The sequence below is a fragment of the Gardnerella sp. c12Ub_1 genome, from assembly GCF_055804375.1.
On sequence record NZ_JANUZC010000001.1, the window covers coordinates 288,357 to 519,042 of the forward strand.

The window sequence follows — 230,686 nt, forward strand, 5'->3', positions numbered from 1 at the left end:
CAAAATTAGGAATTGAGTTATATAAAGAACTAATATCAGATGAGGAAGAATGGAAATTATTTAGAGAACTCAGTTTGCTAAATGTAGATGAGAACCTTGTTTACAGAGAGTTTGAAACGCTTTCTAAAGGAGAACAAACAAAAATCCTTTTAGCTATTTTGTTTACAAGAGGAGATGGCTTTTTACTTATTGATGAACCAACAAACCATTTAGATATGAACGGAAGAAAAATTGTAAGTGAATATCTGAAAAGTAAAAAAGGATTTTTGCTCATTTCTCATGATAGAGATTTTTTAGATGGTTGTATCAATCATGTTATTTCTATTAACAGGAATTCTATTGATGTCCAATCGGGAAATTTTACATCATGGTATGAAAACAAAGTGATGAAAGACCAATTTGAAATTAGTCAAAATGAGAGATTAAGAAAAGATATTAAACGATTAAAAGAGGCTGCAAGACAAAGTCAAATTTGGTCTGATAAAATTGAAAATACTAAAAATGGTGTGAAAGTATCAGGTGTAAAACCAGACAAAGGACATATAGGTCATCAATCAGCCAAGATGATGAAAAAATCTAAGAATTTGGAGAATAGACAAAACAAGGCAATAGAAGAAAAACAGAGTTTACTAAAAGATATCGAAATAAAGGAAAGCCTATTACTGCATCCGCTACATCATCACAAAAATCCCCTAATATCGGTTAGCAATTTATCAGCATACTATGGAGAAAGACAGATCCTAAGTAATGTAAGTTTTGAGATAAAGCAAGGCGACATAGTGGCTATATATGGGGGTAATGGTAGCGGAAAATCAACCTTGATTAAAATTTTATTAGGTATAAATCACGAGTATACAGGTGAGATAAAATTAGCAGGTAATTTAAAAATCTCGTATATTCCTCAAGACACATCTAATTTAACAGGTAGCCTAAATGAATATATTCACAAGCAAGATGTTGATGAAACATTGTGTAAAACAATTCTAAGAAAATTAGATTTTTCAAGAGAATTATTTGAAATGGATATGAAGAATTATAGTGATGGACAAAAAAAGAAAGTTTTAATTGCTGTAAGTTTCTCAAAGCCAGCTCATATATTTGTTTGGGACGAACCACTGAATTATATAGATGTAATATCAAGAATACAGATTGAGGAAATTATAAAAGAAGCAAAGCCTACACTCATATTTGTGGAACACGATAAGCGATTTGTAGAAGATATAGCTAATAAAATCATACAATTTTAATTAAAATCCAAATCCCAGTTTGTAGTGCCTTAGACTTTTATCATCATACGACATTCCCCTTGTCAGCTTCTTTCCTGCAACGAACGTTAAGGATCTTTTCTTGATGCATGGTTATCATCAGGGTAGTTTTGATACGTTGAGAGTGTCGTATTGATGTCTAGGGCTGATTAGGTGGGTGCATTTTTGCCCTTGTGTAGCAGGGCTTAGCGAGGGCTATCGTTAAAAGTTTAGTATACGATGGCTGTAAGCTGGCTTTGCGAGATTTTTGAGTGCGATTTTTCTGTATGAGGGAACATGTCTACGCTCTAGGGTTGAGTGCACAGGATGTTAACGTACTTCGCTTGCGTTGAAAGCACACTGTGCTTTCAACTTTGAGCAAGCTCAGCGAATCGAAGTGCATTCGCGAATTATGTTATTCCTCGCGGCTATTAGCAGCCGCTCGGCTGATTTGGCATGTAAAGTCCACTGGACTTTACATTTGAGCCAAATCACGCTTTGAAGGAGCTTGAAATGCGTTATGCAATTTCAAGCTCTGTCAAAGCGCCCATGCAAGTCGATTCGCCACTTTGCGCCCACCCTGTGAAGTGGGAAAATAAGTTTTAGGCTAATTATCATGGAGAAGAAATCTAAGTTTCGTTAGTCTAATAATAAGGAGAGATGGCTATGGATAATATGAATGAATTGAATAAAGATGTGATAGTCATCCATCCTCAGCGTGTAATTAAGGATTATGCGGTTGGGGTTTATGCTCGTGTGAGCACAAATCGTAAAAAACAGCTGGATAGCCTTGCTGTTCAGGTGTCTGGTCTTACTCGTCTTGCTGCTTCTCACATGACTTGGTTTGTTGCAGATATTTTTCTTGATGTTGCTTCAGCTAAGGTTGGTTCATCAAGATCTGAATTTAACCGAATGATTGATGAGTGTGAGAAAGGCAGCTGAAATAAAGCTTTACAAAGCAAATTGGCACATTTGGTTTATTAATCATCTATCCCAGTCACATATAAAAGTAACTCTCATTTAAATCTCATCATATTTCTTTTTTAATTTATCCATATTATCAAGGTCAATCCACTCCTCGCTAAAACCACAGGCAGTGCAAATATACCTATCAACAGGTACTGCCGACATAATTGTATGGCCAGTCATAACATTATTTCCAGTCCCATAAGCCCCAGCAGATCCAGGCACAAATATAATTTCACTTCCCCCACACTTTGGGCATTTTTTCGTATTTTTCATAGATCCTCCTTATTAATCTAATAATGTTCTTTTTATTGTTTTGAAAAATTGCATAAAAATAGGCAGGAACACATACCTATCCATCATATATATTTCTGCCGATTAAAAAATTCTACGTGAAAAGAGACAGCACTACACTGTCTGTCTTTCTCAATTACTTAGCTTAGAAAATAACACTGGGTAGCTTTTTTATTGCGATTGATAAAAACGCAAAACAAAACCGCACATGCAAGTGGATTAGTTCACACATGTGCGGTTTATGTTTAGCTATTACTGATTAATCAAATCAGGCGTTTACGCGATCGATGCCAGACTGTACGTCAGCAATCACGGAATCCCAAGACTTGATGAAGGCGGCAACACCGTCGGCCTCAAGCTTGTCGGTAACATCCTTGATGTTGATGCCAAGTTCAGCAAGCTTGTTCATAACAGCGTGGCTCTCTTCGTAAGTGCCCTTAATGGAAGCAGCACCGTTGCCGTGATCAGCAAGAGCGTTCAAAGTCTTCTCTGGCATGGTGTTAACAACATGCTCAGCAACCAACTCATCAACGTACTTGCAATCGGAGTAAGCCGCGTTCTTGGTACCGGTAGAAGCCCAAAGTGGACGCTGCTTCTTTGCACCCTTGGCCTCAAGTTCAGCCCAACGTGGGTCGGCAGCGAACTTCTTCTCGAAGAGTTCGTAAGCCAAGCGAGCGTTAGCAACAGCAGCCTTGCCTTCAAGAGCCTTAGCTTCTTCGGAGCCGTTAGCTTCGAGGAGCTTATCAACAGCGGTATCAACGCGGGAAACGAAGAAGGAAGCTACGGAACCAATGTGCTTCAAGTCGTGGCCGTTAGCAGCTGCCTGAGCGATACCTTCGATGAAGGCGTCGATAACCTGCTCGTAACGCTCGAGGGAGAAGATCAAGGTCACGTTCACGGAGATACCCTTAGCAAGGGTAGCGGTGATAGCTGGAAGACCTTCCAAAGTTGCAGGAATCTTGATCATAACGTTTGGACGATCAACCTTTGCCCAAAGCTCTTCAGCCTGCTTTTCAGTGTTGGCAGTATCGTGAGCCAAACGTGGGTCAACTTCGATGGAGACGCGGCCGTCAACGAAGTCGGTCTTTTCAGCGATCTCGCGGAAGATATCAGTTGCGTTACGAACATCGGTGGTGGTCAACTCACGGATAGCGGTTTCAACGTCAACCTTGCCGAGTTCCTTAAGCTGTGCGTCGTATGGACCAACCTGGCTCAAAGCCTTCTGGAAGATAGATGGGTTGGTAGTAACACCAACAACATTCTTGTTAGCGATCAAATCCTGCAAAGAACCAGACTCAATGCGGGTACGGGACAAATCGTCCAACCAAATAGAAACGCCGGAATCGCTAGTGCGCTGCGTTGCTTCAGTCATGTTATCTCCTTAACACTGTGTTCCACCAGTTGGAACACGTTGGTAGTGTTGGCGTTTTACAGGAAACAGCGGTTGATGCTAAACCAACTGTAGCTTAACATCAACACGCCTTTGCTGTTTCCAGTGAAGTTGCTAAATTAGCACTTCGAGTTTTGTGATGAATCAATTTTATTTTGACACATCAAGTTTTTTATTTTGCTTAATTTCTATCTTAAGCGCGTGCTTCTTCGATAGAAGCCTTAGCAGCCTCTACTACGTGCTCAGCAGTAATGCCCAAGTCGATCATGTTCTGACCGCCGTCACCCTGCAAGCCGTACTGTTCGATAGAAACAGCCTTGCCGCAATCGCCAAGATACTTGTACCAAGGCAATGCCAAACCAGCTTCGATGGAAACGCGAGCCTTGACGGACTTTGGAAGGATTGCTTCCTTGTACTCTTCGTCTTGCTCTTCGAACCACTCGAGAGATGGCATAGAAAGAACGCGAGCCTTAATGCCTTCTGCTGCCAAAGTCTTGGCGCCAGCAACAGCCCACTGAACTTCAGAACCAGTAGCCATGATGATTACGTCTGGAGTGCCTTCGCAGTCAACCAACACATAACCGCCGTGCTTTACGCCTTCGCGAGCCTTCTCAGCAGTTTCTGCGAGGGTTGGTACGCCTTGACGTGTCAAAATCATAGCGGTTGGGTAGTTGTTCTTCTTCTCGAAGAAGTAGCGGTAAGCTTCAGCAGTCTCGTACTCATCTGCAGGGCGTACAACCTCAAGCTGAGGAATAGCGCGGAAAGCAGCCAAGTGTTCGATTGGCTGGTGAGTTGGACCATCTTCGCCCAAAGCTACGGAATCGTGAGTCCAAACGTAGAGGTTTGGAATCTCCATCAAAGCAGCCAAGCGAACTGCTGGGCGCTCGTAGTCAGAGAACTGGAAGAATGTGCCGTTGAATGGTCGAGTGTTAGAACCAAGCAAAATACCGTTGGTAATAGCACCCATTGCAAACTCACGCACACCAAAGTGAAGCTGACGGCCGTACTCGGAAACGTTTGGCCAAGTGCGAGTTGCATCCTCGGATGGGCCGAAGGAGTCAGCACCCTTAATGTTGGTGTTGTTGGAGCCGCCCAAATCAGCGGAACCGCCCCAAAGTTCTGGCATAACAGCAGCAATTGCGTTAAGAACTGCGCCAGAAGCTTTACGGGTAGCAACCTTGGAACCGACTTCGAAGCCAGCAACCAAGTCGTCAATAGCCTTGTCGAAGCCTTCTGGAAGCTTGCCGGCCTTAAGACGATCGTAAAGAGCAGCCTTATCTGGGTTGGCAGAAGCCCACTTTGCAAGAGCTTCATCCCAAGCCTTGTGAGCAGCCAAACCGCGCTCGGCAACCTTGCGAGCATGAGCCAAAGCTTCTTCGTCGATTGGGAACGAAACTTCTGGATCGAAACCGCAAAGTTCCTTCAAGCCCTTAACGGCTTCTTCACCAAGCTTAGAGCCGTGAGAAGCTTCGTTGTTGGTCTTGCCTGGGGTTGGCCAAGCAATCAAAGTATTAACCTTAATGAAGTGAGGCTTATCGGTAACTTCCTGAGCCTTTTCGATAGCTGCAGCCAAAGCCTGAACGTCTTCCTTGTAGGAACCGTCTGGCTGAATGAAGCTAACTTCGTCGGTGTACCAACCGTATGCACGGTAACGAGCAAGAATATCTTCAGAGAAGGTGAGCTTAGTATCGCCTTCAATCTGAATGTGGTTTGCATCGAAGATTACAGTCAAATTGCCAAGCTTTTGGTTTCCAGCCAAGGAAGCAGCTTCAGAAGAAACGCCTTCCTCAACGTCGCCTTCACCGCAAATAACCCACACTTTGTGATCGAATGGTGAAGTTCCAGCTGGAGCTTCTGGGTCAAGAAGACCGCGCTCAAAGCGCTGGCCATAAGCGAAACCAACAGCAGAAGCAAGACCCTGACCGAGTGGGCCAGTAGTCATTTCGATGCCTGGAGTTAAGCCATATTCTGGATGACCAGGAGTACGCGTGTCTGCACCGCCACGGAAATACTTAAGATCGTCAAGAGTTAAGCCGTAACCAGAGAAGAACAATTGCACGTATTGCGTAAGCGAAGCGTGACCGCCAGAAAGAATAAAACGATCGCGGCCAGCCCACTTTGGGTCAGCAGGATCGTGCTTAATGAAGTGCTGGTACAAGGTGTACGCAATTGGTGCCAATGAAACAGGGGAGCCAGGATGTCCGTGTCCTGCTCGCTCAACAGCATCAGCCGAGAGAACCTTCGCCATCTTTACGGCGCGCTCGTCTAATGCAGACCAGTTGAAATCGGTCATGTGATCTACTTTCCTTCCAATAATTCGGGTTTTTGCGCACAGCTTACGCTGGCCATTACCCTCACATTGCCCTTTAATCCTATCTTTTATATCAGACGAATTTTTAACAAAGTGTGTCAAAAGTTAACAAAAGTTTATATTTATAGTTAGTTGTTATTCTGTAAAAGTGATTTACTAAAAAATACTTAATAATACTTAATCACATATTGTTATCACATATTATTTTGGCATATATAATAGTTAGCAGTGAATTAATAAACGATTAGTGCTATTTATAAAAATTATTAGCGCTATTTAACAGAGTTTGATGTTTTAATAAAGGAGAATCAATGCAATCACGACGCATGATGATATTGCGTGCGGTTGTTGAAGATTATATTCGTTCGCATGAGCCTGTTGGGTCTGCATCTTTAGCTAAAAATCACAAATTAGGCGTTAGTTCTGCAACGATTCGCAACGATATGTCTCTTCTAGAAGAAGAAGGCTACTTGATTCAGCCACATACTTCTGCTGGAAGAATTCCTACAGAAAAAGGATACAGATATTTCGTTGACGGAATGGCGGCGCTAATCCCGCTTTCTAATGCGCAAAGACGAGGGATTCGCACGTTTTTAAGTGGATCTGTTAGTTTACAAGACACTCTACAACGCTCAGCGCGACTTCTTGCAAGCATAACTGGTCAAGTCGCACTCGTTGCGTCTCCTGCATTGTCGAAGTCAAAAGTAAAAAGAATTGAGATTGTTCAAGTATCGTCTTCAACTCTTCTAGTTGTTGTTATTACAGACGCTGGAGGAGTTGCGCAACACATTATTCAAGCCTCTAACATAAATCCAGACGACTTATTGCATTTAGTTAATATGGTTAATGAGAGCTGCGTTGGAGCCTCTCTTTTAGATGCTTCAAAACGTGTTTATTTGCTTGCAAATCGTAAGGATTTAGCGTCTGCTTTGCAAGTTATTAGTCAACTTGCTAACGCATTAGAAGATATGCATAATGGCGAGCATTCTCACGATTTGTATATGGCTGGAGCTTCTCAACTTGCGCATAGACAAAATATTGGCGATTTTGCGTCTCTTTTTGACGCTTTAGAAGAGCAAGCTGTTATTATGCGTTTAATGACTTCGCTAAGTGAGGAGGCAAATGATTGCGCAAGTGGCGTTAGCGTTGCAATAGGCTCGGAAACTCACACGCCTGGTCTTTTAAATGCTTCTGTTGTAACAAGCGCTTACGGATACAATTCAGATTCCGATTCGGCGTTTATTGGCTCAATCGGACCTACGCACATGGATTATGCTGCAACAATGACGGCTGTTAAAGCTGTAGCAAAATATCTTAATACGTTTATATCTGAAAATTCATAAATATTAGCTGGCTGTGCCTTATGCAAAAATAATTTTAGAACATAAAAGGGGAGTTAAGTGACTGACTATTACAAGATTTTAGGTGTTGATTCTAACGCTAGCGACGATGAGATTCGCAAAGCTTATAGAAAGTTAAGTCGTAAGTATCATCCAGATATTGCAGGACCTGAGTTTGAAGACAAGTTCAAGGAAGTTAACGCTGCATACGACGTTTTGTCTAATCCAGAAAAACGCAAAATGGTAGATATGGGCGTAGATCCAAATAATCTATCGGCATCAGGAGCTGGTGCTGGCGCTGGCGCGTACGCAAATATGAATATGGATATGGGAGATATTCTAAACCAGTTCTTCTCTGGGTCTTTTGGTGCTAATGCTGGATCTCCTATTCCGCGCGTTAATCGTGGTGAAGATTCATTAACGGAAGTTAAGGTTGATCTTAAAACTGTTGTTTTTGGTGGAAACGCTAAGGTTCATGTTTCAACTTTCGGTCTTTGCCAAGATTGTGCTGGAAAGGGCTCTGCAGATAAATCAGACCCTATAACTTGCCCAGATTGTAAGGGTGCTGGTTTTGTGCAGCGAGTTACTCGTACAATGTTTGGTCAAATGATGTCTTCGGAACCTTGCCGCGCTTGCGAAGGTCACGGAACGATTATTAAAAATGTTTGCCCAAATTGCCACGGTCATGGTCGCGTTCGCACTTCTAGAGAAGTTGGAATCACGATTCCTGCTGGAATTAAAGACAATTCTCGCTTGCGACTTGCGTCTCAAGGAGCAATAGGCGAATGTGGCGGTCCTGCTGGCGATTTGTATGTTGACGTTCGCATTCGTAAAGACGAGCAATTTACTAGAGACTTAAACGATTTACATTGCTGGATTGACGTTCCAATGAGCTGGGCTGTGCTTGGTCACAAAGTAGATATTGATACTTTTGATGGCAAAAAGAGTGTTGAAATTCCTGCTGGAACGCAAAACGAAGACACGATTCCTCTTTACGATTTGGGTGTTACTGCTTTTGGAAGCAAAGATAGAGGAAATCTTATTGTTCACGTTCTTGTTAATATTCCAACAAAGCTTAGCGAAGAAGAGCGTAGTTTGATTGAAAAGTTTGCAAACTTGCACGATGAAAAAGTTAGCGAAGTAAAGCAACATGCTATTGCAGAGCCAGTGGGCAATAAAAAGGGATTCTTTAGCAAGCTAAAAGATGCATTTTGCTAGGATTTAGGATTTTAAGGATTCTTAGTATTTTAAGGAGTTGACTTATGGTATTGCCTATTTTATTTGCTGGAACTCCAGATGTTGCTGTTGCTCCTTTGCGCGCGCTAGCTGAAGATAAAGAACATTTTGATGTGCGAGCTGTTCTTACTCGTCCAGATGCTCCGACTGGCAGAGGTAGAAAGCTTGTTCCTAGTGCTGTTAAAAAAGCTGCGATTGAGCTTGGAATTCCTGTTTTAGAGGTTAATCCTAGCAATGAGCAAGAGTGTGTGAGTGCTCTAAAAGCTACTGGCGCAAGGCTTGCGGCCGTTGTTGCGTACGGAAAGATTCTTAAGCAATCTGTTTTGGATGCTCTTCCTCTAGGATGGTATAACTTGCATTTTTCGCTTCTTCCGCAATGGCGAGGTGCTGCTCCTGTTCAGCGCGCAATATGGGCTGGAGATGATATTACAGGTGCAACAGTTTTTAAGATTACGCGCGGAATGGATGAAGGTCCGATTCTTGCACAAATGACTACCGAGATTGGAGCTCATGAAACAGCTGGTGATTTGCTCACTCGATTAAGCAATGATGGTGCAAATCTTCTTTGCTCTGCTCTTGTTGGTATGGAATCTGGTCAAATTATTCCTGTTGAGCAAGACTCTACGCCTTGCCAAATCGCTCAAAAAATCACTGTTGAAGATGCTCATATTCGTTTTGATATTCCAGCGTTTGCAATCGATAGGCAGATTCGTGCTTGCACGCCAAATCCTGGAGCTTGGTGCAATCTTCATGTTGATTCTAGTGATTTGCAAACAATTACTTTGCACGTTCTTTCTTGCGCATTAGCAAAAGATGAAGATATTGCATTGCATAATCTAAACGAGCTTAAACCTGGGCAGATTCTTGCAAAAAAGCACAATGTTTGGGTTGGATGTGCAAGTGGAGCTATTGAGCTTTTAGAAGTTAAAGCGCAAGGTAAAAAAGCTATGAATGCTGCAGATTGGGCAAGAGGAGCGCACTTAAGTAGTGAATCTTACTTGAGCTAATACTACTTGGATTAATCTTACTTGGGCTAATCTTACTTGGGCTAATCTTACTTGGGCTAATCTTACTTGGGCTAATCTTACTTGGATTAATTCTATTTGGATTAAATGTTAGCTTAGTAAATCTAAAACTAGGCTTAGGTCTCGCGTATCTATGCTTGCTTTAGCTTGACTTTTTAATAACTGTTTTGCGCAAAATGCTACGCCTAATCCTGCTGTTTTAATCATGTCTATATCGTTAGCGCCGTCTCCAATAGCAACGCTTTGAGCAATATCAATATTGTTCTTGCTCGCCCAATTAGTCAATGCTTTTGCTTTATATTGACGATTTACTATTGGATCAATAACCTTTCCACTTAGTTTAGAATCTACGACTTCTAGATTGTTTGCAACCCAAAAGTCTATGTTTAGTTTTGGTAAAAAATCGTCTAAAACTTGCTTGAATCCGCCACTAACAGCTCCAACTTTCCATCCAAAAGAGTGCAATGTGCTAATTAGCTTTTTAGCTCCATTTGTTACATGAATATTTTGCGCAACTTGTTTAACGCAAGAATAGTCAAGTCCTTTAAGCATAGAAACTCTTAGTTTTAGCGACGTATTAAAGTCCATTTTTCCTTGCATTGCTCTAGACGTTATGTATGCCAAATCGCAGCCAACTCCAGCAATGTCTCCTAATAAATCTATAACTTCTTCTTCAATAAGAGTGGCGTCTACATCTAAAACAAGAAGTCCTGGTTTTTTTAGTGAAGGATTATTTGAAGGATTATTTGAATGAATATTAATTAAGTTCTGTGTTTTTAAGTCTGATACTTTAGTCATGTTATAAGTCATGTTATAATCTTCTAAGAGAGATGTTAGGTTTATTAATTAATTCTAAGGCTGGTTTAAGAAATTTAAGAATTTGTTTTATTATGCGTTTTGCATTGTAAGACTTTTTATAGAACTTGTATTAAATGTGAAAGTTTATTGATTTTATTGGAATTTTGCGTGTGGAAGTTTGGTTTAATTTGATTAGTTGAGTAAAATAGTTGCAGATTTTATGGATAGTTGCAAGATTTTTGAAATAGATAAAAACGTAATAAGATGTGGGGAAATTAAAGAGGTGAGTAAAGTATGGCAAGTATGAATTTACGCGATGTTGCTCTTGAAGTCGCTAGAATTTTGGAAGATGTTGGTAAGCATGCGTATCAAGACCAATTAAATCCTAGAGATATGGCAAGCATGATGGTTTTGGGGGATCCGAATCAAGCAGATTCTGGTTTTGGAGATAAGCTCGTACGATTTATTGAAAATCGTCTTACGTACATAAATACTTTCCAGGGATTTTGGCGTAATCGTCCAGAAAATTGCAATATTGGTGATCGTTTTTGGTGCGTTGGAAATATTGACGGTGCTATTAACTTTAATCGAGATATGGCAGAGTGGACTTTAACTGTTTCGCTTTTTGAGTTTAATGATCAAGGCTCCGCAAGGCCTGTTCTTGGAGTTGTTCATGCTCCAGCTTTAGGGCTTACCTATCTAGCAGCTAAAGGTCAGGGTGCTATTCGTATTCGCAAAACTCCTAATGGAGAAAAGCGAGAGAAAATCACGCCTTCTACTACATCAACATTGCACGGTTCTGTTGTTTGCTACGGAATGTCTTATATTCCAGGCGAATCTAAAAGAGCATTGGATGTTGTTTCTTCGCTTGAGGAAGAATGTCCAGCAGATATTAAGCGCATTGGCCCTGCTTCTCTCGATTTATGCAAGGTTGCTGATGGCACTTACGACGCTTATTTTGAGCCGCATCTTCACGAGTGGGATATTCCAGGCGTTTCCGCTGGTGCTGTTGTTGTTAAAGAAGCTCAAGGTCATGTTCGACAATGGAATGGTGACTCAATCCACTGGAGACGCGAAAACGACGTTATTGCTTCAAATGGTTTAATAAACAAAGAGCTTCAAAACTACTTAAAGTAGTATTGCTTAATTACCTAAAGTAGTATTGCTTAAAGTAGTATTTTACTTGTGTTTATAAAAGCCATTATGTAGTTGATAAATGCTTTGATAAATGCTGCTATATAAGCGTGTCGCTTTAACAATATTGTAGAATAAACGTGATATCCCGTTGTCCACATTCAGAGGGGAGTGTTAGCGATGATTGACACTGCACAAGCGTTTGGCGTAGATATTGGTGGTTCTGGCATTAAAGCTGCACCAGTAAATTTGGAAAAAGGTGAGTTTGCGGAACCTCGTTATAAGATTCTAACTCCAGCGGTTTCCACACCTCAAGCTGTTGCAGATATTGTTCGTCAGCAGCTCGAGCATTTTGATGTGCCTGAAGATGTTCCTGTTGGTATTGCTTTCCCAGCGCCTATTAAGCCAGGCAAGAAGCTTGAGTTTATGGCAAATCTTGATCAATCTTGGATTGGTGTGGATGTTACAGAAGTGTTTAGCGAAGCTTGCGGTCGTCCTGTTACAGTTGTTAACGATGCCGACGCTGCGGGTCTTGCAGAACAGCATTTTGGTGCTGCAAAAGATAAAGATGGCTTAGTTATTGCAACAACATTAGGCACTGGAATTGGAACTGCTTTGATTTACAATGGCGTTCTTATTCCAAACACAGAGCTTGGTCATATTCAGCTAGAAAAAGGAAAGGGAGATGCAGAAAAGTATGCTGCTTCTTCTGTTCGCGAAAAGTTGGATATGGGCTATAAAAAGTGGGCTAAGCGCTTAACTAAGTATTACGGATTAATGGAAAAGTACTTTAATCCAGACTTGTTTGTTGTTGGCGGTGGCGTTAGCCGTGTGAGCGAGAAGTTCTTGCCGCATATCGATATTAAGACTCCTATTGTTGTTGCATCTTTGCATAACGAAGCTGGTATTATTGGCGCAGCTTACTATGCAATGCAACAAAGAAACAAGTAAGTTTTTTAATATTTTATTTGTTTTATTTACTTTATTTGCGCTGGATGCTTATGCGTTCGGCGCATTTTTTATATTTGGTTATGCAATGCGCTAGTGTAGTCGAGTGCGATTTTCTTCTAGAGTTGATGTAAGCGAGCCAAATCCAATTATTCTGGCTCAACGCGTTGCTATGTCTAAAGGTATTAAACTCACAAAACTTAACGATTCAAACCCAACAGTGCATGGTCTTGCTCCAAAATGTTTAAGCGCAAAATATACAGCAGATCCTAGAGGGCCAATCGAAGTTAGACGCATTCTTGCTGACTTTATAAATGCTAGAGATAATCGCGCAGATCAAGATGTTACAAGTCAAAATACCGTAGATCAAAAAAGTAATTCGTTAAAAGCTCTTAATCCAAATAATCTATACGTATTATCGTCTACTTCTCAAGCATACGCATGGCTTATGATGCTAATGTGCGATTGCGGTGACTCAGTTTTAGCTCCAACTCCTGGGTATCCTCTTATTGAATCTATTGCAAGACTGCAAGGCGTAAAATCTATACCATATCCGCTTGTTTACGATGGTTCTTGGACTATTGATGTTCCAAGAGTTAAAGAACTTTTGCAAAACGCAAATAATCGTATTCGTGCTCTTGTTTTAATAAACCCAAATAATCCAACAGGCTCTTATGTTAAGCCAGAAGAAAGAGCGCAATTGTTGAGTTTGTGCAATAAAAATAATGTTGCGATTATTGCAGATGAAGTTTTCTACGATTACTCTTTAGAACCATTTGCCAAAAATTCAAGACTTGCAGGAGAACAATCAACACTTGTTTTTGCTTTAGATGGATTTTCAAAAATGCTTGCAGCTCCGCACGCAAAAGTTGGGTGGATTGAGGTTTCGGGACCAAGTCAAGATGTGCAAGAAGCAATGAAACGACTTGACGTTATTGCGGATGATTTTCTTCCAATTGGCGCAACTGTATCAGAAAGAATTCCAGAATTATTGCAATGCGCTAAAGAGCAAACTGCGATTGTTCAAAGTCGAGTACGCTCTAATCTTAAAACGCTTAGAAAAATGCTTGCAAACTACCCAAATTGTTGCGTTAGTGCATTGCGCGCAGAAGGCGGATGGAATATTTTGTTGCGCGTTCCTTCTTGTATAGATGATGATTTATTAGCTTTGCGCTTGATTAAAGACTACAAGCTGGTTTCTCAACCTGGATATTATTTTGACATGCCAACTAATGGATACTTAGCATTGTCTTTACTTCCTAAAGAAGATCAATTTGAAAATGGCGTTACTTTATTGCTGAATACTGTTCACAAAATGTTAGAAGAGATGTAAAAATCTAGTAAGAACTTTAAGAAGTAATCTAGAAAGAAATCTAAAAGACTCGTGTTCTTAAGCTTTAGACTAGATTAGCGTAAACCAACATCTAACGTAGTGCCAAAGCCCTGGATTGAATCGCAAAACTGAATCTTCTCTTCCTGGAACAAACCAACCTAAGAAAGCGATTGCAATAGAGAAAAATAGCATTGCTAAAACTACAATTCGTATTGTGTAACACATAACTTTCGAGCGCAAAGTTGTGCAATCTTCTACGTTTGCGTATTTTTCTAGAAAAACAGTAATTCCGATTATTGCGCTTAGTGAGAACACCCATCCAAAGTCAGCAATATAACGCCATCCAATTCCTGCTTTTAAGCTGTTGAAAACAACAACAATCATTGCAAGAATCAAAGCACATATAGTAAGTCTTGACGCAAATTTGCTCATTTTTTTAGTCATTAACAAAGAACAAATAACGCCAATAAATGCCAATGGAGCAAGGGTAAACATTCCGCCAATCATTGGCTCTGCGTATTGCCATCTATTGAAAGCAATAGGATTAATCGAAATCCAAGGGAAAGCTGGTGTAAAGCGTAATGGCAAAGCTAAATAACTTAAAATTGAAGGAATAATGTTTTGCACAGGAAGACGCATTGTAGTCATGTCTGTAATAGTAATTTGATATTCGTTACCAAAGTTAAATGGCGACCCAAATCTTAAAGCGTTATACAATCCTATTGGTATTGCAACTATTACAAACGGCACAATCACGCTTAAAACTAGCTTTATTATTTGCTTTAAGTCTTCTTTTATAATTTTCTTGCTAGAAATTAAATGCTTAAAATAGAAGTAAATATTGTTGTAAAAAAGCGGTATTGCAAACAAAAATGCGATTATAAATGTTGGTCTGCACCCTAGATTTAGAGATATAAACAAAGAACCTAAAGCAATGTGCTTAGCGGATATTTGGTGAATAGAATTGCAAGATTCGTTGGATTCTTGTGCTTGATTTTCATCTTTTGCAATGCCATTTTTAGAAGCGCCAAGATAAAACCATAATCCTAAAGATGTAAAGAATAGCGAAGCTGCCATCGGAACACTATAGAATGATGTTCTAAACCACAAGTAAACAGTGTTAGATGTAATAAAGAACAATGCTAAGCAAATAGACACGCAAGCAAGAGACGCTCGTTTGTTTATTCGCTCAATAAGTCTAATCACTAGAAGAGAGCCCGAAATTAAGAATCCCACTAGGCATATAAGAGTTGCGATTGCTGTTGGAAGCATACTTCCGCCATTAATCCACAAACTCGATATAAGTCTATAAGGCATAAAGAATAAAACAGCTGGAATTACGCCAAAATACGAGTACCAATGGCCGTTGTAATATGCGTGATCCCAATAAATATTGTGCACTAAATTAGAAAGAAGCTTGTTTCTTGCAATTGGATCGTACGGATTAGTAAGATTTTGCATTTGCTTAGGAACAGGCAAATCAAGATAAGTTTTTCCTTTAATAAGAGCGTCTGCTGTGTGCGCGTATTGATCAAAATCGTACGTGTAGTTTCCAGCAACGTCAAAATGCATTGGAATAGCGTTAAAAACATTCCAAACAATTGCAACAACAGCTATAGCAATAAATGGAGTCCAAGATAAAACTAGTAAAAGTCTTTGATTAAAACTTTTTGTATTAAGTTTTATTTTCCACAATTTAGACCAAGGATTCCACAATGCAATCAAAATTGAAACGACTATAAGAAAAAGAACGCGACCCCAATTCCAACTAAAAGGTGCTCTAACATTTGCTTTTGCGTCCTCAACGTCTACAACGTCTCCTTTAGGGTGCTGTATCCATAATCGAAGCGTGCTTTTAACTCCAACGGCTTGATCTGGAACAGGAAGCATAGCAAAACTAATAGCTCTAGGGTTTGTGCTTAAAGACTTTCCAGCGATTTTATTAACATCAATGCGTACATGCACGTCTGTTTTAATGGGACTTTTGCCAATTTTTTTAGGCGTAATTAGTGAAGGCTTAAGCTGAATGTACGGCGAAGATCCGTCGGAATTAACTTCTAAATAAGATTCCGAAGGGTCTGTAATTAAAAGTCCTCCAGAAGAAAGTCTTTTAATTCCAGGGCCAGTAATATTGTGAGCAAACATGCTATCCGTGCTGCCAGTAACACTATTCCAAAATGGAATATTCCCAACAGTGCATTCAAACAATGCTATTAACAGCAAGATTGCTAAAGGCGCGCGAAGAACGCGAAAAATGTTGTGTAGCGCGCAATTTGCAAAATTAGCTGTTTTTTTCATAGAAATCTAAAATCCTATTCTTCTGCTACCAAATCAAGATAGTCGTCGCTCCACAAGTCTTCGTCACCGTCTGGCATAAGAAGAACTCTTTCTGGGTTTAGCGCAAGAACCGCTCCTTCGTCGTGAGTAACCAACACAATTGCGCCTTCGTATTTAGAAATTGCTTTAAGAATTTCTTCGCGAGAAGCTGGGTCTAAGTTATTAGTAGGCTCATCAAGCAAAAGAACGTTTGCTTTAGAAGTTACAAGAGTTGCCAATGCTAGGCGAGTTTTTTCTCCGCCAGAAAGCACTTTAGCAGGTTTCATTGCGTCATCTCCCGAAAACAGGAAGCTTCCAAGCATTGATCTTGCTTGAGTGTCGTTTAATTCTGGCGCAACGTGTTGAAGATTTTCTAAAACAGTTGCATCTAAGTCTAAAGTATCGTGCTCTTGCGCAAAATAGCCTATTTTGCATCCGTGTCCATATTCAACAACGCCAGTGTCTGCGCTTTCTTCGCCAGCAAGAATGCGCAAAGTGGTAGTTTTTCCAGCGCCATTGTATCCCAAAATAACAACTCTCGAGCCTTTATCTATAGCCAAATTTATGCCAGCAAATACAATGTTCGATCCGTAAGCTTTTGAAATATCTTTAGCCATAATAGGAGTTCTGCCGCAAGGAGCAGGCTCTGGGAATCGAATGTCTGCTACTTTTTCTTGTTTTTGAGCTTCGCTTGTTTCACTCAATAAGCGTTCAGCTCTACGCATCATGTTTTGAGCTGCTACCGCTTTAGTTGCTTTTGCGTGAAGTCGGATTCCTTGCTTCATAAGTCGCTCCGCCTTCTTTTCTGCAACTTCGCGCTCTCTTCGTCTTCTCTCTTCGTCTACAACGCGTTGATGCAAGTATGCTTTCCAGCCCATTGAATACATGTCTATTTGCGCAAGTTGTGCATCTAAATGCCAAACTTTATTAACAACTTCGTCTAGTAACTCTGTTGAGTGTGATATAACAAGGAATCCACCTTCAAAACGTTTTAAGTAATTGCGCAACCATACTATGGAATCTGCGTCTAAGTGGTTTGTAGGTTCGTCTAAAATCAGCGTATCGGCATTGGAGAAAAGTATTCGCGCGAGTTCGATTCGTCTGCGTTGGCCGCCAGAAAGTGTTCCAAGAGCTTGTTTCATAACTTCTTGGGGGAGTCCAAGGCTGTTTGCCATTGATATTGCTTCCGATTGAACAGCGTACCCACCAGCTTTTTCAAAATCATTAATCGCTTTATCGTAGCGATTCATTGCTTTTGTCATAATATCTGGATCTGGATTCGTCATGTCTTTTTCTGCTTTTCGTATACGAGATACGATTGACGAAATATCGCGAGCGCTCATAATCCTATCTAGCGCGCTTTGCTCTGGATCTGCTGCATGTGTGTCTTGTGGAAGGTACCCTAAAGAGCCGCTTACTTTTACGCTTCCGCCAGCTGGAAGTGTTTCTGCAGTAATTACGCGCGTAAGTGTTGTTTTTCCAGCGCCATTCCTTCCGACTAAGCCTATTTTGTCGCCTTTTGTAACATGAAAATCTGTTGGGTTTAATAGCGTGCGCGCACCAATTTGTATAGTAAGTCCTTGTGCGTCAATGGCCATTTTTTACCCACCCCTTAAGTTTTATTCTTGTAAAATCGTAATTAAAATATTAATTGAAATATGTTAACCAAACTCCCGATTATACCGTTAGGCTTGCATAGGATTAGCAACACGCAGTAAGCAACATATTTCGAACATGTGTTCTATAATGAATGATATTACAAAACAGGTACGTAATCAAGATTTAGTTTTGCAATTTTGATTCATATACGCTAAAGCATCTTAAGGAGGTAGAATGCAAAAACACTTGGATTCTTTACAAAGTAAGCAGTCACTTTCAATAAAAGATGCAAATATGAATGCTACAAACATGAATGCTAAATATGGAAATAGTCGTCAAAAAAACAATGTACTTCAATCGTTTATTGATTCTGCGCCAATTATAAAAAATAATGGTAATTTAGTATACGACTTAAGTGATGTTCCTTCCGACTTAAAAATAACTGTTCAAGGTGCAAGAGAGCATAATCTAAAGAACGTTAATTTACAATTGCCTAGAAATAGGATGATTGTTTTTACTGGACTATCTGGTTCTGGTAAATCTTCTCTTGCTTTTGACACTCTTTTTGCAGAAGGTCAAAGGCGTTATGTGGAATCCTTAAGCGCGTATGCAAGGCAATTCCTTGGAAGAATGGATAAGCCAGACGTAGATTTTATTGAAGGCTTAAGCCCAGCAGTGTCTATTGACCAAAAAACTACTAATCGCAATCCTCGTTCTACTGTTGGCACAATTACGGAGATTTATGACTATTTAAGGCTTCTTTTTGCTCGCGTAGGTGTTCCACATTGCCCTAAATGTGGCGAAATCGTTAGTGCGCAAACCCCTCAACAAATAGCTAACGCATTGCTTTCTTTGCCGCAAAAAACAAGGTTGCAATTACTGGCTCCTATTGTTAACGGCAGAAAAGGTGAGTTTAAAGATACTATTACTCTTCTTAGGTCAGACGGCTATTCTAGAGCGCTTGTAGATGGGCAAATGCGAGAGCTTTCCGAAGATATTGTTTTAGAAAAGCAAAAGAAACACACAATCGAAGTTATTGTAGATAGATTAGTTATAAAAGATGGTATACGTACACGTCTTACAGATTCTATAGAAACAGCATTAAAGCTTTCTAAAGGTATTGTTGTTGCGGATTTTGTAGACGAAGATGCTTCTTCTAAAAACAGGCGTCAAAGTTTTTCCGAAAATATGGCGTGCCCTAATAGTCATCAATTTAATCTATTAGAGATAGAGCCAAGAACGTTCTCATTCAACGCTCCGTATGGAGCATGCCATGATTGCTCTGGAATAGGTTACAATCTAGAGATTGACCCTGCTCTTGTTGTTCCAAATACAGAAAAATCACTTAACGAAGGTGCTATAGAACCTTGGGCATTGAATAAAGCAGCTGGAGAATACTACAAGCACGTGTTAAAAGGCTTAAGCATAGAGCTTGGCTTTAGTATGGATACGCCGTGGGAAAATCTTCCAAAAGATGTGCAAGATTCAATACTCTATGGCCATGATTTTGAAGTAAAAGTATCGTATAAAAATCGATGGGGTAGGCAGAGAGAGTATTCAACAGGATTTGAGGGCGTAGTGCGTACTCTTATGCGTAAGCATGACGAAACAGACTCAGATCAAATGCGTCAATACTACGAGTCATACATGCGAGAAGTGCCATGCTTAACATGCAAAGGAAAAAGACTCAATCCAGAAGTCTTGTCTATTAAAGTTGGCTCGTGCTCAATCGCAGACGTATGCGATATGCCTATTGAAAAAAGTCTTGAATGGATTAATTCGTTAAATCTAGAAGGCTCAAAAAAGATAATTGCTAAAGAGATTGTAAAAGAAATCAAAGCAAGACTAGGATTCTTAAATGACGTTGGCTTAAACTACTTAACTCTTTCTAGAGCAGCAAAAACTCTTTCTGGCGGAGAAGCGCAAAGAATAAGACTTGCAACGCAAATAGGGTCTGGACTAGTTGGAGTTATGTACGTTCTTGACGAACCGTCTATTGGTCTTCATCAAAGAGATAACGAAAAGCTTATATCAACGTTGCATAATCTTAGAGATCTTGGAAATACGCTTATAGTTGTAGAACACGACGAAGATACAATACGAAAGTCAGACTGGCTTGTAGACATTGGTCCAGAAGCTGGAGAAAACGGTGGAGAAGTTGTATATTGCGGCCCTGCAAGACACATAACAGAGGCAAAGCGATCAATTACAGGAGACTATATTGCAAAAAGACGAACAATAGATGTTCCTAAAAAGCGTCGCAAAATCAACAAAAGTCGTATGTTAACTATTGTTGGTGCAAAAGAACACAATCTTAAAAACATAGATGTAGAAATACCTTTAGGCGTATTTACTTGCATAACAGGAGTTTCTGGATCTGGAAAGTCAAGCTTAATAAACTCAATACTTTACCCAGTTTTAGCAGATAAGCTAAACGGCGCTCGCATTGTTCCAGGATTGCATAAGCGCGTTGATGGAGTAGACAATTGCGATAAGGTTGTTCACGTAGATCAAAATCCTATTGGTAGAACACCAAGATCAAATCCTGCTACATATACTGGAGTTTGGGATAAGATCCGTTCGCTTTTTGCTCAAACTCCAGAAGCAAAAGTTAGAGGGTACGGCCCTGGAAGATTCTCGTTTAACGTAAAAGGCGGAAGATGCGAGGCTTGTAGCGGAGACGGAACGCTTAAAATCGAGATGAATTTTTTGCCAGACGTATACGTGCAATGCGAAGAATGCCACGGAAAAAGATATAATCGAGACACTCTAGAAGTAAAGTACAATGGTAAAACTATTTCAGACGTGCTAGATATGCCAATATCGCAAGCTGCTGTGTTCTTTAAAGCATATCCGTCTATTTCTAGATATTTAGACACATTGGTTAAAGTTGGATTAGGCTATATTCGGCTTGGTCAAAGCGCGCCAACACTTTCTGGCGGAGAGTCGCAAAGAGTAAAGCTTGCTACAGAACTACAAAAGCGTTCTACTGGAAAAACCGTTTATATTTTAGATGAACCTACTACGGGCTTGCATTTTGAAGATGTTCGTAAGCTTTTAAGTGTTCTTCAATCTTTAGTAGATAAAGGCAATAGTGTAATAGTTATTGAGCACAATCTTGATGTTGTAAAATGCGCAGATTGGATTATAGATTTAGGCCCAGAAGGAGGAGATAAAGGCGGCGAAATCGTAGCAACTGGCACTCCAGAAGATGTTGCAAAAGTGCAATATAGCTGGACGGGTAAATTCTTAAAGTCAATGCTCAAAGAGTAACAAAATCAGAAGTTATAAGTAAAAATTTATGAATAATTTTATGAATAATTTTATGAAAGGAGGTGAGATAATGAATATTCTAAATTCTAAAGAATCAAATATTAGAGAAGATAGAGAAACTAGAGAAAATATAGAAACTAGTAGGGGAGAGTGGAAGAAAACTCACCAATCTAAATATGATGAAAGTAATGCTAACTACTTTGAAAATTCATCTAAAAATGACTTTGGTGCTCCTCTTTTAGGAGATAGTCGTGATTTATTTAGGCCAAAAACTTCCGATATTCCAAATCAGCCTGGAGTATACAAGTGGAGAGATGAGCGTGGAAAAGTAATATACGTTGGAAAAGCAAAAAGTTTAAGAAACAGGCTATCGAATTATTTTCAGCCATTAAATCAGCTTCATCCTAGAACGCAATCAATGGTATTAACAGCTAGAAGCTTAGAATGGACTGTTGTAAACACAGAGCTTGAGGCTTTAACTCTTGAATATACTTGGATTAAAGAGTTTAATCCAAAATTCAACATTGTTTTTAAAGATGATAAAACATACCCATATATTGCTGTATCGGTAAACGATGATTTTCCAAGAGTTTGGATTACTAGAAATCGAAACTCAAAGTCAACGCAATATTTTGGACCGTATGCAAAAGTTTGGCAATTAAAACACAGTTTGGATTCTTTGCTAAAAACTTTTCCAGTTAGAACATGCAGACAGTCTGTTTTTAATAAAGCACAAAAAACAGGAAGACCTTGTCTTCTTGCGTCTATTGGAAAATGCTCCGCACCTTGCGTTCAAAAAGTAGACAAAAAAACGCATAGAAACAATGTTGAACAATTAGTTGGCATTTTAACTGGCGCTATTGGAGATTCCTACATTAACGATTTAACTAGAAAAATGAAGGAGTTAAGCGATAATTTAGATTTTGAAAATGCTGCAAAAATAAGAGACAAAATCAACATTTTTAGAACTGTTATTCAACAAAATTCTGTTGTTTTTAACGATCAAGTAGAAGCTGATGTTTTTGGATTTAGTGCAGATTCGATTGATGCATGCGTTCACGCGTTTTTTGTTAGAGAAGGACTGATTCGCGGAGAAAAAAATTGGCAAGTCGAAAGAAGCGAAGACATTAGTGATGCAGATATAATCGCAAATTTGCTTATACGAGTTTATTCTGAATATGAATCAAATAATGATTTGCAATATGAAAACTCTTTAAAAATAGAGCAATCCAGGAATGCGTTACAAATCGACTATTCTAGTGGCCAAAATATAAATTCGTCGTATAGAGCTAAAGAAACAAAAGAACGCAAAAAGCGCCAAGAAACAACTGGAAGAGGGGATTTGCTTGACCCTATTTGCCCGATTCCTAGGGAGATTATTGTTCCTATTGAATTAGATAACTCTCAAAAAGAAAATCTTGAAAGCTGGCTTAGTGGTTTAAGAGGTTCAAAAGTAACTATTAAAGTTGCAGAACGTGGAGATAAGCGCTCGCTTATGGATCAAGCAAACTTGAACGCTGAGCAGTCTCTAAAACAGATGAAAACAAGTAGGATTTCTACTTTAGAATCTAGAACTAATGCTATGAATCAAGTTGCTGCAGCTCTTTCAATGAGTGAAGCTCCATTGCGAATTGAATGCTATGATATTTCAAACTCGGCTGATGGAAGATATCAAGTTGCATCAATGGTTGTTTTTGAAGATGGAATTGCTAAACCTAGTGAATATAGAAGATTTTCTATAAAAGGACCTAATGGCATTGGCCAACTAGACGATTTAAGCGCATTATATGAAACTATTTCTAGACGTTTTAAGCATAAAGATGAAAGTAATAGCGATGTGGATGATGATAGCGTAGAAAATCCTCCACAATCGTACTCTAAAAAATTTGCGTACAAGCCTAATCTTGTAATTGTTGATGGTGGTATTGAGCAAGCAAAAGCAGCTCAAAAAGCAATGATTGATTGCAATGTTAAAGACATAACAGTATGTGGATTGTCTAAAAAATTAGAAGAAGTTTGGTTACCTAATAGTCAATACCCAATTATTCTAAAAAGAAGCTCCGAAGGATTGTATTTGCTTCAAAGAGCTAGAGATGAATCTCATCGCTTTGCGATTGCTTATCATAGGAAAAAACGTGCAAAGGCAATGTTGTATTCATCTATTGACTCAATTCCTGGAATTGGCGAATCTTATAAAAAACGTTTGCTTTGCGCATTTGGTAGTGTTAAAAATCTAAAAGAAGCAAGCATAGAAGAGTTGCAAAAAGTTCCTGGAATAGGTTTGTTAAAAGCTAAAACTATTTATGAGTTTTTGCACTCTCAATAAATCTAAACAATTCTATGGCATGTTGATTAGTCATGATAAGCAACTAGCCTTATAAGTATGTCTCAAGAAATCGAAATAGGTTTGGGCAAAAAAGCCCGAGTTGCTTACTCACTAGACGATATTGCTATACTTCCTTCTCGTCGTTCTCGCGACCCAAAGGCTGTATCTACATCATGGCAAGTCGACGCTTATAGTTTTGACGTACCAGTGATTGCTGCGCCAATGGATTCTGTTACAAGCCCAGATACGGCTATTGCAATGGGCCAAATGGGAGCGTTGGGCGTGCTAGATTTGGAAGGATTGTGGACTCGTTACGAGAATCCAGAACCACTTCTTAAAGAAATCTCAGAGCTTAAAGACGAAGTTGCAACTAAGCGCATACAGGAGATTTATTCGGAGCCAATCAAGCCAGAACTTATTGTTAAGCGCTTGCACACAATTCGCGATGCAGGTGTTACGGTTGCAGGTGCTCTTTCTCCGCAACGCACTCAAGAATTTTATTCTACTGTTCTAGAAGCAGGCGTTGATTTATTTGTTATTCGCGGAACTGCTGTTAGTGCAGAACACGTTTCTAAAGACCATGAGCCTCTTGACTTAAAGAAGTTTATTTACGATTTAGACGTTCCAGTTATTGTTGGAGGTTGTGCAGACTACACTTCCGCATTGCATCTTATGCGAACTGGTGCTGCTGGAATCCTTGTTGGTTTTGGCGGTGGAGCAGTTTCTGCAACAATGAATACGCTCGGAGTTCAAGCGCCTATGGCAACTGCTATTGCAGACGTTGCAGAAGCTCGCAGAGATTATATGGACGAGTCTGGCGGACGATACGTTCAAATTATTGCAGATGGCGGAATGGGGACGTCTGGAAACTTTATTAAGGCGCTTGCTATGGGAGCAGATGCAGTAATGCTTGGAACTCCTTTAGCGCGTGCAACTGAGGCTCCAGGACGCGGAATGCATTGGGGAGCAGAAGCTCGTCATCCTTCTTTGCCGCGCGGTATGCGCACGAATGTTGGAACTGTTGCTCCTCTTGAGAATATCTTGTTTGGACCAAGTCATATGGCAGATGGAAAGACTAACCTTATTGGTGCTTTAAGACGCACTATGGCATCTACTGGATATGTTGATGTTAAGAGTTTCCAGCGTTGTAGTGTTGTTTTTAACCCATTCCATCAAGATATAAGGTAAATCATTAAAATCCTATTATTATCTTATTAATGATTAATAGAATTGCGCGCTTGATTCAATTTTGAGTGCGCAATTCTTGTTTATAGGCTAAAAGTGCGTAAAGCTAAGATGATGAACGTTCTTAAAATAGAATTAGTAAGTTAGCTTTTGGCTCATAATCCCATTTTTGATAGTTTTGTTTTGTTTTTGCTAACAAACTTAATATTCCAGAATTTTGTAAAGTCAAGTTAGTTTTCAACGCCATTATTGATATAACATGTGTAAGTCTATAGAGATTATCTATATATATAGGATTATTAATATAAATAATCTATTATAAAAATACGGTTAAATCTAGATTCCTAAGCAAACTATTTAACACGTTTAACTAAAAATATTGCAAAAGCAATAAAAGATTTTAGCAAACAAGTAAAGATTGGAGTTATTATGAGCCTTATTGGTACGCATATTCTTCCATTTAAGGTAAATGGATACAAGAATGGCAATTTTGTAGAAGTAAGCGACAATGACGTTCTTGGAAAATGGGCTATTTTCTTCTTCTATCCAGCAGACTTTTCATTCGTGTGCCCAACAGAGCTTGAAGATCTTGCAAACCACTATGAAGAGCTTCAAAAGTTAGGTGTAGAAGTTTATTCTGTTTCAACAGACACACACTTTGTTCACAAAGCTTGGCACGATGATTCTAAAGCTATTGCAAAAGTTCAATACACAATGCTTGGAGACCCAAATGGCGCGCTTTCTAGAAACTTTAATGCGCTAAATGAGGAATCTGGTTTAGCTCATCGCGCAACTTTTTTGGTGGATCCTCAAGGCAATATTCAATTCTATGAGATGACAGCAGATGGAATCGGCAGAAACGCCGACGAGATGCTTCGCAAAGTTAAAGCTGCTCAATTTATTGCAGCCCATCCAGGAGAAGTATGCCCAGCAAAGTGGGAGCAGGGAGAAGAAACACTTGCTCCATCTATTGACTTAGTTGGGAAAATCTGATTTTAACAGTTGATTTTATTTCTTATTTTAACTGCTGATTTTATCGACTGATTTTAACACAATTTACACGTTGCTTTGATTGCTACAGAAAGTGAAAATAATGACTTTATTAGATTCAAATTTAACTACTCAACTTGCTGGATTGTTAGAAAAAATGGTTAATCCGATTAATCTTGTTGCGTACGTTGATAGCAGTGAAAATTCTCAAAAAGTTATTGAGCTTTTGCAAGAAGTAGCAAATCAAAGCAACAAAATCACTGTTATAAAAGATGATAAAAGTAGCACGAAGCGAATCCCAAGTTTTTCAATTACTAATCCGCAAAATAACGTTTCTGTAAGTTTTGCAGGTTTGCCACTTGGTCACGAGTTTAGCTCTTTAGTTTTGGCTATTTTACAAGTAAGTGGTTATGCTCCCAAAATAAGCGAAGACCAGCGCAAAGCAATTTTGCAACTTGGAAGTCATGATATTACTACATACATGTCTGTTACTTGCATTAATTGCCCAGAGGTTGTTCAGTCACTTAATACAATTTCGATTATCAATCCAAAAGTAAAGCATATTGCTGTAGAAGGAAGCGCTTTCAAAGACGAGGTAGATGCTCTTGGCGTAATGAGTGTTCCTGCTGTTTTTGAAAACAGAAAGATGATTTCTTCTGGAAGGTCATCTATAGACGAATTAGTTGCGATGCTTTTAAGACAAGAAGAAAATGGGGATTCTAGCGATTCGAGCGATTCTAGCGATTCTACGGAGGCTAGCGATTCTACGGAGGCTAGCGATTCTTCACTAGCGCAAAAAATGAACGCTAAAAACCCATACGACGTTCTTATTGTAGGCGGAGGTCCTGCTGCGAGCGCTGCTGCGATTTACACAGCTAGAAAAGGTCTTAAAACAGCAATGATTATGGACCACAGAGGCGGTCAGGTTGTTGAAACAGAAAGCATTGAAAACCACATTTCTCAAACGCACACAACAGGCGCAAAACTTGCTAACGATTTAACAAACCACATTGCTCAATACAATATTGACGTATTTACTCCCGATTGGGCTACGTCTTTAGACGTTGCAGAAGAACCTTACGGATTACACACGATTAACACTAAATCTGGCGGAAGTCTAAAAGCTAAAGCGGTGATTATTGCAACAGGCGCTACGTGGAGAACACTTGGCGTTCCTGGAGAAGATGAATACAGAAACAGGGGAGTGTCGTTCTGCCCGCATTGCGATGGCCCTTTGTTTAAGAACAAGAATGTTGTAGTTGTTGGTGGAGGAAATTCTGGAGTCGAAGCTGCAATAGACTTAGCAGGAATTGCAAATCACGTTACTGTTATAGAGTTTATGGATTCTCTTAAAGCGGATCAAATATTGCTAAACACTTTGCATTCTCTTTCTAATACGAATGTAATAACAAGTGCATCTCTTAGCAAAATAGAAGGAGATAACAAAAAAGTTAGCGCAGTGCATTATATGGATCGCAATGAGAATAATGCGGAAAATCGTGAGAAAATTTTGCACACAGACGGAGTGTTTGTTCAAATTGGTTTAATGCCAAATACAAAGTGGGTGGCAAATAAACTAAGCTTAAACAATCGGGCAGAAATAGTAACAGATAGAAAAGGATGCACGAGTATTCCTGGCATTTTTGCTGCTGGCGATTGCTCGGATGAGCCTTATAAGCAGATTGTTACAGCATACGGGTCTGGCGCAAATGCAGCTCTTAGCGCTTTCGACTATTTAATTAGAGACCCACATAATTAAAATCATGCCTGGAACATTCATAGAACGCGCGTAGAATACGCATATAGCACGCCTATAAACGCATAGAAAGATAAATACTTGAACATTAAATCGCTTGAATACTTAATTGCTTTTGCAAAAGAAGAAAGCTTTACAAAAGCTGCCGAGCGCATGCACGTTTCTCAGCCAACTTTATCTACGCAGATTAAAAAGCTAGAAGACACGCTTGGAGTTTGTCTTATTGAGCGAACTCCTGGAAAGCAGATTCTAACTCCTGCAGGAAGAGAAGTAGTGTATTATGCAAAGCGTATTCATTCGGATGTTTCTAACATTTATCAAGCAGCAAGGCGCCTAGAAGATCCTTGGTCTTCTACAATAGTTTTGGGCATTTTCCCAACATTATGCCCATATCTTTTGCCTAGAATAATACCTGTTTTGCGTAAGATTAAGCCGAATTTTACTATTCGTTTTGTTGAAGAAAAGTCTGCAACTTTAATCGAATTGCTAAATAATGGTCAAATCGATGCAGCAATATTGAGCGAAAAGTTAGACGAATCGTCAATAAAGGTTAATCACATTTTTGATGAAGATTTTGTTTTAGCAGCGTCAACAAATTCGCAATTGGGAAACCAAAAATCTCCAATCGACTTGTCTCAATTATCTAGTCAAAAAATACTTCTTTTGGAAGATGGACATTGTATGAGACGAAGTATGATTGATGTTTGTCAAAAGGTTGGAGCAAAACAGTCCGAATTTTGTGCAACATCTTTGGAAACCTTACGATACATGGTTGTTGGAAGCAAAGATGTAACATTGCTGCCACGTCTTGCAACTCTCCCTCCTATTGTTCAGCCAGCTGGTTTAACAATTCGCGAGTTTAATAGTCCAAAGCCCTACCGCTCACTGTACTTAAATTGGCGAGCTGCTTCTCCAGTAGACAAGATTATGGAAGGATTATGCACGATTATTTATGGAACTTGCGCGAATTTGCATAAAAAATAGTTGCGATTATATTATTTGCATATTTAACATGATTTAGCAGAATCTTAGTAAGATTTTCGATAAAATTTGATTGCATGCTTGCGATTCAACAATCATTTATATTTAGAATGTTCGCTATACTTAGAATGTTCAGTAAGAATCAATAAGATGCGTATAAATCAATTGTGTAGAATTTTATTGTCTTACGTTAAAGTTGTGCAATAAGAAAGAATGGGGATTATGCAAAACCAAGTGCAATCTAGCAATAACGCTGATTCAATCTGCCATGATGCAAAAAATTGCAATTATGACGCAGATAGAAGCATGCAGATTGCGCTACGTACAATCGATACGCTTTGGGAAAGCAAAAACTCAATTCCTGTTAAGCTATTTTCAAAAAAACATATTTTTAACGATTTTCCTTTTATGCCTAGCTCAACAAAACTGGGCTGGATTAAGATTTATGGCAAAAAACAAGGTATTTCAATTGGATTGTTTAGCAAAGATTGCAAACGTTTTTACCAAGTTGCTGTTGCTGATTTAGAAGGCAGAGTTTACGAAGGGCACACTGTAACAATTGAAGATACAACGGAAAATATACCCGAATTGTCTTTTGTTGAGCAAAACTCTATGACTCTTTCTAACTCACATAGATTCTACGGTTGCATTGATAAAAAAACTACTCGAGAAAGCCATAAAGCGAGCCATAGCGCAAGCCATATCAAAAAAAGTTGTTTTAAGAATAAGTCAAATAATGATTTAGTTGTTATTAAGGGAGATGTTGTTGTTCAGACTTCTAAAGATGACGGAATTCAATGGGTGTCGTCTTGGATTCGCAAAGCAAATACTAAAAAAGAAACTTATACGCTAGAAGAAACGCGTGTAGATTTGCCTAATAATTTGCGTTGCAATCTTAGTTATTTTGACGCAATCGCTATATCCTATTTTGCATCATTCTTTGTGCCAGATATGTTGTTAGCTTTTAGTGGATTTGGGTCTGGAAACATATTTAGGCATCTTACAAAAGAAGCACCTTTGAGCGCTATTAGGAGAAGCGTTTGCGATGCAAACACAGCAGAAAGAGCTGGTTTACGCGTTTCTGCAATGGAGAAATATTTTACGTACTTAATGGCAGACGCTGGAGCATTAGAGGATGCTGGGGCATTAGAGGCTGAACACGCCGCTGAAAGATTGCACTTGCAAAAATCTAAATGTTCAGACGCAAACTTTTTAGTTTGGGATGATTCTTTGGAAGCAAAATCCGCGTTAAAAGCTTTGCGTATAGAAGGAGCAATAAATAGATTCCAGTCTATTAGCAATTGCTTAGAAGAAAACTGCTCTAATGGCGGTGATTTAACAGAAAATAACGCAACTTATAATCAAGTTTGCGCAATGGATATGGCTTTTATAAACGATCCAGCTTTTTGCGCAAGTGGCGAAATTGACATGAATTCTTTTGGCAATCCGTTGCAAGACAACAATATTAGGCCATTATTGCATTTGCTTAATCGTGCAAGAAAATCTAATGATTTGTATATTTATAAAGCTAACGGATCTTCTAATTGTGAATGGTCGTACAGGCAAAGACTTTCTGAACTAATCAGAAGTCTTTATTTGCCTTTTAGGTTCGATGCTGATTTTAGATCTAATTTAGATAGTGGAAATGTTGCATTAGCATTTATGGCAACAGGCAATTCAATGATGCCTGCTTTAACATACGATTCTGCTAAAAAAGATTTTGTTCCAATAAGCGAACAAAATAGATCCAAAATGACAACTAACTACAATCTTCGTATTGGATTAATATTGGCTACTATTGCTTTTGGAGCTAGCGAAGAAGTGCAAAACGTTTCAATACGATTGGATTCAATCGGCTTAGAGGAAATGGTTGCAGCACAAGACGTTGCAATGAATAAAATTTTAAGCCAAACGATTAATGCGATTAATCACATGAATAAAAATGCTTCAAGAGCAAAAGGCGATCCAAAAGATGGAGATATTCATGGAGACGTTAGCAATGGATTTGCTAATTTAGGATCGAACGCAGATAGTAGCTCGGATAGTGCTTCAGATAATTTTGTTGAAAGCGTTGTAGAAAACCTTGAAGATGCAAGCGCAAACAACAGTGATAACAGTAGTAACACTAATCGTAGTGATAATAGCGATAGCAATAATAGCGCAAAAAACGAAGACCCAATAGCAGCTTTTAGCAAATCGCCTTCGATTATACCTTTGCTAACTGTTACTTTTACTAGAAAGTCGTTCTTAAAACACATACGCGCATACGGATTAAATAATCCTCTTGAAACCTATAAAAAGTTTAATGCAACTTTGCAAGTCGACGAAAACGGCGCATTAAGCCAAATTGAGCCAACGTTTGACTTAAGAGACAGCTGCTTTGCGCCGCATGGTGCTCAAGAAGAACCAGAGTTTTCCGACATAATTTTTGACGCAAAGTCGCAAGAATTGTTAGCGACTCAAGATGCAAAAGGCCTTTCAATCCAGCGCGAAGACGTTTTACAACAAGCGGTTGCTGATTTTAATCACATAGCGTCTAAAGCAATTATGACGAATGCAGAAAAAGCTCGTATGGCAATGGGTATTGTTGAAAGCATTAACGATCCAGAGCTAAATAATCAAGCAAACCATGTAATAAGCGCGTTAATAGACGAAAAAGAAATACCAGAAATATCGTTTAGCGCTTCAAAAGATATTTACAATATGCGAGTGCGTGCTCACGAACAATTTATGAGTGGAGACTTAGACAGTGCAATCGAAGAGTATGAAAACAATATAAAGCATTTTGACGATATGTTTGCTTCTGGAGACGTTGTTCCAAGATACTTTAACTCGTATGCTGAGCGCGTTGTTTATAATCGCATGTTTGCAACGCAAAACGAGCAAATGAGGCTTATACCAGACGGACTTTTCTACGCGCATATGGAGATTGCGGATTTACTCGGCCAGCTTGGAAGAAGTAAAGAGGCGCTAAAACATCTAAATACAATGGTTTCTTACGCTCCAACATATGTTATATCTCACTTAAAGCTAGCTTCGCAATTATCTCGTCAAGAAGATTGGCCTTCTGTAGAAGCAGTATGCTTAAACGCTTTACAAGTCTGTTTTGATAGAGAAGACGCTGCGTTTATTTACTACAGGCTAGCATATGCAGAGTGGATGCAAGATAACTTCCCTCTAGCTGTTGCTGCATATATGGTTGCAGATGACTTGTTTAGCGAAAAAAATGAATCTCTAGAAGTAGAGCTTGCAGAACTCTTAAGTAGAGTTGAATCTCAATGCATTTCTGTTCCTAAAAGCTTGCATCAAGCAAAAGAAATGCTAGAAATAAATAATGTTGTGAATTGGCCAGATGTTAATGCGTATGAGATTATTGACGAAGCTGCAAAAGTCACTGTTAATGAGGGTATGTTTGTTATTGCGCGAACTCTTTCTGTTGCTAGATCTAGAATGCTTTTTAGAAACGATTCTTCTGAAAGTATTGTTCAAATGCAATTTTTGCGATCTCTTAACGCTTAATAAATTCTTGTTAAATAAGCTATAAAATAGAATAAACGCTTTGAAGGGAAGACTCATGGCTGCATCTAATGGTGATTCAATGCAACATTCAATCGGTGCTCAATTGTCACTTTTTGATGATCTAGATAGTGTTAATAATGCTGAAAATATGCAAAATAATAATGAGCCAAGCGTTAATGGCAAATTTGCATCAACGATTCAAAGCGCAAAGCAATCACATGATGTAACAAGTGATTTAAGTGAGTCTAACACTTTTAGTTCAATCGCAGATTTTGACAATTGGATTGCTAAGCTAGAGCCATCAGATTCGGGCGCAATGCAATTAGCTAAGCTTGATCCTTCGCTTTTAACAACAGAACAAGGCGCAAGATTATGGGCAAAATTGGCTGCATGGGCGCAAGCAGATCAAATCGCATACTATGTTGACGATTCTCCAACAAGCTCCGACGCAGCTTACGATGCAAGAATGCGATTTTTAAGCGCGCTTGAGTCTACTTTTCCGATTCTAGACACGCCTCAATCGCCAACGCATAGAGTTGGCGGAACTTTTTCTAACGATTTTGCGCCAGTTCGTCATCCTTCAAGAATGATGAGCTTGGATGATGTTTTTTCGATTGATGAATTAAAATCCTGGTATAACAGCATTATTCGAGACTTGCAATGGCCCGAAAATAAGCCGCTGCCAATGACATGCGAAGTAAAAATCGATGGACTTGCGCTAAATCTTATTTATCGAAATGGAACTTTGGAACAAGGGCTAACCCGAGGAGACGGTGTTACTGGAGAAGACATATCGCTAAACGTAAGAACAATCGAAGAAATTCCTACGCAATTGCATGGTGAAAATCCAGACGATATTCCAGAATTTGTGGAAATCCGCGGCGAAGTATTTATGAAGTGGGCGGATTTTAGAAAGCTAAACATTGAGCAAGAAGATTTAGGAAAGCCTGCTTTTGCAAATCCAAGAAATGCGGCTGCAGGATCTTTAAGACAAAAGGATCCTAGAATTACATCTACAAGACGCTTGAGTTTTATAGCACACGGATTAGGAAATCTAAAGTGGAAGGACTTAGCGCAAAGCGGTGGTGAATCTAATGCTCATGCTCAAACATCCTTCAACCAATCGGACGCTTACGAATTGTACAAAAAATGGGGTATTCCTGTTTCTCCATATACGCGCAAGGTTACGTCTTTTGAACAAATAGAAGACATGATTGACTACTATGGCGAGCATAGAAACACTATTATTCATGCTCTAGATGGAATTGTAGTAAAAGTAGACGATCGCGCATTGCAAAAAAAGCTTGGTGCAACTTCTAGAGCGCCGCGTTGGGCAATTGCGTACAAGTATCCGCCAGAAGAAGTTAATACGCGCTTAAAAGATATTGTTGTTCAAGTTGGAAGAACAGGAAGAGTAACTCCAGTAGCTGTTTTAGAGCCAGTAACTGTTGCAGGCTCCACTATATCTCGTACGACTTTGCACAATCCATACGAAGTTGAACATAAAGGTGTACTTATTGGAGATACTGTTGTTGTGCGTAAAGCTGGAGATGTTATTCCAGAATTAGTTGGACCTGTGCTCAAATATAGAAATGGCAGAGAAAATGAATTGAAAAAATTCGTTATGCCAGAGTATTGTCCATCTTGCGGAACAAAACTTGCTCCTACAAAAGAAGGCGACAAAGATATTCGCTGCCCTAATGTAGAAAATTGCCCAGCTCAGCTTACTGAGCGCATAATCAACTTGGCTTCAAGACAAGCTTTTGATATTGAAAATCTTGGCGAAGCATCCGCTCTTGCTCTAACTAACCCAGAAGATTCTAGGCCAATAACGTCAAAAGTTTATATTGAAGATAAAAGCATAAGCAAAATAGTTGTTGAGCGTGGATCTTCTAATCCGCCGATTCTACCAGAGTCGAATTGCGATCTTCCTGCTCCTCAAGCTCCTGTTCTTACTAGCGAAGCCGATATTTTTAACCTTAGTGCTAACGATTTAAGAAATGTTAAAGTTTGGAAGGAAATTCCGCTTGTTGAAGAATGGGAAGAAGTAGGAAAAGACGGAAAACTCAAAAAACGATCTAAAAAGATTGGCGGAAGTGGATTATGGAGGCAAGTCTCAGCTTTTTGGACTAGGCCTCTAGAAGCTACTAGAAGAAAGTCGAATGATGATTCTAAAGATTCTAACGACTCTAGTAATTCTAACGACTTTAGTAGTGATGAGTCTAACGAATCTTTTAACCCAAACTACCCAATGTTTGAAGTTCCTGTAGATGCTTACGTAACAAAGCTAGTTGAAAAGAAAATTCGCGTAAATAATGTTCTTAAAACAGTTGAAGCGCCAGAATATACTCGTCCTAGCGAAACAACAAGAGCAATGCTAGAAGAAATAGCTCAAAAAGGTAAGTCTGCGCCTCTTTGGCGTGTGCTAGTGGCACTTTCTATTCGCAGGCTTGGTCCGCCAACAGCTCGCCTTATAGCTGCAAGATTTGGCTCAATCGAGAATATTGCAAATGCGACTATTGAGGATTTAACTCAAATTGATGGCGTTGGCCCAGAAATTGCTCTAGCTGTTTACGATTGGTTTGAAAAATCAAAAGATTCTAACGATTGGCGGAGCGAAGTTTTAAGAAAATGGAAAGAAGCTGGAGTTGTTGGAAACGATTCTGCACAATCCAATAATCTTGAGCAAACGCTTAGTGGCAAAACTGTTGTTGTTACAGGGTCTTTAGAAGATTTCACACGAGATTCTGCTAAAGAAGCTATTGTATCTAGAGGCGGAAAAGCTGCATCTTCTGTTAGTAAAAAAACGTATTGTGTGATTGTTGGAGCAAATGCTGGATCTAAAGAAGCTAAAGCAGAAGAACTTGGCATACCAATGTTGAACGAGAATCAATTTAAGATTTTACTTAAAACAGGTAGTGTTGAATCTGCACTAAAAAGCGATATTACACTTTATTCGCAAAGTGAATTGTAAAAACATGAGTGATAATCTTGTTGAATTAGAAACGCGTATTTACGACTTATTAGGTAGTGTGATTGATCCAGAATTAGGGCGTTCTGTTACCGAATTAAACATGGTTACGGGCGTTCGCGTAAGCGAAAAATCATGCGAAAAATCATGCGAATCAAATAATCATAATCCAACTTATAGCGTTTCTATAGATATTGAGCTTACTGTTCCAGACTGCCCATTAGCTCAAGTTATTACGCAAAGAGTTCAATCAGTTGTAGCAAAGTACCCAAATGCAACGCTTATTCCAACAGTAAACGTAAGCGCTATGAGCAAAGATAAGCTTGCAAAGCTTGTTTCGGATTTAAAAGAGGAGCGTAAAGAAAATCCCTTCAATAAAAATGGCGTTAGAACAAGGATTTTTGCTATTGCATCTGGAAAAGGCGGAGTTGGAAAGTCTTCTATAACGGCTAATTTGGCTGCCACTTTTGCATCTCTTGGCTACAAAACAGCAGCAATAGATGCAGATGTTTATGGTTTTTCATTGCCACGCATGTTTGGAGTTACAACTCAACCGACTAATCTGAACGGCATGCTTATGCCAGTTGAAGCTTGGGGAGTTAAGCTGATTTCTATTGGAATGTTTGCTGGAACAGATCGCGCGATTTTGTGGCGAGGACCTCGTTTGCAACGTTCTCTTGAGCAATTTCTATGCGATGTTTGGTGGGCAGATCCAGACGTGCTTCTTTTAGATTTGGCTCCTGGAACAGGAGATATGGCTTTAGCTGTTGCACAATCATTGCCGAATGTGGAGCTTGTTGTTGTTACAACACCTCAACCTAGCGCTTCGGATGTTGCTGTTAGAGCGGGGCTTATGGCTTTGCAAATTCCAGTTAATGTGCGCGGTGTTGTAGAAAATATGAGTTGGTTCGATAATAATGGAGCACGCTTAGAAATCTTTGGTTCGGGAGGCGGAAAGCGCGTGAGCGATCAGCTTTGCAAAGCTCTTGGTAAGAGTGTTCCTCTTCTTGCTCAAATTCCGTTAGACACAAGTATTAGAGAAATTGGAGAATCGGGCAGACCTGCTGTTCTTACAAAAGATGGCAAACTAGCAAACACTCAATTAGCGAATACATTTGTTAGTCTTGCAAAATCATTAATCGATTAATCGATAAAAAATGAGGCCACTTGACTTTTCGTCAAGCAGCCTTATTTTTGCAATATGCTTTGATTAATGCTTTGCTTTATAAGCCAAACTACTTAATAGCGTTAAGCCACTGTTCTTTAGTTGCTTTTTCTGCTTGTAGCTTAGCTTTACGCTTTGCATCTTTTTCGCTTGCAATCTTAGACTCAAGCTCTTCGAGTTGAGCCTTTAATTGAGCAGCAAAACTAGATTTGCGAGCATCTGCTTCTGGGTCTGCATCCTTCCAAGCAGCGTCTTCAACAGCCTTAATCTTCTTGTCTACATCGTTCAAGCGAGATTCAATTCTGCGCATATCTTCGCGTGGAACAAAGCCAATCTTGTCCCATTCTTCTTGAATCTCAGACAATGCTTTGCGAGCATCTTTAGCGGCTTCTTCGTCTTTAACAGGAACAAGAGCTTCTGCTTTAACTAGTAATGCTTCCTTCTTGCTAAGATTTTCTTTTTCGCCAGCACTCATCTTTTCTCTATCTTCTTGACGAGCATGGTAGAAAGCATCTGCAGCTTCGCGGAACTTAGTCCACAATTCGTCGTCGTGTTGACGACCAGCATTTCCAGCCTTCTTCCAGCGATCCATCAAAGCATTAAACTTCATTGAAGTTTCACGCCATTGAGTAGAATCCTTTAGGCTTTCTGCTTCTTTTATGATTGCTTCTTTAATCTCTTTAGCACTATTGCGCTCATTGTCTCGCTCTTTAACCCAAGCAGAGCGAGCTTGAGAGAACGCAGAGCGAGCCTTGGAAAAACGCTGCCAAAGAGCATCCGCATCCGCCTTGTTTAAGTGAATCGTAGTGCGCTGATGCTGCTGCCACTTATCGAACAGCGAACGAAGCTTATCGGAAAGCGAGCGCCAATTTGTAGACTCGCCCATTTGTGCAATAAGCGCTTCTGCCTGTTCAACAATGGCTGTGCGATCTTTAAGAGCCTTCTCTAGCTCCTCTTTGCGAGCTTTAGCGAGTTCATCTTTTTTAGATGCAGCTTTAGTTTTTAGCTCGGCGTGTCGCGCGCTTAAAGCGGCAAGATCTCCAACAACAGATGGCTCCTTAAGCTCCGCATCTAAAGTAGCTAAGGTCTCGTCAATTTCCTTTGGCCTTACGTTAGAAGATTCAAGTCTTTTTTCAAAAAGATTAAGCTTGATTTTTAAGTCAAGATAACGGTGTACGTAGAAAGTCAAAGCGTCTTCTGGAGTGCCAGTAGAGTATTGCCCTACTTCGCGTTCTCCACCAGCTTCTCGAACATACACATTTCCATTTTCATCAACGCGCCCAAAGGTTTTTGCGGTTTTAACGTCTTCTTCGCTATAAGAAATAGCAGGAACGGCAGCAACAACGCGAGCTTTATTTGCTAAGCTTGCAGGCGAAGGAGCATGCGGCTTTGGGGTAGCTTGTTTAGTAGTTTCTATAGGTTTAGTCTGTTCGGTCACGGGACGACTCCTTAGAGCATATGCACGGTAATAGTGTTACGAATAAGTATGACGGTAAGCCATGATTTTTCCGTAACATAACCTATTATAGTGGACATGGTACAAGGCTCATCAATATCTGGTTTTCCCGAGTGGCTTCCAAGTGAGCGCGCTGTTGAGCAGCGTGTTATGGACACATTGCGGGAAGTCTTTGAATTAAATGGTTTTATAGGCATTGAAACTCGTGCTGTTGAGCAGGGTTCAAGCTTGTTGAAAAAAGGCGAAACTAGTAAAGAAATATATCTTTTATCTAGATTGCAAGAAGTGGGGCACGAAAGCGACACACCAGTTGAAAATCGCATTGGATTGCACTTTGATTTAACAGTTCCTCTTAGTAGGTATGTTGTTGAACACACTGGCGATTTAGCATTCCCATTTAAGCGTTGGCAAATGCAAAAAGTTTGGCGTGGAGAGCGTCCACAAGAAGGACGTTTCCGCGAGTTTGTTCAAGCAGATATTGACGTTGTAGGGAATGGCGACTTGCCATCTCACTACGAAGTGGAGCTTCCGCTTGTTATGGTCGAAGCTTTGGAGCGTTTGCGCAAGTTTGGATTGCCAAAAGCCACTGTTCACGCGAATAATCGCAAGCTTTCCGAAGGTTTTTATAGAGGAATTGGCTTAAGCGATATTGAAGGTGTTCTTCGAGAAATCGATAAGCTAGATAAGATTGGCGCAAAAGAAGTTGCAAATCTTCTTGTAAAAGAATGCGCAGCTACGGATTCTCAAGCTGCAGCATGCTTAGAGCTGGCAGAGCTTAGCGCAAATAGTGGCGAAGAGTTAAAGACTAAATTCAACGATTTATGCGATAAACACAATATTTCTAGGGATTCTAGCAATGAATCTTACGCTTTAGCGATTGAAGGCGTAGAAACGCTTGCGATGATTGTAGACGATGCATCAAAAATTCGTCCAGGATCTGTTGTTGCAGATTTGAAGATTGCACGCGGCTTGGATTATTACACTGGCTCAGTTTACGAGACGTTCCTAGAAGGCGCTGAATCCCTAGGGTCAATCTGCTCTGGCGGAAGATACGACAATCTTGTTTCTCAAGGAAACAAAAAGTATCCAGGCGTAGGTCTTTCTATAGGACTTTCGCGCTTGCTTTCTTACATGCTTCACACAGCTGGAGCTACAGTTTCACGCGTTTCTCCTGCTGCAGTAATGGTTGCAGTTTGGAATGAGGAAGATAGGCCAGCTTGTAATCAGATTGCTCAAAAGCTTCGCTCTAGAGGAATTGCAACAGACGTATCTCCAAGTGCTGCAAAGCTTGGTAAACAAATCAAGTATGCAGATAAGTTGGGTATTCCATACGTTTGGTTCCCAGCAGATAGCACAGATTCTGAATCTAGTCATGATGAAGTAAAAAACATTATTACAGGAGAGCAAGTTTGCGCAGACGTTACGTCTTGGCAGCCAGATGATGCATATGCACATCAAACTGTTTCTTGCGCTCAATAATTGCGATTTGCTTTTTAAGATTTGCGATTTGCGATTTGCTTTTTAAGATTTTAATATTTGAAAGCGCGATTCATGCGGTAAACTATTAAAGTCAAAACAAAAATTAACAAAATTATTAAAACAAGGAAGTGGACTTATGAGCCAGACGGCGTATCGCACACACCATGCCGTTGAAGTGACTGAGACATTAGTTGGACAAAACGTAACCATTGCTGGTTGGGTTGATCGCCGCCGCGACCACGGTGGCGTTGCCTTTGTAGACGTTCGAGACAACACTGGCTTAGTACAAGTTGTTATTTACGATGAAGAAACTGCGCGACCATTGCGAAGCGAGTTTGTTGTGCAAGTTACTGGCGAAGTTCGCTTGCGTCCAGATGGCAATGAAAATGACCATTTAGCAACAGGAAAAATCGAAATCGTTGCAAATAAAGTAACGATTCTCGCTAAGTCCGATGCGTTACCATTCCAAGTTTCTACCGCTTTGGAAAACGAGTCCGAAAACAAGCTTCCTAGCGAAGACGTACGTTTGAAGTACCGCTATCTTGATTTGCGCCGCCCATCAATGCAACGCAATTTGAAGCTTCGCTCTAATATGGCTAAAGCTGCTCGCCACGCTTTGGAAGATATGGACTTTACAGAGGTAGAAACACCAACGTTTATTAAGTCCACCCCAGAAGGCGCTCGCGACTTTGTTGTTCCAGCGCGCTTGGTTCCAGGCTCTTGGTACGCTCTTCCACAGTCTCCTCAGCTCTTAAAGCAGTTGCTTATGGTTTCTGGTGTTGAACGCTACTATCAGCTTGCTCGCTGCTACCGCGATGAAGACTTCCGCGCAGATCGTCAGCCTGAGTTCACTCAGCTCGATATGGAAATGAGCTTTGCAAGCCAAGAAGATGTTATGGCTATGGCAGAGCGCGTTATCGCTGCTATTTGGAAGGAAGCAGGCCACGAAATCACTCTTCCTTTGCCTCGAATTACTTGGCAAGAAGCAATGGATAAGTACGGTTCCGATAAGCCAGATTTGCGTTTTGGAAACCCACTTATTGAGTTGACTGACTTCTTTAAGAACACTCCATTCCGTGTGTTCCAAGCTCCTTATGTTGGCGCTGTGCTCTTTAAGGGCGGTGCAGATACACCTCGTCGTCAGTTTGACGCATGGCAGGATTGGGCTAAGCAGCGCGGAGCTAAGGGCTTGGCTTATGTAGTCTTTGGTGAAGATGGCGAGCTTAAAGGTCCTGTTGCTAAGAATCTTAGCGAAGAAGAGCGTGCAGGACTTAAGGAAGCTGTTGGTGCGCAAGATGGCGATGCTGTGTTCTTTGCAGCAGGCAGCCGCGAATCTTCTCAGCTTTTGCTCGGTGCTGTCCGCGTAGAGCTTGCTAGCCGCGCAGGATTACTTCACCCAGACGAGTTTGCTTTTACTTGGGTTGTTGACTTCCCACTGTTTAAGCGCACGGATGATCCAGACGATGACGATGTTGCAGTCGGCCACTCCAAGTGGACTTCTATGCATCATCCATTTACAATGCCATCTGCTGATTGGATTGACAAGTTCGATAAAGACCCAGAGCATGCAATGAGCGATTCTTACGACATTGTTTGCAACGGTAACGAGATGGGCGGCGGTTCCGTTCGTATTCACCGCGACGATATTCAAGATCGCGTTCTTAACGTTCTTGGAATCGATAAAGCGGAAGCAGACGAAAAGTTTGGCTTCTTGCTTGAAGCGTTTAAGTATGGTGCTCCACCTCACGCTGGTATTGCTTTGGGCTGGGATCGTACTGCTGCAATTCTTGCAGGAGCAAGTTCGATTCGCGACGTAATCGCATTCCCTAAGGCTGGCGGCGGCCGTGATCCTCTAACTGGTGCTCCTGCTCCAATCTCTGCCGAACAGCGTGCAGAAACTGGCGTTGACTACGATCCAGAAGAAGACGAATAGTCGCAAGCGTTAAACAAGAATTAATATTCGCATATGCCGTTAAGTCGTTTGGTTAACTAAACCAAAAATCAAGGCTTAACGGCATTTTTTTAAGTAAAATTAACATTTTTGTATCATTTTTAATGTTTTTCGTAACTTTATAGGTGGTTAAAAGTAACTATTACGATAAACGCATGTAACACAAGAACATTAGAATCCTTTTTATGGATACTAAATTAAACAACACAAAAAAAGTAGCACAGCCATTGGTGGAACTTAGCCATGTTGAAAAACATTATGGCAAGCTTCACGTTTTGAAAGATATTAACTTAACGGTTAATAAAGGCGAAGTGCTTGTTATTATTGGACCTTCTGGTTCTGGCAAGTCAACAATGTGCAGGACGATTAATCGTCTTGAAACAATCGACTCTGGAGATATTCGCATTGATGGTAAGCCTCTTCCTCAAGAAGGAAAAGAACTTGCCGCATTGCGTGCAGAAGTAGGAATGGTGTTCCAGTCCTTTAATCTTTTTGCAAACAAGACGATTCTAGAAAACGTTACGCTTGCTCCTATTAAGGTTCGCCATATGGAACAGCAAGAAGCAGAAAGTTTAGCAATGGATCTTCTTGCTAGAGTTGGCGTAGATAATCAAGCAAACAAGATGCCTTCTCAGCTTTCTGGCGGTCAGCAGCAGCGAGTGGCAATTGCTCGCGCGCTTGCAATGCACCCAAAGGTTATGCTTTTTGATGAGCCTACATCTGCACTTGATCCAGAAATGGTTAACGAAGTTCTTGATGTTATGGTTGAGCTTGCAAAAGAAGGAATGACCATGATTTGCGTTACTCACGAGATGGGCTTTGCGCGTAAAGCCGCAGACAAAATCGTGTTTATGGCAGATGGCAGAATTCTTGAGCAAAATACGCCAGAAGAGTTCTTTGAGAATCCAAAGACAGACAGAGCAAAAGACTTCCTTTCAAAGATTTTGACTCATTAATTTGATTCTTAATTGAAATCATTAATATCGATTTTTAAGTCTTTAAGAGGTAGTTATGAAATATTTACACAATATTGCTCTTAAGTGTAAGCGCTGCAAACTGGGATTAAGGCATACATATCGCGCAATTTTATCTATGATTTGCGTATTGTGCTGCGTTTTCCCGCTTAGCGCTTGCAGTAGCGATAATCGCAGTAACGTAATACGCATTGGTATTAAGTTTGATCAGCCTGGTCTTGGTTTCAAAAAGTCTGGAACCTACGTTGGCTTTGATGTAGACGTTGCAAAGTATGTTGCCAAAAAGTTGGGTTACTCCGAAGATAGGATTGTTTGGAAGGAATCGCCTTCAAAACAGCGCGAAGCAATGCTTCAAAATGGTGATGTGGATATGATTGTTGCAACATATTCCATAACAGATGCCAGAAAAAACACTGTTTCTTTTGCAGGACCATATTTTATTGCTGGTCAAGATTTATTGGTTCGCAAAGACGAGCATAAAGTAAGTGGCCCAGACGATTTAGATGGAAAGCGTTTATGCTCGGTAACTGGTTCTACGTCTGCAATAGTTATTAAAGAGAAGTACTCTTCAAAAGTTCAACTTATGCAACAGCCTGGTTATGCGGAGTGTGCAACAGCATTATTCTCTGGAATCGTAGACGCTGTTACAACAGACGATATTATTCTTGCTGGCCTTGCTACAGCATCGCGCGGCAGACTAAAGCTTGTTAGTAAGCCATTTACTGAAGAACACTACGGAATTGGCATTAAAAAAGGAAACACTAAGCTAGCTAAGCGCATTAATGCTGCTCTTAAAGACATGATTAAAAATGGTTCATGGAAAAGAGCTTTAGACGATAACATGCGCGGAACTGGTTTTAAGCCAAACGCAAAGTATAATCCGCCAGTACCAAATGAGGGGGAGGAGTAAAATGCAAGACTTTGTGCAATTATTTACCTCGTACAATATTCCAGGAGCATTCTTGGTAAATATTGAAATCACATTATGGAGCGTGCTTTTTTCCACGATTCTTGGTGTGATTTTAGTTATGATGAGGATTTGTCCAATTCATTCGCTTCGCATTATTGCAAGCGCATATGTTGAGTTCTTTAAGAATATGCCTCTAACTATAATCATGGTTTTTATGGTTCTTGGCGTGTACGCACAGCTAAAGCTCGGTTTTTCCACTGTTTTTAGCGTAAACTTCTTCTGGCTTGCAATTGCTGGCTTGAGTTTCTACACTGCAGCATTTGTTTGCGAATCTTTAAGATCTGGCTTAAATACAGTACCTTTGGGTCAGGCAGAAGCATGTAGAGCGCTTGGGCTTAACTTCTTCCAATCGGCTTTTAATGTGATTTTGCCTCAAACATTTTGCGGATCTGTAGCACCTCTTGGAAACACTTTTATTGCGTTGCTTAAAAATTCCACTGTTGCTGCTGCTGCATCTGTTGCAACTGAAACATCTACTCTTATGAGCGAGATGATTGAGAGGCATGCAGATTTGATTGTTCCAATCTTTTTGATTTTTGCGTGCGGATACATTGTGTTGATTATTCCAATTGGTATTCTTACAACTTATTTGTCTAATAAGCTTGCGGTTAGAAGGTGATAAAAATGGCAAAAGAACAAGAAAAATCTCTGTTATTTGATGCGCCTGGGCCTAAGGCTCTAAAGAAGATTCGCATTGCAAATATTGTTGCGTGCGTTGTGTTTGCGCTTATTGTTATTGCTTTGCTTTTAAGACTTAGCAATCCTCCAGAAGGCGAAAATCAGCTTTCGTGGGCATTGTGGAATCCAGCTGTAGAATCGGAAGCTTGGAGCGATTTTTATCTTCCAGGATTGTGGATGACTCTTAAAGCTTCGCTTCTTGCTGTTGCAGGATCAATAGTTTTTGGACTCTTGTTTGGTCTTTTAAGACTATTGCCTAGCTTGATTCTTCGTAGCATTTCTGCAGTTGTTGTTGAGTTTTGCCGAGCAGTACCAGTTCTTTTGCTTATGATCTTCCTTTGGCGAGGATTTGCATTTGCTGGAATAAGTGGAGCGTCTTATTGGGCTGTTGTTTTGTCTTTGATTTTGTACAACGGTTCTGTTGTTGCAGAGTTAGTTCGATCTGGCGTTGGAAATCTTCCTAACGGTCAGCGCGAAGCATCTTTAGCTCTTGGACTTTCGCAATATCAATCTTTAACACAAATCGAAATGCCGCAAGCAATAATCGCAATGCTTCCTGCAGCTGTAACTCAGCTTGTTGTTGTGTTAAAAGATACTGCATTGGGTTCCATAATTATGTACACTGATTTGCTCCAAGAATCTAGACGACTTGGATCAATGTACTTTAACATTTTGCAAACTTTGACTGTTGCTGCAGTTGTATACTTCTTGATTTGCTGGGCGCTTTCTTGGTTTGCTGAATGGCTTCCAGCAAAGCTTAGTAGCAGAACTGCAGCTCCAACAGAGCCAGAACCTGTTGCACCAATCGCAATTATGGATCCTTCTAACGTGAATCAGATTGCTGTTGCTAAGGAAGTTAAAGAGCTGCCACATGGTGGAACTCCTAGAAAGTACCACGTGCATCACCGCGGTACAAACGCTTCTATTCACCATTGGCGTCGTACTCGTTACTTGCAAGGCTACGATGAGCATCATCTAGAAACAGGTGACGAGAATCTAGATGATAGTCAAAATACTAACCAAGATAAAAATAATAAAAAGCATGATTAATCTTAATTTTTAGATTAATTCATGTATTGATAGCGCAATGGGTTTGATTCCGCCTGTTGCGCTATTTTTATTCGTTTGTTTTATTCGTTTGAACAAAACTCTATTTAGTATTTACTAAAACACGACTAAAACATGCTTAAAACGTTACAAAACATGCTTAAAATAAAAATCGATAAAAATCGACACAATCATGTTAAAAATCGTGTTGTGATGTGTCGTCATTGAAAGATATCATAGCAAAGATATGCTTGCGTTCGCCGTTATGACTGGAGGAAAGTTTTATGACTATCGCACAAGCGGGGGAAAGCAAGTCTCGTAGAGTTTTGTTAAAGCTCTCGGGAGAAGCATTTGGCGGTGGCGCCGTTGGTATAGATACTCATGTTATTCGTAGAATTGCTGGCGAGATTGTAAAAGCAGTGCATGAAGGCGTGCAAGTTGCAATCGTTGTTGGCGGCGGAAACTTCTTCCGCGGTGCAGAGCTTCAACAAGCTGGCATCGATCGTAGTCGTGGCGATTATATGGGTATGCTTGGAACTGTTATGAATTGCTTGGCTTTGCAAGATTTTCTTGAGCAAGCAGGTCAGGCGACTCGCGTTCAAACTGCTATAACAATGGGTCAAGTTGCTGAGCCTTATATTCCACTTAAAGCGATTCGACACTTAGAAAAAGGCCGAGTTGTAATTTTTGGGGCAGGCGCTGGAATGCCTTATTTTTCAACCGATACCGTTTCTATTCAGCGTTCTTTAGAGATTCATTGCGATGAAGTTTTAATGGGCAAGAATGGCGTTGACGGAGTTTATAGTGCAGATCCCCGCAAAGATCCTAATGCTAAGAAATTCCTCACTCTTAATTACCATCGCGCGCTTGTTGATGGTCTTGCAGTTATGGACGCTTCTGCGCTTTCTATGGCTAGAGACAACAGCCAAAAGATTCGCGTATTTGGTCTAGAAGGAGAAGGAAACGTTACTCGCGCATTAGTCGGAGATCAAATCGGAACTTTGGTTTCTAACGATGAGCCTACATTTGCTTAATAGATGAAATATTAGTGAATAATCATCAATAAATAATCATCAATAAATAGAACATGCAAATTAGGCAATAACTTAATAACCTAAAATTTAACAAACCTAAAATTTATAAATAAAATTTTAATTGGCACAACTAATACCAATAAAGGAGAACACATGCCAGCTATTGTTGATCAGGCTCTTGAACAAATGAACAAGTCCGTTGAAGCTACAAAAGAAAACTTTATGGGCATTAGGACTGGTCGAGCTAATCCTGCTCTTCTTAATGGAATTATGGTTGACTATTATGGCGCGCCAACTCCTATTAAGGCTGTAGCTTCTATTGGCGTTCCAGAGCCAAGAACTCTTTCTGTTACTCCTTTTGATGCATCGCAAGCAAATGCTGTTGAAAAAGCTATTCGCGATTCAGATTTGGGTGTTAGCCCTAACAGAGATGGCAATGTTATTCGCGTTACAATGCCAGAGCTTACTGAAGATAGACGTAAGGAATACGTAAAGCTTGCTAAGACCAAGGCAGAAGAAGGCAAGGTTGCTGTTAGAAATATTCGTCGCAAGACTAAAGAAAGCATTGATAAGTCTGTTAAAGATGGCGAAATTGGCGAAGATGAAGGCGATCGTTTGCAAAAAGAACTAGATAAAGTAACTAAGCAAGTTACTGATTCCTTAGACGCTTTGCTAGAAGGCAAGCAGAAGGAAATCATGGAGGTTTGATTCTTTGGATTCAAATGCTACGAACGATGCTTATGAAGCTTTAACAGATATAAACAAGCGAACTGGCAGGAACATGCCACAAGCTATTGCAACTGCAGTGCTGCTGATTGCTGTAATTGTGGCATGTCTTCTTGTAAGCATAGATGCTTTTGTTGTTCTTCTAACTGTTTTTATGCTTCTTGCATTGTGGGAATTGCACGTTGACTTTGCTACAGCAGGATTTAGGATTCCTTTTGCAATTCTGTCTATTTGCTCGGTTATTACGATTTTTTCAACCTTCTACGCAAAGTGGCATGCAGTTGCAATGGCAAGTGGAATAACAGCCTCGCTTATTTTAACTGTTATTTTTGCAACTCTAAATAGCACTGTATCTAAAAGAACTATGCGTGCTGTAGAAAAGAAACTACAGCATGCAACTTCTAAAAGCCCAAAAGCTAGTACTTTTACTAATACAGCTGTTTCGTTGTTTGTAGTGTTGTATATTCCTCTTCTTGCTTCTTGCATTATTTTATCTATAGCTGATTCTAAACAAGCTGTAGCGCACGCAATGCTACTCATATTTTTACCTGCTTTAAGCGATACGGGTGGTCTTTTTGCTGGAGCATGGTTAGGTAAACATAAGCTTTCTCCACGAATATCTCCAAAAAAGTCTGTTGAAGGACTTATAGGATCTATGCTTCTTGCACTAATCGGAGCTTACGCGATTGTTGCTGGATTCTATGGAATATCTTGGATTAAATTCTGGTGGATGCCTGCTGTTATGGGCATTTTGTCTGGAATTGTTGGAACTTTTGGTGATTTGTGTGCATCTATGCTTAAACGAGATATTGGCATTAAAGACATGGGTCATTTGCTTAAAGGTCATGGCGGTGTTCTAGATAGAGTGGACTCAATCTTGCTGTGCGCGCCGGTTTTAATGGCATTAATCAAAGCTGTTGGATTCTAATATTAGTTTTTACCAATTAGAATTTACCAATTAAACGTTTTAACAAAAGTCCTTATGTTTTGTTGAAAGTAAAAGAAAATAAAGGAAAGTAAAGAATATGACAATTTGCGCTATTCCTAGTCCAAGTATTTCTCAAATTACATTCGGACCTATTACATTAAGATTTTATGCGCTTTCGATTCTTGCTGGAGCACTAGTTGCAATTTGGATTGCTAATCGCAGATGGAAGCGAGAAGGCGGAGATTTTAACCAAATTTTAGATATAGCTCTTGTAAGCCTTCCTATGGGAATTGTTGGCGCGCGTCTATATCACGTTATTACAACTCCAGAGAAGTTTTTTGGCGCAAATGGCGATTTTCTAGAAATTTTTAGGATTTGGAATGGTGGACTTGGAATCTGGGGCGGAGTAATACTTGGCTCTTTGGCTGCTAGTGCATTTTGCGTGTACAGAAAATATCCTATAAGTCTACTGGCTGATTGTGCAGCTCCTGCATTGCTTGTAGCTCAAGGAATAGGGCGTTTAGGCAATTGGTTTAATCAAGAACTTTATGGCGCTCCTACAACACTTCCATGGGGATTAAAACTTAATTATTCGGCATCAAATGCAATTGGTCACGCTGAAAGATGCTACGACGGTCTTACATGCCCAGAAGGCACACTTTTCCATCCAACGTTCTTGTACGAGATGCTTTGGAATTTTGCAGGCGCTGCTTTGCTTATATGCTTTAGCAAAGCACTTAAAAGCAAGCTTAAGTCTGGTTCCGAGTTTGTTCTTTACGTAATGTGGTATACAGCTGGAAGAATGTGGATTGAAGCTTTACGCATTGATTTTTCACACACTTTCCTTGGAGTAAGAATTAACGTTTGGGTGTCGATTGCAATTTTTATTGCTTCGATTATTGTTTTTGTTATTTTGCAAAATAGTAAAAAATCGCGAGCAAATCTTGTGAACCGTTTGATTGACATTACAGCATACGAGCGTGAGCGCGAACTTCAATCCAAAACAAAAATGGTTTACAAAAACGAAGCGAAAGAGGAATCTAAGTTAAATAGTTAGATTTAGTTAGTTTGAGTTAGATTTTGTTTTTCTAGTCGCTTGCTTTTCTTAGAATGGAACACATGAATATACAAATAGCACCTAGCATTCTTTCTGCAGATTTTTGCAATCTTGAAAGAGATCTTATAGCAATTTCCAATGCTGATCTTGTTCATGTTGATGTTATGGATCATCATTTTGTACCGAATTTGACTTTGGGGGAGCCGATTGTAAAGCGCATTTGCGAAGTTACTAATCTTCCTGTAGATGTTCATTTGATGATTGAAGACCCAGACCGTTGGGCACCAGAATACGCTAAGCTCGGAGCTGATTCTGTTAGCTTCCACATGGGTGCAACTCACGCTCCTGTGCGTCTTGCGCGTCAGCTTAGAGATATGGGTTGCAAAGCTTGCTTTGCAGTTCGACCGGCCGAGCCAGTTGAGCCTATTTTCGATATTTTAGACGAGTTCGACATGGTTCTTATTATGACTGTTGAGCCTGGTTTTGGTGGCCAAAAGTTCTTGAGTAATCAAATGAACAAGGTTCGCCGTTTACGCGATGAGATTACGCGCCGCGGATTAAGCACGCATATTCAGGTTGATGGCGGTGTTAGCCCATCTACTGCTGCAACTGTTGCACAAGCTGGAGCAGATGTTCTTGTTGCTGGCTCTGCAGTTTACGGAGCAAGTAGCCCAGCTCAAGCAATTGATTCTATTCGTAATATTGCTCAAGAAGCTTGGCGCGCATAGAAATATTGGGGCATAAAAGTGCCCCAATATTTTATTATTCGCAATAGTACTAGTATTGAAAATTTTATTTTTAGCAAGTTTTAAGGAAATTAGGTATGGTCAAATTCGTTTATAGTCAGGAATATAGTCCTGAAGCGCTTAATCGAGTTCTTACTGTGCCTAATGTTATTAGCTTTTTAAGAATATGCTCAATACCTTATCTTGCTGTTTTAATTGCGCAACACAAAATGTGGCCTGCTTTAATTGTTCTTGCAATAGCTGCACTTTCTGATTGTATTGACGGTTATATTGCAAGAACTTTTAATCAAGTTAGCAAATTAGGACAGATTCTAGACCCCATTGCAGATAGGCTTCTTATAGTTTGCAGCACATTAGCTTTAGTATTTGCAAAGATTATACCTTGGTGGGCATTAGCTTTAGTTGTTTTGCGAGACGCAATAATGGCAATTTTAATTGTGATTCTTGCACAATACGACTATGGCCCTTTGCCTGTTAATTTTATGGGCAAAACTGGAACAGCATTGCTAATGGTAACTATTGTTCTATTTATGATTGTTTTCGCTATTGCAGCAGAGCCAATGCTTATTCTATATGCTGCTGCAATAGCGTGCGCAATTTGGGGAATCACACTTTATTGGTTTGCAGGAATACTATATTGTATACAAGCTTATAAGCTACTAATAAAAAAGGCTAAATAATCCTTACGATTTTTTAAAAACGAGTTAATAGCAACGGATAAATCATGGTGGAAAAGACTTCTAAGCTAAATCAAAGTGGGGATTATGCCTCTAGTGGCACAATCCCAGAGTCTTTTCCTGCTCCAACTGTTGTTTTGTTTTCTAAACGCAGAGCAGTATTTTCTAAATCCGTGTTTGGTTTAGGCGCTCATCATGTTACAAATTCATCTTATACTTTTTCATCGCATCGAGATAGGCATCGTAGGCTTGAAGATTATTCTCTTAGACTAATAGATGATTTAAGCAACAGGCCAGTTGATCCGCTTTTTATGGATTCTAGACTAAATAAGCAAAATGTTAGCAAGATTAGTCTTTGGATTACAAGAATAATTGTTTTTGTAATTTGCATTGCTGTTGGTACTGTTGGTAGTCAATTCGTACGTAAACTACACGCTGATTCGCGTAAAGCTATACGCGTATCTTTAGCGAACGAGCTTACGACTCACGCAAGCAGATTCGACAATCTTGTTAAAGAAGTTGCAAAGCTTCGCGCTAGTGTAGATAAAGAGTCTAAAAGAATTAACACTCCGTACGAAAATCAAGTTGATAAATCCGACAACATGACTAATGGCACTCACGCTGTATATGGCCCTGGTGTTGTTTTGACTATTGCAAATCCTATTTCTGCAAGTAACGATGTTTCTAATGGTTCTATTCCTAGAGAAATGTCTAAAGGCGCTAGAATCAAGGTTGTTAGCGATCGAGATATTCAAATCTTTGTTTCTATTCTTTGGGATGCTGGAGCAGAAGCAATATCAGTTAACGGATACAGGATTGGTTCTCAAACATCGATTCGTACTGCAGGATCCACGATTCTTGTTGGAGTTAATCAAACTCAAAGCCCGTATACAATTGAGGCAATAGGAGACAGCTCAAGCCTTATTGAAAAGTTAAATTCTCAAAAGCATTCTGAATGGTTTACATCTCTTACAAATGCTGGCATTAATCCACAAGTCTCAGCTACTAATAACTTAAAGTTATCGGCAGCTGGAACGGGAGAAGTAAATTTTGCAAAAGAGTTGACGAGTAGAAGATAGAAAAATAGGAAAGATAGGAAATAGGTTATGACAGCTATTCTTGGATTGATTTTAGGAGCACTTATTGGTATTGTTGTGCATCCAGATATTCCAGTGGTTATTCAACCGTATTTGCCAATCATGGTGCTTGCTGCACTAGATGCTCTTCTTGGCGCTGCTAGAGCTTATTTTGAGCGCAGCTTTTCCGACAAAGTGTTTGTTATTTCGTTCTTCTCAAATGTTATTGCTGCAACGCTTTTAGTTTTGCTTGGCAACCAGCTTGGAGTTGGTGCACAATTGCAAACGGCTGTTATTGTTGTTTTAGGAATACGAATCTTCTCTAACGTTTCTGCAATTCGTCGTTTTATATTTAGGGGATAGATTCAGGGGATAATATGAAACATCCACTTGCGAATACTTCAAAAAACAGCGTAAAAAACAATGAATTAAGCGATAATAATATTGATAAAAATATAGACAATATTGTTAAACGGCTTCATCGCCAGCATGCTAAAGATAGAGAAAGCGACCGCACTCAAACAGGTTCCTTCCCGAAAGTTACGCGCAAAAATAAGCCATCTTTGCAAGGTCATGTTACAAGAACGCGCATTCTAACAGGCTTGCTTGTTATGCTTCTTTGCGCTCTTCTTAGCTTTGCATATATGATTCAAGTAAATCGAAGTGCTCTTGTGTACCAAACTATGAGCGAAGACGAGCTTACACGATTGATCACGGAAACTAATTCTCAAATACAAAATCTTGAACAACGAAAGTTTGAATTAACAAGTCAGCTTAATTCTCTAAAAGCATCTGTGAATAAGCAAGAAGAAGCTGCTAGAATTGCTAAGCAAAATTCGCAAACAAGCGGCTTGATTTCTGGTAGACTTCCAGCAATTGGAAAAGGTGTTATTATTCATATTACAGCTGGAGAAAAAGAGCGCGTAGATGCTGCAACTATGTTTCAGCTTATAGAAGAGCTTCGCAATGCTGGTGTGGAAGTTATGTCTATTAACGACATTCGTATTGTGACTTCTAGCTATATTTCCGACGCTAAGCATGGATTGCTGTGTGATGGAATCGAGATAAATCCTCCTTACATAGTTAAGGCGATTGGCGATGCGCAAAATTTGCAAAACGCCGTAAATATTGCAGGGGGAGTTGGATCTAGATTAAAAGTTAAATTTGGCGCTTCCGTATACGTTTCAACGCCTGAAGAGGTTGAGATTCGTTCAACACGCGAACCAAAACAATATCAATATGCAAAACCGGTCGAATAAGAAGGTAAAATAGCAATTATGACTGAACCTATTCCTACAGCTGGCGAAACAACCATTATTGGCATGCCAGCAATAACTATTCCTGTAAATTCTAGTGCAGACCGCCCTCTAAAGCAGGATGATTTAGACACAATAGCAAAACTACTGCCAGGCACCGCTTTGCTTATTTCTACACGTGGGGCAGTTTCTGGGTCTCGTTATTTGCTAGACGAAGATGTTGTATCGGTTGGGCGTGATTCCAGAGCAGATATTATGCTTGACGATTCTACTGTTTCTAGAGCGCATGCTGTTTTTAGAAGGAATGGGAACGTTTTTAGCATTGCAGATGCGGGCAGCTTAAACGGAACATATGTTAATCGTAATCGAGTTGATGAAGCAGTTCTTAATAATGGCGATGAGATTATGATTGGCAAATATCGCTTAATGTTCTTTACGCAAAGTGCTGTTAGTAAACGATAGCGATCAACACAATAAACACAATAAACACAATAAACAATAATGGTATTGAAAAACTCTTCTAAAAAGAATGCGCTGGCCGATTTTGATGAATCTAATAATCAGCCAGTGCAAGGGGAGTTGTTTTCTTTTTCTAGCGATGGAGAAGAGTCCGTTGGGTATCGCGGAAGCGTTGCAATGAAGATTGCTGGAATAACCTATAGGCAACTTGATTATTGGGCTAGAAAAAACATTATTGTGCCTTCGATTAATCCTTCACACGGGTCTGGATCCAGACGTTTATATTCTTTCAAAGATATTTCTATTATGGCGGTTGCTAAGCGACTTTTAGACGCTGGAGTAAATCTTACAAATGTTACAACAGCTATAGTTTTTTTGAATTGTTATAGTGTTAATCATCTTGAGCGCATGACAATAATTTGCGATGGTCAATCTGTTATGGAATGTAACAATAATCAAGAAAACATGTTTAGCATGCTCGAAGGCGGCTCAGCTGTTTTTGCAATCGCAGTTGGATGCATTGTTAAGCAAGTACGAGCTGATTTATCTAAAGAATCTTCAATATAAAGAATTGTGAATTGAGAATTGTGTTTGTACTTTATGACTAATCTGACATAACGTACATTATCGGATACTTATATAGAATTATTTTTATATAGAAATATCATTTGCGCAAAGTATTATCAAAATATTCATCAATAGCAATGCTCAAATCACAAACATTGTCAATAATCCTATAAGCACCGTGCTTTTTAAGCTCACCAGGCTCTGCGTAGCCCCAAGCGCAACCAAGACAATCAATGTAGCATGCTAAAGCACCATCTGCGTCCGTCCATCGGTCGCCAACCATTAATGCCTTGTCTAGCGAATAGTCAAAACCAATATTTTTCAAAACATAGCGAATAACTTGGTCTTTTTTAATTCTAGACATATCGGCACTCGCGCCGTAAATTCCATCAATCAAATCTGTTAAACCAAAATAATCACAAATAGGCTTAACTTGATATTCTGGCTTGCAAGATGCTGTAGCAAGATAATATCCAGATTCACGTAGTTTCTTTAATTGTTCTGGAATACCTTCGTAAACCTTATTCAAAAGACTTCCAGTGATTTTACTACCACTAGGATTTTTCGGATCTGTAAAAGTTGCAACTTCGGAATAATACTTTCGATACAACTTTACGCCTTCTAATTGCAAATCTTCTGGCATGCCATTTCGTTGAAAAGATTCAAGAATAGACGGTCCTACAAAGCGCATCATCTCTTCATCGTCTGGAATTTGCATGCCTAAATCGCTCATAGCTCTTTTAGCACACGCAATAATTCCCATATGAGATTGAGTCAAAGTGCCATCTAAATCAAGCAAAACAACTTTCATGGAGTTTTCCCTAAAATCCTAAATTAAATAATTAATATTAGTGATTAATCACAAAATTAAAGTAAAACTACACATCAAAGACTACTCGTAATCAGGAATCCAACCTTCGTGATGCATTTTCAAGCGTTTATCAAGCAAAGCTTTTAGCTCTTCTTCGCTTCTACGCTCTAAAAGCATATCCCAATGAGTTCGAGTTGGCTTATTAAAATCATCATCTGGCCTATCTGCGTCGCCTTCTTTATGCGCTAAAGCACCGCAACGGCATTCCCATTCTTCTGGAACTTCTGCACCTTGAGCAAGCGGGAGAATAGTCCTATGCCCTTTAGGACAAACATATGTAACATCATTACGAGCTGCAAAATCAACATTATCGTCGGATTCTAGCGACTTTGCACCAATGCTCATACCACGTAAACTGCGTTCTGCCATATTATATTCTCCTTTTAGTTTCCATTATAAAGCTAGCGAATTGCACGGACTATAAATACTAAACATCACAAAATACTAAACATCACAATAGGCTACTACCCCACGATTAATTATTTGAACTGCTTCATATGCTTTGTGTGCTAACGAATCGTCTACATTAGGCAAAATTCTTAAATAATCGCTAAGAACAGCAAGTTGATTAAGCAAGTCTATAAGTCTTTTAGCAAAGCGAACAAAATCTCCACCCGTAATATCCGTATTTTGCAAAATATCAAGCAAGTCAGCGCCTTGCGCCCAATCGTATATAAGGTCTACTGCGCCAAAATCCAGCGATTTCAACGCATCAAGATGATTATTTAAGCACATATTGCTTATGCGCATAAACAATTCCTTTAATCTAGAAACAGTATTGAATACAGCGCCGTCTAATCCACCAGGATATCTTCTTGGCTCCGATCCAACTGGACCTCTAGACTCATAAACCAAAGAAGATACGCAACTCAACAGCTCGATAGGAGTTAAATCGTTAAAAATACCTTCGCAAATAGCTTGCGCAAAAACAACATCAAGCTCGTTATAAAGTCGTCTAAGAAGCTGACCTTTATTAGTCAAAGCAAACGTATTACCTGTTTCTTTTAAGTAATCCAAACTACAAAGAACGTTGCAAATACGGTCAAAACATCTTGCAACAGAACCAGTTCTAGAATTATAACGTTCTTTAACTTGATTTAACTCTTTTGTTTCTCTAGCCCAATAATAGCCCCAATGCAAGTGACTCTGAATATCTGGGCAATTTGCGCAAGGATGGTTTCTTTCTTGACTACGCAAACTAGCAATTTTGTTATCTAACTCTTTGAAGGCATTTGAACGCTCTAAATCGCTGGAAAACAGCGTATGCTTAAGTTTTCTACGCTGATCATGTTGAGCGTCTTTAAGGCGCATTCTAAGAGTCATAAACTCAGCAAAATCGCCATTAGAACAATAAAAAGCTTGCTCATAGCCACTAATCGCCTCTTGAAGTTCTTCAATACGACTCAAAAGGCGCGCTGCCGAAGCGTTCGCTTCCCATTGAGCAAATGAGCTACTAAGCGTTACTCGAGCTGTTTTTGCATCGCTATTATTAAGAAGATTAACAGCCATGTTAAAAGTTGGAACAAAGCTAGAGTGAAGAGGATAAACACGCTTACTAGAAAGAGAAGCCGCTTTAGCTGGGTCAAAATCAGGATTGTCTATTAAAACAGCATGACCAATATCGTCAATTCCGCGTCTTCCAGCTCGGCCAGTAAGTTGAGTAAACTCGCCAGGCGTAAGAGGAACATGACCTGTACCATCATACTTAACTAGCTTTTCTACAACAACACTCCTAGCTGGCATATTTAAGCCTAAAGCAAGTGTTTCTGTGGCAAAAATAATCTTAATAAGACCACGCTCAAAAAGAGTTTCAACAATATGCCTAAAAATCGCAATCATACCTGCGTGATGAGCCGCAAATCCTTGCTCAAGAGCATATCTAAAGCGTTCAAATCTAAGCGCTTTTAAGTCACTTTTAGAAAGTTTATTTTGCGAGATCATTGAATCAACAATTCTACGAATCTCGTACATCTCTTCATCGCTTGTAAGAGCTAGACCAGCGTTTAAGCATTGCTGAACAGCTTGATCGCAACCAGAACGTGAGAAAATAAAGTAAATCCCAGGAAGCATATTAAGATAATCAAGCTCGTCAATAACAGCCCATCTTTTAGGAGTATGACGAACAGTTAAAGACGACTTGGAATTTTTTTGTAAATCACTAGAGCGATCGCGCGATTTTCTTTTAGAAAATCGCCCTTTAGAGAATCTCTTATCTTTACTTAAATAAGAAGATTTTTTGCGCAAAGCAGCATTTTCCCACTGGCTTAACTTTCTAGTTAAAGCAAGATTTACACGATTCGTTGCATTACCATTTTTGTCTGTATCGTAAAGATTAAGAAGCTCTGGCTCTGTTTGACCATCTTTTTGAATAATGACATGACGTTCAAGAGGAACAGGCCTATGCTCATCTACGATTAAATGAGTGTTTCCGCGAACAGAAGAAATCCATGCGCTAAAATCTTCAACATTAGAAACAGTTGCCGAAAGTCCAATAATTTTAACACTTTGCGGAAGATGAATAATAACTTCTTCCCAAACTGCTCCTCGGAATTTATCTGCTAAATAATGCACCTCGTCTAAAACAACAAATCCAAGAGAATTAAGTGTTATTGAACGTTCATAAAGCATATTGCGTAAGACTTCTGTTGTCATAACAACAATATCTGCTTCACTGTTAACAGACGTGTCTCCTGTTAAAAGACCAACTTTATTAGATCCATAAACTTCACAAAAATCATGATATTTTTGGTTACTAAGAGCCTTGATTGGAGTTGTATAGAAGGTTTTAACACCGCGATTAACGCCCAAAAAAACAGCAAAATCTGCTACAACCGTTTTACCAGCGCCTGTAGGAGCAGCAACAAGAACGTTATCTCCATTTTCTAGAGCATCAATTGCCTCAAGTTGAAAATCATCCAAATCAAAGCTTAAGGAACTTTCAAATTTAGCAGCCATTGATTTAGAATGTTGCAAAGTCTTGCGAAACGCACTAAATCTTTGAGACGGAGATAATGGGAGCGTAGTCATAAACTATTCTTTAGTTTCCTTTAGTTTCTTTAGATTCATTAAAAATTGGATTGTCAATATCTTCTTTGCGCAAAGACAAGTTATTCCAATGTTGCCAAACAATTCTATGAGAATCTCCTACTTTTTCTCTGCGCTTTAAAACTCTAATTCTAGCCTCTTCTACACGTTGCGCAGCATCGAAAATCGGACGCGTAAAAAATGGATATGAATCCTTTTTCAACGAATCTTCACTGTTTTGCAACTTTTCAAAACAAGAATAAGCCTTAGTATAAAAACTCGTGCAATTCGTTAAAATCTTATACGCGCATTTAAGCGCGTACGCAAGCCCTGCGCCAATCATGCATAGCATAAAAAGAATTAATAAAAGCCAAATCCACCATGGCATTTTAATTCTCCACGTTTTGGAAATCGCTATTATTAACGCTTAATTCTCGCTGTGCTCGAGCAATAATCATAGTGCGCAAAGTTTCTGGAGAAACAGCTTTAATATGACGAGCGTGAGCAATGCAAAATGCAACAAACCAAGAGTCGGAAGAAACCGTTAAATGAACCTTAACGCCAGTTCCACAAGGCTCGATTGTAGCTCCAGAAAGACTCTTTAAGAAGTTCAAATCTGGCTCATCTGTAATAAAGCATGTTTGAGTACCATTGTCAAAACTCCATTTTCTAAGTTCGCTAACTGGAACATCTGGAATTTCTACAGGGCAAATAGGCTTAATAACTTCTGCACGCTCAATTCTTGCAACGCGCAAAACCTGCCAAATTCTCGGCAAACCGTTTGCTTTATTAATCGAAGTGTCTTTTGCAACAAAAGTACGCTTATCTTGTGGAGTTTGAGCCTCAACATCTGTCCAAACAGCAACGTAGTAAACGCCTTCATCAACAAAAATCTTAGAAGGAGCAACAATCTTTCTGCGTGTTCTACCAGCGCCATCTGTGTACTCCATGTCGATTAATGCATTAGCACTAATAGCGCTGCGAACAACAGAACAATTTCTAGGCTCTACCTCGTAACCAGTAAGGCTAAGCCAAGGAGTCTCCCCTGGGCTAACATGCCTACGCAAACGCATGTAAAGCGCTTTGGCTTGATCTCTTTGTTCAGCAGGCAAAAGAGGAGAATGCGCAAGGTAGTTGATAGAGGCCGTAAGCATGCTCATATATTGTTGAGAAACTCCAGCTAAACGCTCAAGACCAAGCGAATTAGTTGCGGAAACAATACCTTCGGCTTCTAAAAGAGACCAATCAATATCGAAGAATTGGCTACCTGCCATCTCGCCATCGTCGGAAACAGTAGTAAGCGTATTAATGTCTTTATGCAAAATCGCAACAAATCTACGAAGCTCATCATCATTCTTAGGTTTGCCAATAAATCTTACAGCAAGCTCATTTAGTGGGAATTCTTCTCCAAGATGAGCAGAAAGGAAGAGCATTAGTCGAAGTCTGCGATCTACTTCACTTCCCGTTTGGAAAGACGCCTTTTTTTGACGAGACTTGTCTGGCTCGTTTTCCGAAAGGTCTTGATTATCTTCCGCATTAGAACGTGCAGAATCAACGCTTTGATCAGCGTAATTCTCGTCGCATTCAACGAATTGCGTAGCAGCATTCAGTCTTCTATGGAAAGCGTCCACAGCTTCTTGAGGGCTTACAACGCAAGAACCTGGGTGCTCAAGAACAAACATTGCTAAATCGTCGGAATCAGTGTATGCAACGTTCAAATGTTCACCATCAACGTCAACAGTTGCTGCAAATCTTCTAGAATCAATAACCTTAACCAATGCGTCTGGAATTGTTTGAGTTCCAAGACCAGGGGCAATCGAATCTAAGCCCAAACCAGGAATAGGTGTTTGAGGAACGCGCGGAGCAGTACGAGATGCAGAAGAATGTTGCTGATCTACTTTGCGCGATTCAGAAGAAGAAATCGACATAGAACGAGCTAAATAATTAGCAGCCGCAAGAACAGGAAGCTCTTCTTGTTCAAAACGAATACGCACGCGAGGTTCGTCACCAAGTTGCAGCCTGTAAGATGCAAAATCTTGGCCTTCTGACTTTGAAGAATATTCAGGCTGACGAGATTCAATCGCAATACCCATAGCTGCAAGCTTTGCACGATCTCTTTGGAATTGCTTTGCAAACGCAGCCTTTGCAGCTTGATCTGCAAGCTCTCCATAAGAATCGGCATAAGCCTTAACTCGTTGCGCAATCTGACGCGAAGTCAGCCATTGTGGAAATGCGGAAGACAACACAGCCAGCACATCAAGCTCGTGTTTACCCCACTTATCGGAAAAACGACGTCTTCCGTTACTTCCTTCTGCCATTTGTCCTCACGTATCGTTTCTTTTGTAGTTTCATCTTGTGTTAAAAACATGCGAAAAATGCTAAATTCTCAACACACACCTTAACTATTTTAATGGTGTTTTGCCATACGTGTGGACATTTTCAAAAAAAGTCATCAATTTTCTTAAAAAGCCATTAATCAACACTATAAAAACGTTGAAATAAGGCCATTTTCCACACGACACGCCCGAATGAATTTATTTTGTGACTATACCCACTCGTCTGGCTCAATGCCCTTCGGACCCACAAATTCGCCATTTGGAACGTAACTTGGCTCCCCTGTATCTTCTAAAATAGCATCCGCAAACATAGAAACTTGGCTTCCAAAAGTCCAATCGCCTCGGATTGTAACGGATTTTGCAGCAGCCAAAGCTGGAACAGAATACGGGAATCTTTCGTTAAAATCATCAATAGTTTTGTAGAATCGTGGATCTAAATCCACATTTGGAAATATGTAATTGCCATCTTCCATCTCGTAAGAATCTGTAAGATGGAAGCGATCTGAACGCATTATAAACAAATCGTTAGTAGTCTTTACAGGCAAAAATCGCATTCTATCAACCTCAACACAAATCGCATCGTCAAAAAGCGAAACAGCGGAACCCATAGCAGTTTCAAGCTGAATCACTTTTTCGCTTGAATCATCAGTTGGGTCAACAGTCTTGTGATTGCAAATAACTGGAAGAGGGAGAACACCTTTATATTTTTTAAGAATCTTTTGCAAAGCATCAACACGAATCCAAATATTGTTAGTATTAAAATAAGGATGTTTATTAATACTTTGCGCACTTCTTCTATCTTCTGCAGCAACTTGAGTCATTTCACGAAGCATCATTCTGCCAGTTTCAAGACTTCTAACAATATGACCACCTTTACGGTCTGCTTGAGTACGCTTAGCAACCTCAATCATGATTGATGCACCAGTATTTTCAAAATGCTGAGCAAGAGTCCTAGACGGTCTCGCACCTAAATTGTCGGAGTTAGAAATGAACAAGTACTTAATGCCATTTTTCTTTAGAATATCCAACAATCCAGATTCCCAAATAGTTGAAAAAATGTCACCGTGACCCGGAGGACACCATTCTAAACTACTATCTTTAGAACAAGAAACAGGCTCACCCGTTTCCTCTAAAAGCTTTGGCTCTTGATGCTGAATAATTTCAACAGGAATATTTTCTTGAGAAAACTTTTTTGTACGCTTTAATACTTGCAAAGTATCTTTAGACGTGCGGAAAGAGTTCATAAAAATCAAAGGCAAATCAACGCCTAAACGTTGACGCGCTGTAAGAACTTGACCAATTATAATGTCAATAAATCTCATTTGACGAGCTTTATGCCTTCTAACTGGCAATAAAGACTTTGCGCAAGACAAGCCCATTGATGTTCCAAGACCACCATTTAGCTTAATAAATGCCGTTTTTGAGAATGCGTTAACAGCTTTATTATGATCAATTGTTTCATAAATCTCATGAAAATTTGGCACAGTCTTAATAGGCTCTACTGCGTTTTCGCGAATAAATCCGCCAGTTTTATCTTCATTCCACACTTTATAAAGACGTTCAAATTGGCTAATAGCAACTTCGCTCATACCGTGTTCGCGCATCTTTGCAGCGGACAATTCAAAAGTGTTGTCCATTTAACGCAGCCTCCCTGTATGCATTCTGATTAATAGTTTATCTGCTCAAACAATATGTTGCAAACAAAAATGGACTCACGCGTTAAACACGCAAGTCCATTTTTACATTTCAAATAGTTTTCAGTAAAAGAAAATTATTTGAAACTTAGCAAAAACTATTCAGCAGAGCCTTTGCCAACCTCAACACGAGCGAAAGCTAAAGCAGAGCCGCCAACTTCCTTGAACAAGTCGCCAATAGTCTTGGAAGGATCCTTAACATAAGCTTGCTCAAGAAGAACAGTTTCCTTGAAGAAGGCGTTCAAACGGCCTTCAACAATCTTTGGAACGATTTTTTCTGGCTTGCCTTCTGCCAAGGACTTTTCGGTAGCAACGCGACGCTCGGACTCCAACACATCTGCTGGAACATCTTCGCGGCGGAGCCACTGAGCACCCATAGCGGAAATTTGCAAAGCAGCTTCGTGAGCAACCTTAGCGCCTGCTTCGTCGGTAGCAATCATAGAAACAATGCTTGGAGGTAATTCAACGGACTTCTTGTGAGCGTAAACCTCAACGTGAGGACCGTTAACCTTGGCAATCTGGCCAACCTTAACGTGCTCGCCAAACAATGCTGCTGCTTCTTCAACTTCTTCCTTAACAGTAGCATCTCCAGCCTTAGCGGCAAGAAGCTCTTCTGCATTAGAAGCATTGGCTTCAATAGCATTGTTCAACACAGTTTCGGAGAATTCAACAAACTTTGGTGTCTTAGCAACAAAGTCAGTTTCGGAATTCAACTCAACTGCATAACCAGTTTCGCCTTCTGCAGTCTTAACAACCTTAGAAGCAACGGTTCCTTCTTGAGCCTTGCGACCTTCACGCTTGCCAGCGGCCTGAATGCCCTTAGCGCGGATGATTTCCTTAGCGCGAGCTACATCGCCTTCGGCTTCAGTAAGAGCCTTCTTAACGTCCATCATGCCTGCGCCAGTTTCTTCGCGCACCTGCTTAATCAACGCTGCAGTAATTGCTGCCATTTTGTTCTCCTCATTAACTGCCAACAGGCTTATTCAGCCTTGGCTTCATTGTCGGACTGTTCAGATTCCTTAGTGAGCAGTTCCTTTTCCCATGCTGCCATTGGCTGAGCATTGGCATCTTCAGCCTTTGCACCCTTGCCAGCGTGATCAAGCAAACCTTCTGCAACAGCATCGGCCATCAAGCTTGTAAGAAGCTCTACACCACGAATTGCATCGTCGTTTGCTGGAATTGGATACTCAACGGATTCTGGATCGGTGTTGGTGTCAACGATTGCCACAACTGGAATACCGAGCTTGTGTGCTTCTTCAACAGCCAAAGCTTCCTTGTTAACGTCTACAACAAACATTGCAGAAGGAGTACGGTTCATATTGCGAATACCGCCGAGCTGCTTGGAAAGCTTATCCTTTTCGCGCTCAAGAAGCAAAAGTTCCTTCTTGGTTAAACCAGATCCACGAACGTCGGTAAAGTCCATTTCCTCGAGTTCCTTCAAACGCTTTACGCGAGTAGAAACAGTTTGGAAGTTAGTCAACATACCGCCGAGCCAGCGCTCACTTACGTAAGGCATGTTTACGCGAGTAGCCTGATTTTGCACAGCTTCTTGAGCCTGCTTTTTAGTACCCACAAACAAAACAGTGCCATTGTGAGCAACAGTCTGCTTAATAAAGTCATAAGCCTTGTCGATCATGTCGAGCGACTTGAACAAATTGATGATATGAATACCATTGCGCTGAGTAAGAATGAACTGCTTCATCTTTGGATTCCAGCGACGAGTTTGGTGACCGAAGTGCAAACCAGCCTTCAGCATTTCGCTCATGGTAATCTGTGCCATATCTATATACCTTTCTTGTCGGTTCTTGCCTGGCCATGTCTGTTCGCATGCAACTTGGCTAGCATATAACTAAATCCAAGCCGACCGACACGAACGGACGCGTACATGGCGCGTATATGCGCATTCTGATAGACAATAAAAAACGAGCAATCGTATAACGCGACAACACTCATGCTCAAAGCGAACACGCAAATCCAAATTATAACAGAAGCTTTATACTAACTTTGTAATCAATCTCTATAAAAAATCGCGATAATTTATTAAATTAGCTACTTAGAAGAGCTATTGCGCAATTGGCGTAAAGCTTGCTTTCTAACATCTTTTTCTAAACGGTCAATATACACATGACCATCAAGATGGTCACATTCATGTTGAATCATGCGGGCCATTAAGCCTTTACCTTCTAAAACAACAGTTTTACCGTCTAGATCTATTCCTCTTGCTCTAGCATAATCAGCTCTGCGGGTCTTGTACCACAATCCTGGAACCGATAAGCAGCCCTCATCTCCGTATTGCTCGCCACTAAGTTCTTCTATAACAGGATTTAGAATATAGCCTATTGTTCCATCAATGTTATAAGAAAATGCTCTAAGATTAACACCAATTTGGTTTGCGCTAAGACCTGCACGACCTGGGTCGTTTACAGTTTCTAATAAATCTTCTACAAGACTTCTAACAGATGGTGTAATCTCGCGAATTTCATCACAAGGCGTTCTAAGAACAGGGTCTGGAACAACGCGGATTTGTCTAATAGTCACGGCACTCCTTAAAACAAAAGGCTAATTAAAATCGCAATCCATAATTATACAAGCTTTATCGTAATACCAGCTGTAAATCTATATTTGCAATTGTTAATTAGCCTATTAGTATCTTATTTTATAATCTTATTCACTAACGGTTTGGTTTACTCCATCTTCATTATTTGAATAAGATTCCTTAGAATCGGATTGCAAAGGTAAATCTTCTCCAAAACGCTTCAAATGCGTTGCAGCTTGATCAATAGCTTGCTTAACTTTAGGAGTAACAACCTCCTGAGCTTGCTTAACAGTTTCTTGAGCCTGCTTAACAGTTTCGGTTGTTTTATCTAAAATCTTAACCGTTGCAGGAAGTGGCCTACTATTAGGTTTTGGAGCATAAAGCTGCGTTTCAATAATATCGCTATATTTCTTCAAAACCTTTGGACGCACAACCTTCATGCTTGGCGTTAACGTACCAGCATCTTGAGAGAATTCTTCGTCCAAAATAACAAATTTACGAATAGACTCCGCTCTAGAAACTGTGCTATTAGCTTGATCAATAAATTGCTGAACAACAGATCGGATTGCATCATTTTGTGCAATATCTTTCATTGGAATAGTCTCATCCATTCCTTGATTATTAAGCCAAGAACGAACCATATCTGGCTCAAGCTCAATAAGAGCAGAAACAAATGGCTTTCCATCTCCAACAACCACTGCATGCGAAACAATAGGACACTTTGCAATAATGGTTTCAAGAGGAGCAGGACTTATGTTCTTTCCACCAGCAGTGATAATAATGTCTTTTTTTCTGCCAGTAATTGTTAAGAAGCCCTCATCATCAATCTCGCCTAAATCGCCAGAATGAAGCCATCCATCTTGGTCAATAACTCCTGCAGTAAGCTCTGGCTTTCCGTAATATCCAACAAAAACATTAGGACCTTTTACAAGAACTTCGCCATCATTTGCAATGCGAATTGTGATTCCAGGACCAGGCTTTCCAACAGAACCAACTTGATTAGCATGCTCAAAGTTAACAACACATGGAGCAGCTGTTTCCGTCATTCCATAACCTTGAATAAAAGTTATTCCATCTAATCCATTAAAGAAGTGAGCGAGCTCTGCATTTATTGGAGCACCACCACAAGCTAGCCACGCTAAATTAGGACCAAGTGCAGATCTTATAGAAGAACCAACAGTCTTCATATAAAAATCGTGCTGCAATTTTGCATAAATAGAATGCAATTTTCCTTCGACTTCGTCTTTAGACCACTCAACAAAATGCTGAACAGCCTTAGCAAAGATTCTACCGCGGATTCCAGCTCCAGCTTTTTGAGATGCTGCGTTATAAACTTTTTCAAACACTCGAGGAACGCCAAGCAAATACGTAGGCTTAAAACTACGCAAATCTGCCAACAAATGTTTAGCGTTTGGAACATATCCAATAACGCCATTCGCTCCAACTGCAACATATTGAATATACCTTGCAAAGCAATGTGCAAGAGGAAGGAATAGAAGTATTCTACTTGGCTTATACAACATGTCGTTTAGAACATCGTATGCTGCGTAAACAATGTGCGTAAAGTTTCTATTAGTAAGCATTGCTCCCTTTGGCTTGCCAGTAGAGCCAGAAGTGTAAACAATAGTTGCTAAATCATCTGCTTTTATTTGATTAATAGCATTATTTAGCTCATCATCGCTTATTGATTTTCCAAAATCAATAACAGCATCAATACCATTGGCCTTAAAGTTAAAAACCGTTTTTAATGAAATTCGCTTATTGTCTTGACGAACTCTTTCCAAGCATTGCGCATGCTCGTCGTCTCCTGCAAAAGCGATAACAGGCTTTACTTCCGAAATAATATCTGCAGCTTGAAGAGCGGAGTCAGTTTCGTAAATAGGTATGCTAACAGCACCAATACAAGCGCACGCAAAGTCCACAACACCCCATTCATAACAAGTTGGAGAGTAAATAACGATTTTGTCTCCTTGCTTAACGCCAAGAGCGATTAAGCCTCTTGCAGTAGAACGAACTTTGGATAGCATCTGTGATGCGCTAACATCGTGCCATTGACGAGTATTGTCATCTTGCCATTGTGCAATCACACCTTGCGGGTCTCGCATTGCCCTATTGGCAAGCAATGAATAAATTGTGTCACCATCGTTAGTTGGGTGAATGTCTTCTACAGAAAATTCTCGCAGCATATTCTTAATTGTACGGTATAAGCATGCCAACACAAAACTATGAAGATACAAAAATATGCACAGAAAATTAGCGTTTTTTACAAAATAACAATTTAACAAATAACGATTTAGAAAACCCCTTGAGTAAAACAGCAAATGCAAATTATATTCTAGGGGCGTTACGCAAATAAGCTACATAATCCAACATGTTTATGCATGTACATACTTAATTAAATCAATAACTACTTAAAATTCATATTATGCAAACTACGATTAGGTAAAACCTAACCTATATCTGCTAACGTGCAAACCCATTTTCCCATTATGAATCTAAGTGTTAAAGATGTCCAATATTCTGTATCTCCAATATGAAGCAAAACGACTGCCTCTAATTGTGATGGAGAAACCAGTATTCCGTTTATCATCTTCGGTATTGTTGGATTACTTCTTAGCTTAGAAACTTCTGCCTCATTATGCTTATCTTTGTAGCATTCATTAATCAAGTACCACATATTCTCGAGTTTGTATATACACTCTTTTGTTAATGCTCTTTTCATCTCTGGCGATATTGGCCTGCCGTGAGAAATATCACCTACTATGCACGCTACTTTGCATATTTGCATTGCAAGATATAGGTACATCTTTTTACCATGCGTATTATTGAAACACGATGATACGTGATAACTTGCCATTGAGCGAGAAGACCCAACTGGTATTAAACCTTCATAAACTGGAAAAGGTCTTCTATCTTTAGTCTGGAACCGCGACGGATCTACTTGATCTGGGAAGTTACTATTAATAACCTCCCAAAATGTCTCATTATCATCGTCGTTTGCGTATAACAGAGTGTTAGAAAAATTTCTCATTCTCTCCTTCTTTCCTAAAATTTTGTCAAGTCATTTATTTTTTAATTCCTTATTTGTTAATTTTGTTTTCACATTATTTTCTAATGTTTAAGTAAAGCATACAGCTTATTGCAAAAAATAAAAGAGTTAATTTAATATGTGGATAAAACATTCATAACGCTTGAATTTTCACCGAAAAATCAAGGATTATCTAACAAAAGTTATACACATTGAATAAAAAGAATTGCTTTATAGTCCAAAGCTAAGCTGACTAATTCTATTTTCAGAATATTCATCAGCTTAGCTTTACGCACTTTTTTCCTATAACCCTTTTGGCTGCCTATAACCCAAAGCTGGCATACGTGCTGAGACATGTAATAGAAAATAAAAAAATCTCAGCAGATATGAGGAAAGTCTGCTGAGAAATCAAATGGAGCGGACAGCGGGACTCGAACCCGCGGTCTCAACCTTGGCAAGGTTGCGCTTTACCAACTAAGCTATATCCGCAAACAAGATGCCATAGTAGCCTGATTTATTGTTTAATGCAAGTTATAATCAAAAATAAAAAATGTATAGTGATTTTCTGCTGTATTCAAGCGATTTTACGGAGTGTTGAGCAGAAGAAAAAGATAAGAAAACGATAAGAAAAATATTGAATACGATAATTATTATCATTAAGCCATAAATTTTTATAAAACTTTTTCTTAAAATGTGATTTTTATCATGAAAAATCGTAAAAATAATGTAGAATAAAAATAGCTTTTACCAAACAGGTAAAAGAAAACTGAAAAAGCAATGTTTTTCAACGATGAAGCATAGAACAAGGAGGTTTCTATGAAGGCTATTGTTGCAACCAAAGATAAGAAGGCTCAGGTTGTAGAGAAGGAACTTCGTCCATTGGAATTTGGTGAAGCCTTACTCGATATGGAGTGCTGCGGCGTATGTCACACCGATCTTCACGTTAAGAACCAAGATTTTGGCGATAAAACTGGTGTTGTTCTTGGCCACGAAGGTATTGGTATTGTTAAGGAAGTTGGCCCTGGTGTTACAACATTAAAGCCAGGCGACCGTGCATCTGTAGCGTGGTTCTTTAAGGGTTGCGGTCATTGCGAATATTGCACCACTGGCCGAGAAACACTTTGCCGTAGCGTTTTGAACGCAGGATACACTGCAGACGGTGGCATGTCGCAAGAGTGCATTGTTGCAGCTGACTACGCTGTAAAAGTCCCAGAAGGCTTGGATCCAGCTCCTGCAAGCTCCATCACTTGCGCTGGCGTTACAACCTACAAGGCTATTAAGGAGTCGGGCGTACACCCAGGCGAATGGCTTATTCTCTTTGGCCTTGGCGGTCTTGGTAATCTTGCGTTGCAATATGCAAAGAACGTATTTGGCGCACACGTAATCGCAGTAGATGTTAACGATGCTCAGCTTGAATTTGCTAAGGAATATGGCGCAGATTTGTGCGTAAACCCACTTAAGGAAAATGTTCCTGAATTTGCTATGAAGAAGGTAGGCGGCGCTCATGGCGCTGTTGTAACCGCTGTAAGCAAGGCTGCTTTTAACAGCGCAGTTGACTCTGTACGAGCAGGCGGCACCGTTGCAGCTGTTGGTCTTCCACCAGAAGATATGGAACTCAGCATCCCTCGCCTTGTTCTCGACGGAATCCGCTTGGTTGGATCCCTTGTTGGAACTCGTAAAGATTTGGAAGAAGCATTCCAGTTTGGTGCTGAAGGCAAGGTTGTTCCAAAATGCCATATGCGCAAGATGGAAGACATTAACGACATCTTCGACGAGATGCTCAGCGGTAAGATTCGCGGTCGAATGGTAATCGACCTCTCCCACTGAAAAAAGAGATAAAATAAAAAACTAGAAGCCACTTAGTAAACGCTAGGTGGCTTCTAGTTTATGTTTTAAGTCTTAATGATTTGTAGACTATTTTAACGGAGGCATTGGCTTCCAATTAGAATCATGCAAAATTTTTCTGCTTGCAATCCAACCAGTAAAAAGCTTTTTAACGCCACTTAAAATATGCTCACGATCTACAGCAACAAGCCTAATAAGCTCTTTTGCAGCAGTCAAAGCAGTTCCGAGAGCAAACATAAATGGCCTAAAATCGCCGTGAATCATAAAGTAGCGCGCCATAAAACCACGGTTTCTCATAATATGGTAACGATTCATGTCGGAAGTGGAATTTAGTTGGCGAACACCAGCAATATCCCAATTAGGAATATTACGAGTTCTGCGAAGAATAATGTCATTTACAACAATCGGATTCGTAACTTTGCTAGCAAGATAGCCATAAGTAGTGTCATCCCAATAAATAAAGTAGCGCGAATCTGGAAGTCCGATTTTCTCTACAATATTGCGCTTAAACAATCCACCTTCAAAGCACATTGTGTTCATAACGCGGTAGCCAGACGAGCCAAATGCTGCTGGCGCGATTGGATTAGGGATTCCAAGAGAAACAATAAAGTTATATTGCCAATAAAAATCGCCACCGTCGTAGTCCAATCGGCTGCCTTGAATCACATCGTGGCTTTTAGTCCACTTGCAAAGACGCTCAATAGATTCTGGAACAGTTTCAACATCATCGTCCATAACCCAAAACCATTGTGCGCCAAGCTCATACGCTTTTTTAACGCCAGCACTAAAACCGCCAGCTCCCCCAAGATTGCTGCTTTGAGGCGCGTAAACAACGCGGTTTGAATCGCCAGAATCATCCGCACTAGAAGCACCCCACCTGCGCGAAAGAATATCGCTTAAATCATCCACCATTTTGTGCGTTTTTTCGCTACTTTCGTTGTCTACAACAACAATTCGCCACGGGCATTGATTCAAACACTCAAACGATTTGAACAAATTTGCAAGAAGCTCCTGGCGCTTATAAGTAACAACAACAATCGCAAGCTTGTCTATAGTATTAACAGAAGTATTCGTAATTTCACTCATGCTCTTAATCTTACACTTAGCATTGCCATCAAAAAGCGTTACAAGTCAAAAGTTAATCAAACCGCTAAATGTTCTTAGCGCTTAGCAATAAATGTTCTTAGCATAAGATAAAAATAAAGAGTAGTTTCAGGGAAGGTGAAAATCCTTACTGGCGGTAACGAGGTAATTCTTGAATTAGTGAACTGTCTCGAAGCCCGCGAGCGGCATTGTGCTGCTGATTCGGTTAGAATCCGAAGCCAACGGTTAAAGTCCGGATGAAAGAAACGGAGGCTCTAATGAGCATTTCACGCGAAAATAATCATAAAACAAGCAATCATACAGCAAATAATCACGCAACTTACTCTGGCAAAAACTATTGGTCAAGCGAAAAAATTGCTAAATACGCGCTATTCGTTGCGCTCTCTATTGCTGTAAGCTTTATAGAATTTCCACTTATTCCAGACGTAAACTATCTTAAATACGATCCTTCGGGAATTGTGTGTTTGATTGCAGGATTTGCATACGGACCATTCGCCGCTGCAATCGTAAGCGTACTAGGATTTGCTCCGCACTTCTTCACTAATCCGTTTGGCGCAATAATGGCAATATTGGTTTCAATGGGCGCTTCTGTTAGCGCTGCAATCGTCTACAAAAAAATTAGAACCAAAGAAGGCGCTATTATTTCGCTTGTGGTTGGCTCTGTAGTTGCGATTGCTCTTGCAATAGTCGGAAATCTTATTATTACGCCGCTTTATGCTCATATTAGTGTTGAGCAAGTTGCTGCTCTTATAGTTCCAGCTCTACTACCGTTTAATGTGATTAAGCTTGCGATTCATTGCGTAGTAACTATGCTTATTTATAAGCCTGTTTCAAAACTTCTTAACTACAATAAGTAGCAAACAAATAGCATTAGCCAAAATAGCATTAGCCAAATTAAGTAAAAAGCAAGCTGATTATGCAAAGCAATAAAGTTATTCAAGATAAAGCAAGTGATAAAACAAGTTGCAAAGACGAAAAAAGCAATACGGATTATTGTGCTAAAAAAGATAATGCTGTTTCTTTGCAAAAAGTTCGCTTTAGCTATGATGGCGGAAAAACTTGGATTCTAGACGGAATAGATCTTGAAATAGCATATGGTCAAAGAATCGCAATAATTGGCAAAAATGGTAGTGGAAAGTCCACGCTAGCTAAAATTATTGCAGGACTTTCTTCCCCAGATTCTGGAATTGTTACGCTATGCGGAATAAAAGTTTTTGAAGCGAACAATGTTGATTCAAAAGCGTACCAAAAAGCACGAGAATCTATTGGAGCATTGTTTCAAAGCCCAGAAGACCAAATCGTTACAACAGTTGTAGAAGACGATGTTGCTTTTGGGCTTGAAAACTTGTGCGCCTCTAAAGAATTTATGAAGAAAAATATAAGCAATGCTTTACGCGCTGTAAACATGGAAAATCACCGTTTTAGCGACCCGAGCAATATGAGTGGAGGTCAGCAGCAGCGCGTTGCTATTGCGTCGTCGATTGCTACACAATCAAAACTTCTTGTATTAGACGAGCCTACAAGCATGCTTGATTCTTGCGCAAAAGCAGACGTAAATAAGCTTTTTGACAAGTTGCAAGCGAGCGGCACAACAATCGTGCAAGTAACGCATAAGATTAGCGAATGCAAAAATGCGGATCGAATATTAATGCTAGAAAACGGAAAATTGCGTGATGTAAGTTTATTGGAATTAGAAGAATTCTACGCGGAAAAATCGCCAGCTGTTATTGGATCAAAAAGCATGACGGAAAATGTAGAAAAATCAAATGCAGAAAATTCGAATGCAGAAAGCAAAAATAAACGTGATTCGAATAAAACAAACAAGAATGCAGCAATTGAAATATCTAATTTAAGTGTGAGCTATGCAAATAGTCAAAATCCAATAATAAGAGACTATTCTCTAAGCGTAAAAGCAGGCGAAATCGTTGCAATAATGGGAAAAAACGGGTGTGGAAAATCCACGCTCGCAAAAGCAATATGCGCACTTATTAAATACGATTCTGGATCTATTTGTGTAAACGGAATAAAAATTAGCGAGAAAACAAGCAAATCACAAATGCGTGAAATTCGCAAAAACATTGGTTACGTTATGCAATTGCCAGAACAGCAACTTTTTGCGCAAACTGTTTTTGAAGACGTAGCATACGGTCCAAAAAACTTTGGATTAGAGGGATGCGAATTGCGTTCCAGAGTATTGAGCGCACTAAAATCATTGCATATTGAACATTTAGCGCAAAAATCCCCATTCGAACTTTCTGGAGGCCAGCAACGACTAGCAGCAATCGCGGGAATTTTGGCTTGCAATCCAAAAATCTTGGTTTTAGACGAGCCTACAGCAGGATTAGATTTTGAGTATGCAAAAATCGTATTAAAAATTTTAAGCGATTTACACAATAAAGGCGTAACAATTATTGTTATTACGCATGATTTTAGTGAAGCAAAATCACTTGGAGCGCGCATAGTTACACTTGATTCGCGCGAAAAGAAGCAAGCGCAAGAACAAGCACAAGACGAAAAGCTTGAAAATACTAGCGAGAATGGTAGCGAAAACAAGAACAAAAACAAGTCATTGCTAAGCTTATTTAATACGCGAATCATACTAATATCATGCTTAATTCTTATGTTTAGCGCGTTTAGCATTACAAACTTCTACCAACTTGGAATCCTTGCACTATCAACGCTTGCTCTAATATTTCTCGCTAGAATATCGCCTATAAAATTATTCTTGTCATTGCACATGTTTATTGCAATATTCGTATTTTCTGGATTGTTTAATCTTCTAGTTGTGCATTCTGGAAGAGGACTTTTTAGAATCGGACCGATATTAATAACAGACGATGGAATAAAGTTTGCAATACTTTTCGCTTCAAGATTTTCGCTTGTTATACTAATCGGGTCAATAATTGTACTAACCATAAGCCAAACGCGATTGACTGAAGCATGCGCGTCTATTATTTCGCCTCTTAAAAGCGTAGGATTGCCAAGTCAAGAAATTGCTCTTATTATGAGCCTTGCTTTACGATTTTTGCCAACTCTTGCAAAAGAAGCAGAATCTGTTGCTTTAGCTCAAATTGCAAGAGGCGGAAACATAAAAGACGGGTCTATAAAAAAGCGATTGCAAGCAATAACATCTCTTATAGTTCCAGGATTTGCAAGTGTGATTCGGCACGCAAACACACTGGGACTTGCGCTAGATTCCAGATGCTACGTTCCTGGAGCAAAGCGCACGCACTTACATACAGAGAAAATTCGCATAAAAGACTTTGCGCTTTTAAGCGTTACATTAGCTATTGTGTGCGGAATAATTTTTGCTGGAATATTTATATAACTGATAATTGGAATATTTGTATATTGAACTCATTGAACGTGTTGAACGCGGATTCTTACGGTTAATGTATAATCCGATAAGCATTGAAAATTTAAGCGTTACAAGTAGATAATCAATAGTCGATAGTTGGTTGTTGATAATTGCGTTTAACAATATAGCGTTTTGACGTTTTAATGTTTTGAAAATTGGCGTTTTAACGTTTTATGCATGTTGAACGCGATTTGGAAGGAAAATAATGGCATTAACTAAAAAGCAAATTAAGCAATTGCGCGCGCTCGCTAACACTTTAAGCCCATTGCTTTACGTTGGAAAAAACGATATTAGCGATGCTGCTGTTAAGCAAGCAGACGAAACAATGCAATCTCACGAGCTTATGAAGTGCGCTGTGCAAGATGGCTCTGGCTTAAGTGCTAAAGAAGCTGCGCAGGAACTTGCAGAACATCTTGGTGCAGAAGTCGTGCAAGTAATTGGCAACCGCTTTGTGCTGTTCCGCGTTTCAAATCGCGAAGATATTGACCACATTATGCTTGTTCGTGAGTAAAACTCTCTCTTAAAAAAATAGTAATACTGCATTAAAAGGCTTCTTAAAATTCTAAGGAGCCTTTTAATTATCGACTTTATTTATTGTCATCGGGATTGTGGAGAATATTGCGGATTTGAGATAAACGTTGCGAAATCTCGTGCTCGTAGCCGCGATTATTTGGGTGATAATATTCGCGGCCAACTAGCTCATCTGGCATATATTGTTGAGATGCTACAGCTCCTGGGTAGTCGTGAGCGTACTTGTAGCCTTCGTGATTTCCCCAACTTTTCATCAAAGCAGTCGGAGCGTTACGCAAATGAAGAGGCACTTGACCAATATTTCCAGCATCAACATCTTGCAAAGCCTTATTAATCGCATTGTAACTTGCGTTTGATTTTGGAGCAGTTGCTACAGCAATCACAGCTTCCGAAAGAATAATCCGCGCTTCTGGCATGCCAATTAAAGCAACCGCTTGAGCTGCAGCAACAGTTACTTGCAAAATTTGCGGAGCCGCCATACCAACTTCTTCGGCAGCAGCAATCATAATTCGCCTTGCAATAAAACGCGGATCTTCCCCAGCTCTAAGCATTCGCGCTAAATAATGCAAAGAAGCGTCAACATCACTTCCACGCATTGACTTAATAAAAGCAGAAATCACATCGTAGTGGTCGTCTCCATCTTTGTCGTAACGAACTGTAGTAGTATCCATTACGTTAGAAACAATATCGGCAGTAATAACAGGCTTCTTTTTGCCATGCTGCAAAGCAACATCTCCTGTTACTGCTCCTGCAGCCGCCTCTAAAATCGTAAGAGTTTTGCGAGCGTCTCCCCCGCTTAAACGAATAATTGAATCTATTGCATCGTCATCAATCTTAAGCTGATTATTAAGACCATTTTCGCTTGAAATTGCGCGTTCTATAAGCGTGCGCAAATCTTCTACACTAAGAGACTCAAGTTTAACAACTACTGATCTGCTAAGTAGTGGCTTAATAATTGAAAAGCTTGGATTTTCGGTAGTAGCACCGATAAAAGTTACATCGCGATTTTCTACGCTTGGAAGCAAAGCATCTTGCTGTGATTTAGAAAAACGATGAACTTCGTCAATAAACAGGACTGTTTCTTGACCTTTACTAACTAAACGCTCATGCGCGCGATCTAACACCGCTCGAACATCTTTAACTCCAGAAGTTACAGCAGAAAGCTCTTCAAACACGCGACCAGACTGTTGAGCCACAATATAAGCAAGCGTAGTTTTACCAACACCTGGAGGCCCAAACAACACAACAGAACTTGGAGATGTAAGAGAACCTTTAGATTGAGGATTTGCAAGCCTGCGCAAAGGCGAACCATCTTTTAGCGCATGAGTCTGCCCAAGAACGTCTTCGATAACGCTAGGTCGCATACGCACAGCCAATGGACGTGTTACATCGCTAGGCGCACTACTTGCTGTAAATAAATCCTGAACCATAATCTAAGTATACTCAATCCATAGAACAAACGTTCGACTATATTTTAGATTTTGCATAAAACATAAGTAAAATATAAGCAAAACGCAAATAAAACTTAAGTAAAACAACACTAAACGTGCGACACGCTGTAGTCAAAGAACACAACTTCGCCTGTATCTTGTGTGGAATCCAAATCAACAATTCCAGTAATAGCCCAATTATGGTCTCCGTCCGAATCGTCAATAATCTGCCGAACTTTCCACGAATGCTCATTTTTTTCTAGAGAATCATCCAAAATAAACAAGTCTCCGCCACGAGCTTTGGCATCGATACCAACATACTCATGTTCGTCGTAATAGTCGTCAAGCACATCATTCCACTCATGAACGCCGTAACCCCAAGCTTTGTCAAGCTCTCCCAAAGCATCCGCATCTTCCAAATCCATAAGTTGCACGCGGCGGAACATTGCATTTCTAATCAACACAATAAGTCCTCTTCGATCCGCAACAACAGACTCAGAAGTTCCAGGCGCAGCCGTAGTTACTGCACTAGCTTCAGCGTCCGACCCTCCAGCACTCTCCCACTCGTCAACCAAACTCGAATCAATAGAGCGCACAACAAGTCGAAGCCACGAAATAATATCGCGCAATTCTTCGTTAAGCATGTCTTCTGGCACAGTACGAGCAAGCGAACGATAAGCGTCCGAAAGGTAACGAAGAAGCGTTCCCTCACTTCTAGCAATGCCATAGCGCGAAATATAGCCAGTAAAATCAGAGGCGATTTCAACCATGTCTCGAAGCACAGATTTAGGCTTAATCCAGTAGTCATTTGCCCACGGAACATCTTTGCGATATTGCGCAAAAGCAGGAGCTAGCAAATCTTCAAGAGGCTTAGGGTAGCTAACTTCCGCCAAGCGTTCCATGCGCTCCTCGTAATCAATGCCATCATCTTTCATGCCAGCCATTGCAGCATCGCGAGCTTTACGCTCTTGCGCGCGAAGAACAGGCTTAGGATCATCTAAAGTTGATTCAACCATAGAAATTACGTCAAGCGCGTAGCTTTGAGATTCTGGGTCAAGAAGTTCCAAAGCAGCAAGCAAGAACGGCGAGAGTGGCTGATCTAGCGCAAAACCTTCTGGCATAGCAACATCAAGATCATAATCGCAAGAACCGTCCGAAAGCTCTCTACATTCAATAACTTGAGTGTCAAGCAAAGTTTGGAAAATATCGTTGCAACGCTCGAGCAATTTCTCTTTATCTTGCGGCTTTTGCGCACTATCTTCAATAAGTTTTTCAACGCGTGCTCTAGCGTCTCCGCCTTGCGTAACTTCGTTCAAAATCATTGAATGCGTTACAACCATGTGCGGATTCAAAGTTTCTGGAGCGCTTTCAATAAGCTTAGTAAACGTTGGCTCGCCCCAAACTACAAATCCTTCTGGAGCCTTCTTACGCTTAATTTTTTTAAGCTTTTTAGGATCATTGCCAGCTTTTGCAACAGCGCGCGCGTTTTCAATCTCAAACTCTGGAGCCTCTGCAACTACTAAGCCCTCTGTATCAAACCCCATTCTGCCTGCACGACCTGCAATTTGATGAAACTCGCGAGCGCGAAGCTTTCGACTACGGTTCCCGTCAAATTTTGTAAGAGCTGTAAGCACAACAGAGTGAATTGGCACGTTAATACCAACGCCAAGAGTGTCTGTGCCACAAATAACGGGCAGCAATCCTTGCTGAGCTAGCTGTTCAACAAGCCTGCGGTAGCGTGGAAGCATGCCAGCATGATGTACGCCAACGCCAGTGCGCAGTAGCCTTTGCAAAATTTTGCCGAAGCCTGTAGTAAATTTAGTACCTTTAATCGCTTGAGCAATTTTGTCTCGCTGATCTTTGCTAGAAACCCCCGTGCTTGCAAGCGCTTGAGCTGTTTCTAGAGCTGCGTCTTGCGAAAAATGAACTACGTAGATTGGCGTTAAACCCTTGTTAAATAAGAGTTCTACAGTTGTTGCAAGCGGCTTATCTGTGTACTCGTATTCGAGTGGGATTGGCCTTGGAGCGTCTGCAATAATATCAACACTACGATTTGTTGATTTTTCTAAGCGTTCCGCAATATCCGTTACGTCTCCAAGAGTTGCGCTCATAAGCAAAAATTGCGTGTTTGCAAGAGTAAGTAGCGGCACTTGCCAAGCCCATCCTCGCTCTGGGTCTCCATAGTAGTGGAATTCGTCCATTGCAACGCAATCAACTTTTGCGTTTACGCCTTCTCTTAAGGCTTGATTTGCTAAGATTTCCGCTGTGCAGCAGATTATTGGAGCGTCCGCGTTAATATGCGAGTCGCCAGTAATCATGCCTACGTTGTCTCGCCCAAAAATCGCAACTAAATCGAAGAATTTTTCGGATACAAGCGCTTTGATTGGCGCAGTGTAGTAGGAGCGTCTGCCAGTTGCGAGTGCCGCAAAATGCATGCCGAGCGCTACTAGAGATTTTCCAGAACCTGTTGGAGTATTTAATATTACGTGGTCTCCTGCAAGCAAATCCATAACGGATTCTTCTTGATGCGGCCACAAATCTACATGCTTGTTAGTTTTAACCCAATCAACAAATGCTTGAAAAATCTCATCTTCGCTAGCATGATGCAAATCAAGAGCTAACTCGCCTAATCCAGCCATATTCCGCTCCTACTTTACTTACGCTTTAATCGCAACTTTAATCGCAGATTTATTTGCGATTTATTTATGATTAACCTGCGATTTTACTTGCGCTTCTTTTTATCTCGTACTTTTACGGAGATTTGAATAGGAGTTCCCTCGAATCCAAATTCTTCTCTAAGAGAACGCTCAATAAAGCGACGGTAGCCGTGCTCTAAGAATCCAGTTGCAAATATTACAAAACGCGGAGGGCGCGTAGAAGCTTGCGTTGCAAACAAGATTCGCGCTTGCTTTCCACCTCGCAAAGGATGCGGATGAGCAGACTGAATACGGCCTAAGAAGGCATTAAGCTTGCCTGTAGGAATGCGCTTATCCCAGCTGTCTAAAGCTGTTCGCATAGCGCGTGCAAGACGATTCGTATGCCATCCTGTCTTTGCAGAAAGATTAACTCGCTCAGCCCAAGTAACTCGCTCAAACTCAGTTTTCCACAAGCGTTCCATGCGCTGTCTGGAAAATTCGTCCATCAAATCCCACTTGTTAAACACAAGTACGATTGCGCGACCCGCGTCTACAGCCTGACTCATAACCTTTAGATCTTGCTCCGCAATTGGCTGCGAAGAGTCAAAAAGAATCAAAGCAAGTTCCGAACGCTCAATCGCAGCTTGCGTACGAAGTGAAGAATAATATTCGGCACCCGTAAGCTTGTGCTGTCTGCGCTTAATACCAGCAGTATCAATAAACAGCCAATCCTCACCGTCTACGCGCACAACCTCATCAACAGGGTCTCGAGTAGTTCCAGCCAAATCATTTACAACAGAACGCTCTTCGTGAGCCAAATGGTTCAAAAGCGAAGACTTACCAACGTTTGGACGACCAACTAAAGCAACTCTGCGCAAACCTTCTGGAGTTAAGAATCCAGAAGTCTTATTCGCTTTCTTTAAAGATGCAAGAGCTGCGTCAAGCAAATCTCCAACGCCTCTGCCGTGCATTGCAGAAATTCCATAAGGCTCGCCCATTCCAAGCTTCCAAAACTCTGCCGTTAAATACTCGCTTCTAGCGTCGTCAACCTTGTTAACTGCCAAAGTAATAGGCTTACCTGCAGCGCGAAGCATTGAAACAATACGCTCGTCGGTAGCTGTTAAACCAACTTGACCGTCTACTAGGAAAATCACAGCATCGCTTAAACGCACTGCTACTTGCGCTTGCTGAGCAATCGAAGAATCAATACCTTCAACATCTGCTTCCCAGCCGCCAGTGTCAACAAGCTTAAAGTTGTTTCCAGCCCACTCAGCATCGTAGCTTACGCGATCTCTAGTAACGCCTGGAGTATCTTCTACAACAGCAACTCTGTGACCCAAGATACGGTTTACAAGCGTTGATTTTCCAACGTTTGGTCGGCCAATAACGGCAATTACTCCAACAGCTTTTGTATCTTTCGCTTCACTTTCGCTTGCTAAATCTCCGCTAAGAAGCGCACGGTCTTCATCGTCAAGATTGTAGCCTTCAAGATTTGCAGCATAACGGTCGTACTCATCTTGCTCAATTGCATCGTCAACCATCTCTACAAGAGCGTCAAGAGTCTGCTCAAAAGTCAAATCAGAATTATCTAGAGTTGTAACACCGTCTGCAGCTTGAAGAAAATGAGTAACTTTAGAATCTTTAGCATCACGAGCGCGAATATCGTCTTCTTCTAAAGATTCGTTATTCTTAGATTCAATATTTTCAGATTCGTTATTTTGCGAATTTTCTTGCGCAATATCTTGCTTATTTCTGCGAGCTTGACGCACATCCTCGCGTGCAGTAAGAAGCACTCGAACTTGCGCATTAGGAGCCACAACAGTAGTAATATCGCGGCCTTCTGCAACGATTCCTTCTCCGCCAGAGAAAGAATCCTCAGCAGACTCTGAAGCAATATACGCGCGTTGAGCAGCAATAAGCATGCGTCGAACTGCAGGAATCGAAGAAACAGTAGACACGCGCGAAGAAACTTCGCTGGAACGCAATTCTTCGCTAATATCTTCACTATCAATTACGACTACAGGATTTTTTGGATCAACGCTAAATTCAGCATGATCTTCCGTAAACAATGCTCCAACAGCTTCAACAATTTGATTAAAGCGTTCCGCATCTGCAGAATTTGTTGGATTTCCTTCTTCATCCAACTCAAGTTGCTTGCTTAAATCAATTCCTTGCTTTAAGCACCACCATGCTGCAGCTCTATACATTGCACCCGTATCTAAATACGCAAAACCGTAGTATTGTGCTAAAGCGCGAGAAGTAGAAGACTTACCAACTCCTGCTGGTCCATCAATTGCTACACAAATCACAGGCCAACCTCCTTAGAAAGCGAGCGAACTTCTACTTGCGAAAGCACGCGGTAAGACCCAGCTTTTAAGTCACCCAACTTAATAGGGCCGATTTGCGTACGAACAAGACGCTTTACAGGAAAGCCAACAGCTCCAAAAATCCTACGCACAATTCGATTCTTACCAGAATGCAAAACAACTTTTACGATTGTTGCATCGTGATTCTGATCGATTATTGCGCATCTGTCTAGCTTAATCCAGCCGTCTTCCAGATTTACGCCTTGCGAAACTAGCCTGCGGCAAACCATTCCGTTGATTTTGCCTTCAACAGTTGCAATATACGTTTTTTCAACTTCGTACTTTGGGTGCATAACATGCTGGCTTAACTCGCCATCGTTGGTCATTAAAATAAGACCTTCCGAATCGTAGTCCAAGCGACCCATGTGGAAAATTCGCTCGTATTTGTCTCCAACAATATCTCTTAAAGTAAAGCGACCTTTTGGATCATCCATTGCGCTCAAAACTCGCTTTGGCTTATTAAGCGCAAGCGTTACAAGCTTGTGATTGAACTTTACTCTGGATCCGTCTACGCGAATTTTTTGCTTACTTGGATCTACTCGAGTTCCGAGTGTTGTTACAAGCTCATCATCCACTTCAACACGCCCATCGAGAATAATCTCCTCACATTTGCGTCTTGAACCAAATCCCGCTTCAGCAAGTAGCTTTTGCAGTCGAACGGCATTTTTGTCATTTGAATGCGCCTGATTGGCGCGGGAATATGCGTTTGGCATCGTTCTCCCAACGTGACCTATTGTATTAATTTAATATTATTGATGTTTTATTTATGGCCATTTTTGCGTATTTATTAATAATTTTTAATCATTTTTTAATACTCACAGCAAATTGCCACGTTTTTCTATGTTAGCGTATGGCATAGCCGTGATACTATAGCAAACGTTTGGTTGTGTTGCTAATAACAAAACAACATAAAAACAACACAACACGTACACATTAACGTAAGGAATTGTTATGAACAACACTTTGCAAAATAAATGTTCAAATGATGAGCAAAAAGCATCTGCTCCTGCACCTCTTATTTTTAGGATTTTTGCTGAATTTATTGCAAGCGTTTTTGCAATATTTACTATTTACACGTTCTCTTCTGTTGTAACAGCAATGTACGGCGTGAACGTTCTTTTGATTGCTGCAGGAACAGGCTTAGCTTACGCAGCAGCAATCAGTATAGCAGCTAAGGTTTCTGGAGGCCACGTTAATCCAGCAGTAACAATCGCTTCTATGCTTACTGGAAGAACCTCTTATATCTCTGGAATTTTATACATTATTGCGCAAGTTCTTGGCGCACTCGTTGCTGCTTCAATAACTGTTTTTATTCTTCCTCAAACTAAAATGGTTCCAGAAAAAACATGGTTTGCTCCTGTTGTAAACGGTTTTGAAAGCGCTTCTATCTCTGCAAATCAACTAAAAAGCGTTAATGCTTCTTTTGGCGTTATCTCCGCATTAATAGTTGAGATTATTGCTGTTCTTATTATTGTTGCAACAGCAATGACGTATACGCGCGAAGATGGTAGTGCTAAATGCACTTATGCAGCACACATGGGTATTGCATACTCGGTTGGAGCTTTTATTACATACCAAATTACTGGATCGGGTCTTAATCCTGCTCGCTCTACAGGTATTGCCATTCTTGCACAGTCTAAGAAATTAGCTACTGCACCATTAAGCCAACTTTGGGTATTTTGGATTGCTCCTGTTTTTGCAGCAGCTCTTGTTGGATTCGTTATGCTTATTAGCAAGCTTGTTCGTTCTTCTTCAAAAGACTCAAACAGTGTTAAAGAATCCAATAATGCTGGCGATTTAAGCTCGGATGATTCTTCCAAAAACACTTCAGTATCTAGCGAAGAATCAGAAAATAGCGAAAATAAAGAAGTTAACCCATTCTATAACGAAGACAAATAGTTAAAACAAAATAGGTTACATAAAAACAAAAATAGAAAAATACGTTATTAGCAAACCAAGTCCTAGTGCAATGCTTATAAAAGAGTCAAAAGCAATGGATCTAACTTTCCAAGGGCTTCGTTGAGAAAAAATTAAGCGTATTATTCCAAGAATGATGGCTGTTGCAGAAATAATAACTGTAGCAGCCATTATTTTTCCTATAAAAGCTAATACAGCGCACACGCATACGATTATTGCTACAATCCATTGCGCGTATGGCTTACCTTCTTTTACTTCCGAAACGTAGATATGATTGCTTGAGTTGCTATTCGCATTACTATTCGCATCTTGCATTAATTCATCTTTATGATCAAATTTTAATTCGCTATCTTGATTCTTCTGGCTAATTGTCATACTTGTATAATACATAAAAAGCCTTGGAAAGTATATTAAACACAATCCAAGGCTTTACGTTAATACGATTAATCGAGTTAATCTAACTGACTAATCAGCTATTTACAGAAATACTAATTTGCAAATAGCGATTGATTTTTAGTGGAAGAAGTGCCTCGTTCCAGTAGTGTACATTGTTACGCCAGTCGCGCGCGCAGCTTCAAACACTTCCTCATCTCTAATAGATCCTCCAGGTTGAACTATTGCGCTTACACCTGCTTCTATTAAGATTTGCGGACCATCAGCAAACGGGAAGAATGCGTCGGATGCTGCAACAGAGCCTTTAGCACGTTCAACGCCATCTGCCAAAGTATTAGCTCTTTCAACTGCAAGATGGCAAGAATCTACACGATTAACTTGACCCATTCCAATTCCAACAGTTGCTAAATCATGCGCAAGCAAAATGGCATTAGACTTTACGCATCTAAGAGAACGCCACGCAAACTCTAAGTCTTTTAAGGTTTCTTCGTTCGCTGGATTTCCAGAAACAAGAGTCCAATTTTGTGGATTATCTCCAAAATCATCAATCTTATCTGCACTTTGCACCAACGCTCCGCCGTCAATAGGATGCACTTGCAAACCTAAAACAGGAGGATTTGCAACCTTTAGTATTCGCAAATTCTTCTTCTTAGTGCGCAATAATTCCAAAGCCTCAGGCTCGTAGTCTGGAGCAATAATTACTTCTGTAAAAATTGGACGCACACTTTGTGCCATTTCTAGAGTAACAGTTGAATTGCAAGCAATCACTCCACCGTATGCGCTTACAGGATCGCAAGCGTGAGCCTTCGCATGAGCCTCTGCAGCTGTTGCACCTATTGCTAAGCCGCAAGGATTATTGTGTTTGCAAACAGCAACAGCAATTTGCGGAGCAAAATCCCAAACTGCACGCCATGCTGCATCCGCATCAACATAATTGTTGTAACTCATTGGCTTTCCGCCAAGAAGCTCAGCTTGAGCTAAACCGCCATTATGCAACGGATCAAGATAAAGCCCCGCATATTGATGTGGATTCTCTCCGTACCTAAGCTTACGTTCAAGAGTCCATGTTCGCGTATAGTCACATGGAAGTAACGAATCTTTGCTTGTTTTATCAAGCGAATCATCGCTGTTTTCTGTGTTTTCTATCATGCTCTGTGGCATTGGCCAAGCACTATTAGTCCATTGGCATATTGCAGCATCGTAAGCGGCTGTATGCTCGAATGCTTTATGCGCTAAGTATTCGCGCTCTTGCAAACTAAAGCCTTCGCCAGAAGCAATTCGATTAGCAAGCAATTTGTAATCTGCAGGATCTGTAATAACAGCTACAGACTTATGATTTTTAGCAGCTGCTCGAATCATTGAAGGTCCACCAATATCGATTTTTTCAATAATGGCGTCGTTTTTAGCGCCGCTCATAACTGTGTTCACCAAAGGATACAAGTTTACAACTACAGCATCAAATGGCTCAATATTCAAATCTTTAAGCTGCTTTACGTGATCCGAATTGCTCATATCTGCTAAGATTCCAGCGTGAATATGTGGATCGAGTGTTTTAACTCTACCATCTAAACTTTCTGGGAATCCTGTTACATCCGACACTTGCGTAACGCTTACACCCAATTCTTGAAGCTTTGAAGCAGTTGAACCAGTTGAAACAACTTGAGTTCCACACTTTCTAAAAGCATCTGCAAGCGTTTCTAGTCCTTCTTTGCAAAATACTGAAACCAGTACTCGCTTTATTGACCTTTTACCTGTGGTTATCAGCACATCTGCATTTTGTTCTTGCTCATGTATCTGTTGCACCGGTCTTCCTCCTTGTGTTGGATGAGGATTTATTTTTTATTAGCTTTTGAGCTGACTGTTCTAGTTGACTCAAGATTACTAGTTTCAGTTTTGCTCTCAAGCAAAGGTTGATTTTCGGATAAAATTTTATTGCTTAAAAGTCGAATACCAACTATTATTGCGCAAACAAAAAGAATAACAAGCCAAGCAAAGCCAAAACCGTATATTGTTAAATGGCCTAAAGATCGAAGACTTCTACTTACATTAACTCCAACATGTGCTAATCTAAATCTTCCCAAACTACCATTTGCAAATAGAAGCAATACACTCATAACAAGTATTATTGCCATGCAAGACGCTACTAGAACTATTGCAGATTGAACAAATGCAAAAGCTGTTTTCTTCCAGTCTACTTTATTGTTATCAAATATGATTCTAAGGTTGCACAACTTTGAGTACAAAATTATAAACGATGCCAAAATAGCGCACAAAACAAACAATATACTAACCGAAGCTGTTCTATAGAATGAATCATTTATAGCATCTGGGAATATTGCAAAAAGTGGAATAGGTGGTAACGATTTTTTGCTAACAGAAAAAATACTAAAGCTTGCAATATCTCCAATGTTGAATCCTGCTCCAGAAATCCAAGATAATGCCCATAGTGCAATATTCGGCAACCACACTAAACAGGCAATAGATGTTAAAATCCTAGAACCGATTTGCATTCCTAGCTTAGAAAATGCAATCTCAACGTTGCTTGAACCAACTACACACCAAAAGATGATTGTTAAAAGTGCAACAATTGCGTAAATAACTAAAACATTTACAGAGCAATAAAAACAGATTTTTGCGCATTTAATTATTCGCTCAGAAAAATGCTTTGCCAACTTTTGTTTTATTTGTGCAAACGTAGAAGAATATGGAAAAACAGCAATCATCATAGCCAAAATATACACACAAACACTTTTTAGCAATATTATTGGCAAAGAATCCAACAACTCAATATTAGTATTTTGGGATATTACATAATTTGCAAAAACCCAAACAAATAATCCTATTGAATTGGCTAATTGACCGCCTTTTAGCTTTCTCATTGCAATTGCAAGAGATGAAACTAAAAGAATTGTTAATCCAAGAGGAATAATAGTAAGAACAAAATCGTCAAAACCAAGACCAACGCCTTGTGCAAAAAGAAGTACGGCCCATGTTAAAGACATTGATGAATCAGAAAGATTACCAGTTCCTTCTTCAATCGAAATTACTAAAAGCGTTAAAGACATAAACAACCCAACAATAAGAGCAAAAACAAAAATAGCTATTGCTGGAATAGCTAAACCCTTCAAAACGCTAATAAGAGAAGATTTTAGTTTTTTCAAAATTGTTTCTCCCCTACGTTCTTAAAGTTTAGACTTGGATTATTTTGGATTATCTATGTATTTAACGCTTTTCCTAAAACTATTATTTGCTGTGTTTAAGCCGGCATTTTCATTAAGCTAGAGCACTTATAGGATTGCAAGTCGCTCATTCCGTTAATGCCCGTTAGCTCCATTACAAAGCAGAATCCAGCAACAACACCTTCGGATCTTTCAACAAGCCTTGCAGCAGCTTTTGCGGTTCCTCCTGTTGCAATCAAATCATCAACAATAAGAACACGCTGGCCAGGTTTAATCGAGTCTTTTTCAATCTCGATTTTAGCTTCTCCATATTCAAGAGAATACGATTCGCTAATAACTTCTGGCGGCAACTTCCCTGCTTTTCTTACGGCAACAAAACCCTTATTTAAGCGTGCAGCTAATACTGGGCCAAATAAGAATCCACGAGCTTCAAGACCTGCAACTAAATCAAAAGAATCTTTAGAAACTGGCAAAGAATCAACAAGTGACTCAATAAGAATGTTCATACCACGAGCATCTGCAAATACTGGTAGAAAATCGCGAAAAACAATCTTTGGATTAGGGAATCCTGGAATTGTGCGAACAAGAGATGCTAAATAATTAGCATCTTCACTACTAACATTCTTTAGAGGCTTTACCGTAATATCAGTTGTTGTCATAATCCTAGCGTTCTATTCTAGTTTTCTTTATTTTCATTAGATTCGCTAGATTCTTGAACCTCGTTAGATTCATTGGATTCTTGCGATTCCTGCGATTCGTTATCTTCTGCACTATCCGCATTATTATTAGCGCCTTCTGCACTATCTTCTTTATCGTAGCTATTAAAATCTACGCGAACGTAAACCCTGTTAACAGCACGGAAAGATACGCGAAGCAGACTACCTTCTGAATCTAAAACAATTTCTTCGTGATCTGCATCAACGCTAACAACCTTACCAATAATTCCACCAATTGTTATAACCTCAACACCAGGCTTTAACGAATCATGGAAAGAACGCAATTCAGTTTGACGCTTTTTCATGCTACGAGATTGGAACCACATGATACCAACCATGGCAATTACAAGAACAATAAGCATGCCATACTGGCTAAAGAATTGGGGCACAATAAACTCCTTAAGTTATCCAACCCTAAGACGGTAAAACACCGCCCAAATCAACTATTTTAGGGTATCTATCTGACATTATCGGGGGCTTTAAGACCTAAATGCTGCCAAGCTTTTTCAGTTGCAACTCTGCCTTTAGGCGTTCTAACAAGAAAGCCTTCTCGAACCAAATATGGTTCACAAACTGTTTCCACAGTCTCCGACTCTTCTCCAACCATTGCAGCCAGGTTATTAAGCCCTACAGGACCACCATTAAATTGAACCACAATAGCTTTTAGAACAGCAATATCCAAGCGATCAAGACCTTGAGTATCTATTTGATACAAAGATAAAGCCTCGATTACAGACTCGCGATTTACTTCTTTAAGATTATGGACTACTGCCCAATCTCTAACACGCCTCAAAAGTCGATTTGCAATCCTAGGAGTTCCCCTAGAACGCAAAGCAAGCTCTTTTGCCGCTTGGTCTGCAAGATTTACGCCTAAAAGTGCGGAAGAACGCTCAATAAGCTTCTCTAGCTCTTCGTGAGGATAAAAATCCAAGTGAGCAGTAAAACCAAAACGCGCTCTAAGCGGAGAAGGAAGCATTCCTTCTCTAGTAGTTGCACCAACTACAGTAAAATGAGGCAAAGTAAGCGGTATGGAAGATGCTCCAGGGCCTTTACCAACCATAACGTCTACTCGAAAATCTTCCATAGCAATATAAAGCAACTCTTCTGCAGCACGAGGAAGTCGATGAATCTCATCAATAAACAGCACTTCGCCTGTATCTAGAGAGCTTAAAATCGATGCTAAATCTCCAGCATGTTGAATAGCAGGCCCAGAAGTAACTCGAATAGAAACACCTAATTCGTTAGCAACAATCATTGCCAACGTTGTTTTTCCAAGACCAGGAGGACCCGCAAGAAGCATATGATCTGGAGGAACATTACGCAATCTTGCAGCATCCAAAAAAAGTTGCAATTGCGCTTTTAATAAAGGCTGACCAATAAAACCATCCAGAGCATGAGGACGTAACTCCTCATCACTAATTTGCTCGTTTTCTATAGCGCTAGAAGATACCATTCTTAATGAATCTTCTGATACGCCAGTATTAACAGATTGAACGTTGTTTATCTTCTCGCTGTTGATTTTCTCGCCAAAACTCATAATTGTCACCTGCCTCTATCCAGCGAAGACAAAGCCATGCGCAGAACTGTTGGCATATTTTCATCACTAATTGGCAAAGAAATATGCTCTTGTTTACAAACGCTTTCCACTGCTTTTTGAGCATCAAACTGCTTCCAGCCTAAAGACATCAATCCAACAACAACTTTTTGCATAGAAGAATCAATAAAATCGCTTATATTCTTGTTTACATTTTTATCTACGCTATCTTGTTCTAATAGAGCCACGTCAATAGAGCCTTTAAGCTCGAGGATAATTTTTTGTGCGCCCTTTTTACCCAGCCCAGGAGCGGAAGAGAGCGCAGAAACATCTGAATCCGCAATAGCTTTAATCAAACGATCTACGCTTAATGTTGAAAGCAAAGAAAGAGCGACTTTAGGCCCTACTCCACTAACTTTTTGTTGAATTTGAAGAAAAATACGCTTTGCAGCCATACTTGTAAAACCATAAAGCGTAATAGCATCTTGACTAACTTGCAAAGACGTATAAACTCTAACTTCTTGACCTTCGCGCAAAGATGATAAATCTGACGAAGGCATATATAACTCGTAACCAACGCCACCAACACAGACAAGCGCACAACGAGAATCGATAGATTCCACTACGCCATTAAGCATACCAATCATCAGCGCTCACCTTTCAAAATAAATCCCTACAACCTATAGAACATCTGTTCTATAAATATCCTACATACCTCGCCCGACAGAACTCGATCCGCGCGCCGCACGCAAAGACTCAGCCCACTTTCTTTGAGCATCTGTTAAATGCTGCTCTCGCTCTCCGCCTTGCAACGCGCCCGCAGGCCTAAGAGCATGACAAATAGCTTGAGCTAAAGCATCCGCAGCATCTGCAGGAGTTGGTAAAACATTAAGATTCAAAAGACGCGCAACCATGCGCTCTACTTGTTGCTTGCCAGCACTGCCATTGCCAGCAACAGCAAGTTTAACCTCTGTAGGAGTGTGTAAAGCAACAGGAATACCCCTTTGAGCTGCAACAAGCATAGCGATTCCTGCAACTTGAGCAGTTCCAAGCACAGTATTTCGATTTTCTTGAGCAAACACGCGCTCAATCGAAACAACATCTGGCGAAAACCTTTCGATTTTTTCAACCAGCCCATTGTAAATCTCAAGAAGTCGTAAATCTTGAGAAGTTTTTGGATTGCTTCTTAAAACATCGACGTGAATAAAAGAAAGCCGACGAGAAACGCCGGCTTCAATCACGCCGACCCCGCAGCGAGTAAGCCCGGGGTCAACGCCCAAAATCATCATTGGAAACTATTCTGCTTCCTCAAGCTGAGCCATAACTTCATCCGAAGCAGTCCAGTTGCTATAAACATTTTGAACATCGTCCAAATCATCGAGATTGTCAATCAAGCGAGACACCTTTTGAGCATCTTCAAAGCTCAACTCAACCTCGTTATTTGGATGCATAACGATTTCTGCAGAATCGTAGTCAAAACCAGCATCTTGCAAAGCCTTACGAACAGTTACCAAATCACTAGAATCCGTGTATACGGAATACACGTCTCCATCGTCTGCAACGTCTTCAGCGCCTGCTTCTGCAGCAATATCAAAAAGCTTGCTATAGTCAACACCTTCGCTAGGAACTTCAATCAATCCCTTGCGCTCAAAATTAAAGCTCACAGAACCGCTTGTGGCCAAAGAACCATTGCCCTTTGTAAGAGTGGAGCGAACATCTGCTGCAGCGCGATTGCGATTATCGGTAAGGCACTCAATAATCAAGCCAACGCCTGCTGGTGCATAACCTTCGTAAACAATCTCTTCGTAGTTTGCGCCGCCTGCTTCTTCGCCAGATCCACGCTTAACAGCGCGCTTAATGTTGTCTGCTGGCATAGAAGCTTTCTTAGCTTTAACGATTGCATCGTACAAAGTTGGGTTACCATCTGGGTCTCCACCACCAAGACGAGCTGCGATTTCAATATTCTTAATAAGCTTGGCGAAAAGCTTGCCGCGCTTTGCGTCGATAGCGGCCTTCTTGTGCTTTGTGGTCGCCCACTTGGAATGACCTGACATGATACTCCTAAAAAGTGTACGGTTACGTAAACGTGATGATTTTAATGCGCTTTAGCGACAAATTGCCAAAACAAGTTTATTTAAGCAAATTTTTAACTTCAAAAATGCGTTGAAAAACAGTTATAGCTCCACCAACGCAAAGAATAATCATTGCTAAGCAAAGCCACAATAGCCAACCTGTTAATCCGCTTAGTCCCATTGAAACTAGAATTATGGCCACTCTGTCTGCGCGAGTAATCAACCCTTTTTTAGCATCTACTCCAACAGACTCGCCTCTTGCTCTAGCATACGATGTTACAAAAGCAAACATCATAGATACTAGCGAGCACACTAATCCGCAATATCGCAAAAAATTATTCACACAAAATGGCAAATATAAGCAAATGTTTAGATTATTTGCGCGATATAAACAAATGCAAACACACGCAAAAAGCGACCAATCCGCAATTCTATCTAGAGTTGAATCTAAAAATGCGCCAAATTTAGTGCCACCATTCTTGTTTGTTAAAGCAGCAACAGAACCATCCAAAGCGTCTGCAAGAACAAAAATCGTAAGCAAAATAGTGCCAATCAAAAGCTGACCGCTTATAGAAATAAAAACAGAAGTTGCAACAAGCGCAATGGTGCCAAAAATCGTAACACTGTTAGCACTACATCCAAATTTAACAAGAAGCTTTGCAATTGGCAAAATAACACGTTTGAATCCACTTCTTAAAGATTCCAACATATTAAGCCTTTCTTTGATTCAAACACGAGTATTCAAACACAGCACTCAAACACGAGTATTCAAACACAAATCACTTCTAAACTCATCACCGCGTTAACAAAAACGCCGCTTAAAACTAAGCGGCGCTAATTCTAGCTCCCTCACCTGGATTCGAACCAAGACAAAGGGTTCCAAAGACCCGTGTGCTGCCATTACACCATGAGGGAACGGCGGAAAAAACCGCCAAGTCACTATTATGCCACAACAATCAAAATCGTCAAGCTTGGCGTGGCGAAATAGGATTTATGCAAATTTATGCAAACAAAAACCCTTTTCCGTGATGTTCTGGGTACGTGTCAAACAGCTTTGCAACAGACCCATCTTCAAACACAGCTTTAATCGCGCTTGCCAAAAGTGGAGCAATCGAAAGAACCGTCAACCCATCCCAACGCTTTTCTTGTGGGATTGGAACAGTATCTGTTAACACAACTTCTCTAGCGCCACAATTCTTCAAACGCTCAACTGCAGGACCAGAAAGAACGCCGTGCGTTGCAACAACAGTTACAGACTTTGCTCCAGCGTCTTTAAGAACATTGCAAGCACCTGCGATTGTTCCAGCAGTATCGATTAAATCGTCTACCATAACGCAATCGCGACCAGCAACATCACCAACTACACGGTTTGCAACAGCTTGATTTGGACGCGTAATATCTCTAGTCTTATGAACAAAAGCCAATGGACCTCCGCCCAATCTTTGCGCCCACTGCTCCGCAACACGGATTCGTCCTGCATCTGGCGAAACAACGGTAACATTGCCTAAATCTTCGCTAAAGCGATCCCTTACATAGTCCACCAAAACTGGCATAGCAATCAAATGATCTACAGGACCATCAAAGAATCCTTGCGATTGCGCAGCATGCAAATCAACGCTCATAATGCGATCTGCGCCTGCAGTTTTAAGTAAATCAAACATCAAACGGCAAGAAATAGGCTCACGACCGCGATGCTTTTTATCTTGTCTAGAATATCCAAGCAACGGGCACACAGCGGTAATAGAACGAGCAGACGCGCGCTTTAATGCATCGATCATAATCAACTGTTCCATAATGGACTTATTAACAGGGTCACTATGACTTTGCAACACAAACACGTCTGTTCCTCGCACAGACTGAGTGTAACGAACATACATCTCGCCATTAGCAAAATCGTATGCTGTTGTTTCCAATACATCTATACCAAGCTGATTCGCAACATCTTTAGCAAGCTTAGGATGCGCGCGACCAGTTACGAGAACAAGGTTTTTATCTGGCTTTCCTTCAAGGACGATGCTCACCATATCTCCAAACGCTAGTTCGCTAACAGTCCACAAAAATCGGACTGAGTTCAATACTATCTATTTGCGCAGACTATAACCATTAAGCCGTTTCATACATAACAAATGCTTGCAAACAGTTGCAAATCCTTACAAAAACATTACAAATCATTACAAATCGCGTATATATAAACCGTGTTTAACTATGTATTGAACAACGCCGTCTGGAACCAAATACCAAACTGGCTCCCCATGCTCTGCACGCTTGCGAACATCTGTTGAAGAAATTGCCAACGCTGGAATCTCCAATATGTCAACTGGAAAACGATGACTATGGCAATTAACCATATCGTCACACGAATCGTAAGACGCGGAACGAGCTTCAATTTGTGTAAACTTTTCTGGACTTGCATAGCCTGGACGCGTTACAGCAACAAATCTAGCTAAACTCCATAATTCTCTAGCATTTTTCCATTGCATAATCTCTGCAATAGCGTCTGCTCCAGTAATAAAGAAAAGCTCCGCGTCTGGGTGTTGCGCGCGAATATCACGAAGCGTGTCGATTGTGTAAGTAACACCAGGCCTATCAATATCTACTCTAGAAACTGTAAATTTTGGGTTTGAAGCCGTTGCGATTACAGTCATCAAATATCTGTCTTCTGCATTTGTGACTTTTTTGTCTAGCTTAAAAACAGGCTTTCCAGTAGGAACAAAAATAACTTCGTCTAAATCATAAACCCACGCAACTTCGGAAGCTGCTACCAAGTGGCCATTGTGAATCGGATCAAAAGTGCCACCCATAATCCCTATGCGCGGGTGTTGATGAACATTTCCTCTTGCAGAATGCTTAAGCCTAGAAGAATTTGCCGAAACTGGCACGCTAGCTTGACTTTGGTCAAAAGAACCTTGGAACAAATCCGACATTCTGCGTTCTGTAGATGAATCACTCATTTAATTCATCCTAGATGCATTGCGTACATTGTGCGCGTTATTTGCATTAGACGCATCTGCAGCATCATCTGCTTTCGCTTCATCAATTACGCTGGAAGCAACATTTGCTTTGTCTGGATTAATGTTTCCCATTTCTTCATTCCACTCATCTTGAACAACGCGCTTAATTTCTTCAAACGTTGGAAGAGCAAAATCGGGTTGGAAAACGCCTCGAATGTTTGCAACGCACTCCGTAATCTCTACAAGAACTTCACTCATATTGTCTACAAGGCTAGCGCGCTCAAGCTTACTAAATTCAGCTATATTGCTTTCCATTTTTTGCAAATTCTTATTAACTTCATCTATTATTTCGCTGTTTTCTGGCGTAACAACATCTCGATTATCTCTATCTGGCCAACCCATTAAAACAGCGTCAGCATATTCAAGAGAAGACCTTTGACTTGCAGACGCAATCCCATCTTCTATTTGAACTAAAAACACGTAACGAACAATAGACAATCTTTCTGCTGCAACATCTAAAGCATCAAGCACATTAGAAGCACTTACACCATTAGATAGGCTTATAGATAGTCTTAAATCCTCGTTTGATTGATTTTTAGCAATTTTAGACGATTGTGATTGTGATGTATCAGGCATATTCTTAACCTTACTCTTAAGCCCTTATTTGTCCTTGACCGTAGCCAATCCACTTTGTAGTTGTCATCTCTACTAAGCCCATTGGCCCTCTTGCATGCAGCTTTTGAGTGGAAATTCCAAGCTCGGCTCCAAAACCAAATTCGCCGCCGTCTGTAAACCTTGTTGAAGCATTTACCATAACAACCGCACTGTCTATTGACGAAACAAACTCGTTAATCGTTAAGTAGTCTTGCGCAATAATCGTTTCCGTGTGACCCGTTGAATATTTTGAAATATGATTAATGGCATCTTTAACACCATCTACAACTTTTACTCCGATTTGCAAAGACAAGTATTCTGTAGACCAATCTTCATTATTTGCATGCTCTAATTTAATACCACTTATATTTGCGGATGATAAGATATTGTATGATTCTTCATCAGCATGAATTAAAACATTACGATTCGCTAATTCACTTGCAACTTTTGGAAGAAAATCTTTAGCAATGCTTCGATCTACAAGTAATTTTTCTGCAGCATTACAAACTCCGACTCGTTGAGTTTTTGCGTTTATAATAATCGGAATTGCTTGACTAAAGTTTGCTGTTTTATCTACATAAATGTGAACGTTTCCAGCGCCAGTTTCTATGACTGGAACTGTTGATTCTTTAACAACTGCCGCGATTAGATTTGCGCTTCCTCTAGGAACAAGAACATCAATATGACCATGTGCGTGCATCATTGATGTTGCACCGCTTCTACCTAAATCATCAACAGATTCTATAAGATTTTCACTTACACCAAAATCTTTTAAGACTTGCTTTAACACGCTAACAGTTGCACGATTTGTGCATTCGGCTGCGCTTCCGCCTCTTAAAATTACAGCATTTGAAGATTTTACGCACAAAGATGCAACGTCAACAGTTACATTTGGTCTAGCTTCGTAAATCATTCCCATTACGCCGATTGGCACTCTTACTTGAGAAAGTCTAATACCATTTTCCAGCGTGTACCCTCTAACAATTTGGCCAACAGGATCTTGTAATTGCGCTATTTTTCTAACACTTTGAGCTGATTTAACTATTCTTTCTTTGTTAAACACAAGTCTGTCTAGTTTTCCAGCGTCCATACCATTTTTTTGAGCTTTTTCTAAATCTTGCTTATTTGCTTTTTCAATAAAGTCTGCATTATTTTCAAGAGAATCAGCAATAGCGATTAAAAGCTTGTTCTTAAAAGTGGCATTAGCTTTAGCAAATTCTCTTTGTGCAATTCGCGCATCATCTGCTCTAGAAAAAACAATAGAATCTGTAGAGTCCCCATGCTCTTTAGAACTATTGACTTGCTCACTATTATGCGTTTCGTCAAACTTTGTATTGAGATTAATCATATTGAACATATTAGCAATAGCAGTGCTTAGGCTCCAACGCTTCGGGTATTATGTATAACAATTGACACAAATGGAGGAATCATGGCAGAAAACACTACGAATACAGTTATGTTTCATAGCACTAGGTCTAACTCTAAAACCTATACGTCGAAACAAGCTATTCGTAGGGGCATAGCCGAAGACGGTGGCCTGTTTGTTACGGATTGCCTTGGTGAAACTCGCTACAATATTTCTAATCTTGTTGGAAAATCTTATAAGCAAATTGCTAAAGATGTTCTTCAAATCCTCCTTCCAGATTTTACTTCTAACGAGCTTAATGAGTGCGTTGAAAATGCTTATGGAGATCAATGGGAAGATTGCGAGATTACTCCATTAAAGCAGCTTGGCACTAACAATGATTTTGTTTTAGAGCTTTTCCACGGTCCTACTTGCGCTTTTAAAGATGTTGCTTTGCAAATTTTGCCACAATTTATTAGACACTCAAAAAATGCTTCTGACTCTAGCCAAAACGTTATGATTCTTACTGCTACTTCGGGAGATACTGGCAAAGCTGCATTAGCTGGTTTTGCAAACGTTGAAGGCACTTCTATGGTTACATTTTACCCAGAAGGTAAAGTAAGTAAAGTTCAAGAATTGCAAATGACAACTCAAAGCGGAAACAACGTAAAAGTTTGCGCTGTTAGAGGTAATTTTGACGACACTCAAAGCAGCGTTAAGCAAATTTTTACTAACGATTCAATCAATGAATCGATTAAGAATAACAATAATGCTTTGCTTTCTTCTGCTAATTCGATTAATATAGGCAGACTTATTCCTCAAGTTGTTTACTACTTCTACGCTTATTCTAAGCTTGTTGAACGCGGATCTATAAAGCTTGGAGACGAAGTGGAATTTTGCGTTCCAAGTGGCAATTTTGGCAATATTCTTGCTGGATATTATGCAAAAATGCTTGGTCTTCCTATAAAGCACTTGATTGTTGCAAGCAATAGCAATAATGTTTTGTTTGACTTTTTGGTTAGCGGAACATATAACAAGATTCGACCTTTCCATCAAACAGTTGCGCCTTCTATGGATATTCTTGTTTCTTCTAATTTGGAACGCATGCTTTATTACATGTGCAATAAAGATACGCGACTTTTGCAAATGCTTATGAGCGATTTGCAACAATGGGGCGCTTTTGAAGTACCAGAAGACGTGCTTTCTAAAATTCGAGAACTTTTTGGATGCGGATGGGCAAATGAGGATCAAATTCGCGATTCCATAAAAGAATGCTGGAATAAGCATAATTATGTTATTGATCCACATACTGCTTGCGGATACTTCGTTATGAGCCATATTCCTCATGATTCCAGTGTTCCTCGCGTTCTTTTAAGCACTGCAAGCCCGTATAAGTTCCCTAGAGTTGTTTGCGAATCTTTAGGCTTAAATGTTGAAGGATTAGATGATTTTGCTTGCATGGATTTGCTAGAAAGAAAAACTTCTACAAACGCTCCTAAAATGCTTAGCGAACTTAAGAATAAAACAGCTAGATTCAACGATGTTATTAACGTTGAAGATATGCCAGATTACGTTCTTAAGTGTGCTAACAAAATCTGCTAAGTCCTAATAGTTTAAGACTTAAACAGAGCATAATATACTTCGTTTAACGTGCTTAAATCGTGACCTTTTCTAGCTCCTGCAGAGAAGAATCTTCGCCTTCTAACATCTGGTTCTAGATTTTTTGTTCGCTGTGCTACCTTTTTGCCTAAACTCCATGCGCTTTGTTCAAAAACACCGTTTTCTCTAGCATCTTGCAAAGATGAGGTTATTATTGCAGAAGCAACTCCCTTTTTTTGCAACTCCATGCGAGTTGCGCGCTCTCCTAATGTTCTACTTATGCATGAGCGTATAACAGATTGAGCATATTGCTCATCGTCAATCAAATGCAAATCTTCTAAACGAATTATTACAGATTCAACAATATTCTCTCTATAACCCTTATCTATAAGCCTATTTTTTAAGTCGTTTGAAGATCTTGAAGCATAATCTAACATTCTTAAAGCACACTCTTTGCAACTATCAAAGTCGCATGCTTTTTTAGAGTCTACTTTTTTAACAGCTTTATTATTAAAAGAGTTATACTTTTGCAATCTATAAGACGAATGGCATGAGTTTTCTTCGCAATCACCTATTTCAACACTATTCTCTGAATAATGTGAATTAACAGCTTCTAAACTACAATCATCTTCTGCACACACATTCTTGTTCTTAACATCATTTTTGTTAAAAACAGAAGCATCTACGGGCTTATGATTGCGAAGAAAACTCTCAACACTAATCATCTATCAGTCTTCTCATCTATCACTATTTATTCTTGGGATCTTTACTAGAAGCATCTGAATTATTTTCTGCATTAGAATTCGACTTTGCTTTTTCGCTATCGTCTTCATCTTCTACTTCAACAAATTGATCTTCTGGCTTCATTAGTCCAAAAGCAACTTTTACTTTATCGCTAATTTCTTCCGTAATAGCAGGATTATCCTTAAGGAATTGACGCACGTTTTCTCTACCTTGACCAAGCTGTTCACCCTCATACGTAAACCAAGAACCAGACTTTTTAATAACGTCACACTGTACAGCCATATCAATTACAGAGCCTTCAGTAGATATTCCCTCTCCATAAAGAACATCAAATTCAGCTGTTTTGAAAGGAGGAGCCATTTTATTCTTAACAATCTTTACTTTAGTTCGATTTCCAACAGCTTCTTCTCCGTTTTTAATAGTAGAAACACGCCTAATATCCATTCGAACAGACGAATAGAATTTAAGAGCTTTACCACCTGTAGTTGTTTCTGGATTACCAAAGAACACACCGATTTTTTCTCTAAGCTGATTAATAAAGATTGCGGTTGTTCCAGCTTGAGACAAAGCTCCTGTCATCTTTCTTAAAGCCTGACTCATTAAGCGAGCTTGCAAACCAACATGACTATCTCCCATATCTCCGTCAATTTCGGCTTTTGGAACAAGCGCTGCTACAGAATCAACAACTATAACATCTAAAGCACCAGATCGAATAAGCATATCTGCAATCTCTAAAGCTTGCTCGCCATTATCTGGCTGAGAAACAATAAGAGAATCTGTATCTACACCTAATTTACGCGCATAAACTGGATCTAACGCATGCTCAGCATCAATAAACGCTGCAACTCCGCCATTCTTTTGAGCATTAGCAACAATGTGCAAAGCTAACGTTGTTTTACCAGAAGATTCTGGACCATAAACCTCTACAATACGCCCACGAGGAACACCACCAATTCCCAAAGCCATGTCTAGAGCTAAAGAACCAGTAGGAATAACCTCAACATCTTGCAGTGGCTTATCTCCTAATCGCATTGCAGAACCCTTGCCATATTGTTTTTCAACATTTGCAAGAGCCATCTCTAGCGCTGCTTTTCTACGTGGATCTGCCTTGTCGGCATCAATAAGACGATCCACAGCACCCTTTTTTGCTTGTTGTGCCATATTATTACTCCTTTCGCATGCCGATGTATTGATGACCATACTCAATACATGATGCCCGTGCAAGCGTTTTAGAGCAATGTGGTTAAAGGCTATCTTCCAATAACCAATAGGCACTTACACGCTGCAAGAAGACCAACAATTAAATATTATACACCACAAACGAACATTTGTTCGATATGCGTGTTGGCTTGAAATTCCAACAAAAACGCATACACGCAATCAAATTAAAAAATAAAATAACCCCTATTTTGCAGGAAGCGGCGGAGCATTATGATCTTTGCCCCACCTTTTATTATCTGGAATATTCATATGATCGCATAAAACATTCCAAACAATTCTAGGTTCCACGCCAGCATCAATCGCCTCGCGCGCGCTCATACCATCAAGTTTTTGCAACTCTTGGTCTTTAGCAATACTCCTACCAAATTCTCTGCCAAAAACTTCTTCAAGAAGCTCCCAAAATTCACGTTCGCGCATAAAAAATCCAATCTTCAAAAATAAGGGCATAGAAAATCCTAATTAGCGCGCTAACAACACCAATACGAACGTCTTTTCTATCTCCAGAAATATTTAGTTGAGCGCAAAGCGTAAAACCGTGGTCAACTGAATAAGTAGAACATCTACTTAATGAAAGATTGCTTATTTTGCCACATTCACAATCAAAAACACGATCTTTAATATTGTTAATTTTTAGCGAAACTAAATCAAAATCGAGCGAAGAACAGCGCTTTGAAGCAACATTTGGAATAAAAATTCCAACGTAAGCCAATCCTTGTGGCTTTAAGCCATCGGGTCCAGGACCTGCAACGCCAGTAGTAGACAATCCAATAACAGGAAAATCTGCGCTATCAACATCTTTACTAGAATCCATGCAATCGTATTGCCACTTTGCGCCACTATACAATCTTGCGCAACCAAACGCCATTTGCTTTGCAACACTAGGCTCTACAGCACCGCAAGTTTTAAGCAAATCGCAATCCACGCCAAGAATCTTAGATTTTTCGCGAATATCGTAAGTAACAGCCGATCCAAGAAAAACCTTTGAAGCGCCAGGAATGTTTACAAATGAATCCGCAAGAAGTCCTCCTGTTAAAGATTCTGCACAAGAAATATGCAAAGAATTATTCACACAAAAATCGAGAATCTTACTTGCGAAAACATCCGTAGAAGAATCCGTAGAAGTACTTGCCAAATCGTCACACATTTTACTATCGCTTAAATGCACCGCGCACGTAAAGGAATCCAGAATAAAGCGCAAAGCCAAGAGCAATGCCTATAAAACCGTAGCAAAGTGAGTAGTAGCACACAACCCAAACAGAAACATTATAAGCGCAAAACATTGGAACAATAGGCGCAAGCAACATTGAAATTCCAACAGATTGAGAAAGTGTCTTATACTTTCCTGCCCAAGATGCTGCAATAACTTTTCCACCTTTATCTATAACGTAAAAACGCAGAACAGTAATGCCTATTTCTCTAAGAACAAACAGTAGAGTAATCCACCAATAAAGTTCACCAAAAGCAGAAGCAATAATAAGAGCAGAAAGTATTAAAAGCTTATCGGCAATAGGATCTAAGAGTTTTCCAAGCTCTGTAACTTGATTATATTTTCTAGCCATCCAACCGTCTAATTTATCTGTTGAAGCTGCGATTATAAACATTGCAAACGCAGCCCAGCGAACCGAAGTAGAAGCATAGCCCCAAGGCCCAGAGATAAGATACAAAACGATGAATACAACAGAAAGAGCTATTCTTATGTAAGTCACAATGTTTGGAGCACAATTCCAACCTTCTAGCAACTTAGACTTACCATTTTGCAACATCGTTAATACCTCCATAACCGCTACACAAATATGGTATAGCAAACGCAAAACTTAATTAACAACTATCCTTTAGCAATGCTTTAACAATACTTAATTCAAAGTGCTTAATTATGCTTAATTATGCTTAATTATGCTTAATTCAAAGAATCAGACTCGCCTTTAATAAAAGCTAATACTTTAGGCAAATCTTGCGGTTGAACAAGAACCTCACGCGCTTTAGATCCTTCCGAAGGCCCAACAACGCCACGCGATTCAAGCAAATCCATAAGTCTGCCTGCCTTAGAGAATCCAACACGAAGTTTTCGTTGAAGCATAGACGTAGATCCAAATTGCGCACCAACAACAAGCTCGGCAGCTTGAAGAAGCTCATCCATATCGTCGCCAATATCTGTTGTTTTAGCTTGAATTTGAGCCTGTTCGTCTGCTTTTGCAGCCATTTGCTCAATGTCTTCCCTATATCTAGGCTTTCGCTGAGTTCTAACATATTCTACAGCTTTGCGAATTTCTGATTCACTAACCCAAGAGCCCTGAACTCGCTGAGGCTTAGCAGCACCCATTGGAAGGAACAACGCATCTCCTTGACCAATCAAAGTTTCCGCGCCAACAGTGTCTAAAATAACGCGCGAATCCGTAGCAGAAGACGTAGCAAAAGCCAAACGAGATGGAATATTCGCCTTAATTAAGCCAGTTACAACATCAACAGACGGGCGCTGAGTTGCAAGAACCAAATGCACACCTGCAGCACGAGCAAGCTGAGTAATGCGCTGAATAGAACTTTCAACGTCGTTTTTTGCAACCATCATCAAATCAGCCATCTCGTCTACAACAACAAGCAAATACGGGTATGGAGCAACTTTTCGCTCAGAGCCTTTTGGAGCATGAACCTTGCCTTCGCGCACGGCCTTGTTAAAGTCTTTAACATGACGGAAACCAAAGAATTGCAAGTCGTCATAGCGCGAGTCCATCTCTTTAACAACCCATTCAAGAGCTTGAGCTGCCTTCTTAGGGTCTGTAATAATCGGAGTTAGCAAATGCGGAATCCCAGCATATGCAGAAAGCTCTACTCGCTTTGGATCTACCAAAATCATGCGAACCTGCTCTGGAGTAGCACGCATAATAATCGAAGTTAGCATAGAGTTTATAAAGCTTGACTTTCCAGAGCCAGTAGCACCAGCAACAAGAAGATGCGGCATTTTATCTAGAGCAGCAGTTACAAAATGACCCTCAACGTCTTTACCAACTCCAGTGAGCATAGGATTTGAATCCTGGCGAGCTTTATCTGACCTTAAAACATCTCCAAGGTTTACAATCTCTCGATCTACGTTTGGAATCTCTATACCAATCGCAGACTTGCCTGGAATTGGAGACAAAATACGCACATCTGTGCTTGCTACAGCGTATGCAATATTTTTTTGAAGATTTGTGACTTTTTCAACTTTTACTCCAGGCCCCAGCTCAACTTCGTATTGAGTAACAGAAGGACCCCTTAAAAAGCCAATAACTTTTGCATCCACTTCAAACTGTTCAAACGTAGAAGTTAGCGCACGAATTACGCGATCGTTTGCAGGAGTTCTAGTTGCGTGCGGTTTTCCGTGAACAAGAATGTTCAAATCTGGCAATCTGTACGGCTCTTCGCTGTACTCACTTGAAGAATCGTTAGAATCGTTTTCATTATTGGCGTTGCTCGCACTATTTTCATCATTTTCTTGCGATGACCTATATTGATCCAACTGTTGACCAGGCATTTTACTCCATGGATCATTGCTATATTGCGATTCGCCACTAATTGGCGCTTTTGGAAATTCGTCAATATACATTTGACCAGAAGACGGCAAAGAATTAGCGCCATGAGTGCCATTAGAAACACCATTAGAACCAACAACACGCGGATGATTACTTTGATTCTGATCTTCTTGCGGGTCCGATTTAGAGCCATAGTCTTCAATAGAGTCGCCATCTTGACTTGGCTTAGAAGAAGCGCTAAGAAAAGCATCATCTCCAGCATACGCATCTAAAAGTTCGCTATTGCTATCCTTCTTTTTAGAGCCGAACATAGAATTAAAAATCTTAGAGATTATTGAATTGTGCAAATCTTTACGCGATTTTTCCGATTCACTAGAATCATGAGTTGGAACGCCTTCTACGAACTCAAGATTATCGCTGCTATTACTCGAATTTTCATCATCTGTATTCTCTAAGTCTTGATTATTCTTTGACTTTTTAGAGAAAATAGATGAAACAAATTGAGTCACATCTTCAACATGTAATTTAAGAATCATTAAAATAGCAAAAATTGCAATAATAACAAAAATTGTAAGAGCAAAAATCCTAGATAATCCCCAGGCCAAAGGAGAACCTAAGAAGAATCCTAATAATCCGCCAGATTTTTGCAAATCATCTATATTAAATTCTTGATTTTTGCTTGCAATCAAAATGTCTAAAATTGAGCAAATTGACCATAGAAGAAGAACAAAACCACCTATAACACGAGGATTTCCAGATTTAGCACCACTATTTCGCATAAGCCTAATAGCAACCGCACTAAGCCACACTGGCAAAACAACGCTCATAATTCCAAAAACCGCGGAAGATAAAGAGTGCAACGCAACACCTAAGAATCCGCTAACTCTAAACCATTCAGATGCGCAAAAAAGAACAGCAAGAATAAGTATTACAAAGCACAATCCATCTCTACGGTATGCCTCATCGTATTGCCCAACTCCAAAAAGCGAGCGAACTGCTTTGCCAATAACACGCGGAACAAAAAGCAGAGCAGACTCCCAAAATGGCTCATTAGTCTGCGCTTTAGACTGCTTACCACCATTGTTTGGCATATAAATCGCTCCTCCATAAAATGCGCGTACAAAAACCGCTAACAACTAGCAAGCTAATCGCCAGCAATCATTCACATTAAGTACAAACACCAACCGAATTATTTAAAATTATTCAATCAATATTATCAAATTAATAGCTTTACTTATTCTACTCCAAAGCATGCTAACAAAATAAACGTGTTTGAACACAAAAACAAGACAAAACAGAAAGCCATACAGAGTAAAAAAAAATCGGCCGAAAAACAGCCGATTAAGTGGGGTGGCTAACGCGGCTTGAACGCGCGACCTTCTGAACCACAATCAGATGCTCTACCGACTGAGCTATAGCCACCATTACAGCGCGAAACCCTTCGGGAATCGCACAACAGAGGAATACTATACACGATTTTTCTCGTTTGCGCTACCCTTGCGATTTTCGGCGCGTCGCACAAAATACGACGTTACTTAATGACACAATAAGACTATGAGTTTTTTGCAAAAATCAAATGCAACTAGCATGCTCAATGAGCAAGCAGAACATTGGAAAAGCGTTGAAAATAATCACACTTTTGGCATTCTAAATTCAACGTCATACACAACAAAAGCTCTTCTTCTAGGGTCTGGAGAGCTTGGAAAAGAAATCACTATAGAGCTTATAAGACTTGGTATTAAAGTATTTGCTGCAGATAGTTATGCGAATGCTCCAGCAATGCAAGTTGCGCAAGAAAATCGCGTTTTAGACATGAGCGATTCTAAAAAATTGCAAGAACTAATAAACAACATAAACCCAAACATAATAATCCCAGAAGTTGAAGCAATATCAACCGAAGTATTAAAAGACGTTGTTAAAAACAAAAAAATTCAAGTCGTTCCAAGCTCTAGTATCACTTCGATTGCAATGGATCGCGAAGCTTTGCGAAAAATCGCCCACGAAAAAATTGGTTTGCCTACTACACCATATTGTTTTGCTTCAAGCTACAAAGAGTTAGAAGAAGGAGCAAAAATCGTAGGGTATCCGTGCGTAGTGAAACCAATTATGAGTTCTTCTGGTCATGGTCAATCTATTGTAAAAGATCCTAAAAATCTTGAAGATGCTTGGATAGAAGCACAAAATGGAAGAAGATCTAAGCATAAAACGCAAAACTTGCAGAGTGAAGATAATGAAAATAATGAAGATATATCTCGCGTAATAGTGGAAGCATTAGCGCCTTTAGACTACGAATTAACGGTTTTAACAGTGTGCTCAAGCGCTGGAATAATAACATGCGAACCTATTGCACAATGCCAAGAAAACGGCGACTACAGGCAATCATGGCAACCAGCAAACATATCGGAAAATGTTAGAGAATCCGCTCAAAATATTGCAAAAAAAGCCGTAGAAGGTTTAAGCAAAATAGCAAAAGAGAATGGGGAAACTGGTTGGGGCATTTACGGAGTTGAACTCTTTGTTCTTAAAAACGGCGACTTGCTTTTTAACGAACTATCCCCTAGACCGCACGACACTGGCATGGTAACAATGATTTCGCAATACTACAGCGAGTTTGCTTTGCATGTTTTAGCCATTTTAGGTGTTCCAATCACACAAAAGCATACTGCTCTTTGCTTAAAAGATAACGAAGTTGCATTAAGCCACGCACTTGTTGTGCAAGGAAACGGAGCTGTAGGATTTACAAATCTTGCGCAAGCATTAGATGAAGAAGATTGCACAAGATGCGATATACGAATTTTTGGAAAACCAGAAGTTCACGGCTCAAGACGAATGGGTGTTATTTTGACAGTATCGAACAGCATAAATGATGCAAAATCTTGTGCGACACGCATTGCAAGCAAAATACGCACAATAGAACTGCCATCGTAAAACGTTGAAAAGTCAAGGTTTTCACTGGTTTTATTAAACAAAAAATCAAAAAATAATCCAAACAAAATGTAGGTAACAATTGTTAGTCTAATCATGCTGGCGGTTGAATAAACCTTCAAATAATGATGGTTTGCAACACTCAGCCATGGATACAACGAGAGAGGCACGTCAATGGAAAAACTTGACAAGTTGTATGAAGGCAAAGCAAAGAAATTGTATGCCACAAGTAACGATAATGTTCTGTGGGTTCAATACATGAATCAAGCTACAGCTGGCAATGGCCTTAAAAAGGCTCAAATTGCTGGAAAAGGCAGCTTAAATAATCAAATCACTTCTCTACTGTTTAATCTTCTCAAAGCTCGTGGAGTTAAAAGCCATTTTCTTGGCAGAATCTCGAATACCGAGCAACTTGTAAAGCGCATGAAGATGTTTCCTCTAGAAATAATAATGCGAAACACGGCTGCTGGTTCTTTTGCAAAACGATATGCAGTTAAAGAAGGAACTGCCCTAAAAAAGCCTCTTTTGGAGTTTTGCGTAAAATCAGACGATCTTGGTGATCCTTTTATTAACCCAGAAGGCGTTGTGGCTTTGGGTCTTGCTAGTGAAAGCGAAATGGCAGAAATTACAAAGCAAGCTCACGCTGTAAACAATGCACTTTTGGATATTTTCAACAAAATCGACGTTCAACTCGTTGACTTTAAGATTGAAGAAGGCGTTGATGCGCAAGGAAATATTCTTCTTGCAGACGAGATAACGCCAGATACGTGCCGACTTTGGGATAAGCGCAATACAAGCTCCGAAGTAAGTCATTTAGATAAAGACTTGTTCAGACGCGATTTAGGAGACATAATTCCAGCCTACGAAGAAATATTCTCGAGGCTTAAATCTCTTGCGCAAAGCGAAGGAGTAAACTTCGACGAAGTTAATCCAAACGATTGTGCTGAACAATGATTTTAATGTGGCTCGCATCTTTTAGGTGCGAGCCACGCGCGTTCTTAAACAAATAAAATAAAACAAATAAAAGATAGCCAAACACAAATAGCCAAAACTACAATTGCAAGGCAGGTTCACCGTGGTATTTCGCGTTTATGTTGAAAAACGATCTGGTTTCGATATAAAAGCCCAACATCTTAATCACGAGCTTAAAGAGATTCTTGGTATTGATTCTCTAAAATCAACGCGCATAATAAACAGGTATGATGTAGAAGGAATATCTAAAGATCTTTTTAACACTGCTGTTAAAACGGTTTTTAGCGAGCCTACAGTAGACAACACTTACGACTACTTGCCTATTAGCACAAATGAACATGTTTTTGCTATAGAGTTCCTTCCTGGCCAGTTTGATCAGCGCGCGCAATCCGCAAGCGAATGCGTACAAATGATTAGCCAGGGAGAATGCCCCAAAGTTAGAACTGCTCAAATTCTTGCTTTTAACGGCAATTTGTCTAAAGAAGAACTTGACTCAATTAAACACTACGTTATTAATCCAGTAGAAGCTCGCGAAGCATCGCTAGATAGTGTTGATACGCTTAAAAGTGAGGCAATTGTTCCAGCAAACGTAGAAGTATTAGATGGTTTTAACGATTTAGATTCCAACGGCTTGCAAAAATTCATTGAAGATCGCGCACTAGCAATGGACTTGGCTGATGCTAAATTCTGCCAAGACTATTTTAGAAGCGAAAATCGCAATCCAACTATTACAGAAATAAAAGTAATAGACACGTATTGGTCCGACCATTGCCGCCATACTACTTTTGGAACGCATTTTGAAAACGTTCAAATAGATGACGAGCAAGTAAAAGATGCATTTAATCGTTATCTTAAACTACGAGAAGAGCTTAAGCGAACAAATAAGCCGATTTGTCTTATGGACATGGCCACTATTGGCGCAAAATATTTGAAGCATACAGGAAAGCTTAAAAACTTAGACGAATCCGAAGAAATTAACGCGTGCACAGTAAAAGTAAAAGTTGACGTTAATGGGCACGATGAAGACTGGCTGTTTTTGTTCAAAAACGAAACGCATAATCATCCTACAGAAATAGAACCTTTTGGCGGTGCTGCAACTTGCATTGGCGGATGCATTCGAGATCCTCTTTCGGGACGCTCCTACGTATATCAAGCAATGCGCGTAACTGGAGCAGCCGACCCTAGAACACCTATTAGCGAAACTTTAGAAGGAAAACTATCTCAACGAAAAATCGTAACTTCTGCAGCTGCAGGCTACTCGTCTTACGGAAATCAAATTGGATTAGCAACAGGCGAAGTACACGAGATTTACCACCCAGGATATGTTGCAAAACGAATGGAAGTTGGCGCGGTTGTAGCAGCTACCCCAGCAGACCACGTTAGAAGAGAAACACCTGAGCCAGGAGATGTGATTATTCTTCTAGGCGGCAGAACTGGAAGAGACGGAATTGGCGGAGCAACTGGTGCTTCTAAAGCGCAAGACGCAGACAGCATTGAAGAGTGCGGAGCAGAAGTTCAAAAAGGAAATGCACCTATTGAACGCAAGTTGCAAAGACTTTTTAGACGCAAAGACGCATGCCGCCTTATTAAGCGTTGCAACGATTTTGGCGCTGGTGGCGTAATCGTTGCGACTGGAGAAATCGCAGATGGCTTGATTATTAACTTAGACAAGGTGTCTAAAAAATACGAAGGCCTTGATGGCACGGAGCTTGCGATTTCTGAATCTCAAGAGCGAATGGCAGTTGATGTTTCTGCAAGCGATGCAGACGAATTTTTGAGCTACGCGCGTCAAGAAAATTTGGAAGCGCAAATTGTAGCTACAGTTACAAAAGAAGCTCGAATGAAAATGACTTGGCGAGGAAAAACAATTGTTGATCTAAGCCGCGAATTCCTAGCTTCTAATGGCGCTCCAAAAACACAAGATATTCACGTTGAAAATGGCAAAAAATATGCTACAAAGTGGCAAGACGAAAGTGGAGTTTACTCTGGCAAGTCTTTAGCTGAGCGCATTAAAAATCTTGTTTCTAACATAAACGTGTGCTCAAACAAAGGCCTTAGCGAAATGTTTGACTCCACTATTGGAGCCGCAACCGTTCTTATGCCATTTGGTGGCCGCCGTCAGCTCACTCCAGCACAAGCAATGGTCGCAAAATTCCCAGTATTTGGCGAAACAAACACCGCTTCTGCAATGTCTTGGGGATTTAACCCATACATTATGGAAAAGAACCAATTTACGGGAGCGTACATATCGGTTGTAGAATCTTTAGCAAAACTTGTAGCAAGCGGTTTTACAATCGAAAACGCTTATTTAAGCCTTCAAGAATATTTTGGCAAACCGCAAAATGTGCCTGAAAGATGGGGAAAGCCTACTGCAGCAGTTCTTGGCGCTTTAAGCGCGCAAATTGATTTTGGCGTTGGCGCGATCGGCGGTAAAGACTCTATGAGCGGAAGCTTTGAAAATCTTGACGTTCCTCCAACTCTTATATCGTTTGCTGTTTCTACAGGAGACGCGCGAAATGTTGTTTCTCCAGAATTCAAAAAAACCAATAGCAAAATCCTAAGAATACTACCTACGTATAAAGAAGACGGCATTACGCCTAACGCTCAAAGCTTCTTAGAGGCGATTAGGATTGTTGAAAATCTTACTTCAAGCAAGCGCGCGCTAGCGATTAGCACTCCAGGTTTTGGAGCTAGTGCGGAAAGCTTGTTTAAGATGACTTTGGGCAACCATATTGGATTAAAGCTTAACGACTCTGTTAAAACAGACGACTTGTTTAAGTCTAGATATGGAACTTTCTTTGTAGAAGTGGATGAAGATTTTAACGTTGACGATTTTTCAAGCAAGTTTAGCGAGGATCTTGTAAACGTTGAAGTTATTGGACAAACGTGCAATGAATTTAAGCTTTATGCTTGCAACGAAATCATTAGTTTAGATGACTTACAGGAAGATTGGGAAAGTCCACTAGAGGGCATTTTCCCATATCGAGGTAAAGGAAGCGCAGTTCGCGAAATAAATTCCACTAATCGCAAGCCTGTTAGAAATCATATGAAATCTAATAGAAGAACGCCATTGAGTAAGCCACGCGTAATCATTCCAGTTTTCCCTGGAAACAATTGCGAATACGACACTCAAGCAGCGTTTGAAAAAGCTGGAGCAGAATGCAAAACGCTTATAATCAATAATTTAAGCTCTGATGATGTTGTAGAATCCGCAAAAGAGCTTGTTAAAGAGATTAATAAAAGCCAAATTGTTATGATTCCTGGCGGATTCTCTGGAGGCGATGAGCCAGACGGTTCTGCCAAGTTTATAACGGCATTCTTTAGAAACCCTGCCGTTAGCGACTCTGTTCGCGATTTACTAAACAATCGCGATGGCTTAATGCTTGGTATTTGCAACGGCTTCCAGGCTCTTATTAAGCTAGGTCTTGTTCCATTTGGAGATATTGTTCCAATTGATGCAGAATGCCCAACTTTAACGTTTAACACTCTTGGAAGGCATCAAAGCAAGATTGTTAGAACTCGCGTTGCATCTAATCTTTCTCCTTGGCTTTCAAATTGCAAAGTTGGCGATGTTCATAGTGTTGCAATATCTCATGGCGAGGGACGATTCGTAGCATTACCAAAAGTTATGGATACTCTTATACAAAACAGCCAAATTGCAACGCAATATGTTGATAGCAATGGCGTTCCAAGCATGAACCTTAAAGTAAATCCAAACGGTTCGCTTATGGCTGTAGAAGGAATCACTAGCCCAGATGGAAGAGTATTCGGAAAAATGGGTCATTGCGAGCGCAGCGGTAACGGTTTGTACGTAAATATTCCTGATTTTAGAACACAAAACATTTTTAGCGCTGGAGTTGAATACTTTACGTCATGATTTGGGATTGTGTGTTTAATTATTCTAATCAAAATATTTATTGCGATTTTGAAAATATAGGGGGTGCGAATGTCTGCTGAGCTTGAAGGAGTTCACGAAGAATGTGGCGTTTTTGGAGTGTGGGGTCATTCCGATGCCGCAAGACTTACCTACTTTGGCTTGCACGCATTGCAACATAGAGGACAAGAAGGTGCTGGAATAGTTGCCAACGATAATGGTCATCTTAAAGGATACAGAAACTTAGGTCTTTTAACTAAAGTTTTTGCAAACGAAGACATTATGAAGCATCTTACTGGAAACAGCGCGATTGGCCACGTTCGCTACGCTACTGCTGGATCTGGAAGTGTTGAGAACATTCAACCTTTTCTGTTTTCTTTCCACGATGGAGATGTTGCTTTAGGGCATAATGGCAATCTTACTAATTGCACAACTCTTAGAAATAAGCTAGAAGATTGCGGAGCGATTTTCCACTCTAACTCCGATACAGAAGTTTTGATGCATCTTATTAAAAGGTCAAACAAAACTTCATTTATGGATAAGCTTAAAGATGCGCTGTTAACTGTTCATGGCGGTTTTGCATACTTGCTTCTTACAGAAGACGCGCTTATTGGAGCAACGGATCCTAATGGTTTTAGGCCGCTTAGTCTAGGAAGAATGAGTAATGGTGCTTACGTTCTTGCATCGGAAACTTGCGCTTTAGATATTGTTAGCGCGGAGTTTATTAGAGACATTGAGCCTGGCGAAATAATCGTTATTAATAACGATGGATACAAGATTGAGCGTTATGCAAAAAATATTCAGCACGCTGTTTGCTCAATGGAGTTTATCTATTTTGCTCGCCCGGATTCTAATATTTACGGAATTAATGTTCATTCTGCGCGAAAGCGCATGGGAGCACGCTTAGCTAAAGAGTCTCCTGTAGACGCAGATATGGTGATTGGTGTGCCTAATTCTTCGCTTTCTGCAGCTGCAGGATATGCCGAAACAAGCGGAATCCCTAACGAGATGGGTTTGATTAAAAATCAATACGTTGCGCGCACTTTTATTCAGCCAACGCAAGAGCTTAGAGAACAAGGCGTTCGCATGAAGCTTTCGGCCGTTAGAGGTGTTGTTAAGGGAAAGCGCGTAATTGTTATTGACGATTCAATCGTTCGCGGAACCACGTCTAAGAGGATTGTTCGTCTTCTTAGAGAAGCGGGCGCTAAAGAGGTTCATATGCGAATCTCTTCGCCTCCTCTTAAATACCCGTGCTTCTACGGAATCGATATTCAAACTACTAAAGAGCTTATTGCAGCTAAACATTCTGTTGAGCAAATTCGCGAATATATTGGCGCTGACTCTTTAGCATTCTTATCTTTAGACGGTCTTGTTGAGTCTATTGGGTTAAATAAGCCTGCTCCGTACGGAGGATTATGCGTAGCGTATTTTAATGGCGACTACCCTACTGCTTTAGATGACTATCGAGATGAATTCTTAGCTTCGCTTTCTAAAGAAGACAAGGAAGTTTTAGAGAATATTAAAAAGAATAGTAAATACAATTTTGCGACTAAAAACTGCGATTAAACTACGACTAAACTTCGACTAAACACTTAAAACAAACACGAAAGGATTCTTAAATGCCAAACGCATATGAACAAGCTGGCGTTAGCGTAGAAGCTGGCTACGAGGTTGTGCGAAGAATAAAATCCCACGTAAATCGCACAAAAAGACCAGGCGTTATGGGCGGAATTGGCGGTTTTGGCGGCCTATTTGATTTAGCAAGCCTTGGATACAAAGACCCAGTGCTAATTTCTGGAACAGATGGAGTTGGCACAAAGCTTATGATTGCGCAAATGATGCAAAAGCATAATACGATTGGCATTGATTGTGTTGCTATGTGCGTAAATGATATTGCAGCTCAAGGCGCACAGCCTCTGTTCTTCCTTGATTACATTGCTTGCGGAAAAAACAATCCAGAAATACTCGAGCAAGTGGTTTCTGGCGTTGCAGACGGATGCATTCAGGCAGAATCTGGCTTAATTGGCGGAGAGACTGCAGAAATGCCTGGAATGTACAACGAAGACGAGTACGATCTTGCGGGATTTGCTGTAGGAGTTGCAGAAAGAGAAAACATTGTTGACGGCTCTAAAATCACGCCTGGAGACGTTCTTATAGGTCTTGCATCTTCGGGAGTGCACTCAAACGGATTCTCACTTGTTAGAAAAGCACTTTTTGATGTAGCTAATTACAACGTAAATAGTAAACCAGAAGAATTGTGTGGCAAATCTATTGGCGAAGTTCTTTTAGAGCCTACAAAAATCTACGTTAAAGCATTAAAACCGCTTTTTGCTAATCATCTTATTAAAGGCGTAGCTCATATTACAGGCGGCGGATTTATAGAAAACATTCCAAGAATGTTTGCAAATAATCTTGCAGCACAAATCGACACAAAAAAGTGGCAAGTTCCTGCAATTTTCAACCTTATTGAAAAGTCGGGTAAAGTAGACCACTCAGAAATGTTCAACGTTTTTAACATGGGAATCGGAATGATATTAGCAATTAATGCAAATAAAGCCGATGAAGCTATGCAAATCCTTAAAAACAATAATGAACAAGCGTATGTTATTGGCAAAATGATTAAACGCGAAAACGTTGCAGTTGAGTTGTTATAATTCACAAAATCTTAAAGTAATAAAGGATTAAAGATGAAAGTTTTAGTTGTAGGCTCAGGCGCACGAGAACACGCAATCGCAGTTGCATTTTTAGCGAGTAAAAGCGTTAGCGAAGTCACAGTTGCTCCTGGAAACCCAGGCATGATTAAAAGCGGAATCAAAATTGAAAAAATTAGCGAATCGGATCACAACGCTTTAATCGAATTTGTTAAGAACAACAACTACGACTTTGCTTTTATTGGCCCCGAAGTGCCTCTTATGAATGGCATTGTTGACGATTTTGAAGCTAATGGAATCCCAGCATTTGGCCCAAACAAAGCGGCTGCTCAAATTGAAGGATCTAAGGATTTTGCAAAGCAACTTATGCAAAGGCATAATATTCCAACAGCCGCCTACCAAACATTTAGTGAGATAGAACCAGCGATTGAGTACGTTAAAAATCAAGGCGCTCCTATTGTTATTAAAGCAGACGGCTTGGCTGCTGGAAAAGGCGTAACAGTTGCCACTAGCGTTGATGAGGCGCTCGCAGCTTTAGACGATATTTTTGTAGACCATCGTTTTGGCAAAGCTGGAGCAAAAGTAGTTATAGAAGAGTTTTTAGAAGGCGAAGAATTCTCATTAATGAGCTTTGCTAACGGAACAGATTTTTGGGTTATGCCAATTTCTCAAGATCACAAGCGCGCTCATGATGGCGATACTGGCCCAAACACTGGCGGCATGGGAGCTTATAGCCCTGTTCCACAAATTAGCGATGGAGTTGTAAAACAAGCGATTGATAAAATCGTACGCCCAACTTTGCAAGCTCTTGCAAGCGAAGGCATGCCTTTTACAGGAGTTTTGTACGCTGGATTGATTAACACAGAGCAAGGCGCAAAAGTAATAGAATTTAACGCTCGCTTTGGAGACCCAGAAACAGAGGTTGTTCTTCCAAGACTTACTAGCGACTTTGGCGAAGCTATTTTTAACATTTTGCATGGCAAAGAACCAACATTTACTTGGGCTAAAAATGGCGTAACTCTTGGCGTTGTGTTAGCAAGCAAAGGCTACCCTGGAAAGCTTGTTACAGGAACACCTCTGCCACAAATCACTCTTAATAGTGCAGATCAAAATGTTTACTATTCTGGTGTTAAATTAGACGAAAACAATAATCTTGTAACGTCTTCTGGAAGAGTGGCACTTTTGCAAGTAAATGGCAAAGATGTTAAAGATGCTCAATCAAAGGCCTATAGCATATTAGACAATCTTAATCTTTCTAACATGTTTTATAGGCACGACATTGCAACTAAAGCACTTAAAGCATTGAAAAATTAAAAACCAAGAAAGTTTGTGTTTTTAAGATAATGCTTTCCAGCTGTAATATCGTATTGAATCAAACGGTAATCATTCAATAATTGTTTAGTTTCTTTGTTCATACTACTAGCAATCATTGGCTTTCCGCCTGGATTCAAGTAAATTGGCTGGCCTTGCGGAATTCTATCCCACCCCTGAATCTTATTTACTACAGGAGGCTCCATTGCACTAATCTTTTCGTGCAATCGTGTTAGGAATGCAATATATGGCGAAACTTTAGAATTTGTGTGAGACGCCACTTGCGATATAAAGAAGTTTGGAGAAGAATAATAGTCCCTAATTTTGTTTGGAGCTTTATTATTTTCTCTAGCTTTTTTATTTGACCAAATAAAGTAATCAGTTAGATGTAAATCAAGAGAATTATTCTCATCATCGCTGGCAGTACTATATATTCCAGGAAGATGATCTCCATAGAATACAACAGTCACTGGCTTATCTATAGAATCCAAGTCATTTAAGAATGATTGAGTTGCTTTATCTGTGTAACTCACTCCCTTAGCATATGTTTCAATCGAAGATATTTCCGAGCTTCCAAGCTTTGGCGAGCCAGGCTTTGAACTAGCCTTAAAATCATTGTTCTTATACCAATTCCTAAATGGCATATGATTTTGCATTGTGACTATTTGCACAAATTGATTATTTTTACTAGAGGCGATTTTTTCAAACGCACTTTTATACGCAGACTCGTCGCAAACATAAGGCGATTTATCAAGCATATTTTTGTGCGCAATAACATTAGGAGCTTCTAGCGAGTAGAACTTACTAAAACCAAACTTCTTATAGTTTGTTGAGCGCAAGTACATACTCGGCTCATACGGGTGGAATGCTATGGAATTAGATTCACTCCCCCAATACCTGTTAATCGTAGGAGTCCAAGAAGAATTTGGAACAAGTTGCTGATACGGGCTTGTAAGAGATGAGTTAAAGTTCACCATGCTCAATCCCGTAAGAGACATGTATTCAAGGTTTGCAGTTCCTCCGCCGTAGCCAGAAGAAAGCATTAATCCACTATCCGTTTTCTCTTTCAAAGAGCTTATAAATGGCATTGGATTCTTATTTAGTTGCAATCCAGGAACTCTTATTGGATTAGAGAATGATTCCGAAAGCACATAAACAACAGTATTATCGGAGATTTTTGACTTTCTAGAAGCGTTTATTTTCTTTGCTTCATTATTGTATTTTTCTAGCAAAGCGCTCATAGTTCGCTCATTGTAATCCGCAGGCTTATCCATAACCTTTGGGTTTACTTGCCTTAAAAATGCCACTAATGCGCCGTTTCTTTGAGCGTCGTAAACGGAGTCCCACATTGATGGCGTGTCTCCCATAAACTTAGCAAAATTGTTTGCGCTAGAATCAACAGTTCCAACTGTGCAAATATACCATCCAAAAGTCGCTAATAATGCTATTAAAGTTACAACACGAACCAAAATCGAAGTTCTTAAATTTGAAATAATAACAATTTTTCCATGATTAACATCTAGAACATGCAATAAAAGCGCAATAACCCAAGTTATTAGAACAGCAACAATAGAGCTAAAAATAACAGCATTTGCGTTGTCTGGAAGAAAAGATGCGATATTTCCAGTATTACTTTTTAAAAAGTTTAAGTCAGCTGGAAGAATAGTTTCGTATCGAACATTCACTTTCATATATTCAATAACAGAAACAATTATAGATGCGCTAATCAAAATAGCAGACGTAATCCAAAAACGATTTATGATTATTAGCAAAATACCGTAAATTAACGCAAGAATAAGAAGATTAAGCACAAAAACAAAATTAAGCTTAAGCCACATTTTTGAGATTATGTTCCAAGCACTTGCCGAAAGTGATGAAGTCATTTCTACTCGGCCAGAACGCTGTACAGAAAACTGCACAATCATAACCATTATTGCGCAAAAAGCAACAAACATAACGGAGTACGTCCAACGAGCAAACCTAATCTTAAAACGCTCAAATTGCTTAAAAATTGTAAGAGAATTGCTTAATGGCAATTTTGCACCCTTCTGATTTACGCCTAATGTTTAATGCATATTACGTTTATTACGTTCTTAACGCATGTATGTGTACGCATCCGTTTACACATATATCTTAAGTATCGCTATCGTCATACAAAACAACCGTATAAAACTATGCATATTCATACTTTTGATGTATTGTAATATGTTCTATAGCATTTATCATTATAATAGATGACAAAATATAGAAAATTTTAAGGATTATATACTATATTTGCAATGGTTGTGTTTGTTATCTTCAATCTAGCGAGGTTTTAAGGAACAGTAAGAATGAAGCAATTTATTGCCACAATTAACTTAATGCAAGGCATTCTACCTATAAGCATATTTGCAATATCTGGATTATGCTTAGCTGTTCTTTTAATTACAAAACCTAAAAAGTCTAAGTATTTTTCAAAACTCTTAACTCAATTAGGCTCAGCATTTTTATTTGCCATTATTTTTGGATTCATAACTTGGCTAATATCCGACGTTTTTCTTGTGTTTGGCGTAAGTCTTGGATGGCTTGTGATTTGTTCGATTGCAGGGGGATTTGCTGCCGTAGGCTTTGCTCTAAGTGCTGCAATAATTTCTAAAGGATGCAGAAGAGCTTTCGCTATTTTTTCGATTATCTTATTTGTTTTAGCAACAATGATTCGCGTAAATATGATTTACGGAGAATACACGACTATTGGATCTGTTTTTGGATTAGGAAATTACCCAAAGCTAGAAGAGCATAATAAACACAATGCCATTATGGAGATTAAAGATTGGAACTTACTAGCAGATCAGAAAAAACTGCCTAAAATGCCATCCAAAGGCATTAGCCGCTCTGTTAGAATTCCTGCAACGCAATCAAACTTCCGCGCTAGAATCGCAAATGTGTATCTTCCTCCAGCTGCGCTAACAAAATTTGCTCCAAAACTTCCTGTAATGGTTCTTCTTTCTGGACAGCCAGGAAGCCCTAATAGACTATTTGCTGCAAGCGAAATAGTGAACACTTTAGATGCTTACGCTAAAAAACACAATGGTTTAGCTCCGATTGTTGTTTCCCCAGACCAAAATGGCACTTCAACGCACAATTCACTTTGCGCAAACACAAAGGTTTATGGGAATGCTCAAACGTACCTAACTAAAGATGTTGTTAGCTGGATTCGCAAAAATCTTCCTGCAAGCACAAATCCAGCACTTTGGCTTATGGGAGGATTTTCTCAAGGTGGAACTTGCGCAACTCAAATAGTTCCAGCATATCCAAAGTTATTTGGAAACATGTATTCTGCTGGCGGAGAATTAGAGCCAACTTACAAGAATAAAAACGAAACAATAAACCGCTATTTTAACGGGAATCGCAAGGAATACGAAAAACATATTCCAGCAAACATAATGAGAAAAAACGCTCCATTAAATCAAAATTATTATTCAATAGCAGGAGCATGGGATCCAAAATCACAAATAAACCAATCCACTATTGCTGTGGCAGCACACAAAGCTGGAATAAGCGTTATAACAATGATTTCTAAAGGCTCAGGCCACGATTGGCATACGGTTCAAAGCGGATTAAAGGTTGCTATTGATCATCTTTGTAAAGACGCTGGAATAGCAAAGCATAATCCAGATTTAAGCTCTTATAGTAATATTCAAGTGGTTGTTAATCAGAAGGTGAGGCGATAAACATGCCAAACTTTTTATCAAAAAATCACAAGTCAACAGCAAAACATCATTTATCTATACTAAGTAATGATGTTAAAATCTGGCTGTCTCAGCGAGTTCTTGCAGTAAAAATCACTCTTGTATTTTTGCTTATAAACCTTTTACATTGGATTTTCCGTACCGTAATGCACATTTACACTTACGGTACAAACGCTACTCTTGCACAGTTTTTCTCGTACCATAAGCCAAAAATTGGCTCCCCATTCCTTTTTGGTCATAGAAACGTTCCTCAACTTTTGCTTAAACTGTTCCACTCGCTTTTCCTTGTAAACAGTTTTCCGTCTTTAGCTGTTAACGCTATTCTTTCTTTGGTTTTAATCGGATTAGCAGAAACAAGAATTGGAAAAATGCGTTTGCTTTTTGTTTCTGTATCTAGCACGCTTATTGGAACTTTGCTAGGACTAACACTAGTTGGCAATCTTTCTGCGATTATTCGCAATATGCATTGGATTACTAGAATACCAATTAGACTTTCGCCTTTTACTCTTTTTGTTGGCGCGTTTATGTCTGCAGCAACATGCGAATCAATCTTGTGGCGTAGACGAATGCTTGTTTTGGGCTATTCAATAACGTCTGCAATGCTTCTTTATAGTGGAAATCCTGGGGATTATTGCACGATTTTTGCAGCGATTTGTGGCCATATTATTGGCAATGCAATGAACAAGAACAACAAAACTAATACTGCTAAAAGCGCAAGCTGGTGGCATGGAACAGACTACGAAATTAGGCGTCTTTTTTCAATAGCGCAACTTATTATGGCGTTAGGCCCTGTTCTTGCATTGTCTTCAAGATCTCACGCTGGAATACTAACAACTCTTGGCTTGTTTATGTCTCCACAAATGGGCACAAAACCTTGGCTTGCAAGATGCATATCGAATTATAGTTCTAGCAGCTGTTTGCTTCATTCTGGATTGCAACACGCAACAATTGGCGGTCTTTGGATTCGTATTCTTTTGCCTATTGTTACTTTAATGATTATAGCTTGGGGGCTTTTACGCGGAAGAAGGCTTGCAGCTTATGCAGCTATAACAATTAATGGACTTACTGCAGTTTATGCAACTATGTATTTTGCGATTTTGCCATTAATCGCAGCTAAGCAAGCTATGATTTTCCACAAGAATAATGCAACTTCTATAGCGTTTATGCTCACTGCTCTGCCTCCACTATTAATCGCAATACTATTGTTTATAAACATAAAGCATTTTCCAAATCATAGCGATAAGTTTGAACGCAGAATTGGCTTAGTTGCAATTGTTCTTGCACTATTTTCTACTGGAATAGGATATGTTTGCTTTGGATTAATTGCTCCTAATGAGTTTAAGCCTGCAGCAGACTTGCATCATTTACTCCGTGACCTTCCAGGACGTTGGATGCCTATGGGATTTGGAACAAGATCTAACGCAATGCTTATGCCATTAACTCCACTTGCTTCTGCTATTACTCAATGCGTTGGAGTTCTTCTTTGGATTGTTCTTTTTGTTGTTTGCCTTATGTGGTTTAAGAACAAAGTTACTATTAACGAAGAAGATCGTAAAAAAGCAAGTCAATTAGTTCATTTTGGCGGAGACACAATGAGCTTTATGACTACTTGGCCAGACAATCACTATTGGTTCTCCAACACGGAACGCTCCGCAATAGCATATAGGCTTAAGTATGGAATTGCTTTAACATTAACAGGGCCTTTTGGAGATAAAACAGAATATAAGAATGATTTGAAAGCGTTTATTCAACTTTGCGAGCAAAACTCTTGGTCTCCAGCTTTCTATGCTGTGCATGAGGAAGACCGCAAAAACCTAGAATCTCTTGGTTTTATGTCTATTAAAGTTGGAAGCGATATGCTTGTTTACCCTAAAGAGTGGCAAACTCGTGGCAAAAAGTGGCAAGATATTCGTACCGCTATAAACAAAGCAAAACGCGATGGAATAACAGATGTTCTTAGCACATACAACGATGCTCCGTGGGAAATTCAACAACAGATTATTGAGATTTCGGAAGAGTGGGCAGAGCTTAAATCTCTTCCAGAGATGAAGTTTACTCTTGGCGGATTAGAAGAATTGCACGATCCTCGAGTAAAAATTTTGTATGCAATTGACAATAACGGCAAGGTTCTTGGCGTTACGAGCTGGATGCCTACTTATAGCAACAATCGCGTAATAGGGTGGACTCTTGATTTTATGAGGCACCGTACGGATAGTCCTAATGGAATTATGGAATTGCTTATTGCAAGAATGGCGGAACGCTTAAGAGATGAAGGACTTGAGAATCCAGAATCTGCTGTGGAATTTATGAGTCTTTCTGCTGCTCCTCTTGCTGGAATAACAGATATTTGCGACTCAAACGATTCTAGTACTTCAACTTCTTTGCAAAATGAAGCGAACACTGTTAATAACAAGGACGATATAGGAAATAATGATAATGATGGCGTAGAACATGCACAAAATGACGTAAATCACCATGAGTCCAACGAGATTATTGTTCATGCTCTAGAGATGATGTCCGACATTTTGGAACCAGCATACGGATTTAAGTCGTTGTACTTCTTTAAGAAAAAGTTCCAACCAACCAATAGTCCTGTGTACATATGCTATTTGGATTCTGCAAAGCTCGCGCAAATATCGCTAGCTGTTACAAGCTCCTATTTGCCAGAAACTAATCCTAAGCAAATTTTAGAAATGCTAAAAACACTTAAGAAAGACGCAAATCAAAAAAATCTCCGTTAATTTGCGTGCTGTAGCTTGCATATTAACGGAGATTAAGTTTATTAAGAGATTTTAATAGAAATCTTAATTGTACAACTAAGACTCCGATTCGACTTTAGAAGCGGAATCAGAGTCAGCTAATTTAGCTGACTCAGTTGATTCAGAAGAATCGCTGGAATCAGTGGATTCTGCCGACTTAGAGTCGCTGCATGCGGAATCAAACTTCTTACCGCGGAAAATAAATTCTCCAAGCAACCCTTCGCCTTCGGCATCCACCTCAACGCACTCGCCGTCTGTTAAATCGCCAAGCAGAATCTTCTCGCTAATAGCATCCTCGATGTCTCGCTGAATAACTCTACGCAATGGCCTTGCTCCAAGAAGCGGGTCAAAGCCCTTCTGCGCAAGAAGATTCTTAGCTTCATCTGTAAGCTCCAAAGCCATATGACGCTCAAACAAGCGGTCGTTCAAACGCTTAACATCTAAGTCAACAATTTGACGAACCTCTGGCTCAGTAAGCTGACGGAACACAATAGTATCGTCTAAACGGTTAAGGAACTCTGGGCGGAATTGACGCTTAAGCTCGGAATTAACTTGATCCTTCATACGCTGATAAGAAGCATCCGCGTTATTACCAAGGCTAAATCCTGTGTTTGCTGCCTTAGCAATATCTCGAGTACCAAGATTCGTAGTCAAGATAATAATAGTGTTCTTAAAATCAACTTTTCGGCCTTGACCATCTGTTAAGTGGCCATCATCCAAAACTTGCAACAACGTGTTGAAAATATCTGGATGCGCCTTCTCAATCTCGTCGAACAAAACCACAGAGAATGGCTTTCTACGAACCTTCTCCGTAAGCTCGCCACCTTCCTCGTAGCCAACATAGCCTGGAGGAGCACCAAAAAGACGCGAAGCTGCATACTTTTCTGCAAACTCCGACATATCTACGCGAATAAGCGCATCGTCGTCGTCAAACAAGAACTGAGCCAAAGTCTTAGCAAGCTCAGTTTTACCAACACCAGTAGGGCCAGCAAAAATAAACGAGCCAGCAGGACGCTTTGGATCCTTCAAGCCCACTCGAGCACGACGAATCGAGCGAGAAAGCGCACAAACAGCCTCATCTTGACCAATAATGCGCTTATGCAGTTCTGCTTCCATGCCAAGCAGCTTTTTAGACTCTGCTTGCGTGAGCTTAACAACAGGAATACCAGTTGTATTAGAAACAACAGATGCAATCACATCTTCGTCTACAACCATATTCACATTGGATTCGCCTTCGCGCCAAGCTTGCTCTTTAATCTTACGATCTTCTTCAAGCTTCTCTTGCTCATCTCGCAAGTCGGCAGCTTTTTCAAAATCTTGATTCTTAATAGCTTCGTCTTTTTTATCGGAAAGCTTAGAAATCTTAGAATCAAGTTCTTTAAGCTCTGAAGGCTCTGTTAAGCGCTTAATTCGCAATCGAGCACCAGCTTCGTCAATCAAGTCAATCGCCTTATCTGGCAAATTGCGATCTTGAATGTATCGAGCAGACATTTCTGCTGCAGATTGCAAAGCACCATCCGTAATGGTTACATGATGATGATTCTCGTAACGCGCGCGCAAGCCCTTTAGAATTTCAATTGTCTCTGCAATAGAAGGCTCTTGAACCTGAATTGGCTGGAATCTGCGTTCCAAAGCCGCATCCTTTTCAATATACTTTCTATATTCATCTGTAGTTGTAGCGCCAATCGTTTGCATCTCGCCGCGCGCAAGCATAGGCTTAAGCATATCTGAAGCGCCCAAAGCGCCATCAGCAGCACCCGCGCCAACAATAGTGTGAATCTCGTCAATAAATAGAACAATATCTCCGCGAGTCTTAATCTCTTTAAGCACCTTCTTTAAGCGCTCTTCAAAATCGCCACGGTAACGAGAGCCTGCAACCATTGAGCCAAGATCAAGAGAATAAACTTGCTTACCCTTTAAAGTTTCTGGAACATCTCCAGCAACAATCTTTTGTGCAAGACCTTCTACAACAGCTGTTTTACCAACGCCTGGCTCGCCAATAAGAACAGGATTATTCTTTGTTCTACGAGAAAGCACAACCATAACACGCTCAATTTCTTTAGAGCGTCCAATAACAGGGTCAAGCTTGCCTTGTTGAGCTTCGTTAGTAAGATTTCTTCCAAACTGATCTAAAAGAGCAGAACCAGACTGATTGCGTTTATCTTGAACTCCACCAGCATTTGCAAGATCGGCACCTTGACTGTCTGCTGGAATGCCAGAATTGCCACGAATCAAATCCATTGCCGTGCTACGAAGATCTCCTAAATCAACCTCCATTTTAATAAGCACTTGCGTTCCAACGCCTTCGCCTTCTCTAATAAGGCCTAAAAGAATATGCTCAGTACCAATATAACTATGACCAAGTTGCAAAGCTTCACGCAAACTAAGCTCAAGCACCTGCTTAGCATGCGGAGTAAAAGGTATGTGGCCATTAGGCGAAACAGTGCCCGTGCCAATCATCTCTTTTACTTGTTTGCGAGTACCGTCTAAATCTACGCCTTTTGCGCTCAAAGCTTTCGCTGCTATTCCTTCGCCTTCTCTAATAAGGCCTAAAAGAATATGCTCCGTACCAATGTAGTTATGCTGAAGAGCGCGCGCTTCTTCTTGCGCTAGCACAATAACACGCCGAGCGCGGTCAGTAAACCGTTCAAACATAATTGCCTTCCGTTTTTATCCTTGTTCCATGGTAACGAGTTGCCATGACTCTAGAGCAATGCTCTCTATAGAATCCGTGGGACTAATCGTTTGGTTGCGGATTATTATTTGAGTCAAAATTATCTTCAGATTCTGCATTATCTACGATTTGTGCACTGCTTTTTGATTCTGCAACATCTTCATATTGCAAACCACTATTATTATTTGCAATATCTTCACCCTCATTGCGCAAACCATCGTCATCATGCTCTTTACTATCTTGATTATTTTCATCCAAAACGCGCTTACGCCTTGACTTGCGATTTTCTTTGCTATCTTCAATCGCTTCTTCTATAAGCTCAACATCTGCACGTTCTTCTCTAGGCGTTTGAGGAACAATCTCAATGTGATAATCGTCATAAGCAGGCTCTGATTGAACCCAAAGCTGCGATGGCTCAGGAGGCGCTATTTCGGAATGTTCTCCGCATCCATGATCAAGCGCAACTACTCGCCCATCGTCTGGGCTCCACATATTTGCGCAAACTCCAAACATGTTTCCAAGACTTCCCGCAAGAGGAATCATAAATCCACATGACGAGCAAGCTTTTCCATCTGCAATATTAGTAGAAAGCGACTTTGGCCCATGTTGACCCGCATACCATCTTTTTGCAGTTTGAGCTATAGCCTGAGCAGTCATAACTCTTTTTCGAGTTAAGCGGAAAGTTTCAACAGCATCTTCAAAATCTTCTTTTGACTCCCCATTTTCAAGATTTTCATCATCTTCTGCACTTGCGTTATCTGTATTATATGCGCTTTTGCTATCCGAACTATCTGAACTATCTGAACTATCCGCGCTATTTTCGCTATTTTCGCTATTTGCATCGTTATTAGTGTTTTCACTATCTTTAGCGCATTGCGAACCATCTTCAGATGCATTATTTTCTTGAATACCATCAAGCTTAACTCCATCTTCAAGCCTGGAGTCATCTTCTGCAGTGCCGATTGAATCCATAACCGAAAGATCCGTAGGCCTAAGTCTATCTTTCCAAGGAACCCAAGGAGGAGGAAGTAACGAATCTTCAGTTGGAGCAAGACTAGACTCGTTAACAGTCCAACGACCAGCATCTTCATCATGATACAGCGTTACCGACCATTGCCAGCCTTCATAGCCAAGCATAGTGCAAGCAAAACGGAAATCAGTAACATTACTACCAAGATTCGTTTTGCCTACAAAATCGCCTACAGCGTTTTTGCGCTCCGAAGTTTCCACAGCAACTTCATAAGCAAGCTCCTGCGGATTTATTACTTCATCTTCCATAAAAAATCCTGTTAACTATTAATCTTGTACGTCAAAATTATCTGCTACAGCACGCAACAAATGAGCAAGCTTTTTAGATTCTGCACTAGATGGATAATGGCGTCTGCGCAAGCCGTTGCCAGCAGAGTCCAAAAGCTTAATAAGGTCTTCTACGATTGCAGCCATATCTTCTGCTTTTGGCCTTGTAGCTTTTACAAGCGAAGGAGCAGAAGCTACGAGTGTAAGTCCCATTGCTTGCGGGCCTTTGCGCCCTTCTATAACAGAAAATTCCACACGCATACCTTTACGCAATTCCTTTATTGACGATGGCAACGCAGAAGAAGGCAAAAATACATCCTTGCCATCTTCATCTACTATAAAGCCATATCCCTTTTGGGAATCATACCAACGAACACGCCCGTTGGGCATAACACACCTCACTCAAATTCACTAAACTTTATGCGAATCATCAATTCTACTACATCCATATAACTCTACAGATTCACACTTTTTTAATTGTAGCGCATGAATCTAGAACAACCTAAATAATCTAAGCAATCTTCTTGTTTTCAACATCACTAATAGAGCCACTTGTAAGCATTTTATTCGATTTATCTACATTACTTTCTTTGCTCGCATTATCGTTATTATCGTTATTATCGTTATTATCACTATTATCGTCAATAATAACTTTTGGCAACACAACTGTAAGAGTTAAACCGTGAGGCTTAGAATCCAAAGATTCATCTCCATTCATTGTTATGTCTGCAGAAATATCTGTAGCAAAATCATCTTGGCTAGTTCTATACGCACAAGACGTTGTTGCGCAAATCAAACCGCGATGAGCTTTAACAACAGATTGTGCAATAGACATGCCTAAGCCTGTACCGCCTTTTTCTCTAGCTCTAGAAGGATCAGCAATATAGAAACGCTCAAAAATATGAGGCAGCGATTCTTCTGGAACTCCAGGGCCGTGATCAACAACCCTTATAACAACATAAGAACTGCCAGCACCTGTTGATTGGCTAACTTCTGCAGCTTCCAAAAAGTCCTTAAGAGACTTAGAAACAGAGCTCATTTTTTGCAAAGCTTCTGGAGTAATCGAAGCTTTAAAAATTCCCATTCCGATTTCTACAGGAGAATCACTTGGAGTATAACGATGAATGTTGCCAACAATATTAGTAAGAACTTGACGCAACCTTGCTCCATCGCCTTTTATAGTAACGTTAGGAAGCGAGCCCGGAGTAAAAATAAACTTTCTATCAAGATTACAATTTGTAGGCTTAGAGCAATCCATTAGCTTTAAGTCGTCTGCTAAATACAATGTTCCTTGCTGCACAACTCTAACTTGATCAAGCGCGCGCAAATCATTAGCAGCATCTTTAAGAATTGGAGTTACATTAACAGTTTGAGAAACATTGATTCCTCGCCCCTCATCAAATCGCGCTAGCGAAAGCAAATCTTCAACAAGCTCCGTCATTCTTTCGCTAGAAGCCTTAATGTGAGCAATTGAATCATCAGCCTTATCTTGCTGACCAGCAACGCCTCTCCACATGTAATACAATTCTGCATAACCGTGAATCGCAGCTAGTGGCGTTCTAAGCTCGTGACTTGCATCCGAAACAAAACGTTTCATTTTTTCTGTCATTGCTTCTTGATCGTTAAAGCCTTGCTCAATTCTAGAAAGCATTGAATTTAAGCTTGCTGCCAAAGACCCAACTTCCGTGTTTTCTGGAGCAGATGGAACTCGTCTGCTTAAATCTCCAGAAGCAATTTTAGAAGCTGTTTTTTCTATTCTTTTTAGCGGAACAAGAGTTGATTGAATAATCAAAGCAGACAAAACTGCACCAAGCAAAATAACAGTTATACTAACCATTAAACAATAGCGCGTAAGAGTATTTAGAGTATCCATTTGGTCGCTTAGAGAAAGCGCTATATAAACGTAACCTCTAACGCGCATTTCGGAGTTGTAACCACTGCGATTACCCCATGTAAGAACTAGTACGCGCCACGGCGACTGAGCAACCTTTGCAGTTGCTTCATCAACGCTTTTAAGGTCGCCATGAACAACAGCAGGAGATGTAAACGGCTTTCTTTTTATAACAACGCTGTTGATTTCTCCATCTTCTGGCAGCGTTGGCATAGAAACAACGTCTCCTTTAAGCGGAGGAACCAAAGGCGTTGTAATAATTTTGTTATTAGTGTCTCGAATTTGCAAGAAATAGTCATTTGGACCAACAGTTGGATCTTTTGAATCCTTTTTTCTAAGCAAATCAATATTGTCGTAAATAAGCTGGGCTTGATCTGCCAACTGAGCATCGGTTTTATCTAGCAAATAGCTTCCAACTAATTGCCTAATCGACAATGATATGCAAAATGCTGCAATAGTTAAAACTACAAGCGTACATGCCACTAATCGAGTGCTTAACGGTATTGCATCTAGATGTTTACGTATCCATTTTGCTGCTTTATGCTTTTTATTAGGATTATTGTTTTTGCTTTTATAATCCGCATTTGCATTAGCAACTTCTGGATTATAAATAGCGACTTCCGCAGACTTGCCACTATTCATAATCAGGCTTGACCCGCCTTTGGTACGCGAATCATGTAACCAATTCCACGCTTAGTTTCAATAAGTGGAACAACTTTCTCTATAGAGCCATCGTCATTCTTAATCTCAATACCGTCGATTTTCTTTCTAAGATAAGAAATATAGGATTCAACGATTGCTGCGTCTCCACCCCAATCGTATTGCCAAACGTGATTAAGAATCTGGCTTTTAGACAACACTCTGCCTTCGTTATCCATTAAGTAATGCAAAAGCTTGTATTCCGTAGGACTTAGCTCGATTGGAACTCCAGCTCTAGAAACATCGTGCGAGTCCTCATTAATCTCTAAATCTGCAACGCGCACAACAGGGGTGTCTTCTTCTGGCTCTTGAGTTCTGCGCAAAATCGCACGAATTCTAGCAACTACTTCTTCTAGGCTAAAAGGTTTTGTAACGTAGTCATCTCCACCAACTGTTAAACCCATAATCTTATCTTGAGTATCATCTCTAGCTGTAAGAAACAGCACTGGCACTACCACACCATTTTGGCGGATTCGCCTTGTAACAGTAAACCCATCAATATCTGGTAGCATAACGTCCATAACAATAAGATCTGGATGAACGCGCTCTATAACCTCGATTGCTTCCGATCCAGAGGCAGCGGTTTCTACGTCAAATCCAGCAAAGTGCAACGATGCAACCAAAAGTTCACGAATTGAAGGTTCGTCATCGACCACAACAATAGATGCTTCTACATTCTTACCCATACTGTTTAGCATCACTTATAAAGCTGAATGTTTCCTGAGTGTTTCCTGGAAAAAATAATTTTATTTATGCGATGCGTGCCTACGCTTAGCTTTTCTAAATCCTAGTTTAACTTGCTTTAGCACATAATTTCTTCTATAAAGTACAATCGCAACAATTACAAACAATGCTGCAATCACAACAATCATAACAATAGTTGCAATAATACTTGTTGAAGGCGTAACCGCTGTTTTTTTAGCTCTAGAAATCTGCTTCATAAGCAAAATCGCAGACTTAGCCCAGTCAGCACCTTGCGCGTTAACTAATGGCCTGTAAGCTGCATCCGACAATAAGTCAACCGTTGTTTTTCTTTTAAGCCATTCATCGGAATTAGGCGAAACTGCAACAACAAGCCTTCCATCATGAGTAGCAATTGCTAAAAGAACAGTGTTTGGAGCTGGATTCGTGCTTGTCAATAAATCGCTAGCCCACTTTGATGGGTCTTTGCTGCCGCTAAAATTAGCTAAGTAAAGAAGGCGCACAGATACGCCTGTTTGCTTTTTTGTGCTAGCAATCATATCGGAAACTTTTGCAACGGAATCCCCTAGAAGATTTTCCGTATCTGTAATTGAATCAGTAGCAACAATGCCATAATTATTAGAACTTTTATTTGCTAGATCACCATTTTTTGATTCATCTTCCGCAAAAGCAATGCTTGCAAATAAAGCAATTTGGCTTAAAAACGCAAGCATTATAAGTGCGCATAAGCCTTTAACCACATTAGTAAAAAAATCTTTGTCATAATCGCTTAATGGCATATATTCATAATACCGTGTTTTTAGATTACAAGAAACAATAGCAAAATTGAGTTTTAGACGCATCTTTCTGTACAAGCACATTCTATACAAGCATTAGAGAACACGGAAATAAAAAAAAACATAGAAAAACGCATACATTTACAAACATTAAGGAGTAAAAAATGTCACAATTTAGAGTAGACTCAGAGCAAATTCAGCAATCTGCCGCAGCAGTCGGATCTTCGATTAATGCGATTCGAGATGCAACAAATGGAATGTACGCAAATCTACAGCAATTACAAAGCGTGTGGACTGGCCCTGCTGCAACTCAGTTTGCAACAACAGCTGGGCAATGGCGTGCAGCACACCAACAAATGGAGCAATCTCTAGAGGCAATTCAATTAGCAATGCAAAATGTTTCTAACATTTACATGGATACAGAAGCACAAGCAACTTCCTTGTTTGCAATGAACTAAACAAAAGTCACAAATCACAAAAACAAAAACAAAAACAAACATGAGCGGCAAAGTCAAAACTTTACCGCTCATGTATTGATAACTAAACAGACTCAATCAAAGAGTTAATTTAATTTAGTAGCCCATCTCTGCGCCGCCTGCAGGAGCTGCAGCTGGCTTTTCTGGCTTATTTGCAACAACAGCTTCGGTTGTTAAGAACAAACCAGCAATAGAAGCAGCATTCTGTAGAGCAGAACGAGTTACCTTAACTGGGTCGGTAACGCCAGCAGCCATCAAATCTTCGTAAGCGTTGGTTGCAGCGTTAAAGCCTTGGCCTTCTGGAAGCTCGCGAACCTTGTTAAGAACAACATCTCCAGAAACACCGCTATTTTGAGCAATCTGCTTGATTGGAGCTTCTACAGCGCGGAACACGATTGCAGCGCCAGTAGCTTCTTCGCCCTTAAGATTTGCGACTTCGGCAGACTTCTCAACCTTTGCAGCAGCTTGAACAAGAGCAACGCCACCACCTGGGAGCAAGCCCTCTTCGATTGCAGCCTTAGCGTTACGCACTGCATCTTCAATGCGATGCTTGCGCTCCTTGGCTTCTACTTCTGTAGCAGCGCCAACCTTAATAACGGCAACTCCACCAGCAAGCTTTGCAAGACGCTCCTGAAGCTTTTCGCGATCGTAATCGGAATCGGTATTTTCGATTTCGCCGCGAATCTGAGCAACACGAGCCTCAACGTCTTCCTTAGAGCCAGCACCAGAAACAATAGTTGTTTCATCCTTAGAAACAATCACCTTAGATGCATGACCAAACACAGATGCATCGATAGAATCAAGCTTTAAGCCAAGGTCGTCAGAAACAACCTGAGCGCCAGTCAAAATTGCCATATCTTGCAACATTGCCTTGCGACGATCGCCAAAGCCTGGAGCCTTAACAGCTACAGTGTTGAAAGTGCCACGAATCTTGTTAAGAACAAGAGTTGGCAAAGCTTCGCCATCAACATCTTCCGCAATAATAAGCAATGGCTTACCAGACTTCATAACAAGTTCTGCAACATGAACAATGTCTTGCTGGCTAGAAACCTTGCCAGAAGTGAGCAAAATGTATGGATCTTCCAAAACAGCAGTCTGATCTTCTGCGTTAGTTACAAAGTAAGGAGAAATGTAACCCTTATCAAAGCGCATGCCTTCTGTAAAGTCCAAATCAAGACCAAACTTGTTGTTGTCTTCAACAGTAACAACGCCGTCTTGACCAACCTTATCTAGAGCTTCTGCAATCTTTTCGCCAACTTCTGGGTCGGCAGCAGAAATCGTAGCAGTAGCAGCGATTTGATCCTTTGTTTCAACATCTTTAGCAGACGCAAGCAATTCCTTAACAATTGCTTCGGAAGCTTTTTCAATGCCGCGGCGAAGAGCAATTGGATTGCTACCAGCAACAACGTTCTTTAAGCCTTCGTGCACCAAAGACTGAGCCAAAACAGTAGCGGTTGTAGTGCCGTCGCCTGCAACGTCATCAGTCTTCTTAGCAACTTCCTTAACTAATTCAGCACCAATACGCTCGTATGGGTCTTCAAGGTCAATCTCTTTAGCGATTGAAACGCCATCATTAGTGATTGTTGGAGCGCCGTAAGACTTATCTAGAACTACGTTACGACCCTTTGGTCCAAGAGTGACCTTTACTGTATTTGCAAGCTTATCAAGACCAGCAAGCATACCCTGGCGGGCATCCTCTTCATAGGCAATAATCTTTGCCATTATTCCTCCACATAAATTAACTATGGACACTCACTCATGCTTCTTTTAGCTAATCAACCGTCAGCTGTTGACTAAACCGTTAAACTGAGTGCTAAATGAAGATTAGCACTCTACATGCCCGAGTGCCAACTATAATCAAAAATCTATAGAAAAAATCTATAGTATAAAATCAAAAATAGCCAATCAAAAAGCCACTTATTGTAGTTTTTCAATTGACTATTTAAGTATTTATTTATTAATCAAATTTATTACATCACTTGTTGCGTCACTTATTTAATGCACTCGCACATATGCAATCTAATTGCACATTTACTTGCACAAAACAACAACAATAGTGGTTGCTATTTGATTTGCAGGCTCAACATTGCTAATTCCAAGCGTCTTAGCAATATCTTCAGCAGCAGATCGATTCTCGTCTCCCTTATACCAAACAACGGAATCAGCAGGAACGTTTCCAGAAGGATTTGCAGCTTCTACGCTTGCATAGCCTGCTTGCTTAAGCTTTGCTGCTTCTTGAGCCGCATGACCCTGAATCTTTGTTGCGTTAACAACTCTTACTGGAACAGTCTTGTTAATAGGTTGTTCAGAAGAATTTGAGTCGCTTGCATTATTGTCTTTAGAATCCTTAGAGCTATTATCATTTTTATCTGTTTTGTTTGACTTATCTTCTTTTACTGGATCTCTATCTTCGTCTGAATCGTCATTAGCATTATCAGACTTGCTCTTGTGCTCATCAATCTTACCGCTCTTAACGTTAGAAGACTTAGCAGTTGTTGACTGATTTGCACTCCAAGGCAAACGAATATTGTTGATTTCTCCAGACATAATAGCCCACGCAAAAACGCCTAAAATAACAGCTACAGCTATGACTACTACATATGGGAGCAATACAGCATACCAAGCGCGATTTCCGCGATGAACACCAACAGGGCCTTCTGGTGGATTATCAAAAGCATCTGGCGTAAACGACACGTTCTGCTTATGCGCCATAATTGCATCCCTTCTAAAAACTATCTAAACAATATGAATCCATATTAGCGAATGCCGCGCACAAAGCGTAAAAAATTTATTTATTTTTATATTTGATTTTGGATTTATCGCCCTTGTTTTAGAGTTGATAATCATGAATATTAAGAATAGAAAATCTTTGCACGAACTAATAGACCCAGATTGGGCAAATGCTCTTGAGCCAGTTGAACCGCAAATCCACAAAATGGGAGACTTCTTGCGCGAAGAGATGGCATGCGGAAGGCGATTTTTGCCAGAAAGTCATAATATTCTTAGAGCTTTTACTATTCCATTTAATCAAATAAAAGTTCTTATTGTTGGCCAAGACCCATACCCTACTCCAGGCCACCCCGTTGGTCTTAGTTTTTGTGTAGATGCTCGTGTTAAACCGTTGCCTAAAAGTCTGACTAATATTTACAAAGAATTAGTTAGCGACTTAAACGTTCTAATGCCTAAAAATGGCGATTTAACACCTTGGACTAAGCAAGGCGTAATGCTTTTGAACAGATGCCTTAGCGTAGAAGCTGGAAAAGCTAATAGTCATCAAGGAAAAGGCTGGGAACAAATCACAGATGCTGCAATAACAGCATTAAATAATCGTAAAGATGCTAATGGCAAACCACTTCCACTTGTGGCTATTCTTTGGGGCAGAAACGCTCAAAGCCTAGCACCTCTTCTTACAAATGCAATAATTATTCAATCCCCTCATCCAAGCCCACTTTCTGCTTCAAGAGGATTTTTTGGATCAAAGCCATTTTCTAGAGCAAATCAAGCATTAATATCTCTAGGCGCAACACCAATTGACTGGAGTTTATAGAAATCTAAAGCACATAGCAAGCTGGAGTTTATAGAAAAACGAGTAAAGACTTGCCAAAAATAGAAACTAAAAACATCTAAGGTAGCGCATATCGGTTAAAATAAAACGCATGGCATTATTCCCTCCACAACCAAATAGTCAAAATAATAGCGAAAATACTGGTGTTTTCTCTCTTCCACCTCAACCGCGCATACCTGCTTCTAATGGTGTTGCTTCTAGCACAATAGACGAAGTAAATCAGCCAATATCTGCAGGCGTGTCTAACGAAAGCATTAAAAAAGCACAGCAAATAGCTGCCATTCTTCGCTCCAGATTCACGCAAACGCTTGTAGGCCAAGATTCACTTAGAGAATCACTTATTTTGACGCTTATTGCTGGGGGCCACATTCTTATTGAATCAGTTCCAGGACTTGCAAAAACAACTGCTGCGCAGACTCTTGCAACAGCTATGTCTGGAAGTTTTAAGCGAATTCAATGCACTCCTGATTTAATGCCAGCAGACTTAGTTGGAACACAAGTTTTTGACTTTGCTTCTCAAAGATTTACCACACAAATCGGCCCTATTCACGCAAACGTGATTCTTTTAGACGAAATCAATCGTTCTAACGCAAAAACACAATCCGCTATGCTAGAAGCAATGGCCGAAGGCGCAACAACAATAGGCGGGGAACGCATTAATCTGCCTCAGCCTTTTATGGTTATTGCTACGCAAAATCCTATTGAAGAAGAAGGCACATTTAATCTTCCAGAAGCTCAAATGGATCGTTTTATGCTTAAAGCAGTTATGACTTATCCTTCGCCTAGCGAAGAAGTAAGTATGCTAGAGCTTCTAACAAACAGAGGAAGTGACGTTTTTAATCCTCAAACGCTTAATAGTCAAAAAATAAGTTTGCAAGATGTTACTTTTTTGCGCGCAGCTGCTAAGCGAGTGCATGTTTCGGAAGCTGTTATGAACTATGCTGTAGATATTGTTGCAACTTCTAGAGGCCAAGGAAGTCATCCTCTTAAAACTATTTCTTCGCTAGTTAGAATGGGAGCAAGCCCTAGAGCTTCTATTGCTTTGATCCGCATTGGTCAAGCTCAAGCTTTGCTTTCTGGAAGAGATTACGTTATTCCAGAAGATGTTAAAAAGTTTGCTCACGAAGTTCTTAGACACAGAATTCTTTTGACTTTTGAAGCTTTAGCGGATTCGATTACTAGCGATCAAGTTATTGATGCAATAGTGAAGACGGTTCCTGCACCATGATTTTTGCAAAACTGCTTAACGCTTATTCTCATCCAACTTTTTTTGCTAATAATGCTAAAAGAAGTTTGCTATGCTCCGATTCGTCTAAAAAAGTTAGAAGAAAAATCGAAGTGTTGGACAATCGCCTAAATTTACCACTTGCAAAAAAATCTTTAAGCATTTTCGAAGGAGAACATCCTTCTAGTCAAAAATTTGGCAATGGCGACTTAGTAGACGTTCACGCGTGGCAGCCTGGAGACGAAGCCAGAATGATTAATTGGAAAGCCAGCGCAAGAGTTGGCGAGCCGATGGTTTCTTCCAGGCAGCGCGAATCTTCTTCTAAAACTTGGATTCTTGTGGATTCTAGCGTAAATATGAATGCTTCTTGCGCATCTAAAAGCAATGAGTACTTATATGAGACTGCTTCTAACACAGCATGCTTTTTTGCGTCTTTAAGCTTAAAACGCAACGATTCGCTTAATTGCGCTTTATTTGATGGAGATAATATTTTAAGAATCCCATCTTGCAGGAATCTTCCTGATTTTGAACGTAGCTTAGATATTTCACTATGCAATGCACGCAAAAAGACTAGAAACACAAATGCAATTATTGATTTTGCTAATTCGATTACGCAAAAACATAGTTTAATCGTAATAATTACGGACGAATACGCTATTTTGCAAAAACATTTTAATGATTTACAAAAAATCGCAAGTTTACATTCTTTAATAGTTGTAACAATAAATCCTGTAAACCCATTTAGCGCGTCTAAAAATATTCCAATAGTTGATGGAACAACTATGCGCAAAATACCAGCGTTTTTAATAGATGATTCATGCGCTAAAGAGGTAAAAGCACATAGAGCATTTGTAAACAACGCTTTGCACGATTGCTTAAACACTTATAAGGCTTGCCTTATACGAGGATCTTCCAGCAGCCAAATATTCCATTCTTTAGCTAAATTTATTTGCAACGCAACTTTGCAAAATAGCGTTTTTAATGTTAAGAAGAATCAAGATTTACTCTTAGAGTAGTTTGGGTTGGTGTAATCAGTGAGTATTCTTAATGTTCAAAAGGTTCTAAACGACGAAACAATGCTACTTGCTTTTATTGGTTTAAGCATAATAGTGGCACTTTTAGCAAGCGCAATGCTCTACTTTGCTATATGCAAAATCAATCCTAAAGTTAATGCTAAAAAAGATGTAAAAAATGCTGCTCATATTCTAAATGCAAATAAGCAAGAATGGCGTAAAAAAATCGAGCAAGTTGTAGCTGAATACAACCAAAACAAAATTAAAAAAGATCAAGCTTTTGCAAAATTAGCTCAAATTGCAAGACAATACGTTTCAATAATCAGTGGCGAAAACATTAAATCACATACCCTTTCAGACATAAGTTCGTTTAGAAACTCTTGGAAGAACACGCATGGAGCAGACTTATTGCGTCAAACGATTGCAGCACTATACCCTCCTGAATTTGCAGATACTAAATATAATAATCAAGCTAAAAATACGGATGTTGATCAAGGCGCAAGATGGGTTCTTATTCTTCTTGAAAGTTGGAAAACAAAGGAAAATAAGCCAAAGGAGAATAAAAAATGACATTCTCCACTTTAAGCACATGCACTTTTGCAATACATAATTTTGCAATGCATAATTTGGCAATACCTAATTTAGAAATGAGCAAAATATTTGCTTCAACACTATTTTCAATGCGATTAAAATGGCCGCTAATCTTTGTTTTTGGCGTTTTAATAAGCGTAATCGTTGCAATATCAGCGTTTGCAATAAGTGAGATTAAAAAACGTAATTCTAAAAACTACAAAATTAAATCTTCCAAAATACTAGAAACAAGCTTTTTAACGTCTTTTTCTTTAGACGAAGACCTTAAAGGAAGCATATGCTCAAGAAGATGGCGATTATGGAATATTTTGCGAAGAATATGCGCGTTAATGCTTTCTCTTGCTCTTTTATGCACGCTAATTCTAAGCTCTAGGCCTTCTAGAGTTTTAGACGCAAACGAGCAATCGAGTTCTAGAGATATTGTGCTTTGTTTAGACGTTTCTGGCTCCACTCTTCCCTACGATTTAGAAGTTATTAACGCTTACTTAAAATTTGTTGAGCATTTTCAAGGCGAGCAGATTGGCTTGAGTATTTTTAACTCAACGTCTAGAACTGTTTTTCCACTAACAGACGATTATTCGCTTGTTAAAAAGCAATTGCAATACGCTTCTAAACTCTTGGATGGAGTTCAAACTCAAGACAAAATCGACAATATGCAACAAAAGCAGTATCAGCAAATTTCTACATGGCTTGATGGAACTCAAAATCGAAAAGAAGCAACGTCTTTAATCGGAGATGGTCTTGTTAGTTGTGCTGCAATGATTCCTGGAGTTGTTTACGGCTCTTCTAACAATTCTAAAAAGCCTCATAATCGCCTTAATCGTAGTGCTTCTATTGTTTTAGCAACAGACAATGTTGTTTCTGGAAAGCCGTCTTATTCGCTTAAAGCAGCTTTGGATTTAACAAAACAAGCGAATATTCAAGTTGACGGATTGTATTCTGGGTCTGCTCAAAGCGAAAACGAGGCAACCACTAGGCAAATGCGTGATCTAATTACTCAAAACGGAGGCATTTTCTTAACGCAACATAACGCTGATTCTGTAATGGCTTTGGTTCGTAAAATCGAGCAACAGCATACAAGTGTTCCAAATGATTCATCTCAATCAGCTTTAAGCGATGACCCTAGTATTGCAACAATTTTGGCGGTTATTTTTGTGTCTCTTTGGCTTATTTTTGCAAGAAGGATAAAACGATGAGAATATATTTTAGTTGGATTTCGTTAATCTTAATTGCAATTCTTGCTGTTTTAGCACTATTCGAGATTTTCCCTCTAAAACGCAACTCTTATAGCACAGATGAAACTGTTTATATGCGTGTTCGCAGAGTTTTAATATGCGTTTTGCTTGCGATTTGCGCATTATGCCCATGCATTATGAAAAGCACTTTTCAACGCTCTCTTAACGCTACAAACGTAATATTTGTTTTAGATGTTACTGGTTCTATGAACGTTAATGATTCTAAAGACTTAAACAACAATCTCACTACTAGGTTTAACAGCGCAAAGCAAATAATAAAGCAAGTAACGAATAATTACGCAAACGCAAGCTTTAGCGCAATCAGATTTGGAGCATCTTCTAGTGTTGACGTTCCTCTAACTCCAGACGCAAATGCCATTGAAAATTGGGTTAACACTATTAACACAGAGCCTATTGGAGTTTCAAATGGAACGAGCTTAGACGCGCCTTTAGATAAAACTCTTCTTGCCACTAAAGCGATTCACGACGCTCATCCGCAAGATGTTACTGTTTTGTATTTGATTAGCGATGGCGAAGAAACCACTAGCAGAAAGCGCAGAACATTCTCATCTTTGCGCGGCTACATAAAGCATGCTTACGTAATTGGTGTTGGCTCTAAAAATGGCGGAAAAATACCAAATAAAAGCACTAAGTTAGATAATTTAGACGATATTAATGTAACTGATTCTTCTATAAAACAGTCTGAAAAATGGGTTATTGACCCTTCTACAAAAAAGCCTGGAATATCTAAAATGGATTCAAAAAATCTTAAGAATATTGCAGACGAGCTTAGCGGAAAATATATTGATTCTAGTAAAGACCATTCTATTGGCATAGAAGCAAAGCAAATTCTTTCTAAGCAATGGAGACAAAACAACACTGTTAAACCAAGGCTTAGGCCTGAGCCAATCGTTTGGCCGTTTGCTATTCTTGCAAGTGTATTAATTCTTTGGGAATTGGCATGCTGGATTACAAAGTCGAGGAAGCTTATATGATTAGCAAAATCACACCTAAGTCGTTCCTAAGATTTTCTATTATTGCAATATCTTCTATTGTTATATTTCTATGCATGGTCTCAATCTATTTAATTGCAACTAATCTTAAAGCAGAATCAACGTATAATGCTGCTACAAAAAGTCTTATAAACAACATAAAAGCATCGAAGAAGGTTGATGCAGATAAAGAAACGTTGGTTGTTTCTCAAAAGCAAGTTGATGACCAATTTAACGAAGCAAAATCGCCTTACACAATTTTAATGCCACACTTATTAAAGAGCATTAATCATAACGCAATAATATCTAAAGAGCTTACTAAAAGCTTGCAAAACCAGCTTAACCAAGATAAAAAAGATACGGATTCTAATGCGCAAACAAGCCAAAATAATCGCAAAAATATGCTTAACAAAGCGCAAGAAAAATCTAATAAATCAAGCTTAAGCAATTCTCAAAAAAGTAAGATTCAAGACTTGCTAAAGCAAAATAATCAAAGCGATTCTAGCCAAAATTCGCAAAATCAATCAGATCAAAATAGCGATGATTCCACTAAAGACGAATCAAACAAGAATGAAAAAACTAAGTCTTCTAAAAAAGAAGATTCCAGTAATAAGCCTTGGTAGATTGCGATAAAAATAAAATCAAAATAAAAAATAAATCAAAAACACAAAAGCCTTATATTTCAAGGCTTATAGCCTTTAACCACATTGCAAGAATTTTCGTGACTATTTGAAAAACATTGTGTGTAATGTTTGTATGCACATATTTAACAACTACCAATGGCTGTTAGAAAGAACAGAACAATGCTCTAACAGCGTGCTTAGCGAAGCACACTCCAACACTCTTAAAGACTGGCACGGAAGAGCCGCAAACGCGTTTAACGAAGAGATGGCTAAAACTGCTAGACAAGCATGCCAAATAAGCTGCGTTAACACTAGTTTTGTTGACTGTGATTTTTTTAACGCTAATTCTACTTTTAGATCGATGCTTAACTATGGAGGTAAATAATGCCTTGGAGAGTAAAATCCACAATAACTGGCGGCGAACCTCTTAGCGTTGCTGATTCTAACGCGTATAGAACAAAAGCTGCACGACTTAGCGAACTATCAAACGATTTTCATTCGCTAAGTGCTTGTTGGATGCAAACCGCAATGCAAATCGAAAGCCAAAAAGCAGCTCTTGTACAAAACCAAAACAACTGTTTTAACAAAGATTTTTACCAATCTACTTTGCAAAACTTGCCTGATTCTAACGAATGCAGAATAAAGTCAAGCCAATGCGAATCAATGTCTAACAATCTTAGTGAATTAGCAACTCTAATAGTCAGAGCAAATAACTTATATTCTCAAGCAGAATACAAAAATAGAGAAACCTTAGATAACCTTGTTTCGATTGGAACTACCATCTTCCCTATTACTGCAGTACCATTCTTTGCAAGCGTAGGATTCAGCGCGATTTTAGACATGACTCAGAAAAGTGGCATGAAAAACTTTTCTAAGTGGAGCCACGCAACATCTCCTATTCAGCAAGGATTTATTAGAGGCTTTTCTAAACATTTTCTAATAAACCCCGTAACTGGAATCCCTATCCGTCTTTTTTCTAGCATTCAAGAAAAGAACGATGTAAAACATTCAAAAGCACCAGTTTCTACTTTTGCAAGCGCATTAAGCATGTTTAGCTCAAAAATCAACGATGCGAACCAAGGGAACAATCTTAAAGTAACAAAATTAGTTTTGCCTAAAAACGCTCAATCTAAAATATTTCTCTATAAAGGAAATAATATTGGTCAAGCGCTTGAAAATCTTAACAACCTTTCTAGTGGCAATCTTTCTGTGCACCCGCCAAAAACGAATCCAGATGCTGCAACAATCGCAATTCAACGTTTTAGGCAAAAAGACGGTAGCACGTCTTGGCTTGTTACAATACCTGGAACAGACGGTAAGCCAAAGTCTCCTTTTGGATGGCCTCAAAATGCAGAGGTTATGAGTAGTTCTAGAAGCGTAAGAATGAACGCAGACAGCACAAGAATGGTTGTAGAAGCAATGAAGAAAAGCGGCATTAAACCAAACGATAGCGTTGTTCTTCTTGGACATTCTCAAGGCGGAATTGTAGCTGCAGGAATTGCTAGCGACTATTCAAAACAATACAACATAAAACACGTTGTAACTGCTGGGTCTCCAATAGCAAATCACGCAATTCCAAGCAAAACTTGGGTTACGAGCATAGAAATGGAAGATGAACTTGTTCCAACATTAGACGGAGCAAGTAATCCGAGCAGAAATAATTGGGTTACGATTCACGCAGTTGCAAGTAAAAGCGTTAATAGAAATAAAAGAAAAAAAGAAGATGAGGAAAATGTCTCTAAACAAAATCGTAATAAGATTGGCAACATAAATCGCAGACCAAAAAATATTTTTGAAAAAGACGGAATATTAGTAAAAAATGTGCCAGAAGAAGGAACACTCACGCACGATTTGAACTATCATCAAGCAGCATATGCGGATGCTCACCAACTTGCGTCTAAAGAAATTAGAACTCAAGAATCGCATTTTAATAAGATATTAAGCGGAAAATTAGAAGAAACAACGTTATGGCAAGGAGTTATGCAGCACTAGCACAAAAGTAAAATAGCAACGCTCAAAAGTTAGTAGTTTCATGCCATGCTGTAACCTTTAAGGTATGAAGCTTACTGATATTTGCCCTGCTATTGCTTTAACTCCTCTAGATGGAAGATACCACAACCAAACCGCAAGCCTTGTAGAATATTTAAGCGAACCAGCATTAAATCGCGAGCGCATGCGTGTAGAAGTTGAATGGATGATTCTTCTAGCAAACGGTTATAAAGGAAACGGTTTTAAGACGATTGTAGATGGCGTAAAGCCTTTAACAGACGAGGAATGCGATTATTTGCGCGCAATCCCAGAAAACTTTGGAGCAGAAGGCATAAAACGCCTTGCTGCTCACGAAGCTGTTACGCATCACGACGTTAAAGCTGTTGAATACTATATTGACGACGAGTTAGACAAAGCAGAGCAAGTATTAGGGCATAAAACCCAGCTTAGCAATCTTAAAACATTGGTTCATTTTGCTTGCACAAGCGAAGATATAAACAATCTTTCTATAGCTCGTTGCGTAAAAAACGCTGTTGAAAACGTGTATATGCCAAATTTGCAAGCTATTGTTGATTACTTGACTCAAAAAGCGCAAGAGTATAGAGATATGCCAATGCTATCGCTCACTCACGGCCAGCCTGCAACTCCTACAACTTTAGGCAAAGAACTTGCTGTGTTTGTTTATAGGCTAAATCGCCAGCTAAAACACCTTAACTCCCAAGAGTATCTTGGAAAGATAAATGGTGCTACCGGAACTTTTGGTGCTCATCTTGCTGCTTTCCCTAATGTTGATTGGCTTAGCGTTTCTAAAGAATTCGTAGAAAACAGAATGGGGCTTTGCTTTAATCCTCTTACAACGCAAATCGAAAGCCACGATTGGCAAGCGGAACTTTATAGCACTGTAAGTCACATTAATCACATTCTTCACAATCTTGCTGTAGACGTGTGGATGTACATTTCTCGCGGCGTTTTTGTGCAAGTTCCTGTTAAAGGTGCTACTGGGTCTTCCACAATGCCTCACAAAGTTAACCCTATTCGATTTGAAAACGCGGAAGCAAATCTAGAGATTTCTTGCGCACTTTTCGACACACTTCGTGCAACGCTTACCGAAAGCCGATGGCAGCGCGATTTAACAGATTCCACTACTCAAAGAAACGTTGGCTCCGCATTTGGCTACGCTCTTCTTGCTTTGAACAATCTTCTTGGCGGCTTAAAGTCGATTCATCCAAACACGCAAATGATGAGCGAAGAGCTTAATAGCAATTGGGAAGTTCTTGGAGAGCCAATCCAAACTGCTATGCGCGCTCAAGAAATTGCTGGCGTAGAAGGAATGGAAAAACCGTACGAGCAAGTTAAAGAGCTTATGCGTGGTCATAGTATTTCTAGACAAGATGTTGAAGATTTTATATCTTCTAGAAACTTCGATGCTCAGACTGCAAATAGGCTAAAAAATCTTACTCCAGAATCTTATACTGGAATTGCATCACGTTTGGTGGATTTTATTCAATAACTATTTTGTTCAATAACTTATTAAACATTAATAACTATTAATAAATAAACGGTGTACTATGCAATCGCAAGTAAAAGATGATTTAGTTATTAACGACGTTGAGCCTAAGCTAGTTCGCAATTGGGCAGACTTGATTTACTCAATCGTATCTGCTGGCGTAGCTACAGCAGTAGTGTTATTTGCAACGTGTTTTTCGGGAACAACAGCAGGCGTAGAGCACGATGCAAAAAATGCTGGGAAGATTATTGAGTGGATTGTAAAAGGACTGCCGTCTTCTCTTTTTCAGCAAGCGCTTACAATCGCAATTGTTGCTGGCGTAATCGTATCAATGATCGATTCGAAAAAATGGATTAATACAGCGCTTTCAACAATAACTTTGCTTTTAACGTATCCGCTTGTATGGTACATTTCCTACATTCTTACAACGCTAAACAATCCTTCGATATTCGCATCTCTTAATTCGATTTCCAATAGTCATGGCACAGAATTATTGCCAGACATGTACGCGGTTTTGGTTGCTTTTCTAACTGTTAGCGGACCTAGAAGAGATAACAAAATCGTAAAACTCTCTTGGCAAGCGCTGCTAATTGCTTCTCCAATATTAATCGTAACTTCTTGGCATTCGCTAGCAGGCGCATTAACATCTTGGTGCATTGGGCGCTCTTTTGGAACACTAATTCGGTTTATTAAGGGAACACAAAGCAAAGGAGCGTGGGGCAAAGATATTGTTGAAGCACTAGAAAACATTGGCATTACGCATCTTGTTCAGCTTAATAGAAGAACACTAACAACCGACCATAGTGGAGTTCTTAAGTCTAGTCTTGACGACGATTTGATTGAAAATTCAAGGCTATACGATGCGATTGATATTCACGGAACAAGATACGTTATATCTGTATTAGATAATCAAGTGCATTTGCCTGGGTATCTAAATCAGCTATGGCAATGGGTTAAGCTAATTGACATTCCAGTTAGACGAGACCGCTCTGCAAGACACTCAATACACCACCATCTTTCTATGCTACTTGCTCTTAGAAACTTGCATCTTGCAACAGCAAACGTGTATGGGGTAACAGATCTAGAAAAATCATCAATAATGGTATTTCATACTAGTAATGTTCTTGTTCCTTGCAATCTAAACACACTTACAGCTAAAGATGCTCAAAGACTTATGCAATATCTTGATATTGCAAACTCTAGAGGTATTACGCACAGAAGAATAGGCCCCGAATCGCTTGCGCGACTAGAAGATGGAACTCCCCTAATTGCAGGTTGGCAAAATGGCGATGTTGCTAGTGATTCAACTAATATTGCTTTAGATAAAGTTCAACTTTTAACAATAATCGCGTCTTGCATTGATGCAAAAACTGCTGTTGAGTCAGCAATAAACGTTTGGGGCGCATATAAGGTTGCGCAAATACTTCCATTTATTCAAAAAGCAGCTGTTCCAGCATCTGCAAGGTCACTTTCTTCTTGCAATAAAAAACTTTTTGAAGATCTTAAAAATGAGATTAGTAAAAAAGTTTGCGCTCTTAACAACGAAGAAGACTACGACACTGTACGCTTAGCGCGCTTTAATATTCGATTCTTTGTTAGCTTAATCCTCATTATTGCTGCAATTTCGGCTATTGCTACTCAATGGCATCCGCAAGAATTTATTTTTGCGCTTAAAAAAGCAGATAGCGTGATGGTCTTTGCTTGCTTTGCGTGCAGCATGCTTGCTTGGGTTGGGTCTTCTATTACACTCGGGTCTTTTATGGATGATTCAAAGCCAAATGCTGGTGTTTTATTTACATCTCAAGCAGCTTCGGGCTTTACTGCCGTGTCTATGCCAGCTGGAGTAGGGCCTGCGTTTGTAAACATGCAACTTATAAAGAAAAATGGTAGTTCAACGTCTCAAGCAACAGCGATTACAAGCGCAGTATGGCTTTTGCAATCGCTAGTAACCGCTCTTGTTATATTTAGCGTTGGAATTTTTACTGGTAAAAACCTTCTATCTGGAATGATTCCTACGCATATGCTTATTACAGTAATAGGAATTGTTACTATAATCCTATGCGCGTTTATGGCGATTACTCCTATTCGCAAATTTATACGCAAAAAATATCTTCCTATTCTTTCCGATTATGGCAAACAGATAAAAGAACTTGTAACTAAACCAAAACAGCTTTTTAACGGCACTTTGGGCGGTTTGATTCTTGTTTTTGCAACAGGACTAGGATATTGGATTGCTCTTTTGGCATTTGGATACTACGCAAACCCTTGGGAAACAGTCCTTCTGTTCTTAGTAGCAAACACTGCTGGATCTGCTGTTCCAACGCCTGGCGGATTGGGAGCTGTTGAAGCATCTTTGACTTTTGCATTCACTTCAGTTGGCGTTCCTCCAACAATCGCATTATCTGCAACTCTTCTTTACCGTCTTATGTTCTATTGGTTACGAATACCAATCGGCGCTTTTGCAATGAAAAGTCTTAGCAATAAGGGATTAATCTAATAACAAATTAGTGTAAATTTAACGAGTTAAAAAAAGAATATATTTAGTTAAAAACCGCATAAATACGCCTATATAAGGCATTTTTGCGGTTTTTATACACTTTATTCACTAAAAAAAGTAAAAAATCGTAAAAAAATCTTAATAAAACGCTGAAAAACCGCGCATTTGTAGGGAAAATGTACTAATATCTATGAATGAAAGTGGTCTTTGGAAGAGAAGGCCCCTAACACAAAGGATGCTTGTATGGCATACAACAAGTCTGATCTCGTTTCGAAGATCGCTCAGAAGTCCAACCTTACCAAGGCACAGGCCGAGGCCGCTGTCAACGCATTCCAGGATGTGTTCGTTGAGGCTTTGCAGTCTGGCGAAGGATTGAAGCTCACTGGTCTGTTCTCCGCTGAGCGCGTAAAGCGCGCAGAGCGTACTGGCCGCAACCCACGTACTGGCGAAACCATTAAGATTCCTGCATCTTACGGTGTTAGAATCTCTGCTGGTTCTTTGCTTAAGAAGGCTGTTACTGAGTAGGTTGAACCTTTAAGCGTAGACTTACAAGAACGAGGAACATCCCAATGTTGGATTTGTTCCTCGTTCTTTTGTTTTATGCGCTGTGTTTTATGCGCTCTAACTTAGTGCTCTAGTTTCTCACTATTGCAATCTTTGCACAGCCCAAACACTTCCAAAGTGTGGTCTATAACCGTGTATCCATGAGATTCAGCAATCTTATGAATCCAACCTTCATCGTCTGGAGGCTCTATATCTACAGTTTTGCCGCACTTTTCGCACACAAGATGATGATGATGCGTGTTTTCGTCACAAATCCTAAAAAGCTGCTGACCATTAAAACGCACAGTATCAACATCTCCGCTTTGTGCAAGCGTATTAAGCTGGCGATAAACGGTTGCAAGCCCAATGATTTCGCCATCTTCCACAAGCGCGCGATGTAAATTTTGAGCAGAAACAAAATTACGCGAAGCTCTTAAATGCTCAAGAACTGTTTCCTTTTGCTTAGTGTTTCTACGTATTGGCTCACCAACCATTATTTAACCTTTCGCCGCAAAAAACTTTTAATCAAGCTCGTCATCCCAACAACCTGTAGAGTCTAACATATTGGCTTCCTCAACAGGATTATTGCAAAGAACAGTAATATGACCCATTTTGCGATTCTTACGAATCTCCGCCTTGCCGTAATCGTGAACATGCCATTCTGGATGCTCCGCAATAAGAGCGCGAGTAGGCGCAACATGCTGGCCTAAAACATTAACCATTACGGCTGCAGAAAGCAGCTTAGGCTCTTTTAGAGGCCATCCAACAATGCCTCTAACATGAGCTTCAAACTGATCCATATCGCAAGCTTCAATCGTGTAATGACCCGAATTATGCGGGCGCGGCGCAAGCTCATTTACTACTACGCGATTATCTTTAGTAATAAACAGCTCTATTCCAAGCGTTCCAGCAAGCTTAAAGCCTTGAGCCAACCTAAGCGCTAAGCTATGCGCATCTTCTTGAATCTTAGTATCAACATTTGCAGGAGCCAAAGTCATGTGCAAAATGCTATTGTGATGCACGTTTTTTACAAGCGGATAAGTCACAAATTCGCTTCCATTTCCCGAAACAAGAATTGATGCTTCAAAAGCAAAGTCAACAAAACCTTCGAGAATAGAAGGCGGCATCTCTTGGCCATTTTCTAAGCGATTACGAACATTATCAACGTCTTCTTGAGTGCGCAAAACGTCTTGACCGTGGCCATCGTAACCACCTCTGCGCGTTTTAAGAATTGCAGGAAGCCCGATTTCTTCGATTGCTTTATCTAAATCGTCTAAATTGTTGACTTCACACCATTTAGCAGTTTCAATACCGTGATTGTTAATAAAGCTTTTTTCAAAAACACGGTCTTGCGTAACTCGCAATAAGTCGGTTCCCTGAGGAACAGCAACTAAATCGCGCACACTATCTAAAGCATCTGCGTTTACGTTTTCAAATTCGTACGTAAGCACATCGCAACTTTTAGCAAGCTTTTTTAAGGCTTCTAAATCGTCGTATTCTGCTTCAACTTGAAAATCCGCAACTTGGAACACTGGGCAATTATGCGCTGGGTCTAAAACGCCGATTCTAAAGCCCATTCTTCTAGCAGCAATCGCCATCATGCGACCAAGCTGACCGCCGCCTATAATTCCAATAGTTGCCCCTGGCATTAAGCACTTTACAGCACCATTAGTTGCTTCACATAAGCTCGGCATTAGATTCCTCAACCTTCTTTTTTAATTCTTTGCGGTATTCTTCAAGTTCTTTTTCTAGGCGACTATCTGTTGTGCTAAGCATGCTTACAGCAAGCAAGCCCGCGTTTGTAGCGCCAGAATTGCCAACAGCGGTTGTTGCAACTGGAATTCCGCCAGGCATTTGCACTATAGAAAGCAAAGAATCCCAGCCCGAAAGAGCATGGGATTTTACAGGAACACCAACAACTGGAAGCGTTGTTTGAGCAGCAATCATACCTGGCAAGTGTGCAGCTCCACCAGCACCAGCAATAATCACGCGAAAACCGTTTTTTCTAGCACTATGCGCAAAATCTGCCATAAGTTCTGGAGTGCGATGTGCAGAAATAACTTGCTTCATATACGGCACTCTAAATCTTTCTAAGATTTCGCATGCATGGCACATTGTTTCCCAATCGCTAGAAGAGCCCATAACAACCGCCACAACAGGTTTTGAATCTAAAATATCTGCCACAACAACCTCCCGTATATGCGTAAATACGCGGCTTATGCGCAAAGTTTATACGCAAGTTTTACTTTACGCATAAGCACGGAAAAATGGCTAATAATTAGTGTTTTATTAATGTTTTATTGCTTTTTTATTAGCTGCTTATTTTTAAGAACATATTTTACGTCTGCAGCAGCCGCAACATCGCTAGAATGCGTTACAACAATCACGCATTTTCCGCGTTTATGAGCTGCATCTTTTAAGATTGCTATAACTTCTTTAGTTGTGTTTGGATCCAAGCTACCTGTTGGCTCATCGGCAAGAATAACAGGCGCAGAAGATACAAGCGCTCGCGCAATAGCTACGCGCTGCTGCTGGCCTCCAGAAAGCTTTGTTATATTTCTAGTGGACTCGTCTTCACTAAGACCCAGCTCTTTAAGAATCGTAGAATCCGCCTTTGGGCTAACAAGACGCAAGTTTTCTACAGGAGTCAAATAGTCGATTAGATTAAAACTCTGAAAAACTAAGGAAACATTATTCTTACGATGATTAGCATAACCGCCATTCTTGGAAATATCTTGACCGTTAAACAATACTGCTCCACTTGTTGGCGAGTCTAAACCAGCTAGAAGAGATAACATGGTGGATTTTCCAGCTCCCGATGGCCCCGTTATGCTATAGATTTTCCCAGCTTCAAAATCTGCATTAACATTTTTAAGAACCGCAATATGAGTCGCTCCATAAGAGTAATCAACGTTGTTTAGTTTTAATAAAGTTGTCATAATAAACTCCAATATTCTATTAGTCTCTATATTTTATGAATCTATATTTTTTATAAATCTGTGTTATAAATCTACTTATTATTTTTATGCTTACTTCGGCATATTCACTTGTTCTGCTCACTAATCGCAAGCGTTATGTGCATAAAAATACGCCACTTTAATCTCCTCTAACTAATTGAGCTGAGTATAGAACGCGGCTTTTTAAGCATTATTGGCACAAATGCAATGCATAGAGACGCAAACGCTATAGCGAATCCTAAAAGAATAGAAAACGCTGTTTGGCCAGTTAGCAAAGACTGATTTGGCGAGTATGTAATTGCACCATTTGCAACATTTTCCAATAGCACTGATCCAACACTAGACGATATTGCAGCACTAATCGCAGTAGACGCCAGCGAGCAAAATGCGGATATTATAAAAACTTCTATAATCATTTGCAAAGCTATAACACGTTTTTCTACACCAATTGCCATTAGAACGCCAACTTCGTGAATCCTTCCTCGAACCCAAAAAACAAGAACTAAGCCAAGCACTATGATTCCGACTAATGCAAGACACATTAAAATCATTGTTACTAATTGCTTAACTGTTTTTACGGATTGAAGAACGGAGGCAAATCTTTGCGCATTATTTTCTACAGAAAGCATGCCGTTGCCATAGTCTTTAGCGATTTTATTGGCTTCTTTTAAAGCTTTTTCTAGATTATTTGAATTTTGCATAACGCACTTTATAGAACTGCGATTTTTACTTCCAAACAAGTAAAGAGCGGATTCTAAATCAGTTATTACGCGATTTTCGGAAGAGTCGGAAGGAAGCGCACCCTTTGTTTGCATCTTGCCAGAAAAAATGCCAACAACCTTAAGATTAACGCTTTTGCTGCCTTGTTTTAGAGTTAAAACAGACCCGAGTTTAAGATTATTTTGTTTAGCAAAGCTCTTGTGAATTATTGCAGATTTCGCGCGCTTAAAGTCGCCAGCAACCGAAGAATCAATATGACTGCCTTCCTCAAGCTTATATAATCCTTCTTGGAATCCCTGCGCTAACTGTGATTTAGTTGTTCCCGTTATGGAAACAAGCGAAAACATTCCATCATTGTCTAAACGCGGACCATTTATTGGCGCTACAATTTTAGCGTTAACAGGATTTGCTAAAACATCTTTTTCTTCTGCAATGGTTTTTATTCCACTAATCTTTTTAAACTTTGCAATAAGACTTTCGGGAATTCCCTCGTTTTTTTGCAAATCTTGAGGAATATCTTGCTGCGATTGTTTAGAAGAATCACTGACGGAGTCACTGGCTGAATCGCCAGCAGAATCGCCAGCAGAATCGCCAGCAGAATCGCCAGCAGAATCAGACTCTGGCAAAGTCTGCCCTTGCGTTTTTGCGTAAACACTAAATCCTAAACCAATGTTTGAAGTTATTTGATCCTCTAGATTTTTTACGCAAGCAATAACACTCGCTTGGCAAATAAGCGCGCTAAGAACAACCGTAATAATCAAAGCTAAAATAGCACTACGTCTTGGTTTTCTAACTATAGCTAGCCAAGATCTTTTTATAATTTGAGTCATTTTACACCTACTTTTGCATGCCAACTACTTTTGCATTCCAAGCAAATCTCTAGGAGACTTTCGCAAAATAGGAAGATAAGACAACGCAACCGCAACAATAATAATCATTAGAACCATTAATGACGATTGAATTAAGCAATCGGAGCTAACTTGAACAGCAATCTTATCTAAGGTTCTAGTGGCCATGCTTGATTCCAAGTTTCCTCCAGCTTGACCCATTGAGCTAAGCTGCTGCGCGGCGGAATTTTTTACCGAACCTAATGCGCAATCGCTAAACCAAGGAGATATTGCGCTAGCAAAACCATAACCTATTGCAATAGCTGGAATCGCAAGCAACACAAGCTCAAAAAGCTGCTGCAAAACAAGGGAAACTTTGCTAATGCCAATAGAAGTCAGAACGCCAATTTCTTTTCTACGCTCATTAATCCAAAGAATAAGAACCAATCCAAGAGCCACAACAGCAAACGTGCTTACTGCAACAACAGTTATATTCATCATGGATTTTACGCCTTTTGCTGCGCCAATCATACCTTGAACAAACTGGTCATCTCGAGTAATCTGATAGCTTTGCAAATCAATCGGAAGCTTAGACGCTTCTTCAATCACAGAGTCTGCGTCCGCTCCTTTTTTAACCTTAAAACTTGCGTCCTGATATATCTCTTTTCCAGGCTTATATTTGTAAAGCTCTCTTGTTGTTTTCAAATCTGTATACACAGTATTTGCAGTTAATTCTGCACGCGTTGCAACTGGGCGATTATTAGCTCCGCCGTAAATTCCAACTATGCGTGTTTTTACTTGCTCAGTAGAGTGGTTAAGATTATCGGCGTCAAACGGGTTTGCTTTGAGCGTTAATGAATCCCCTAATTTTAAGCCATTTAGTTTTGCTAAATCTTCGTGGATTAAGGAAGCATGCTCATCTGATTCTTGCAAAGCTCTACCTTTAACCATGTGAATTGACTTTGTTTTGAACGCATTTAAGCCCTTAGAAGAGTTTGTTCCTTCTAGGTTTACAGCGTTGCCGAATTGCTTTTCTCTACGCGCATCGTAGTCTTGAACACCTTTGATTCTAGCTGCTTTTGCGTCAACTAAATCGGCAGTAACATTTTGACGTAAAACATACGAATCAACGTTTTTAAGTGACGCGATTTTTTTAACATCACTTGGCTTAACAGTTCCTGCTCCCCTTGGAGTTCCAGGATTTACTTGCGGATTATTTGCTAAAACAAAACTAGATTCTGCTTGTTCTTCTACCTTTTTGCCCTCTTTTTCTGCAGCAATCGCAACTGCAGAAGATGCCAGCAAAAGCGTTGAAATCAATGCTAATATTACAAACACTATTGCTGTTTTTACTCTTTTTCTCAAAACGTAGCGTATTGCGCGAGAAATAAATGTCATTGACTACCATCCTCATCGAACATTTGTAGTTAAATCGTATGTTATTCAATCATTAATATCAGTACAATATGTACAAGTCGCGTGAATCATACAAAATCGCACAAAATCATGCAAGCTGCACAGCAAGTACAATCACGTAGCCTATATTATTTACCCTTATAAAACACTGTGAATAATCTGTTTATTATCTTCAAAAATCTTAGAAAATTTTATGAAAATTACTGATTTTCAATAAAAAATATATGACATATTGTTATAATCATTTGAAATAATTTATACAACTAAATGTTAATAGAAGAAAATTTATTAATCTATTAGTAAGTTTTATAAATTAAAACTTTGCAATCAAAAAAATTTATTTTGTATGATTTGACTAGGATTTGCATGGATAAATGCGTATAAAGAACAAGGCGAGCACATTGCGTTACCAAAGTGCCCGCCTTAATTTATTAATTTATTAAAAACAGTTTTATCTATCTATAAACACACCTAAATCAACCTAAATACGCTTAAAGCGCAGTGCCGTGCTCGTCTAGGCGCGGATTTTGCTTAGAGTTGCTAAAGCTAAAGAACAGGCCAAATACGCCCAAAGCAAACAACACTGCAACAGCTATAACAAGCACCATTGGCTGGCTTGGCAACCACATAATCACCAAGAAAGCAAACGCAGAAAGCAAAAGAACAGCCCAAGAGCACACGCCAATAACCTTGCGCACAGCGTTCCAAGTATCGTCTCCAGCTTGCGCGCGCTTAATATTGCGTTCCATCTTGCTCTGGCTTTGCGTAACGCTAGAAGATGGCTTCCATCCATCAACACCGTTTTCTTGAAGTCTTCTTGAATGTTCTTGCAGATTGTATTCATCAATCATTCCGCCACGACCGCGGCCATTTGTTTGATCGTATTGAGACGGGATTCCCCTACGATTCTGCCTGGCTTTTGCTCTACGCTCCTTGCGGTTTGCCATGATTGATTCCTTTCTGCGTTGAATTTTCACACAATACGAATCATTTTAACGCATAACTACGCCATTTTGGCACGCATCAACAATTTTTTCGATTAATAAATCGTTGAGCAGCCTACCTTTGCGCGTTGCAATAATACGATTCTCGTTCAACACTGCCAAATCTTCTTTACACACTTCGATTAGCACTTTTTGCAAATACGAATCGTCGAATCCGCAATTGGCTTTACGCATCTTTGCGCACAATTCATCAACGCTAAGCCCTTCCCTAATGCGCAAACCAAGCATTACTTCTTCTATTAACGCGTCCTCACTATTTATGCACTCGTAGTTTTGCCAAGGCACGTTTCCTGCATTAATCGCCTGCGCCCAGCGTTTTGGATGCAAAATATCCCAAGATCTAAGATTGTAAAACTTGCTTGAATCCGCCAAAACAGCACAATCATCCATGCTTTGCTTACTAAGACCATTCGCCGAATTGTAATGCGAATGCGCTCCAGGGCCAATTCCCGCCCAATCAATGTTCTTCCAATATCCAAGATTGTGACGAGACTCAAAACCAGTGCGCGCCCAATTAGAAATCTCGTACCACTTTAAGCCAGCAGAACTAAAAAGACTATCTGCCAACTCGTATTTTGCTGCTTCATCATCGTCATCTGGCGCTTGAATTGTGCCAGCAGCAATTTGGCGACCCATTTTTGTGCGCGGCTCTACTGTTAGCGCATATGCGGAAACATGGTTAACGCCCAGGCTTAAAGCCATTTCTACAGACTTTCGCCAATCATCTATACTCTCCCCTGGAGCGCCATAAATCAAATCAACACTAGATCGCAAACCGCAAGAATCCGCCGCTTTAACTCCGCGCTCTACGTTTTCTGGAGTATGCGTGCGGTCAAGCGTTTTTAGCACGTGTGGCACAGCCGATTGCATTCCAAAAGATATTCGTGTAAATCCGCCTTTTGCAAGCGTTTCAATATAAGACTCGTCTGCAGTATCTGGGTTTGCTTCCGTAGTGACTTCCGCGCCAGGCATAATGCCCCATAATTCGCTGATTTCGCGCAAAATTCGCACTAAATCTTGCGCTTTAAGAACGGTTGGAGTGCCGCCGCCAAAGAAAACAGATTGCGCTTTAGGCTCGAAAATCCCGTGGAATTCCTGCCACTTTTTTACAAGACGCATCTCGCGAATTGCAACATCCGCATATCCACTTCGACTTGCGCCTTCGCCTAAATCGCGAGCTGTATACGTGTTAAAATCGCAGTAACCGCAGCGACGCAAGCAAAACGGCACATGCACGTACACTTCAAAAGGCATGATTGAACGCGAATCTTCACTAGACTTATTCGATTCAAAATTCAATATAAGCCTCAGCCTTCGGACTTTTGCGCAGCGCGAATCTTATCTTTAGTGTCTCTATCGTTCGCATTATCGTCTGTAGCTAAAGCTGCAACAAACGCTTCTTGAGGAACTTCAACGTGTCCAAGCATCTTCATGCGCTTCTTACCAGCCTTCTGCTTTTCAAGAAGCTTGCGCTTACGCGTAATATCGCCGCCGTAGCACTTAGCGAGCACGTCTTTTCTAAGCGCACTAATCGTTTCGCGAGCAATAATTCTAGAGCCAATCGCAGCCTGAATTGGAATCTCAAACTGCTGTCGAGGAATAAGTCCGCGAAGCTTCTTAGTCATCATAACGCCGTAAGAATAAGCCTTATCTCGGTGAACAATTGCGCTAAAAGCGTCAACCTTATCTCCCTGAATAAGAATATCTACCTTAACAAGATCTGCAGCTTGCTCGCCATCTTCGTGGTAGTCAAGAGAAGCATAGCCCTTTGTGCGGCTTTTAAGCTGATCGAAGAAGTCAAAAACAATTTCCGCAAGAGGAATCCTGTAGTGCATTTCCACTCTGTCTGCACTAATGTATTCCATTGTGCCCATTTCGCCGCGATGATCCTGGCACAAATCCATAATTGCGCCAATAAAATCTTTTGGAGCAATAATATCGGCAGCAACCATTGGCTCAATAATGCGCTTGATTTTGCCTTCTGGGAACTCGCTAGGATTAGTCACATGATGCTCTGTGCCGTCTTCGCTAGTAACATCGTAAGTTACGTTTGGAGCAGTTGAAATAAGATCCAAGCCAAACTCGCGGCTTAAGCGCTCGGAAACAATCTCCATGTGCAAAAGACCTAAGAATCCGCAACGGAAACCAAAGCCCAATGCAACCGACGTTTCTGGCTCGTAAATAAGAGCAGCATCGTTAAGTTTTAGCTTATCTAGCGCATCTCTTAGCTCTGGGAATTGCGCGTTATCGATTGGGAAAAGACCTGCGTAAACCATAGGCTTAGGGTCTCTGTAGCCCTCCAACGGCTCGGACGCAGGATGCGCAGCGCTAGTAATAGTGTCGCCAACTTTAGATTGGCTAACGTCTTTTGCACCAGTAATTACGTAGCCGACTTCGCCAGCGCCAAGCGCCTTAGTCGGAGTCATATCTGGGCTAATAACGCCGATTTCAATAGGATCGTGCGTCATGCCAATGCCCATCATGTGAAGCTTTTCACGCGATTTAAGCTCGCCGTCAACCATACGAATATAGGTGACGATTCCGCGATAAGAATCGTAGACGGAGTCAAAAATAAGCGCGCGAGCAGCACCATTAGGATTTCCACTAGGAGCTGGCACTTCCAGCACGATTTGGTCGAGAAGATCTTTAACACCTTCGCCAGTTTTTCCAGAAACGCGTAAGACTTCGTTAGGCTTGCATCCAATTAAGCCAGCTATTTCTTCTGCATGCTTATCTGGCTCCGCACTAGGCAAATCGATTTTGTTTAATACAGGAATAATTGTTAAATCGTGTTCAATTGCCATATAAAGGTTAGAAAGCGTCTGCGCTTCAATACCTTGAGTTGCATCCACAAGCAAAACCGCACCTTCGCATGCTGCAAGCGCACGCGAAACTTCGTAAGTAAAATCAACGTGACCAGGAGTATCAATCATTCCTAGTGAGTACTCTTTGCCGTCAAAAGTCCACGGAACTCGAACAGCTTGCGATTTAATAGTAATTCCGCGCTCTTGCTCAATATCCATGCGATCCAAAAATCGGTCTCGCATCTCGCGTTCTGGTACGATTCCAGAAAGTTGCAAAATGCGATCCGCTACAGTAGATTTGCCGTGATCTATATGCGCAATAATGCAGAAGTTGCGTATCAACGATTGATCCGTAAATCCTGGCTGGTTATGCGGTGTAATCAAAGCAAATATCTCCTTTTAAGACTATACGAGCAATCAAATGTGCGAAAAGCATTGCAACTAACTAATGTTAGCAACTTGACTACCCTAGAAACACTTGACTGGCCTAGAAACACTTATCCATAAACCATGCTATGCTTGCACACTGTATGTCCTTAGTATAGTAAACGTCGTTTGGAGTAATAGTGGCAAACATTAAGTCGCAGAAAAAGCGCGTGCTCACCAATGAAAAGGCACACAAGCGTAACGTGGCAGTAAAGTCTGCTTTGAAGACTGCTATCCGCGCTACTCGCGAAGCCATTTCCGCTGGTGACAAGGCTGCTGCACAGGCTGCTTTTGCAGTAGCTTCTCAGAAGCTCGATAAGGCTGCAGGCCGTGGCGTGATTCACAAGAATCAGGCTGCAAACCGCAAGTCTGGCCTTGCTGTAGCAATCAACGCTCTTTAATAATCGCATAAGTGCGAATTAATTAGAGTTTGAAAAATCCCCGCTACCATTTGATTTCACTTGGCAGCGGGGATTTTTGTATCGTACAAAACAGCGCAAAGCTTACGAATTAACGTGCATCTTAAATTGAATATCTCCATAATTAGGCGTATGAATACCAACTCCATAGGCGATTATAGAGCCAAAAGAATCTTTAACAATCGACTCAACAGTAAGCGCTGGCGTTTTTGGCTCAACATGCAAAAATTCAGACATATCGTCGCATAACTGTTCAACGCGAATCAATAAATCATTTTCGTAAAGCTTTACAGCATAATCACTTTCCAAGAAATTTACTATTGATTGCTTAGAAAAATCGATATTCAAAACCTTAGGGAATCTAGATGCCGAAAGATAAACAACAATATAACTTGATAAAACGTTATCAACGTATTTTAGTCGCTTTATGCAAATCAAGTCTTCTGATTCGTCTAGCCCAAGTTTATGCGCAGCCGACTCGTCTTTAACAATGCTGTTTTGAATAACCTTGATTCGCACGTTTGTATTGTTTTCGGAATAATTTTGATAGAATCCTTGAATTTTATCTGATATAACTTCTCGATTAGAGCTATGAACAATATTCTTTGCTCTAAAAGTTCCTTTTCCTTGGATTCTAACAAGCAAGCCTTCTAGTATCAAACTATCTACTGCATGCCTAAGCGTTATTCGACTAACGTTGTATTGTTTGCATAATTCTAATTCTGGAGGGAGCTGCTCCTGCGGCTTCATTAAGTCAATGCGCTTTCTAAGATTATCGCGCACTGCTACATATTTAGGTACACCTTCAGTCACAATTCACTCTCCAAACAGGATGATTAGAAAAACAATTGTAAGAATTGCCTAAAATCCTACGATTCTTAAGCCTTATGATTCTACGACAATTCTTACAAAAATTCTTTTGAATACATATAGAACTAATAGTATCAGTTTATTAGTCCAATATGTAATTCGACGCGCTAGAAGCAGAATTGTTTGTTGCTAGCGATTTAACTTTTTCTTTTCTAAACGAGTCAATATTATTGACGACGCATAGAAAAGAACGTAGAAAATAGCGATTGCAACAATAATCAAAATTCTTCCGCCCACAACGTTGGAATAGCCAAGTATTACGCCTGCTACACCGTAATCAGCATCGGAATAGGTTGAATTTGCAGAGCCAATATTGCCCAAAACAGGCAAAAGAAGCAAAGGCAAGAATGTAATAACAAGGCCATTAACGAAACCGCCTATAATGCATCCTCTTCTACCAGCCTGACCATTGCTAAACACGCCAGTAACACCGCCAGCCATAAAGTGCGCAACAATTCCTGGAATAATAACTGTTGTGCCAGCCAAGGCCATAATAACCATTCCAACAATTCCTCCAGCAAAGCTTGCAAGGAATCCAATAAGAACAGCGTTTGGAGCAAAACCGAATGTCATAGGAGCATCCAATGCTGGCTTAGCGTTTTTAACCAATTTTTCGGATATTCCCTTAAATGCTGGAACAATCTCATCTAAAACAACTTGAACGCCTGCAAGAATAACAAATACGCCTGCAGAGAACATTGCTGCTTTAAGAATAACGAACACAATAAAGTTCTGACCGCCCGAAAGCTTTGACTCAATAAACTCAGGGCCTGCAAAAAGAGCAACCACAACGTAAATAATGGCCATTGAAAGCGCAATCAAAACCGTAGTGTCTTTTAAGAATCCAAGAGCAGATGGGAACTTAATATCTTCGGTAGACTTAGACGGATGCTTTTTAGAACGCGTAAGCTTTGCAACTAAAGTTCCAATAAGAACACCACTGCTAGCAGGGTGGCCAAGTGCTACGTCATCTTCGCCAGAAGCTTTACGCATAAACGATTGCACCAACGCTGGAGAAATCGTAATAAATAAGCCTTGTGCAAGAGAACCAACAACAATAAGAGTTAATGTATTAAAACCTGCAACATTGAAGATTACTGCAATCATACTAGCCATGTAAAAAGCAACGTGACCAGTTAGATAAATGAATTTGAAGCGAGATGTTAGAGAAAGAATAATGTTTACAATCATTCCAAAGAAGAAGATGAGAGCAGATTCCGAGCCGTACTTTAAAAGAACGGTTCCAATAATTGCCTCATTGTTTGGAACTACACCTTGAACGTGGAAAGCATATTGGAACATGCTTCCAAATGGATCAAGCGCTTGAGTTACAACGCCAGAGCCTGCAGCCAAAACCAAAAATCCAACCATTGTACGAATCGAACCTTGTACAATGTTAGAAAAACTTTTGCCTTGAACTGCAAGTCCAATCAAAGAAATCATTGCAACTATTACAGCTGGCTGACGGAAAACATCGAGCAGTATAGAAAGAATACCGTTCACAGTTCTCTCCTTATTTTGTATGTTAATATTTTTAGACACATTTTGGCATGAAAACGCAAATTACAAGAGAGATAGTGTAATTAGCTAAATCAAACCAGAATATGCACAAATTTGTTTAATTCAAAAGTCATAATAATGGATAAGCCAAGACATAAATTTGTTATAACGTTATATCCAATTTATGGCGATTTTTAGGCATATCGCAAATAAAATGAAAATAATTATGCATAATCGCGATTTAACAGAAAATAATATAACAAAATCGTATATAATATGAAAATTAATAATCTTTTATTCGTCAATAACTTAAAAATATGTGAAAATAATCACAATAATTCTTATAAAAGACACGCCGCATGGCAACAAAAATCGCGCAAAACCAAAAAGACGCTACTCAATAATCCAAGCTAAGCCAATTAGAACAGCTAAGAAAAGAAGATTCACAATTGTGTACATAAGCAAATAGCGACCCTTATTATGAGGGTACTTATGCGTAATACTCTTGTACGAAATCAAAGATGCCATAGACGCAATAAGCGTTCCCATACCGCCAAGATTAGTGCCAATAATAAGCATCTTCCACTGGTCGCAGAAGCCAGAAAGCAAAATAGTAGTTGGAACATTACTAATCATTTGACTAGAAACAACCGAAACTTCCATAGGATGAGAGCCAACCCACATTTGCGCAATCTCGGTAAATCCAGGAACCCTGCGCATGTTTCCAATAAAAATGAAGAACATTATAAACGTAAGAGGCAAAGCCCAATCCAAAGCACGGAACACATGCGAATCGCAAATAATAAAGGCAATAACAACTGCCAAAACCATAATCCAGTCTGGAATCCAGCCAGCTACTCCACACAAGCACAAAATAAATAAAAGGCTGTAAACAACAACTCGCCATTGAGTAAAGCCAACACCGTAGCCCATAACGCGAATCTCGTCTGGCTTAGGTGATTTAGAATGCGGAGCTAAAACGCCTTGCTCAATATCGTCTCCGTGCAAGCCTTCAAATTGATCGACTTTTTTAGAACTAAAGAACACAAACGCAAACGCAATCATAAGAATCGCAGCAGTAAGCGTGTACGGAGCCATAATGGAAAGAAAATCGCCCGTAGACATTCCAGTAAGCGCTTTAAGATACAAATTGTGCGCATTGCCAATAGGAGTTAGCATGCTTCCAACGTTTGCACCAATCGTCATTAAAGTAACAATAAGAATTGCGTGCTTCTCGGCATTTGCCATCATTAAAACAGAAATCGCAAAAGGAACAAAAGTCACAAGAGCAACATCGTTAGTAATAAGCATTGCCGAGAAAAAGGTTAGAGACATAAGAACAAGAACTAATCCACGCTCAGTCCTAACTCTTCTAAGAAGATTCGCGCCAATGCTTCTAAAAACGCCTATTCGTTGGAATCCGCAAACAACCATCATTAAGCAAACAAGTTGAGAAATAGTGTTTACGTGAATGTAGCTAAAATATTGCGCATCGGGCGGAACGAAAAAACAAGAAATAACAGCTAAAACGGCGGCCACAATAAGGATGGTCTCACATTTGACCAAATTCAGAAGCCAACGCCTCATCGTTCCTCCGTAAAAAAAATATGCAACTCGTTCAATTGTATAAGAAACCCAATCCAAAGAGGCAAAAATTCCCGACAAAATCGTTGAAATAACAAGGCATAGGGTGCTAAAAGCGCTTTAGTTTTGCCACAAAGCGAATATGCAAAAATCCGCCCATTTTTGTGACACGCGCAAGCAACACATGTCTTAGATGCCTATATTATAAATGGAAAAGAAGTCGCAAGGCTAACAAGCATATTAAGCACAAAGCGAGAAACGCAATTATGACAAATCAAGAATCGCAAGCTCAAAAAACAGCAAGCCATAAAAGAAACACAGCAGACTTAATCGTAGAATGCCTTGTAAACGAAGGCGTTGAGGTTGTTTTTGGAATTCCAGGAGAAGAAAATATTCCACTTTTAGAGGCAATTGAGCGAAATGGAAATATACGCTTTGTGCTTACTCGCCACGAGCAAGGCGCAGGCTTTATGGCCGCAACTTATGCGCATATTACTGGAAAGCCAGGCGTATGCTTGGCAACGCTGGGGCCTGGAGCACTAAATCTTACACTTCCTGTAGCTCAAGCGAATGCAAGCACAACTCCGCTTGTTGCAATATGCGCTCAAGGAAACGTTTCTAGACTTTACAAGGAATCTCACCAAATCATTGATTTAGTAGCATTATTCCAGCCAATTACGCAGTGGTCTTCTATGATGCTTGCTCCAAGCACGGCTCCAGAAATGGTTAGAAAAGCTTTCTCAATCGCTCAAAGAAAGCGCCCAGGAGCAACATGCCTTGTTATTCCAGAAGATATTAGCGAAATGAGCGTGCCAGAAGACGCAAAGCCACTTCCACTTCCAAAGCCGTTACATATTCTTCCAGCTCCAGACACAATTTACGAAGCTGCTAAAATAATTAGCCAAGCAAAAAGGCCGATTATTCTTGCGGGAAACGGCGTTGCAAGAAGCCACGCTCAAGATCAGCTTCTCGATTTTGCAGAACAGCTTAATGTTCCAGTTGCAACAACATTTGAAGGCAAAGGCGTGTTCCCAGACAACCACCCGAATGCTCTTGGCGTAGTTGGATTTATGCATAGGGATTATGAGAATTTTGCTTTCGACACAGCAGATTTGATTATTGCTGTAGGATTCTCAATTCAGCAATTTGACCCTAAGAAGATTAATCCAAATATTGACAAGACGATTATTCACATAAACACATTTGTTGAAGACACAGACGCTCACTACCCTACTGCACTAAACATTATGGCAGATATTGCTCAAACGCTTAAAGCGCTTACAAGTGTGCTTAAAGATAGAAACGTTACTTTTGACGTAACTCACCCAAAGATTCGTCAAATGATTACAGACGAGTTGCGTTCGTTTGAAAACGATAACAGCATTCCTATGAAGCCTCAGCGCGTTGTTTACGATACTCGTCGTGCTGTTGCAGAAGGAACTAAGGTTCTTGTAGATACGGGCGCACTAAAAATGTGGATGGCAAGGCTTTACCCAACAATGCATCCAAATACGTGCATTATAGACAACAGTCTTTCTACAATGGCTTGGACTTTGCCTGGAGCTGTTGGAGCATCGTTCATTAAAGATAATAGTGGAAAAATCAACACAAAGCCTGTTCTTGCTGTTATGGGCGACGGCAGCTTTATGATGAACGTTCAAGAGATTGAAACCGCTGTTCGCGTTGGTTCTAGAATGGTGGTATTGGTTTGGGAAGATAACGCATACGGTTTGATTAAGTGGAAGATGGACTTGCACGCTGGAGAACACGAATACGTTGATTTTACTAATCCAAATGTTCCAAAATTGGCAGAAAGCTTTGGAGCTAGAGGCCATGTTGTGCAAAAGCCAGAAGACTTATACAGCATGCTTAAAGATGCTTTAGCTCAAGAAAGCGGTGTTGACGTTATATCTTGCCCAGTGGATTATAGCGAAAACATGAAGCTTATTGAAAAGCTTGGAGATATTGACTTCGGCAACTAAAGTATATTTATACTGAAAATATACGCATTAAATATAAATACGACCGAGAAAGTTTGTGAATAGCAATAAACAAACTCGGTCGTATTTAAATATTATTTCAATATAGAAAGTATGTTGGTAAAAACAAATTTTGCTAATCTACAACATGCAAAGTACGATAAATGTAATTTTTATATTTTTCGGGATTAAGCCTACTACATATTTCAACATTCGGAGTTTTACCAGAGAAGAAATTAGCATCAACAAGAACTGAGCCATAACTTGGTCCAGGAGTTGCATCAACTTGGCAATAATATTTTGTGCACTCGCTTATACATTCAGGATATAACGCAGCGGCAACGGCAGATGGATCTGCCATATCTAGATAAGCATCCCCAAAACGGCTAACATTCATTTCCATTAATTCCCTATTACAATCAATAACAAACTTACCGAGTTCTCCACTTTTGCGAATATTAGCAATTTCTTGTGGATTCAGCATGCATTCTCCCAAACATGCGTCCCATCCAACAAACATAATATTTTTAAGACCAGAATCAACTAATATCTTTGCAGCTTCTGCATCTTGCCAAATATTGAATTCTGCTACAGGAGAAACATTTCCACGGCCTAAACCAGCAGATCCCATAACGACTATGCGACCAACTTTTTTCATCGCTTCATAATCAACCTTAATAGCTAGAGCAATGTTAGTTAATGGCCCTAATGCAATAATGTCTATTTCACCATCTTCACTGTTTCTCAAAGTTTCAATCATTTTCAAAACAGCATTACCATTACTTTCTTTCAAACGATGAGGCACTAGACCAATATCACCCATTCCATCTCTACCATGAGTTTCATGAGCATAAGCCAAATCGCGTAAGAGCATGCTTCTGCTTCCTTTATATACAGGTGGCTCATATGAACCAGCATGCTCGATAGTAGTAAGCGTATTAATAGTCGCTTGTTCCATGCACACGTTTCCTGATACAGTGCAAAACATTAATATCTCATATCTAGGATCATTTAAAGCCATGGCAATTGCCATAGCATCATCCGAACCACAATCTGTATCTATTATTATTTTCTTTTTAGAATAAATTCCTTTATTTTTCATAAACTCTCAACATCCTATCAATTAATAGAAACTGTAGTTTCAGATGCAATGTGAATACGCAATGAGCATAGCTGAAAAGGACGTAATTCTATATTTAACTCATCATTATTCTTGTGCAAAGCTGTAGGCATACCGTGCAACAATGGCATTTCCATAAGATCTACCTCTTCAATCGAAGCCGCGCGCAAGATTTTATTGAGTTTTATTTGCCCATTTGCGTATCCACCAGATGGCTCGTAAATACGCAAGATTATATCTCCAGAACAATCATCGGCCAGCTTAACCCAATCTAATTCAATTAGGCCTGAGTTTCTATGAATCGTAAACAGCGGATCTACATCTGGAAGCTTATCAATGATTGGCGAATTCAAAAAATCAGCTGTACTTAGAACTGAATCCATATTTGCATCAGCAATAAATGACCAAGTAAATTCGTGCTTACCTTGATCGGTGTTAGGATCTGGGTAAAGAGGCGCAGAAAGCAAAGATAATCTGAGCATAGTTCCATAAGATGAAGAATAATCGCCAATAGGAGAAGCATCAGCGCCATAAGTAGACGAATTTGCAACAGCAACAGCATAAGAGGAATCTTCTATGCGAACAAACCTATGCGTGCATGATTCAAATTTTGCATCATCACTACGAGTATTTTTTACTATTGGCCTTTCGACTAAACCATATTGACACTCATATTGCGCATTATTTGAACATATAGATGTTGGCATATCTACTTTTAGAAATTGCTCTTTAGCATTCCAATCAACTTGCGCATGGAAATCAAGTCGTTTAACACACGGCTCTAAAATTATATTTGTTTGAATCTTAACATCTTTTTTACATGCCAAGATTTCAACAGATACACCGCCCGATAAAAGTTCTTTAACGTCAACAATTGAAGAATCATCAATCTTACGATTCCGCATAAACGCATCTCGCTCAACATCCCACGCATCCCACTGAGATGGCTCATCTTTTAATATCTCATATTGCGCCATGCGATAACCAGATGGAATTAGCTCGCGATTAAATTTAATATCTTTAACAGAAGACACTGTGCCATCGCGTTCAATAATCACGCTTAAAACACTATTATTAAGAATTATTCCACCATCATTTTTGTGTTTTACAGTTGTTTTACTATTTTTACTGCTTTGATTGCATTGATATAAATTCCAAGCAACATCATTTTTACCTGTATAAGTCAATAACTTTACATTTTCACGCATATTAATCGCGCTGCTAGTGCCAATCGCGCCAATACTGCCAATAGTGCTGTTAGTGCTGTTAGCTTTTACAATCGCATTAGCAATATCTGAAATAATTTTACGTAAACAAGAAATATCTCTAGCATATTCTTCTCTAGCTTGCCTATGAACCCATGCAATAGCAGAGCCTGTAAGAATATCGTGGAACTGGTTCAATAATAAAGTCTTCCAAATTCTAGTAAGCTCATTGTTATTAAAACGGTATTCTGGCGCATAAACTCGAGCTAAAACAACAAGATATTCAGCTACGCGCAACAATGATTCCTCTATTCTGCAATAGCGCTTCATATCTTGCTGAGAAGTAAGAGTTTTTCTATGCAACTCTAGATAAAGCTCACCCTTAAACACTGGTGTATCACCATTTGAATCGTCAACAATATCTTTTCGTATTTTTTCAAACAACTCATCAGGAGTGCCGAAATCAACTCTAGGAGCACCCTCTAAATTACGATTACGTCTAATACGAGCAGTCATTTCGCGAGTAGGCCCGCCACCTCCGTCGCCAAAACCATATAGCAATATTGCGTTATCAGATAAATCTTTATCCAAAAAATTGCGTTGAGAATAAACTAACTCATGCATGCTCACAGATGAAGCATAAGTATTAGATGGAGGAAAATGCGCCAAAATCCTAGAACCGTCTATTCCCTCCCAAAGGAAAGAATGATGCGGGAATTTAGTGGTATCATTCCAAGAAAGCTTTTGGGTTAAAAACCAATCAAATCCAGCGAGGCGAGCGATTTGAGGCAATGATCCAGTATATCCAAAACTGTCTGGAAGCCAAATGCCATGCGGATCGGTGCCAAGATGCTCCTTAAAATAGCGCTTACCAAAAGTCATTTGGCGAATTAAAGATTCACCACATGGCATCATTACATCAGACTCAACCCACATACCTCCAACAGGTATAAAACGTCCTTCCTTAATCCTATTTTTCATACGCTCAAACAAATCGGGATGCTCGTTTTCTAGCCACTCGTATTGTTGAGCAGAACTCATAGCATAAGTAAAATCAGGGTCCTCATCCATAAGAGCCAAAACATTAGATACTGTGCGCGCAACCTTTCTGTGCGTCTCTCGCACAGGCCATTGCCAAGCAGAATCAATATGAGCATGCCCAACAGCAATATGCTTTATAGAGCTTGCTGCAGCAGGCTGACTTAATACATCATGCAACGCTTTACGAGCATTTTGAACAGTAGAAGAATCATGCTCATCATACGCGTTTAAGGAGCGCTGTAAAGATTTAGCTAGTTTCCAATAACGCGGATTATCATCGCTTAACTCGCGCATCAAAGAACTTACAGTCTGAAGATCCATGTAATAATCAAAAATATTACGATTAAAAACAGTAACGTCAATATACTTCAACATATATTGGCATTCAGTTTTTCCAGTAGCACGCTCTCCTAAATCAGTAGGAGAAAACGGAGTAGCTCCTTCAACAAACGGATTGTCTGCAGCTTCCAAATATAAAGTAAAATTACCATTTTCATCAATACTAATAGAACGATTATTATGCTCATCAATCAAAGGAACCCAATGATTACAAGGGTTTACAGCTTTTATAACTCTTCCGTCAACGTTATACACTAATCCTTCTGCCTGAAAACCAGGAAAAAGATTGCTAATCCAACCTAAATCAACATTTAGCTCAACTTTGCGCCCTTTTACCTTTGAAAAATCAATCGACCCTGTAACTTCAAACCACGTTGTACCCCAAGTTGTTCCCCAAACACATGGAGCATTAAATGAACGAAACGCAATATCGTTTCTTTTTAACTTAGAGAAGAATTCGCCAGAAGAAATAGGTTCTCCAGCAATCTCATACGCTCGAATTTTACAATGCGATAAAATAGTGTTTATATACGGATATAAGCGTTGTTGCATAACTCTTGTACAGCGACTCAACTGCTGCTCAGGTAATAAAAACATTGTTCCTACACTTCTTTCTTACACAACTACGCATTTATACATAAATCACGTATCTCGGTATATAAAGACAAAACAAGTAATTGATAAATCTTATAAAATTTGCGATTGAAGATCTTTTCGAGCAGATTCTAATCTAGTAATCTGACCTAAAAGATTAAGCTTTTCACTCCCATCTTCTAGCTTACTCATTCTAAGCTTAATAGCTCCGATTTTTCGCATAAAGCCAACGTCTAGAAGCTTAATAAGCAGCTCGTTTGCATACTTTTGTTCTTCTTCGCTAGGAACACGCAAAAGACTGGATGACCCGCCTTTAGTGCCTTCGCCACTATAATCGTAAGCAGCTGACGAGTTAATGGAAGAAGCTCCACTTAAGCCTTTGCTTAGAGACAATGGCAAAGGCATTACAGAAAGCTCGTTAATAACGCCTTCTAACATAGGGCCTGCAGCCTTAGTAATAGTGTGCAACCAAAGACCTTGGCTAATATTTGTGCTAGGCAAGCCTCCAGAAGCAACAAATGCTTGGAAAAGAGTTCTAAAAACTGGCGTAATAAAATTATTCAAAGTAAGATGCGCAAAAAGTTGGCCGCTAAATGCTAGAGGAGATTGCATAAGAACAGCCATAAACTGCTGTTCGCACATAAACACGGAATCGTCAACCTTGTAATAGCTTTGATTCTTGTACGCACTTCTAAGCATGGCTGTTTTTACAGCAGCTTCATTCATGCTTTGAGAACGCTGATCAAACACGCGAGAATCCGCATAAACGTTGGAAGAGTAGCCTTTAGAATAAGCGTCATCGTCTACAACGTGCAATCGCCTTCTAGCAGACTCCACTTCCTTACGCATAACGTCTAAATCAACACCAATATTTCTAACAGCTTTTCTAGTGTATAAGTCCAGCAAAGACCTGTCTCGAATTTGCGCAACAAGAGGAGCAACCGCCTTAACAGCCCCCATCTGACCTGTTGCAAAAGACGTATCAAAACGGCGAATAACAGTGTCAATTACAAAATCGTAAAGAGGATTAGCGCGCGCAATCAAAGAGCGAACAGCCTCGTCTCCCCTTTGAATACGCAAATCGCAAGGGTCTAAGTTATTATCTGCAACAGCAACAAAAGTCTGTGTTAAAAACGCTGAATCTAAGCCAAAAGCATGCAACGCAGCTTTCTGGCCTGCCGCATCTCCATCAAAAGTAAAAACAATACGCGAACTAACTTTTTGACCTTCTACTTTTACAGGGCCAACAAGCTGAATCGCTCCCAAAGAATCGTCTGCAATAAGTCGGCGAATAATCTTCGCATGCTCCGCACCAAAAGCCGTTCCGCAAGTTGCAACAGCAGTATCTACACCAGCTAAATGGCAAGCCATAACATCCGTGTAGCCTTCCACAATCACAACCTGGCGCTTTTTAACAATATTCGACTTAGCAATGTCAATTCCGTAAAGAACTTGCGTTTTTCTATACAACACAGTGTCTGGAGTGTTAATGTACTTTGCGCTAATAGAATCGTCGTCGTAAAGCCTTCTAGCGCCAAAGCCCAAAGTGCGGCCTGTAGAATCTCGAATAGGCCACGTTAATCGGCCGCGGAAGTAATCGTAAATTCCGCGCTGACCTTGGCGAGCTAAGCCTGAGTCTAATAATTCTTGACGAGTAAAACCTTTATTAGACAAATAGCGAACAAGATTATCCCACCCGTTTGGCGCATATCCGCAACCAAAACGCTCGCATTGAGCTTGAGTAAAATTACGTCCAGCAAGCAAACTACGCGCTGCAGACGCTTCTTTAGAGTTGATTTGAGACGCAAAGAAACGTTGAGCTTCCTCGTTTGCTTCTATAAGACGAGCGCGCTTGGAGCCAGCATGAGAATTATCTTTAGCATCTTGCGATTTGTCATAATGAACTTCAACGTGGTAGCGATCCGCTAGCAGCTCTACTGCCTCGCGAAAATCAATGTTTTCTTTTTGCTCAACATACTTAAAAACATCTCCGCCAGCACCGCAACCAAAGCAATGCCAGACACCCAAGCTTGGACGAACGCTAAAACTAGGCGTTTTTTCATCGTGAAACGGGCAAAGCCCCACAAAAGTACCCGTTCCAGAAGGCTTAAGCGTAACAGTTGCAGACACAATATCGTACAAATCTGCAGCAGCGCGCACACGCTCAACGTCTTCCTTTACAATCATTCCAGCCATAATCTCTAGCTTATCGCAAACCGAAGGCTACAGACACTCTATGAAAAACTCGTAGTTTAGCACAAAGCGGCATGAAGAGCTGTAGCAGATCCATCTGTAAGACTTGCAACTTGATCAATCGCAACTCTTAAACGCTCGTCTTCGCTAGAGCAAGCATTCCAATCGCTTATAAACACAGATTCCATAGCATCGTGTGCTCGCGGAGACTTGCTCATAAACACCTCCACCAAATCCGTTAGAATCTTTTGCTCACGCCTATAAAACTCGCGCTCTCTAGGTTGGATTATAAAATGCACAGCCAAGCTTTTAAGAACGATTATCTCGTAAGATGTTTCTGGCGGAATCACAACGTTTGCGCGGTAGCGAATTAAAGCGCCGTTGCCGTATTTTTCTCGAGTTGCTCGCTCAACAGAGCTTGCAAACCTGCCAATTAAAGCACTAGTAATATTCTTTAGATGAGCTAGCGACCTTCTAGAGCCGTCATAAGAATCAGGGAACATGTTAAGAGAACGCAAACGCTTAAAAGCCGCCAAAAGACTATCCGCATCCCACTGGCTGCCGTACCAATTATGAGCTTCTTGAACAACTTGATCTGCAACGCTTGAATCCCAAACAAGCTCCGTGTTAAAAGCTCCAGTCACAATTGCATCTTCAATATCGTGAACACTGTATGCAATATCGTCGGAAAGATCCATAATTTGACACTCCATAGGCTTCGATTCACGCGGAGAGCCACTTTTTAGCCAATCAAAAACTTCCCTATCGTCTGGGTAAACGCAGAATTTTAAGTCACGCTCGCCTTTATCGTGCGCTTTTGCTTCATCAAAACCCCAAGGATATTTAACAGCAGCATCCAAGCTTGCACGCGTAAGATTTACGCCTGCGCTAGCGCCATTTTCTCTAAAAACTTTAGGCTCTAAGCGCGTTAAAAGTCTAAGAGTTTGAGCATTTCCTTCAAAGCCACCAATATTGCTTGCGATTTGAGCAAGCGCGCGCTCGCCATTGTGACCAAAAGGAGGATGACCTAAGTCGTGAGCTAAGCAAGCGCAATCTACAACATCTGGATCTGCTCCAAGCATTGCAGCAATCTGGCGACCAATTTGCGCAACTTCCAAAGTGTGAGTTAAACGCGTGCGAGCAAAATCGTCGGAGCCTGCTACAAGCACTTGACTTTTAGCGCCGAGTCTTCTAAGCGCTGAAGAGTGGATTATTCTAGCTCTGTCTCGCTCAAATGGTGTGCGAGCGCGCGTGTGGTGAGGCTCGCTAGCCCAGCGCTCAGTATCGTGCAAGCTGTATTCGCCAACAACTTCGTTATCGGAAGCAATCACATCGTTACACATTAAAAACCTCCTCCACTAATTGCAAGAAGCAAATCTAAAAGCGTAAAGTCGCTAACTCAATGAGTCGCTAAAACCGTAAAAATTTAGATTAAGCTTTTTTCATCCAACATTTTTATGTCTTTTTTAGGCAAAACTTCGTAAGCATTCTTATACAATCGAGGAACTCTAGGGCCAATCCCAGTCATAATCTCGTAGCTTATTGTTCCTGCAGCCGTCGCCCAATCGTCTGCCGTTGGCTCCGCATATTCAAGGCCTCTGCCTGGCCCAAAAAGCCTTACTGTATCTCCTTCTTTAATTCCAAGCTCTTTAGCGCTGCCTTTTAAGTCAACAATAAATTGATCCATGCAAACGCGCCCCGAAACATGCAAAATCCTAGCGCCGCTCTTGGTTTCCACGCGCACAGGGCCTCCAGGCTTATTAACATGACGAGAGCCTTGCATATCGAATCCGCTAGACGCGCGCAAAATGCCATCCGCATAGCCGAGTGGAACGATTGCTGTGCTTGTATTGTCTGGCGTTAAATACGTGCGCCCGTACGAAATTCCATGCCCTGCTTCTACAGATTTAACTGTTCCTAATTGCGCTTGTAAAGTCATAGCTGGACGCAAGTCGTAAGCTTGAGGCGCTCCCATAACAGGATCTGGCTCGTATCCGTACAATCCAATTCCTGGGCGAACAAGCTCAAATCGTATCTCTGGCCTGTTAAGAGTTGCAGCTGTATTAGCTAAATGTCGGATTTTAGGCTCCAAACCAGCCTCGCGCATTCTTCGAGTAAAATCGTGGAATTGCTCAATCTGCCTATCTGTAGATGCAACAAACTCTGGAACGTCTGGGCAATCAGCAACAGCCAAGTGACTCCATTGCCCAATAACTTCGATTAATCCCTGGCTAGAATATTCACTAAGTTTTTCTAAAGCATCACTAAAGCCTGCAGGCGTAAAACCATTTCTGCCAAATCCTGTATCTACCTTAACGTGTACACGAGCGGTAGCTCCAACCGATTTAGCAGCGAGCGCAACAGCGTCAATTGAATCCAGCGAGCCAACAGAAATATCAATATCCGCGTTTATTAAATCTGCAAAAAGAGACGTTGGAGCGCTGGTTAGCCACGTAAGAATACGGCATCTGCTTGAGTCAATTCCACATTTACGAAGCCGTAAAGCCTCATAAGGCTGAGCTGTACCAAGCCAAGTTGCTCCCCCTGCTAAAGCTGCGAGCGCGCTAGGAATAAGCCCGTGACCATAACCGTCTGCTTTAACAACTCCCATAACTGCTGGCGACTTTTGCCCAGGCTTCAAATCTTTAGAAACACGCTCAACAAGAGTTCGCATATTATCTCTTAGCGCTTTTAAATCAACGATTACCTGCCCTGGGTATGTGCTTAAGGCGCGAGCATAGTTTTCTTGCAAAATCGCTTGTATACTCGAATTTTTACACATATCTTGCGCCTTTACTTTTCGTTTTAGTTTTACGTTTACTTTTATATCTACTATATATGCAAGTATTTTTGACTTACATCTTAATACTGCTAATACTTCTAATACCGTATTACATGATTATGCGAGCGCAACCATTGATACGCGATTCTAGTTGCACTATGCGCGCGATCTGGAATTACAACAAGACCACACTTGCTAAAGCCTTCTCGCAAAATAACTTTTTGCATAATCAAGTTGTCGGGATGAGTGTCGATTCTAACATTAGAGTAGTTGCTCTTGGCCCATTTTAAACACTCTCTTGCCATTTTTGGCTTGACTCCCGAAGATGCAAGTCTATGGATTGTAACGTATGGCAAAACGTCATCTAGCCAAGCTCCGTCAATCTTTGCGTAGACTTCATCAAGTCCCTCGCACAGTGCAAATTGTGCCAAAATGCGCTCTTCTCCAAAGTCTGGGTCCGTGTCTACAAGAAGATTAAAACGGTTCAAACGAATATCTTCTATAACACTAGATGTTAGAGGAAAACGATCTCCCCATTGATGAGGATTGCCATTATTTGCCATAAATACTCTTGCTCTCTCATAAATATTTTCAATATCTTTTAGATCGCTAAGAGTTGCTTTCCTCAATCTTATTTCACACATACACCCCCCTATGCTTAGAATATGGCGATTTTACAGTATTACACAAGCGAACGCAACAAGTCACACAATCTTACGCTCAAAAGGATCGGAGCTAATGCCTTTATCTAAAATATCTTTGCACCATTGACGCGCTCCAAATAAGCTATGATCGCGGTAGTTTCCGCAAGACTCAATAGTTGTAGCTGGAACATCTTCCCAAGTAGCTTTATACGCAATAAATTCAAGCGATTCCTTCAACGCGCGCGCAACATCTTCCGTGTTATGAGTTCCCCAAGTTAAAAGGTGGAATCCTGTGCGGCAACCAAATGGAGAGCAATCAATGTAGCCTTCAATGCGTTGGCGCAAAAGAACAGCAATTGTGTGCTCGATAGTGTGCAAAGCGCCCGTAGGAATAGCCTCTTGATTAGGCTGAGTTAAGCGAATATCGTAGTTAGAAATAACATCTCCATTCGGGCCTTTTTGAGTGTCAATATAGCGAACGTATGGAGCTTTAACTTTAGTGTGGTCAAGCTCAAAGCTTTCTGGACGAGGTGTTGGCTGATTATTTTGATTTTCGCTCATTTTATCTTTCCTAACTTGTAATACATGCGCAAATATATGCGTAAACATGCGCAAACAACGATTACTAACAATATTAGACGCTATTCTTGCCAAACACACATAAACGCGAATCTAAAAATATTTTTTATTAAACTTGCAACACTTATTTGCGTACAAACTTTCAAGACTTACCGATACAGACTTACAAAGTAGCAGCATCAATAAGTTCGCGAGTGTAGCTATGTTTTGGATTAGTTAAAATTTGACTTACATGCCCAGATTCAACAACAACGCCATCTTTTAGAACAACAACGCTAGAAGCTAAATGCTGAATCATACCAAGATCGTGGCTAACGAATATGCACGCCATATTAGGGCGATTTGCGCGAATCACATTAAAAGCATTTAAGATTCTTGTGCGCTCAGCAACATCGATTGCGCTCATTGGCTCATCTGCAACCAAAACTCTAGGATTATTGATTAGCGCGCGCGCAATCGCAACGCATTGAGCTTGTCCGCCAGAAAGCTGGCAAGGGTATCTTTTGCCAAAAACACTAGGATCTAATCCAACTAAATTCAAAACATCATCTACTTTAGAATCAATAACATGTGAATCAACAGTATTTGAATCAGAACTCATGTTTTTACGCCATATTTCAAGCGGCTCAGCAACGCTTTTTCTAACTGTCCAACGTGGGTCTAAAGCTGCAAAAGGATGCTGAAATACAAGCGAACATTGTCTTCTCATATTTACGTAAGCAGAATCTTTCAAATTTGATTTTCTAGCATTTTCAACGGTTTCAACAACTTTTCCGCAATATTCTATACTCCCCTGGCGTATTTCTTGCAATCCAAGCAAAGAGCGAATCAAAGTTGTTTTACCACTTCCAGATCCGCCAATTAGTGCTAAAGATTCACCAACTTTAAGATTAAAGTCAACGCCTTTTAATGCTTCAACTCGAGTCTTTGAGCTTCCTAAAACAACGTGAACGTTTTTAGCGTTAAAAATGCAATCATCTTTAGAAGAATCATTCCTATTACTAAGACTTAAATCATTCTTATCATCAAGACTTAAATCATTCTTATTACTAAGACTTAAATCATTTTTACTAAGACTTAAAGCGCGCGCTGCAAGAACAAGCTGCTTAGTAGAGTGAACCTTAGGATTTTCTAGCAATTCACCAACGCGCGCACTATCGACTAATCGCCCAGAATCCAAAACATAGCAACGCGTAGCAGCGTAAGAAAGAACAGAAAAATCGTGAGTAACAAAAAGCATTGAAGCGCCCATATTATCGACTAAAGAAGTGAGCATATTTACAACATCTTTTTGCGTAACAGAATCAAGAGCAGTAGTCGGCTCGTCTGCAAGAATTAGCTTAGGGCAAGTTATAAGCGCTGTAGCAATTCCAACTCGCTGCATTTGCCCGCCCGAAAGCTCAAAAGTACGCTTATTCAAAATATTTGTACCTAAACCAACTTTTTCAAGCATGACTTTAACGCGATTTTGAATATCGTCTTCTTCTAAATTGTAATGAAGCCTAAGAGGTAACGAGATTTGCTCGCTAACACTCATAACAGGGTTAAGCGCGCGATCCGCTTGCTGAAAAACAACTCCAACATACTTGCCACGAATATTTGCAAGCGCAGAATCGTTAGCGCCAACAGTTTGGGCATTGCCAACGCGGCAAGAGCCAGTGATTTTGCAATTAGACGGAACTAGGCCAATCGCAGCTCTTAAAAGCATTGATTTGCCAGAGCCAGAAGATCCAACTAGTCCAACGCGCTCGCCATCTTTAACGTTAAGTGAAACATCACTTAAAATGCGCGAAGATCCAATGCTAAGCGATAATCCTTTTATATCAAGACTCATTCTTAGACTCCCTATTTGCTGGATTTGTAGCACTTCTTAAAACGTCGCCAAAAAGATTAAGAGCTAAAACTGTTAATGTAACAACAAGACCAGGCCAAAGAGCTGCAAGCGGATAAACGTGAATCAAAGTAACCGAAGTAGAAAGAACACGACCCCAGCTCGGCACTCCCGAAGGAACACCAACACCTAGATAAGTCAATCCGCTTTCCGCTAAAATGACAGTTCCTGCAGAAAGCGAAAGCTGAACGGAAGCAATTGGCAAAATATTAGGAAGAACATGCTTTAAAAGAACATAACTTCTGCTAGCGCCATTAGAAATCGCGCAATCAACATAATTAGACTTAAGAACAAGAACAGCACTTGGCCGCAAAATACGAGCAAGATTTAAGCCGTAGCCAAATCCGCATGCAAGCATGATTATAAGAACAGATGCTCCAAGAGGAACAGCAAGCATAAGAGCAATCAAAACTGTTGGAATGGAAATTAAAGCGTCTACTGCCATAATGCTTATGGAACGAATTTTTTGAACACGGCAAATCGTAAAGCTTAAAACAATAAATCCAACAACGCTTGCAATCGCAATTGTTGAAATAACAAGCAAAATCTCTACTCTAGACCCAGCCATAAGCCAGCTAAGCATATCTGCACCCGTGCCATCTGTGCCAAGCCAATGCTTTAGAGAAGGCTTTTGCCATACCTGGTACCCGTTTGTTTCTAGAAGAGAGTAGGGCGTCCACACAAAAGAAAGCGCAGCTACAAAAATCCACAAGCACAAAATAATGCAAACGAATTTTCCAATAATTCCGCGCCAAATGCGTCTTAAAAACTTAATCATTGCTTGAATCACTCCCCACTTGAATCACAGCTCAAATCATTCGCTACTCGAATCTTGGCTAAGCCTTGAATCCAGCAAACGATGCAACACGTCAATCGCAAACCCAACAAGCAAGAACAATGCAGAAAGCATAAAAAGATTGCCTTGAACAGCTATAAGATCTCGCAAACCAACATCGCGCACAAGACCCATACCCATTCCAGGAAGCGAAAACAGATTTTCAATAACCATTACGCCCATAATCATGTGCGCAAAAGTCAAGCCGATTACAGACACAAGCTGCGGCAACGCTAATCGCAAGCCAACTCGCCAAATCATTTGCTTTTTAGTCATGCCACAAGCCATAGCTTGCAAAGCAATGTCGCTATTAGAAATCTGCTCTAATGATGCTGCAGCGTAACGCATAAAGCCAGATCCAACAATAATGCCAACTGTTAGCGATGGAAGAATCAACGACAAAAATGCGCTAGAAAAATCGCGCCAACCGTCTGTTGGAAAACCTTGAGTAGGAAAAATCCCAACTAAGCCAATACCCCTTCCAAAAATCATGATTAAAATCATTCCACCCCAAAGAGCAGGAACAGAGCCGCCTGCAATCGCACAAAATCTTAAAAAGCCTTGCAAAGACTTGCCAGAATGCAAAACTTGCAAACATCCAAGCGGAATACCAATTGCGAGCGCAATTAAAAGCCCTAGAAAAATAAGCGGAAAAGTTATGCTAGCACGCATAGCAATAGTGGACGCAACGGAGCGACCAGTGAGCATTGATGTGCCGAAGTCGCCCCTAAAAACACCAAAAATCCACTCTAAATATTGAATGAAAAGGGGCTTGTTTAATCCTAAATCGCGTCTTAATTGCTCAACTTTTCCATCTGGCGCATTTAAGCCAGCCATAACTTGAGCAACGTCTCCAGGCAAAACTCTAAGAGCAAGAAATACGATTGCAGAAATAAATAGCAGCGCTACAAAGAACAACGCGATGCGTCGAAGAATCATGCGCTTCATACAAACCCCTTACTTAATTTAATGTTCCCGAGAATTTCCGCTTTTTGTACGTGATTTTGCCTATTTTACGTACAAAACCCGTCAAATCGTTCGCGCGTTACAGCGCGCTATTCCTCACGGCTATTAGTAGCCGTTCGGCTGATTTGGCGCATAAAGTCCACTGGACTTTATGCCTTAAGCCAAATCACGCTTTGAAGGAGCTTGAAATGCGCTATGCAATTTCAAGCTCAGTCAAAGCGCTTTACTTGCGTTAAAAGCACATCGTGTTTTCAACTTTGAGCAAGCTCAGCGCTCCGAGTTGCCTTCGCGCGCTTTTGTATGTGATTTTGCGGTTTTGAGCAACAAAATCGGGAAATTTAGACCAAATCACTTAAGTCGCAAGTTGTATAGCGGCAAAAGAACTTGATTAATGTCAAAAGGCATGCCTTCAAGGTTCTTTACCTTAGCTGTAACAACTTTGTAATTAAGCAACCAATCTGCAGGAGCATCCTGGCTAACGATTCGCGCAGCTTTAGCAAGGAGCTTATTAGACTCCTTAATATTCGCGCAAAGCATTGCCTTAGCATACAAATCCTGAACCTGCTTATTGTTGTAACCGTAGTAATACTTAGGATCTGCCCACTGGCCAAAATCGTGGCTTTCATTGTGATCTACCATAGACAAATCGTAGTTTTTATTTGTATAAACGTCGTGAAGCCAAGTAGTAAATTCAACAACGTTTACTTTTAGATCAATGCCAATTTGCTTTAATTGAGACCTAAGTTGCTCACCAAGTTGCGTTCCATAAATATTTGGGTAAGTAAGCGAAAGATGCAAAGGATTCGACTCGCTAAAACCAGCTTCCTTCATTAACGACTTAGCGCGCTTAACATTATGCGCGTAAATCTTAGTTAAATCCTCATATCCTGGATCCAAAGAAGGAATTGGTCCGCCAAGCAAAGCATCCGTACCTCCGCGCGAAGCAATAATTTGCTTATGGTCAATCGCATAGCGAATCGCTTGACGCACACGCTTATCTTTAGTGCGCTCACCATTCATATTCATAGCAAGCACAAATTTATCGGTAGTGTTTCCAGCTTTAACAACATAGTGCTTTGAATCCGCCTTAAAAGTCTTAGCAAGCTGGCCAGAAATAGGCGCCAAAGCTTGAACAGATCCCGAAGAAAGCGCATTTACAGCAGCAACATCGTCTACAAAATAGCGAACAACAACTTTTTGAGTTTTTGCCTTATTAACGCCCTTATAGCGCGGATTTGCTTTTAACACAACTCGGTCGTTTGGCACAAACTTTTCTACCAAATACGGACCAGATCCAACAGCTTGAGTTTTAGCGTCATAATTCGCAAGCTTATCGAAAACTAAGCCAGCTCTAGAGCACAATGCCCACAAAAGCTTTGCATTTGGCTCTTTAAGCTTGATTTCAAACGTGTAATCATCTTTAGCTTTAGCGAATTCAACTTTTCCAACCATGTTTGATCCGCGATACTTCTTAGCAACAAGCTCGTTAAAAGACCACTCAGCGTCTTTTGCAGTAAGCTTATTCCCATTAGAAAAAACAACGCCTTTACGCATGTGGAAAGTGTACTTTAAGCCATCTTTGCTTATTTTCCAACTTTTTGCAAGGGATGGAACAACCTGATTTTTAGTATTTCTAGCTACAAGACCTTCATACACGTTTCCAATTAACAATTGCTCCAATGATGAGCCAGATTGATTACGAATATCAAGATTTGTAGGAGCAAGTTTTAATCCGATTGACACAGTTTTATTTGAAACTTGCGCAGAAGATGTTTGACTTGCAGGATTTTTTTGTGGACCTGTAAGCGTTGCAATAATAGCGCTAACTACTGCGATTACTACGATTGCTACAGAAACAAGCCAGAATTTTCCTAAACCACGCTTATTGGTTTTATACGCACTTTTAGACGCAGCGTTAAGCGAAGCATCTGTACTAAAGCCAGCTTGCGATCCTTGCGCGTTTTCTTGCGCGTTTTCTTGCCCATAGAATTTATTGGTCGCATCTTTAGAGTATGCGCCATCTTTGGGTTCTTTGTTATCCATTCAACAAACCTTTCTGGATTGAATTAGATACATACCTGTTCAATTTTTAAGCTCGTTGCTTTGTCTAATTGCAACACTTGCAACACAAAGTCAACGGCGTATACAATCGTAGCTTGCTAGCAAGTCAATCAAAACTAGGGCGAGTCTAAAAACTTGGTTATAAATCATTAATAAGTAATTGATATTTATACGTTTTTACAAAAATTTGACATCATTGTGTAAAAAATTTAACACTATTCTATAAAAATTTGACGTTATTCTAATCACATATCCTATGAATGTGGTTAAATGCCATCAGACGTAAACTTGCAAACGTGCGCAAAAAACAATACGATAGCTTGCATATTTGCAAAAATATATAACAGACGCATAAAGATGTTACACACAGCATGCATGCAAAATGCGCCAATAAAAAGCCAATAAAAGCGAGGAATAATGGCAGAAAACTTGAATACTACAGTAACAGTAAACGAATCCTCAGATCCGCAAAATAACGGCAGCCAAGACCGCACTGCTCTAAATCGCCAGCTTGCACAAATGCTTAAGGGCGGCGTGATTATGGACGTTACTACTCCAGAGCAGGCACGAATTGCTGAAGATTCTGGAGCTTGCGCTGTAATGGCGTTGGAACGCATTCCTGCCGATATTCGCGCGGCTGGTGGCGTTTCTAGAATGAGCGACCCCGCTATGATTCACGGAATCCAAGAGGCTGTGTCTATTCCTGTTATGGCAAAATGCCGTATTGGTCACTTTGTAGAAGCGCAAGTACTTGAGGCTATTGAGATTGACTATATTGACGAAAGCGAAGTGCTTAGCCCAGCAGACGACGTTTACCACATTAACAAGCGCGATTTCGCAGTTCCATTTGTTTGCGGCGCTAAAGATTTGGGCGAGGCTTTGCGCAGGATTAACGAAGGCGCTTCCATGATTCGCACTAAGGGCGAGCCTGGAACTGGAGACGTGATTCAGGCAGTGCGTCACATGCGCATGATGAATTCCGCAATCCGTAAGCTTACAAGCATGCGCGAGGATGAGCTTTTTGAAGAAGCTAAGACTTTGCGCGTGCCTTTCGATCTTGTAAAGTACGTTGCACAAAACGGCAAGCTTCCTGTTGTTAACTTCGCTGCTGGCGGCGTTGCTACCCCAGCTGATGCTGCTTTAATGATGCAGCTTGGCGCAGAAGGCGTATTCGTTGGCTCTGGCATCTTTAAGTCTGGAGACCCAGCAAAGCGTGCTGCTTCAATCGTTAAGGCTGTTACTAATTACAAAGATGCCAAGATGATTGCTAAGCTTTCCGAGAATTTGGGCGAAGCTATGGTTGGCATTAACGAGCAAGAAATCAAGCTTTTAATGGCTAATCGCGGCGAGTAATTAAAACGAGTAATTGAGGCGAATTATTTTGGCAAACTCACCTATCAATACAAATAATTGCGCGCACACTGTAGCTGTTTTAGCTGTTCAAGGAGCTTTTCTTGAGCATCGCTTAATGCTAGAAAAACTGGGTGCGCGCGTTATTGAGCTTCGTCAAGCACGAGATTTGGAGCAATCTTTTGACCGCCTTGTTTTGCCTGGCGGAGAAAGCACTGTGCAAACTAAGCTTCTTAAAGAGCAAAACATGCTTGAGCCTTTGCGCGAGAAGATTGTAAGCGGAATGCCTGTTCTTGGCACTTGCGCAGGGCTGATTTTGCTTGCAAAAAATGTGGAAGGTAACGAAGTTAGCGGATTTGGCACGCTAGACGTTACTGTTAAGCGCAATGCTTACGGACGCCAGCTTGGAAGCTTCCATTGCGAATCTGAGTTTGGAAATCTTGGATCTGTTCCAATGACATTTATTCGCGCGCCTTATATTGCGCAAGTTGGACAAAATGCCGAGGCTCTTGCAACTGTAGATGGCAACGTTGTAGCTGCTCGCCAAGGAAATCAAATCGGAACAGCTTTCCACCCAGAGCTTGATGAAGACACAAGAATCCACCAGCTTTTCTTGGATTTGTAGTTATATTTGTAGTTTGATTTGCAAATATCTTAAGCTTGCAAATAAAAGTGGCACTTAAATCACTTGATTAAGTGCCACTTTTATTGATTAAATCGCCAGCAAAAATCGCTATTAAATCGCCATTAAATCGCTATTTTACCTCAAAAATCGCGTATCCAAAGGCTCCAAGAGAGTGATTTTGAGCATCATAATTATAGCTAATAATCGGCTTACAATCTGGCAAGCCACTAAACGAATCGTTAGACTCATTAAACGCATTTAAAGCCACAACAACGCGCTTAGAGTCGTCTTCTCGCGCAAACACAAACTTTCCGCGCTCATCATAGTCAAGAACCCTAAAATTGCCATGAATAAAGCAATCGTTACTTTTACGCAATTTTATAAGCTCGCGGAACAAGTCGCGATTATCCTTTACAGGATTTGCCCAAGGCATAGCCGCGCGGTAATCACACTCTTCAAAACCAACTACGCCAAGCTCATCACCGTAGAACACGCTTGGAGTTCCAACAGATGTAAGAAGGCAAAGTTCAGCCAAACGGAATCGCTTATCCACCGCGGAAGAATCGCCAGAATCCGCGGAATTTTGCGCGCACAAGCTCCTAAAGCGACTAACGTCGTGGCTATCAAGCAAATTCAATTGACCTTGAACAATCGGGAATGGGTATCTTAAAAGCATATCCACAAATCGACTATTAAACTCGCGCGCATTAATCTTACCAAAAGCAAAGAAATCGCGGCAAACTTTGCGGAACTCGTAGTTCATAGTGGAGTCAAACATATCTCCTTGCAGCCAACGCTCAGAATTCTCCCAAATCTCCGCAATTAGCACACTATCTTTTTTAGTCTTTTTAGCAACAGAGCGGAAGGCACGCCAAAAGTCTTTATCAACCTCATTAGCAACGTCTAAACGCCAACCGTCAACATCAAAATCTTCAAGCCAATAGCGGCAAACATCCATAAAATAGTCTCGAACTTCGGGATTAGAAGTATTAAGCTTCGGCATTTTACGCTCATATGCAAAACACGTGTAGCTTGGGCTCTCGCCATCTTCGGGGCGCTTAACAGGGAACTTTAATCCATAGAACCAATCCTTGTATCGCGAATTTTCGCCATTTTTAACAACATCGTCAAACGCAAAGAAATACCAACTAGAATGATTAAAAACGCCGTCAATAATTATGTGCATGCCGCGATTATGAACCTCGCTAACAAGCTCCCTAAAATCGTCGTCCGTTCCCAAATTAGGGCAAACATGGTAATAGTCAAGAAGATCGTAACGATGGTATTCTGCAGCTGTAAAAATTGGATTCAAATACAGGCAATTAAAGCCTAAATCCTCAATATAATCAAGATTTTCGATTATGCCTCTAATTGTTCCGCCCAAACGAGTGTGCAAAGTTTGACCAGTTTTCTCATCAAAATAATCTTTTGCAATGCAACTTATGCCGCGTTTAGAATCTGCAAAACTATCTGGGAAAATGTTGTAAACAACAGCCTCTTTAAGCCAATGCGGAACGTCGCTAATCTCTTCGCGGCGAATAAATGGGAACTGGTAGACTTCTGTACGATCTTCTGGAAAATCAGATGCAATAGTATCGGCGTACAAATACAAGTGCTCATCCGCATCTTGCATCTCAAAGTAATAACAAACTCTATCTAAATCGCTGTTTATGTTTGCTTCATAGTAGTCAAAGTAATCGTCGCTTGCAATCTTTTCCATTTTCAACGTGCGGAACTTGTCTAACGGAGTCAAATCAACACGATTTCCGTAGTGCAAAACGCATAAACTAATATTATTCTTTGCCGCGCGCAAACGAATTGTTAAGCAATACTCTGCCGTAGAATACGCGTATTGAGAAAGTGGCTTATGCAATATTGCATGACGATTTATCATTTACATTTCCTTTCTAGCCTCGCTGCCATTGTTTTCGACTTTATCACCTACTGTGCCACACCGCCACACTTTTATGTGATTTCCTAAAACAGCAAGCACAAACAATCAAATTGCACGCAACGACTTAGCATTAATGTAGTATTGCCTAAAGATGCGCATACTTAAGTTTGGCAACACACAAACGCAACGGAGGCGAATATGCTTTTAGCAGTAGACATTGGCAACACAAATATTGTGCTTGGATTCTTAGATAACGGCAAGATTGTTGGCACATATAGAATGACTACAAAAGCAAATCACACTTCCGACGAATACGGCATTATGATTACGCAATTCCTTAATTTAAGCGGTTTTAGCGTAAACGATGTTGAAGATGTTATTGTTGCTTCGGTTGTTCCAAAAGTTATGCACTCGTTCCGCGCAAGCATTGTTAAGTTTTTGCAAATCGACCCTATGATTGTAGGTCCTGGAGTAAAAACTGGCGTAAATATTAGGATTGACGAGCCACGCTCCTTGGGCGCAGACTGCTTAGCAGATTGTGTTGGCGCGTTTTACGAATACGGCGGCCCAGCATTGGTAATTGATTTTGGCACAGCTACAACTTATAACTACGTTGATAAAAGCGGAGCAATTACTTGCGGACTTATTTGCACGGGAATCAGCTCGGCTGCGGCAGCTCTATGGGATAATACTGCTCAGCTTCCAGAAGTTGAGATTTCTCGCCCTAAATCCGTTCTTGCAAAATCAACTCGTCCTGCTATGCAAGCTGGCCTCTACTACAGCTTCCTCGGAGGCATTGAGCGCACAATTGAGCAATTCAAAATAGAGATAAATGAGCCTTTTAAGGTTGTTGCTACAGGAGGCTTGGGGCGACTTTTTGAAAAAGACGTTGATGCGATTGATTACTACGATCCAAATTTGATTTTTAAAGGAATGTACGAGATTTATAGAAGAACAATCGGTTGCTAGCGACTTTTCCTTTGGATTACAAACCTAAAGAGCATAGTCTTAGCGAATAGTCTTAGCGAATAATTATCGCACAACAAAACCTTGATTATACCCGTATTCTTTTAAGTCTTTTTTCCAAAGCGCGATTCCATCTTTAAGTCGAATCTTAGGGCCAGGGTCGTCTGGAAGAACAAAATCTTTTCCGTCATCTTGCTTAATTCCAGCATCAATCATAGCTTTAGTATTTAATCGCGCTTTTGACTTTCGATTCCAATCGTAAGCTAAGCCAACTGTGGAGCGAAAATCACTACGCGAATATACTTCAAATGGCAAATACTTGTACCCCGTATACACATGCTGTGCTGCATCCGCAAAGACGCGATTAAAGCGTTGACCACCAAAGTATGGCACTTTAATTCCTCTAGAATCCAAAACAGTAGTCTTATTCAAAAATGCGCTATCTCTAAGAGTTACAACGTCTGCTGGGAATGCTCCCGAACTAACGCGTTCTTTAATGCCTTGTTGATTGTGGCAAACAAAATCAACAAAACGCATTGCAGCTTCTGGCTTCCTGCTAGATTGCAATACACTTAGCGCAGATCCGCCCATTTGCGCATTATGATTTTTGCCATCCATTGTTGGAACTCTTGCAACACGCCACAGCCCTGCTCCGCCTGGAATATCGTGCATTAAAAGCGAAGTCATCCATGCTCCAGCAAAAACGGAAGCAACATTGCCAGAACCAACAGCGCTCTTCCAAGCTGGAGTCCACGTTGTAAGCCTTGTGTCCACTAAGTCTTCGTCAATCATTAATTGCCAAAAGTTTGTAAAGTCTTTTGTTCCTTTATCTTTACTTAAACGAACAGTAACAGTTTTTCCGTCGTGCGAAGTTATAAACGGATGTCCGCCAGAAAGCCAAATCATAGCGTTGTAAAAGCTAGCATCTCCAGAATCTGCAGCAATATAAACGCCAATATTTTTTAGCTTTCTTGCTGCATGAATGTAGTCTTTCCAAGTGTGAATTTGTGTAGCATCCACACCTGCTTGGCTAAACACATCTTGATTATAAAACCACGCTAAAGGCCCTGAATCCATTGGCAAACCGTATATTCGGCCTCCTAATTGCACAGAAGACCATGATCCTTGCGTGTAAAATGTTTGAGTTCCTTGTACCCTATCTGTAATGTCTAGAAGCTGACCGCTAACAGCGTATTGTGGCAATGCATAGTACTCAATTTGAGCAACGTCTGGCATGCCGTAACCATCTTGAATAGCGCTATTAAGATTGCTATACCCACTTGTGTCTTTAACACTAACGCGAATATCTGGATTTTGCTTCTCAAAATCTGCAGCAATCCGCTTCATGCTTGGCTCCCAAGACCACACCGTGATTTTAGTTCTAGAATCAACAGATCCGCATGACGCACAAAAAACAACAGCAAAAACGCATAAAACAGCAGTTATTATGCGCCTAACAAAATAGTCAGCAATCTGCTTGCGATTTTTGAGCGGTCTTCTTGCACTCATAACACTCATTGTATTGCTATTCCACAGTTACGGATTTTGCAAGATTCCTAGGCTTATCAACGTCGTAGCCTTTAAGCTTTGCCATATTCATAGCAAAAAGTTGCAATGCTACAACATCTACAAGAGGGCTTAGCAATGTTGGGCACTTAGGGCGCCAGAACACAATATCTGCGTAACGCTCAGCGTCTGGATCGCCATCTTCTGCAACCGCAATCGTAAACGCTCCACGAGCCTTAACTTCTTCGATTCCCGATATCACTTTAGCATGTAAAACGTCTCTTCCCCTAGAAGATGGCACTATAACAACAACTGGCTCTCCCTTATCTACAAGAGCAATCGGGCCGTGCTTTAATTCTCCTGCAGCAAAACCTTCTGTAAACGTGTACGCAATCTCTTTTAGCTTTAACGCACCTTCTAGCGCCACTGGGTAACCAACGTGCCTGCCAAGGAACAAGAACGATTTTGCGTCCATTGTTCGCTTTGCAGCTTGCATTATTGAATCCGTTTGAGTGTCTAAAACGTTTTGGATTTTAGATGGCATTTCTTTAAGCTGAGACACGATTTGCTGAATCTCATCCCTGTACATTGTTCCTTTGACTTGAGCCAAATAAAGGCCAAGCATGTATGCAGCTACGATTTGTGCAACAAATGCTTTTGTAGAAGCAACTGCGATTTCCGGTCCCGCATGCGTGTAAAGTACAGCATCCGATTCTCGCGGAATACTCGAACCTTGAGTGTTGCATATTGCCAGCACGCGACTACCCTGCTCACGCGCATGCCTTAACGCCATTAACGTGTCCATTGTTTCGCCAGACTGCGAAATTGCTACAACAAGCGTTCTATGCGTTAAAATCGGGTCTCTGTACCTAAATTCGTGAGCCAGCTCCACTTCTACTGGAATACGCACCCAATGTTCAATCGCATATTTTGCAACTAATCCTGCGTAGCTTGCTGTTCCACAAGCCACAACTATTATTTTGTCGATTGATCGCAAAGCATCTTGACTAATCCTAACTTCGTCAAGAATAATATTCCCTTTTGCGTCAAATCGCCCGCGCAAAGTATCGGCTACAGCATGCGGATCTTCGTGGATTTCCTTATCCATAAAGGAATCCCATCCGCCTTTTTCTACTGCCGAAGCATCCCAGTCTACTGTAAAATAGCTAGGATCTTTAATCTCGTTTCCGTCAAAATCTGTAAGACAAAGCTGCGCTTTTTTGTTTCCTTCTATATCTCCGATTAAAACAGCTTGATCTTGACCAACTTCAAGCACTTTATCTGTGTATTGAACAAAAGCAGCAACATCGGAGCCTAGAAAATACTCGTTATTTGAAACACCTACTACAAGTGGCGAATCATGGCGAACAGCAGCAACAATATTAGGCTGTCTAACGTCCACTGCAAGTAGAGTAAAAGCTCCTTTAAGAATTTTTGCAACTCGTCTTATTGCTTCAAAAAGATCTGGCTTACCAGTTTCTTCAATTATTTGATTCGCGATTTTTCCAAGCGCTTTTGCTGCAACTTCCGTATCTGTTTGAGACGAAAACTCTATGCCTTCTTTTTGCATTTGTTCTTTAAGACTAATAGCGTTTTCAATAATACCGTTGTGAATAAGGGCGATTTTTCCGTCTGCACTAACATGAGGATGCGCGTTTAAGTCGCATGGAGCGCCATTTGTAGCCCAACGCGTGTGGCCTATTGCAACGCTCGCATCTGGCATTGGATTTTCGGCTATATCTTTTCTTAAAACAGCTAAGCGACCAGCTTTTTTGCGAACACATATAGAATCCATTCCTGGAGCAGCAAGAGCCACACCAGACGAATCATAGCCTCTGTACTCTAAGCGTTCTAATCCGTTTAAGCAAACTTCTAAAGGCTTTGCGCAAACTGTGCCAAAACCTGCGTATCCAACAATTCCACACATAATCTTCTATTCTACGTTATAAAACGTGTGTGTTTCTACATGTTTTGCAATTATGTTTTGAATTATGTTTTGCAATTACTGCTATCTGTTGCTATGAATGCTATCTGCTTTTGCTTCAAATCCTTTGCCAAAATGCTTTTCTAACATAACCTGCAAAACCATCAAAACAGACGTAATCACCAAATACCAAACACTAGCAACAATAAGAAGAGGAATCGGCTTATAAATACGATTAGCAACAGCATTAGTAGCAAACTGAAGCTCCAAAGTAAAAGGAACAGCCAAAACCAAAGACGTAGTCTTAAGCATACCAATAGTCTCATTACCCAAAGGCGGAACAATAATACGCATAGCCTGAGGCAAAACAACCCTACGCATAGTCAAAGACCTACCCATACCCAAAGCCTGAGCAGCCTCAACCTGACCAGCATCCACAGCCTCCAAGCCAGCACGAACAATCTCCGACAAATACGCAGCCTCATTAAGAGACAAACCAACAACAGCAGCATTCAAAGAAGTCATAACAACATTAGAATCAATCGAGAAAAACTCAACAGACGTAAACGGAATACCCAAACTCAACTTAGGAACAAGAACCGCAAACATACCCCAAAAAACAAGCTGCGTATAAACAGGCGTACCACGGAAAAACCAAATAAAGAACCAGCTAACACCACGCAAAACAGGATTAACACTCTTACGCATCATAGCCAAACAAACAGCCAAAACAATCGCAATAACCATAGAAAGCAAAGTCAACAACAAAGTCCAACCAATACCAGCAAGAACATTCTCGTTAAAAATGTATTTCCAAACGATTGCCCACTCAAATCGCGGATTTGTAGCAATTGAATACACAAGAGCACACGCTAGAATCGCAACAATAATGCCAGATATAATATGTCCAGGTTTTTTGACTGGCAAAATACGCTCGTTGTTGTTATTTTTAGCACTCATGTTTTTAATCCTACTCTAAGCATACAAAGTTTCTACTAGCGAATATTAAATAGCTAAATCAATCATATAAAGCATTCATAGAAAGCATTTAGCAAGGCAAATCACACAGGAATCACACTTTTGGATTTACTTCTGGGTGCTTAATCATAACGTCTTCAACACCCCACGCCTTCATTATTTCTTGATACGCGCCCGTTTGTATTAGCTTTTCAATACCAGCTTTTATTGCTTCTACAAGCTGAGCATCTCCTTTTTGAGCAATAATGCCCATAAGAGCTTTATCGCGGCTTTTACCCAATGGCTCCAACTGGCCGTCCGTTTGCTCAATCGCAAAACTAGAAACAGGAGTATCTGCATACATAACATCTGCGCGGCCTGCAACCACTGCAGTCGTAGCATCCGTTTGCTCTCTAAACGCAAGAACGTCTAATGGCGCTTTGCGACTTACCTTACAAACATCTCTTGCGTCATACATTTGAGTTTCGCTTGTTGTTCCAACTTGCACAGAGACTTTTTTACCGCATAAGTCGTTAAGATTCACATTTGTTGGATTGCCTTTTCTAACAACAAAAAGCAAACCAGCATCCGCGTACGTTACAAAATCAACCGACTTTTCTCGCTCTTTGCTAACTGTAAATCCCGAAACTCCAATATCGAATTTGCTTCCAACAGATGGCAAAATCGCGTCAAATGGCGCGTGAACAATGCGAAGCTTTAATCCCATCAATTTTGCTAGCGCTTTGTTTAAGTCTATTTCGTAGCCTACAACCGTTTTTCCATCTCTAGCATAAAATCCTGCTGGCGCATATCCAACATTAGTACCCATTACAAGCTCGCCACTTTCAACAAGCTTTTTTGGCAACATTGCAGCAATACTTTTATCTTTTTTAATACGATTAACGTCGTAGCTGCGAGCTAAAAGAGGATCTGGCCCAACCGCATCGCTTGTTCCGCAAGCACTAGAAAATCCTAGTAAAGATAGCGACGTAAACGCAGCAACAAATCTTAGCCAACGAGATACACGAACGCCGTTCTTACTATGCGAGTTTGATTCGCATGAAGAACATGCATCACTCATACTAATCTCCGAATAAATTGGATGGAATATTCAAACAATGAACAACTTTACACTATGTTTGTTATTACACAAACACGCTAAACATTGCGCAAGATATTCTTTACGTAAAATTGTTTGAATAATAATACTAATCAAAATAAAAAGGCTGCAGCAAACACCACAGCCATAAATTATTCATGATTTTACACAAAATACTTTAATTTTTACGTATTTACATTTATATGTTATGCTTACAAAACGTTGTGCAGAAAATCCTTGAACCTTTCAGTTTGAGGATTATCAATAATCCCAGACGTTCCAAATTCAACAACTTTTCCGCCGTCCATAAACACAACTTGATCTGCAACTTCTCGAGCAAAACCAATCTCGTGAGTTACAACAATCATTGTCATTCCATCGTTTGCCAAGTCGCGCATAACATTAAGCACTTCTCCAACAAGCTCTGGGTCTAGCGCAGACGTAGGCTCATCAAAAAGCATTATTTCTGGCTTCATAGCAAGCGCGCGAGCAATAGCCACTCGCTGCTGCTGGCCGCCCGAAAGTTGCGAAGGATAATGATCTACGCGGTCTGCCATTCCAACGCGCTCAAGCTCTTTAACCGCTAAATCGTGCGCTGCAATTTTGTCCATATGCAAAACGTGAACTGGCGCTTCCATAACGTTTTCAATAGCAGTCATATGCGGGAACAAATTAAAACGCTGAAACACCATTCCAAGCTTTGCGCGCTGCGATGCAATCTCTTTATCGTTTAACGCTTGCAAAGCTTCTTTACCCTTACGAACAACAGTTTTTACGCCAATGCGCTCGCCGTAAATCGTAATTTTTCCAGATGTGATTGTTTCAAGCTGGTTCACTAATCGCAGCAAAGTTGACTTTCCACTTCCCGAAGGACCGAGTATAACTGTTACACTTCCTGGCTTAACAGTCATATTAATGCCCTTAAGAACTTGCAAATCGCCAAAGCTCTTATGCAAATCGCTTATAACGACTGCTGGAATATCATTATTATTATTCTGATTTTGCACGTCTTGTACGTCTTGCTCTGTAAGTGTTAGATTATTTGTCATTTTTCCTCAAATCTAATAAAAACTAATGGAATTTTATCATTTATAATGCACTTATTTATGCATGCATTATGCAATCAATACAACTATGCGTTAAATCCAAGCATTGTTGCATTATTGCGACCATTTACTGCATCGCTAGCAGCTTTAATGGCCTTATCTCCACGCTTTGCAGCATTCGAGTTGATTTGCTTATTGTTTACAATGTCTTTTGCTTCGAATCCTTTGCCAAAATGCTTTTCTAACATAACCTGCAAAACCATCAAAACAGACGTAATCACCAAATACCAAACACTAGCAACAATAAGAAGAGGAATCGGCTTATAAATACGATTAGCAACAGCATTAGTAGCAAACTGAAGCTCCAAAGTAAAAGGAACAGCCAAAACCAAAGACGTAGTCTTAAGCATACCAATAGTCTCATTACCCAAAGGCGGAACAATAATACGCATAGCCTGAGGCAAAACAACCCTACGCATAGTCAAAGACCTACCCATACCCAAAGCCTGAGCAGCCTCAACCTGACCAGCATCCACAGCCTCCAAGCCAGCACGAACAATCTCCGACAAATACGCAGCCTCATTAAGAGACAAACCAATAACAGCAGCATTCAAAGAAGTCATAACAACATTAGAATCAATCGAGAAAAACTCAACAGACGTAAACGGAATACCCAAACTCAACTTAGGAACAAGAACCGCAAACATACCCCAAAAAACAAGCTGCGTATAAACAGGCGTACCACGGAAAAACCAAATAAAGAACCAGCTAACACCACGCAAAACAGGATTAACACTCTTACGCATCATAGCCAAACAAACAGCCAAAACAATCGCAATAACCATAGAAAGCAAAGTCAACAACAAAGTCCAACCAATACCAGCAAGAACGTTATTGCTTATAAGATAAATTCCAACAACATCCCACTCAAATCGCGGATTTGTGACTATAGAATAAAGCAGCGAGCATGCGATTATAGCTACGATTATGCCAGCTACGATTGGTCCAGGATTTTTAACTGGCAAAATGCGCTCGTTCCCTTGCGAATTTTGCAAAGGCTTTTTATTTAAACTGTTAAACATACTTTCTCCATAAAGGCTTTTGGTTGCAACATATGCAAATTACTAACTAGCAATCACTATAGATTAAATACAAAAATTGGCGTGCGATTTTACTTATGCAGTAACTGTAAACGCACGCCAACTTTAAGATCATACTTCTGGGTTTACTTGCGATTCCTTAATGGCAACGTTTTCAACGCCCCACTTCTTTAGAATGTCTTTGTAAACACCATTCTTCATAAGCTTATCGATTGCAGCCTTAATAAGCTTTAGCATTTTAGCATCGCCCTTCTTAACGGCTGCACCCATTGGCTCAGCGTCGTTGCTGCTTTCTAGAATCTCTAGCTTTCCGCTATTCTTTATTGCAGCGTATCCAGCAACAGGAGTATCGGCATACATAACATCTGCGCGGCCAGAAAGCAAAGCTGTAGTGGCATCTGTTTGATCCTTAAAGCTTAAGATTTCTAGCGGCTTATTGTTATTCGCCTTGCATTGCTTTTTGGCTTCTTCCATGATTGGCTCGCCAACAGTGCCAGTTTCTAATGTAACTTTTTTACCGCAAAGATTCTTTGGATCCACCTTAGTCGGATTGCCTTTACGAACTTCAAAAGATAAACCAGCGTTTGCGTACGTTACAAAATCAACGGACTTCATACGTTCAGCGTTGACTGTAAAGCCAGAGATTCCAACGTTATACTTGCTTCCGATTGCTGGAATAATGGAATCAAACTGAGCATGCATAATCTTGGCCTTTAAGCCCATCAACTTTGCTAGCGCTTTAGAAAAGTCGATTTCGTAGCCGACTGGGGTTTTGCCATCGGCAGCAAAGAATTCTGCAGGAGCATAGCTAACATTTACGCCAACAGTTAGTTCGCCAGTTTTTGCAACGCTTTCTGGAACAAGCTTTGCAATCTCTTCGTCTTTTTGAACTTTGCTTACATCGTAGCTGCGTGCCACATCTGGATCTGCTGCTTTAGAATCAGCAGGTCCGCATGCGCATGTGCATCCAATCAATGCAAGCGTTGCAATTGCAGCAATTGGCTTAGCGAACATAAAAATCTTATTTGACTTAAGCATTTTCTTCTCCTGTTCAATCCTTCAGTCTTAAAGAATAAATAACTTATAATTTACAGTGATATGCATAACTATACACGATATCGCTACTAAATTGCGATTATTAAAATACAAAAACTGAATATTCATAAATTGCCATACATGCATATGCTAAAAATCAGCAAAAAATAACGAATTATAAAATCACAAAACCGTATATTATTCGTAAAAATGAATAATATACGGCGTGTCGTTTATAGACACACTACAAAATTGTACGATTACACTAAGCGATGTAGAGATTCGAGATTTTTCGCAGCGGATGAAACGTATCGTTAGCGCGGTCTAAGCGCGCTAACGTCCTCGCTTGCGTTGAAAGCACAGTGTGCTTTCAACCTTAAGCAAGCTCAGCGCTCCGAATTACCTTTTCGCGCTACGCTCTAAGCGAAAAGGCAGGTTGTCGCGCAATACAGCAAATCACCTAGATTGCATATTCTTGTATCGCATAGCGCGCAAAGCCTCGCGCTTATCTTGTTCCTCGCGCAACGCTTGTCGCTTATCGTACTCTTTTTTGCCTCGCGCCAAAGCAATCTCAACTTTAGCGTAGCTGCCCTTAAAATAAATCCTCAAAGGCACAATCGTATAACCTTTAGCTTCAATCTGCCTAGAAAGCTTAGCAATTTGAACAGCATGAAGAAGTAACTTGCGCTTGCGCTTAGGAGCATGATTATTCCACGTTCCATTTAGATACTCTGGAATATTTGCACCTTCTAGCCAAATCTCACCACGTCTATCAATATTTACAAACGCTTCAGCTAAAGAAGCTCGACCTTCTCGTAAAGACTTAACTTCGGTTCCAGTAAGCGCAATACCTGCTTCGTAGCAATCTTCAATCGCATAGTCGTGATTAGCTTTCTTATTCCTCGCAACAGTTAAAGTACCATCTGAACCAGGTTTCTTATCCAAACTACACCAACCTAAATCGAGTCATACCTAAATCAAATCATAAAAATTAAAAATTAATAGTGAACGTACTCATAGTTTCCAGCATTGCTGATAGTCCTATAAGACGGGAAAGTTGCAAACCCAACACCGCCTTCGGATATAAGCACGGAGCCATCGGAATTTACACGCTCAACAACAGCAACATGGCCGTACGTAGGGTCGGAACCAGCAGCACCTCTAGAAAACACCATAACGGCACCAACGTGTGGAGTGCGATTTACAAGATAACCGAGTCTGCGCCCAGAATTTGCCCACTCTGCGCCGTTTCCCATAAATGATCCAACAGGCAAACCAAGCTGCGACCTACGCAAATATGCCCAAAGCGTGCACTGGCGAGCAGGGTATGCAGAACCTCCAGCAGTATTACCAGTATTATGTCCGTAGCAATTACCAGAACCAGCAGGGCAATTGCCAGGAACTGAGTAATTCATACCACTTGCAGCACCATTAGAAAGAGGCAACGCAGGCAAATAAGGCGCACTCCAGCCACCACCACGCATTTGTTGGCGATTAGCATTTGGATTCATGCGAGCTGCAGCAGACGCAGCCAAAGCCCTAGCTTGAGCGTCGATTTGAGACTTTAACGCAACGATTTCTGCAGCCTCACGAGCAGTACGAGACGTAAGACTGTTCTTTTGACTTTCCAACTGCTTTCTAAGAACACTTCCCTGGTCTCGCAAATTTTGCAAAGAACGCTGCTTATCTACAGCAGCTTTTGCTGCAGCTTGCGCGCTTTGTGCCTGGTCTTGAGCTTTTTGCTTTAATTTTTGAATCTCATCTTCTATAGCAGCCAAACGCTGACGCCTATTCATTGAGTTGTTCAAAGTAACAGCAGCATCGTTAGCAGCATTCGCCTCACTACGAACAACAGCAGCTTCCGATTGAAGTTTTCCAACAAATTGCTCGGTAGTTGTTGAATTGGTTACCATAGCCATTACATTAGAAGCGTTTGAACCGTGGAAACTTTTTCGCGCAAGCTGAGCCACAGCAGCCTTTGCGTCGTCAAAATCTTCGCCAGTTTTTTTAATCTTTTCTTCCAAATCACGCTTATCTTTTTGAGCAGATTGCAAACGTTGATTTGTTGATTCAACAAGACTCATTGCTTGTTGCGCTTGATCTTGAGCCTGTTGAGCTGCTCGAATCTGGTTTGGAATTTGATGCTCGTTAATATCATTAAGCTCTAAAATCTTATCTGCAAGCTGCTTACTAACTCCAGCCAATTGCTTTCTAAGAGCCGCATTACTTTGCACTTTTCTGTTGTAATCTTGCATTGTTACAGCATTCGCACGCAAAGGAGTATACGCAAGTAGAATAGTAAATGCAGAAAGCATAAGAACGCCTAGCGCAATCACGCTAGTAACAACGCGTTTAGAATAGTAAAAATAGCATCCTTTGCTTTCAAACTTTCTACCCAACTTGCTTTCCTTTCAACCTTTACAAGCACTAATGCGAATTATACATTAAAAATCTTATTAACCGTAAGCGTTTCAAACCAATCTTAAGTTTTATATCACTTATATTTATATTTAAGACAATTTACGCTTGCAAATATCGTCTCAAAGCAAACGCAGAGGCGATTATTGAAAGCAAAACAGCTCCAATAACCAACGCTGGAACAGTCATCCAAACAGTTGCTTGATTAACAAACGGCATCCAACGAACGTTTTGTGCGAGCCAATCCGTAATAAACACTTTAACAACAACACTTAGCGCGCAACCCGATAGCAAAGAGCCTATAAGAGAGGCAAACGCTCCCTCTAAAATAAACGGCATGCGAATAGTCCAATTAGAAGCACCAACAAGTCGCATAATCTCCGTCTCTTGCTTTCTAGAAGCCGCAGACATGCGAATCGTAGTGCCTGTAAGCATAATCGCTACAACAACCATAACTGCAGCAAGCACAATAGTCACAGCTGTTGCGTGATTCAAAACACTAAACACGGGGTCAAAAATCTGCCTTTGATCCACAACTTCTTCTACGCCTTCACGACCAGAAAGAACCTCGGAAACAACTTGATATTTTGTTGGATTTGTAAGCTTTAGTCGCAAGGAATCTTGCATATCTGCAGCCGTTAAAGTGCGGCCTTGATATAAGCCATTAGGATATTGCTTAAGAAAAGTGTTTTTATAAAACTCACTTCTGCTAACGTAAGTTATGTTTGAAACGTCTGAGCCAAGTTCTTGGTTAATAATGTTTTCTAACTTTACGATTTCGCTCTTTGTTGGAGCTTTTCCAGAAGCGCAAGACGCTGCCTGACTCGTGCCATCTGGGCAAAGCCACGCAACCACTTCTACTTTGTCGTACCAATCGCCCTTAGCTTTTGTGATTTGTGCTTGCATAAGAACAGATGCGCCTATAAACAAGAACGATATGAAGGTAACGAGCATTACCGAAATAATCATAGAAACGTTTCTGCGTAAACTAATCCACGTTTCGGAGAATATGAATCGCAATCGCATTACTCGTCTCCTTCGTTCTTAAGATTTTCGCTATTATTCACTTCTGTTTTATTCGCTTCGCTTTTATTCACTTCTGTTTTATTCGCTTCGCTTTTATTCGCTTTACTATCGCTAGCTTTGCTATTAGAGCTTGTTTCATTCGACCCATCAACGCTACTGGCATCACCCTTATCTTCTGACTTTTTTGCAGGAGGAGCAGGCGGAATCGAAAGCCCACGCCCCCAAGTCATAGTTGTTTCTAAAGGCTGAAAAACCTCGCCATATCTACCCGTTCTGCCAGAATGAACAGATTGCGCAAGACGAGCAATGCCCTCATTATTTTCGGACCCATTTTGCAAAGTTTGAGCAACAGCATCCATTGCCTTTTTTGCTTGAACTGCACGCTTTGCACGTTTAGACATAAAACGATAATTTTCTTGCGACTCATCAAAACCATTTGCATTTATAGACGATTGACTATTAGCATTTGAGCTAGATTCGCCATTTGAACCGCCATTTGAACCGCCATTTGAACCGCTCTTAGAATCGCCCTTAGAATCAGCAACAGCAGCACTAATGGAGTCTCCTTCTACAGCTTGTTGAGCTTTCGACTTTTGCTCAACATCTGCGTCTGGGAAGTAAAGCGCAGAATCGTAAGAACCCTCGCGCTCATCTCGCACAATATGACCAGAATGAAGCTCCACAACGCGCTTTCGCATAGAGTTAACAATTTCCTCATTGTGCGTAGCCATAACAATCGTAGTACCCGTGCGATTAATGGCGTCCAAAACTTCCATAATTCCAAGCGAAGTTGTAGGATCCAAGTTTCCAGTAGGCTCGTCTGCAAGAAGAATTTGCGGATGATTAACGTACGCGCGCGCAATGGCAACTCGCTGAGCTTCACCACCCGAAAGCTCGTGCGGATAATTATTCTCCTTGCCAGTTAAACCAACTGTTTCCAAAACTCGCGGAACAAGCGACTTAATCGTAGAGCGGCTCGTGCCAATAACCTCTAGTGCAAAAGCCACATTTTGATACACAGTTTTATTATTAAGCAGCTTATAATCCTGAAAAATAAAGCCGAGCGACCTTCTATACTGCGGAACCTGGCGATTTACCAGTCGCCTCAAGTCATTGCCAGCAACGTGAATCTCGCCTTTTGTGGCTTCTTCTTCTCGCAAAAGCAAACTCAAAAGCGTTGTCTTACCAGACCCAGAAGCACCCACAAGAAACACAAAGTCGCCGCGATCAACGTCTAAAGAAATATCGTCCAAAGCAGGACGCGTGCCCTTAGGATAAATCTTCGACACATGTTCTAGCGAAATCAGAGACATATCTGCATTTTCCTTTACGAACTATTGAACGATATTCTTTACTTTTTACTATCTTATAGATTGTTTTTGATTTTAGGCGCTTTACGCTAAGTCAAAACAACCTAGACGCAATTATCCGCGCTTTGCAGCAACTCGCTGCTCGTGCCTCCATCGAATGCCAGCTTCAATGAAACCGTCAATATCTCCGTCAAAAACAGCTTGAGTTTGCGAAGTTTCGTAGCCTGTGCGCAAATCCTTTACCATCTGGTACGGGTGAAGAACGTAGGAGCGCATTTGGTCTCCCCAACTTGCCTTAATATCTCCAGCAAGCTCCTTCTTTTTCGCTGCTTCTTCCGCATGCTTTAACACAAGCAAACGCGATTGCAAAACTGCCATTGCAGCGGCACGGTTCTGAATCTGGCTGCGCTCATCTTGCATAGAAACAACCAAACCAGTAGGCAAATGGGTAATACGAACAGCAGAATACGTAGTATTTACGCCTTGTCCGCCAGGACCAGACGCTTGGAAAGTATCTACGCGAATGTCTGAATCTGGAATATCAATATGATCCGTAGCTTCAACAAGTGGGATTACTTCCACGGCACTAAAGCCAGTTTGACGCCTGCCTTGATTATCGAATGGAGATATACGAACCATTCTGTGAGTGCCGCCTTCTACAGAAAGACGACCATACGCGTATGGAGCATCCACTTGGAAAGTCGCAGATTTAATACCAGCTTCTTCCGCATAAGACGTGTCCATCATCTTAGTTTTGTAGCCATTTCGCTCTGCCCAGCGCAAGTACATTCTAAGAAGCATTTGCGCAAAATCAGCAGCATCCACGCCGCCAGCGCCCGATCTAATAGTAACTACAGCTGCACGAGCGTCGTATTCGCCGTCAAGAAGAGTCTGCACTTCCATATCGTCAAGCTCGTGCGCAATAGAGCCAAGCTCCTCTTGAGCCTCGCTCATAGAATCGGCATCGCCTTCTTCTTGCCCAAGCTCAATCAAAGTTTTAGTATCTTCAATGCTCTGCTCAACAGCTTGCAAACGCTTTAATTGAGACTGAGCTGCAGAGAGCTTACTTGTAACTTGCTGAGCATGCTCAGAATCATCCCAAAGTCCAGGCTCTGCAGCTTGCTTTTCTAAATCTGCAATCGTAGACTTAAGCGAATCAATATCTATTGCTTTAGAAATCGAAGAATACTTTGCTTCAACATCATTTAGCGCTTGAGCAAAATCAAATTCCGCCATTTACTTAAAGTACCTCTTTATGTTTTATTATGTTCGTTTTACGCAATTACTATTTAACGCTATTTAACGCTTTACACAATTACTATTAAAAGTTTAGCGAACAGTCAAAATCTCTGGACCATTCTCTGTAATTGCAATCGTATGCTCGCTATGAGCACCGCGCGAACCGTCAGCAGATCGAAGAGTCCAACCGTCTTTTGGATCTTGATAAATCTCGTCAGTAGTCTTTAAGAACCATGGCTCAATCGCAATAACCAAGCCTGGGCGAAGCTTGTAGCCGTGATGCGCTGTGCCATCGTTAGGAACGTGCGGATCGCCATGCATAATATGGCCAACTCCGTGGCCGCCAAACTCAAGATTTACGCTGTAACCATACTCGTGAGCAACGCATCCAACAGCTGCAGAAATATCCCCAAGACGGTTGCCAGGCTGAGCCATGTTAATGCCAGCTTCCAGCGCTTCCTCCGTGCACTTAATCAAGCGCAAATCTTCTGGATCTGCATGCTTTCCAACAACAAAGCTAATAGCAGAATCTCCAACCCATCCGTCAACGTTAATCGCTAAGTCAAGCGTTAGCAAATCGCCGTCTTTAAGGTTGTAATCAAAAGGAACGCCATGAAGAACAGCATCGTTTACAGAAGTGCAAATGTAGTGCGCAAAAGGACCAGTTCCAAAATCAGGAGCGTAATCAACATAGCAAGAAGATGCACCTTTACGGCTCATAATGCGTTGGCGAACAAAGTCATCAATCTCAAGAAGATTTGTTCCAACTTTTGTCATTGCTTGTAAATCTTTAAGAATACTACCAACGAAGCGACCCGCAGGCTTCATAGCTTCAATCTCGGATGGAGTTTTAAGTTCAATCATGATTTAAGACTAACGCGCAGGCACGAAAATAGCACAAAATATGGCGAAAAATACTAGCTAATGATGTCGCTTAATACTTGTAATCTAGGCACATGCCTAATAACAATGAAAATAATAACAATAATGAGGAATCGCAGAAGGAAATTTCTGCTGTAAATTTTGACCCAGCTTCCTTCTCTTCGGTTATTCGACCACAAGACGATTTATTCCGCTACGTAAACGGTCCTTGGATTGACACTTACACTCTTCCAGAAGACAAACCAATGTTTGGTGCTTTCTACAAGCTTGCAGAAGATGCAGAAACGCAAATTCGAGATATTTTAGAAAGCGAAGATTGCCCAGCCAAAAAGTCGCGAATCTTATACCGTAACTATTTAGATACTGCATCTATTGAAAAAGCTGGAATTACGCCAATTAAGAGCGATTTAGACGCTGTTGATGCAGCCAGCAGCAAAGAAGACTTAGTTCGCACTATTGCTTCTCTTACTCCTTACGGCGGTCCAAATGCAATGTTTGCTTTTGGCGTATGCGGAGACCCTAAAGACCCTAAGACGAATATTATGCACATTGAGCAGGCTGGATTGGGCTTGCCAGACGAAGCATACTATCGCGAAGATAATTACGCTCCGATTCGCGCTGAATACGTAAAAATGGTAGCAAAGTTGCTGCGATTAGCTGGTTACGGAGATGCCACTACTACAAGCGAGCAATCGGAACGTTTCTTGAAGGTTGAAACACAAATCGCAAGCAACCATTGGGATAATGTAGCAACACGCGATTCTCAAAAAACTTATAATCCTTACGATTATGCGGATTTGGCAAAAACGCTTGAAGCGTTAAATCTTGACGCCTTCTTAGATGCTGCTCAAAAATCTTACGATAACTCGGAAGAAGCAAAGAATCAGCCAATAGATTTTCGTAAAGCTTTTAGCAAAGTAGTAGTTCACGAGCCAAGCTTTATAGAAGGATTGAATAAGATTTGGCAAGAAGCCGACTTAGAAGATCTAAAGCTTTGGGCACGCGTGCACGTGATTTTGTGCTGGGCAAGCATGTTAAGCGAGGACTTTGCACAAGCGCGATTCGACTTCTACGGCAAAGTGCTTTCTGGCGCCACCAAGCCACGCGACCGCTGGAAGCGCGCAATCGGAGTTGTTGACGATGCTTGCGGCGAAGAAGTTGGCCGCGAATATGTGCGCTTGCACTTCCCTGAGTCTTCTAAAAAGTACATGGAAGGCTTAGTTAGCAATCTTATTAACGCATACCGCGTATCGATTTCTAACAGCAGCTGGCTTGGCGAGGAAACTAAGGCAAAGGCTTTGGAAAAGCTTAGCAAGTTTGAGCCAAATATTGGTTATACAAACCATTGGATTGACTACTCTGCTCTAAATATTAAGGAAGACGCTGGCTTAATTGAGAATATGCGCGAAGTTTCTCGATTTGTGTTTGGTAGGTATACTGCAAAAGCTGGAGAACCTGTGGATCGCGAAGAGTGGCAGATGACTCCGCAAACCGTAAACGCTTACTACGATCCACTGCTTAACGTAATCGTGTTCCCAGCTGCGATTTTGCAACCGCCATTCTTTAGCCCAAGCGCTCCAGACGCAGCAAATTACGGCGCTATTGGTGCAGTAATTGGCCACGAAATCGGCCACGGTTTTGACGATCAAGGTTGCGAATACGATGGCGACGGCGTGCTTAACAATTGGTGGACTGAAGAAGACAAAACCAACTTCACTGAGCGCACTAAAGCGCTTATTGAGCAATACAATGCTTTTACGCCAACGCAGCTTATTGTTAAGTATTCTCACTTAAAGAGCAAAGAAGAGCGCAATGCAATGCCTCACGTAAATGGCGCTTTAACAATCGGCGAAAATATTGGCGATTTAAGCGGCGTAACTATTGCGCTTAAAGCGTACGCTTTTGCTTTGCAAAAGAGCAATGGTCAAGAGATTGACGGAAGTGACGATGCAATTCGCGAAACTTTGCTTAACGCTCCTAAGGTAGATGGCTTCACTGCTTTGCAACGATTCTTCTTAAGCTACGCGCTTGTGTGGCGTTCAAAGTCTCGTAACGAGATTGCGGAGCAATACCTTCAAATCGACCCACACTCCCCTGCAGAGTGCCGCACTAACGGCATTGCGCGCAACGTTGACTTGTTCTACAACGCATTCGACGTTAAAGAAGGCGACGAGATGTGGCTCGACCCTGCTAAGCGCGTACACATTTGGTAAATCGCAACATTTTGTAAGTCGCAAATAATATAAACAAATAATATAAACAAAAAGCCTGCAAACGTTTAATGCGTAAGCAGGCTTTTTTGTATTAAGTTAACTATATGCGCTATTTAACATCTGTGCTACTCAACTATCTGGTTTTCCATACTAGCTTTCGCATATTTTGTCAAGACTTTTTAATCAATGTGAATAAAACATAGGCTTTAACCACATTTATAAAAATATATTGCACAACTATTTTCCATAATTCATAGTTGATTCTACTGCGGCGAATTTGCCAAAAGCCACGATAATCAACACGGTTTTGCGCGATGAACTTCGAGACTTAAATTAGTCGCAGTCCAAACTCTTGAAAGGTTGAAAAATATGGCACAGCAACAAGCAACATTAACAATCAGCGGATACGTTGGAAGCGACCCTGTAAACTTTAGTCGAAATGAAAACTCGCCCGCATGCTCACTAAGAATTGGAAGCACATCTTCTTACTATCATAACGAAGAAAAAGCATGGAAGGAGCGTCCAACAACATGGATGACTGTAAAAGCGTACAAGTCGCTAGCATCAAACGTGTTAAAAAGCGTGCATAAGGGAGATGCAATCGTAGTTTGCGGAAATTTAAATACGGAATCTTGGCACAAAGATGGAGAAGACCGATCGCGAGTGGTTCTAGAAGCAACATCAATCGGACACGACCTAAATCGCGGAATCAGTGAATTTACTAAGACTTCGTATGCTAGAAACAGAAACGTTGCAAACGTAGATTCTAAAAACACAGACTATAGCGAAAATGGAGATAGTCGAAATCAAAACTTTGCAATGAAAAATCCAATGTCTTCTAAATCAAATTCTTCTAATTCTCAAGAAAATTCTCAAGAAAATGAAGAGATAAATGATTTTGGAGGCCACTTAGATGAAGAAGAATACAACGATATTGAAGGAGGCGCCAATGATTTTTAGAAAGTTTTAATAGCATTAAACATTAGGCTTTAGTATACCATATTTGGAAAAATTTTGTTGATAATCATAGCAAACTTGCCGCCAAGAATAGTAGTATTCCTGGCGGTAAGTTTCACAAATTTAATATCTATTTATAACTTTCTTTTTATCTATTTTATTTACAACAATATTAGCTATTGAACAAATGATAATTGCTATCGCAAGTATGACGTAAAGATAGTAAGTAATTCCATATGTGTAACTTTCTGAAGGAATAACACCACGACTTACTATGTCGTAATTCATAATAAGCGAATCGCCAAGCATAATGAATGCAAAAACAATATTACCAATAGGCTTATTAAATAGAGTAAATAAGACAATAAAAAGTATAGAAACAGCCAGTATACTAAGAAGAACTAAATTAACAATTACATCAGTTACATCAGTGTTCGTAAAGATCAATTTTTCGGGATTATTTACTACATACAAATAAAACCGAAAATATTTTATCATAGACAAATCGATCATATCTCTATTTTTCATATTCAATTCACTAATGGCAATTACATTAGGATTACTAAGTAAAAATTGTTTTTGTTTAGTAGTAGAAGTTGCATATGGCAACAGAAAACCTAATAAACCAATCAAGATAAAAATAAAATTAACAATCTGTGGAATTTTGAACTTTTTCATATATACCACCCCTATTCAAAATTTTAATATTTATTTCTAATATGTAAGATTTCTCTATCTATACAAATTAAATTTATAGTTAAGAAATAGTAGAAACTAAAACACAGTGGTAACTAATTTCTACTATTTCTTATTACAAAACAGCAATGAGAAACACGGATACTATTTATGCTACTTCAGCTAGTTTCTTTGTGACTCTAGCTTGAACAGCAAGATAATATGACAACTCTGCATTATTGAGATTATTGCTCTCCCAACTTTGGAATTTATTCGCCGTATCAGCATATTTCTGCATATAATCCGCGTATTCCGAGATAAGTTCAGCATCACTTGGATTAGCTTTATACTTTTTCATGAATTCAACATACTCATTCATAGTTGATTCATAGCTATCCATAGCTGCCTTAAAATCACTACGCAAACCATTAGCAGACTTGGCATCATTTTGCTGCGGTTTAGCAGAATTAGATTCTGCGCTATTTGATGAATCTTTTGAATTAATTGACTTCTTATTATCATTACTACCAGAATTATTATCTGGAGCTGAAAGACTTATATTCATTACGCTATTCCCCTCATAGGATAGCGAAAGATGCCACCCTGCATCATTCTTAGCAGAATACCTGTTCTTTGAATTGTCGTATCCAACCTTGAAGCCTCTATCAGTGCAAGCCTTAACGTAATTATTGTAATCTTCTCTACTTGTATTACCAACATACACATTCAGATTATTGTCACTGTCTGAAGTGAAATTACCAATAGTAGACTTTGGAACAGGCAATTGACTAGCAGCTTTGCTAGAAGGCCATACAATAGGTGACATTTCCATCGGCTTATTAAGACTAATACTCAATTCTTTACTCGACTCATAATAGTTCAAATCTAATTCATAACCCTTATTATTGTAGGCTTTATATCCTGAGGAATCAGATTCCGCATCAACTGTAAAACCCTTTTTCTTCTTACAATCTACAGTATAATCGTTATATTGTTTAGCAGAAATGTTTTTAATCTTAACATCAAGCCGATCTGCAGAATTGCTAATAACTTCACCTTTATCAGAAGGAGGCTTGGGCAACTGAGCACTCAAAACCATCTCATCCCAATTAATAGTTTTATCTCTATGCATAGCAATATTACCAATTGAAATGACAGCTGCAATTACAAGTAAATAAAACCACCATCTTCGATAAATCGGTTTTTTGCGCTTCTTATAAGCTGCTACATTGCCTGGATAAGCTGAAGATGCATAATTTTGCGTATAAGACTTAGGGGGGGGGTAGCAGAGTTCGTTTGTGCCGCAGTAGGAAGTAACTCTATTTTATGAGTTTCGAAATTCATTCCACATTGCTTGCATACCGTACCATAACATTCTGCACCACAATTACTGCATTTCATTATTTTCATCCTTTCAATCTGGGTATAACATTATAATATAACTACTTTCGTATGGAAAACTGATATAGCTACATTACTTCATCTTCAACAGTTTACATTCTATGCTTGTACAACTCTTATAACTGTAAAAAATAATGTAATCAAGCATACTAATACCGAACTCAATCATGAAGTTTTCCATACTTGCAGTATTTAAGAAAAATATAATGCGAAAAAAGTTTTTCTTAATTGTAATTCTTACAAAACTGGCACTTTCACAATATACAATGTAAGTTTTAGATACGCTCGCGGACACAATAACATAATCATATGAAAATCTACTTTTGTACATAAAACACATACAAAAAAACGTGGGATATACAAAGATACACCCACGTTTTTCGTAAAAGCAGATAGCAAATTTTTAAGACAATGAATTAAGCTAAGAGCTCACTGACGCGCTCAACGATTCGAGCAGCAGCCTCGTCAACTGGGACTGCTTCAACATTTGAACCGTTGCGATCACGGATTTCAATCGTGCCATTGTTCACAGTATCTCGGCCAGCTACAGCAATCAAAGGCACACCAACAAGCTCCGCGTCCTTAAACTTTACGCCTGGAGAAACCTTTGGACGATCGTCGAAGATTACTTCGATTCCCTGCTTGCTAAGCTCTTCAACAACCTTCTCGGCAGCGTCGAAAGCAACTTGATCTTTGCCAGTAGCAACAACGTGAACTTGAGCTGGAGCAATCGCCATAGGCCATGCAAGGCCAGCTTCATCGTGATGTGTTTCTGCAAGGCACGCAATCACGCGGCTAACGCCGATACCGTAGCAGCCCATCCAAACTGGCACAGCTTTGCCGTTTTCGTTAAGAACGCTTAAGCCCAAAGCCTTAGAATACTTTAAGCCAAGCTGGAACACCTGTCCGATTTCCACACCGCGCTCAAAGCTCAATGGACCAGAACCGTCTGGGCTCATATCGCCATCGCGCACTTGAGCTGCCTCAACAACGCCGTCCGCTTCAAAATCGCGGCCGTAAACAGCATTGTAAATGTGCTTGCCGTCTTCATCTGCTCCTGTAATCCAGGCGCTTCCCTTTGCAACGTGAGCATCCATCAAGTATCGAACAGGGCAAGCAACCTTGCTACCATCTTTGCGAGCTTGAGGACCTAATACACTAAAGCCAATATAGCCCTTTACAAACTCAGGATGAGACTTTAAGTCATCCTCGGTTGCTTCTTCGATTTCTGCAGGAGCAAATTGAGCTTCAAGACGCTTCATATCTACTTGGCGATCTCCTGGAACACCAATAGCTACGATTTCGCGCCATGGTTCCTCGTGCTCACCACCCTCAGCATCAGCCGGGTGCTTAACAGCAATAATCAAGTTCTTCAAAGTGTCGGAGGCTTGCCATTCGCGACCATCTTTACGCGGATGCAAATCGTTGGAAACCTTAACCAAAGCCTCAATCGTCTTAGCATCTGGAGTATCAAGAGCCTCCATTTCAGGAGTTGCCGAGCAGTCAACATCTTGCATTTCTGGAGTGGTCAAAGCCTCAACGTTCCAAGCTTTTCCAGAAGGAGCAAGAGCAAAAGTATCTTCGCCAATTGCCATTGGAGCCAAGAATTCCTCGGAATCCGATCCACCCATAGGGCCAGAAACAGCGTGAACAATCACATATTTAATGCCTAAACGGTCAAAAATTCGAGCGTAGGCAGCGCGCTCTTCAACATAAGCAGACTTCAAACCATCTTCGTCAATCGAGAACGAGTAAGCGTCTTGCATAATAAACTCGCGTCCACGAATAAGACCTGCGCGCGGACGGAATTCGTCGCGATACTTCGTTTGAATCTGATACAAAGTAACTGGCAAATCCTTGTACGAAGAATACATATCTTTTACAAGAAGAGTAAAGACTTCTTCGTGCGTTGGAGCAAGAAGATAGTCAGCCTCATGGCGATCTTTAAGGCGGAAGATGTTGTCGCCGTACTCTTCCCAACGGTTTGTAGCCTCGTATGGCTCGCGTGGAAGAAGCGCTGGGAAGTGAACTTCTTGAGCGCCAATACCGTTGATTTCTTCGCGAATAATCGCTTGAACTTTGTTAAGTACCTTTAGACCAAGTGGCAACCACGTCCACACGCCTGGAGCAGATTTACGAATGTAGCCTGCGCGCTGCATAAGTTTTGCGGAATTAACGTCCGCGTCTGCTGGATCTTCGCGCAGCGTACGAAGGAACAGCTTAGACATACGAAGTACATTAGAACCCATGCGTTCCAATCTATTTGCGCATGAGGACATAAACACTTGTTTACACTACTAAACAAACTCACAATACGTAATTTTCAACTAAAACTCGTCATTGAATCCAAACTCATCGTTGCTAGTACTTGCGAAAATATCAAACTCTTGCTGATCGGCAGAATCGCCATTTGCGCTATTTGCATTATTTGTAAACGCGCAAGCGCCATCATTTGCAAGAATCTCACTAGCTCGTTTGGAAGCTTCACGCAAAGAGCCATCAAGAATCACAGCATCCGCGCAAACGCTAAACGCGCGGTCATTAATGCCCTCTAAATAAAGCCCACTCAAATTTTCCACGCGCGAAAGCGCAACATAGCCCATTCCAGGCGCAAAAGTACGGCGCAAATCCATAACAGCACTATCAAGCGTCATTCCTTGCGACTTATGAATCGTAATTCCCCACGCGCATCTAAGTGGCACTTGATTTACGCTAGCAAGAACCGTTTCGCCATCCGTCATCTCCCAAGCAGCAGGCTTAAGAGTAACAATATTGCCGTTTTCAAACTCAACAATTGGCCAGCCACCTTTGGATTCAGGCGCAAATCGCAATACGCGTCCAACAGAACCGTTCACATATTGCTTATCTTGGTCATTTCGCAAAGCCATTACAGCAGCACCAGCCTTTAATACAAGACGCTCAGGCGCAAGCATGTTCTTTTTTAAGCGCTCTACAAGATTTTTAGGTCCAGCTTGCGTTGCTACAAATTCGTGAGGCTCAGCATCAATCGACGCAAGTTGCACATTATTTAAGCCGTCCGCTTGCGCGTTTGTTGGAAAAAGATGAACCGAAACTTCGCTATCTTGAGGATATTCGCCAAGTCGACTAGCAAGAACTTGCTTATCTTCATTACTAACAATACCACTTCGAATATCCGTTAAAACGCTAAGAAGCTTTCCATCATCTTGCCTGTGTTGCTCTGTTAAATAGCACACAACAGGCTTTAGAGAATCCCACGCAAACGATTCCGTAATATAGCCTTCGGGATTTTTGCCAGCAGCAGCATACTTTTCTCGCGACGCAATAAACTCGGGGCTTGGCTCGAATACATCGCGATTTCGCATAGACGTGCTAACAGGCGGCAGCTGGAAGAAGTCGCCAGAAACCACCACTTGGAGGCCGCCAAATGGAGCAGGATTTTTGCGCACTTTACGGCATACTTCGTCAACCATGTCGAAAAGCCAAGCGTGAATCATGGAAACTTCATCCAACACAAGCACGTCTGTGGCTTTTATGCGCTTTCCTCGCCGAGCTCTAATGGTTTTAAGAAGCGAATCGGTAAGCGCGTTTGCAACGCCTGTTCCACTCCACGAGTGAATGGTTTGGCCGTTCAAATGCGTTGCTGCAATGCCCGTTGAAGCCGTTACAGCAACGCTTAAACCGTTTTCGCGCATTGAGCGCACAGCACGATTCAGAACATACGTTTTTCCCGACCCAGGAGCGCCTGTTAAGAACACGCTTGCGCCTGCGTTTATTATTTCTAACGCTTCCGATTGCTTCATTGGCAGCACCTTTTATTTGCGCTATTTGCGCATTTACGTTTAATGCGTTTGATAATCACGCTTGGTTTAATAATCACGCTTTTCTGCGGAATTTACATCTTCTAGAGCTTCGCCTCGGCGCTCGTAGTCGCGAAGCAAACTCGTGCTTTCAACGTGTTGTGCTCCCGCTTTTGCCTGGGATTCGCTTGGTCCTGGAGCTGTAACGAACATCATATCGCGGTAGTAGCGCAACTCGTCAATCGACTCAATAATATCCGCGAGCGCACGATGACCTCCGTGTTTTGCTGGCTTATTGCGGTAAACATCTGGGTAAAGTCTGCGCGAAATCTCCTTCAACGTGCTTACGTCGATTACGCGGTAATGCAAATTTGCCATTAAATCTGGCATGTAGCGGTCGAGGAACTTTTTATCTGAGCCGACGGAGTTTCCAGCAAGATGTGCTTTCCCGTGCTCTGGCAAAAAGCGCTTTACGTACTCAACAACCTGCTTTTGTGCTTCTTCTAGAGGCAAACCGTTTTTATTCCACTCGTCAACAAGACCAGAAGATGTGTGCATATTGCGCACAAAATCGTTCATATGAGCCACAGCAGCATCGCTTGGCTTAATCACTAAATCAATGCCATCGTCTAGAACTTTCAAATTAAAGTCAGTTGGAACTACAGACACTTCGCATAATTCGTCGTGGAAAATATCGAGACCCGTCATCTCGCAATCAATCCAAATTAAACGCGATTCTTCCGGCGTAAACGTAAGATCTTCCTTAGCTTCTGCCATTTTCGTTCCTTTCCTAATATTTTTTTGAACCCATCAGCCTACATCTTCCCTCAGACTATGAGCTGAGGCGAGCGAAATACTGATTTAAGCATCTAATAAATCCTGCATAAGTTCATCTGTGTTATTAAATGATTTTCCCTCATTTGCTTCAGATTGACGACGTGCTTCGTCAGAAAGATCAACTGGTTCAGAGACTTTGCCAATCTTAAAATTGCGGATTGCTTCATCCATACTTTTAAGAGTTTTAGAAGAGATACTCTTAGGAATAGTAAGCTCACGAGGTTCTAATAAAATACAACCGTTATCACATTCTTTAACATTGTAATAAGGGTATTTAGCTCCGCGCAGAGTTACACGCTTTTTACTATCAAGACGAACGTCATAATCTTTCACTACTTCCACAAAACACCTCATTTTTAGTGGGATATCCCACTAACTATACAATAATTTTATACGAATTGTCAAAACAAAAAACGACGAAAAGTTAGAAAGTAGCAAATAAGACTTAGCTAACTCTTCGCCGTTTAATGCAAAATTACTTGCGATTTATACGCGACTTATACGCAACTCGCGCACAACTTGCGACTTAGTTGTGGAAACCGCTGTAGTTTGGCGCTTCTGCAGTCATCACAATATCGTGAGGATGCGATTCCCTAAGGCCTGCATCCGTAATGCGAATAAAGCGACCGCGCTCCTGAAGCTCCTCAATATTGTGAGCACCAACGTAGAACATAGACTGATGCAAGCCACCGAGAAGCTGGTAAAGCACAGCGTTAAGTGGACCGCGGTATGGCACTTCGCCTTCCACGCCTTCTGGAACCACCTTATCGGAGCTAGTAACATCTGCCTGGAAGTAACGATCCTTAGAATAAGACTTCTTACCGCGAGGAGCCATTGCGCCAAGCGAACCCATGCCACGATAAAGCTTGTATTGCTTGCCGTGAAGCAAAACCTTCTCGCCTGGAGCTTCCTCACATCCAGCCAAAGTGCCGCCGAGCATAACGGTGTTGGCTCCTGCAACCAAAGCCTTAGCAATATCTCCAGAATAGTGAATACCGCCATCAGCAATGCATGGAATTCCAGCAGCCTTGCAAGCTTGAGCAGCGTCATAAACAGCAGTAAGCTGAGGCACACCAACGCCTGCAACCACGCGCGTAGTGCAAATAGAGCCTGGCCCAACGCCAACCTTTACAGCGTCAACGCCAGCGTCAATCATCGCCTGTGCACCCTGGCGAGTTGCAATATTTCCGCCAATAATTTGCACGCCATCAAAAGCCTTATCTGCCTTAATTCTACGAATCATGTCTAGTGCCAAGCGAGCTTCGCCGTTTGCAGTATCAACCACAAGTACGTCAACTCCAGCTTCCATAAGCGCACACGCACGCTGCCAAGCATCTCCAAGGAAACCAATTCCAGCAGCCACACGAAGTCTACCCTGGTCGTCTTTAGTGGCGTCTGGGTACTGCTCAGTCTTAACAAAGTCCTTAACAGTAATCAAACCTGTAAGCTTACCTTCGGCATCAACCAGAGGCAATTTTTCAACCTTGTTTTCTGCAAGCAAACGATGCGCGTCTTCTTTAGAAATATTAGAAGGACCAGTTACAAGATTTTCGCGAGTCATAACGTCTTTGACTTTCAAGCGATCGTAATCCTCGGAAGCAATGAAACGCATATCGCGATTGGTAATAATGCCAACTAAACGATTTTCGCCATCTACTACTGGTAAGCCCGAAATATGGAAACGCCCGCACAATTTATCTAAATCGGCGAGCGTTGCATCTGGGTGAACAGTGAGTGGGTCGGTAATCATGCCAGACTCACTGCGCTTAACAATATCTACTTGCGCAGCTTGATCATCAATGGAAAGATTGCGGTGAAGTACGCCAATTCCGCCATTTCTAGCCATTGCAATAGCCATATCCGACTCAGTTACTGTGTCCATTGCTGCAGAAATTGCAGGAACTTTCATAGTGATTTCGCGAGTTAGATGAGTAGTTGCATCTACTTCGGATGGAATTACATCGGTCTCGTTTGGAAGCAGAAGCACATCGTCATATGCGAGGCCGAGCTTTTCAAAAATTGGAGGAACAGGAGTATACGCAGATTGCATGTTCATATCAGTTGTAACCATAGGGTCACTATACGTTTTTGCTATGACGTTTGCAAAAGCCGCGTTTCATACACAATATTTAGTGGCAATTTTGCGCCGAAGCTACTACAGCGCGATTAAACACGACCAACTTCAATCAGCAGCGATTATCCACCATTTCGCTTTTCACGAATTTCGCAACTCTGGCAAACGTCTGCGCAAATATGGCATCATTGTAAGAATTGTAAGCAACGCCGCCGCAATAATCATGCCAACAAGCACGTAAACTGCTTTAAAGAACAGAATCATTATTGAGCCAAAAGATATGAGCGCCGCCCATCCCCACAAAATAAGCACCGCTCCTTGTACCGAGTGCCCAATGCGCAACATTCTGTGATGCAAATGCATGCGGTCTGGATGCATTGGCGACTGCCCTTTTGCAAGACGCCTGCATATTGCTAAACACATGTCTAAAACTGGCAAAAACAGCACTAAAATCGGAAGTAAAATCGGCATAAATACTGGCAAATAGATGCTTGTGTGCACTGCAGATGGATCTAAGTGACCTGTCATTATAATAGACGCGCAAGTTATTAAATACCCGATTAGCATGGAGCCAGAATCGCCCATAAAAAGCTTTGCTGGATGCCAATTGTGCAAAATAAATCCTACGCACATTCCAACCATTGCAACGTCTATAAGAGTTGCCATTGAAGCGTAGCTCGGAGACGTGCGCGCAAGAATATAAGAGTATGTTGCAAATGCAATTCCGCCAATTGCCACGATTCCAGAAGCAAGCCCATCGAGTCCGTCTACAAAGTTGACTGCATTAATTGAAGCAACTATTAGTATTGCGGTTATTGCGATTGAAAGGCTTGGAGAGGCTGTGACTAGCGACCCGAGTGGCAACGCTACGATTTGCAATCCTCCCCACGCTACAAAAACAGCTATTAGCAATTGACCTGCAAGTTTTAGCATCCAATCTAAATCCCAAATATCGTCGCAAACACCCAAAAGGCATATGAGTACTGCTCCAGCTAAAACCACCCATGGCTGGTGTGTTCCTGCAAAAAGCCCCGAAATAAAAGGCATGGAGCTTGCAAATGCCATCGACACAGCAAAGCCGAATAGCATTCCCACTCCACCCATACGGGGCGTAGGTATTGTGTGCACATCGCGAGCGCGCACTTTTCCAACAGCTCCTATGCGAATCGCAAGATGACGTATAAGCGGCATTATTAGCCACGTTGCGCCTCCTGCGATTGCTGCTATAAACAGGTATACCCTCATTTCTTGCGACTTTCTGCTCTTATCTGTTCTTCACTTATTACACCTTCGCGCAAAATCACAATTCCGTCTTTGTCTCTTGCATCCGCACCAACCACCGTGCTTGCTACGTGCGAGCGCGTTGGGCCAGCGTTTAAGTACAGCGGTATTTCGTCTCCAAAAGCCGCAAACGCTTCTTCTACGCTGTCTGCACTCTCGTTTCCGCTGCGATTCGCGCTAGATGCCGCCAATGGCCCCGTAACGCGCAAAATTTTCATTAGTTCTGGGCAATCTGGAACGCGCACGCCTTGCGTTGCTTGACTTTGCTCACTGCTCTCATCTGCTTTACAAAGCGTAGCAAGCCTTGTAGCTACCGAATCCTTTTTTGCGCGCGCGATTGGTGAATATCCGCCTGGCAGGAATTTTTCCGCAAGCACGTCTAGCGGGTTTGGCAAGTAAAGACCAAGTTTTTCTAAGTCACTTACACTGCTCATAAGTATTTGCAAGGCTTTTGTGCGCGGCCTGCGTTTTAGTTGGTAGATTTTCGCTACTGCCGCCTCGTTAAATGGGTCGCACGCCACTCCGTAAACCGTGTCTGTTGGCACTACGATTACGCCGCCCGCGTTAATTATTTGCGCTGCAAGTTGCAATGATTCTTCGTTAATTGTGCAAATTTTACTCATTTTTAGCCCCTTTTTTGCATACTACAAATCTTGCTCTGTTTGTTAAGTCGTTTTTGACTTTTGCACTGCTAAATCCTATGTTTTTTGCATAATCTGCAAGCGCTTTTCCTTGCGTAATATCGTGTTCCATAATCATTATTCCACCCATACGCAAATATGCAAAACTCGCTTTTACAATTTTTTGCGGTATTAACAATCCGTCTTTAGATCCCCCGTATAGCGCCATTTTTGGGTCGTAGTCGCGAGCTTCAATCTGCTCGACTGGCTTGCTTTCTGGCACGTATGGAGGATTCGTAATTACTACGTCTACTAGTCCTTTAATCGCACTTATTTCAGGCAGATTAGCGTTTGTAGCATCGCCTAATATTGCGTGATATCTGTTTGAAATATCATATTTTTCCGCGATTTTGCGATAGTTTTTTTGCAAATATTCAAAAGCTTCATGCGACTTTTCCACAGCCCACACTTGCGCGTTTGCAACTTCGCTTGCTACCGATAATCCAATCGCTCCCGACCCTGCACATAAGTCTAAAACAATAGGATTTTTTAGATTATTTGCGCGAATCCAATCTATTCCCTCTTGAACTACCACTTCTGTCTCGGGACGCGGCACAAAAACGCCTTGCCCAACTATTAGGTCTATGTAGCGAAAAGTGGCGAATCCAATAATGTGTTGCAATGGCTCGCGCGATGCACGTCTAGATATAAAATCGCTATATTTGCTAGCATAATCAGGCAAAAAATCCTTAAAATCGCCAAGTATTAGCGCTTTGTTTAAGTCTGCTAAACTTACGCCACAAGCGTGAGCCAGTAGCAAACGTGCGTCGTATTCTGCCGACTCTACACCTGCATCTTCAAGTTTTTCGGCAGATGCGCGCAAAATGTGCAAAATTTCTTGCATTTTACAAGCCACGTGGTGATTTTACTTAGAGTACTTAGCTTACTTGGCTAACTTAACTTACTTGGCTTAATTGGCTTTAGCTAAGCGATCGGCTTCATCTGCCTGAATATCGCTGTCTATAACCGCTTGCAAGTCGCCGTTAAGCACCTGGTCAAGATTGTATGCCTTGTAGTTTGTGCGATGGTCCACAATACGGTTTTCTGGGAAGTTGTATGTGCGGATTCGCTCGGAGCGATCCAACGAGCGCACCTGCGAGTGGCGCATATCCGCCGCCTCCGCCGCCTCCTGCTCGTGCTTCATAGCGAGCAAACGCGACTTTAGCACGCGCAAGGCTGCAGCACGGTTTTGAATCTGCGACTTTTCATCTTGCATGCTAACCACAATTCCAGTTGGAATATGCGTCATGCGAACCGCGGAATACGTAGTGTTAACAGACTGTCCACCAGGACCAGAGCTCATGAAAATGTCGATTTTAAGGTCTTTTGGATCGATTTCAATTTCGTCATCGTCTTCGTCTGCTTCTGGGAACACGATTACGCCAGCCGCGGAAGTTTGAATACGCCCTTGCGATTCAGTTACTGGGATTCGCTGAACGCGATGCACTCCGCCCTCGTACTTCATGCTTGCCCACACGCCGTCTTCTGGAGCAGGTGTGCCTTTTGCGCGAATCGCAAGCTGCACGTCTTTTACGCCGCCAAGCTCCGTCGCATTTTCGCTTTGGATTACTGTAGTCCATCCGCGCTTTTCCGCGTAACGCATGTACATACGCAATAAATCGCCAGCAAACAGAGCTGCTTCTTCGCCGCCCGTACCAGCTTTGATTTCCATAATCATGTCTCGCGCATCGTCTGGGTCTCTAGGAATCAGCGCTGTGCGAAGCTTTTCTTTTGCTGCTGGAATCTGCTCTTCTAAATGTTTTGCTTCTTTTGCTAAGTCTTCATCTTCGCTTGCCATCTCGCTAGCTACTTCGTAGTCTTCGCAAAGCTGTTTGTAATTTAAGTATGCGCTTACAATCGACCCGAGTTCTGCGTGCCTACGACCGAGCTTGCGAATTGCATCTGGATTAGATGCTACTTCTGGCTGCCCCATGCGATTTTCAATATCGCGGTATTCGTTTAGAGCTGTAACCGCTGCTGGGAATTGCTCATCTATTGACTCGGCCATTTTGTTCCTTTGTAGTCGCGCATAACGCGGATTTTGAATCGAAAATATTAAATTAAATATTGTAAGATACGCACATGCTTAGCACATAAAACGCCAGCCCCGATTCCGCGAAGTTACACGAAAGCAGGGCTGGCGATTAAAAAGCTACTTAGTCTTCTTACCGTAGCGCTTCTCGAAGCGAGCCACGCGGCCGCCGGTATCGAGAATCTTCTGCTTGCCGGTATAGAATGGGTGGCACTTTGAGCACACGTCAACCGTCATATGATCGCCATTAGCGGTGGAACGAGTTGCAAAAGTGTCTCCGCAGGAGCAGGTAACCTGCACTGCGTGATAGTCGGGATGAATACCCTGCTTCATAATGTCTCCTATGGAATTCGGGCGACCCGGGTCGCAAAGCCCCAATAGCTAAGCGTGAACCGGAACCTTCGCTATTCTAGTCACTACCCTCGACTCGCTTAGTTATTCTTACCATCTTCGCGCTTTCGCCTATGCTTAGCAGCGAAGCTAGCAAAACCAACAGATGCCAACAAGCTTGCGATTAACGCAGATTGCGAAGCATCAACACCCGTTTGAGGAAGCAAATCGCCCTTAACTCCCGTCTTTTGCTTATCTTGCAAAGGAACAACAGGAACAGGAGCTGGCGCAGGCTCATACGCTGGAACAACATAATCCGAAGGAACCGTTGAATAATCAGGCTCAGGCGTTGGCTCAGGCTTTGCCGAATCCACTATGTCAATATACACAACAATCTCCGCACGACGCCCATACTGGTCAACAGTTGTAAATTTAACTTCCACTTTAGGCTTGCCGTCTACAATCTTAGGCGTGCCAGAAATCTTGCAAGTAGTGCCATTGCAAGAAGGAAGAAGACCATTAGAGCCAATGCCATCCGGAATGAAATTGTTTATTGTAAAGTCGGTATTATCTACTTTAACAGTCGCATTCCCACTCGAATTCTCCGTTAAGTTTGTAAGCGTAAACGTTGCAGGAATACCCGAAACCGCAGAACTTCTAAACTCAAACCTCATAGGCTTCATAAGCTCAAAGTTTGCAGTAATCGTAGTTTCGCGCGTTGGCTGTGGCTCAGGCATCGAAATCTCTGGATTTACTCCAGCATTGCGCAAAACCTGCTTCAAAGCTTCCAAACTAGACTTCTTGGAGCTGCGAATTATCTTTGCAACAAATGGCTTATCTGCTTCATCAGCAAGCTCAGCGAGCACCTCTCGCTGTTCATCACTGACATCACTCTTATTAGTTTCCTCATAATTAGCAAATGTCAAGTCTATTCCAGCTTCTTGCATCAAATTCTTCAAAGATTCTATTGAAGAATGCTTGGAATTGGAAATTTGCTTGGCAAGCCATGGTTTTACAGCTTCCTTAGCAATTTTTGCAAGCAAAGCTTTTTCATTAACTTGTTCAATGATTTTGTCAACATCAATGCCATTTTGAACAAGCTTATCCTTAATCTCTTGTAAGGAATCATGAGACTGACGAATTTCAGAAGCTAGATTATTGTTACCCTCACTTTCTGCAATCTGAGCTAATTCTTCGCGCTTAGCATTGTAGATTTGCTCAGCGTGTTGCTTTCGCGCTTCGTTCAGAAGATTTTGCAAAGCAGCAGGCGTAGAGTTATGCGAATCACTAATCAGCTTTGCTGCATATGGCATACCATACATAATCGCCATTCGATACAGAGCTTCGCGCTCTTCTTCTGTAGCCTTGCGCTTATCTACTGGAGCCGCTGGAGTCTCAGACGTGATAGAAGTCCAATCCTTGAACACGTAGCCATTAGCTGCAAGCACATCTGGAACTGGCATGTGCAAATCCTTAGCGCCTTTACGCACCCAGTATGTGAACACAGGAGACTTCATTTCTCCGCCACTACCAGCTACATACGTCACCTTTCTATAGTTCTTTTCTATGAACTTTGCTTCCGCAGTGCCTTTAGCTGGCAAATCGTTATCTGCAATCACATTAGGCAAAACGTACACACGCACAGGCAACTTAGTTGTAACAGTTTTTTGCTTTCCTGTAGTCTTATCAATTTCATCAGTAGGCTTAGTTACATTCACCATAATTGTTGAAATTCCAGGCTTCGAAACATCAACAGTAGAGCTATCATCTATAGATACACTCACTCTAGGGTCAGTGTTATGTACGAGCTTATTAGCGTTTGGAATACCCTCACCCACAGCAATAACTGTCTCTGGAATCTTCACATCGTCAACGCCATTTTGCTCAGCAACAAAGATGCGCGGCTTACTAATATCCCAATTGTCATGTAAGAGTATGTTCGATTTAACGCCTTTTGCATCAAACATTTGCCACTTTGTAAAACCAGAAAGTTCTGCAGCAGTATCGCTTGCAACTTTTTGAGCAAACTTAATGTTATCTTCTTTATCTTTTCCGTGACGAATATACAGCAGTTTTGGCTTATGCGAACCATCGGCCCACGTTCTACCAAATCCTGGCATAAAGATGGTTGCAACATATCCATCTGGAATCTCGTCTTGCTTGGAAGCGTCGATAACGTTTGGCGTTTTATTATACACTGCCGTAAAAGTAGTGTTTTTATCAAACTTCATACCAGCAATTTCAGCACTAGAATATAGCTTAATTTTTGGCGGATTCGACACAGTAGTAGGTGTTGGAGCCGCAGAAGCAAACAGTGTTACAACAGGAACTACTGGTGCAGCAGCATTTGTGCCATCCGTAGCATTTGGCGTATTAGCCGAATTTGCTACAGATGCAGCATTTTCACGCATCTCCCAGCCTTGGAACTCATAATGGTATCCATTTGCATCGTAATCTTTGCCAATAACCTGCGGTGCCCGAACACCACTAGCAGATTGCTTATACGCGTAGTACAACTTGCGCGAACCTTGAGCAAATTCACCCTTGCCATTTGGTGACTCACTATCATTCTGAGCATTCTCAAATTTGACTTGAACGTAATATTTTGGATCAAGAACTTTATTACGTTCAGCATTAACACCAGTTTGCGCTTCAGGATGTTTAGTATCTTCCTGCGGCAAGCTGTCTGGGTACATCAACTGATAAAGCACCTTTAAGCGTCCTACAAGTCTATAAGTCTTGTAATCTGCTGCATCCTTATACTTAACTGTAACTTTCAAAGGAACAGTGTACAAAGCAGGCTTCTTAAGCATCTTCTGCTTTAACTTATTTTGTTCAGCTTCAGTTGGCAAATCATATTCGACTTTTATGTCTTCTATGCCATTATTCACAGCAGCATCTGCTTTGAGCTGAGACATATTAGTTATAAAATCGGTTAACTTTGGAAGCGTGTCAGGCTTATCTTGCACAGCGACCAAGTAATCAGTCTGCACTGCTGGCTCTGTCCAAGGAGTTTGATCTGCCACGAACTCTTGGAATGGTTTATCAACTTTCCAATTCGAAACATCATCTATAGGCGTTACTTCTTCTTTGCCATTAATCATGCTGCTTCGATTCCAAGTTCCCTTAGCATTGGTTAGGTTCTCTTGAAGCCTTGTCAACGCACTAGTCTGGTCGCTAGCACTGTACGGAATATGCGAAAGATCAGTACCCTTCTTTACGTAGAACACCTTAGGGCCGTCTGTGCCGTCCTTCCACTTTCGTCCTGGAGCAGGCTTGAAGATTGCAACTACAGAATCTTCTGGAACTGTTCCATTGTCGGACGAGCTGGAGAAGTAGTCGATTCGCTTGTAAACAGCGGTGTAAGTAACATCCTTACTGAACGTGTCTTTTTTGTAGCGATCTTCAGACTTAATATCGTAATTAGTTATATTTGCAGGATCGGTTTCAGTGCCAGTAGTCCAACCCTTAAACACGTAGTGATAATGATCGTCCTCGTATTCCTTACCAAAGGCTTGCGGAACGCGAACAGAAATATCCTTCTTACCCTTATACACATATGCAAAAAGCGAAGGTTTACTAGCGCTAGTCTCGCCGTCATGACCAAGAATCTTACCCTGCTTTGAATCACCAGTAAAAGTGACTTTAACATATTCGTTATTTTCTACATGGCTCTTGCCGTAATCACTTTGGCTAAACTTATCCCAATCGCTTTCGTATACCAAGTCTGGTAGCACACGGTACAGCACTTCAGTTTCAGCAGTGTTTCCATCAAGCTTCACTTGCACTTTAATCTTGTGCAAGCCTGGAGTGTTGTCAAACTTTTCGTCTTTGCCGAATGAGAACGTAGCACCCTCTGGATACTCCTTAGCATTCGTTATAAGCTTCTTAGCATCATCAGTACTTCCAGTACTAATATTCTCAAGTGGCGTAAGCACTTGCGGAGCTGCAGCAACAGGAGCTTTAAGCTTGAAGTGAGCAATGTAAATTACTTCAGGGCTGTTCTGCTCTTCGGAGCGAATCGGCAAGCGACTTACGCCATCTGCATACTTAAGAGTCGTAGAACCAGCTTCAGACGAACCGATTTTCGAAGTCCATCCATCAAACTCAAATCCATCCTTCGCTTTTACTGTTGGAAGCGGCATCTGGTATGCCTTCGTGCCCTTAATTGCGTCGTACACAAGAACAGAGTCGTCAGCTACATTGTTGTTCTGCCAGTCAACAACGCTGCCCATAGAGCTTTGGTTATCAGCCACTTTAAACACGTAACGCGTGTAGTGATCCGGGCGAGCTTGCTTATCGTCATTGCGTTTAAGCACGCGAACGTCTTTATATTTGAAGATGAATGTATCTTCTCTAGTCTGCTTACCTTCGCTATCAGTAGTATAAGTAATATTCTGCTGTGTGCTTTCCGGCATAAAGCCTTCAATCGGCTTGTAGAATACTACGTCGTACTTTCTGTTTACAGAGCTGACTTCGCTTTCTGGAAGAAGCTCCTTACCGTTTTGATCAATATACTTTACCTTATACTTGCGCGTATTGTACGTTTGGTAAATAAACTCGCCAGTATTCTCAGATTCAGTACTCGAGGCTTCAAAGCTCGTGAAATGCTTATCTGGGAAGTGTGTTTCATCACTGTAGACTGCTTCAGCATTGTAGCGCAAATGCTCGCGCAAGCCGGAAACCGTTTGAGTAGAAACGTGGTCTACCATCGCGGCTTTTTCTGCGTCTGAAAGACCCTCTTTCTTATAGTCAGCAAACGTGTACCCTGGCTTTAAGAATATGTGCTTAAAAGTACCGTTGTAGCGAGTATCCCTAACCCACACTGCATCAAGCTTTATATCTTCTACTACTTTATTGCCAAAAGCGTACGGCAAAGTTTTGCCGTTCTTAGTAATTTCCCAACCGTAGAAGTCGTAGCCCTTACGCGTTGGAACCTTTATATCATTCTTTTCGTCAATAACATTGTAGCGAGCGAACTCTTTTTTCTTAACTACATCTTGGATAGTATTGCCGTTTTCGTCAGTTCCAGGCATATGGTAGTCAAGCGTCACAGTGTGCTTAATATTAGTTGGCTTACCCCAGGCAGCGTAAAGCTTAATGCCGTTGACTGGCATTGTAATATCTTTGTTTTCGCCATTTATAAACTGAGTACCAGCCTGATCAACAGCCCAGCCTTTAAACACATAGTCTTCTGGCAAATCAGCAGGGCGAACGATGGAGTAAGTCTTGCCGTTAAGTGTGAATGTGTACTTGCCATCGAACTGAGTTGCGGTGTTATCACCACCATCTTTAGTTACAGAAGCATCATAAGATGTATCGTTTCCGTATAAATCTTTGTCTTCGCCCGTCAAATTATCTTGTCCGCGCTTAGTCAAGCTATACTCATACGGCAGGCTATCTTTAGCAGCGACATTGTCTTTTGTTATAGCATTGCCGTCCGCGTTATAAAACTGCACGTCGTACGACTTGCGGTTGTATTTAAATACAAGGCAGCCGTTTTCATCAAATTCTTCTGAGTCTTCGCCTCCACCAGCTAAGTGCTTACGGAAGCCTACATGGTACTTTTTCTTAAAAGTTTCTTTAGCATCATCATCTAGATCATCCCAGTCTTTTTTTTCATCATCATTTTCATATTCAATAGAATGTGAATATAAATCTGGTAATAGCTTATCATCATCAAAATCATTACTATCATATTTCTCTATACGACCCTCTTTTTTAACAGAGTTAAAACCAGCTATGGATGAAGACTTATGATCGTATTCCGTGTTACTAGTATCATCTTTGCTATACGAATCCGTTGAAAGCACATAATCATCATCGCCTGGATTATTGCCGCTTTTAGCAGAGGCAATACTTTGCTTTTCAATGATTACCTGAATAGGCATAACCTGAGTATTACTGGTATCAGCTGTAAGCAGACGCTGATTATCTTTTAGCTCGTATGTATTATTTGGATCACTATCAGGATTATCACTAATTTTAAGCTTGTGCTCATTACCCACTACACGGAATTTAGGGTCAGCAAATTCTTTTTTAGTAAAACGAAATGGAGGAGTATCACGAAACTCTGTTTCCCCTGCATATCCAATACGCCACCCAAGAGAGCCTGTATCTTCATTAAAATCTAATTCATTTACATCAGGCCAAATATCAGTAAGACTTTGACCATAACGAACATTTACACGGTAACCTTTGTGGTTAATTGTATTGCCATCTTCGTCATTCTTATCATACTTCTCTGAGCAATTGCCACCGCCAGCATAGCAATAAATAGTTGTTTTGCCGTTTTCGTCAAGTCTTTTTATAGCAGCATTGTTTAAACGCTCAGCATCTTCTGAAGATTTAAGTACAGCAGGCTTAGCAAAAATAAGCTCGTACTCGCTGCGATCGTAGACTAAGTCAAAAGTATTATCTAAGTCGTTAGCAGAAAGCTTAGTGCTTGTATTATTAGGATCTTTTGTGTATCTTTTAGTAAGCTTCTTATTCACATGGAAGTAGCGCGTGAATAAATCCTTGCCCTTGTTTTCAGCGTCACCAGGATTCGTGGTATCATACCCATCTAAGCTTGTTACAGGCGTATCGTTCATCCAATTGAACTTTGCAATTAAGCCGTCTTTGTGATCAGAATTTTTACCTTGCAACTCTTCTTTAGTTAAGCCAAGCTCAGAGTCCAAAATAGGATTATCTTTATTAGTGCCGCTTAATTTATTAGGATCATTAGCAACGCCAGCATCGTTCATGCTTTTAAGATCAACGCTGCTGCCAGTCTTAACGTTCTTGCGCTCAACAAGACCAACAAAGTCGTAGTTTACAAGCGACTTTGGATGCTCTTTATCTACCAAATCCGCTTTTTGTACCCACACGTTCACGCGATAGTTGGTGGTTTTATTCTCTTCCCAAACTGCGCGGAATTGCACATTGTGATCCGGCATCTTAAAATCTTTGTCAGATATAACAGTAGGATCACTATATAACCCAGAACTTGGATCATTTACTGTATTAGGATCTACTAAAGACCATCCTTTAAAAGTGTAACCTCGCCTAGTTGGCTCTGTGACACCTGGCACTGTCTGCTGATAATACACTTTTTGAGCAGTAACATCCGTGCCGCCGTTAGAATCGTAAGTAACTTCATACGCTTTACGGTAGTAGCGAAGGTTCAAAACAAGCTTATCTTTTTCATCTTCCGAATCCGAAAGCGGCGAGCTAATCAAATTGTGCTCTGGCTCGTAGCCTGGAATGTACGTTGAAACAGCTGTTACATCCGAGCCAACTGTGCCCGTAATCTCAGTAACGTGAATATTCTCAGTAGTGCCATCCTTATGCTTTACAGTAATTACTTTACCTATGCCCAAATTCGGAGCATCGTGGAACTCATCCTTATTATTGAGATCCTGCACCAAGTGACGCACATAGTACTTAGCTGTTTTAGGAGCGTAGTTGATGTTCAGCTCGCCGTAGTGCTGGATGCCATTGTCTTCTGATTGCGTCTGCGCAGACGATGGATTCTGCGGATTTTGCGGAGCTTGAGCGCCGTTACCTCCTCCAACAACCTGCCTTTGCTTTACAGCGTAATCAGTAATCAGCTTCTTGCTTAAACGCAAGTAGCGAGTAGCATCCGCATCCGTGCCATTGTCAATAACATAATTGCCTTCGCCGTTTTTAATGTAGTACTGGTAATCCCCGGAATGGTATACGGATGGACGGTATCCAGCAGCCTTTGGAAGCTCAATGTACTCGTACTTGTCATCTTTGCCGAGCTTATCGAAGTCTTCTTGATCAATCGTAAGCTCGTACGGCTGCACAAGCTGCTTATTTGCAGCGCCGCCAATCGTATAGCGAATTTGCAAATTATACGTAGCTTTTGGCTTTTTGTCGGTTTGTACCTGTTCGTTGGCAGCGTTTTGGTCGCCAGCTGTTAGATTCTTCTCATTCGGCTTAATTACCTGGCTGTTTGCATTCGAATCATTATTGGAGCCATTCGCATTCTCATTGCTTCTATCTGTGCTTGAAGCACCTGCATCTGCACCTTCAGGAGTTACACTACTCCCATTGTTAGCACCGTTGGCGCTTTCATCAATACTCCTACGATTACGCACTTTTTGCGTAGTGGAATCATTCTTCGCCTTCGCGGTATGCTGTGCACTTCCAGTGCTTGCAGACTGTTCGGCTGCAGGTTGTTCAGCTGCAGTCTTAGCATTCTCAGAATCAGCATTAGCGGTAGATGGCGCTGCTTTTTCTTTCTCATTCTTTGCAAGAGGATCTGCGCTTTCAGTGCTTGCAAGATTCGCACTTGCATTCTGTTCACTTCCAGACTGCGCGTTTTCTGTGTTCGTAGTCTTCGCTGACTTTTGATCTGGCTCAGTCTTGGCAGAAGAATCCGTCTTTGCAGCAGGCTCAGTCTTGACAGGCTCTGCCTTCGATGCAGGAGTCTCAGCTGGTTTTGCTTCTGCAGGCTGCTCTTTCTCAACAGTTTTACTCTTTGGCTTTGCTACATTTGAATTATTTTGCTTGCCCTTAGTTGCAGTCTTAGTAGCACTATTATCTGCAACCTCAGAACCATCTTTAGTAGCAGACTGATCTTCAGTTGTATGCTTAATTTGCTTGCTGCTGGATTCCACGCTAACATCATCGCTACTATTGGTACTAGCAACCGCGCCATCACCATCGACATCATTATCACCATTGCCAGTCTCAGAAGCAGCATCATTACTAGCCTCAGAAGAATCGCCAGCAGCCGCTTCCTGATTATCAACGCCTGCCGCGCTAGCATTAGAATCAGCATTAGAATCAGCATGCTTAACTAAATATTCTTTAGCAGAACCAACCATCTGGCGCCTAGCAAGCTCAGAAGTAGCGCCCGTGTTAAGCAAACCATTGTTATATAAGCCGTTTGGGTCGCCATTGCCTTTGCCAGCATCCTTGCCAGAAGTCTTAGCAGCACTCTTTACATAAGACGAATCAAAAGAATCAGCGTTAAGAGGAGTCTTAGCTAAAGCCGTTGCACCAGGCAGCAACATAGACAGCGTAGACGCTAAAGCTACGGCAGCAACGCCAATGCGACCAGAAGCATTATTCGCACTTTGCGAAGAAACATTCTTTAAACTACTAACGCCTTTATTTTTAGCGCTTTTATGCTTAACTTGCTTGCTGCTCGAATTACCCTTGCTAGCAACGTCTTTTGCTTTATCCACGGAAACTCCCAACTCGTAATACTTAACCCTTGCATTTTACCAGATAGCACGGATACCCCCCCCCCATAAGTATTTTTGTTTCAAGGGTTTTTGCTCGAATCGACTTGCATGGGCGCTTTGACTGAGCTTGAAATTGCATAACGCATTTCAAGCTCCTTCAAAGCGTGATTTGGCTCAAATGTAAAGTCCAGTGGACTTTACATGCCAAATCAGCCGAGCGGCTACTAATAGCCGTGAGGAATAGCGTAGCGCGCGAATGCACTTCGATTCGCTGAGCCGCTTAAGGCAGAAGCACTGCTTCTGCGCGGCGAAGACGTTCGCGCGCTTAGACCGCGCGAACGATTTTCCGCTTTTTGTACCATTTTCTAGTCAAATTTGGTACAAAATGCGGAAGTTTTTCCGGAGTTTGTACGTGTTTTAGGCCAAATATGGTACAAAGTGCGGAAAATCGTCGATTCGCGTGTGCAGAAATAACAAAAACCGCGCAAGCCAAGAAAATCTTGACTATGCGCGGCTTGTAAAATCTTAGAAAATCCTAGAAAATCCTAGAAAATCTTAAAAATGCCAAGCAAATCTTAAAAAATTCTAAGCAAAAATTCTAAGCAAAACCTTACTCGGCAGCAGGAGTTTCGGCTGCAGGAGCAGCAGCATCAGCAGCAGGAGCGGCAGCTGGCTCTTCTGTAGCAGCATCTTCTGGAACGGTGACGCTAACAACAGACTCTTCGCCATCCATATCGAGCACAACGCCCTCAGGAAGCTTAACGTCTTTAGCAAACACCTTGGTGCCATCTGTCAAGCCGTCAACATTAACAACCAAGCGCTCTGGCAAGTTGGCAACGTCTGCACGAACCTTAAGCTCCTGAACGTCTACGAATGCAACAGCAGCACCCTTTGGAGTGCCTTCAACAAACACTGGCACCTCAACGTCAATCTTTTCACCAGCCTTAACTTCGTAGAAGTCAATGTGCTCAACAATGCGCTTAACAGGGTTGCGCTGAACATCCTTAACAACTGCGATTCGAGATTCCTTGCCAAACTTAATAGTGAATAAAGCGTTTGCGTGACGAAGCGAAAGAGTGGTCTCCCTCATTGGAAGAGTAACGTGTACAGGTTCAGCACCGCCAGCGTAAATGCTTGCTGGAATCAAATTGGCAACACGCAAACGGCGAGCAACGCCCTTACCGAATTCATTGCGCACATTGCCTTCAAGTGTAATCTTTGTAGCCATATCGGTCTCCTTAATTATCTGGATAGATTGATTAATCCAGCTTCAGGCGCACCGACGCGCCGAAAACCATATTGGCATCAGCCCAGTCGATAACGGAACTTACACAACAATCGCAGTGTTATTCCCTCGCCAAAGCAACTTGTCTAGTCTACAAAAACACTTTGACATGCGCTTATCCAAAAAATATCAACACAAAATCAAGGCAATATCAAGGCAAAAAGTGACTTGAGCTATACAAGCTATTATCATATATAAAAGAAGTAAGCGCGCATTAAATTGTGTGCTTAAAAACAAGCTGATTTTGTGACTCAAGTTGTAACACAAATTACATGTTGCAACACAAATTTATGACTCAAGATTAGCGCAATTAAGGAGCAGACGTGTCCGTGCTAAACACACTCCAGAAGCAAGCTTTCAACCTTGCCCGCAAGGCCTTGCAAATCGGCAGCAACTTCGCGCATCCAGTTAGCGACGATCGCTCGGGAAGCCAAGACTACCCGCAAGTCGAAGAAAAACAAGAAGCAACAAACACGCTACTTGCGCAAAAATCGCGTCTGCCTCGCGTAGATCTGCCTCGCGTAGAAGAGTGGGGCGCAGAAATGCCAACCACAACGTTCCTAGACCCACAAACTGGCTTGTTGACTACAAAAACCGAGGGAAGCGCTCCGCTAGATGAAGGCACAAGCATCTACGACTTGTATGCCGATAGAGCAGCCCGAATGGGAGACGATCCGCTTTACACGTACAAAGAAAACGACGAATGGGTTACAAAAACAGCAAATCAGTTCCTTAAAGAAGTGCGAGATGCCGCAAAAGGCTTAATGCACTACGGTTTGCGCAAGGGCGATGCTGTTGCGTTAATGTGCAAAACATCGTACGAGTGGGATATTGCTGACGCTGCAGTTATGGCTTGCGGAGGCGTGCTTGCTACGATTTACGACACTGATTCTGCCGAGCAAATTCGCAACATTGTAAACAACTCCGATTCGCGCTTTTTGATTGTTGGAACAACCGACATGAAGGAAAAGGCGGACGGCGCAATCGAAGAGTGCCCAAGCCTTGAGCGCATTATTTGCATAGAAACAGGCGGATTGGCGGAACTTCAGGCTTTTGGATACGCTGTTAGCGATGAAGAGCTGGACGAGCGCATTGACTCGGTTAAAAAAACCGACTTGTGCTCAATCGTGTACACTTCTGGCTCTACGGCTGCGCCAAAAGGCGTGGAAATGACGCATGAGCATTATTGCACAACGGCGTTAAACTTGCCGATTTATTTGCCAGACTTGCTTAGCGAGCCTGATGGATCTGTGCTGTTGTTCTTGCCTCAAGCACATTCGTTTGCGCGCGCAATCAACTATATTGTTGTTGCTAGCACGCTTAGAATCTACATTGCACAAGGCATTACAACGCTTATATCCGATCTTCAAGTTGCAAAACCAACCGTTATGATTGTTGTTCCTCGTGTGCTCGAAAAAGTGTATAACGCGGCTTCGCAAAAGGCAGGTCACGGCGCTAAGGGACTTGCCTTCCAGGGTGCTGTTGTTACAGCTCAGCAATATATGAAGGAAGTACAGGATTCTGGAGATGCTAAGGCGCTAACAAAGGCTCGCCGCGCTGCTTACGATCCGCTAGTTTACCGCCCGATTCGCCAAGCGCTTGGCGGACGCGCGCGCTGGATTGTTGCTGGCGGGGCTCCGCTTGACCCAGAGCTGCTAGCGTTCTTCCGCGGCGCAGGCGTGCCAGTTTACGAGGGCTACGGTCTTACGGAAACCACTGCCCCATGCGCGTTTACACCTATTGGCGTTCCATTCCGCGAAGGCTCCGTTGGCATTGCTTTCCCAGCTTTCACTTTGCGAATTGCTAAAGATGGCGAAGTCCAAATTAAGGGCACTTGCGTGTTTAAGAGATATCACAAGAATGAAGAGGCCACAGAGACTTCGTTTACAGAAGACGGATGGTATGCTACTGGCGATTTGGGCAGAATTGACGACGATGGCATGATTTACATTACTGGTCGCAAGAAGGACTTAATCATTACTGCTGGCGGAAAGAATGTGGCTCCTGGCCCTATTGAAGAAGTGATTAAGCGTTGCGAGCTTGTGTCTCAAGCTCTTGTTCTTGGAGATAAGAGGCCATTTATATCTGCTCTTGTTACTTTAGACGAGGAGATTTTGCGCAATTGGCTTAAATCCAAGGGTTTGGACGAGACTATGAGCATGGAAGATGCCGCAAATAACGCGGTTGTGCGTGCGGAAGTTCAAAAGTTTGTGGATCTTGCAAACGAAGGCGTATCGCGCGCGGAATCTGTGCGAAAGTTCATTATTTTGCCAGAAGAGTTTACTCAAGAAAACGGCTTAATGACGGCTTCTATGAAGATTATTCGCCCTCGAGTTATTAACCGATACGCTAATTTGCTTAACACGCAAATGTACACGATTCGCAAGAAGTAGCGCTGATTAAAGCGTGGCATTAATCGCCAGCAAACCTACTTGCGATTTACGCGCGAACTACTCAAAACCGCGGTTGACTGGTCTTAACTGACTCGTCTGCCGCGGTTTTTGTTGTTGATTTTGCCCGCGTTTGTTCCCTTTTACCCGCGTTTGTTCCCTTTTTGGTCAATTTTGGAAACAAAAGCAAGAAAAAGTAAACAAACACGGGGAAATTATGCAGCTCGAAATCGTCGATTCGCAGTTTAATCCATAGGTATTTGCTAGAATCACATTGAAAACTATATACCCCCCCCCCGGTAGAAAATATGTTTTCCAAAACAAGACGAACGGCAAGAAATTGCTAAAAATCTTGTTCAAAAACACGAGAACTAACGATTTCCTATTATCAAACATGAGGAGAGGTTTTATGAATGCTAAAATCGCAGCAGCTATATCTTTAGGCGCAAGTTCACTGGCATTATTCGGTGTGGCAAATGTGGCCAACGCTGTTGAACAGAATCCAAACATAACTCAAGAAACTAACAATGTAGTTAACAGCGCAAATCCACAATCCGAACCACAATCCAATCCAAAATCCAGCGAAGAAGCAAATAAAGAAGCAAACAAGCTTGCAGACGAAGCCGAAAGACTAGAAAAAGAAGCCAATACAGAATTTACAAAAGCTCAAGACGAATATAATCAGGCTAATCAAGCTGCAACCGACGCCAACAATGTTGCTAGCACTGCACAATCTAAGTTAGAGGATGCTCAAAAAGAGAAAACTCTCGCAGAAGAAAATCAAACTAAAGCAAATAAAGAATTGCAAGAAAAGCAATTGCAGGCATCTAAAGCAAAAGACGAAGTAACAGCAAAAACTAAAATCTTAGAAGCAGAAAAAAATAAAGAAAAAGCTGCTTTAGACGCAAGGAAAGATGCTGCAAATGCACAAATAGAAGCCGAAGAACTTAATGCTTCTGCTCAAAGTGACGTTGCAAAGCATAAAGAGCTAGCAGATAAAGCAGATGAAGATTTAAAAGATAAGCAAAAAGCTCAAGAGAAAGAAAACGCAAATCTGCAACAAGCCAAGGATGTCCTAAGCAATGCAAAAAAAGAGCATCAGGAATTATTGCAAAATGCCAATCAGGCAGATGTACTTAAACAAAATGCAGATAAGCTTGTTGAAGAAAACAATAACAATCAAAAGAAAATTACGGCCCAGATAGAAGCGCTTACAAATCCAAAATCTGCTAGCGAAAATGAGAATCTTAAAAATCTAGAAAAAGAAGCTCAAAAAGCGCAAGAAAAAGCAGATTCAGCAAAGGCTAATGCTGCTAAAAAAGATTCGGAAGTCAACTCTGCAAGCGACAATCTTACAAAAGCAGAAAATGAGCTTAAGTCAAAGAACAAAGACTTTTATGATTTAAAAAACGATGTAGAGGAAGCTAAACGCACAGCAAAACAAAAAAGTGACGAATACGATCTTACCGCAGATACAGAAGATTCAAACAAAAAAGTAGAAGAAAAGTCTGACTTCTACAAGTTCTTGCAATATGTGATTGATACCGAAAAAGCTAAGGAAAACGCAGGCAACGCTGACCTTATTGCAGACGCTGAGCGCGCTCAAAAAGTCCTTAAGGGTGAATCTTATACGGTTCCTGATAAGAACAAAACTGTTGGAAATGTCACACATACTACTCCAGGATACACAGTTTATGCTCCAACTTGGTACAACGACTTAGTAAAGCCTGGACTTGGCAGGGTTGGTAGCGCAGACTCGCTGCAAAATATGATTGAAGCATCAACATACTACGATGCTCTTAACAAGCTGCGCAAGGCAGACGATTCCTTGCCAGAAGTCGGCGTGCGCTTAACGCATATTGCAGAGAGCATTGTACACTCCTTCTACTCCGCCGCGTATATTGGTCATGCTGTATCTCATGAACCTAATAATGTAGCAGAAGATTTAAAAACACATGCATATAATCGATCTGCGGAAAATGTTGCGTGGAGCAACAAGTTAGACGGGCACGATAGCACAAGAAATCCACAGAAGTTTGAGGACTGCGAGGTAACAGACGAAGGTCATTTTTCTTGCAAAATCAACTCTGGCGACTCACACAACGCTCTAGACGGTTGGTACACAATAGAAAAAACCTTGTACGACAACACAATTAGCAGCGGCAAATGGGCGAATCATAAACTCGCAAATGGCGCTAAAGAAATACTGCAACAACATAGACATGATCTTGCAGATTTTACTCGCAATACAAAAACTATCTTATTTGAAAACGACAATGATGAATCGCTTACTAAGAAGTTTATAAACGCAGTTGGCCATTACACAAACTTTGCCGATAGGTCAAATACTGCTGCGGGCTTCGCCGAAGGCGACAACTCGTATGACAATAAAAACAAATACCAAGATATTGCCATGTGGCATGGTAGCAACGAATCGACGATTACAGTTAGCCAATATAAGGATTTGCTTGATGCTTATGTTAAAAAAGTTAATCCTAATAACAATAACTTGGAACCAGATAACGCAGAAAAGTTGAAGCAGCTTAATGCGGACGCAAACCTTGCAAATATGGCTATTTTTAACGCCAGATATAAGGTTTTGCAGAAAAAGCACGCCATGAGCGAACAGGATCGTGCCGCTATTAAAGGCCTCGAAGAAAAATTCGACGATGCTGTTAGCAAATTTGAGCAAGCTCAAGAAGAGTCTAAAAACGCAAATAAAACCAAAAGCATTCTGGAAAAATCTGCTGAGGCTGCGAAAAAGCTTTATGAAGAAGAAGAGCAGAAGGCAGATGCTAATGCTCAGCTTGACGAAAATGCTAGAGAAAACAAAAAGAAGCAACTTGAGCAAGAACTTAAAAAGTTGCAAGCAGCTTCGACTGATTTGAACAAAAATGCTGATAATGCTAAGAATACTGCAGAAGAAGCTCATAAAGCAGCAAATGCAAAACAGGCTACGATTGATGGCGATTTGAGTGATGCTGTTAATACTGCTCAAGGCAAGGTGGATGCTGCAAAGCAAGCGGTTCAAGCTGCAGAAGCCGACAAGAATAGGGAAAGTGAAGCGCTTGCGGCTGCTAACAAAAAGGCTGATGAGCTAGCTGATAAGATTGCTGAATTAGAGAAAACAGTCGAAGCGGAAACTAAAAAGATTGAACAAGCAAATAATAGAGTTTCTGATGCGCAAAAGGCTGTTAAAAGTGCTAATGATCAGCAAGAACGAGTAAACAACGAGCTTTCTGCTTTAAGTAAAAGAGCAGATGAGGCAAATAAAAAGGTTGCAGAAACTAAAGCTGATGTTTCCAAAAAGATTGAGGCTGTTAAGGCAGCTAAAAAGACCGTTGCAGATGCTAAGGCTAAGGTTGCCTCTGCTCAAGCCACTCTTAAAGCCGCAAAAGCTAAGGTTACAACAGCACAAAAGACTGTTAAGGCTGCTGAAGCTAAGTTTAACGAGATAATCAAGAAGCTGCCTAATGAAGCTACTCGGGAAACATACAGGGCCAAGTTCCTTGCTGCTACTGGGCGATTCCAGAATATGCAAACGGATTTGATGAGCTACACCACGCAGCTTGAAACGTTGACAACTACGTTGAACGATAACGCAGACGCGCTTAATAAGAACGTAAAAGACACAGTGGTTCCACCAGCTCCAGAGCCGTCAGTTCCAGTTCCAACGCCACCTGCTCCTGCTCCTGCTCCAAGCGGAGATAGCGACACAACGCCTGGTTCTGGTTCTGATTCTGGTTCTGATTCTGATTCTGACTCCAGCTCTAGTAGTGATGCTTCTAGTAGCAACTCCAACTACTACAACCAGTATCTTGCAGGATATGCAAACAACTTGTTCGGAAACGAGCAACTTGGCTTTAACGCTGTGATTCCAGCTGCACAATCGCAGAGTGCAAACGGAGCTAATGCTCAGAACGCTAATGGCGTTGCAGCGAATAATGTTGCAGGAGCTGCGCACGCTAACCGCATCGCAGCAGCGCTTGCAGCCGCTGGCGCTAAAGCTGCAGCCAAGGATCTTGCTAAAGCACAAGATGCTGCTAAGGATTCTGCTGCTAAGAACGAGTCTAAGCAGGATAATGCAAAGAACGATGCAAAGGATTCTGCAAAAAGCGAATCTAAGAGCGAATC

The 230,686-nt window shown here is 40.8% G+C and carries 173 protein-coding genes, 3 tRNA genes and 1 riboswitch (2 of these 177 only partly in view); of the genes, 70 read left to right on the plus strand and 106 right to left on the minus strand.

Annotated elements, in window-relative coordinates; genetic code table 11:
- Both NYP65_RS01185 and NYP65_RS01190 read left to right on the plus strand, forming a co-directional pair.
- Positions 1 to 1,247 carry the 3' portion of an Lsa family ABC-F type ribosomal protection protein gene (locus NYP65_RS01185; RefSeq protein WP_115761907.1) on the plus strand. The gene continues 232 nt to the left of window position 1, outside the view, so only the last 1,247 of its 1,479 coding nucleotides appear in the window; the start codon falls outside the window, past its left edge; it ends in the stop codon at positions 1,245 to 1,247.
- A gap of 663 nt (positions 1,248 to 1,910) precedes the next feature.
- A complete protein-coding gene (locus NYP65_RS01190; RefSeq protein WP_004133097.1) occupies positions 1,911 to 2,186 on the plus strand; it encodes a recombinase family protein in 276 nt (91 codons plus the stop codon).
- 78 nt (positions 2,187 to 2,264) lie between these two features.
- Here NYP65_RS01190 and NYP65_RS01195 read toward each other — a convergent pair whose 3' ends face one another.
- The 3 genes from NYP65_RS01195 to tkt all read right to left on the minus strand — a co-directional run bounded on the left by NYP65_RS01195 (position 2,265) and on the right by tkt (position 6,187).
- Positions 2,265 to 2,486, minus strand: coding sequence for a hypothetical protein (locus NYP65_RS01195; protein ID WP_004111696.1), 222 nt, complete (start codon positions 2,484 to 2,486; stop codon positions 2,265 to 2,267).
- A gap of 286 nt (positions 2,487 to 2,772) precedes the next feature.
- Entirely contained in the window at positions 2,773 to 3,876 is a 1,104-nt protein-coding gene (gene tal, locus NYP65_RS01200) for a transaldolase (RefSeq protein ID WP_004117904.1), read from the minus strand.
- A 211-nt stretch (positions 3,877 to 4,087) separates the two neighbouring features.
- Positions 4,088 to 6,187, minus strand: a complete 2,100-nt coding sequence (tkt, locus tag NYP65_RS01205; RefSeq protein WP_248901206.1) for a transketolase — start codon at positions 6,185 to 6,187, stop codon at positions 4,088 to 4,090.
- A 344-nt stretch (positions 6,188 to 6,531) separates the two neighbouring features.
- On the opposite strand from tkt, the gene hrcA reads away from it, so the two are divergent.
- Genes hrcA through NYP65_RS01225 form a run of 4 tightly spaced genes read left to right on the plus strand, consistent with a single transcriptional unit; the run spans position 6,532 to position 9,900 of the window.
- Positions 6,532 to 7,548, plus strand: a complete 1,017-nt coding sequence (hrcA, locus tag NYP65_RS01210; protein WP_018615761.1) for a heat-inducible transcriptional repressor HrcA — start codon at positions 6,532 to 6,534, stop codon at positions 7,546 to 7,548.
- A 57-nt stretch (positions 7,549 to 7,605) separates the two neighbouring features.
- Positions 7,606 to 8,763, plus strand: a complete 1,158-nt coding sequence (locus NYP65_RS01215; RefSeq protein WP_020758960.1) for a DnaJ C-terminal domain-containing protein — start codon at positions 7,606 to 7,608, stop codon at positions 8,761 to 8,763.
- Between the two features lie 44 nt (positions 8,764 to 8,807).
- Complete coding sequence (fmt, locus tag NYP65_RS01220) at positions 8,808 to 9,788, plus strand: methionyl-tRNA formyltransferase (protein ID WP_020758961.1); 981 nt, start codon at positions 8,808 to 8,810, stop codon at positions 9,786 to 9,788.
- 10 nt (positions 9,789 to 9,798) lie between these two features.
- Positions 9,799 to 9,900, plus strand: coding sequence for a pentapeptide repeat-containing protein (locus NYP65_RS01225; protein WP_473410772.1), 102 nt, complete (start codon positions 9,799 to 9,801; stop codon positions 9,898 to 9,900).
- Here NYP65_RS01225 and serB read toward each other — a convergent pair.
- The gene (serB, locus tag NYP65_RS01230) at positions 9,897 to 10,604 is read right to left on the minus strand and encodes a phosphoserine phosphatase SerB (protein ID WP_032835943.1); all 708 of its coding nucleotides are present in this window, start codon (positions 10,602 to 10,604) and stop codon (positions 9,897 to 9,899) included. The two genes, NYP65_RS01225 and serB, sit on opposite strands and share 4 nt — an antisense overlap.
- Positions 10,605 to 10,898: 294 nt before the next feature.
- Between serB and NYP65_RS01235 the strand changes: the two genes are divergently transcribed.
- From NYP65_RS01235 to NYP65_RS01245, 3 genes are all read left to right on the plus strand, one after another.
- Positions 10,899 to 11,741, plus strand: coding sequence for an inositol monophosphatase family protein (locus NYP65_RS01235; protein ID WP_004130917.1), 843 nt, complete (start codon positions 10,899 to 10,901; stop codon positions 11,739 to 11,741).
- Positions 11,742 to 11,918: 177 nt separating this feature from the next.
- Entirely contained in the window at positions 11,919 to 12,689 is a 771-nt protein-coding gene (gene ppgK / locus NYP65_RS01240) for a polyphosphate--glucose phosphotransferase (protein WP_004130916.1), read from the plus strand.
- A gap of 103 nt (positions 12,690 to 12,792) precedes the next feature.
- Positions 12,793 to 14,019 (plus strand): pyridoxal phosphate-dependent aminotransferase, encoded by a 1,227-nt coding sequence (locus NYP65_RS01245; protein WP_004130914.1) that lies wholly within the window; start codon positions 12,793 to 12,795, stop codon positions 14,017 to 14,019.
- 69 nt (positions 14,020 to 14,088) lie between these two features.
- On the opposite strand, the gene NYP65_RS01250 is transcribed toward NYP65_RS01245, so the two are convergent.
- Both NYP65_RS01250 and NYP65_RS01255 read right to left on the minus strand, forming a co-directional pair.
- On the minus strand, positions 14,089 to 16,317 hold the full coding sequence (locus tag NYP65_RS01250; RefSeq protein WP_004130912.1) for a hypothetical protein: 2,229 nt from the start codon (positions 16,315 to 16,317) through the stop codon (positions 14,089 to 14,091).
- A gap of 14 nt (positions 16,318 to 16,331) precedes the next feature.
- Positions 16,332 to 17,933, minus strand: coding sequence for an ABC-F family ATP-binding cassette domain-containing protein (locus NYP65_RS01255; protein WP_004130910.1), 1,602 nt, complete (start codon positions 17,931 to 17,933; stop codon positions 16,332 to 16,334).
- A gap of 295 nt (positions 17,934 to 18,228) precedes the next feature.
- Here NYP65_RS01255 and uvrA point away from each other — a divergent pair, with 295 nt between their 5' ends.
- The 9 genes from uvrA to NYP65_RS01300 all read left to right on the plus strand — a co-directional run bounded on the left by uvrA (position 18,229) and on the right by NYP65_RS01300 (position 36,082).
- Complete coding sequence (gene uvrA, locus NYP65_RS01260) at positions 18,229 to 21,207, plus strand: excinuclease ABC subunit UvrA (RefSeq protein WP_415691559.1); 2,979 nt, start codon at positions 18,229 to 18,231, stop codon at positions 21,205 to 21,207.
- 70 nt (positions 21,208 to 21,277) lie between these two features.
- Positions 21,278 to 23,533, plus strand: a complete 2,256-nt coding sequence (gene uvrC / locus NYP65_RS01265) for an excinuclease ABC subunit UvrC (RefSeq protein WP_473410500.1) — start codon at positions 21,278 to 21,280, stop codon at positions 23,531 to 23,533.
- A 57-nt stretch (positions 23,534 to 23,590) separates the two neighbouring features.
- On the plus strand, positions 23,591 to 24,721 hold the full coding sequence (locus NYP65_RS01270) for a GuaB3 family IMP dehydrogenase-related protein (protein WP_004130903.1): 1,131 nt from the start codon (positions 23,591 to 23,593) through the stop codon (positions 24,719 to 24,721).
- 426 nt (positions 24,722 to 25,147) lie between these two features.
- Positions 25,148 to 25,711 carry an alkyl hydroperoxide reductase subunit C gene (ahpC, locus tag NYP65_RS01275; RefSeq protein WP_004130901.1) on the plus strand — a complete coding sequence of 188 codons (564 nt, stop codon included), beginning with the start codon at positions 25,148 to 25,150 and terminating at the stop codon, positions 25,709 to 25,711.
- A 100-nt stretch (positions 25,712 to 25,811) separates the two neighbouring features.
- Positions 25,812 to 27,467, plus strand: coding sequence for an alkyl hydroperoxide reductase subunit F (gene ahpF / locus NYP65_RS01280; RefSeq protein WP_473410501.1), 1,656 nt, complete (start codon positions 25,812 to 25,814; stop codon positions 27,465 to 27,467).
- A gap of 78 nt (positions 27,468 to 27,545) precedes the next feature.
- Complete coding sequence (locus NYP65_RS01285) at positions 27,546 to 28,448, plus strand: LysR substrate-binding domain-containing protein (protein WP_004130897.1); 903 nt, start codon at positions 27,546 to 27,548, stop codon at positions 28,446 to 28,448.
- Between the two features lie 219 nt (positions 28,449 to 28,667).
- Entirely contained in the window at positions 28,668 to 31,964 is a 3,297-nt protein-coding gene (locus tag NYP65_RS01290) for a tetratricopeptide repeat protein (RefSeq protein ID WP_421782297.1), read from the plus strand.
- 55 nt (positions 31,965 to 32,019) lie between these two features.
- A complete protein-coding gene (gene ligA / locus NYP65_RS01295; protein ID WP_473410502.1) occupies positions 32,020 to 34,938 on the plus strand; it encodes an NAD-dependent DNA ligase LigA in 2,919 nt (972 codons plus the stop codon).
- 4 nt (positions 34,939 to 34,942) lie between these two features.
- A complete protein-coding gene (locus tag NYP65_RS01300) occupies positions 34,943 to 36,082 on the plus strand; it encodes an Mrp/NBP35 family ATP-binding protein (protein ID WP_116285831.1) in 1,140 nt (379 codons plus the stop codon).
- A gap of 88 nt (positions 36,083 to 36,170) precedes the next feature.
- On the opposite strand, the gene NYP65_RS01305 is transcribed toward NYP65_RS01300, so the two are convergent.
- Positions 36,171 to 37,538 (minus strand): DUF349 domain-containing protein, encoded by a 1,368-nt coding sequence (locus NYP65_RS01305; protein WP_018615795.1) that lies wholly within the window; start codon positions 37,536 to 37,538, stop codon positions 36,171 to 36,173.
- Between the two features lie 96 nt (positions 37,539 to 37,634).
- On the opposite strand from NYP65_RS01305, the gene hisS reads away from it, so the two are divergent.
- From hisS to NYP65_RS01390, 17 genes are all read left to right on the plus strand, one after another.
- Positions 37,635 to 39,035, plus strand: a complete 1,401-nt coding sequence (gene hisS, locus NYP65_RS01310) for a histidine--tRNA ligase (protein WP_004133130.1) — start codon at positions 37,635 to 37,637, stop codon at positions 39,033 to 39,035.
- A 136-nt stretch (positions 39,036 to 39,171) separates the two neighbouring features.
- Positions 39,172 to 40,968 (plus strand): aspartate--tRNA ligase, encoded by a 1,797-nt coding sequence (gene aspS / locus NYP65_RS01315; protein WP_004130884.1) that lies wholly within the window; start codon positions 39,172 to 39,174, stop codon positions 40,966 to 40,968.
- Positions 40,969 to 41,171: 203 nt separating this feature from the next.
- Positions 41,172 to 41,942, plus strand: coding sequence for an amino acid ABC transporter ATP-binding protein (locus NYP65_RS01320; RefSeq protein ID WP_004137994.1), 771 nt, complete (start codon positions 41,172 to 41,174; stop codon positions 41,940 to 41,942).
- A gap of 55 nt (positions 41,943 to 41,997) precedes the next feature.
- The gene (locus NYP65_RS01325; RefSeq protein ID WP_004130879.1) at positions 41,998 to 42,870 is read left to right on the plus strand and encodes a glutamate ABC transporter substrate-binding protein; all 873 of its coding nucleotides are present in this window, start codon (positions 41,998 to 42,000) and stop codon (positions 42,868 to 42,870) included.
- Position 42,871: 1 nt separating this feature from the next.
- Positions 42,872 to 43,549, plus strand: coding sequence for an ABC transporter permease subunit (locus NYP65_RS01330; protein WP_004130876.1), 678 nt, complete (start codon positions 42,872 to 42,874; stop codon positions 43,547 to 43,549).
- A 5-nt stretch (positions 43,550 to 43,554) separates the two neighbouring features.
- Entirely contained in the window at positions 43,555 to 44,658 is a 1,104-nt protein-coding gene (locus NYP65_RS01335; RefSeq protein ID WP_004130874.1) for an amino acid ABC transporter permease, read from the plus strand.
- A gap of 281 nt (positions 44,659 to 44,939) precedes the next feature.
- A complete protein-coding gene (pyrH, locus tag NYP65_RS01340; RefSeq protein WP_004130872.1) occupies positions 44,940 to 45,689 on the plus strand; it encodes a UMP kinase in 750 nt (249 codons plus the stop codon).
- A 153-nt stretch (positions 45,690 to 45,842) separates the two neighbouring features.
- Positions 45,843 to 46,397 (plus strand): ribosome recycling factor, encoded by a 555-nt coding sequence (frr, locus tag NYP65_RS01345; protein WP_004130871.1) that lies wholly within the window; start codon positions 45,843 to 45,845, stop codon positions 46,395 to 46,397.
- A gap of 4 nt (positions 46,398 to 46,401) precedes the next feature.
- Positions 46,402 to 47,343, plus strand: a complete 942-nt coding sequence (locus tag NYP65_RS01350; RefSeq protein ID WP_248901188.1) for a phosphatidate cytidylyltransferase — start codon at positions 46,402 to 46,404, stop codon at positions 47,341 to 47,343.
- A 97-nt stretch (positions 47,344 to 47,440) separates the two neighbouring features.
- The gene (gene lgt / locus NYP65_RS01355) at positions 47,441 to 48,400 is read left to right on the plus strand and encodes a prolipoprotein diacylglyceryl transferase (RefSeq protein ID WP_004130867.1); all 960 of its coding nucleotides are present in this window, start codon (positions 47,441 to 47,443) and stop codon (positions 48,398 to 48,400) included.
- 62 nt (positions 48,401 to 48,462) lie between these two features.
- A complete protein-coding gene (gene rpe / locus NYP65_RS01360) occupies positions 48,463 to 49,128 on the plus strand; it encodes a ribulose-phosphate 3-epimerase (RefSeq protein WP_004130865.1) in 666 nt (221 codons plus the stop codon).
- 95 nt (positions 49,129 to 49,223) lie between these two features.
- The gene (locus tag NYP65_RS01365; protein WP_004130863.1) at positions 49,224 to 49,826 is read left to right on the plus strand and encodes a CDP-alcohol phosphatidyltransferase family protein; all 603 of its coding nucleotides are present in this window, start codon (positions 49,224 to 49,226) and stop codon (positions 49,824 to 49,826) included.
- Between the two features lie 44 nt (positions 49,827 to 49,870).
- A complete protein-coding gene (locus NYP65_RS01370; protein WP_004130861.1) occupies positions 49,871 to 50,902 on the plus strand; it encodes a DUF881 domain-containing protein in 1,032 nt (343 codons plus the stop codon).
- 27 nt (positions 50,903 to 50,929) lie between these two features.
- Positions 50,930 to 51,262, plus strand: coding sequence for a small basic family protein (locus tag NYP65_RS01375; RefSeq protein WP_004130859.1), 333 nt, complete (start codon positions 50,930 to 50,932; stop codon positions 51,260 to 51,262).
- 14 nt (positions 51,263 to 51,276) lie between these two features.
- The gene (locus tag NYP65_RS01380) at positions 51,277 to 52,158 is read left to right on the plus strand and encodes a DUF881 domain-containing protein (RefSeq protein ID WP_004130857.1); all 882 of its coding nucleotides are present in this window, start codon (positions 51,277 to 51,279) and stop codon (positions 52,156 to 52,158) included.
- A gap of 18 nt (positions 52,159 to 52,176) precedes the next feature.
- Positions 52,177 to 52,617 carry an FHA domain-containing protein gene (locus tag NYP65_RS01385; RefSeq protein WP_004130855.1) on the plus strand — a complete coding sequence of 147 codons (441 nt, stop codon included), beginning with the start codon at positions 52,177 to 52,179 and terminating at the stop codon, positions 52,615 to 52,617.
- A 39-nt stretch (positions 52,618 to 52,656) separates the two neighbouring features.
- Positions 52,657 to 53,181: a MerR family transcriptional regulator gene (locus tag NYP65_RS01390; RefSeq protein ID WP_415704255.1), complete on the plus strand. Its 525-nt coding sequence runs from the start codon at positions 52,657 to 52,659 to the stop codon at positions 53,179 to 53,181.
- Positions 53,182 to 53,278: 97 nt separating this feature from the next.
- On the opposite strand, the gene NYP65_RS01395 is transcribed toward NYP65_RS01390, so the two are convergent.
- The 12 genes from NYP65_RS01395 to NYP65_RS01450 all read right to left on the minus strand — a co-directional run bounded on the left by NYP65_RS01395 (position 53,279) and on the right by NYP65_RS01450 (position 67,159).
- Positions 53,279 to 53,992, minus strand: coding sequence for an HAD hydrolase-like protein (locus tag NYP65_RS01395; RefSeq protein ID WP_016635311.1), 714 nt, complete (start codon positions 53,990 to 53,992; stop codon positions 53,279 to 53,281).
- Between the two features lie 81 nt (positions 53,993 to 54,073).
- On the minus strand, positions 54,074 to 54,421 hold the full coding sequence (locus NYP65_RS01400) for an RNA polymerase-binding protein RbpA (RefSeq protein WP_004130843.1): 348 nt from the start codon (positions 54,419 to 54,421) through the stop codon (positions 54,074 to 54,076).
- 75 nt (positions 54,422 to 54,496) lie between these two features.
- Positions 54,497 to 57,079 carry a DEAD/DEAH box helicase gene (locus tag NYP65_RS01405; RefSeq protein WP_004133147.1) on the minus strand — a complete coding sequence of 861 codons (2,583 nt, stop codon included), beginning with the start codon at positions 57,077 to 57,079 and terminating at the stop codon, positions 54,497 to 54,499.
- Between the two features lie 10 nt (positions 57,080 to 57,089).
- Entirely contained in the window at positions 57,090 to 57,464 is a 375-nt protein-coding gene (locus NYP65_RS01410) for a hypothetical protein (protein ID WP_101889296.1), read from the minus strand.
- Position 57,465: 1 nt separating this feature from the next.
- Positions 57,466 to 59,394 carry a helix-turn-helix transcriptional regulator gene (locus NYP65_RS01415; RefSeq protein WP_473410503.1) on the minus strand — a complete coding sequence of 643 codons (1,929 nt, stop codon included), beginning with the start codon at positions 59,392 to 59,394 and terminating at the stop codon, positions 57,466 to 57,468.
- 227 nt (positions 59,395 to 59,621) lie between these two features.
- Positions 59,622 to 61,049 carry a UTP--glucose-1-phosphate uridylyltransferase gene (locus NYP65_RS01420; RefSeq protein ID WP_004130833.1) on the minus strand — a complete coding sequence of 476 codons (1,428 nt, stop codon included), beginning with the start codon at positions 61,047 to 61,049 and terminating at the stop codon, positions 59,622 to 59,624.
- A gap of 155 nt (positions 61,050 to 61,204) precedes the next feature.
- Positions 61,205 to 62,056, minus strand: coding sequence for a translation elongation factor Ts (tsf, locus tag NYP65_RS01425; RefSeq protein WP_004130831.1), 852 nt, complete (start codon positions 62,054 to 62,056; stop codon positions 61,205 to 61,207).
- 29 nt (positions 62,057 to 62,085) lie between these two features.
- Positions 62,086 to 62,886 (minus strand): 30S ribosomal protein S2, encoded by an 801-nt coding sequence (rpsB, locus tag NYP65_RS01430; protein WP_016792016.1) that lies wholly within the window; start codon positions 62,884 to 62,886, stop codon positions 62,086 to 62,088.
- A 269-nt stretch (positions 62,887 to 63,155) separates the two neighbouring features.
- Positions 63,156 to 63,644, minus strand: a complete 489-nt coding sequence (locus tag NYP65_RS01435; RefSeq protein WP_004130828.1) for a peptide deformylase — start codon at positions 63,642 to 63,644, stop codon at positions 63,156 to 63,158.
- A gap of 126 nt (positions 63,645 to 63,770) precedes the next feature.
- Positions 63,771 to 65,828 carry an AMP-dependent synthetase/ligase gene (locus NYP65_RS01440; protein ID WP_004130827.1) on the minus strand — a complete coding sequence of 686 codons (2,058 nt, stop codon included), beginning with the start codon at positions 65,826 to 65,828 and terminating at the stop codon, positions 63,771 to 63,773.
- A gap of 263 nt (positions 65,829 to 66,091) precedes the next feature.
- Positions 66,092 to 66,673 carry a hypothetical protein gene (locus tag NYP65_RS01445; protein WP_004130824.1) on the minus strand — a complete coding sequence of 194 codons (582 nt, stop codon included), beginning with the start codon at positions 66,671 to 66,673 and terminating at the stop codon, positions 66,092 to 66,094.
- A 410-nt stretch (positions 66,674 to 67,083) separates the two neighbouring features.
- Positions 67,084 to 67,159, minus strand: a tRNA-Gly gene (locus NYP65_RS01450).
- A gap of 327 nt (positions 67,160 to 67,486) precedes the next feature.
- Here NYP65_RS01450 and adhP point away from each other — a divergent pair.
- Entirely contained in the window at positions 67,487 to 68,497 is a 1,011-nt protein-coding gene (gene adhP, locus NYP65_RS01455) for an alcohol dehydrogenase AdhP (RefSeq protein WP_016792006.1), read from the plus strand.
- Between the two features lie 87 nt (positions 68,498 to 68,584).
- On the opposite strand, the gene NYP65_RS01460 is transcribed toward adhP, so the two are convergent.
- A complete protein-coding gene (locus tag NYP65_RS01460; RefSeq protein ID WP_473410504.1) occupies positions 68,585 to 69,601 on the minus strand; it encodes a glycosyltransferase in 1,017 nt (338 codons plus the stop codon).
- Positions 69,602 to 69,719: 118 nt separating this feature from the next.
- A riboswitch (FMN riboswitch) is annotated at positions 69,720 to 69,871 on the plus strand.
- A 5-nt stretch (positions 69,872 to 69,876) separates the two neighbouring features.
- Here NYP65_RS01460 and NYP65_RS01465 point away from each other — a divergent pair.
- From NYP65_RS01465 to NYP65_RS01475, 3 genes are all read left to right on the plus strand, one after another.
- On the plus strand, positions 69,877 to 70,476 hold the full coding sequence (locus tag NYP65_RS01465) for an ECF transporter S component (RefSeq protein WP_473410505.1): 600 nt from the start codon (positions 69,877 to 69,879) through the stop codon (positions 70,474 to 70,476).
- 59 nt (positions 70,477 to 70,535) lie between these two features.
- Positions 70,536 to 72,947, plus strand: a complete 2,412-nt coding sequence (locus NYP65_RS01470) for an energy-coupling factor transporter ATPase (protein WP_473410506.1) — start codon at positions 70,536 to 70,538, stop codon at positions 72,945 to 72,947.
- 235 nt (positions 72,948 to 73,182) lie between these two features.
- Entirely contained in the window at positions 73,183 to 73,488 is a 306-nt protein-coding gene (locus NYP65_RS01475; protein ID WP_004117809.1) for a YhbY family RNA-binding protein, read from the plus strand.
- Between the two features lie 76 nt (positions 73,489 to 73,564).
- Here the strand turns inward: NYP65_RS01475 and NYP65_RS01480 are convergent, their stop codons facing one another.
- From NYP65_RS01480 to NYP65_RS01495, 4 genes are all read right to left on the minus strand, one after another.
- Positions 73,565 to 74,938, minus strand: a complete 1,374-nt coding sequence (locus NYP65_RS01480) for a replication-associated recombination protein A (RefSeq protein WP_115761888.1) — start codon at positions 74,936 to 74,938, stop codon at positions 73,565 to 73,567.
- 110 nt (positions 74,939 to 75,048) lie between these two features.
- Positions 75,049 to 77,577, minus strand: coding sequence for a DEAD/DEAH box helicase (locus NYP65_RS01485; RefSeq protein ID WP_473410507.1), 2,529 nt, complete (start codon positions 77,575 to 77,577; stop codon positions 75,049 to 75,051).
- Between the two features lie 83 nt (positions 77,578 to 77,660).
- Positions 77,661 to 79,883, minus strand: a complete 2,223-nt coding sequence (der, locus tag NYP65_RS01490) for a bifunctional cytidylate kinase/GTPase Der (RefSeq protein WP_473410508.1) — start codon at positions 79,881 to 79,883, stop codon at positions 77,661 to 77,663.
- On the minus strand, positions 79,880 to 80,653 hold the full coding sequence (locus tag NYP65_RS01495; RefSeq protein WP_004133164.1) for a pseudouridine synthase: 774 nt from the start codon (positions 80,651 to 80,653) through the stop codon (positions 79,880 to 79,882). The genes der and NYP65_RS01495 overlap by 4 nt, the downstream gene beginning before the upstream one ends.
- Positions 80,654 to 80,891: 238 nt before the next feature.
- Here NYP65_RS01495 and NYP65_RS01500 point away from each other — a divergent pair, with 238 nt between their 5' ends.
- A complete protein-coding gene (locus NYP65_RS01500) occupies positions 80,892 to 81,839 on the plus strand; it encodes an MIP/aquaporin family protein (protein WP_004133166.1) in 948 nt (315 codons plus the stop codon).
- Positions 81,840 to 81,854: 15 nt separating this feature from the next.
- Here the strand turns inward: NYP65_RS01500 and NYP65_RS01505 are convergent, their stop codons facing one another.
- From NYP65_RS01505 to NYP65_RS01575, 15 genes are all read right to left on the minus strand, one after another.
- The gene (locus NYP65_RS01505) at positions 81,855 to 82,172 is read right to left on the minus strand and encodes a DUF3017 domain-containing protein (RefSeq protein WP_373271631.1); all 318 of its coding nucleotides are present in this window, start codon (positions 82,170 to 82,172) and stop codon (positions 81,855 to 81,857) included.
- Between the two features lie 198 nt (positions 82,173 to 82,370).
- Entirely contained in the window at positions 82,371 to 84,053 is a 1,683-nt protein-coding gene (purH, locus tag NYP65_RS01510) for a bifunctional phosphoribosylaminoimidazolecarboxamide formyltransferase/IMP cyclohydrolase (protein ID WP_473410509.1), read from the minus strand.
- A gap of 29 nt (positions 84,054 to 84,082) precedes the next feature.
- Positions 84,083 to 85,411: a cell division protein PerM gene (locus tag NYP65_RS01515; RefSeq protein WP_473410510.1), complete on the minus strand. Its 1,329-nt coding sequence runs from the start codon at positions 85,409 to 85,411 to the stop codon at positions 84,083 to 84,085.
- 95 nt (positions 85,412 to 85,506) lie between these two features.
- Positions 85,507 to 86,088, minus strand: a complete 582-nt coding sequence (locus NYP65_RS01520) for an adenine phosphoribosyltransferase (RefSeq protein ID WP_004130797.1) — start codon at positions 86,086 to 86,088, stop codon at positions 85,507 to 85,509.
- A 17-nt stretch (positions 86,089 to 86,105) separates the two neighbouring features.
- Positions 86,106 to 86,534 (minus strand): preprotein translocase subunit YajC, encoded by a 429-nt coding sequence (yajC, locus tag NYP65_RS01525; protein ID WP_032840177.1) that lies wholly within the window; start codon positions 86,532 to 86,534, stop codon positions 86,106 to 86,108.
- Between the two features lie 68 nt (positions 86,535 to 86,602).
- Positions 86,603 to 87,682 carry a Holliday junction branch migration DNA helicase RuvB gene (gene ruvB, locus NYP65_RS01530; RefSeq protein WP_101889287.1) on the minus strand — a complete coding sequence of 360 codons (1,080 nt, stop codon included), beginning with the start codon at positions 87,680 to 87,682 and terminating at the stop codon, positions 86,603 to 86,605.
- A gap of 5 nt (positions 87,683 to 87,687) precedes the next feature.
- Positions 87,688 to 88,326, minus strand: coding sequence for a Holliday junction branch migration protein RuvA (gene ruvA / locus NYP65_RS01535; protein ID WP_346284276.1), 639 nt, complete (start codon positions 88,324 to 88,326; stop codon positions 87,688 to 87,690).
- 60 nt (positions 88,327 to 88,386) lie between these two features.
- Positions 88,387 to 88,968 (minus strand): crossover junction endodeoxyribonuclease RuvC, encoded by a 582-nt coding sequence (ruvC, locus tag NYP65_RS01540; RefSeq protein ID WP_116689569.1) that lies wholly within the window; start codon positions 88,966 to 88,968, stop codon positions 88,387 to 88,389.
- A 6-nt stretch (positions 88,969 to 88,974) separates the two neighbouring features.
- Positions 88,975 to 89,733, minus strand: a complete 759-nt coding sequence (locus NYP65_RS01545; protein WP_473410511.1) for a YebC/PmpR family DNA-binding transcriptional regulator — start codon at positions 89,731 to 89,733, stop codon at positions 88,975 to 88,977.
- Between the two features lie 76 nt (positions 89,734 to 89,809).
- Positions 89,810 to 90,460, minus strand: a complete 651-nt coding sequence (locus NYP65_RS01550) for a CDP-alcohol phosphatidyltransferase family protein (RefSeq protein ID WP_004130782.1) — start codon at positions 90,458 to 90,460, stop codon at positions 89,810 to 89,812.
- Between the two features lie 135 nt (positions 90,461 to 90,595).
- Positions 90,596 to 90,666 (minus strand) — tRNA-Gln (locus tag NYP65_RS01555).
- Positions 90,667 to 90,752: 86 nt separating this feature from the next.
- Complete coding sequence (locus NYP65_RS01560; protein WP_018639222.1) at positions 90,753 to 91,775, minus strand: ribose-phosphate diphosphokinase; 1,023 nt, start codon at positions 91,773 to 91,775, stop codon at positions 90,753 to 90,755.
- 147 nt (positions 91,776 to 91,922) lie between these two features.
- Positions 91,923 to 92,702 carry a nicotinate-nucleotide adenylyltransferase gene (gene nadD, locus NYP65_RS01565; protein WP_004130778.1) on the minus strand — a complete coding sequence of 260 codons (780 nt, stop codon included), beginning with the start codon at positions 92,700 to 92,702 and terminating at the stop codon, positions 91,923 to 91,925.
- Positions 92,703 to 93,338, minus strand: a complete 636-nt coding sequence (locus NYP65_RS01570; RefSeq protein ID WP_004130776.1) for a hypothetical protein — start codon at positions 93,336 to 93,338, stop codon at positions 92,703 to 92,705.
- 16 nt (positions 93,339 to 93,354) lie between these two features.
- Positions 93,355 to 94,713, minus strand: coding sequence for a glutamate-5-semialdehyde dehydrogenase (locus tag NYP65_RS01575; protein ID WP_080573935.1), 1,359 nt, complete (start codon positions 94,711 to 94,713; stop codon positions 93,355 to 93,357).
- Between the two features lie 72 nt (positions 94,714 to 94,785).
- Here NYP65_RS01575 and thrC point away from each other — a divergent pair, with 72 nt between their 5' ends.
- Positions 94,786 to 96,303, plus strand: coding sequence for a threonine synthase (thrC, locus tag NYP65_RS01580; RefSeq protein ID WP_004130771.1), 1,518 nt, complete (start codon positions 94,786 to 94,788; stop codon positions 96,301 to 96,303).
- 11 nt (positions 96,304 to 96,314) lie between these two features.
- Here thrC and NYP65_RS01585 read toward each other — a convergent pair whose 3' ends face one another.
- From NYP65_RS01585 to NYP65_RS01615, 7 genes are all read right to left on the minus strand, one after another.
- Positions 96,315 to 97,025 (minus strand): regulatory protein RecX, encoded by a 711-nt coding sequence (locus NYP65_RS01585; RefSeq protein WP_004130769.1) that lies wholly within the window; start codon positions 97,023 to 97,025, stop codon positions 96,315 to 96,317.
- Between the two features lie 22 nt (positions 97,026 to 97,047).
- Positions 97,048 to 98,205, minus strand: a complete 1,158-nt coding sequence (recA, locus tag NYP65_RS01590; RefSeq protein WP_004130767.1) for a recombinase RecA — start codon at positions 98,203 to 98,205, stop codon at positions 97,048 to 97,050.
- A 243-nt stretch (positions 98,206 to 98,448) separates the two neighbouring features.
- On the minus strand, positions 98,449 to 98,682 hold the full coding sequence (locus NYP65_RS01595; protein ID WP_004130765.1) for a DUF3046 domain-containing protein: 234 nt from the start codon (positions 98,680 to 98,682) through the stop codon (positions 98,449 to 98,451).
- Positions 98,669 to 99,409 carry a CinA family protein gene (locus NYP65_RS01600; protein WP_004130764.1) on the minus strand — a complete coding sequence of 247 codons (741 nt, stop codon included), beginning with the start codon at positions 99,407 to 99,409 and terminating at the stop codon, positions 98,669 to 98,671. The genes NYP65_RS01595 and NYP65_RS01600 overlap by 14 nt, the downstream gene beginning before the upstream one ends.
- Before the next feature lie 4 nt (positions 99,410 to 99,413).
- Positions 99,414 to 100,028, minus strand: coding sequence for a CDP-diacylglycerol--glycerol-3-phosphate 3-phosphatidyltransferase (pgsA, locus tag NYP65_RS01605; RefSeq protein WP_004130762.1), 615 nt, complete (start codon positions 100,026 to 100,028; stop codon positions 99,414 to 99,416).
- Positions 100,029 to 100,162: 134 nt separating this feature from the next.
- Positions 100,163 to 102,862: a DNA translocase FtsK gene (locus NYP65_RS01610; protein WP_473410512.1), complete on the minus strand. Its 2,700-nt coding sequence runs from the start codon at positions 102,860 to 102,862 to the stop codon at positions 100,163 to 100,165.
- 255 nt (positions 102,863 to 103,117) lie between these two features.
- Positions 103,118 to 103,193, minus strand: a tRNA-His gene (locus NYP65_RS01615).
- Positions 103,194 to 103,325: 132 nt separating this feature from the next.
- Here NYP65_RS01615 and purT point away from each other — a divergent pair.
- The 6 genes from purT (at position 103,326) to purD (ending at position 113,507) form a co-directional block, all read left to right on the plus strand.
- A complete protein-coding gene (gene purT / locus NYP65_RS01620; RefSeq protein WP_346284274.1) occupies positions 103,326 to 104,699 on the plus strand; it encodes a formate-dependent phosphoribosylglycinamide formyltransferase in 1,374 nt (457 codons plus the stop codon).
- A 171-nt stretch (positions 104,700 to 104,870) separates the two neighbouring features.
- Positions 104,871 to 105,650 carry a phosphoribosylaminoimidazolesuccinocarboxamide synthase gene (gene purC, locus NYP65_RS01625; RefSeq protein ID WP_004130757.1) on the plus strand — a complete coding sequence of 260 codons (780 nt, stop codon included), beginning with the start codon at positions 104,871 to 104,873 and terminating at the stop codon, positions 105,648 to 105,650.
- Between the two features lie 121 nt (positions 105,651 to 105,771).
- A complete protein-coding gene (locus NYP65_RS01630) occupies positions 105,772 to 109,545 on the plus strand; it encodes a phosphoribosylformylglycinamidine synthase (RefSeq protein ID WP_473410513.1) in 3,774 nt (1,257 codons plus the stop codon).
- 69 nt (positions 109,546 to 109,614) lie between these two features.
- Positions 109,615 to 111,108, plus strand: a complete 1,494-nt coding sequence (gene purF, locus NYP65_RS01635; protein WP_116689576.1) for an amidophosphoribosyltransferase — start codon at positions 109,615 to 109,617, stop codon at positions 111,106 to 111,108.
- A gap of 53 nt (positions 111,109 to 111,161) precedes the next feature.
- Positions 111,162 to 112,196 carry a phosphoribosylformylglycinamidine cyclo-ligase gene (gene purM, locus NYP65_RS01640; protein WP_415695164.1) on the plus strand — a complete coding sequence of 345 codons (1,035 nt, stop codon included), beginning with the start codon at positions 111,162 to 111,164 and terminating at the stop codon, positions 112,194 to 112,196.
- Between the two features lie 33 nt (positions 112,197 to 112,229).
- Positions 112,230 to 113,507 (plus strand): phosphoribosylamine--glycine ligase, encoded by a 1,278-nt coding sequence (purD, locus tag NYP65_RS01645; protein ID WP_473410514.1) that lies wholly within the window; start codon positions 112,230 to 112,232, stop codon positions 113,505 to 113,507.
- Here purD and NYP65_RS01650 read toward each other — a convergent pair.
- Positions 113,504 to 115,540 carry an LTA synthase family protein gene (locus NYP65_RS01650; RefSeq protein ID WP_473410515.1) on the minus strand — a complete coding sequence of 679 codons (2,037 nt, stop codon included), beginning with the start codon at positions 115,538 to 115,540 and terminating at the stop codon, positions 113,504 to 113,506. The genes purD and NYP65_RS01650 overlap by 4 nt on opposite strands.
- A gap of 294 nt (positions 115,541 to 115,834) precedes the next feature.
- Between NYP65_RS01650 and NYP65_RS01655 the strand changes: the two genes are divergently transcribed.
- Positions 115,835 to 117,214 (plus strand): alpha/beta hydrolase, encoded by a 1,380-nt coding sequence (locus NYP65_RS01655; RefSeq protein ID WP_473410516.1) that lies wholly within the window; start codon positions 115,835 to 115,837, stop codon positions 117,212 to 117,214.
- A gap of 2 nt (positions 117,215 to 117,216) precedes the next feature.
- Positions 117,217 to 119,973, plus strand: coding sequence for a bifunctional lysylphosphatidylglycerol flippase/synthetase MprF (locus tag NYP65_RS01660; RefSeq protein ID WP_174191339.1), 2,757 nt, complete (start codon positions 117,217 to 117,219; stop codon positions 119,971 to 119,973).
- 75 nt (positions 119,974 to 120,048) lie between these two features.
- Here NYP65_RS01660 and NYP65_RS01665 read toward each other — a convergent pair whose 3' ends face one another.
- The 6 genes from NYP65_RS01665 to NYP65_RS01690 form a co-directional block, all read right to left on the minus strand.
- Complete coding sequence (locus NYP65_RS01665; protein ID WP_004130742.1) at positions 120,049 to 122,646, minus strand: ATP-dependent Clp protease ATP-binding subunit; 2,598 nt, start codon at positions 122,644 to 122,646, stop codon at positions 120,049 to 120,051.
- Between the two features lie 82 nt (positions 122,647 to 122,728).
- Entirely contained in the window at positions 122,729 to 123,943 is a 1,215-nt protein-coding gene (locus NYP65_RS01670; protein WP_473410517.1) for a DUF3027 domain-containing protein, read from the minus strand.
- Between the two features lie 18 nt (positions 123,944 to 123,961).
- On the minus strand, positions 123,962 to 124,351 hold the full coding sequence (locus NYP65_RS01675) for a cold-shock protein (RefSeq protein WP_115793912.1): 390 nt from the start codon (positions 124,349 to 124,351) through the stop codon (positions 123,962 to 123,964).
- A 121-nt stretch (positions 124,352 to 124,472) separates the two neighbouring features.
- Entirely contained in the window at positions 124,473 to 126,494 is a 2,022-nt protein-coding gene (locus tag NYP65_RS01680) for a sensor histidine kinase (protein ID WP_115793911.1), read from the minus strand.
- Positions 126,495 to 126,496: 2 nt separating this feature from the next.
- Entirely contained in the window at positions 126,497 to 127,237 is a 741-nt protein-coding gene (locus tag NYP65_RS01685; protein WP_004130734.1) for a response regulator transcription factor, read from the minus strand.
- 60 nt (positions 127,238 to 127,297) lie between these two features.
- The gene (locus NYP65_RS01690) at positions 127,298 to 128,032 is read right to left on the minus strand and encodes a TPM domain-containing protein (protein WP_032812836.1); all 735 of its coding nucleotides are present in this window, start codon (positions 128,030 to 128,032) and stop codon (positions 127,298 to 127,300) included.
- Between the two features lie 161 nt (positions 128,033 to 128,193).
- On the opposite strand from NYP65_RS01690, the gene NYP65_RS01695 reads away from it, so the two are divergent.
- Complete coding sequence (locus NYP65_RS01695) at positions 128,194 to 128,487, plus strand: WXG100 family type VII secretion target (RefSeq protein ID WP_004130730.1); 294 nt, start codon at positions 128,194 to 128,196, stop codon at positions 128,485 to 128,487.
- A gap of 114 nt (positions 128,488 to 128,601) precedes the next feature.
- On the opposite strand, the gene groL is transcribed toward NYP65_RS01695, so the two are convergent.
- On the minus strand, positions 128,602 to 130,227 hold the full coding sequence (groL, locus tag NYP65_RS01700; protein ID WP_004133211.1) for a chaperonin GroEL: 1,626 nt from the start codon (positions 130,225 to 130,227) through the stop codon (positions 128,602 to 128,604).
- 309 nt (positions 130,228 to 130,536) lie between these two features.
- Entirely contained in the window at positions 130,537 to 131,217 is a 681-nt protein-coding gene (locus NYP65_RS01705; protein WP_004133213.1) for a LytR C-terminal domain-containing protein, read from the minus strand.
- Between the two features lie 133 nt (positions 131,218 to 131,350).
- On the opposite strand from NYP65_RS01705, the gene NYP65_RS01710 reads away from it, so the two are divergent.
- The 11 genes from NYP65_RS01710 (at position 131,351) to NYP65_RS01760 (ending at position 144,267) form a co-directional block, all read left to right on the plus strand.
- Positions 131,351 to 132,052 (plus strand): uracil-DNA glycosylase, encoded by a 702-nt coding sequence (locus tag NYP65_RS01710; protein ID WP_101896584.1) that lies wholly within the window; start codon positions 131,351 to 131,353, stop codon positions 132,050 to 132,052.
- Positions 132,053 to 132,161: 109 nt separating this feature from the next.
- On the plus strand, positions 132,162 to 133,298 hold the full coding sequence (locus NYP65_RS01715) for an AAA family ATPase (RefSeq protein WP_180946727.1): 1,137 nt from the start codon (positions 132,162 to 132,164) through the stop codon (positions 133,296 to 133,298).
- Positions 133,295 to 134,311, plus strand: coding sequence for a DUF58 domain-containing protein (locus tag NYP65_RS01720; protein WP_102705053.1), 1,017 nt, complete (start codon positions 133,295 to 133,297; stop codon positions 134,309 to 134,311). The genes NYP65_RS01715 and NYP65_RS01720 overlap by 4 nt, the downstream gene beginning before the upstream one ends.
- Before the next feature lie 18 nt (positions 134,312 to 134,329).
- Entirely contained in the window at positions 134,330 to 134,878 is a 549-nt protein-coding gene (locus NYP65_RS01725; protein ID WP_102705052.1) for a hypothetical protein, read from the plus strand.
- Positions 134,879 to 134,955: 77 nt separating this feature from the next.
- Positions 134,956 to 136,095: a vWA domain-containing protein gene (locus tag NYP65_RS01730; RefSeq protein ID WP_473410773.1), complete on the plus strand. Its 1,140-nt coding sequence runs from the start codon at positions 134,956 to 134,958 to the stop codon at positions 136,093 to 136,095.
- Complete coding sequence (locus tag NYP65_RS01735; RefSeq protein WP_473410518.1) at positions 136,092 to 137,129, plus strand: vWA domain-containing protein; 1,038 nt, start codon at positions 136,092 to 136,094, stop codon at positions 137,127 to 137,129. The genes NYP65_RS01730 and NYP65_RS01735 overlap by 4 nt, the downstream gene beginning before the upstream one ends.
- Positions 137,126 to 137,749: a DUF6466 family protein gene (locus NYP65_RS01740; RefSeq protein ID WP_032839489.1), complete on the plus strand. Its 624-nt coding sequence runs from the start codon at positions 137,126 to 137,128 to the stop codon at positions 137,747 to 137,749. Before NYP65_RS01735 ends, NYP65_RS01740 begins: the two co-directional genes overlap by 4 nt.
- Positions 137,750 to 138,133: 384 nt before the next feature.
- The gene (locus NYP65_RS01745) at positions 138,134 to 139,741 is read left to right on the plus strand and encodes a PGAP1-like alpha/beta domain-containing protein (protein WP_473410519.1); all 1,608 of its coding nucleotides are present in this window, start codon (positions 138,134 to 138,136) and stop codon (positions 139,739 to 139,741) included.
- A gap of 64 nt (positions 139,742 to 139,805) precedes the next feature.
- Entirely contained in the window at positions 139,806 to 141,248 is a 1,443-nt protein-coding gene (gene purB / locus NYP65_RS01750) for an adenylosuccinate lyase (RefSeq protein WP_473410520.1), read from the plus strand.
- Positions 141,249 to 141,306: 58 nt separating this feature from the next.
- Positions 141,307 to 143,742, plus strand: coding sequence for a lysylphosphatidylglycerol synthase transmembrane domain-containing protein (locus tag NYP65_RS01755; RefSeq protein ID WP_004133224.1), 2,436 nt, complete (start codon positions 141,307 to 141,309; stop codon positions 143,740 to 143,742).
- A gap of 243 nt (positions 143,743 to 143,985) precedes the next feature.
- Positions 143,986 to 144,267, plus strand: coding sequence for an HU family DNA-binding protein (locus tag NYP65_RS01760; RefSeq protein WP_004112617.1), 282 nt, complete (start codon positions 143,986 to 143,988; stop codon positions 144,265 to 144,267).
- A 101-nt stretch (positions 144,268 to 144,368) separates the two neighbouring features.
- On the opposite strand, the gene NYP65_RS01765 is transcribed toward NYP65_RS01760, so the two are convergent.
- The 9 genes from NYP65_RS01765 to lepA form a co-directional block, all read right to left on the minus strand.
- Positions 144,369 to 144,779 (minus strand): Fur family transcriptional regulator, encoded by a 411-nt coding sequence (locus tag NYP65_RS01765; RefSeq protein ID WP_004130708.1) that lies wholly within the window; start codon positions 144,777 to 144,779, stop codon positions 144,369 to 144,371.
- A 27-nt stretch (positions 144,780 to 144,806) separates the two neighbouring features.
- The gene (purK, locus tag NYP65_RS01770; RefSeq protein WP_004133225.1) at positions 144,807 to 145,979 is read right to left on the minus strand and encodes a 5-(carboxyamino)imidazole ribonucleotide synthase; all 1,173 of its coding nucleotides are present in this window, start codon (positions 145,977 to 145,979) and stop codon (positions 144,807 to 144,809) included.
- On the minus strand, positions 145,963 to 146,427 hold the full coding sequence (purE, locus tag NYP65_RS01775; protein WP_396230290.1) for a 5-(carboxyamino)imidazole ribonucleotide mutase: 465 nt from the start codon (positions 146,425 to 146,427) through the stop codon (positions 145,963 to 145,965). The genes purK and purE overlap by 17 nt, the downstream gene beginning before the upstream one ends.
- A gap of 155 nt (positions 146,428 to 146,582) precedes the next feature.
- Positions 146,583 to 147,224 carry an ABC transporter ATP-binding protein gene (locus NYP65_RS01780; protein ID WP_004133228.1) on the minus strand — a complete coding sequence of 214 codons (642 nt, stop codon included), beginning with the start codon at positions 147,222 to 147,224 and terminating at the stop codon, positions 146,583 to 146,585.
- A 167-nt stretch (positions 147,225 to 147,391) separates the two neighbouring features.
- Positions 147,392 to 148,792 carry an ABC transporter permease gene (locus tag NYP65_RS01785; protein WP_473410521.1) on the minus strand — a complete coding sequence of 467 codons (1,401 nt, stop codon included), beginning with the start codon at positions 148,790 to 148,792 and terminating at the stop codon, positions 147,392 to 147,394.
- Between the two features lie 24 nt (positions 148,793 to 148,816).
- Positions 148,817 to 150,187 (minus strand): ABC transporter permease, encoded by a 1,371-nt coding sequence (locus NYP65_RS01790; RefSeq protein ID WP_004133232.1) that lies wholly within the window; start codon positions 150,185 to 150,187, stop codon positions 148,817 to 148,819.
- 509 nt (positions 150,188 to 150,696) lie between these two features.
- The gene (locus NYP65_RS01795; RefSeq protein ID WP_102705049.1) at positions 150,697 to 151,152 is read right to left on the minus strand and encodes a tripartite tricarboxylate transporter TctB family protein; all 456 of its coding nucleotides are present in this window, start codon (positions 151,150 to 151,152) and stop codon (positions 150,697 to 150,699) included.
- A 45-nt stretch (positions 151,153 to 151,197) separates the two neighbouring features.
- On the minus strand, positions 151,198 to 152,463 hold the full coding sequence (hemW, locus tag NYP65_RS01800) for a radical SAM family heme chaperone HemW (RefSeq protein WP_018639143.1): 1,266 nt from the start codon (positions 152,461 to 152,463) through the stop codon (positions 151,198 to 151,200).
- Positions 152,464 to 152,516: 53 nt separating this feature from the next.
- Positions 152,517 to 154,397, minus strand: coding sequence for a translation elongation factor 4 (gene lepA / locus NYP65_RS01805; RefSeq protein ID WP_004133237.1), 1,881 nt, complete (start codon positions 154,395 to 154,397; stop codon positions 152,517 to 152,519).
- 182 nt (positions 154,398 to 154,579) lie between these two features.
- Here lepA and rpsT point away from each other — a divergent pair, with 182 nt between their 5' ends.
- A complete protein-coding gene (rpsT, locus tag NYP65_RS01810; protein WP_004130697.1) occupies positions 154,580 to 154,840 on the plus strand; it encodes a 30S ribosomal protein S20 in 261 nt (86 codons plus the stop codon).
- A gap of 102 nt (positions 154,841 to 154,942) precedes the next feature.
- On the opposite strand, the gene NYP65_RS01815 is transcribed toward rpsT, so the two are convergent.
- The 3 genes from NYP65_RS01815 to NYP65_RS01825 form a co-directional block, all read right to left on the minus strand.
- Positions 154,943 to 155,671, minus strand: a complete 729-nt coding sequence (locus NYP65_RS01815) for a GntR family transcriptional regulator (RefSeq protein ID WP_004133239.1) — start codon at positions 155,669 to 155,671, stop codon at positions 154,943 to 154,945.
- Between the two features lie 186 nt (positions 155,672 to 155,857).
- Positions 155,858 to 157,231 (minus strand): PTS ascorbate transporter subunit IIC, encoded by a 1,374-nt coding sequence (locus NYP65_RS01820; protein ID WP_473410522.1) that lies wholly within the window; start codon positions 157,229 to 157,231, stop codon positions 155,858 to 155,860.
- A gap of 390 nt (positions 157,232 to 157,621) precedes the next feature.
- Positions 157,622 to 158,815: an SLC13 family permease gene (locus NYP65_RS01825; RefSeq protein ID WP_116689595.1), complete on the minus strand. Its 1,194-nt coding sequence runs from the start codon at positions 158,813 to 158,815 to the stop codon at positions 157,622 to 157,624.
- A 263-nt stretch (positions 158,816 to 159,078) separates the two neighbouring features.
- Here NYP65_RS01825 and NYP65_RS01830 point away from each other — a divergent pair, with 263 nt between their 5' ends.
- Positions 159,079 to 160,794 carry an acetolactate synthase large subunit gene (locus tag NYP65_RS01830; RefSeq protein WP_473410523.1) on the plus strand — a complete coding sequence of 572 codons (1,716 nt, stop codon included), beginning with the start codon at positions 159,079 to 159,081 and terminating at the stop codon, positions 160,792 to 160,794.
- A gap of 133 nt (positions 160,795 to 160,927) precedes the next feature.
- Here NYP65_RS01830 and NYP65_RS01835 read toward each other — a convergent pair whose 3' ends face one another.
- The 11 genes from NYP65_RS01835 to NYP65_RS01885 form a co-directional block, all read right to left on the minus strand.
- Positions 160,928 to 161,893 (minus strand): nucleoside hydrolase, encoded by a 966-nt coding sequence (locus tag NYP65_RS01835; protein WP_115793897.1) that lies wholly within the window; start codon positions 161,891 to 161,893, stop codon positions 160,928 to 160,930.
- Between the two features lie 17 nt (positions 161,894 to 161,910).
- Positions 161,911 to 165,093: an alpha-mannosidase gene (locus NYP65_RS01840; protein ID WP_473410524.1), complete on the minus strand. Its 3,183-nt coding sequence runs from the start codon at positions 165,091 to 165,093 to the stop codon at positions 161,911 to 161,913.
- A gap of 90 nt (positions 165,094 to 165,183) precedes the next feature.
- Positions 165,184 to 167,286 carry a DNA primase gene (gene dnaG, locus NYP65_RS01845; protein WP_473410525.1) on the minus strand — a complete coding sequence of 701 codons (2,103 nt, stop codon included), beginning with the start codon at positions 167,284 to 167,286 and terminating at the stop codon, positions 165,184 to 165,186.
- A 56-nt stretch (positions 167,287 to 167,342) separates the two neighbouring features.
- On the minus strand, positions 167,343 to 168,626 hold the full coding sequence (locus NYP65_RS01850; protein WP_101896596.1) for a deoxyguanosinetriphosphate triphosphohydrolase: 1,284 nt from the start codon (positions 168,624 to 168,626) through the stop codon (positions 167,343 to 167,345).
- A gap of 83 nt (positions 168,627 to 168,709) precedes the next feature.
- On the minus strand, positions 168,710 to 170,065 hold the full coding sequence (gene alr, locus NYP65_RS01855) for an alanine racemase (protein ID WP_473410526.1): 1,356 nt from the start codon (positions 170,063 to 170,065) through the stop codon (positions 168,710 to 168,712).
- 98 nt (positions 170,066 to 170,163) lie between these two features.
- Positions 170,164 to 170,709, minus strand: a complete 546-nt coding sequence (locus NYP65_RS01860) for an N-acetyltransferase (RefSeq protein WP_415697258.1) — start codon at positions 170,707 to 170,709, stop codon at positions 170,164 to 170,166.
- Between the two features lie 60 nt (positions 170,710 to 170,769).
- Complete coding sequence (locus NYP65_RS01865) at positions 170,770 to 171,270, minus strand: S-ribosylhomocysteine lyase (protein ID WP_128814079.1); 501 nt, start codon at positions 171,268 to 171,270, stop codon at positions 170,770 to 170,772.
- A gap of 181 nt (positions 171,271 to 171,451) precedes the next feature.
- Positions 171,452 to 173,122 (minus strand): ABC transporter ATP-binding protein, encoded by a 1,671-nt coding sequence (locus NYP65_RS01870; protein ID WP_473410527.1) that lies wholly within the window; start codon positions 173,120 to 173,122, stop codon positions 171,452 to 171,454.
- Positions 173,112 to 173,957, minus strand: coding sequence for an ABC transporter permease (locus NYP65_RS01875; protein WP_248899203.1), 846 nt, complete (start codon positions 173,955 to 173,957; stop codon positions 173,112 to 173,114). Before NYP65_RS01875 ends, NYP65_RS01870 begins: the two co-directional genes overlap by 11 nt.
- Before the next feature lie 36 nt (positions 173,958 to 173,993).
- Positions 173,994 to 174,962, minus strand: coding sequence for an ABC transporter permease (locus tag NYP65_RS01880; protein WP_248899204.1), 969 nt, complete (start codon positions 174,960 to 174,962; stop codon positions 173,994 to 173,996).
- 366 nt (positions 174,963 to 175,328) lie between these two features.
- Positions 175,329 to 177,023, minus strand: a complete 1,695-nt coding sequence (locus NYP65_RS01885; RefSeq protein ID WP_473410528.1) for an ABC transporter substrate-binding protein — start codon at positions 177,021 to 177,023, stop codon at positions 175,329 to 175,331.
- Between the two features lie 435 nt (positions 177,024 to 177,458).
- On the opposite strand from NYP65_RS01885, the gene pdxS reads away from it, so the two are divergent.
- Together pdxS and pdxT are read left to right on the plus strand one after the other, a co-directional pair.
- A complete protein-coding gene (gene pdxS, locus NYP65_RS01890; RefSeq protein WP_101896600.1) occupies positions 177,459 to 178,394 on the plus strand; it encodes a pyridoxal 5'-phosphate synthase lyase subunit PdxS in 936 nt (311 codons plus the stop codon).
- Positions 178,395 to 178,422: 28 nt separating this feature from the next.
- Positions 178,423 to 179,016 (plus strand): pyridoxal 5'-phosphate synthase glutaminase subunit PdxT, encoded by a 594-nt coding sequence (pdxT, locus tag NYP65_RS01895; protein ID WP_101889427.1) that lies wholly within the window; start codon positions 178,423 to 178,425, stop codon positions 179,014 to 179,016.
- A 130-nt stretch (positions 179,017 to 179,146) separates the two neighbouring features.
- Here the strand turns inward: pdxT and NYP65_RS01900 are convergent, their stop codons facing one another.
- Entirely contained in the window at positions 179,147 to 180,910 is a 1,764-nt protein-coding gene (locus NYP65_RS01900; RefSeq protein ID WP_101896601.1) for a glycoside hydrolase family 13 protein, read from the minus strand.
- Positions 180,911 to 181,108: 198 nt separating this feature from the next.
- Here NYP65_RS01900 and NYP65_RS01905 point away from each other — a divergent pair, with 198 nt between their 5' ends.
- Complete coding sequence (locus NYP65_RS01905) at positions 181,109 to 181,879, plus strand: type III pantothenate kinase (protein ID WP_101889251.1); 771 nt, start codon at positions 181,109 to 181,111, stop codon at positions 181,877 to 181,879.
- Between the two features lie 63 nt (positions 181,880 to 181,942).
- Here NYP65_RS01905 and NYP65_RS01910 read toward each other — a convergent pair whose 3' ends face one another.
- The 13 genes from NYP65_RS01910 to map form a co-directional block, all read right to left on the minus strand.
- Positions 181,943 to 183,385 (minus strand): extracellular solute-binding protein, encoded by a 1,443-nt coding sequence (locus NYP65_RS01910; protein ID WP_102705038.1) that lies wholly within the window; start codon positions 183,383 to 183,385, stop codon positions 181,943 to 181,945.
- Between the two features lie 16 nt (positions 183,386 to 183,401).
- The gene (glmS, locus tag NYP65_RS01915; RefSeq protein ID WP_004130650.1) at positions 183,402 to 185,309 is read right to left on the minus strand and encodes a glutamine--fructose-6-phosphate transaminase (isomerizing); all 1,908 of its coding nucleotides are present in this window, start codon (positions 185,307 to 185,309) and stop codon (positions 183,402 to 183,404) included.
- An 81-nt stretch (positions 185,310 to 185,390) separates the two neighbouring features.
- Positions 185,391 to 186,266: an amino acid ABC transporter permease gene (locus NYP65_RS01920; protein WP_004130649.1), complete on the minus strand. Its 876-nt coding sequence runs from the start codon at positions 186,264 to 186,266 to the stop codon at positions 185,391 to 185,393.
- 112 nt (positions 186,267 to 186,378) lie between these two features.
- Entirely contained in the window at positions 186,379 to 187,344 is a 966-nt protein-coding gene (locus NYP65_RS01925) for an ABC transporter substrate-binding protein (protein ID WP_004130648.1), read from the minus strand.
- A gap of 230 nt (positions 187,345 to 187,574) precedes the next feature.
- Positions 187,575 to 188,411: an amino acid ABC transporter ATP-binding protein gene (locus NYP65_RS01930; RefSeq protein WP_004132865.1), complete on the minus strand. Its 837-nt coding sequence runs from the start codon at positions 188,409 to 188,411 to the stop codon at positions 187,575 to 187,577.
- An 83-nt stretch (positions 188,412 to 188,494) separates the two neighbouring features.
- Positions 188,495 to 189,490, minus strand: a complete 996-nt coding sequence (locus NYP65_RS01935) for an amino acid ABC transporter permease (protein WP_275883736.1) — start codon at positions 189,488 to 189,490, stop codon at positions 188,495 to 188,497.
- A 129-nt stretch (positions 189,491 to 189,619) separates the two neighbouring features.
- Positions 189,620 to 190,546, minus strand: coding sequence for an ABC transporter substrate-binding protein (locus NYP65_RS01940; protein WP_116689603.1), 927 nt, complete (start codon positions 190,544 to 190,546; stop codon positions 189,620 to 189,622).
- 453 nt (positions 190,547 to 190,999) lie between these two features.
- Positions 191,000 to 191,488: an SsrA-binding protein SmpB gene (gene smpB, locus NYP65_RS01945; RefSeq protein ID WP_004130644.1), complete on the minus strand. Its 489-nt coding sequence runs from the start codon at positions 191,486 to 191,488 to the stop codon at positions 191,000 to 191,002.
- A 53-nt stretch (positions 191,489 to 191,541) separates the two neighbouring features.
- Positions 191,542 to 192,858: a CHAP domain-containing protein gene (locus NYP65_RS01950; protein ID WP_223293473.1), complete on the minus strand. Its 1,317-nt coding sequence runs from the start codon at positions 192,856 to 192,858 to the stop codon at positions 191,542 to 191,544.
- A gap of 205 nt (positions 192,859 to 193,063) precedes the next feature.
- Complete coding sequence (gene ftsX, locus NYP65_RS01955) at positions 193,064 to 193,987, minus strand: permease-like cell division protein FtsX (RefSeq protein WP_004130639.1); 924 nt, start codon at positions 193,985 to 193,987, stop codon at positions 193,064 to 193,066.
- A complete protein-coding gene (ftsE, locus tag NYP65_RS01960) occupies positions 193,987 to 195,300 on the minus strand; it encodes a cell division ATP-binding protein FtsE (RefSeq protein WP_473410529.1) in 1,314 nt (437 codons plus the stop codon). The genes ftsX and ftsE overlap by 1 nt, the downstream gene beginning before the upstream one ends.
- Positions 195,301 to 195,411: 111 nt before the next feature.
- Positions 195,412 to 196,533: a peptide chain release factor 2 gene (gene prfB / locus NYP65_RS01965; protein ID WP_473410530.1), complete on the minus strand. Its 1,122-nt coding sequence runs from the start codon at positions 196,531 to 196,533 to the stop codon at positions 195,412 to 195,414.
- A 93-nt stretch (positions 196,534 to 196,626) separates the two neighbouring features.
- On the minus strand, positions 196,627 to 197,400 hold the full coding sequence (gene map, locus NYP65_RS01970) for a type I methionyl aminopeptidase (protein WP_004132877.1): 774 nt from the start codon (positions 197,398 to 197,400) through the stop codon (positions 196,627 to 196,629).
- Between the two features lie 92 nt (positions 197,401 to 197,492).
- Here map and NYP65_RS01975 point away from each other — a divergent pair, with 92 nt between their 5' ends.
- On the plus strand, positions 197,493 to 199,631 hold the full coding sequence (locus NYP65_RS01975; protein ID WP_473410531.1) for a M13 family metallopeptidase: 2,139 nt from the start codon (positions 197,493 to 197,495) through the stop codon (positions 199,629 to 199,631).
- A 369-nt stretch (positions 199,632 to 200,000) separates the two neighbouring features.
- Positions 200,001 to 200,591 carry a single-stranded DNA-binding protein gene (locus NYP65_RS01980; protein WP_004130628.1) on the plus strand — a complete coding sequence of 197 codons (591 nt, stop codon included), beginning with the start codon at positions 200,001 to 200,003 and terminating at the stop codon, positions 200,589 to 200,591.
- A gap of 120 nt (positions 200,592 to 200,711) precedes the next feature.
- Here the strand turns inward: NYP65_RS01980 and NYP65_RS01985 are convergent, their stop codons facing one another.
- The 14 genes from NYP65_RS01985 to NYP65_RS02050 all read right to left on the minus strand — a co-directional run bounded on the left by NYP65_RS01985 (position 200,712) and on the right by NYP65_RS02050 (position 224,105).
- Positions 200,712 to 201,266, minus strand: a complete 555-nt coding sequence (locus NYP65_RS01985; RefSeq protein ID WP_004130626.1) for a hypothetical protein — start codon at positions 201,264 to 201,266, stop codon at positions 200,712 to 200,714.
- A 166-nt stretch (positions 201,267 to 201,432) separates the two neighbouring features.
- Positions 201,433 to 202,344: a DUF6591 domain-containing protein gene (locus tag NYP65_RS01990; RefSeq protein ID WP_253254086.1), complete on the minus strand. Its 912-nt coding sequence runs from the start codon at positions 202,342 to 202,344 to the stop codon at positions 201,433 to 201,435.
- A 736-nt stretch (positions 202,345 to 203,080) separates the two neighbouring features.
- On the minus strand, positions 203,081 to 204,913 hold the full coding sequence (locus tag NYP65_RS01995; protein WP_004130622.1) for a proline--tRNA ligase: 1,833 nt from the start codon (positions 204,911 to 204,913) through the stop codon (positions 203,081 to 203,083).
- A 78-nt stretch (positions 204,914 to 204,991) separates the two neighbouring features.
- Positions 204,992 to 206,446: a PIF1 family DEAD/DEAH box helicase gene (locus NYP65_RS02000; protein WP_004130615.1), complete on the minus strand. Its 1,455-nt coding sequence runs from the start codon at positions 206,444 to 206,446 to the stop codon at positions 204,992 to 204,994.
- Between the two features lie 66 nt (positions 206,447 to 206,512).
- Complete coding sequence (gene orn, locus NYP65_RS02005) at positions 206,513 to 207,220, minus strand: oligoribonuclease (protein ID WP_018623796.1); 708 nt, start codon at positions 207,218 to 207,220, stop codon at positions 206,513 to 206,515.
- A gap of 84 nt (positions 207,221 to 207,304) precedes the next feature.
- Complete coding sequence (locus NYP65_RS02010) at positions 207,305 to 207,622, minus strand: hypothetical protein (RefSeq protein ID WP_101889604.1); 318 nt, start codon at positions 207,620 to 207,622, stop codon at positions 207,305 to 207,307.
- A gap of 184 nt (positions 207,623 to 207,806) precedes the next feature.
- Positions 207,807 to 209,351 carry an IMP dehydrogenase gene (gene guaB, locus NYP65_RS02015; protein ID WP_473410532.1) on the minus strand — a complete coding sequence of 515 codons (1,545 nt, stop codon included), beginning with the start codon at positions 209,349 to 209,351 and terminating at the stop codon, positions 207,807 to 207,809.
- A 144-nt stretch (positions 209,352 to 209,495) separates the two neighbouring features.
- The gene (locus NYP65_RS02020; protein ID WP_004130608.1) at positions 209,496 to 210,599 is read right to left on the minus strand and encodes an MraY family glycosyltransferase; all 1,104 of its coding nucleotides are present in this window, start codon (positions 210,597 to 210,599) and stop codon (positions 209,496 to 209,498) included.
- Positions 210,596 to 211,258, minus strand: coding sequence for an L-threonylcarbamoyladenylate synthase (locus NYP65_RS02025; protein ID WP_004130606.1), 663 nt, complete (start codon positions 211,256 to 211,258; stop codon positions 210,596 to 210,598). Before NYP65_RS02025 ends, NYP65_RS02020 begins: the two co-directional genes overlap by 4 nt.
- Positions 211,251 to 212,159: a peptide chain release factor N(5)-glutamine methyltransferase gene (gene prmC, locus NYP65_RS02030; protein ID WP_004130604.1), complete on the minus strand. Its 909-nt coding sequence runs from the start codon at positions 212,157 to 212,159 to the stop codon at positions 211,251 to 211,253. The genes NYP65_RS02025 and prmC overlap by 8 nt, the downstream gene beginning before the upstream one ends.
- A gap of 66 nt (positions 212,160 to 212,225) precedes the next feature.
- Complete coding sequence (gene prfA / locus NYP65_RS02035) at positions 212,226 to 213,323, minus strand: peptide chain release factor 1 (protein WP_004132881.1); 1,098 nt, start codon at positions 213,321 to 213,323, stop codon at positions 212,226 to 212,228.
- A gap of 144 nt (positions 213,324 to 213,467) precedes the next feature.
- Positions 213,468 to 213,680 carry a 50S ribosomal protein L31 gene (rpmE, locus tag NYP65_RS02040; protein WP_473410533.1) on the minus strand — a complete coding sequence of 71 codons (213 nt, stop codon included), beginning with the start codon at positions 213,678 to 213,680 and terminating at the stop codon, positions 213,468 to 213,470.
- A gap of 98 nt (positions 213,681 to 213,778) precedes the next feature.
- Positions 213,779 to 222,877: an InlB B-repeat-containing protein gene (locus NYP65_RS02045; RefSeq protein ID WP_004132882.1), complete on the minus strand. Its 9,099-nt coding sequence runs from the start codon at positions 222,875 to 222,877 to the stop codon at positions 213,779 to 213,781.
- A gap of 610 nt (positions 222,878 to 223,487) precedes the next feature.
- Positions 223,488 to 224,105 (minus strand): 50S ribosomal protein L25/general stress protein Ctc, encoded by a 618-nt coding sequence (locus tag NYP65_RS02050; RefSeq protein ID WP_128831793.1) that lies wholly within the window; start codon positions 224,103 to 224,105, stop codon positions 223,488 to 223,490.
- A gap of 380 nt (positions 224,106 to 224,485) precedes the next feature.
- Between NYP65_RS02050 and NYP65_RS02055 the strand changes: the two genes are divergently transcribed.
- Both NYP65_RS02055 and NYP65_RS02060 read left to right on the plus strand, forming a co-directional pair.
- Positions 224,486 to 226,555, plus strand: a complete 2,070-nt coding sequence (locus tag NYP65_RS02055) for an AMP-dependent synthetase/ligase (protein WP_128831794.1) — start codon at positions 224,486 to 224,488, stop codon at positions 226,553 to 226,555.
- Positions 226,556 to 226,961: 406 nt separating this feature from the next.
- Positions 226,962 to 230,686: the 5' portion of a coiled-coil domain-containing protein gene (locus NYP65_RS02060; RefSeq protein ID WP_415697567.1), read on the plus strand. It continues 166 nt past the right edge of the window; only the first 3,725 of its 3,891 coding nucleotides appear in the window; it begins with the start codon at positions 226,962 to 226,964; its stop codon lies beyond the right edge, outside the window.

Excerpts from the sequence above, each read along its gene's own strand:
- NYP65_RS01190 (WP_004133097.1), top strand. The coding sequence starts at position 1,911 with ATGGATAATATGAATGAATTGAATAAAGATGTGATAGTCATCCATCCT.
- NYP65_RS01195 (WP_004111696.1), bottom strand. The coding sequence starts at position 2,486 with ATGAAAAATACGAAAAAATGCCCAAAGTGTGGGGGAAGTGAAATTATA.
- tal (WP_004117904.1), bottom strand. The coding sequence starts at position 3,876 with ATGACTGAAGCAACGCAGCGCACTAGCGATTCCGGCGTTTCTATTTGG.
- tkt (WP_248901206.1), bottom strand. The coding sequence starts at position 6,187 with ATGACCGATTTCAACTGGTCTGCATTAGACGAGCGCGCCGTAAAGATG.
- hrcA (WP_018615761.1), top strand. The coding sequence starts at position 6,532 with ATGATGATATTGCGTGCGGTTGTTGAAGATTATATTCGTTCGCATGAG.
- fmt (WP_020758961.1), top strand. The coding sequence starts at position 8,808 with ATGGTATTGCCTATTTTATTTGCTGGAACTCCAGATGTTGCTGTTGCT.
- serB (WP_032835943.1), bottom strand. The coding sequence starts at position 10,604 with ATGACTAAAGTATCAGACTTAAAAACACAGAACTTAATTAATATTCAT.
- NYP65_RS01235 (WP_004130917.1), top strand. The coding sequence starts at position 10,899 with ATGGCAAGTATGAATTTACGCGATGTTGCTCTTGAAGTCGCTAGAATT.
- ppgK (WP_004130916.1), top strand. The coding sequence starts at position 11,919 with ATGATTGACACTGCACAAGCGTTTGGCGTAGATATTGGTGGTTCTGGC.
- NYP65_RS01250 (WP_004130912.1), bottom strand. The coding sequence starts at position 16,317 with ATGAAAAAAACAGCTAATTTTGCAAATTGCGCGCTACACAACATTTTT.
- NYP65_RS01255 (WP_004130910.1), bottom strand. The coding sequence starts at position 17,933 with ATGGCCATTGACGCACAAGGACTTACTATACAAATTGGTGCGCGCACG.
- uvrA (WP_415691559.1), top strand. The coding sequence starts at position 18,229 with ATGAATGCTACAAACATGAATGCTAAATATGGAAATAGTCGTCAAAAA.
- uvrC (WP_473410500.1), top strand. The coding sequence starts at position 21,278 with ATGAATATTCTAAATTCTAAAGAATCAAATATTAGAGAAGATAGAGAA.
- NYP65_RS01270 (WP_004130903.1), top strand. The coding sequence starts at position 23,591 with ATGTCTCAAGAAATCGAAATAGGTTTGGGCAAAAAAGCCCGAGTTGCT.
- ahpC (WP_004130901.1), top strand. The coding sequence starts at position 25,148 with ATGAGCCTTATTGGTACGCATATTCTTCCATTTAAGGTAAATGGATAC.
- ahpF (WP_473410501.1), top strand. The coding sequence starts at position 25,812 with ATGACTTTATTAGATTCAAATTTAACTACTCAACTTGCTGGATTGTTA.
- NYP65_RS01290 (WP_421782297.1), top strand. The coding sequence starts at position 28,668 with ATGCAAAACCAAGTGCAATCTAGCAATAACGCTGATTCAATCTGCCAT.
- ligA (WP_473410502.1), top strand. The coding sequence starts at position 32,020 with ATGGCTGCATCTAATGGTGATTCAATGCAACATTCAATCGGTGCTCAA.
- NYP65_RS01300 (WP_116285831.1), top strand. The coding sequence starts at position 34,943 with ATGAGTGATAATCTTGTTGAATTAGAAACGCGTATTTACGACTTATTA.
- hisS (WP_004133130.1), top strand. The coding sequence starts at position 37,635 with ATGGTACAAGGCTCATCAATATCTGGTTTTCCCGAGTGGCTTCCAAGT.
- aspS (WP_004130884.1), top strand. The coding sequence starts at position 39,172 with ATGAGCCAGACGGCGTATCGCACACACCATGCCGTTGAAGTGACTGAG.
- NYP65_RS01320 (WP_004137994.1), top strand. The coding sequence starts at position 41,172 with ATGGATACTAAATTAAACAACACAAAAAAAGTAGCACAGCCATTGGTG.
- NYP65_RS01325 (WP_004130879.1), top strand. The coding sequence starts at position 41,998 with ATGAAATATTTACACAATATTGCTCTTAAGTGTAAGCGCTGCAAACTG.
- NYP65_RS01330 (WP_004130876.1), top strand. The coding sequence starts at position 42,872 with ATGCAAGACTTTGTGCAATTATTTACCTCGTACAATATTCCAGGAGCA.
- NYP65_RS01335 (WP_004130874.1), top strand. The coding sequence starts at position 43,555 with ATGGCAAAAGAACAAGAAAAATCTCTGTTATTTGATGCGCCTGGGCCT.
- pyrH (WP_004130872.1), top strand. The coding sequence starts at position 44,940 with ATGACTATCGCACAAGCGGGGGAAAGCAAGTCTCGTAGAGTTTTGTTA.
- frr (WP_004130871.1), top strand. The coding sequence starts at position 45,843 with ATGCCAGCTATTGTTGATCAGGCTCTTGAACAAATGAACAAGTCCGTT.
- lgt (WP_004130867.1), top strand. The coding sequence starts at position 47,441 with ATGACAATTTGCGCTATTCCTAGTCCAAGTATTTCTCAAATTACATTC.
- rpe (WP_004130865.1), top strand. The coding sequence starts at position 48,463 with ATGAATATACAAATAGCACCTAGCATTCTTTCTGCAGATTTTTGCAAT.
- NYP65_RS01365 (WP_004130863.1), top strand. The coding sequence starts at position 49,224 with ATGGTCAAATTCGTTTATAGTCAGGAATATAGTCCTGAAGCGCTTAAT.
- NYP65_RS01370 (WP_004130861.1), top strand. The coding sequence starts at position 49,871 with ATGGTGGAAAAGACTTCTAAGCTAAATCAAAGTGGGGATTATGCCTCT.
- NYP65_RS01375 (WP_004130859.1), top strand. The coding sequence starts at position 50,930 with ATGACAGCTATTCTTGGATTGATTTTAGGAGCACTTATTGGTATTGTT.
- NYP65_RS01380 (WP_004130857.1), top strand. The coding sequence starts at position 51,277 with ATGAAACATCCACTTGCGAATACTTCAAAAAACAGCGTAAAAAACAAT.
- NYP65_RS01385 (WP_004130855.1), top strand. The coding sequence starts at position 52,177 with ATGACTGAACCTATTCCTACAGCTGGCGAAACAACCATTATTGGCATG.
- NYP65_RS01390 (WP_415704255.1), top strand. The coding sequence starts at position 52,657 with ATGGTATTGAAAAACTCTTCTAAAAAGAATGCGCTGGCCGATTTTGAT.
- NYP65_RS01395 (WP_016635311.1), bottom strand. The coding sequence starts at position 53,992 with ATGAAAGTTGTTTTGCTTGATTTAGATGGCACTTTGACTCAATCTCAT.
- NYP65_RS01400 (WP_004130843.1), bottom strand. The coding sequence starts at position 54,421 with ATGGCAGAACGCAGTTTACGTGGTATGAGCATTGGTGCAAAGTCGCTA.
- NYP65_RS01405 (WP_004133147.1), bottom strand. The coding sequence starts at position 57,079 with ATGACTACGCTCCCATTATCTCCGTCTCAAAGATTTAGTGCGTTTCGC.
- NYP65_RS01410 (WP_101889296.1), bottom strand. The coding sequence starts at position 57,464 with ATGCCATGGTGGATTTGGCTTTTATTAATTCTTTTTATGCTATGCATG.
- NYP65_RS01415 (WP_473410503.1), bottom strand. The coding sequence starts at position 59,394 with ATGGCAGAAGGAAGTAACGGAAGACGTCGTTTTTCCGATAAGTGGGGT.
- NYP65_RS01420 (WP_004130833.1), bottom strand. The coding sequence starts at position 61,049 with ATGGACAACACTTTTGAATTGTCCGCTGCAAAGATGCGCGAACACGGT.
- tsf (WP_004130831.1), bottom strand. The coding sequence starts at position 62,056 with ATGGCAGCAATTACTGCAGCGTTGATTAAGCAGGTGCGCGAAGAAACT.
- rpsB (WP_016792016.1), bottom strand. The coding sequence starts at position 62,886 with ATGGCACAGATTACCATGAGCGAAATGCTGAAGGCTGGTTTGCACTTC.
- NYP65_RS01440 (WP_004130827.1), bottom strand. The coding sequence starts at position 65,828 with ATGCTGCGAGAATTTTCTGTAGAAGACATTCACCCAACTAACGATGGT.
- NYP65_RS01445 (WP_004130824.1), bottom strand. The coding sequence starts at position 66,673 with ATGAGAAATTTTTCTAACACTCTGTTATACGCAAACGACGATGATAAT.
- adhP (WP_016792006.1), top strand. The coding sequence starts at position 67,487 with ATGAAGGCTATTGTTGCAACCAAAGATAAGAAGGCTCAGGTTGTAGAG.
- NYP65_RS01460 (WP_473410504.1), bottom strand. The coding sequence starts at position 69,601 with ATGAGTGAAATTACGAATACTTCTGTTAATACTATAGACAAGCTTGCG.
- NYP65_RS01465 (WP_473410505.1), top strand. The coding sequence starts at position 69,877 with ATGAGCATTTCACGCGAAAATAATCATAAAACAAGCAATCATACAGCA.
- NYP65_RS01470 (WP_473410506.1), top strand. The coding sequence starts at position 70,536 with ATGCAAAGCAATAAAGTTATTCAAGATAAAGCAAGTGATAAAACAAGT.
- NYP65_RS01475 (WP_004117809.1), top strand. The coding sequence starts at position 73,183 with ATGGCATTAACTAAAAAGCAAATTAAGCAATTGCGCGCGCTCGCTAAC.
- NYP65_RS01480 (WP_115761888.1), bottom strand. The coding sequence starts at position 74,938 with ATGGTTCAGGATTTATTTACAGCAAGTAGTGCGCCTAGCGATGTAACA.
- NYP65_RS01485 (WP_473410507.1), bottom strand. The coding sequence starts at position 77,577 with ATGGCTGGATTAGGCGAGTTAGCTCTTGATTTGCATCATGCTAGCGAA.
- NYP65_RS01495 (WP_004133164.1), bottom strand. The coding sequence starts at position 80,653 with ATGCCAAACGCATATTCCCGCGCCAATCAGGCGCATTCAAATGACAAA.
- NYP65_RS01500 (WP_004133166.1), top strand. The coding sequence starts at position 80,892 with ATGAACAACACTTTGCAAAATAAATGTTCAAATGATGAGCAAAAAGCA.
- NYP65_RS01505 (WP_373271631.1), bottom strand. The coding sequence starts at position 82,172 with ATGCAAGATGCGAATAGTAATGCGAATAGCAACTCAAGCAATCATATC.
- NYP65_RS01520 (WP_004130797.1), bottom strand. The coding sequence starts at position 86,088 with ATGACAACAACTGATATTACGGTAAAGCCTCTAAAGAATGTTAGTAGT.
- ruvB (WP_101889287.1), bottom strand. The coding sequence starts at position 87,682 with ATGAGTTTTGGCGAGAAAATCAACAGCGAGAAGATAAACAACGTTCAA.
- ruvA (WP_346284276.1), bottom strand. The coding sequence starts at position 88,326 with ATGATTGGTATGCTTAATGGCGTAGTGGAATCTATCGATTCTCGTTGT.
- ruvC (WP_116689569.1), bottom strand. The coding sequence starts at position 88,968 with ATGATGATTTTGGGCGTTGACCCCGGGCTTACTCGCTGCGGGGTCGGC.
- NYP65_RS01545 (WP_473410511.1), bottom strand. The coding sequence starts at position 89,733 with ATGTCAGGTCATTCCAAGTGGGCGACCACAAAGCACAAGAAGGCCGCT.
- NYP65_RS01550 (WP_004130782.1), bottom strand. The coding sequence starts at position 90,460 with ATGTTGGAATCTTTAAGAAGTGGATTCAAACGTGTTATTTTGCCAATT.
- NYP65_RS01560 (WP_018639222.1), bottom strand. The coding sequence starts at position 91,775 with ATGGTGAGCATCGTCCTTGAAGGAAAGCCAGATAAAAACCTTGTTCTC.
- nadD (WP_004130778.1), bottom strand. The coding sequence starts at position 92,702 with ATGAGTGATTCATCTACAGAACGCAGAATGTCGGATTTGTTCCAAGGT.
- NYP65_RS01570 (WP_004130776.1), bottom strand. The coding sequence starts at position 93,338 with ATGCCTGATACATCACAATCACAATCGTCTAAAATTGCTAAAAATCAA.
- NYP65_RS01575 (WP_080573935.1), bottom strand. The coding sequence starts at position 94,713 with ATGTTCAATATGATTAATCTCAATACAAAGTTTGACGAAACGCATAAT.
- thrC (WP_004130771.1), top strand. The coding sequence starts at position 94,786 with ATGGCAGAAAACACTACGAATACAGTTATGTTTCATAGCACTAGGTCT.
- NYP65_RS01585 (WP_004130769.1), bottom strand. The coding sequence starts at position 97,025 with ATGATTAGTGTTGAGAGTTTTCTTCGCAATCATAAGCCCGTAGATGCT.
- recA (WP_004130767.1), bottom strand. The coding sequence starts at position 98,205 with ATGGCACAACAAGCAAAAAAGGGTGCTGTGGATCGTCTTATTGATGCC.
- NYP65_RS01595 (WP_004130765.1), bottom strand. The coding sequence starts at position 98,682 with ATGCGCGAACGTGAATTTTGGGAGCTTCTTGAAGAAGTTTTTGGCAGA.
- NYP65_RS01600 (WP_004130764.1), bottom strand. The coding sequence starts at position 99,409 with ATGTGTGACGATTTGGCAAGTACTTCTACGGATTCTTCTACGGATGTT.
- pgsA (WP_004130762.1), bottom strand. The coding sequence starts at position 100,028 with ATGTTGCAAAATGGTAAGTCTAAGTTGCTAGAAGGTTGGAATTGTGCT.
- NYP65_RS01610 (WP_473410512.1), bottom strand. The coding sequence starts at position 102,862 with ATGCCAAACAATGGTGGTAAGCAGTCTAAAGCGCAGACTAATGAGCCA.
- purT (WP_346284274.1), top strand. The coding sequence starts at position 103,326 with ATGAGTTTTTTGCAAAAATCAAATGCAACTAGCATGCTCAATGAGCAA.
- purC (WP_004130757.1), top strand. The coding sequence starts at position 104,871 with ATGGAAAAACTTGACAAGTTGTATGAAGGCAAAGCAAAGAAATTGTAT.
- purF (WP_116689576.1), top strand. The coding sequence starts at position 109,615 with ATGTCTGCTGAGCTTGAAGGAGTTCACGAAGAATGTGGCGTTTTTGGA.
- purM (WP_415695164.1), top strand. The coding sequence starts at position 111,162 with ATGCCAAACGCATATGAACAAGCTGGCGTTAGCGTAGAAGCTGGCTAC.
- purD (WP_473410514.1), top strand. The coding sequence starts at position 112,230 with ATGAAAGTTTTAGTTGTAGGCTCAGGCGCACGAGAACACGCAATCGCA.
- NYP65_RS01655 (WP_473410516.1), top strand. The coding sequence starts at position 115,835 with ATGAAGCAATTTATTGCCACAATTAACTTAATGCAAGGCATTCTACCT.
- NYP65_RS01660 (WP_174191339.1), top strand. The coding sequence starts at position 117,217 with ATGCCAAACTTTTTATCAAAAAATCACAAGTCAACAGCAAAACATCAT.
- NYP65_RS01665 (WP_004130742.1), bottom strand. The coding sequence starts at position 122,646 with ATGTTTGAACGGTTTACTGACCGCGCTCGGCGTGTTATTGTGCTAGCG.
- NYP65_RS01670 (WP_473410517.1), bottom strand. The coding sequence starts at position 123,943 with ATGGAAGATGAAGTAATAAATCCGCAGGAGCTTGCTTATGAAGTTGCT.
- NYP65_RS01675 (WP_115793912.1), bottom strand. The coding sequence starts at position 124,351 with ATGCCCAACGGGCGTGTTCGTTGGTATGATTCCCAAAAGGGATATGGC.
- NYP65_RS01680 (WP_115793911.1), bottom strand. The coding sequence starts at position 126,494 with ATGAATAGTGGCAAGTCTGCGGAAGTCGCTATTTATAATCCAGAAGTT.
- NYP65_RS01685 (WP_004130734.1), bottom strand. The coding sequence starts at position 127,237 with ATGGGTAAGAATGTAGAAGCATCTATTGTTGTGGTCGATGACGAACCT.
- NYP65_RS01690 (WP_032812836.1), bottom strand. The coding sequence starts at position 128,032 with ATGCCATTAAGCGATTATGACAAAGATTTTTTTACTAATGTGGTTAAA.
- NYP65_RS01695 (WP_004130730.1), top strand. The coding sequence starts at position 128,194 with ATGTCACAATTTAGAGTAGACTCAGAGCAAATTCAGCAATCTGCCGCA.
- groL (WP_004133211.1), bottom strand. The coding sequence starts at position 130,227 with ATGGCAAAGATTATTGCCTATGAAGAGGATGCCCGCCAGGGTATGCTT.
- NYP65_RS01705 (WP_004133213.1), bottom strand. The coding sequence starts at position 131,217 with ATGGCGCATAAGCAGAACGTGTCGTTTACGCCAGATGCTTTTGATAAT.
- NYP65_RS01710 (WP_101896584.1), top strand. The coding sequence starts at position 131,351 with ATGAATATTAAGAATAGAAAATCTTTGCACGAACTAATAGACCCAGAT.
- NYP65_RS01715 (WP_180946727.1), top strand. The coding sequence starts at position 132,162 with ATGGCATTATTCCCTCCACAACCAAATAGTCAAAATAATAGCGAAAAT.
- NYP65_RS01720 (WP_102705053.1), top strand. The coding sequence starts at position 133,295 with ATGATTTTTGCAAAACTGCTTAACGCTTATTCTCATCCAACTTTTTTT.
- NYP65_RS01730 (WP_473410773.1), top strand. The coding sequence starts at position 134,956 with ATGAGCAAAATATTTGCTTCAACACTATTTTCAATGCGATTAAAATGG.
- NYP65_RS01735 (WP_473410518.1), top strand. The coding sequence starts at position 136,092 with ATGAGAATATATTTTAGTTGGATTTCGTTAATCTTAATTGCAATTCTT.
- NYP65_RS01740 (WP_032839489.1), top strand. The coding sequence starts at position 137,126 with ATGATTAGCAAAATCACACCTAAGTCGTTCCTAAGATTTTCTATTATT.
- NYP65_RS01745 (WP_473410519.1), top strand. The coding sequence starts at position 138,134 with ATGCCTTGGAGAGTAAAATCCACAATAACTGGCGGCGAACCTCTTAGC.
- purB (WP_473410520.1), top strand. The coding sequence starts at position 139,806 with ATGAAGCTTACTGATATTTGCCCTGCTATTGCTTTAACTCCTCTAGAT.
- NYP65_RS01755 (WP_004133224.1), top strand. The coding sequence starts at position 141,307 with ATGCAATCGCAAGTAAAAGATGATTTAGTTATTAACGACGTTGAGCCT.
- NYP65_RS01760 (WP_004112617.1), top strand. The coding sequence starts at position 143,986 with ATGGCATACAACAAGTCTGATCTCGTTTCGAAGATCGCTCAGAAGTCC.
- NYP65_RS01765 (WP_004130708.1), bottom strand. The coding sequence starts at position 144,779 with ATGGTTGGTGAGCCAATACGTAGAAACACTAAGCAAAAGGAAACAGTT.
- purK (WP_004133225.1), bottom strand. The coding sequence starts at position 145,979 with ATGCCGAGCTTATGTGAAGCAACTAATGGTGCTGTAAAGTGCTTAATG.
- purE (WP_396230290.1), bottom strand. The coding sequence starts at position 146,427 with ATGGGCTCTTCTAGCGATTGGGAAACAATGTGCCATGCATGCGAAATC.
- NYP65_RS01780 (WP_004133228.1), bottom strand. The coding sequence starts at position 147,224 with ATGACAACTTTATTAAAACTAAACAACGTTGATTACTCTTATGGAGCG.
- NYP65_RS01785 (WP_473410521.1), bottom strand. The coding sequence starts at position 148,792 with ATGACTCAAATTATAAAAAGATCTTGGCTAGCTATAGTTAGAAAACCA.
- NYP65_RS01790 (WP_004133232.1), bottom strand. The coding sequence starts at position 150,187 with ATGACATTTATTTCTCGCGCAATACGCTACGTTTTGAGAAAAAGAGTA.
- NYP65_RS01795 (WP_102705049.1), bottom strand. The coding sequence starts at position 151,152 with ATGGCAAACCGCAAGGAGCGTAGAGCAAAAGCCAGGCAGAATCGTAGG.
- hemW (WP_018639143.1), bottom strand. The coding sequence starts at position 152,463 with ATGCCTTTTGAAGTGTACGTGCATGTGCCGTTTTGCTTGCGTCGCTGC.
- NYP65_RS01825 (WP_116689595.1), bottom strand. The coding sequence starts at position 158,815 with ATGAGGCGTTGGCTTCTGAATTTGGTCAAATGTGAGACCATCCTTATT.
- NYP65_RS01830 (WP_473410523.1), top strand. The coding sequence starts at position 159,079 with ATGACAAATCAAGAATCGCAAGCTCAAAAAACAGCAAGCCATAAAAGA.
- NYP65_RS01835 (WP_115793897.1), bottom strand. The coding sequence starts at position 161,893 with ATGAAAAATAAAGGAATTTATTCTAAAAAGAAAATAATAATAGATACA.
- NYP65_RS01840 (WP_473410524.1), bottom strand. The coding sequence starts at position 165,093 with ATGTTTTTATTACCTGAGCAGCAGTTGAGTCGCTGTACAAGAGTTATG.
- dnaG (WP_473410525.1), bottom strand. The coding sequence starts at position 167,286 with ATGGCTGGAATGATTGTAAAGGAAGACGTTGAGCGTGTGCGCGCTGCT.
- NYP65_RS01850 (WP_101896596.1), bottom strand. The coding sequence starts at position 168,626 with ATGTGTAACGATGTGATTGCTTCCGATAACGAAGTTGTTGGCGAATAC.
- alr (WP_473410526.1), bottom strand. The coding sequence starts at position 170,065 with ATGTGTAAAAATTCGAGTATACAAGCGATTTTGCAAGAAAACTATGCT.
- NYP65_RS01860 (WP_415697258.1), bottom strand. The coding sequence starts at position 170,709 with ATGTGTGAAATAAGATTGAGGAAAGCAACTCTTAGCGATCTAAAAGAT.
- NYP65_RS01865 (WP_128814079.1), bottom strand. The coding sequence starts at position 171,270 with ATGAGCGAAAATCAAAATAATCAGCCAACACCTCGTCCAGAAAGCTTT.
- NYP65_RS01870 (WP_473410527.1), bottom strand. The coding sequence starts at position 173,122 with ATGAGTCTTGATATAAAAGGATTATCGCTTAGCATTGGATCTTCGCGC.
- NYP65_RS01875 (WP_248899203.1), bottom strand. The coding sequence starts at position 173,957 with ATGATTAAGTTTTTAAGACGCATTTGGCGCGGAATTATTGGAAAATTC.
- NYP65_RS01880 (WP_248899204.1), bottom strand. The coding sequence starts at position 174,962 with ATGAAGCGCATGATTCTTCGACGCATCGCGTTGTTCTTTGTAGCGCTG.
- NYP65_RS01885 (WP_473410528.1), bottom strand. The coding sequence starts at position 177,023 with ATGGATAACAAAGAACCCAAAGATGGCGCATACTCTAAAGATGCGACC.
- pdxS (WP_101896600.1), top strand. The coding sequence starts at position 177,459 with ATGGCAGAAAACTTGAATACTACAGTAACAGTAAACGAATCCTCAGAT.
- NYP65_RS01900 (WP_101896601.1), bottom strand. The coding sequence starts at position 180,910 with ATGATAAATCGTCATGCAATATTGCATAAGCCACTTTCTCAATACGCG.
- NYP65_RS01905 (WP_101889251.1), top strand. The coding sequence starts at position 181,109 with ATGCTTTTAGCAGTAGACATTGGCAACACAAATATTGTGCTTGGATTC.
- NYP65_RS01910 (WP_102705038.1), bottom strand. The coding sequence starts at position 183,385 with ATGAGTGCAAGAAGACCGCTCAAAAATCGCAAGCAGATTGCTGACTAT.
- glmS (WP_004130650.1), bottom strand. The coding sequence starts at position 185,309 with ATGTGTGGAATTGTTGGATACGCAGGTTTTGGCACAGTTTGCGCAAAG.
- NYP65_RS01920 (WP_004130649.1), bottom strand. The coding sequence starts at position 186,266 with ATGAGTGCTAAAAATAACAACAACGAGCGTATTTTGCCAGTCAAAAAA.
- NYP65_RS01925 (WP_004130648.1), bottom strand. The coding sequence starts at position 187,344 with ATGAGTGATGCATGTTCTTCATGCGAATCAAACTCGCATAGTAAGAAC.
- NYP65_RS01930 (WP_004132865.1), bottom strand. The coding sequence starts at position 188,411 with ATGACAAATAATCTAACACTTACAGAGCAAGACGTACAAGACGTGCAA.
- NYP65_RS01935 (WP_275883736.1), bottom strand. The coding sequence starts at position 189,490 with ATGTTTAACAGTTTAAATAAAAAGCCTTTGCAAAATTCGCAAGGGAAC.
- NYP65_RS01940 (WP_116689603.1), bottom strand. The coding sequence starts at position 190,546 with ATGCTTAAGTCAAATAAGATTTTTATGTTCGCTAAGCCAATTGCTGCA.
- NYP65_RS01950 (WP_223293473.1), bottom strand. The coding sequence starts at position 192,858 with ATGCTTTCTGCATTTACTATTCTACTTGCGTATACTCCTTTGCGTGCG.
- ftsX (WP_004130639.1), bottom strand. The coding sequence starts at position 193,987 with ATGCGATTGCGATTCATATTCTCCGAAACGTGGATTAGTTTACGCAGA.
- ftsE (WP_473410529.1), bottom strand. The coding sequence starts at position 195,300 with ATGTCTCTGATTTCGCTAGAACATGTGTCGAAGATTTATCCTAAGGGC.
- prfB (WP_473410530.1), bottom strand. The coding sequence starts at position 196,533 with ATGGCGGAATTTGATTTTGCTCAAGCGCTAAATGATGTTGAAGCAAAG.
- map (WP_004132877.1), bottom strand. The coding sequence starts at position 197,400 with ATGATTGAACTTAAAACTCCATCCGAGATTGAAGCTATGAAGCCTGCG.
- NYP65_RS01975 (WP_473410531.1), top strand. The coding sequence starts at position 197,493 with ATGCCTAATAACAATGAAAATAATAACAATAATGAGGAATCGCAGAAG.
- NYP65_RS01980 (WP_004130628.1), top strand. The coding sequence starts at position 200,001 with ATGGCACAGCAACAAGCAACATTAACAATCAGCGGATACGTTGGAAGC.
- NYP65_RS01985 (WP_004130626.1), bottom strand. The coding sequence starts at position 201,266 with ATGAAAAAGTTCAAAATTCCACAGATTGTTAATTTTATTTTTATCTTG.
- NYP65_RS01995 (WP_004130622.1), bottom strand. The coding sequence starts at position 204,913 with ATGGGTTCTAATGTACTTCGTATGTCTAAGCTGTTCCTTCGTACGCTG.
- NYP65_RS02000 (WP_004130615.1), bottom strand. The coding sequence starts at position 206,446 with ATGAAGCAATCGGAAGCGTTAGAAATAATAAACGCAGGCGCAAGCGTG.
- orn (WP_018623796.1), bottom strand. The coding sequence starts at position 207,220 with ATGGCAGAAGCTAAGGAAGATCTTACGTTTACGCCGGAAGAATCGCGT.
- guaB (WP_473410532.1), bottom strand. The coding sequence starts at position 209,351 with ATGGTTACAACTGATATGAACATGCAATCTGCGTATACTCCTGTTCCT.
- NYP65_RS02020 (WP_004130608.1), bottom strand. The coding sequence starts at position 210,599 with ATGAGGGTATACCTGTTTATAGCAGCAATCGCAGGAGGCGCAACGTGG.
- NYP65_RS02025 (WP_004130606.1), bottom strand. The coding sequence starts at position 211,258 with ATGAGTAAAATTTGCACAATTAACGAAGAATCATTGCAACTTGCAGCG.
- prmC (WP_004130604.1), bottom strand. The coding sequence starts at position 212,159 with ATGCAAGAAATTTTGCACATTTTGCGCGCATCTGCCGAAAAACTTGAA.
- prfA (WP_004132881.1), bottom strand. The coding sequence starts at position 213,323 with ATGGCCGAGTCAATAGATGAGCAATTCCCAGCAGCGGTTACAGCTCTA.
- rpmE (WP_473410533.1), bottom strand. The coding sequence starts at position 213,680 with ATGAAGCAGGGTATTCATCCCGACTATCACGCAGTGCAGGTTACCTGC.
- NYP65_RS02050 (WP_128831793.1), bottom strand. The coding sequence starts at position 224,105 with ATGGCTACAAAGATTACACTTGAAGGCAATGTGCGCAATGAATTCGGT.